Raw genomic sequence first — 225,491 nt, forward strand, 5'->3', positions numbered from 1 at the left:
CTCGAAGTGGCCGACAATACCGGTGCGAAAGAAGTACTGTGCATCAAGGTATTGGGCGGCTCCAAGCGCCGTTATGCGAGCATTGGCGACATCATCAAGGTAACCGTCAAGGTTGCTGCGCCACGTGGTCGCGTCAAAAAAGGTGAAATTTATAACGCTGTGGTTGTGCGTACCGCCAAAGGTGTGCGCCGCCAAGACGGCTCCCTGGTGAAGTTCGACGGCAACGCCGCTGTCCTGCTGAATTCCAAGCTGGAACCGATTGGTACCCGTATCTTCGGACCGGTCACGCGCGAGCTGCGTACCGAAAAGTTCATGAAGATCGTGTCCCTGGCACCTGAAGTTCTGTAAGGAGTCGCAATGGATAAGATTCGTAAAAACGACGAAGTCATCGTTTTGACCGGTAAAGACAAGGGCAAGCGTGGCGTGGTTTCGCGTCGCGTCGACGCCGAGCACGTGATCGTCGACGGCGTGAACGTGGCCAAGAAGGCCGTCAAGCCGAACCCGATGACCGGCGTCACTGGTGGTATCGTCGACAAGGCGATGCCGATTCACGTCTCCAACGTCGCGCTGTTCAACGCCGCGACCGGCAAGGCTGACCGCGTAGGCTTCAAAGACCAGGACGGCAAGAAAGTCCGCGTCTACAAGTCCTCCGGCGAAGTTGTGAAGGTTTAAGATCATGGCCCGTCTCCAACAATTCTACAAAGAAAAAGTCGTCGCTGACCTGACCGAGAAATTCGGCTACAAGTCGGTGATGGAAGTGCCGCGCCTGACCAAGATCACCCTGAACATGGGTCTGTCGGAAGCTGTCGCAGACAAGAAGGTCATCGAACACGCAGTGGGCGACCTGACCAAGATCGCCGGCCAGAAGCCGGTCGTCACCAAGGCACGCAAGGCAATCGCAGGTTTCAAGATCCGCGAAGGCTACCCGATCGGCACGATGGTGACCCTGCGCGGCGCCCGCATGTACGAGTTCCTGGACCGCTTCATCACCGTGGCCCTGCCGCGCGTGCGTGACTTCCGCGGTGTCAACGGCAAGTCGTTCGACGGCCGTGGCAACTACAATATCGGCGTCAAAGAGCAGATCATTTTCCCGGAAATCGATTACGACAAGATCGATGCGCTGCGTGGCATGAACATCTCGATCACCACGACCGCTAAGACCGACGAAGAAGCCAAAGCGCTGCTCGCCGCCTTCAAATTCCCGTTCAGGAACTAAGAGCATGGCAAAACTTGCACTGATTAACCGCGAACAGAAGCGTGCAGACCTGGTGGAGAAATTCGCCGCAAAGCGTGCAGCTCTGAAAGCAATCATCGACGACCAGTCGAAGACCGAAGAAGAGCGTTACGAAGCGCGCCTGAAACTGCAGGCCCTGCCGCGTAATTCGGCCCCGACCCGCCAGCGTAACCGCTGCGCCATGACCGGCCGTCCACGTGGCACTTTCCGTAAATTCGGTCTGGCCCGTACCAAACTCCGTGAATTCGCGATGAAAGGCGAAATCCCGGGCATGACCAAAGCTAGCTGGTAATAGGAGAACAAGCAATGAGTATGAGCGATCCTATCGCCGATATGCTGACCCGCATTCGCAACGCACAAACTGTCCAGAAAACCACGGTCGCAATGCCGTCGTCGAAAGTCAAAGTTGCGATCGCCAACGTCCTGAAGGACGAGGGTTACATTGAGGATTTCGCCGTGACCACCGAAGGTGGCAAGTCGGAACTGAAAATCGGTTTGAAGTATTACACCGGCCGTCCGGTCATCGAGCGCATCGAGCGCGTCTCGCGTCCTGGCCTGCGCATCTACAAGGGCAAGAACGAGATCCCGTCGGTCATGAATGGCCTGGGCGTGGCAATCGTCTCGACCCCGCAGGGCGTGATGACCGACCGCAAAGCACGTGCTACCGGCGTCGGTGGCGAAGTGCTGTGCTACGTGGCTTAAGGAGTAGACATGTCTCGAGTAGCTAAGATGCCAATCGCCGTCCCGGCAGGTACCGATGTCGCGATCAACGCGTCGTCGATCACCGTCAAGGGCCCGCTCGGCACCCTGACCCAGCCGCTGAACGGCCTGGTCAAAGTGGAAAACAACAATGGCACGCTGACTTTCGACGTGGTGGACGATTCGCGTGAATCGAACGCCATGTCGGGCACCCTGCGCGCCCTGGTCAACAACATGGTTACCGGCGTCACCAAGGGCTTCGAGCGCAAGCTGACCCTGGTGGGCGTGGGCTACAAGGCAGCTGTGCAGGGCAACGCCCTGAACCTGTCGCTGGGCTTCTCGCACCCGGTGCTGCACGCGATGCCGGAAGGCGTCACCGCGGTTACCCCGACCCCGACCGAGATCCTGATCAAGGGTATCGATCGCCAAAAGGTCGGCCAGGTCGCCGCTGAAGTGCGCGCTTACCGCTCGCCTGAGCCTTACAAGGGCAAGGGTGTCCGTTATGCGGACGAAGTGGTGAAGCTTAAAGAAACCAAGAAGAAATAATCGGAGCTGACATGGACAAGAAACAATCGCGTCTGCGTCGCGGACGCCAAACCCGCATCAAGATCGCGCAGCTGGGTGTGAATCGCCTGTCGATTCACCGCACCAACCTGCACATCTATGCGAACCTGATCAGCCCGGATGCGAAGGTCCTGGTTTCGGCTTCGACGCTGGAAGCAGAAGTGCGCGCCGAGCTGGGCGGTAAAGCTGGTGCCGGCGGCAACGCTGCAGCAGCTGCCCTGGTTGGCAAGCGCGTCGCAGAAAAAGCACTGAAAGCAGGGATCACCGAAGTCGCATTCGACCGTTCGGGTTTCCGTTACCACGGCCGTGTGAAGGCGCTGGCAGATGCCGCGCGTGAAGCCGGTCTGAAGTTCTAAGGAAGAATCGTCATGGCAAAAATGCAAGCGAAAATGGCAAGCGACAAGCCGGATGATGGCATGCGCGAAAAAATGATCGCGATCAACCGCGTCACCAAGGTGGTGAAGGGTGGTCGTATCATGGGTTTTGCAGCGCTGACCGTTGTCGGTGACGGCGATGGCCGCATCGGCATGGGCAAGGGCAAGTCGAAGGAAGTTCCTGTCGGCGTGCAGAAAGCAATGGAAGAAGCCCGCCGCAACCTGATCAAGGTGCCCCTCAAGAACGGTACGCTGCACCACACCGTTACCGGTCGTCACGGCGCCTCGCGCGTCATGATGTCGCCGGCCAAGCCGGGTACCGGCGTGATCGCTGGTGGCGCAATGCGCGCTATCTTCGAGGTGATGGGCGTGACCGACGTGGTCGCCAAGTCGACCGGTTCGTCGAACCCGTACAACCTGGTTCGCGCGACCCTCGACGGTCTGGCAAAAATGAGCACCCCGGCTGACATCGCTGCCAAGCGCGGCAAGTCGGTTGAAGACATCCTGGGTTAAGGGGAAGAAACATGGCAAACACTGTCAAAGTCAAGCTCGTCAAGGGCCTGATCGGTACCCGTCAGGATCACCGTGCCACCGTGCGCGGCCTGGGTCTGCGTCGTGTCAACTCGGTTTCCGAGCTGCAGGACACCCCAGCTGTGCGTGGCATGATCAACAAAGTCGCGTACCTCGTTAAAGTTGTCTCGTAAGCGACAGCTTACGTACGGAGAAATCAATGGAACTCAATACCATTCAACCTGCTGACGGCGCCAAGCACGCGAAGCGTCGCGTCGGCCGCGGTATCGGCTCCGGCCTGGGCAAGACCGCCGGTCGCGGTCACAAGGGTCAGAAATCGCGTTCGGGCGGCTTCCACAAAGTCGGCTTCGAAGGCGGCCAGATGCCTCTGCAGCGTCGTCTGCCGAAGCGCGGCTTCAAGTCGCTCAACGCCACCTTCAAGGCTGAAGTCCGTCTGTCGGACCTGAACGCCCTGGCCGTCGGCGATGTCGACATCCTGGTGCTGAAGCAAGCGGGCATCCTGCCGGTGGTGGCACGCGACGTGCGCGTCATCCTGTCGGGCGAGATCACCAAAGCGGTGAACCTCAAGGGCCTGAAGGCGACCGCGGGCGCGAAAGCGGCCATCGAAGCAGCTGGCGGTTCGGTCGCCTAAAGCGGCCGCTGCCTGATCGGAGCAAAAATTGGCGACTAATTCACAACTTGGTAAAAGCGCCGCCGCCGGCTTCCCCTGGAGTCGGCTGTGGTTTTTGCTTGGCGCATTGGTCGTGTACCGCATCGGTGCTCACATCCCGGTCCCCGGGATCGACCCGGTAGCGCTGGCGTCACTGTTCAAGCAGAACGAAGGCGGCATCCTGGGCATGTTCAACATGTTCTCGGGTGGCGCGTTGTCCCGCTTTACCGTGTTCGCACTCGGGATCATGCCCTACATTTCGGCTTCGATCATCATGCAGCTGGCGTCGATCGTCGTGCCGCAGCTGGAAACGCTGAAGAAGGAAGGCGAAGCAGGCCGCCGCAAGATCACCCAGTACACCCGCTACGGCACGGTGGCACTGGCGTTGTTCCAGGCGTTCGGCATCGCCGTCGCGCTCGAGGCCCAGCCGGGTCTCGTGCTCGACCCCGGCATGGCATTCCGCTTCGTCACGGTCGTGACCCTGCTCACCGGCACCATGTTCCTCATGTGGCTGGGCGAGCAGATCACCGAACGTGGTCTGGGCAACGGCATTTCGATCATCATTTTCGCCGGTATCGCAGCCGGTCTGCCGTCGGCACTGGGTGGCCTGTTCACCCTGGTTTCGAACGGTTCGATCAGCAGCATTGCCGCGATCATTATCGTCATCCTGGTAGTTGCGGTTACGTATGCCGTCGTGTTCGTTGAACGCGGACAGCGCAAGATCCTCGTGAATTACGCCAAGCGCCAAGTCGGCAACAAGGTGTACGGTGGCCAAACCAGCCACCTGCCCCTGAAGCTGAACATGGCCGGCGTGATCCCGCCGATCTTCGCCTCCTCGATCATCCTGTTCCCGGCGACGATCGTTGACTGGTACACGCGAGGCAAGGACTCCAGCGGCCCGTTCATCGGGTTCCTGAAGGACCTGGCCGCCTCGCTGGCGACCGGTGAACCGATCCACGCGTTGCTGTATGCGGTGGCGATTGTGTTCTTCTGCTTCTTCTACACCGCGCTGGTATTCAACAGCAAGGAAACGGCGGACAACTTGAAGAAGAGCGGCGCGTTTGTTCCGGGCATCCGTCCGGGCGAGCAGACCGCACGCTACATCGACAAGATCCTGATGCGCCTGACCCTGGCCGGTGCAGTCTATATCACCCTGGTGTGCCTGGTGCCGGAGTTCCTGCAGTCGTTCTGGAAAGTTCCTTTCTATTTCGGCGGCACGTCGCTCCTGATCATCGTGGTGGTGACGATGGACTTCATGGCACAAGTGCAGAACTACGTCATGTCGCAGCAATATGAATCGCTGCTGCGCAAGGCGAATTTCAAGGGTGGGATTCCGACGCGATAAGCGGGGAGTACATAGACCGAATGGCAAAAGACGACGTCATCCAAATGCAAGGTGAGATTCTCGAGAATCTCCCAAATGCGACATTTCGCGTAAAGCTGGAAAACGGGCATGTGGTCCTGGGGCATATCTCGGGTAAAATGCGGATGAACTATATCCGCATCCTCCCGGGCGACAAGGTAACGGTGGAACTGACCCCGTACGACCTGTCCCGGGCGCGCATCGTATTCCGCACCAAGTAAAAAATTCAAGTAATCAGGAAGAGAGTGCAAAATGAAAGTTAATGCTTCAGTCAAGCGGATCTGCCGCAACTGCAAGATCATCAAGCGCAAGGGCGTGGTCCGCGTGATCTGCGTCGAGCCGCGTCACAAGCAGCGTCAAGGTTAAGAGGAATAACGAATGGCACGTATTGCAGGGGTTAACATCCCAAATCATCAGCACACTGTTATCGGCCTGACGGCGATTTACGGTATCGGCCGCCCGCGCTCGCAGAAGATCTGCGATGCGACCGGTATCGCGACCAACAAGAAGGTCAAGGACCTCGACGATAACGAACTCGAGAAGCTGCGCGACGAAGTTGCGAAGTTTGTCGTGGAAGGCGATCTGCGCCGCGAACTGTCCATGAACATCAAGCGTCTGATGGACCTGGGTTGCTACCGCGGCATGCGTCACCGCAAGGGCCTGCCAGTGCGCGGCCAGCGCACCCGTACCAATGCACGTACCCGCAAAGGTCCGCGCAAGGCCGCTCAATCGCTGAAGAAATAATCTAGGAATAGACCATGGCTAAGCAACAAAGCAGCGCAGCAGCGGCAGCCGCCCGCGCACGCAAGAAAGTCAAGAAGAACGTGGCTGAGGGCATCGCCCACGTCCACGCTTCGTTCAACAACACCATCATCACGATCACCGACCGCCAGGGCAACGCCCTGTCGTGGGCGACGTCGGGTGGCGCTGGCTTCAAAGGCTCGCGCAAATCGACCCCGTTCGCGGCACAGGTCGCTGCTGAAGCAGCCGGCAAGGTCGCACAGGAAAGCGGCGTGAAGAACCTGGAAGTGCGCATCAAGGGCCCTGGCCCTGGCCGTGAGTCGGCTGTGCGCGCGCTGAACAACCTGGGCATCAAGATCACCGAGATCCAGGACGTGACGCCGGTTCCGCACAACGGCTGCCGTCCGCCGAAGCGTCGTCGTATCTAAGACAAGCGGCGGGTTTGCCCGCCCTTTGTTGCAGATACCCGTCGCGGTATCAAATACGCCGGTGCAGTTGCCCGATTTCGGGTATACTGCCCGGCTATTCTCGCCTCGAACCTTCGGTTCGAGGCGTTCTTTCAGCCACGTCCGCTCAACATTGGGTCGGACTAGCGCCTGCCGCATCGCTTGCGATGCCTCCGGGGCGTGATTAATACATCAAAGGATTCAACGTGGCACGTTATATCGGACCAAAAGCAAAACTGTCGCGCCGTGAAGGCACCGACCTGTTCCTGAAGAGCGCACGTCGCTCGCTCGACTCGAAGTGCAAACTGGACGTCAAGCCAGGCCAGCACGGCGTGAAGTCGGGTGCTCGCACCTCGGACTACGGCAACCAGCTGCGTGAAAAGCAGAAGGTCAAGCGTATGTACGGCGTGCTGGAGCGCCAGTTCCGCCGCTACTTCGCAGAAGCATCGCGTCGCAAGGGCAACACCGGCGAAACCCTGCTGAAGCTGCTGGAAGCCCGTCTGGACAACGTCGCTTACCGCATGGGCTTCGGCTCGACCCGCGCCGAAGCGCGCCAGCTGGTGAGCCACAAGGCCTTCACCGTCAACGGTAACGTCGTGAACATCGCTTCGTACCAGGTCAAGGCTGGCGACGTCGTCGCCGTGCGCGAAAAGGCCAAGAAGCAGACCCGCATCATCGAAGCGCTGTCGCTGGCTGAACAAGTCGGCATGCCGAGCTGGGTCTCGGTCGACGCCAAGAAGATGGAAGGCACCTTCCGTTCGTTCCCGGAGCGTAACGAGATCGCCGCTGACGTCAACGAAGCACTGATCGTCGAACTGTACTCGCGTTAATAAAGGGTAGGGGAGAGTCGCCCACTCGCCGCGCGAGAGGGCGCTTCTCCTTTTTACGCTTTAAAAGCAATACAAATCACCACCATGCCATCAGCCTTATCGGTGTAACGAGCCGAGGGTATTGAAAAGGACATTTCATGCAAAATAGTTTGTTGAAGCCACGTATCATCGACGTCGAAGCCCTGGGCGCCGGTCACGCGAAAGTCGTGATGGAGCCGTTCGAGCGTGGCTACGGCCACACGCTGGGCAACGCGCTGCGCCGCGTGCTGTTGTCGTCGATGATCGGCTACGCGCCGACCGAAGTGACGATCGCTGGCGTCGTGCACGAGTACTCGTCGCTGGACGGCGTGCAGGAAGACGTCGTCGACCTGCTGCTGAACCTGAAGGGCGTCGTATTCAAGGTGCATAACCGCGACTCCGTCACCCTGACCCTGAAGAAGGAAGGCGAAGGCGCAGTCCTGGCATCGGACATCGATCTGCCGCATGACGTGGAACTGATCAACCCGGATCACGTGATCGCTCACCTGACCGCGGGCGGCAAGCTGGACATGCAGATCAAGGTCGAAAAAGGCCGTGGCTATGTGCCGGGTAACGTCCGTCGCCTGTCGGAAGACACCAACAAGACGATCGGCCGCATCATCCTGGACGCATCGTTCTCGCCAGTCCGCCGCGTTTCGTACGCCGTGGAATCGGCCCGTGTCGAACAGCGTACCGACCTCGACAAGCTGATCATCAACATCGAGACCAACGGCGTCATCACCCCGGAAGAAGCGATCCGCCAGTCGGCCCGCGTCCTGGTTGACCAGCTGAACGTCTTCGCCGCGCTGGAAGGCACGGAAGCCGCCGCCGAAGCACCGTCGCGTGCTCCGCTGGTCGATCCGATCCTGCTGCGTCCGGTCGACGATCTGGAACTCACGGTCCGTTCGGCAAACTGCCTGAAGGCCGAGAACATCTACTACATCGGCGACCTGATCCAGCGTTCGGAAAACGAGCTGCTCAAGACCCCGAACCTGGGCCGCAAGTCGCTCAACGAAATCAAGGAAGTCCTTGCTTCGCGCGGCCTGACCCTGGGCATGAAACTCGAGAACTGGCCTCCTGCTGGCCTCGAGAAGTAAGAAAGTCGTACCTGCCCGGACAATGTTGTCCGGGCAGTTCTAAACCCCTAGAACCGGTCCGCGGTCATGCCCTGGCATGAACGATCGAAGAACTGGAATTTATACACTCGAAAGGAAGTACCATGCGTCACCGTCACGGCCTCCGTAAGCTGAACCGTACCTCGTCCCACCGTCTCGCCATGCTGCGCAACATGACCGTCTCGCTGCTGCGTCATGAAGCCATCAAGACCACCGTGCCGAAAGCCAAGGAACTGCGTCGCGTCATCGAGCCGATCCTGACCCTGGGCAAGACCGACACCCTGGCCAACAAGCGCCTGGCATTCGCTCGCCTGCGCGACCGCGAAATGGTGCAGAAGCTGTTCGCCGAACTGGGCCCGCGTTACGCCAACCGTAACGGCGGCTACCTGCGCATCCTGAAAATGGGTTTCCGCGTGGGCGACAATGCGCCGATGGCCTACGTCGAACTGCTGGACCGTCCGGAAGTCACCTCGGCTGAAGAAGCTCCGACCGCCGAGTAATCGCTCCGTGCGACAAGAAAAACCAGGCCTCGCGCCTGGTTTTTTTTCGTCCAAGCGCGGCCGCGGGCACACGGCAGGCCTGTCCCGGGCCCCGATTACCCATCGGCACGCAGCCGGTGTACCATTCGGCTGCGCAGTATTCAACCAAAGGAAGTCATGTCCCGTTCCCGCCTTCGTGCCTTGCCGACGCATCCGCTCGCCGCGCTGTCGCTGCTGTTCCTGTTCCTGTTCGCCGTCCTGCTGGCCGCGCCGAGCCGCGCCGCCGACGAGTTCCTCGATCCGGCCGTCGCCTTCAAGTTCTCGGCGCGCATGGAGGGCGAGCGCACCGCCGTCGTCACCTACGAGATCGCGCCCGGCTACTACATGTACCGCGAGCGCTTCGCCTTCACCGCGCGCGGCGCGCAGCTCGGCACGCCCGAGATCCCGCCAGGCAAGGTGAAGTACGACGAGACCTTCCAGAAGGATGTCGAGACGTATAAAAATTCGGTGACGATCCGGATCCCGGTCGAGGGCAGAGGCCCCTTCACCCTGAACGCGACCAGCCAGGGCTGCGCCGACGCCGGCCTGTGCTATCCGCCGCAGGAAGCCAGCGTGCAGCTGGCCGCCGGCGGCGCCGCGCCGCAGATGGGCCTGCCGACCGGCGGCGCGACCGCGTCCGCGCCCGGCTTCCTGTCGTCGAGCCCGCAAAGCGACGGCAATGCCGGCGCCGCCGCACGCATCGGCCTCCCGACCGAGACCGCACCCGCAGTCGATACGCCCGCACCGGCAGCGGCAGGGCAGGGCGCCGATGCCGCACAGGCGGCGCCCAAAACGGCGCCAGGCGCCAGCGCCGACAAACCTTCCGAACTGTCCGGCATCAACGCGATACTGCACGGCGGCCGCCTGCTCGCCATCGTGCCGGCCTTCGTCCTGCTCGGCCTGGGCCTGGCCTTCACGCCCTGCGTGCTGCCGATGGTGCCGATCCTGTCCTCGATCATCGTCGGCGAAGGCGGCAAGGTGCGCCGTTCGCGCGGCTTCATCCTGTCGTTGACCTATTCGATGGGCATGGCCATCGTCTACACCATGCTCGGCGTCGCCGCCGGCCTGATCGGCGAAGGGCTGGCCGCGGCACTGCAGAATCCCTGGGTGCTCGGCGCGTTCGCGGTGCTGATCGTCGCGATGGCGATGTCGATGTTCGGTTTCTATGAATTGCAGGTGCCCGCCGCGGTACAGACCGAACTGGCCGGTGTATCGGGCCGCCAGGCGTCCGGCAAGCTGGCCGGCGTGTTCGCCATGGGTGCCATCTCGGCGCTGATCGTCGGCCCCTGCGTGGCCGCGCCCCTGGCCGGCGCCCTGGTCTACATCAGCCAGACCCGCGACGTGCTGATCGGCGGTGCGGCGCTGTTCTCGATGGCCCTCGGCATGAGCATTCCGTTGCTGCTGGTCGGCGTCTCGGCCGGCTCGCTGCTGCCGCGCGCCGGCGCCTGGATGGAATCCGTGAAACGCTTCTTCGGCGTGCTGATGCTGGCGATGGCCTTGTGGCTGGTGTCGCCGGTGCTGCCTCCGGTCGTGCAGATGGTGTTGTGGGCAGTGCTGCTGCTCGGCTACGGCGCGTACTTGCTGCGCCGGCGCGGACACTGGGCCGCGCTCGCCGTCGGCGCCGTGTTCGGCATCCTGGGCGCGATGCAGCTGGTCGGCGTGGCCAGCGGCGGCCGCGATCCGCTCGCGCCGCTGGCCCACCTGACCGGCACGCAACCGCAGCACCTCGCATTCAAGCGCGTGAAGACCGTGGACGAACTGGACGCGGCGCTCGCCGCGCTCGGCGGCAAGACCGCCATGCTCGACTTCTATGCCGACTGGTGCGTCTCCTGCAAGGAGATGGAGAAGCTGACCTTCGTCGATCCGCAAGTGCAGGCGAAACTCGCCAATACCGTGCTGCTGCAGGTCGACGTGACCGCCAACGACGCGCACGACAAAGCCATGCTGAAGCGCTTCGGTCTGTTCGGGCCGCCCGGCATCATCTTCTTCGATCCGAGCGGTGCGGAGATCGCGGATAGCCGGGTGATCGGCTACCAGAATGCGGCGAAGTTCTTGGTGTCGCTGGAGCGCCTGGACTGATCCGGGCTCGCGTGAAGCGGCGCGGCCTGCGCAAGCCGTACCGCGTGGACACAGGTGCCTACGCCGGCCGCGTCCACCCTACAAAATCGAAAAAAGGGATGCCGTGGCATCCCTTTTGCATTCAATTGAAAGCTGAACCGATCAGCTCGGCATTGCGGCGCCGCGCTGGCCGTGGTGGCCACCGTGACCGCGGTGCTTGCCGCCGAAGCCGCCGCGCATGGCCTGGCTGTCGAACACCTTCTTCTGCTCGGGGGTGAGCACGGCATAGAAGTTGTTCAGGGCGGCCAGGCGTGCTTCCATGCGCGCGGTGCGCTGTTTCTGGCGTTCGATCATGCGCACCATGCGCTGCGGGGCGGGCAGGGCGGCGAACTTCGCGCGCTCGCCGTGATCGCGTGCCTGCGGGCGCTGTGCCGGCTTGCCGGCGGCAAGGAAGGCGGCGAATGCCGGTTCCTGCTGGGCGTTCAGCTTCAGGTCGGCGCGCAGCTTGGCTTCGCGCTGGGCCCGGCGTTCGGCGTGTTTCGCCTGGCGCTCGGCCTTGTGCGCGGCGCGTTGTTCCGCGCTCACGGCGTGGCCGTGGCGGCCTTCCGGCGCCGCTGCGGTGGCGGTCTGGGCGATGGCGCCGCCGGCGATGCCGAGGGCGGCGAAGGCGATCAGGATGTGCTTGCTCAGGGTGTTCATGTGATGTCCTTATGGGTGTGTGAGTCAGTCGGTTGTGTGCGTGAACTGCTCTCTGCACGGGATCCATCATCGCCAAAAACTGTAACCCCAGCGTGTCCCCTGTCCCGCACTTTGTATCAATATGTTTCCTCTGCGAATTCATATACATACCGATACAAATGCGCTGTTCAGGGTCCTTTTAAGTAAGGATAATTGCGCTTATGGATAATCCCTCTACTATTCTCATCGTCGACGACGACCGCGACATCCGCCAGTTGCTGGCCGATTACCTCGAGTCGAACGGCTACCGCGCGCTGGCCGCCGGTGACGGCAGCGCGATGTGGAAGATCCTCGACGAGTCGCGTCCCGACCTGATCGTGCTCGACCTGAACCTGCCCGGCGACGACGGCCTGACCCTGTGCCGCAAACTGCGTGCCACCTCGACCCTGCCGGTCATCATGCTGACCGCCCGCAACGAGCCGCTCGACCGCATCCTCGGCCTCGAAATGGGCGCCGACGACTACCTGCCGAAACCCTTCGAACCGCGCGAACTGCTGGCGCGCATCCGCAGCGTGCTGCGCCGCTCGCACGCCATGCCGTCCAACGCGCCGGCCGAGAACGTGCAGCAGATGCGCTTCTCGGGCTGGACGCTCGACCTGACCGCGCGCCACCTGGTCAACCCGGACGGCATCGTCATCATGCTCTCGGGCGCCGAGTTCCGCCTGCTGCGCGTGTTCCTGGAGCATCCGAACCGTGTCCTGAACCGCGACCAGCTGCTCAACCTCACGCAGGGCCGCGACGCCGACCCCTTTGACCGTTCGATCGACATCCAGATCAGCCGCCTGCGCCAGAAGCTGGGCGAGGATGCGCGCATGCCGCAGATTATCAAGACCGTCCGCAACGGCGGCTACGTGCTGGCCGGCCAGGTGACCGTGGAGCCGACTGCGTGAAAGCATTCCTCGGCTCGATGACGGGCCGTGTCTTCGTGACCCTGCTGCTGGGGATCCTGATCTCCGGCGCGCTGACCCAGCTGATGGCCGACAACGAGCGCCAGCGCGTGCTCGAGCACTCGCGCGACCAGAACCTGATCGAGCGCGCCGAACAGCTGATCATGGCCACCGAGATCGTGCCGGCCGAGGCGCGGCGCGCCTACCTGGCGGTGGCGAACCGTCCCGGCCTGCTGCTCGAGGTCGGCGAACCGCGTCCGCTGGCGAAAGGCGCCAGCGAATTCGCCGAGACCCTGGGCGAGCGCCTCGGCGCCGGCTATCAGATCGCCTCGGCCGGTGCGCGGCCGCCGGCCTGCGAGAGCCCGGTGCGCATTCCCCAACTGTACGGCCTGCTGTCGGCCCCCTGGCGCGGCGCCTGCGAGTACCTGAACGTGCGCCTGCGCGACGGCGAAGCGCTGCGCCTGGCCGTGCTGCCGCCGCGCAGCACCGTCAACGACGACACCGACTACCGTGCCGTCATCGCCCTGTTTTTCGTGAGCATCGCCTTCCTGGCCTACCTGGTCGCGCGCATGACCACGCGTCCGCTCAAGCAACTGGCCGTGGCCGCGCAGGAGCTGGGCAACGACATCAACCGCCCGCCGCTCGACCTGACCGGCGCCAGCGAGATCCGCCAGGCCAGCGCCGCCTTCAACGCGATGCAGGCGCGCATCCGCCAGTACATCTTCCAGCGCACGCAGATGCTGGCCGCTATCACCCACGACCTGCAGACGCCGCTCACCCGCATGCGCCTGCGCCTGGAGAAGGTGGCCGACGTCGAGCTGCAGGAACGCCTGATCGGCGACCTGTCGGCGATGCAGGCCATGGTGAGGGAAGGGCTGGAGCTGGCGCGCAGCATGGACACCACCGAAAGCATGCAGATGCTCGACCTCGACTCGCTGCTGGCGTCGAGCTGCGACGACGCCGCCGACGCCAACCAGCCGGTGACGCTCAATGGCCGCTCCGGCATGGCGATCCTGGGCCGGCCGCTCGACCTGCGCCGTTGCCTGGGCAACCTGATCGACAACGCCGTCAAGTACGGCCGCGAAGCGCAGGTGACGGTCGACCGCGTGAACGGCGCGGCGCGCATCCGCGTGCGCGACCAGGGCCCCGGCATTCCCCCGAACGAGCAGACGCGCGTGTTCGATCCGTTCTATCGTGTCGAGACCTCGCGCTCGCGCGAATCCGGCGGCACCGGCCTGGGCCTGACCATCGCCCGGAATATCGCCGGCCAGCACGGCGGCAGCATCGCGCTGGCCAATCATCCGGAAGGCGGACTGGAAGTCACCCTGATGCTGCCGGAGTACTATCCCGGTAAATAAGTTGGCAGAATAAGTTGGCAAAATAAGTTAGTAAATAAGGTGGTAAATAAGCTTGTCACACGTAAACGCCAAACTGCGTGTTTGACTCATCGTTGATTGATAAAGCTGCCGGCACTGGCGGCAAGGGACCTGAATGAAAAAGAATACGCTCGCAGTCGTCGCCATCATTGTTGCCGTCGGCGCAGGAAGCGCCTGGTACATGAGCCGCGGCGCGCACGCCGAAGGAGACGGCGCCAAGGCTGCCGCCGGTGGCGCCAACGGCGGCCCCAGAGGCCCGCAGGCGCCGACCGTCGTCAACGTGGTCACGCCGCAGCGCCAGGACGTCGGGGTCGACGTCGCCGCCAACGGCACCGTCAGCCCGAAGCAGACGGTCGACCTGCGTCCGCAAACGACCAGCACCATCCGCGAAGTGCACATCCGCGAAGGCCAGTTCGTGAAGGCCGGCCAATTGATGTTCTCGCTCGACGATCGCAGCGACCGCGCCGCCGTCGCCCAGGCCCAGGCCGAGGTCGCGCGCGGCAAGGCCACGCTGGCCGACCTCGAGCGCCAGTACAAGCGCAGCCAGGAACTGGTCGCACAGAAATTCCTGGCCCAGAGCGCGGTCGATACGCTGCAGAGCCAGGTAGAGGCCGCGCGCGCGGCGCTTGCCGCCAATACCGCAGCCGTGCAGGCCTCGCAGGTCAGCGCCAGCTACACCGCGATCCGCGCGCCGATGTCGGGCCGGGTCGGCGCCATCAACGTCTATCCGGGCAGCCTGGTGCAGCCGACCACCTCGCTGACCACCATCACCCAGCTCGACCCGATCGACGTCGCCTTCACGCTGCCGGAGTCCGCCCTGGGTGCGCTGCTGGCCGCCCAGAAACAGGGCAAGGTCGCGGTCGAGGCCCGCACCGGCGGCGACGCCCAGCCGGTCACCGGCGAACTGGTGTTCGTCGACAACACGGTCGACCCGAGCACCGGCACCATCCGCCTGAAGGCCCAATTCGGCAACGCCGAAGGCCTGCTGTGGCCGGGACAATACGTGAACACCCGCGTGACGGTGCGCACGATCAAGGATGCAGTCGTCATTCCGCAAAATGCGATTATCATCAATGCCCAGGGCACCTTCGTCTATGTGATGGAAAAGGACGGCACCGCGCGCCTGGCGCCAATCCAGCGCCAGCACAGCTTCGGCGTGAACGCCGCCGTGACCGGCCTTGCCGGCAACGAGCAGATCATCACCGAAGGCAAGCAGAATCTGCGTCCGGGCGGCAAGGTACGCTTGGCAACTGGTTCGAAACAGCAAGGCGCGCCCGCGCGCAAGGGTGAACAGGCATGAACCTGTCGGAACTGTGTATCCGCCGCCCGGTGATGGTGGTGCTGCTGTCGATCAGCCTGGTGCTGGTCGGCATCCTCGCCTACATGCACATCCCGGTCGCGGCGCTGCCGAGCTATAACACGCCGGTCATCAACGTCAATGCCAACCTGCCCGGCGCCAGCCCGGAGACCATGGCATCCTCGGTCGCGCTGCCGCTCGAGAAGCAGTTCTCGACCATCGCCGGCATCAAGCTGATCTCCTCGACGAATACCCAGGGCAACACCTCGCTGACGCTGGAATTCGACACCTCGATCGACGTCGACAAGGCCGCCGTCGACGTCCAGGCCGCGCTGCTGGCCGCCCAGCGCCAGCTGCCGCTGGAGATGACCGACCTGCCGTCCTACCGCAAGATCAATCCGGCCGACGCCCCGATCCTGTTCATGCACATGACCTCGCCGTCGATGAACCTGTCGGAGCTGAACGACTACGCCGAGAACATGGTCTCGCCGGCAATCTCGACCCTGCCGGGCGTGGCCCAGGTCTCGGTGAATGGAGGCAAGCGCTTCGCCGTGCGCGTGCGCGCCCGTTCCGACCTGATGAACGCGCGCAACATCTCCATGGACGAGCTGGCCACCGCGCTGCGCGCCGCCAACTCGAACACCCCGCTGGGCGTGCTCGACGGCCCGCAGCAGACGCTGACCATCCAGGGCGGCGGCCAGCTGATGAAGGCGGCCGATTTCGCCGACGTGATCGTCGCCACCCGCGACGGCCTGCCGGTGCGCCTGAAGGAAGTGGCCGAGGTCGAGGACAGCTACCAGTCGGTCAAGGCCGCGGGCAGCCTGAACGGCGAGCGCTCGATCGTGCTGATGGTGCAGCGCCAGCCGAATGCGAACACCGTGCAGGTGGTCGACGCCGTACGCAACCTGATGCCGAAGTTCGAGACCCAGCTGCCGGCCTCGATCAAGATCCACCTCGTCAACGACCGCTCGATCTCGATCCGCGAAGCGATCCACGACGTCAACCTGACCCTGGCCGGCACCGTCGTGTTGGTCATCCTGGTGATCTTCCTGTTCCTGCACCGCCTGACCGCGACCCTGATCCCGGCGGTGACGGTGCCGATCTCGCTGCTGGGCGCGCTGTCGCTGTTGTACGCCTTCGGCTATAGCCTCGACAACATTTCCCTGCTCGGCATCACGCTGGCGGTCGGCCTGGTGGTCGACGACGCCATCGTGGTGCTGGAAAACATCGTGCGTCACATGGAGATGGGCAAGAAGCCCTTCCACGCCGCCCTGGTCGGCTCGCGCGAGATGGGCTTCACCATCGTCTCGATCTCGATTTCGCTGGTCGCCGTGTTCATCCCGATCTTCTTCATGCCGGGCGTGATCGGCCTGCTGTTCCGCGAATTCGCCGTCATCGTCGGTCTCGCGGTGCTGGTCTCGGCCGCCGTCTCGCTGACCCTGGTGCCGATGCTGTGCTCGCGCCTGATCAAGCAGGGCGGCCACCTCGAGCCGCACGAGATGTCCTGGATCGGCCGCCGCTTCGAAGCCATGTTCACCAGCGTGCGCGACGCCTATGCGCGCACCCTGGACAAGGCGCTGCGCCACCGCTTCCTGGTGCTGATGCTGGCCTTCGGCACCTTCGCCCTGACCGCCATCCTGTACATGAGCATGCCGAAGGGCTTCTTCCCTGAGGAAGACATCGGCCAGATCCGGGTCAGCGTCGAAGCCTCCGAAGACACGTCCTCGCAGGCCATGATGGCCCTGCAAGGCCAGGTGGTCGACATCATGCGCGCCAACAAGCACGTGCAGGACGTGACCTCCTTCGTGGGCGGCGGCAATACCGGCCGCATGTTCCTGGTGCTGGCGCCGCGCAGCGAACGTCCCGCGATGCCCGTGGTGCTGGATGAACTGCGCAAGGCCACGCGCTCCGTGGCCGGCGTGCAGGTCTACATGTCGCCGGTGCAGAACCTGCAGCTGGGCGGGCGCCAGAGCAAGAGCCGCTACCAGTACACGCTGCAGAGCGTGTCGGGCGGAGAAATCGGCAGCTGGGCCGACCAGTTCCTCGAGCGCATGCGCGCCGATCCGAAGTTCCGCGACGTCACCAGCGATTCGCAGAACAAGGGCTTGCAAGCCACGCTCGACATCGACCGCGACAAGGCGGCGCTGCTGGGCGTGAGCATGGCCGACTTGCGCACCGTGCTGTATGCCAACTTCGGCGAGCGCCAGGTCTCGACCATCTATTCGACCGCGGCCAGCTACTACGTGATCCTGGAAGCGGCCGAAGCGGACCGCTACTTCGACGACGCCCTGTCGCGCGTGTCGGTGCGGTCGAAGTCGGGCGAACTGGTGAAGCTGTCGAGCTTTGCCAGCGTGCGCCGCACGGTCGGCCCGATCGCGGTCAACCACCAGGGTCAATTGCAGGCGATCACGCTCGCCTTCAACCTGGCTCCGGGCGTGCCGCTGGGCGACGCCACCGCCGCCATCGACCAGATGAAGGTCGACATGAAACTGCCGTCCTCGGTCATCACCAACTACGGCGGCGACGCCGCGGTGTTCCAGGACACCCAGTCGAGCCAGCTGATCCTGATCATCACCGCGATCGGCGTGATCTACGTGCTGCTGGGCGTGCTCTACGAGAGCTACATCCACCCGCTGACGATTCTCGCCGGCCTGCCGTCGGCGGCGGTCGGCGCCCTGGTCACGCTGTGGATCTTCGACATGGACCTGACCCTGATCGCGATGATCGGCATCCTGATGCTGATCGGTATCGTCAAGAAGAACGCGATCATGATGATCGACTTCGCGCTCGATGCCCAGAGGAATGCCGGCATGACCCCGGTCGAGGCGATCCGCGAGGCCTGCATCCTGCGCTTCCGCCCGATCCTGATGACCACGCTGGCGGCGATGATGGGCGCGCTGCCGATCGCGCTGGGCATCGGCGCCGGCGCCGAGCTGCGCCAACCGCTCGGCCTGGCGGTGGTGGGCGGCCTGATCTTCTCGCAGGTGATCACGCTCTACATCACGCCGGTCATCTACCTGTACCTCGACAAGTACAGCGGCAGCGGTCCGATGACCGATGTCGACATTGCCGCGCATGAAACGGAGCCTGCGCCGCACAAGCCGGTATCGCTCCATAAACCGGTTGAAACATAATGTAACAACCATCAATACAACCGGCCTGTAAGCTGTGCAGCGTAACGCGGCCGTGCGCCAGAGACCCAAAGCAGGTAGACTGCGCGGGTAGAATTTGGCCCACCCCGCTTTGCGCTGACCAGTTTCCGGAAAGTTTTATTGATCTTGCGTGACCATTCCCACTCCTACGCCGAGCACAGCGATGTCTGCGAGCATTGCGGACAGCCCCTGCCCGGCGCCGTGGTGCCGACCTACGGCGCGCGGCGCACCAGCCGTACCGGCCTGGCGGTCACGATCCTCCTGCACCTGCTGCTGGTAGCGCTGTACTTCTACCAGCCCGAGCGTCCCCAGAAGAAGGCGGCGCCGCCTGCCGGCGGCGAGATCGTGTATGTCGCGCCGCTTGCCAAGCCGCCGCCGCCGCAGGCGCAATCGCCGCAGAAAACCAGCAAGCCTTCGAAGAGCCCGGCCCAGCCGCGTCCGACGACGCCGCGCGTCGAGCGCCTGCCCGACACCATTACCTTGCCCGAGGAAAAGCCGGTCATCGTCGACAAGGTGCAGCCGCCGCCGCCCGAACCGAAACCCGAGCCGAAGGCGGAAGAATCGCCGCCGATGGACATGGCCGAATACATCGCGCGCCGCCGCGCCCAGCGCGGCGCGACCGAGCCCAGCCCGAGCCAGGAAGAAAGCGAAGCGGCGCGCGGCACGCGCAATGCGCTGGCGAACATTGCCGCCATCAACAACCGCGGCCGCGACGACAGCAACCAGAGCGGCGGCATCTTCTCGATCTCGAACAAGACCTTCCACAGCATGGACCTGAAGTTCCGCGGCTGGAACCCGAGCTTCAAGCGCCGCTGGCTGACCTCGGTGACGGTGGAGCAGGGCAGCGAGCCCGACGTCGAGACCGCCGTCGTGAAGAAGATGATCGAGCTGATCCGGCGCGAGAAGAACGGCGACTTCGAGTGGGAATCGCACCGTCTCGGACGCGTCGTGACGATGAGCGCGCGGCCGCAGGACACGGCCGAACTGCAGGCCTTCCTGATGAAGGAAATGTTCCCCGAATATAAACCGCCGCGTTGAAGCGGCGGGCCGGCAGCTGCCTGCAACCCGGCTTTGCGCGCAGGTGCTTCCTGCGCGCAAGCTGCTTTCTTTCTCCTTTGTTTCCCTCTGCCATTGCCCCTCATGAACAGGCGCACCGGACTGGTGCGCTCCTTTGCGCTGTGCCATCGCCGGCGCGGACAGACACGATAGGCTGAGCTCGTGCCCTGTCGAGCTCGTCTATTTCGACGCTGCGAACTGGGCGTTCCCCGCGCCCGGAAATAGCAGCCGGGCGCCAATCTCCACGCAACCGGAGCAGCCCATGACCACCAAGCCAGACCAGCTTGTCAGTCCGATTCGTCGTCAAGTCCTGAAATCCGCCGCATTCGGCCTCGCCGCCGGCAGCCTGCCCTTCGGCGCCGCGCTGGCGCAGCCGAACCTGCAGCCCCAGCATCACAAGCCGCGCTACCGCCGCTGGCGCGCCTCCTCGCATTCGAAGATCGGCATGCGCATGCTCAAAAGCTATGCGAAGGCGGTCAATGCCATGCTCGCGCTGCCGCCGGAAGACCCGCGCAACTGGTATCGCCAGGCCATCGTCCACACCCTCGATTGCCCGCACGGCAACTGGTGGTTCCTGCCCTGGCACCGCGGCTACCTCGGCTGGTTCGAGCAGATCTGCCGCGAGCTGAGCGGCGATCCGCAGTTCGCGCTGCCTTACTGGGACTGGACCGCGGAGCCGAGCCTGCCCGACGGCATGTTCGACGGCGTGCTCGATCCAAACCATGCCGCGTTCGTCGGCAACGGCGCCGACTTCGAAGTGCGGCTGGCCTCGGCGATCGCGAACGCGGGTTACTGGACCTCGCCGGGCGGCGTGTTCAGCCGCAATTCCCAGTGCGGACAACTGTTGGCGCGCAGCATCCGCTTCGACGCCGACGTGATGTTCGATATCCTGCGCGACCCCTCGGGCGCCATGTTCTTCGACCAGCCCGGCGCGCGCGGCCTGGTGCGCGAGCGGCCCGGCTTCTCGCTGGCCGCCAGCGACGCGGTGTCGGCGAGCACGATCCAGGCGGCCCTGGCCGCGCCCGATTTCATCACCTTCGCCAGCGCCAAGACGTCGAACCACCACACCTCGGGCGGCTTCGGCATCCTGGAAGCGCGCCCGCACAATTCCGTGCACCGCTGCGTCGGCTCGCGCGACTGCAACTTCATGGAGACGCGCGGCTTCATGGCCGACATGCTGTCGCCGGTGGACCCGGTGTTCTTCCTGCACCACGCCAACATCGACCGCCTGTGGGACGTCTGGACGCGCCGCCAGCTGGCGCTCGGCCTGCCCGTCCTGCCCGCCGGCGTGGAACTGAGCACCGACTTGCCGGACAGCGAGAAGTCGCCGGGAGAACGCGCCACCGACTACTTCCGCTGGGCGCGCGAACCGCTGCTGTTCTTCGTCGACGCCAAGGGCGAACCGGTCAAGCAGACCCGCAACGGCGATTACGTGTCGATGGCGGCCTTCGACTACGACTACGAGCCCGGCAGCGGGGAAGAGATGGTGCCGGGCGGCGGCAGGCGCGGGCCGCGTTCCGCGGAGCGGCGCGTCTACCCGGGCAAGGTGGTGGCGCGCGCCGTGCGCGGCCCGCAAGCGGCCAGCGCCCTGGTGCAGCTGCCGGCGGGGACGCTCGAGAACGCGACCGCCGCCGGCCAGACCATGGTCGCGAACGTCACGCTGAGCTTCCCGGAACAATGCCGCGATCCCTATGCGGTGATCCTGAACGGGCCCGACGACCCGACCCAGGTCGACACTGGCAGCCCGTTCTACCTGGCGACGATCGTCATGTTCGGCCACCGCGGCGCCACCGGCCCCCTGAGCTTCTCGTTGCCGCTCGGCGAGAAGCTGCAGCGGGCGCGCACCGCCCAGCCGCAGTCCGGCGACGGCGCGCTGCGGCTGCGCGTGCTGTCGCTGCATGAGCTGATGGGACATCACCACATGGCGGGGCAGCCGGTGGAGTTGCTGGCGGCGAGTGTCGAGACTTATTAAGTAGCGGTTTTGTAGGGTGGACACCTGTGTCCACGCGGTGGAGCGTTCGTGTCACCGCACCGTGACCGGGACGCCGGCAGCATCGATGCAATCGGTGTTTTTACTGATCGGCGGTATCCGGTTACAACGGGGTATGCCGAAGCACGACCGCGTGGACACAGGTGTCCACCCTACAACGTCAACCGCGAAAAAAAACCGTGCCTCGGCACGGTTTTCTATTGTCGCAGCGAAGGAAGCGCTTACCCACCCGCCTTCAGCTTGCGCGCCACATCGAGCGCGAAATAGGTCAGCACGCCGTCGGCGCCGGCGCGCTTGAAGGCCATCATCGATTCCATCATGACCTTGTCGTGGTCCAGCCAGCCGTTCTGGGCGGCGGCCTTCAGCATCGCGTACTCGCCGCTGACCTGGTAAGCGAAGGTCGGCACCTTGAACTCGTCCTTCACGCGGCGCACCACGTCGAGATACGGCATGCCCGGCTTGACCATCACCATGTCGGCGCCTTCCGCCAGGTCGAGCGCGACTTCGCGCAGGGCCTCGTCGCTGTTGGCCGGGTCCATCTGGTAGGTGTTCTTGTCGGCCTTGCCCAGGTTGGCGGCCGAGCCGACGGCATCGCGGAAGGGGCCGTAGAAGGCCGAGGCGTATTTTGCCGAATAGGCCATGATGCGGGTGTGGATGAAGCCGCGCTCTTCCAGCGCCGCGCGGATCACGCCGATGCGGCCGTCCATCATGTCCGACGGCGCCACCACGTCGACGCCGGCCTCGGCGTGCGTCAGCGCCTGGCGCGTCAGCATCTCGATGGTCTTTTCGTTGACGATGTAGCCGTTCTCGTCCGGCAGGCCATCCTGGCCGTGGGTTGTGTACGGGTCGAGCGCGATGTCGGTCAGGATGCCAAGCTGCGGGAAGTGCTGTTTCAGCGCACGCACCGCGCGCGGCACCAGGCCGTCCGGATTCGTCGCTTCGACGCCGTCGTAGGTCTTCAGCGACGCGTCGATGACCGGGAACAGGGCCAGCACCGGGATGCCGAGCGACACGCATTCTTCGGCCACCTTCAGCAGGAGGTCGACCGAGACGCGCTCGACGCCCGGCATCGAGGCCACTTGCTGGCGCTGGTTCTCGCCGTCGAGGATGAAGACCGGGTAGATCAGGTCGGCGGCGGTGACGGTGTTCTCGCGCATCAGGGCGCGCGAGAACGGATCGCGGCGCATGCGGCGCATGCGGCTGTTCGGGTATTGTCCGGTAACGATCGAGCTCATGTAATCTTGCTTTCTCTTTCAGGAGTGGTCGGGGGCCCCGTTCGCATCGGGTTCGCCGGCGTCATCGTCGGTCAGACCGAGCAGTTCGAGGATCTTGGCATCCGCTTCCTCGACGCCGATGCGCTTGAGCGCGGAGAACAGCTGCACGGTGAAGGGGAAGCCTTCGCCGTCCTCATCGACATAGCTGTCGAGGACCTGCCGCGCCTGGCGCAGTGCATTGGTCTTTTCGTTCTGGTTCAGCTTGTCGGCCTTGGTCAGGATGCAGTGGATCGGCTTGCCGGTCGGGGCGAACCATTCCAGCATCTGCACGTCCAGGTCGGTGAACGGACGGCGCGAATCCATGATCAGGACCAGCGCGGCCAGCTGCTCGCGGCGCTGCACGTAGTCGCCCAGCAGCTTTTGCCAGTGCAGCTTGGCCGTGCCCGACACCTCGGCATAGCCATAGCCCGGCAGGTCGACCAGCAGCGCCTGGATCTCCTCGACGATGGTCGGGTCCTTGCGGTGCTGCCCGACGTGGGCGCCGCCGATCGAGAAGTAATTGATGTGCTGGGTGCGCCCCGGCGTTTTCGACGCGAAGGCGAGACCTTTTTGGTTCGTCAGGATGTTGATCGCCGTCGATTTGCCCGCGTTGGAGCGGCCGGCAAAGGCGATTTCGGGCACCCGGGTGGATGGGAGATCACGCAGCTGGTTGACGGTCGTGAAGAAGCGGGCTTGCCAGAGTTTGGACATGGAAGAGAGGTGAAAAAGGCAACGAAATGAGGCGTGGAGGAAACAATCCTATTGTACAATAAGGGGTTATCTATTGCTTTTGCCGGTGAAGCCGCTGTACCAATAAAACTGTTTTCGACTTTTTCAGGGTGCTCGAATGAATCGTGTGTCTGTATCGTCCGCTAGCGCGGTGTTGATGAAATCGTTGTTGGTTGCAACCCTGGCGCTCGGCAACGTCGCTGTCGCCGCCGAAGCCCAGCGTACCGCGAAACCCGATGCCGCCAAAGGCGCCACCCTGTACGACAGCGGCGACACCGCACGCGGCCTGCCGGCCTGCCTCTCCTGCCACGGCGCGAACGGCAATTCGACCATCGCCGCCAACCCGAAACTGTCGGCGCAGTTCGAAGCCTACACCCATAAGCAGCTGGTCGACTTCACGACACCGCAGCGCAACAACCCGGTCATGAGCACCTATGCCAAGATGCTGACCGACGAAGACAAGCGCAACATCGCCGCTTACCTGTCGACCCAGAAAGTCAAGCCGGGCGCGGCCAAGAACAAGGACACGGTCGAGCTGGGCCGCAAGATCTACCGCGGCGGCATCGCCGACAAGGGCGTGGCCGCCTGCGCCAGCTGCCATGGCGCCGCCGGTTCCGGCATCCCGGTCCAGTACCCGCGCCTGGCCAGCCAGCACCAGGATTACACGATGACCCAGCTGACCGCCTTCAAGAGCGGCGCGCGCGCCAACAGCCCGCAGATGACCACCCTGGCCCAGCGCCTGTCGGAAGCCGAAATGCAGGCCGTGGCCGACTACATCGCCGGCCTGCGCTGATCTTCTTGTATCGTACCGAAAGGAAAGGGCGCCAACGCGAGTTGACGCCCTTTTTTGCTGTACACTCGCGGCGCACCTGACCGCATGAGAAAGTAAGTCCCAGAATGAGCACCACCGGAATTGAATTGAAGACGCGCCGGCGCGCGCTGGCCGAGGCCGTCGAGCTGGTGTCGTCGATGCGTTTTGCCATCAGCCTGCTGGTGATCCTGTCGATCGCCGCCATCATCGGCACCGTGCTGCGCCAGGGCGATGCGATGCCGAACTACGTGAACCAGTTCGGCCCGTTCTGGTACGAGATCTTCCGCAAGCTGAGCCTGTTCACCGTCTATTCGAGCTGGTGGTTCCTGGCGATCCTGCTGGTGCTGATCGTCTCGACCGGCCTGTGCATCGTGCGCAATACGCCGAAGATGCTGCGCGACATGCGCAGCTGGCGCGACCACGTGCGCGAGGAATCGCTGCGCAATTTCCATCACAAGAGCGAATGGACCGCGCCGCTGAACAGCTCGGCGCTGGCGGTGCAGAGCGCCGAGCGCCTGCGCCACGTCGGCTACGCCGTCAAGATCGTCGAGAAGGACAACGGCGTGCTGGTCGCCGCGAAAAAGGGCGCCGGCAACAAGTTCGGCTACATCTTCGCGCACACGGCGATCATCGTCATCCTGCTGGGCGGCATGCTCGACTCCGACCTGCCCATCCGCTTCCAGCAATGGTTCCTCGGTAAGACGCCGTATGCCGGCAGCGGCCTGATCTCGCAGATCCCGGCCCAGCACCGCCTCGGCCTGTCGAATCCGACCTACCGCGGCAACACCATGCTGGCCGAAGGCCAGACCGGCAGCACCGCGATCCTGCCCCAGGCCAGCGGCGTGCTGGTGCAGGACCTGCCGTTCGCGATCGAGCTGAAAAAATTCAACATCGAATTCTATTCGACCGGCATGCCGAAACTCTTCGCCAGCGAGATCGTGGTGCACGACCGCGAGGCGGGCAAGACCTTCCCGGCGACGATCGAGGTCAACAAGCCGCTGATCTACAAGGGCGTGGCGGTCTACCAGTCGAGCTTCGAGGACGGCGGCAGCAAGCTGAAATTGACCGGCTTCCCGATGAGCGGCACCAGCGCCAGCGCTTTCGAGATCGCCGGCGAGGTGAACGGCTCGACCGAGCTGAAGACCGCGGCCGGCGCCTTTGCCGTCGAGTGGTCGGGCTTCCGCCCGTTCAACGTCGAGAACACCTCCAGCAACGACCCGCGCGCGGTGGAGAAGGGCAAGTCCTTCAACGAGCAGTTCTCGGCCACGCTCAGCAAGGCCTCCGGTTCGGCCGGCAAGAACGCGGACAACAAGGACCTCAAGAATGTCGGCCCGAGCGTGCAATACAAGCTGCGCGACCAGACCGGCCAGGCGCGCGAATTCCTGAACTACATGCAGCCGGTGACGCTCGAAGGCGCGCAAGTCTTCCTGGCCGGCGTGCGCGACAACCCCGCCGAAAGCTTCCGCTTCCTGCGCATCCCGGCCGACGACAACTACGGCGTGCGCGAATGGATGCGCCTGCGCGCCGCCCTGGCCGATCCGGCCCTGCGCCGCCTGGCCGCCGAGCGCTACGCCGCGCGCGCCCTGGCGCCCGGCCAGGCTTCGCAACCCGGCTTCGGCGACCAGCTGCGCGACTCGGCCGAGCGCACCCTGGGCATCTTCGCCGGCGAGGGCACGCCGGGCGGCTTCGTCGCCGTCGCCCAGTTCCTGGAAAAGATCCCGGCGGCCGAGCAGGAAAAGGCGGCCGGCGTCTTCATCAAGATGCTCAACGGCGTATTGTGGGAACTGTGGCAGGCCGCGCGCGTGCGCGATGGCGAGGCGCCGATCGAAGCGAGCGACAAACACGGCCGCTTCCTGCAGCTGGCGACCAACGCCTTGTCCGACAGCTTCTTCTACGGCGCGCCGGTCTACCTGCAGCTCGACGAGTTCCACGAGATCAAGGCCTCGGTGCTGCAGGTGACGCGTTCGCCCGGCAAGAAGATCGTCTACCTCGGCTGCGTGCTGCTGACCGCCGGTATTTTTGCCATGTTCTACATCCGCGAACGGCGCCTGTGGGTATGGGTCCGTGGAAATGGGGAGGGCGCGCACGCGCTGATGGCGATGAGCACGCAACGCAAGACGCTGGATTTCGAGAAAGAATTCGCTGACCTGGCGGCCAAGCTGCCGCAATCGGCGTAAGCTGGCGCTTGCCGGCACTCTATAAGCTGAAGGCACTGGAGAACATGATGGAAGCATCCCGACCAAGCCCGACCTCGTCGGTTACCTACAAGGAAGCGCCCGGCTATTTCCGGCGCCTGAGCAGCATCGACTGGCTGTATGGCGCCGGCCTGCTGGCCGCTGCGCTGTTCGCGCTGAACCGCTACGCCCATTTCATGGACGGCTACGAGCGCGCCATCCTGCTGCTGTCGGCGCCGACTTTCGCCGCGCTGGGCTGGCACTGGAAGCCGGTGCGCTGGCTGATTCCGCTCGTCGCGCTGCTGTCGTTGTGGGGCGTGTCGCTGTACGACGGCTCGCTGGCGGCGGCCGAGCAGAAATTCTTCCTCAAGTACATGCTGTCGAGCCAGTCGGCCATCCTGTGGATGAGCGCGCTGTTCGTGTTCTCGACCGTGTTCTACTGGATCGGCCTGCTGGCGCGCTCGGACTCGGGCGCGGCGATCGGCTCGCGCCTGTGCTGGGCCGCCGTGGTGCTGGGCTTTACCGGCATGATGGTGCGCTGGTTCGAGTCCTACCTGATCGGGCCGGACGTCGGCCACATCCCGGTGTCGAACCTGTACGAAGTGTTCATCCTGTTCGCGATGATCACGGCGCTGTTCTACCTGTATTACGAGGAACGCTACGCGACCCGCCAACTGGGCGCCTTCGTCCTCCTGATCATCGGCGCCGCGGTGGCCTTCCTGCTCTGGTACACCGTTTCGCGCGACGCCGCCACCATCCAGCCGCTGGTGCCGGCGCTGCAGAGCTGGTGGATGAAGATCCACGTGCCGGCCAACTTCATCGGCTACGGCACCTTCGCCCTGGCCGCGATGGTCGGCACCGCCTACTTGCTGAAATCGCACGGCATCCTGGCCGACCGCCTGCCTTCGCTCGAAGTGCTGGACGACGTCATGTACAAGGCGATCTCGGTCGGCTTCGCTTTCTTCACGGTGGCGACCATCCTCGGCGCGCTGTGGGCGGCCGAGGCCTGGGGCGGCTACTGGTCCTGGGACCCGAAGGAAACCTGGGCCCTGATCGTCTGGCTCAACTACGCGGCCTGGCTGCACCTGCGCCTGATCAACGGCCTGCGCGGCCGCATGGCGGCCTGGTGGGCGCTGGTGGGCCTCCTGGTGACGACCTTTGCCTTCCTGGGCGTGAACATGTTCCTGTCGGGGCTGCATTCGTACGGCGAGTTGTAATCGCACGCTTCTCGGGCGTAGGGTGGGCGCCCCTGGGGATTGTTTGCCGAAACACCCCCACCACATCACCGATCATCCACGCGGCCGGCGGTTCCACGAGCAATGGTGTAAGGTACAAGTTCAATTGCCCGCGGAGTTCACGATGCTGATCAAACGACACCCGAACGGCCTGGACCGGCCCTTCGCCTCTGAAATCACGCCGCGCGAGGTGTACGAAGAGCGGCGCCAGTTCATCGCCCGCATCGCCGCCGGCGCCGCCGTCGGCAGCGCGCTGTGGGAAATGGCCAACCGCGAAGCGTTCGCCCAGGGCGCACCAAGCGGCGCGAAGCTGGCCGCCAAGACCAACGCGGCGTTCTCGACCACCGAGAAGCAGACCTCGTTCCGCGATGCCACCAACTACAACAACTTCTACGAATTCGGCCTCGACAAGTCCGACCCGGCCGAGAACGCCCACACCCTGCGTCCGCGGCCCTGGACGGTGGCGATCGAAGGCGAGGTGAAAAAGCCGATGCGCCTCGACATCGACGGCCTGCTGAAACTGGCGCCGCTCGAGGAACGTATCTACCGGCTGCGCTGCGTCGAGGGCTGGTCGATGGTGATCCCCTGGGTCGGCTATTCGCTGTCCAACCTCATCAAGCACGTCGAGCCGACCGGCAACGCGAAGTACGTGGAATTCACGACCCTGGCCGACCGCGCGCAGATGCCGGGCTTGAGGAGCGGCGTGCTCGACTGGCCGTATGTCGAGGGCCTGCGCATCGACGAAGCCATGCATCCGCTGGCGCTGCTCACCGTCGGCATGTACGGCCAGGTGCTGCCGAACCAGAACGGCGCCCCGGTGCGCGTGGTCGTGCCCTGGAAGTATGGCTTCAAGTCGCCCAAGTCCATCGTACGCATCCGTTTTACGCGCGACCAGCCGAAGACGGCCTGGAACGTGTCGGCGCCGCGCGAATACGGTTTTTATTCGAACGTGAACCCGAACGTCGACCATCCGCGCTGGTCGCAGGCCACCGAGCGCCGCATCGGGGAAGACGGCTTCTTCAAGCGCAAGCGCGATACGCTGATGTTCAACGGTTATAACGAGGTCGCGCCGCTGTATGCGGGCATGGACCTGAAGCGGTTCTTCTGATGGCGGCGGGTCCTTCGGCAAAACAGATCGCGCAGATCAAGGCCGTGCTGTTCGGCGCGGCCTTGCTGCCCTTCCTGTGGAGCGCCTGGCAGGTCGTGCAAGGGGTGCCGGTCGATCCGCTCGCCTACATCACGCACCAAAGCGGCGACTGGGCGCTCTACCTGCTCTGCATCACCCTCGCCGTGACGCCGCTGCGGCGCCTCTCGGGCTGGAACTGGCTGCTGAAACTGCGGCGCATGCTCGGCCTGTTCGCCTTTTTCTATGCATTGCTGCACTTCATCGCCTTCTTCTGGTTCGACCATTTCTTCGACGTCGCCAGCATGCTGCGCGACGTGGCCAAGCGTCCCTTCATCCTGGTCGGTTTCATCGCCTTCCTGATGCTCGTTCCGCTGGCGGCGACCAGCACCAACGGCATGATCCGGCGCCTGGGCGGCAAGCGCTGGCAATGGCTGCACCGGCTGATCTACCTGGTCGCGCCGCTGGCCGTGCTGCACTTCTGGTGGATGAAGGCGGCCAAGAACAACCTGGCGCAGCCGATGCTGTTCGCGGTCATCGTGGCGGTGCTGCTGGGGCTGCGGGTGGTCTGGAGTCGGGCCAAGGGGCGGGCGGCGGTGCGGGCCTGAGCGGCTCGCCTTCCAGCATCATGGGGCAAGGCGCATAGGGTTCGATAACCGGTTCGAGCTTGAAGCGCTTCCCCGCGAATTCGACGTCCGCCAGCGCCGGCGTCACGGCACGCGGGACGTCGCCGCCCGGGGCAGGGCTGGCGGCGCCGCAGCCGGTGCTGTCGATCCTGGCCATGGCGATGACGCTCCACTTCCCATCGGCGCTTTCCCGCGCAACGATCGACCAGCCGCTGAGCGGATCGGTCACCAGCATTTCCGGCTTGCCATCCGCATCGACGTCGAGTTGGTAGACGTCGCAGGACTTGCCTGCTTCGACCAGGCAGTCCGGCCGGTACACATGGGGCGGCAGGTCGGCCCAGCTGCTGCGCAGGAAGCTTTCCGGCAAGCGCGTGCCATCCGGCTTCGCACGCAGGTGGCCGGCGATCACGGCGGGCGGCGGCGGCACGTCCCGCTCCCATGGACCGTTCATCTTGCGCACCTTGGCAATGCGGGCGCGTACCGTGGCCGCGTCCGGGCCTTGCGCTTCGGCTTCGAGTCGGTCGAGGGCAGCGCTGCCGAAGCGTTTGCCGTCGAAGCGTAAGTAGGCGAAATCGAACTTGTCCGCCGCGATCTTGCCCGATTCCAGCCGCGCCAGCTGGCTGTTCACCGACACCCGGGCCGGATCGACCAGGGGCGAGAACAGCAGCAGCAAAGTGGCGAGCACGACGAAGGCGGTGGCGGTATTCACCGGCGCCAGCAGGTCGAGCCAGCCCTTGCGCAACGCCGCCGCCGCGTAGCCGAGCGCATAGCAGCTCGCCACCAGCATGCAGGCGGCGGCGATGATACGTTCATCGGTCCAGCCATGGTCGCCCACGCGCAGCGTCAGCGCGTAGATGGCGATCGCCGTCACTGGCGCCAGCAGCAGCGCGGCCGCGCGCGCGCTCAGGCGGATCGGACGCGCGATGGCGGCCGCGCCGTTCTGCCAGGCGGCGTTGATCAGGATGACGAGGGCGGCGTCGGTCAGCAGCAGCACGGCGGCGGCCTGGCGCGTGGCCCACAGGGGCGCCAGTCCGGTGAACGGCAGGCTGGCCAGGAAGCCGCCGACGATCACGGTCAGCACCGGCAGGATCCAGGAAGCCAGCACCAGCAGCAGGCTGCGAATGCCCTGCACGATGGCCGGGCGCACGTCGGTCAGGTGCAGGGCGCTGGAGAAGGCGAACGCCGTCGCCGGGATGGCAAACCAGGGTTCGCGGACCAGGTCGTCGAGAAAATCGATGTTGACCAGCTTGAAGAGCTGGGCGCCCAGCATCAGGGCCGCCCAGGCGATGCCGACGAACAGGCCGCTGAAGGCCAACTGCACGCCGAGCTTCCAGCCGATCTCGAAATGGGTGGCGTAAGTGGCGATGCGGCGCCGGTCGCGCGCGCCGGACAGCACCAGCACATGGGCGATGAACATGCCGGCGGCGAGGACGAAGCAGAACGCGGTCGAGGGCATGGCCACGCGCGAGCCGCGTTCCACGTTCGCTTGCGCACCCATGCGCCAGATGTCGTAGACGGCCAGCGCGGCGATCAGGGCGGCGGCCAGCAGCACCCACTGCAGCAACTGGCGCCGCGTCAGGTGCCCGAGGCCGCTGACCAGGATGACAGGGCAAAACAGCGACGCCAAGAGCAGCGGCGAGAACAGCAGGGGTGCGGTGGCGGGCCAGACGTTATTGTCGGCCACCAGGTAGAGCACGTAGAGCACCAGACCCTGGAGCAGGCCGATGCCGGTGCGCAGGAGCGCGATGCGCGGGGTGACGAGGGATTCCAGCATTGGCGTGACGCCGGCTTGCGCGGCTGCTTGCATCGACAGGCTCCAGTTGTTGAACTGGAGAATATTATCATTCCGCCAAGCAGGGGTGTTGCGATTTGCGGCGCCGCCCGCATGGCACGGGCGGCGCATCGACAGCATGGGACGCTGTTTATTTCAGCATCGACTCCAGCGCATACAACTCTTCCGGCGTCTCGCGCCGGCGCACCAGGTGCATTTGCTCGCCGTCGACGATGACCTCGGCGGCGCGGCCGCGCGTGTTGTAATTCGAGGCCATGGTCATGCCGTAGGCGCCGGCGGTCATCACCGCCAGCAGGTCGCCCGGCGCGACCGCCAGTGCGCGGTCGCGCGCCAGCCAGTCGCCCGATTCGCAGACCGGGCCGACGATGTCGTAGACGACCTTGCCGCCTTCGCGCGGCGCCACCGGCTGCACGCCCATCCAGGCGCCGTACAGGGTCGGGCGCATCAGGTCGTTCATGGCGGCGTCGACGATGCAGAAGCTCTTCTCTTCGCCCGGCTTCAGGAATTCGATGGACGTCAGCAGCACGCCGGTGTCGGCGACGATCGAGCGGCCCGGCTCGAAGATCACCTTGATCGGACGGCCGTCGTGGCGTTCGGCGCGCCAGGCGTCGATGCGGGCGAACAGGCGGCCGAGGTAGTCGCCGACCGGCACCGGCGGCTTGTCGCCTTCCGCGCCGTAGTCGACGCCGATGCCGCCGCCGATGTCGAGGTGGTGCACATGGATGCCTTCGGCGTGCAGGGTGTCGATCAGCTCGATCAGTTTGTCGAGCGCTTCGAGCAGCGGGGCGTCGTCGAGCAGCTGCGAGCCGATGTGGCAGTCGATGCCGACCACGTCCAGGTGCGGCAGCGCGCTTGCTGCGCGGTAGGTCGCCAGCGCGTCGTCGAAGGCGACGCCGAACTTGTTGGCCTTCAGGCCGGTGGCAATGTAGGGGTGGGTCTTGGCGTCGACGTTCGGGTTCACGCGCAGCGAGACCGGTGCGCGCTTGCCCATGCTGCCGGCCACCTCGTTCAGGCGGTGCAGCTCGGGGATCGATTCGACGTTGAAGCACAAAATGTTCTTTTCCAGCGCCAGGCGCATCTCGGCGACGGTCTTGCCCACGCCCGAGAAGATGACCTTGCCCGGGTCGCCGCCGGCGGCGATCACGCGCAGCAGTTCGCCGCCCGAGACGATGTCGAAGCCCGCGCCTTCGCGCGCCAGCAGGTCGAGGATGGCCAGGTTCGAGTTGGCCTTCATCGCATAGCAGACCAGGGCGTCGCGGCCCGCGCAGGCATCGGCGTAGGCGGCGAAGTTCTGCAGCAGGGCCGATTTCGAGTAGACGTAGGTCGGGGTGCCGAAGGCTTCGGCGACGCGGGACAATGGGGTGCTTTCGGCGTGCAGGACGCCGTCTTGGTACGAGAAATGCGACATGTGCTTATTGTGCGGGGGCGGGTGAGGATTGTTCTTGCTGCTTCGTTGCCGGGGCCGGGCGGGCCTGGGCCTGCTTGTCCGGCATCGCGGCCGGCGTGCTCATCGCCGGGGTGCTGGACAGCGTGGCGTTCGCGGGCTTGGCCGGCGGGGTAGGCATGTAGAGCGGGCCGGTCTGGCCGCAGCCGGACAGCGCGGACGCGGCGAGAGTGACGAACGCGGCGGCTGGAAGAAGCGCGATGGGTGACTTCACGATTAGAATCACGGTTTGATTAAGACCTTGGAGTGTAGCATGACCGAAACCGAATTTTTGGACCTGGCCGAATCGACGCTGGACCGCATCGAAACCTGCTTCGACAACCTGAACGACCAGGACGTCATCGATGTCGAATGCAAGCGCAGCGGCAACGTGCTCGAGATCGAGTTCATCGACAACGGTTCGAAGATCATCATCAACAGCCAGGCCCCGCTGCAGGAAATGTGGGTGGCGGCGCGCGCCGGCGGCTATCACTACAAGCGCGTCGGCGACGAGTGGCGCAATACCCGCGACGATACGGAACTGTATATGGCGCTGTCGGACCTGGCCACGCAGCAGGGTGGGGCGCCGGTCAAGCTGGGGTAAGTGCAGCTCGGGGTTGTAGGGTGGGTTCTTGAACCCACGCTGTACCCCGGCGGCATGTCGAAATGAAATTCTCTGCGATCGTGGGCGCGTCGCGGATGCTGTGCGGTTTGCGAGCGCTCTAGCGCGTGGGTTCGAGAACCCACCCTACGTTCCGGGTTTTGTAGGGTGGACACCTGTGTCCACGCTGTACCGCAGTTGAAAGTCGAGACGCGCTTCTCTGCGGAAGCGGGCGCAGCGCGGACGTGGTGCGGTTTGCGAGCGCTCTAGCGCGTGGGTTCGAAAACCCACCCTACCAAAGCGATGAAAGAATATTTCATTCAGAGATGCCTTCTGAAATATTCTTTCACGCGAACGTCAATCAGAACAACTCGTTCCGCACCGCGTCCTGCGCCTTCTGCTGGGCCGGCGGTGGCGGCGCACCGACGTCGAGCGACTGCACGCCGGTGCCCGGCGGGTTCTCGGCGTAGTAATAATCCCCATCCATCATGATCAGCCCCGGCGGTGCTTCGCGCTCTTCCACCGGCACGCCTTTCAGCGCGGTCTGCATGTAGCCGATCCAGATCGGCAGGGCCAGGCCGCCGCCGGTCTCGCGGTTGCCCAGGTTCTTCGGCTGGTCGTAGCCCATCCAGGCGATGCCGACCAGCTTCGGCTGGTAGCCGGCGAACCAGGCGTCGATCGAGTCGTTGGTGGTGCCGGTCTTGCCGGCGATGTCGGGGCGCTTCAGGGCTTGCTGCGCTTTGGCAGCGGTGCCGTAGCGCGCCACGTCACGCAGCATCGAGTCCATCAGGAAGGCGTTGCGCGCATCGATCACGCGGTTCGCCTCGACGCCGGCGCGTTCCGGACGCGCTTCCGACAGCACCTTGCCCGAGCTGTCCGTCACCTTCGAGATCAGGTACGGGCTGACGCGGTAGCCGCCGTTGGCGAAGACCGCGTAGGCGCCGGCCATCTGCAGCGGCGTGGTGGCGCCGGCGCCCAGGGCCAGGGTCAGGTAGGGCGGGTTGCGTTCCGGGTCGAAGCCGAAGCGGGTCGCGAATTCCTGGCCGTAGCGTGCGCCGATGCGGTTCAGGATGCGGATCGAGACCATGTTCTTCGACTTGGTCAGGCCGCGCCGCATCGTCATCGGGCCTTCGTACTTGTTGTCGTAGTTCTTCGGTTCCCAAGGCTGGCCGCCGGTCTGGCCGGCGTCGAACGAGATCGGGGCGTCGTTCACCAGGGTCGAGGGCGACAGGCCGCGCTCGAGCGAAGCCGCGTAGATGAAGGGCTTGAACGAGGAGCCCGGCTGGCGCCAGGCCTGGGTCACGTGGTTGAATTTATTCCGGTTGTAGTCGAAGCCGCCGACCAGGGCCTTGATCGCGCCGTCCTCGGTGCTGGCGGCGACAAACGCCGATTCGACCGCCGGCATCTGCGTGATCTTCCAGTCCGCGCCGCCTTCCTGCATGACGCGGATCAGCGCGCCGCGGCGGATGCGGCGGTTCGGCGCCGCCTTGCTTGATAACCAGTTCGAGGCGAAGGACAGGCCCTTGCCGGTGATCTTGATTTCCTCGCCCGAGGCCAGCACCGCGGTGACGCTCGACGGCGACGCCTGCAGCACGACGGCGGCGACGATGTCGTCGCTGTCGGGCTTCTCGGCCAGTTCGGCCTCGATCGCCTCGTCGGCTTCGGTCTTGTCGTTCGGGATATCGATGTAGGACTCCGGACCGCGGTAGGGGTGGCGGCGCTCGTAGTCCATCACGCCGCGGCGCACCGCGAGGTAGGCCGCGTCCTGGTCGGCCTTGGTGATCGTGGTGAACACGTTCAGGCCGCGGGTGTAGGTGTCTTCCTTGAATTGTTCGTAGACCAGCTGGCGCGCCATCTCGGCCACGTACTCGGCGTGCACGCCGAAAGCGGTGCTGTCCGACTTGATCTTCAGTTCCTCGTTCTTCGCCTGCTCGAACTGGGCGTCGGTGATGTAGCCCAGCGAATGCATGCGCTGCAGGATGTACTGCTGGCGCGTGCGGGCGCGGGTCGGGTTCACCACCGGGTTGTAGGCAGATGGGGCCTTCGGCAGGCCGGCCAGCATGGCCGCTTCGGCCACGCTGATGTCGCGCAGGTCCTTGCCGAAGTAGATCTGGGCCGCCGACTGGAAGCCGAAGGCGCGCTGGCCCAGGTAAATCTGGTTCATGTAGACCTCGAGGATCTGGTCCTTGGTCAGGTTCTTCTCGATCTTCCAGGCCAGCAGCGCCTCGTAGGCCTTGCGCTTGAGGGTCTGTTCGCTCGACAGGAAGAAATTCCTCGCGACCTGCTGCGTGATGGTCGAAGCGCCCTGGCGCGAGCCGCTGGTCGCGTTGTGCAGGGCCGCGCGCAGGATGCCCATGTAGTCGACGCCGCCGTGCTGGTAGAAGCGGTCGTCCTCGATCGAGAGCACGGCCTTCTTCATGACGTCGGGGATGTCCTTGAAGCGCACCAGGGTGCGGCGTTCCTCGCCGAACTCGCCGATCAGGACGTTATCGGCCGTGAAGATCCGCAGCGGCATCTTCGGACGGTAGTCGGTGATGGTGTCGAGCGCCGGCAGGTTCGGGTAGGCCATCGCCAGCGCGAACACCACCAGCAGCACGCCCGTGAGGGCCAGGCCGGCGACGGCGCCGAAGGCCCACAGGACCAGGCGCTTGGCGCCAGATTTCTTCGGGGAAGAGGACTTCAAATCGGATTGGGATTTCATGCTGACTCACAGTGTTGATCCATCTCATTATAAGACAGGGACTTTTGTGACGGTACGAACTCAACCGGACAACCCGGCGGAATCTGCCTTTCATGACGATCCGACAAGGGGTGTGTACAAGGCGCTATCGAGTGTGGCATGCGCGCGCCGGATTGTAATGTTCCAGTGCAGAAATATCTTGTCGGTACGCATCCTTATTGCTACGATTTAATGCAGTGCCTCATATATGTGCAGCAAGTCATGCTGACACAGGCAGTTTGTTCAACATGACACTCCCCCGCGCGGGCGTTCAATAAATCGTTCTGCCACGGCAGACAGCAGTGAGGGAGGTCGCTCGTGATCAATCTGGGGTCCCTGTTCGGAAAGTCGAGCCCGCCTTTGGCCGGGCTCGACATCAGCACGTCGGGACTGCGCCTGGTCGAGCTGGCCGACGCCGGCAAGGGCGCGCTGCGCCTCGAGCGCTACGCGTTCGAAGCGCTGCCGCGCGGCGCCGTGGTCGACGGCAACATCGAGAACTTCGACCAGGTCGCCGATGCCGTGCGCCGCATCTGGAAGAAAAGCGGAACTCGCGCCCGTCACGTCGCCCTCGGCATGCCGCCGGGCGCCGTCATCACCAAGAAGATCATCCTGCCGGCCGGCATGGGCGAAGACCAGCTCGAAGTGCAGGTCGAGTCCGAAGCCAGCCAGTACATCCCGTTCGCGCTCGACGAGGTCAGCCTCGACTTCGACGTGGTCGGCCCGTCGGCCACCTCGCCCGAGGACATGGAAGTCATGCTGGCCGCCGCGCGCCGCGAGAAGGTCGAGGACCGCGTCGCGATCGCCGAAGCGGCCGGCCTCACCGCCACCGTGATGGACGTCGAATCCTACGCCGCGCGCGCCGCATTGGAACGCGTTACCGGCAATACCGCACTGGCCGGGGCCAAGGCCGACGACAAGGTTGTGGCCCTGTTCCAAGTCGGCGCGACCATGACCTACGTCTCCTTCATGGTCAACGGCGACACCGTCTACGAGCGCGAGCAGCCCTTCGGCGGCCACACGCTGACCCAGGACATCGTGCGCACCTACGGCCTGGCCTACGAGGAAGCCGAGGCGCGCAAGCGCTCGGGCGACCTGCCCGAAAACTTCCGCGCCGACCTGCTGGCGCCCTTCATGGACAGCGCCGCCCTCGAAGTGACGCGCGCGATCCAGTTCTTCTACACCTCGACCCCTTACACCCGCATCGACCAGATCTGGCTTGCCGGCGGCAACGCGCTGCTGCCGGGCCTGGTCGAGCTGGTCGGCGGCCGTACCCGCATCCCGACCGCGCCGGTGGCGCCGTTCGAGGGCATGCTGCTGGCGCCCGGCGTGCGCGAACAGCAACTGCGCCAGGAGGGCCCTGCTTACCTGGTTGCCTGCGGCCTGGCCCTGCGGAGGTTCGGATGATCCGGATTAACCTGCTCCCGCACCGGGAAGCGAAGCGCAAGCAGAAACAGAAGGCCTTTGTCGCCATGCTGGTGCTCGGCGGCCTGCTGGGCGCGGCCGTGGTGCTGCTGGTCGGCGGCTGGAACGCCAGCCGCATCGCGATCCAGGAACAGCGCAACCTGGCGCTGAAGAACGAGAACGCGAAGCTCGACCGGAAGATCAAGGACATCGCCACCCTGAAGGAAGAGATCGAGGCCCTGAAGTCGCGCCAGCAGGCGGTCGAAGACCTTCAGGGCGACCGCAACCAGCCGGTCTACCTGCTCGACGAACTGGTGCGCCAGACGCCCGACGGCGTGTTCCTCAAATCGGTCAAGCAGGACGGCCAGCGCGTGGTCCTGAACGGCGTCGCCCAGTCGCAGGAACGCGTGGCCGAGCTGCTGCGCAACCTGTCCGGCCAGTCGCCCTGGCTCGAGGCGCCCGACCTGACCGAGGTGAAGGCGGCCACCGTGACCCAGAACAAGGCCGCGCGCAAGGTCGTCGAGTTCACGCTGGCCGTGAACATCAAGCGCCCGCGCGAAGCGGAGGAAGGTGAAGAAGCCGACAAGCCGACCGCCCTGGCCGCGAAGAACGGAAGCAAGCCATGAACATCGACCTGAAACAATGGAGCGCCGAGCTGTCGTCCCAGTTCGAGGGACTGCAGGGACGCCCGCCCGGCCTGTGGCCGCTGGCGCCGCGCCTGTTGTGCGCGGCCGGCGTGATGGCGCTGGTCGTCGTGCTCGGCTATTTCGCCTACTGGAGCGGCCAGTTCGAAGCCCAGGAACGCGGCGCGGCCCAGGAACAGAAGCTGCGCACCGCCTACAAGGACAAGATCGCGCAGGCGGTCAACCTGGAAGCGCTGCAGGCGCAGAAGCTGCAGGTCGACCAGTCGGTCGAGCGCCTGGAAAAGCAGTTGCCGAGCAAGGCCGAGATGGCGGCGCTGCTGTCGGACATCAACCAGGCCGGCGTCGGCCGCGGCCTGCAGTTCGAGCTGTTCCGCCCGAACCAGACCGTGGTGCGCGACTACTACGCCGAGCTGCCGATCGACATCCGCATCAGCGGCAGCTACCACGACCTGGGCGCCTTTGCCGCCGACATGGCGCACATGCCGCGCATCGTCACGCTCAACAACATGGCGATCGAGACCAACAAGGACGGCAGCCTGAAGCTGGAAGCGATCGCCAAGACCTTCCGCTACCTCGACGCCGAGGAACTGGCCGCGCAGAAGGCCGCGCGCCAGAAGGCGAAGGGCAAGGGCAAGGGCAAGAACAAAGGCGCCAAAGGGGACAAGAAATGAAGAAGACCCATGGCGCACTGCTGCTGACGATGGCCGCGCTGCTGGCCGGCTGCGGCGACAGCGACGTGCGCGAGGTGCGCAGCTGGATGGACCAGGTCAAGCGCGAAACGAAGCCGAAGGTGAAACCGCTGCCGGCCTCGAAGGAATTCATCCCCTACGCCTACAACCAACAGGAGGCCGTCGATCCGTTCAGCACGGCCAAGCTGGCCGATGCCGGCCTGCTGGCGCAGGCGCGCAGCTCGCTGCAGCCGGACCTGGAGCGCCCGCGCGAGGCCCTGGAGGCCTACCCGCTCGACACCATGACGATGGTCGGCACCATGCAGAAAGGTGGCGCCAGTTTCGCGCTGCTGCGCATCGACAACGTCATCTACCGGGTACGGGTCGGCCAGCGCCTCGGCCAGAATTTCGGCCAGGTCATGCGCGTGACGCCGGCCGCGGTGGACATCAGGGAAATGGTACAGGACGCCGGCGGCGATTGGGTCGAGCGGATATCGAAGCTGGAGCTGCAGGAAAGTAAGGAGACCGGGAAATGACCCCATTTGCAATGAACAGCGGCGCGGCGCGCATGCTGCCGGGCTGGCTGCTGCGCCTGGGCGCGGCGCTGCTGCTGGCGCTGGGCGTGCAGGCCGCGCAGGCGCAAGCCAATGCCATCGCGTCGATCACGGCCAACCAGCAGGGCGCCAACGTGGTGCTCAACATCGCCATGACGAACGCGCCGGCGAAAGCGCCGCTCGGCTTCGCGATCACCAACCCGGCCCGCATCGCGCTCGACTTCGGCGCCACCAGCAACGCCACCGGCAAGAGCAGCCATGAGATCAACCTGGGCGACCTGCGCAGCGTGAACGTGGTGCAGGCCGCCGAACGCACGCGCCTGGTGCTGAACCTGAAGCGCTCCGTGAACTACACGACCGCGATCGACGGCAAGGCCATCGTCGTGACCATCGATGGCGCCGGCGCCGGCGGCACGGCTGTCGCTTCCCAGGTCAGCCAGGCAGGTGCGGCGGCCGCCTCCGCGGCGGCGGCACCGGCCTCTCGTCAATTATTGCGCAACCTCGACTTCCGCCGCGGCAGCAGCGGCGAAGGCCGGGTCGTGGTCGACCTGCCGAACAACCAGGTCGCCGTCGACGTGCGCCAGCTCGGCAACCGGGTCCAGGTCGACTTCCTGAATACCGGCCTGCCGGAAGCGCTGCGCCGCCGCCTCGACGTGACCGACTTCGGCACCCCGGTAACGACCGTCACCACGGCGGCCCAGGGCAGCAACGTGCGCATGACCATCGAAGCGCAAGGCCAGTGGGAGCAGTCGGTCTACCAGAGCGAGACCCAGCTGGTGGTCGACGTGCGTCCGGTCAAGGAAGATCCGAACAAGCTGGGCGGCCCGCAAGGCTTCAACGGCGAGAAGATCAGCTTCGACTTCCAGAACATCGAAGTGCGCGCCGCGCTGCAGGCGGTGGCCGACATCTCGGGCCTGAACATCATCGCCAGCGATTCCGTCAGCGGCAGCCTGACCCTGCGCCTGAAGGACGTGCCCTGGGACCAGGCGCTCGACGTGATCCTGCAATCGAAGGGCCTGGACATGCGCAAGAACGGCACCGTCCTGTGGATCGCGCCGAAGGAAGAACTGCTGACCAAGGAAAAGCTCGAGCTCGAGCAGCGCGCCCAGATCTCCGACCTCGAACCGCTGCGCTCGGAAATCTTCCAGCTGAATTACCAGAAGGCCGAGTCCTTCCGCACCGTGTTCGGCCTCGACGCCAACGGCGCGCCGGGCGGGGACAGCCGCAACCGCGTGCTGTCCAAGCGCGGCAGCGCGATCATCGATCCGCGCACGAACCAGTTGTTCGTGACCGACATCGCCTCGAAGATCGAGGACATCCGGATGCTGATCCAGAAGACCGACGTGGCCTCGAAGCAGGTGCTGATCGAGGCGCGCCTGGTGGAGGCGAGCGACGGCTTCTCGCGCAACCTGGGCGCCAAGATCGGCTTCAACGACGCGCGCCGCGCGGCCGGCGGCGACCCCGGCTACGGCGTGGGCGGCGACAACCGCCTGGCGCTGAGCGGCAACATCCCCGGCGTCGGCGCCGTGACCGGCCAGGCCAGCGGCAGCACCTTCGACAACTCGACGCTGGTGAACCTGCCGGCGGCGGCGATCGGCGGCATCAACGCCCCGAGCATCGCCTTCAGCCTGTTCTCCTCGTCCGACAACCGCTTCCTGAACCTGGAGCTGTCGGCGCTGGAAGCGGACGGCAAGGGCAAGATCATCTCCAGCCCGCGCGTGGTCACCGAAGACAAGATGGTGGCCGTGATCGAGCAGGGCATCGAGCTGCCGTACCAGGTCGCTTCGTCGAGCGGCGCGACCTCGATCGAATTCAAGAAGGCCAACCTGCGTCTGGAGGTGATCCCGCAGATCACCCCGGACGGCAACGTGGTGCTGGAAGTCGACGTCAGCAAGGATTCGAAGGGCGACGAGACGCGCGCCGGCTTCGCCATCAACACTCAGCACGTGAAGACCAAGGTGATGGTCGAGAACGGCGGCACGGTGGTGCTGGGCGGGATCTACCAGCAGACCGAACGCAGCAACGAAAGCAAGGTGCCGCTGCTGGGCGACATCCCGTTCGTGGGCTACCTGTTCAAGACCCAGGGCCGCGAAAGCGCGAAGACCGAACTGCTGGTCTTCATCACGCCGAAGATCGTGGCCGACCGCATGACGGCCACGCGTTAAGAGACAGCCGCAAGCAGGGCCGGCGCCGCGTGCGCCGGTGACGTACCCGCCACAGCGACGCCGACGCGTTCCTGTGGCCTTCGTTTTTTTGATGGCCGGGCCGTATGCCGGCTGCATGAGTGACCAACAACCAAGAATCGACAACAACTGGAACGACGATGCAGCACACCCCGAACTCCTCGAAGCCCGCCGCGCAGCTGCGCCTGGCGGCCCTGACCCTGATCGCCGCGGCCGCCCTGGCCGCCTGCGGCGGCGGCGGCGGCAATCCCGGCGCGGTCGGCCCGAACAACCCGGGCGGCACCAGCGGCACCAGCCCGGGCGGCGGCTCCGTGACCGCCGGCGTCAAGGTCACGGCAACGCTGGTCGACGGCGCCGGCAATGCCGTCGCCAGCCTGTCGGGCGGCCAGAGCGCCACCCTGAGGGCCACCGTGCTGCAGCCGGACGGCAAGCCGGCCGTGGGCGCCATCGTCAGCTTCGCCACCTCGGCGCCGGGCCTGGTCGCATTCACCCCGGATACCGCGACCGCGCTGACCGACGCCAACGGTGTGGCCGTGGTCACGGTCAAGCCGGCCAGCTACACCGCCTCGGGCGCGGCCGCCCTGAGCGCCACCTCGGTGGTCGAAGGCAAGACCGGCACGGCGGGCCTGAACATCGCCGTCGGCGCCGCGCCGCTGACGGTGGGCACGCTGTCGTTCAACCCTGAGCAGAAAACCGCGCTGCCGGCGTTTAATACCGTGGCGCTGCATATCCCGATTACGAGCGCCGGCCAGCCGGCGACCGTCGCGACCGGCCTGAGCCTGACCTCGCTGTGCGTCGGCGACGGCACCGCCACCCTGGTGCCGGGCGCGATGAGCAATGGCGTGCAAGTCGCCACCTACACCAACAACGGCTGTACCCGCGGGCGCGACACCATCACCGCCGCGATCGGCAGCTCGAGCCAGTCGATCTCGCTCGACGTCAGCGCCGCCAACATCGGCTCGATCGGTTTTGCCAGCAGCAATCTGAGCGGCACGTCGATCGTGCTGAAGGGCTCGGGCGGGCAGGGACGTTCGGAGTCGGCCCAGCTGACCTTCCGCGTGGTCGACCAGCAGAACAACGGCCTGGCCGGCGTCGACGTCGACTTTACCGCCACCACCTATACCGGCGGCCTATCGGTCAGCCCGACCCGCGCCACCACCGACGCCAACGGCAACGTCACCACCATGGTTTCCTCGGGCACGATCCCGACCCCGGTGCGCGTGATGGCCACGGCGACCCGCAACGGCAACACCATCACCGGCCTGTCGGATGCGCTGACCGTCTCGACCGGCCTGCCGATCCAGCGCTGGATGTCGATGAGCGCCGAGCACTACAACATCGAAGGCGGCGAATACGACGGCGAGACGGTCGGCATCACGGTGCGCCTGGCCGACCAGTACGGCAACCCGGTGTCGGACGGCACCGCGGTCAACTTCGTCACCGAGGGCGGCGCGGTCGGCAGCTCGGCACAGGGCGGCTGCACCACCACGGGCGGCGGCTGCTCGGTCGACCTGGTGACCCAGGACTTCCGCCCGGCCAACGGCCGCGTCACCGTGCTAGCCTACGTGCAGGGCATCGAGAACTTCGTCGACCTGAACGGCGACGGCCAGTACAGCTGCAGCGGCTACGCCGGCGCGCCCGGCAGCTACCGTCCGCTGGTCGACGCCTGCCCGGGCGGCGGCGAGCCGTTCCCGGCCGCGCCGGAACTGGGCGACATGGGCGATCCCTTCCTCGACACCAACGAGAACGGCATCTACGAGCCGGCCAAGGGCGACCGTCCATTCCCGTTCAACCACGCCAACTACGTGGCGGCCGGCGACGGCAAATGGGGCCTGAACTACCTGCGCAAGTCGATCGTCGTCGTGTTCAGCGGCTCGACTGCGAAGATCACCCAGTTCTGCCAGGGCGCGGTCTGCGACACGACGCCGCGCACCAACGGCGCCGTGATCCCGGTCACGGGCGCCGCCGGCGCCAACTGCGCGCTGCAGAACCTGTCGGTGCGCCTGGCCGACGGTAACGGCAATCCGCTGCCTTACGGGACCACGGTGACGGTCCCGGCGGCGAACAAAGTGGCGGTCGGCGCGGTCTCGCCGGGGACCATCAATTCGACCGTCGACGCCGGCGGAACGGTGCACTTGATGACGGTGACGCCGGAGGCTGCATGCGCCGCGGGTGATTTTACGCTCCAGGTGAAGACGCCAAAGGGTAATATTACGGAGTTCAAGTTCACCGCAAACTGATGTGAAATCCGAAAATGTGTTTCTTGTCGGGCTGATGGGGTCCGGCAAGACCACCATCGGCCGGCTCCTCGCGCGCCGGCTGGGCAAGCGCTTCGTCGACTCCGACCACGCCATCGAGGCGCGCACCGGCGCCACGATTCCCTGGATCTTCGAGATCGAGGGGGAGGCGAGCTTTCGCCGCCGCGAGGCCGAGATGATCGCCGAGCTGACGGCCCAGGACGGCATCGTCCTGGCCACCGGCGGCGGCGCCGTCCTGAATCCGGCCAGCCGCGCGCTGCTGGCCGAGCGCGGCACCGTGATCTACCTGCGCGCCGGCATCGGCGCCATCCTGCAGCGCACTTCCCACGACAAGAACCGTCCGCTCTTGCAGACGGCCGATCCGCGCCGCAAGCTCGAGGAGCTGCTGGCCCAGCGCGAGCCGCTGTACCGCGAGATTGCGGACCTCGTCATCGATACCGGCCGACCTAACGTACAATCGATGGTCCAGACTATCCTAGACCAGCTGGACGCGCTCGCAGCCGGGCGCGCCTGGCGCACGAAGGCGGCATCGATGAATCAGGCAGCACAAATCAATCTCAACGTCGAACTGGGCGAGCGCAGCTACCCCATCGCGATCGGCCCCGGCCTGCTGGCCGACCCCGCGGCCCTGGCCCGCCACGTCGGCGGCCACAAGGCGGCAATCGTCACCAACACCACCGTGGCCCCGCTTTACCTGGAGCAGGTGGCGGCGCCGCTGCGCGCCGCCGGGCGCGAAGTGGTCGAGATCGTCCTGCCGGACGGCGAGGAATACAAGCACTGGGGCTCGCTGATGCAGGTGTTCGACGCCCTGCTGGCCAACAAGTGCGACCGCAAGACCACGCTGGTCGCCCTCGGCGGCGGCGTGATCGGCGACCTGACCGGCTACGCGGCCGCCAGCTACATGCGCGGCGTGCCCTTCGTGCAGATCCCGACGACCCTGCTGGCCCAGGTCGATTCCTCGGTCGGCGGCAAGACCGGCATCAACCACCCGCTCGGCAAGAACATGATCGGCGCCTTCTACCAGCCGCGCGCGGTGCTGGCCGACACCTCCACCCTGGGCACGCTGCCTGAGCGCGAACTGTCGGCCGGACTGGCCGAGGTGATCAAGCACGGCGCCATCCTCGACGCGGCCTTCTTCGACTGGATCGAGGCCAACATCGCTGCCCTGGTGGCGCGCGAGCCGCAGGCGCTCGCGCATGCGATCGCGCGTTCCTGCGAGATCAAGGCCGACGTCGTGCGCCGCGACGAGCGCGAAGGCGGCCTGCGCGCGGTGCTGAATTTCGGCCACACCTTCGGTCACGCGATCGAGGCCGGCCTGGGCTATGGCGAATGGCTGCACGGCGAAGCGGTCGGCTGCGGCATGGTGATGGCGGCCGACCTGTCGCAGCGCCTGGGCCTGGTCGACGCGGCCACGGTCGAGCGCCTGCGCGCGCTGGTCAAGGCCGCCGGCCTGCCGACCGTGGCGCCGGACCTCGGCGTCGAGCGCTGGATCGAACTGATGGAAGTCGACAAGAAGAACGAGGGCGGGGCGATCAAGTTCATCCTCCTGAAACCCCTGGGCAGCCCGAGCATCGCCAGCGTGCCCGAAGAGCAGCTGCGCGCCACGCTCGCGGCCTGCGTGGCTGGCGGGGACGCATGATGGATTTCGACGCCCACCTCGCACCCTATGCGGCGCATTCGTCGACATCGCGCGGGCGTCGCTTTCCGGAACCGGCGCCGGGTTCGCGCAGCGAATTCCAGCGCGACCGCGACCGCATCATCCACTCCACGGCCTTTCGCCGGCTGGAGTACAAGACCCAGGTCTTCCTGAACCACGAGGGCGACCTGTTCCGCACCCGCCTGACGCACTCGATCGAGGTGGCGCAAATCGGCCGCACGCTGGCGCGCAGCCTGCGCCTGAACGAGGACCTGGTCGAGGCCACGGCGCTGGCGCACGACCTCGGCCACACGCCTTTCGGCCATGTCGGCCAGGACGTGCTCAACGAATGCATGAAGGACTACGGCGGCTTCGAGCACAACCTGCAGAGCCTGCGCGTGGTCGACCAGCTGGAAGAACACTACGGCGCCTTCGACGGCCTGAACCTGACGTTCGAGACGCGCGAAGGCATCCTCAAGCACTGCTCGCTGAACAATGCGCGCCAGCTGGGCGACCTCGGCCAGCGCTTCATCGACAAGACCCAGCCGAGCCTGGAAGCGCAACTGACCAACCTGGCCGACGAGATCGCCTACAACAACCACGACATCGACGACGGCCTGCGTTCCGGCCTGCTGACGATGGCGCAGATGGAAGAAGTGGAACTGTTCGCGCGCCTGCGGCACCAGGTCGAGGCCCAGTACCCGGGCCTGCCGGGACGGCGCGCGCTGTACGAGACGATCCGCCTGATGATCACGGCGATGACGGCGGACCTGGTCGAGACCTCGGCCGAACGCCTGCGCGAGGCAGCGCCGCAGAGCATCGGCGACGTGCGCCAGGGGCCGCCGCTAATCCGCTTCTCGGACAAGATGCGTCTTGAAACCACCGCGCTGAAACGCTTCCTGTACGCGAATTTGTACCGCCACTTCCAGGTCAACCGCATGCGCGTAAAAGCCAGCCGCATCGTGCGCGAGCTGTTCGACGCCTTCATGCTCGATCCGGTACTGCTGCCGCCGGACTACCAGGCGGCCGATGGCGACACGCTGAAGCAGGCGCGCAAGATTGCCGATTACATTGCGGGGATGACGGACCGGTATGCGATCCGCGAGCATCGCAGGATCTTCTCGCTCGACCACCTTTGATGTAGGGTGGGCTCCTGAGCCCACGCGGTCTCACCGTTTGAATCACGGCGCCTTTCATCGGTGACGTTGGTGGTTGGGACATGCACCATTACGCAACCCCGGTAGGATGGGTTCTCGAACCCACCGGATGGCGGCATGATGCGAACGAGCAGAGCGGTGGGTTCAAGAACCCACCCTACTTAAAACAGGCCAGGTGACGGTGGTGGTTGGGACATGCACCATACCGCGGTTTTCGTAGGGTGGGCTCCTGAGCCCACGCGGTCTCACCGTTTGAATCACGGCGCCTTTCATCGGTGACGTTGGTGGTTGGGACATGCACCATTACGAAACCCCGGTAGGGTGGGTTCTCGAACCCACCGGGCGGTAACATGATGCGAACGGTCAGGGCGGTGGGTTCAAGAACCCACCCTACTTAAAACAGGCTTGGCCTGGCGAGTTCCCCCAGCAGCTTCTTGACCGGCGCCGGCAAGGCCGCCTCGTCGATCGCCGCCAGCTTCCACCACACGAATTCCGCCGGCGTTGCCGGCCGCTCAGCCAAGGTCAGCTTGTGCGGGAAGATGTGCAATTTGTAGTGCGTGAACACATGCACCAGCGGCAGCAGGGCCTGCGCTTCCTCGACCTCGCCAAAGCGCGCGAACGCCCCCGCCAGGTTTGCTGGCGGCATCAGCGCGGGAGACGTATCGCCCAGCGCCACATGCCCCTCGACCTCGGGCAGCGACAGCAGGCCGCCCCAGATCCCGCTGCCGGGCCGCTGCTCGAGCAGCACTTCGCCGTCGTGCACGACGACCAGCAAATCGGCGCGCTTCTCGGGCGTGGCCTTCTTCGGTTTGCGCACCGGCAGTTCGGCCGTGCGACCAGTTGCGAACGCGACGCAGCGCGCCTGCAGCGGGCAGCGTCCGCACTCGGGCTTCGAACGCGTGCACAGCGTGGCGCCAAGGTCCATCAGCCCCTGCGTGTAAGACTCGATGCCCTCGACCGGCAGCAGGGCGTCGGCACGCCGCCACAATGCCTCTTCCACGCGCTTTTCGCCCGGGTACTGGTCGACGCCGAACACGCGCGCGAACACGCGTTTGACGTTGCCGTCGAGGATGGCGGCGCGGGTGCCGTTCGAGAAGGCGGTGATCGCGGCCGCAGTGGAACGGCCGATGCCGGGCAGGTCGGCGAGCAGGGCCGGGTCGCTCGGGAACACGCCGCCGTATTCGTTCACGACGCGCTGGGCGCAGGCGTGCAGGTTGCGGGCGCGGGTGTAGTAGCCCAGGCCGCTCCAGTGCGCCATCACGTCCTCGATCGGCGCCGCGGCCAGCGCCTGCACGGTCGGGAAGCGCTCGAGGAAGCGCGCGTAGTAGCCCAGCACCGCCGCCACCTGCGTCTGCTGCAGCATGATCTCGGACAGCCAGACGCGGTAGGCGTCGCGCGTGTTCTGCCAGGGAAGCGTATGGCGGCCATGCGCGCGCTGCCAGGCGATCACGGCATCGGAAAAGGTGGGGTCGATCAGGTCGTCGAATTCGGTCAAGCGTTTCATGTAGTGTCTATGCGGCTTCCAGCAGGGCGGGTTCGTCGAGCGCCGCGCCGACGGCCGCGCCCAGGTCCAGCACCGCGCGGCGCTGGCGCTGCAGTTCGTCCTGGCGCGCCTCGAAGGCGGCGATCTTCTGCTCCAGGCTGTCGGTCGCATCGTGGATGCGCTGGATCGAGGCCAGGCGGTGGCGCAACTGCTCCTTGTGCTGGCGGATCTGGGTTTCGAGCGGCGCCATGATGACCTTCAGCCAGGCCTCGACGTCGCCGTTGGCGGCGCGGAAGGTGCGCCGCACGCGCGAGGCGATCGAATCGAAGAAGCGTTCCATCAGCGTCGCCCGGCTGGTCATGAGCAGGGTGGCGGTGCCGAACTGTTTCGCGTAGAGGGCTTCGATGGCGTCGATCTCGGCGCGGTAGCGCGCCAGGCTCAGGCCGGGCGGCGCCGACAGGGTCAGGCCGTGCTCGGCCGCGAAGCCGCGCACCATGGCCTCGGTCGTGGCGCCGATCTCGCCGACCTTCGCTTCGCCCGCGTCCAGCGCCGCGCGCGCCTCGTCGAAGAACACGCGCACCGGCGCGCGCATGCCGGTCGCGAAACGCGCGGCCTGCAGCGCCAGGCGCACGGTCTCGGCCTGGCGCTGCACGGCGTCCAGGCCGAGCAGCGAATACAGCTGGGTCGACAGCGCGGCGAAGCGCGTGCGCGCTTCCTGCAAGCGCAGCAGGCCGGCATCGAAATCCTTCCGCTCGGCCTCGATGCGGCGCATCATCAGGGACAGCACGGCCTGGTTCTTGCCGCGCAGGCTTTTCAGTTCCTGCAGCTGCTCGACCAGGTCGCGCGCGCGCGCCGCCAGCGCCCCGGCCAGCGTGCTGTCCAGCGCCGCGAGGTCGTCGCGCAGCTGGCGCGCCAGGATCGCCTTTTTCTGCGGCACCAGGCCCTGCAGCAGGGCCGTTTCCAGCGCGCCGACGCGGCTGCGCTCGAACAAGTCCATGTCGCCCTGGATGCGCCCGACCAGCGCCTGCTGCGCCGAGACCGGATACACCTGGTCGATGCCGAGGCCGAGCTGGCGCGCCACGTCCTGCTGCTGGCGCGCGACCTCGGCTTCGTTGTCGGCCTCGTTCTTGAGCGGGTCCCACATGGCGTCGATCTTGTTCAGGACCACGATGCGGCCCGGCCCGGCGCCGATGTGGGTGCGCCAGACCTCGATGTCGCTGCGCGTGACGCCGCTCTCGGCGGCCAGCACGAACAGCACCGCGTGCGCGTTCGGGATCAGGTTCAGCGTCAGTTCGGGCTCGGTGCCGATCGCGTTCAGGCCCGGCGTGTCGAGGATCACCAGGCCCTGCTTCAGCAGCGGGTGCGGCAGGTTGATGATCGCGTGGCGCCACTGCGGGATCTCGACCGTGCCGTCGCTGTCGACGGCGTCGGCGTGCTCGGGGTCCTGCGGGTCGGCCAGGCCGTAGCGCTGCGCTTCCTCGGCGGGCACGCGGCGCGTCAGGCTGACCTGGCGGAAGGCCTCGCGCATGCGTTCGGGGACGTCGAGGTCGAGCGGCAGCACGGTCCAGGCGGCGGGATCGTCGCGGTAGTCGCCGGTCGCGAGCGTGCTGGCGCGGGTCTCGATCGGCAGCAGGCGGATGCAGGGGTTGATCCCGGCGTCGTACAGCAGCTCGGTCGGGCACATGGTGGTGCGCCCGGCGGCCGAGGGCAGGATGCGCTGGCCGTAATCGGCGAAGAAGATCGCGTTGATCAGCTCGGATTTGCCGCGCGAGAATTCGGCCACGAAGGCAATCGACAGCCGGTCGTCGCGTACCCGGGCCTGGGCCTGGCCTATCCGCACCAGGGCGGCGGCGTCGGCCAGCTCGGCCGCCTGCAGGGCGCCGCGATAGCTGTCCAGCGCATCGGCGATGGCGGCGCGCCAGGCGCCGTATTCTTGGATCTGTTGCATGTTCCGCCCGCTTGTCAGGTTGCTTACCGCTGGCAGGTCGCGCAGTAGAAGGTGGAGCGCTGGCCCTGCTTGATCTGGCGTATCGGCGCCCCACAGTTGCGGCAAGGCACTCCAGCACGATCATAGACGAAATATGTCTGCTGGAAATATCCTGACTGTCCGTTTACGGCAATAAAGTCACGCAATGTGCTGCCGCCCTGCACGATGGCGGCGGCGAGCACGTCGCGGATGGCGGCCGCCAGTTTCTCGTAGCGTACGCGGCTGATGCGCGAGGCCGGCGTCTTCGGATTGATCCCGGCCCGGAACAGGCTTTCGCAGGCGTAGATGTTGCCGACGCCGACCACGATGTCGCCCGCCAGCAGCACCTGCTTGATCGGGGCGCTGCGCTTGCGCGTGGCGCGGTACAGCAGTTCGGCCGAGAAGCTGTCCTCGAGCGGCTCGACGCCCAGGCCGCGCAGCAGGATGTGCTGCTCCAGTTCGCCGTCGTCGATGCCGTGCCAGAGCACCGCGCCGAAGCGGCGCGGGTCGTGCAGGCGCAGCACCTGGCGCACGCCGTTGGCGCCGACGACCAGGTCGAAGTGGTCGTGCTTCTTCAGCTCGATACCCGGCGGCAGCACGCGCAGGTGGCCGGACATGCCGAGGTGGACGATCAGGGTGCCGCTCGCAAAGCCCAGCAGCAGGTACTTGCCGCGCCGTTTGACATGCTCGATGCGCTGGCCGACAAGCGCATCGGCGATGTGGACCGGGAAGGGCCAGCGCAGGCCTTCGCGGCGGAACACGACCTGCTCGACCACGCGGCCTTCCAGGTGCGGCGCGACGCCGCGCCGGGTGACTTCTACTTCCGGGAGTTCAGGCATGTAAATTCGACAAATTCTTATAAATTCGTGTTGCGGGGGCGGACGCGTTGCAGGGCTTGGGCGTAGAATCGGGACATCGTTACCGATATGGACACGCTTTGAAAAACGCTTTCGTCATTGTAACTCTCTCCAGTGTGCTGGCGGCATGCGCTGTGGCGCCGCAACCGCAGCCCGTTGCGCAAACGGCGGCCGCAGTACAGGCTGTCGATCCGCAGGATGAGGCCGACGCGCGCGAAGCCGAGCAGCAGGCGGCGATGGAGGCCGAGAAAGCGGCGCAAATGGCGCGCCTGCCCAAGGTCGAGCTGACGCCGACCTTGCTCAACCAATTGCTGCGCGCCGAGTTCGCGTTTCGCAAGGGCGACTGGCAAGGCCCCTACCTGACGATGCTGGCGCTGGCCCAGCAGACGCGCGACCCGCGCCTGGCGCGCCGCGCCGCCGAGATGGCCCTGGCCGCGCGCCAGCAGGAAGACACCCTGGCCGCGGTGCGCGAATGGCGCAAGCTCGACCCGCAGTCCGAGGAAGCGACGCAATACTATCTGGGGATGGTCATCCTCTCCGACAATATCTCCGACGCCGAAGCGATCTTCCGCAAGCGCCTGGAAAGCGCGCCGGTCGAGGTGCGCGGCGTGGTGCTGTACCAGGTGCAGCAATTGCTCTCGCGCGCCAGGGACAAGGAAGCGGCCAACGCCATGCTCGAGCGCCTGGTCGCGCCCTACGGCGACACCGTCGAGGGCCGCGTGGTGCTGGCGCAAGCGGCGCTGGCGCGCAACGACAAGGAGGAGGGCGCACGCCAGGCGCGCGCCGCGCTGGAACTGCAGTCGTCGTCGCAGATCGCGATGCTGACCCTGGCCCAGGCCAGCGACAGCGAGGAGCAAGCCACGGCCTTGCTGGAAAAATTCCTGGTCACCAATCCGAATGCGCGCGAAGTGCGCGCCGCCCATGCGCGCATCCTGGTCAACGCCAAGCAGTACGAAGCGGCGCGCCGCGAATTCCAGTTGCTCGACCAGCAGCAGCCGGACAACGTCACCACGCTGTACGCGCTGGGCGTGCTGTCGACCCAGCTGAACGACCCGGCCGGGGCCGAACGCTATTTCACCCGTTTCGTCGAGGTGCTGGGACGTAACCCGGAAGACGAGCGCGATCCCTCCAAGGCCTTGCTCATCCTGTCGCAACTGGCCGAGGAGCGCGGCGACCTGCAGGCCGCCGTCGGCTGGCTCGACAAGCTTCCCGAGGGCGACGAGAAGACCGTGTTCGGCGCCCAGCTGCGCCGCGCCCAGCTGCTCGGCAAGGGCGGCGACCTGCCGGCCGCGCGCCGCCTGCTCGCCTCGCTCAAGCCGTCCGACCCGGCCGCCCAGGCCCAGGTGCTTGCTGCCGAAGCGCAGATCCTGCGCGACGCCGGCCAGGCCGGACAAGCCTATGAATTGATGCAGGCCGCCACCAAGCGCTTCCCGGCCAATCCCGACCTCTTGTACGACTATGCACTGCTGGCCGAGAAGGCCGGCCTGGTCGAGGAGATGGAGCGCGCGCTGCGCGAAGTGATGCGCCTGGCGCCCGACAACCACCATGCCTACAATGCCCTCGGTTACTCGCTGGCCGAGCGCAACGTGCGCCTGGAAGAGGCGCGCGCGCTGATCGTGAAGGCGCTGGCGATGGCGCCGGAAGACCCCTTCATCATGGACAGCATGGGCTGGGTCGAATACCGCATGGGCAACCTGGAAGCGGCCGAAGCCCACCTGCGCCGCGCCTATGGCCTGCGCCGCGATCCGGAGATCGCGGTCCACCTCGGCGAGGTGCTGTGGCAGCGCGGCAAGCGCGCCGACGCCGAGAAGCTCTGGCTCGAGGCGCGCGCCAAGGATCCGCAGAACGATACCTTGCGTAGTACGCTGGCGCGCTTGCGTCTGTCCCTGTGAAATAATCCTCTTCATGATGAATCCCGCGGCGGGCGCATGCCCGCCGCTCCTTTTGCAGACTACCGAACAATGCCAATCACCCGCCGCCTGACCCTGTTCGCCTTCGCCGCCGCGCTCGCCGGCTGCGCCAGCGCGCCGCTGTCTCAATCCACTGTCGCCGACTACCGCGAAACGATCGACCTCAGCGGTCGCCTGTCGGTGAACTACGAAAAGGACGGCCAGCCGGGTTCGGTCACGGGTAATTTCGAGTGGTCGCAACAGCCGGGCCGCATCGACGTCAGCCTGGCCTCGCCGCTGGGCCAGACCCTGGCCGAGATCAGCGTCACGCCGCAAGGCGCCACGCTGACCCAGGCCGGCCGCGAGCCGCTGAGTGCCCAGGACATCGACACCCTGACTTCCCAGGCGCTGGGCTGGTCGCTGCCGGTGGCCGGCCTGCGCGACTGGATGCAAGGCTATGCCACGGCGGCCGACGGCACGCGCTTCGTCGCGTCGCCGGCGAATAACAACGTCTTTACCAAGGATGGCTGGCGCCTGCGCTTCGTCTCCTGGCAGGACGAAAAAGCCGCACGGCCAGTGCCCCAGCGTATAGACGCCGAGCGCAGCGCCACCGCCACCAGTGGCGAGCTGCAAATTCGCATCATCATCAACCCGGCTGCCTGATGAAGTCGCTGCACCATTGCCCGGCCCCGGCCAAGCTGAACCTGTTCCTGCACGTCGTCGGCCGCCGCGCCGACGGCTACCACCTGCTGCAAAGCGTCTTCCAACTGATCGACCGCGCAGACACCCTGCATTTCGACCTGCGCGACGATGGCCGCATCCAGCGCGTCAACGACGTGCCCGGCGTGCCCGCGGAGCAGGACCTGGTGGTGCGCGTGCTGCACCGCCTGGCCGAGGCGCATCGAACGCGCCATGGCCGCGCCGTGCCCGGCATCGACGTGCGCCTGGACAAGATCCTGCCGATGGGCGGCGGCCTGGGCGGCGGCTCGTCCGACGCCGCGACCGCCCTGATGGCGGCGAACCACCTCTGGCAGTGCGGCTTCGGCGATGCCGAGCTGATGGAAATCGGCCTGCCGCTCGGCGCCGACATTCCGTTTTTCCTCTACGGCGAAACCGCTTTCGTGGAAGGGATCGGCGAGGCGATGCAGCCGGTGGCGGGCCCGGATTGCTGGTACGTGGTGATCGAGCCTGGGGTCTCGGTGCCGACCCCTGCGATTTTTACCGCATCCGATTTGACAAGGGACACAAAACCCGTCAGAATAGCGGACTTTCCTGAAGCACATAAGTTAAGTGCATACGGGAAAAATGATTTGCAAGCAGTAGCGGCCCGCTTGTTTCCTGCAGTAGGGGAGGCGATTGATTGGTTGGGACGTTACGGCGCTGCCAGGATGACTGGCTCAGGGGCGTGTGTGTTTTGCGCGCTGCCCGGCGAAGCAGAAGCGGATCAGGTGTTGCGGCAAGTGCCCGGCAGCTGGAAATCGTGGAAAGCAAAATCGCTGGTGCGACACCCGATGAAAAAGCTCTTGCAAAACAGTATGTTGTAGAATAAAATTTTGCCTGTCGCAGCGATTGACGTTACAATAGTTAAGCACTGCGGTAAGCTGTAGGTTGCGTAGGGGAATCGCCAAGTTGGTTAAGGCACCGGATTTTGATTCCGGCATTCCAAGGTTCGAATCCTTGTTCCCCTGCCATTTAATTTGTCCGGTCTGTCGATGCTTCAAGCGTCCAGCGGATAAAGAAGGAAAGCACGAAAACGGTCGCTCTCCACAACGCATAATCAGCCGGTATATCCGGCTGATTGTTTTTCAAGTTCAAGCTCACCTTTCTGGGACTCCCATGGCTTACGAAAACCTGATGGTTTTTACCGGCAATGCCAATCCGGCGCTAGCAGAAGGGGTCGCAAAAAACCTCGGCATTCCTCTCGGTAAGGCCGTGGTCTCGAAGTTCTCCGATGGCGAAGTAATGGTCGAAATCAACGAGAACGTTCGTGGCAAGGACGTCTTCGTTCTGCAATCGACCTGCGCTCCCACCAACGATAACCTGATGGAAATCATGCTGATGGTCGACGCTCTCAAGCGCGCATCGGCTGGCCGCATTACCGCCGCCATTCCATACTTCGGCTATGCCCGCCAGGACCGCCGCCCGCGTTCGGCGCGTGTCGCGATCTCGGCAAAAGTCGTCGCCAACATGCTGGAAGAAGCCGGCGTCGAGCGCGTCCTGATCATGGACCTGCACGCCGACCAGATCCAGGGCTTCTTCGACATCCCGGTCGACAACATCTACGCTTCCCCGATCCTGCTGGGCGACCTGCAGAAGCAGAAGTACGACGACCTGCTGGTCGTCTCGCCCGACGTCGGCGGCGTGGTGCGTGCCCGTGCGCTGGCCAAGCGCCTCGGCTGCGACCTGGCGATCATCGACAAGCGCCGCCCGAAGGCGAACGTGTCGGAAGTCATGAACATCATCGGCGAAGTCGAAGGCCGTAACTGCGTGATCATGGACGACATGGTCGATACCGCAGGCACGCTGACGAAAGCTGCCGAAGTGCTCAAAGAGCGCGGCGCCAAGAAAGTCGTGGCCTACTGCACCCACCCGGTGCTGTCCGGTCCGGCCATCGACCGCATCTCGAACTCGCCGCTGGACGAGCTGGTTGTCACCGACACCATCCCGCTGTCGGCCGCCGGCGCCGCCTGCCCGAAGATCCGCCAGCTGACCTGTGCTCCGCTGCTGGCCGAAACCTTCAAGCGCATCGTCAAGGGCGACTCGGTCATGTCGCTGTTCGTCGACTAAGCAAGACCAGCTTCAAACCGCGGCGCGCCAGGCTGAACAGCCGGCGCGCCGTTGTGCTGTAGATAGCAAAGAATTCTTGAGTGCGCAGTCAGCGCTCAATCGCCGCCTGTCCCTGGTCGCGGGGGCAGGCATTTACCGGGCGCGGGCCGGAGTCATTCCCGGCATTCGGGCCCACATTTTATTACTGGAGTTTCACATGAAAGTAGTCGCATTCAACCGCACCCTGCAGGGCACCGGAGCGAGCCGCCGCCTGCGCAACGCTGGCCAGACCCCTGGCATCATCTACGGTGGCGCCGAAGCCCCGCAGCTGATCGCCCTGGACGGCAACGCGTTGTTCCACGCGCTCAAGAAAGAAGCTTTCCACGGTTCCGTGCTGGACATGGAAATCGACGGCAAGACCCAGCAAGTCCTGCTGCGCGACTTCCAGATGCACGCATACAAGCAACTGGTCCTGCACGCTGACTTCCAGCGCGTCGACGCATCGCAGCCGATCCACACCAAGGTCACCCTGCACTTCGTTAACGCCGAGACCTCGCCGGCTGTCAAGCTGGGCGGCGCGATCATCTCGCACGTGCTGAACGAACTGGAAGTCGCCTGCCTGCCGGGCAAGCTGCCTGAGTTCATCGAAGTCGACCTGGGCAACCTGGAAGCCGGCCAGTCGATCCACGTGAACGACCTGAAGCTGCCGGAAGGCGTCACCGCGCTGACCCACGGCCAGAACCTGACCATCGCTACCTCGTCGGTTCCGCGTGGCGCTGCCGCCGCTGCCGAAGGCGAAGAGAAGTAATTTTTTCCGCCGCCCCGATGGGCGGCCGGGAAGTCGAAAACCCGCCGCGGCTTGCCCGGCGGGTTTTTTTTATTGTCCCTGTCCTGATTGCTGATCTTTTCCCGTTTTCGGCGATAATCGCCTTTTTCCTGACGCGACCGCTATGTCCATCCGCCTCATCGTCGGCCTCGGCAACCCTGGCCCAGAATACGAACAAACCCGCCACAATGCCGGCTTCTGGCTGGTCGACAACCTCGCCAACAGCCTGCCGGGCTGCCGCCTGCAGCGCGAGAGCCGCTTCAATGCGCTGATGGCGAAGACCGCCATTTCCGGCAAGGAGGTCTGGCTGCTCGAACCGCTGACCTTCATGAACCGCTCTGGCCAGTCGGTCGGCGCGCTGGCGCGCTTCTACAAGATCAATCCGGACGAGGTGCTGGTCGTGCACGACGAGCTCGACCTGATGCCGGGCGTCGCCAAACTGAAGAAGGGCGGCTCCTCGGGCGGCCACAACGGCCTGAAGGACATCACCGCCGCGCTCGGCACCCAGGACTACTGGCGCCTGCGCATCGGCATCGGCCACCCGCGCAGCCTGAACCTTCAGCAGGGCGTGGCCGACTTCGTCCTGCACCGCCCGCGCCGCGAAGAGCAGGGCCCGATCGAGGAATCGATCGACAAGGCGCTGCGCATCATCCCGCTGGCCGTCGAGGGGAAACTCGACGTGGCGACAATGCAGCTGCACACCGCCTGATCGGTTTTTCGTAGGGTGGGCTCTCGAGCCCACGCGGTACCGCGCCTGCATCTCGAAACGCATCGGCTAACCCGACGCAATCCCGCCCATCCTGCGATAATTCTCCGATGAGCGCACTCAACTTCCATGCCGGCCCTCGGGCCCTGGCCCGCATCCGCGCACACGGCCTGCGCGCCCAGGACATCGCCGTCATCCCCGCCGCCGCCGGCGGCCCCAAGGGCCTGATCTTCCAGTCCCTCGACCAGTACGTCTTCGGCGAATGGCTGCCGAAAAGCCCGCGTGAACGCACCCTGATCGGTTCCTCGATCGGCGCCTGGCGCATGGCCGCCGCCTGCCAGCGCGACCCGGTGCGCGCCTTCGAGCGCCTCGGCGCGCTGTACGCGGGCCAGCGCTACACCAGCACCAAGCCCAGCCCCCAGCAGATCAACGCGGTGGTGCAGGAACTGCTGCGCGAATTCGCCGGCGGCCACGAGGACGACATCCTCGGCCATCCGCACCATCGCCTGCATTTGCTTGCGGTGCGCGGCAAGGGCCCCTTGGCCGCGCCCGCGCACCGGCGCGCCGAGATGCGCGGCTTCGCCGCCGCCGCGCTGACCAACTTCGCTTCACGCGCACGCCTGGCCGGCATGCTCGAGCGCGTCGTGATCGGCGACGCGCGCGACGGCCTGCCGTGGCTGCGGGAGCAATTCGACAGCTTCACCACCCATTTCGCCACGCTGACGCGCGAGAACCTGGCCGCCAGCCTGCTCGCTTCCGGCACGCTGCCGCTGATCATGCAGCCGGTGCCGAACATCCCGGGCGCGCCCGCCGGCCATTACTGGGACGGCGGCATCATCGACTACCACCTCGCGCTGCCTTACGCCTGCATCGAGGCGCAGGACCCGAACGGGATCGTGTTCTACCCGCACTTCAACGAGCACATCGTGCCCGGCTGGCTGGACAAGGCCATGCCCTGGCGCCGCTGCGCGCGCGGCCCGAATTGCGGCTGGCTCGACAACGTCCTGATCGTCTCGCCGTCGCAGGATTTTCTGAAAACCCTGCCGCGCGCCAAGCTGCCCGACCGCGCCGACTTCAAGTTCCACGGCCTGGATCACGACGCGCGCGTGCGCGCATGGACACAGGCGATGGGGGAGGGGCAGCGCCTGCGCGACGAGCTGGCCGCCTTCGTCGAGCGGCCGGATTTGTCGCGCCTGCGCGCGATCTGAGATAAAAAAAGCCGCTGCACCCAGCAGCGGCTTCGTAAGGGAAAGGCGCAGCGATCAGGCGCGCTTGCGGCGCACCACGCCGGCCGCGGCCAGCAGGCCCAGGCCGAGCAGGGCGATGCTGCCCGGTTCCGGCACGTCGACGGCAGGTTCAACGTATTCCTTGCCGAAGAACTCGAGCTCGGCCAGCTGGTGCGTGTTGGAATTGACCACCGAGAAGGTCTGGTAGCGGAAGATACTGTAGGCGGCCGGCAGCGCATAGTCGACGCCGGCGGTGTACTCGTTCACCTGGTAGCGCTGGCCCCAGGGCGAGACGCCCTCGCGGTCGTACGAGAAGATCACACTGTAGTTGATGCCGTCGTTCGAGCCGAGGATCTGCCACTTGTCCGAATCGCGGCCCGGCACGTCGTTGGCGGAGGCGGCGGTGAAGCTGGTGAGCTGGTAGCGCGTGCTGCCGAAGTCTGCTTCGACCCAGCCGTTCAGGTCGCAGCACCACTTGTCGGCGCCGACGCCGACGAAATTGTCGAACACGTTGAAGGCGCCTTCGGCGGCGAAATAGGGCTCGACCGAGGAACGGAACACGGCGTTGTAGTTGACGTAGGCGTCGCGGTTGCCGTCGTCTTCCGGATCGGTCAGGTCATGGCCGACCAGCGCACCGGTGCCCCAGCCGCGCACGGTGACGGCGTTCGCCGAACCGGCCAGCATGGCTGCCGCGGTGAAGAGGACGAAGAGGATCTTTTTCATGGTGGTCTCGCATTGGAATCGATATTAATATCCAATAAGCAATTCTTGTTCCAGCTCAATAACTTATTGATGAGAAAGCATATTTATTTTCAGGTAAGTTTTTGGAGCGAGCGACTGTAAAGAATGTCGACACGACCATGCCTGCGGCATGGGCGCATCGAAGTGCCCCGCCGCATGCCGCCGCTGCGCCTGTTTTTACGGCATTCGACTGTCTCCCGGGTTACAATGCGGGGTTTCCGAGCTGTGGCATGCAGCTCCACCATCATCGAAAGAAAGAATTCCCATGAGTCTCCAATGCGGCATCGTCGGCCTGCCCAACGTCGGCAAGTCCACCCTGTTCAACGCGCTGACCAAGGCCGGCATCCCGGCTGAGAACTACCCGTTCTGCACCATCGAGCCGAACGTCGGCGTGGTCGAGGTGCCCGATCCGCGCATGGCCCAGCTGGCCGAGATCGTGAAGCCGGAGCGCATCGTCCCGGCCATCGTCGAATTCGTCGACATCGCGGGCCTGGTGGCCGGCGCCTCGAAGGGCGAGGGCCTGGGCAACCAGTTCCTGTCGCACATCCGCGAGACCGACGCCATCGTCAACGTGGTGCGCTGCTTCGAAGACCCGAACGTCATCCACGTGGCCGGTAAAGTCAGCCCGATCGACGACATCGAAGTGATCCAGACCGAACTGGCCCTGGCCGACCTGGGCGCCGTCGAGAAGGCGATCCACCGCGAGAACAAGAAAGCCCGCTCGGGCGACAAGGACGCCGCCAAGCTGGTCGCCCTGTGCGAGCGCATGCTGCCGCACCTGAACGAAGGCCAGCCGGTGCGCACCCTGGGCCTGGACGCGGACGAGATGTTCATGATCCGTGAACTGCACCTGATCACCGCGAAGCCGGCGATGTACGTGGCCAATGTCTCCGACACCGGCTTCACGAACAACCCGCTGCTGGACCAGCTGACCGAATTCGCCAAGAAGCAGAACGCCCCGATCGTCGCGATCAGCGCCGCCATCGAATCGGAAATCGCCGACCTGGACGACGCCGACAAGGCCGCCTTCCTGGCCGACATGGGCATGGAAGAGCCGGGCCTGGACCGTCTGGTCCGCGCCGCCTATAAACTGCTCGGCCTGCAGACCTACTTCACCGCCGGCGTCAAGGAAGTGCGCGCCTGGACCGTGAAGGTCGGCGCCACCGCCCCGCAGGCGGCCGGCGTGATCCATACCGACTTCGAGCGCGGCTTCATTCGCGCGCAGACCATTTCGTTCGACGACTACATCGCCTACAAGGGCGAGGCGGGCGCGAAGGAAGCGGGCAAGATGCGTGCGGAAGGCAAGGAGTATGTGGTCAAGGATGGGGATGTGTTGAACTTCCTGTTCAACGTCTGATGGGTGGAAGTGTTTGAATCGCCCGGGGTTTTGTAGAGGCTCCATTGTTTGAGAGAATGGAGCTATGAAAAAGCAACCCAAGTATTCCCCTGAAGTCATCGAGCGCGCCGTGCGCATGGTCAGCGAAGCCGGCAGCCAGTACGAGTCGCAGTGGGCCGCAATCACGTCGATCGCTGCCAAGATTGGCTGCACACCGGAGACACTGCGCCGTTGGGTACGCCAGCAGGAGCGTGATACCGGCCAGCGTCCCGGACCCACTACCGCCGAAGATGAGCGCGTCAAGGCGCTCGAGCGAGAAGTGCGCGAGCTACGCAAGGCAAATGAGATCCTGCGCTTGGCGAGTGCGTTTTTCGCCCAGGCGGAGCTCGGCCGCCACTTCAAGCCGTGAGGGCTTTCATCGACCGGTACCGCCATGCCTACGGTGTCGAGCCGATCTGCAAGGTGATGCAGGTCGCGCCGTCGGGCTACTGGCGCCACGCTGCGCAGCAACGCAACCCGTCACTGCGCTGTGCCCGTGTCCAGCGCGACGACGTGCTGAGCGTCGACATCGAGCGTGTCTGGCAGGCGAACCTGCAAGTCTACGGGGCCGACAAGGTTTGGCGCCAACTGCGGCGTGAAGGAACTGACGTGGCCCGCTGCACCGTGGAGCGCCTGATGCGCAAGGCCGGGCTGCGTGGAGTCATGCAAGGGAAGGTCGTGCGTACGACTGTGGCCGATGCGAAGGCGCCATGCCCGCTCGACCGCGTCAACCGCCAGTTCAAGGCGCAGCGACCGAACCAGCTGTGGGTCTCGGACTTCACGTACGTCTCGACTTGGCAGGGTTTTGTCTACGTCGCCTTCGTCATCGACGTCTTCGCCCGGCGAATCGTCGGCTGGCGAGTCAGCAGTTCGATGCGGACCGACTTCGTGCTCGACGCACTGGAACAGGCGCTGTATGCGCGTCAGCCGGAACGAAACGAGCTCGTGCACCATAGCGACAGGGGCTCGCAATACGTGTCGATAAAGTACAGCGAGCGTCTGGCGGAAGCCGGCATTGAGCCGTCTGTGGGCAGCAAGGGTGACAGTTACGACAATGCCCTGGCTGAGACGATCAACGGGCTCTACAAGGCTGAGCTGATCCACCGCCGCGCTCCCTGGAAAACGCGCGAGGCCGTCGAACTGGCCACGCTCGAATGGGTGTCCTGGTTCAATCACCACCGCCTACTCGCACCGCTCGGCTATATACCGCCAGCCGAAGCTGAGGCAAACTATTACAAGCAACTGAGCAGTCAAGCCATTCCGGCCTGACTCACACTAACCGGCCTCCACGAAAGCCGGGGCGATTCAAAACTCGGGGCGGTTCAGAATCGTCTTTATCAATGAGGATGGCGTTGAACATATGTAGCTCCTTATCGGATGGGAAATCGGATTAGCGGGGCAAGACTGCGAGCGCAGTTGTGCACGCTGCACGGCACATGACATCTATCAATTTAGATATTGACATATCCCGATATGTGGCTATGATAGCCATGTCAACCGTTCGGCGTGTTTTGAGTTCGATTCATCGCCAAAATTTTGCCCAGTAACATCGAGATTTCTAAATATTTAGGAGTATTGAAATGAATAGAGAAATACTGTTTGAAAGCACGCAGCTGGGGCCTTACACCCTGAAAAACCGGATCGTGCTCCCGCCGTTGACCCGCTCGCGCAGTTCCCAGCCGGGCAACATTCCGAACGACCTGATGGCCGACTACTACCGTCAGCGGGCCGGGGCGGGCTTCATGGTCACCGAAGGCACGCAGATCGAGCCGCGTGGCCAGGGGTATGCCTGGACGCCCGGTATGCACAGCCCGGAACAGGTTGAAGGCTGGCGCAAGATCACGGCAGCGGTGCATGCCGAAGGCAGCATCATCTTTGCGCAGCTCTGGCATGTGGGGCGGGTTTCGCATAACTCGCTGCAACCCGGCGGTGCGGCACCCGTCGCACCATCGGCAATCGCTGCCGACAACGTCAAGGTGTTCGTCGAAACCGGCCCGGGCCAGGGCGCACTTACGGAGCCGTCGGTGCCGCGTGCGCTGACAACTGCCGAAGTGAAAGAGTTGGTACAGCTCTACGCCCAGGCGGCCCGCAATGCACTCGATGCGGGCTTCGATGGTGTCGAACTCCACTGCGCTAACGGCTACCTCGTCAACCAGTTCATTTCCTCGCACACCAATCGGCGCACCGATGAATACGGTGGCCCCCTGCAAAATCGTCTGCGCTTCCTGCGCGAGGTGGTACAGGCGGTTGCTGATGTGGTCGGCAAGGAACGGCTCGGGGTGCGATTTGCCCCGCTGTTCGCCAGCACCGAAGAAGACCGCGTCTATCTGGGGCTGGTGGAGGAAGATCCCCATGAAACCTATATCGAGGCCATCAAGGTTCTCGAACAGGTCGGGATTGCCTATGTCTCGCTTGCCGAGGCCGATTGGGACAACGCGCCAGAGCTGCCCGAGACCTTCCGAAATGATGTGCGCAGCAACTTCAGCGGCAAGATCCTTTATGCCGGTAAATACAACGTGGAGCGCGGTGTGCGCGTGGTCAAGGCGGGCTGGGGCGATCTGATCGCGTTCGGCCGTCCCTTCATCGCCAACCCGGATCTGCCTGAGCGCATCGCCCATGGCTGGCCGCTCAACGCAGTAGATCCAGCGACGATGTATGGCGGCACTGACAAGGGATACACCGACTACCCCTCTTACCGGCCATAAGGCAGTACTGGCCGCGTTCGCAGCTTCGGACGCGCCAGTGGCGCTGCGCGCGTGCGATGGAAACCTTGAGACCCAGAGGAGCCTGACAATGTATCAGCCAAGTACAACCCCTTATCAGCAGCACCAAGGGTTCGGTCGAACCTTCAAGGCCGGCCACCTGAGCCTGGGGCTGTTTTTCCCCATCGAGGCCTTCCAGGGCGATACGCCGACGATGTCCAACCAGGTCGAGTTGGCCCGTCGTGCGGAAGCGCTGGGCTTCTCCGCGCTCTGGTTCCGGGACGTACCGTTGCGCGACCCCAGCTTCGGCGATGTGGGCCAGGTTTTTGATCCCTGGGTCTATCTGGGCTTCATCGCAGCACATACGTCGACGATTGCACTGGGGACTGCGTCGATAGCGATCCCGCTGCGCAGCCCGCTGCACACGGCCAAGGCGGCTGCGAGCGTGGATCAGTTGAGCGGCGGCCGCTTCCTGATGGGTGTCGCCTCGGGCGACAGACCTGTGGAGTTCCCTGCATTTGATGTTGACCCGGATCAGCGGGGCGATATTTTCCGGGAACATCTGGAAGTAATCCGCAAGGCTCAGCGCACCAGCTTCGAGCCGCTGCAATGGAGTCGCGGTCGATTGGAGAGCGCGGACCTGATTCCGAAGCCGACTACGAACGAGATTCCATTTTTCGTGACGGGCAACAGTCGCCAGTCCATGGAGTGGATCGCGCGGGAGAGTTCCGGGTGGATCACCTATCCACGGGCACCGCAGTTGCAGAAGACGATGGTGGCAAACTGGCGAGAGGTGGTCAAAGCCCACTCTGGGGACACCTACAAACCTTTCCTCCAGTCGCTTTACATCGACCTGGATGTGCGTCCGGACGCACCGCCAGAGCCAATCCATCTGGGCTACCGGCTGGGGCGAAATCATCTGCTGGCGCTATTGGAGTCGCTTGAGTCGATTGGCGTCGATCATGTAATTCTCAATCTCAAGTATGGTCGCCGTCCGGCAGCAGAAGTCATGGATGAACTCGGCTCTTACATCGCGCCCCGGTTTGGTGCGCACGCGCCATGAGGCCGCAAGAGATCAACTCGTTATGGGTAGACTGACGCACGTTCTGTGATGCACTAAACGGTTACAGAGACTAGCGAGCAGCGAACAGGTGGATGGCATTGCTGATGCCTGACATCACTCTGAACTTTGCGGTAGTGGCTCTCACTACATCCGTGCACTGCTATTAGTAATTGAGATATTATAATATCGAGAAAAGTAGTTTTGAGGTTGCCATGAGCATTGATATCCACGAGGCACTGAAGGCTTTGGACAACCCCGCCCGATTGGCGATCTTGGCCAAGCTCAAAGACCCACGCAAACACTATCCAGAGCAAGAGGTCGATCCCGAAAAGGTCGGGGTCTGCGTGAGCATCATCCAGGAGAGTGCGGGACTGTCACAGTCAACAATTTCACAGTACTTGACGGTCTTGCAGCGGGCCAAGCTGGTCACGTCCCAGCGCATCGGACCTTGGACCTATTACAAGCGTCACGAAGGGAACATTGCGGAATTGCTCAAGAACTTGCAGAAGCTGATCTGAGTTCAGTGGCAGTGCCGCTCTCTGTGGGACGGGTCGCGTTGGTGCACTGCACACGGTGCGACTGAATCGCCACGACTAACGTAGACACTCCTGAGCCATAATGTCGGGCACAAGGAGAAGATATGAGCGGTAAGCGGTACACAGAGGAATTCAAGATTGCAGCGGCCAAGCAGGTGGCGCAGGGCGGTCACCCAGCAAGCGAAGTAGCGGCCCGACTTGGGGTAAGCATCCATAGCCTGTACGCCTGGACGAAGCGTTACGGCGTGCCTGAGGCAGAGCGCAAGGCTGTCGATGCCCAGTCCGAGGAGATGCGGCGCCTGAAGGCCGAGCTCAAGCGCGTCACGGAGGAGCGTGACATATTGAAAAAGGCCGCGGTGTACTTTGCCAAGACGTCCGGGTAAGGTACACCTTAATTGTTGAGTTGCAGGACCAATTTCCGGTGCGCCGGCTGTGCAAAGTGCTCGAGGTGCATCCGAGTGGCTTTTATGCCTGGCGCCTGAACCCTGAAAGTAAGCGCACCAGGGAAGACAAGCGCCTTCTGGTTCCTATCAAGGAATCGTGGCTGGAAAGCGGCAGCGTGTACGGTTACCGTAAAGTCAGCGACGATTTGCGCGAGCTCGGTGAACAATGCGGTATCAATCGCGTCCACCGTCTGATGAGGTCGGCCGGGATTCGTTCGCAAACAGGCTACGCCAAACGGAAATACAAACGCGGCGGCGCCCCTTCGCTGGTAGCACCTAACCATCTACAGCGCCAGTTCGACGTGCAGGAACCGAATCGGGTCTGGGTGACGGACATTACGTACATCCGCACTTACGAAGGCTGGCTCTATCTGGCTGTCGTACTGGACCTGTTTTCGCGCCAGGTGGTTGGCTGGTCGATGAGTTCTCGAATCGATCGCGAGCTGGCGATGAATGCGCTCTTGATGGCCGTCTGGAGGCGGCAGCCCAAGAATACAGTGATGGTGCATTCCGATCAGGGCAGTCAGTTCAGCAGCTATGACTGGCGCGACTTCCTGGACCAGCACAATCTGCAGCAAAGCATGAGCCGACGCGGGAACTGCCACGATAACGCCGTCGCCGAGAGCTTTTTCCAGCTCTTAAAACGGGAACGAATCCGACGCAAGACTTACGGCACCCGGGAACAGGCAAGGCAGGATGTCTTCGATTACATCGAGATGTTTTACAATCCAAAGCGCCGGCACAGCTTCAGCAATGACTTGTCGCCGGTCGAATATGAAAAGCAGTATTTCCAGCGGCTCGCGAGTGTCTAGAAAACTCGTGGCGATTCAGATCCCTCAATTGCAGCAACGCCGATCAACCAAGGAGACCACGATGCAGGTAGTCTGGTTGCTTGTCGGCATCCTATCAGTAGTGTTGGTGAATGGAATGCCTCATGAACGTGTCTCTTGAGTGGCAGATTTGAGAGGCGGCTGACGTGGATTTCTAAAATTTAACGAGGTGAAAAAACACAAATTTCAGCAAAAAATCGGTTGCTTATACTATAGGGCAGTATGGTATAGTGGGGACGCTTAACTAGTAGAGAGGTGTTCGATGCCACATAGTCCGGAAGAAAAGAAACAAGCCCTCACGCGTATCAGGCGTATCAAAGGACAGGTAGCTACTCTTGAACAAGCACTTGATGCAGGTGCTGATTGCCCTGCGATTCTTCAGCAGCTCGCGGCAGTCCGCGGAGCGGTTAACGGCTTGATGGCCACGGTCTTGGAAAGCTATCTGCGAGAAGAATTTCCGAATAGCGAGATCAGGAGTGATTCGCAGAACAAGTCCATTGACGAAACAATCTCTATCGTCCGGTCGTACCTGCGTTAGAGAGATGAAGTGCCCTCGATGAGAACAAATTCACCTAGATTAGAAAGAAACCACATCATGAAATCACGTGCAGCAGTTGCCTTCGGGCCTGGAAAGCCGCTGGAAATCGTTGAGATTGACGTTGAGCCGCCGCGCAAGGGCGAAGTTCTTGTCAAGATCACGAATACTGGCGTATGCCACACCGATGCCTTTACCTTGTCGGGCGATGACCCCGAAGGTCTTTTCCCGGTCGTTTTGGGCCATGAAGGAGCGGGTATCGTCATGGAGGTAGGGGAAGGGGTAACCAGTGTGAAACCTGGCGATCATGTCATTCCACTCTACACCGCTGAATGTGGCGAGTGTCTGTTCTGTAAGTCCGGTAAAACCAATCTGTGTGTCGCGGTTCGTGCGACCCAAGGCAAGGGGCTGATGCCCGATGGCACGACTCGCTTTTCTTATAACGGCCAACCGCTTTACCACTACATGGGCTGTTCGACTTTCAGCGAATATACGGTTGTTGCGGAAGTGTCACTGGCCAAGATCAACCCGGATGCTAATCCGGAGCACGTCTGCCTGCTGGGTTGTGGGGTAACAACCGGTATCGGTGCCGTCCACAACACGGCCAAGGTGCAACCGGGCGACTCGGTCGCCGTCTTCGGTCTTGGCGGCATTGGGCTCGCTGCAATCCAAGGTGCGCGCCAAGCCAAGGCGGGTCGCATAATTGCCATCGACACCAATCCAGCCAAGTTCGAGTTAGCTCGTAAGTTTGGCGCGACCGAATGTCTCAACCCTAAGGACTTCGAGAAGCCGATCCACGAGGTTCTCATCGAAATGACCGGCTGGGGCGTGGACCATACATTCGAGTGCATTGGTAATGTCAACGTAATGCGCTCTGCGCTGGAAGCAGCCCATCGCGGCTGGGGCCAGTCAATCGTCATCGGCGTCGCCGGTGCTGGCAAGGAAATCTCGACCCGTCCATTCCAGCTGGTCACTGGTCGGACTTGGAAGGGCTCGGCTTTTGGCGGAGTCAAAGGGCGCACCCAACTTCCCGGCATGGTGGAAGACGCAATGAAAGGTGAGATCGATCTCGCCCCATTCGTTACCCACACCATGGGTCTCGAGGATATCAACAAAGCCTTCGATCTGATGCACGAAGGCAAGTCGATTCGCACGGTGATCCACTATTGATTCACGAACACTAACTATTCATTTAACATCAAATATCAAGAAAAAGAACTATGTCTACTCCAGTTATTTCCGGTGACAGCATTTTCTCGCACGTCTTTATCGGCGCCGCCGACGTTCAGAAGTCGGCCGCGTTTTACGATGCGACTCTGGGGGCTCTTGGCATCAAGAACCTCGGTCCATTCGGTAACGGTTGGGTGCTCTTCGGCCGTGAAAAGCCGGCTTTTATCATTGCCCGTCCTGGCAACGGTGAAGCGCCCTCCAGCAATGGCGTGACGATCGGCTTTGCTGCTGCAACTCCCGCCGAGGTAGATGCATTCCACGCCGCCGGCCTTGCCGCAGGCGGCACCGACGAGGGGCAGCCTGGCCCGCGTGGCCACCTGCCTGGCGCCTACGCAGCTTATCTGCGTGATCCGGCGGGCAACAAGATCTGCTCGTACACCTTTGTCTAAGTAGTCATCCAAAATTTATCGTGAACTTCGTCCCGAAGCTGCTCATCAAGGATTGAATTTCGTGAAGCAGGTCTGCGCCGTTCTTGGCAACGAAGCGGCGCCAGAAATGCTTAGCGTGCTTCCACAAAATCTCGATTCGGTTGAGCTCTGGACTGTAGGGCGGCAAATAGTACAGATGCAGCCCATGTTTAGCCCACTGACGCCGCTTTTTATCCATGATGGCGCCTTTGTGTATGCCGGCGTTATCGATCAAGACGATTCGCGGAACGTTATGCGGAAGCACCGCGATCTGTTCGAAGAATGCAATGACATCGTCTCGTGTCGTCGGTCGCTGCTGAGTTATCCAGGTCAGTTGGCCATCGTGACGCAAAGCCCCAAGCACGTTCACGCGCTGCCGGTGCGCGAGAGGCTCGACGGCTCGGGTCTGGCCGATTTTTCCCCAGCCGTACTGCACCGGCGGATTCGGGCTGAAGCCTGATTCGTCGAAATACAGCAGCTCGCACCGCTGTTCCTGATCGAGCCTGACCAGAGCGTCGATCACTTTGCCGGCGTGCTCGAACGCTTCCTGAGCTCGCTTTTTTTAAACTGTACCGATAGCGCTTGTACGTGAAGTCCATCTCCTTGAGGTACCGTTTAGCCGTGCTTTCGCTGATCGAGGCGTGGTCCTGGCCTTGCTCGATCTGGCGCAGCAGTGCCCCCACGGTACCGGATTCCGAATCGGCCAACTTGCCAAGAGCTTGCTGCTGCTCGGGTGTCCATTTCCTGGGGCGCCCGGTATGACGCCCCTCGTACAGCCCCGCCAAGCCGAGCTTGCTCCAGCGTTGTCGCCACTGCTCGACGCTGTTCAAGTGCCCCCGAACTCGTCCGCCGTTCTTTGAAGCGTCAACCCCTGGCTCAACCGCAAAACTCCTTGCGCTCGCATCCGCGTTCTCGGGTGTGGGTGGAAAACGCCCATCTCACGCAGCGTACGCCGCTCGTCTTCGGACAATTTCAGGTGCTTCATCGTTTAACCTCTGCTGCATCGTCAATTTGGCTTTGACAGCAAAAATTGCGCGACTACTTAGAAGTAGCGAAAGTGACGGCATTCGGAAAGAGCTTGCACAAGCCTCTATAGGGGCGAGCATTACTCAAACCCTTTAGATGGTGTCGGCTCAAAACGGTCGGCCCGCAGCGGTGTACATCGTGCGCCGCTGCGGGTATTTACCGTGAAGCGAGATCCTTTCAATCAATGGTAACTATGAGGGCGTGATGAAAGAACCGGCCAACATTCACATGACGAACGCACAATCTACTCCGGCCGACACCGTATATGGGATGCCAGCCTACATCGATCGAGCCGCGGCCGTGGGCGAAGTGCACGCGCGCCCTCATCTGTTGATTCAGGCCCTCGAAGCATATTGCAGCTCGCTTTTATGACAGAAGGCGATGCTGTCCAGAGATCAGGCGGCGATGAGCGAATTGTCTCATCGCTTCGGCGTAGCGGAGCCTGATCTCGCCACGCCGCTACATGGATTGACATGGGATGAGGGAGACCTGCACTGCGAAAAGCACACTGAGTTCTCAACGTATCTTTGGTGTGCATCGCTTGATCCAGTGACGGGAGAGCCATGCGGCGAAAATCCGTTTATGCATGGATTTGGCTTTGTTGCGTAAATCAGGCTCGGCCAGGGTATAAGGCGTAGGTCTGTTAGCCTGAGCAGGATGAAACCAGCTCCACAGAAGTACCGCACGACCAACTGGAAGACATACAACGAAGCCCTCAAGGCCCGCGGCTCGCTGCTCATCTGGCTTGATCCAGTGATGAAGTGGCACGGCAGGCCAAGTGGCAAGCGCGGCCGTAGCCAGACGTTCAGCGACGAGGCGATCCAGTTCTGCCTGAGCATCAAGTGCCTGTTCAATTTACCACTACGCCAGGCCATGGGGATGACGCAAAGCCTGCTGCACCTGGCTGGGCTCGACTGGTCGGCGCCGGACTACAGCACGGTGAGCCGTCGGCAAAAGACGCTGCAGGTTGCCATTGGCGCCGTGCCGACCACGACAGGCTTGCATCTGCTGGTGGACAGCACGGGTATCAAGATGCTGGGCGAAGGCGAATGGAAGACGAAGAAGCATGGTGCAGAGTACCGCCGCCAGTGGCGCAAGGTGCATCTCGGGATCGATGCGTCCACGCTCGAGATCCGGCCATGGAGGTGACGGACAACAGTGTCGGCGACGCACCTGTCCTGCCAGCGCTGCTGGGCCAGATTCCTGCTGACGAGAAGATTGCCAGCGTCAGTGGGGATGGCGCCTACGACACGAAGGACTGTCATGAAGCCATCGCGTTGCGTGCCGCGCACGCCATCATCCCGACCCGTGAGAACGCCAAGCCTTGGAAGGCAAACCGCTGTGGCGCCGATACACGTAATGACATCCTGCGGACGACAAAAAGGCTGGGACGGGCAATATGGAAGAGATGGAGCGGCTACCACCGGCGCAGCCTTGTTGAAACCAAGATGCGCTGCTTCAAGCTGCTGGGCGAACGGGTGATGGCGCGCGACTTTGACCGTCAGGTTGCCGAGTTACAAGTGCGGGCTGCCGTTCTAAATCGCTTCACTCAGCTGGGTACTCCGATTACGGTCCCAGTGTTATAAAACGGACTACAAATAGCGCCAGCTCGGCCTGTGCTCGATTTGCTCAACAAAGCCGTCTGCACATCTGCGATCCAACTGCAAGCAACCGCAACGAACTGCTGCTGTCTCTACCAATATTTCTTGCTTGCCCTGTGAGCAACATCGCCATATACTATATTGAAACGCTTTTACCATCCGGTATTGGCTGCGCATTCAATCGGTATCGGTCCTTCGCTAGCGAACTGCTTTCGGGCACGTGAAGAAAGCCGCTTCGCCGCAAGTGGTGGCGGTTCGGTCATCATTGCATTCGGCTCGCTGGAAAATGCGTGAATTGATGTCTGTTTAATAACAGGAGATATGTCATGGTCAAACTCGCGTTGTTCGTTCGTCTTGAAGCCAAGCCAGGTAAGGAGAAAGACGTAGAAAGCTTTCTGTTAAGTGGTCTTCCCCTCGTTCAGGCAGAGCCAGCTACTACAGCTTGGTTCGGCATCCGCCTGGGGCCGTCAACCTTTGGCATCTTTGACGCGTTTCCAGATGAGGCTGGGCGGCAAGCTCATCTTTCCGGCGAAGTCGCGGCCGCGCTCATGGAAAAAGCGGGTGAGTTATTCGCCCAGCCGCCGTCAATCGAAAAGGTTGACGTTCTTGCGGCAAAGCTGCCGGGCTGAGCAAGCCCGACAAGTCGCTCAAGTCGACGGCTCACTGGCGGCGCCAGCGAGTCGTAGCTTGGCGCGGGCGTTGAACGACCGCTTCATGGAATCGACAAGGCCTGCTTACGGGTCGATAGTGGTAGGCCGCAACACTTTTGATGAAAGGCGTCTTTGACGCGGTCACGCTCTCGAAGGAGCTGTTCAAAACGGTATCCGAGCAATCTAAGTTAAGCTTGCCAAGCCTCTTAAGTTTGCAAAAGAACCGATGGATGCCGTACCTGTTTGCCGCCTGCATGCGCAGCGCTGGCGCCCCCTTACCGCAGGCGAAATCGCCATGGCATCGCTGCTGTTCCGCGACGTCATCGATTACACGCGCGTGCGCATCCACGGTAATCCCCCCACAAAAAAGCGCGTTTAGAAGTAGAATTTTCTACTTACAGAAAGCTCTACATGAAGACGTTCCGCTTTACCGACAGCCAGATCATCGCCATCCTCAAGCAAGCCGAAGCCGGCAGCCCTATCCCGGAACTGTGCCGCGAGCACGGCATCAGCAACGCCACGTTCTACAAGTGGCGCGCCAAGTACGGCGGTATGGATGCGTCGCTGATGGCACGCATGAAGGAACTCGAGGACGAGAATCGGCGCCTGAAGAAGATGTATGCCGAGGAGCGCCTAAAGGCCGAGATTGTCGCGGAGGCGTTGACAAAAAAGTGGTAGCGCCATCTCTGCGGCGAGAGATGGCGCAGTGGGCCGTGACACAGCGGTCAGCCACGATTAACCTGGCGTGCCGGGCGTTTGGCATCAGCCAGACCTGCTACCGATACAAGGCCAAGCTGGACGCGGAAAACAGCGTCATCGCTGATTGGCTGGTGCGATTGACGAACAACCAGCGCAACTGGGGTTTTGGGCTGTGCTTTCTGTACCTGCGCAACGTCAAAAATTTTAAATGGAACCACAAAAGGGTCTACCGCATTTACCGTGAGCTCGAGCTGAACCTCCGGATCAAGCCGCGCCACCGCCTGGTGCGCGAGAAGCCGCTGCCCCTGGCCGTGCCGACCGCGATCAACCAGAGCTGGTCCATGGACTTCATGCATGACCAGCTTGCCGACGGACGCAGCATCCGCCTGTTCAACGTCATCGATGACTTCAACCGCGAAGGCTTGGGTATCGAGGTCGACTTCTCGCTGCCATCCGAACGCGTCATCAGGTCGCTGGACCGAATTATCGAATGCGCGGCACACCGAATGCGATCCGTTGTGACAACGGTCCAGACCCCGCATTTGGCATAGAAGGCGATTTCGAGACGCGCGGCGAGCGATTCCGCGATGCGTTCGGGATGTTCCGGGCCAGTTTGCAGGAAGCATTCGCCGTGCACGACTCCGAACGTTTTGGCAGGTTGGATGGGAGTCTGGACTTGCTCCCAAAGCCGCCCCACGGACGAATTCCGGCCATCGTCACTGGACGCAGCCGCCAGGATCTGGAGTGGATTGCGCGGCATGCGGATGGCTGGCTTTACTACTTCGTCAATCCCGAACACCTGGCACCGATCGTGTCGACATGGCGCGACGTTGTGCAGCGGGAGACGCAGTCGGGCATCTTCAAGCCGTTTGCCCAAGGCCTGTTCTTCGACCTGGCTGACGACGCAAATCACCCCTTGATGCGCATCCATTCCGGCCTGCGGGTCGGGCGCAACAGGCTGATCGACTACCTCGGCGGCTTGCAGCAGCTGGGCGTGAACCATGTCGCCTTCAACCTGAAAGCATCGCGCCGGCCGGCTACCGAGGTGCTGCAGGAGCTTGCCGAATTCGTCCTGCCGGCGTTTCCGTCGAACTTGATCATCAACAGCGATCGCCCCGTCCAGTAATGCTGTCGGACGGGGCGAAGTCTTGCCGCGCTTCCACGCTGAGCAAATACGTTGCAGCGCTCTCAAACTGTCATCACGATCTTGCCGAACTGCTGGTTCGATTCGAGGTATTCGTGCGCTGCCACGACGTCACTCAGCGAGAAGACCCTGTCCACGAGCGGCCGGAGGATACCGGCTTCAATTGCTGCCGAGATAAAAGTCCGGACGCGCTGCAGCGCTGCTGCATCCTCGGTCACTTCCGTGTACACGAAACCACGCACAGAAAGACTGCGCTTCAAAGCCAGCTTCAGCGGAAACGGCGTCGCATCGGGACTGAGTGCGCCGTGCACGACAATCGTTCCGCGCTTGGCCATGGCCCCTGCGAGCTGGTTCACTTGCGGACCGCCGACCGCGTCGAACGCGCACTGGATCCCGTACGGCGCCAGTTCGCGCAGGCGGCTCTCCAACGGCTCGTCTGACGTGCTGATGACGGCTTCGGCTCCAGCAGCCAACAGTGCATCGCGCTTTGTGCTGGTCAGTGTCACCGCGATGGGCCGCGCACCCACCTGGCGTGCAACCTGTATCGCAGCCAAGCCTACGCTGCTTGATGCAGCGGTGATGGCAATCCAGTCTCCTTTGCCAAGTCCTCCGGCCTCCACGAGACCGCCGTATGCGGTCAGATAGGCCATCCACAGGCCAGCTCCCTCCACCGCGGACAAGCCGGCCGGTTGCGGGACAAGGTGGGTAGCGGGAATCAACGCATGCTCGGCATAGGTGCCATATCTGCCGAGCTCGAACCCGGGCAGGACGCCGACCATGTCGCCGACCGCGAATCCTTGCACCGACGGGCCAAGTGCAGCGATCATGCCAACCGCCTCGAAGCCCAGCATGGATGGCAGTTGCGCCTTCTCGAGATACTGGCCCATGCGGAACATCTTGTCCGCCCGATTCAAGCCGATCGCCTGCACCTCGATGAGTACTTCGCCATCTGCGGCCTCAGGGACACTGCGCTGCTCCAACCGCAATACACCCGGGCCGCCAAGTTCATGAAATCGAACCACCTGCGACATGGTCATACCCATCCTTCAGGAAGCGACGTCGATCACGATCTTGCCAAGGGCCTTGCCGGCCTCCTGAGCGTCATGCGCGGCATGCGCGTCGGCCAAAGTGTAGCGCCGTTCGTCGACCAAGGGTTTCAGTTTGCCCTGCTCCGCCAGGCGGGTCGCCTCGCGCAGGATGTCGCCATGGTGGGCTCGTCCTTCACCGCTCAACATGGGGAGCAGCACGAAGATACCGGACAATGTCACGCAGCGCAGAGAGCCTGGCGCCAGATTGTGCTCCGCGAAAGCGTAGCAGCTGAGAACGTGTCCATAAGGCCTGGCCGCAACAAGTGAGTCGTCCAGCGTCTGTCCGCCGACGGTGTCATAGACCACGTCGAAGCCAACGCCATTTGCATACTTCGCGACGTAGTCCACGACCTTGGCGTCGCGATAATCGATGGGCGTAGCGCCGTAGCCTTTGATGACGGCGTGCTTAGCCGCCGAGGCAGTCGCATACACGTCGGCGCCGAGCGCACGGGCGATCTGCACTGCCACGTGACCAACACCACCCGCGCCGCCCTGGATCAGCACGCGCTGGCCAGCATGTACGCCGGCACGGTCGACCAGACCTTCCCAAGCGGTCAGAAACACCAGCGGCAACGCAGCCGCTTCGCGCATACTAAGGTTCTTTGGCTTCGGTGCCAACAGGCGAGCGTCGACGGCCGCATATTCGGCGAGCGTTCCCGGAATGCCACGCACGCCGCCAGCCAATCCGTACACCTCGTCGCCGAGCTTGAAGTCGCTCACGTCCTCACCGACCTCGACGACCGTGCCCGCCAGATCGGTGCCGAGAATCGCAGGCAGTTCGGGCATGGCATACGGCGCTGCACCGGTGCGGATCTTGTAGTCGATCGGATTGACGCCGCTGGCAGCGATCTGTACCAGCACTTCGCCCGCTTTCGGTGCTGGCCGGGTCGCCTGGGTATCGATGAATTTGCCGTCGGCGTAGTCGTTCAGGACGAGTGCGCGCATGGTGGCTTGGGTAGTCATGTATTGGTTCCTTGTGAATGTGGCCCTTGGGGGCAAACTGAATGTGGGGTAATATTGATCCATAAGGTCCCGCCTGTAAATTAGGCACTTTTTAGGATCATAGGCACCTATAGGTAACCATGGCTTCCACCGTTCGTCATCCCCCCGATCCACTGGTCATCAGTGAAACCTGTCCACCGCGGCGTATCCACATGCTATTGACGCCCAAATGGACGTCCATGGTGATCTACGTCCTTAGTTTCGGTCCGCTACGGACTGGCCAGTTACAGCGCAGCATGCCGGGAATTTCGAAGAAGATGCTCACCCAGACCTTGCGCGAGCTCGAAGCCGACCAGCTGTTGTCGAGGAAGGTGCACCAGGTGGTTCCACCCGCAGTCGAATATTCGCTGACGGAGCTTGGACAGAAGTTCGTCGAGCCTTTGCTGGCACTTTACGATTGGGCCGAAGCCAATTTCGTACTGCTCGATAAGGTAGAACGCAACAGAGCAGCTTCCGGCCAAGCTGAGATCGTCGAAGATGAAAGCGAAGCCTTGCCGCTTTCCTGAATCGCCGAGCTGATTGTTGTATTCGACGATAACAATTCGGACTCTATAATCGGCTTTTGCCGGCGCCTGGCCGCACGCGGCCAGGCCGTACCCACTACCAAGAAAGATGTGTCGATGGAGCTGCTTCAATCGATGCGCCTGTTTTCCAGGCTTGCTGAACTCCAGAGTTTTACGAAGGTCGCTGAAGCGCTGCAGATGGGCCGCCCCCAAGTGACGCTGGCCATTAATCAATTGGAAGCATCGCTCGGCGTGCGTCTGTTCCAGCGCACGACGCGCAAGGTGAGCCTCACCGCGGAGGGTGAGGCGTTTCTGGTCAGGGTCGCAGGGATTCTGGGCGGGGTCGATGAAGCGGTGACCATGTTCGGCGCGCCGGGCGACATCGTGCGCGGGCGTCTCCGGATCGATATTTCTTCCGCCCTGGCGGTGGAATCCTTCACGGATTCATTGAAAGCTATGGAGTGATGGAATTTACAGCGGGTCGGGTAACTGACCTGATATGGTAAAAATACCGCGTGCCTTGTTAGATTGACTTATTGAAGTCGTCTGCTACGCGGGATCATTGGAAAAAGTCGAGCTTTGAGACGATTTAGAAAGTAGCAAAGTGCTTCCGCGCAATCTTCTTTCCTTAACTTCCCGAAATGAAAGAAAATTGCGCGAACTAACCATTTATTGTAAAACCTATCGCCTGCTTTAATTTTGTGAATCGTCTTTTAGCATGCGCCAATAAATAATATTTTCTTTATTTATTAGGTTTCAGCACGACTTTGGTCCACCCTTCGGCACGTTTATCAAAATTCCGATAGCCAGTCGGTGCATCCTCCAATGCAAGCTCGTGTGAAATGATCTGCGAGGGCGCCGCTTTACCTTTATGAATTAATTTTGCCAAGTAACGGTTGTAATGCTTGACGTTGGCTTGGCCGGTGCCAATCTTCTGACCCTTGAACCAAAAATTGCCGAAATCGAAGGCAATCTTGCCTTCCTTTTCCAGCGCGTCTGGACCCTTCGGATCCTGCGGGAGGAATACACCAACCACGCCGATGCCGCCAGTGGCCTTGACCGTCTGTACCAAGTTATTCATTGTCAGATTTGGCACTTCCTTACCGTGCTTGTCGCAACACTGGTAACCAACGCATTCGCAGCCGCAGTCGGCGCCCTTGCCGTTGGTAAGGTTCAAGATCTTCTCGACGCCGGCGCCTTCGGTGTCGTCGATCGCCACCGCGCCCAGCTTTTCGGCCAGTGCCAAGCGGTCCTTGTGCGTGTCCACGACGAAAACTTCGCTTGCGCCTTTAATGAACGCAGACATGGTCGCCATTAGGCCGACCGGGCCGGCGCCGTAGATCACGACCGATTCGCCCGGCTTGAGGCCAGCCAGTTCGGTGGCGTGGTAGCCGGTCGGGAAAATGTCCGACAACATCACGTAGTCATTTTCCTTTTCCTTGGCGTCTTCCGGCAGCACCAAGCAGTTGTAATCGCCAAACGGCACCCGTAGCAGTTCGGCTTGGCCGCCGCTGTACGGGCCCATGCCGGCAAAACCGTAGGCAGCACCCGCTGTGCCTGGATTTGCCGTCAGGCAAAAGCCGGACAAGCCCCGTTCGCAATTTTCGCAAAAGCCGCAGCCGATGTTGAACGGCAGACAGACAACGTCCCCGACCTTAACGCGCTCGACGGCGTTGCCGACCTCGATGACTTCACCCATGTTTTCGTGGCCCAAGATACGGCCCGTTTCCATGTTGGTACGGCCTTCGTACATGTGTAGGTCGGACCCGCAGATGTTGGTTGTCGTGATACGGACCAAGACGTCAGTCGGCTTTTCAATCTTGGCGTCCGGCATGTCTTTGACCTGGACGTCGCACGGGCCATTATAAACGAGTGCCTTCATGATTTTCCTTTCAGAACGAGGGTAAATTCATCGCGAGCAGCGACGTTAGGAGGAGAAAGAATATAACGAAATTCTTCACAAAGACGCACTGTTGAACGCTGCAAAGATTTACGCCTGGGCCGGCTTTGTTGCGTAAATCGAGCGAAGGCCGAGCTAACGCCATTTGTAGTTCGTTTTATAACACTGGGACCGTAATCGGAGTACCCAGCTGAGTGAAGCGATTTAGAACGGCAGCCCGCACTTGTAACTCGGCAACCTGACGGTCAAAGTCGCGCGCCATCACCCGTTCGCCCAGCAGCTTGAAGCAGCGCATCTTGGTTTCAACAAGGCTGCGCCGGTGGTAGCCGCTCCATCTCTTCCATATTGCCCGTCCCAGCCTTTTTGTCGTCCGCAGGATGTCATTACGTGTATCGGCGCCACAGCGGTTTGCCTTCCAAGGCTTGGCGTTCTCACGGGTCGGGATGATGGCGTGCGCGGCACGCAACGCGATGGCTTCATGACAGTCCTTCGTGTCGTAGGCGCCATCCCCACTGACGCTGGCAATCTTCTCGTCAGCAGGAATCTGGCCCAGCAGCGCTGGCAGGACAGGTGCGTCGCCGACACTGTTGTCCGTCACCTCCATGGCCGGATCTCGAGCGTGGACGCATCGATCCCGAGATGCACCTTGCGCCACTGACGGCGGTACTCTGCACCATGCTTCTTCGTCTTCCATTCGCCTTCGCCCAGCATCTTGATACCCGTGCTGTCCACCAGCAGATGCAAGCCTGTCGTGGTCGGCACGGCGCCAATGGCAACCTGCAGCGTCTTTTGCCGACGGCTCACCGTGCTGTAGTCCGGCGCCGACCAGTCGAGCCCAGCCAGGTGCAGCAGGCTTTGCGTCATCCCCATGGCCTGGCGTAGTGGTAAATTGAACAGGCACTTGATGCTCAGGCAGAACTGGATCGCCTCGTCGCTGAACGTCTGGCTACGGCCGCGCTTGCCACTTGGCCTGCCGTGCCACTTCATCACTGGATCAAGCCAGATGAGCAGCGAGCCGCGGGCCTTGAGGGCTTCGTTGTATGTCTTCCAGTTGGTCGTGCGGTACTTCTGTGGAGCTGGTTTCATCCTGCTCAGGCTAACAGACCTACGCCTTATACCCTGGCCGAGCCTGATTTACGCAACAAAGCCCATCCAATGGTTAATCAAGGTCGTGCATACGCCTGAGGCAGACGGACGGATGATTACGCTGATTCGGGGAGTTTCCGTGGCGGCGTCTGTCGATTTGACACCCCGCCTCAGGCTTGTCCCACTTGAGCGATTTGCCAGACAGCCCTCAATGAAGCTTGGGTAATCCAGCCGCCGGGACGGCCGGATCGAACGCGCTCAGGCGAGCGCTTGCCTGACGCTGTCGGCCAGCGATGTGGTCGGACGGCCGATCAACTTGGACAGCTGGCGGCCATCGTCGAACAATGCGCCTTGCGAGGCGCCTACGTCCCACGATGCGATGGCCGCGGCGAAGCCCTCCGGCAGACCCGCGCCCTTGAGCGCGGCCGCGTAGTCGGCTTCCGGAATGTTCACATAGGGGATGTCCTTGCCGGTCTGGCTGGAGATCTCGGCGGCGAGTTCCGCCAGCGTGTAGGCATTGTCGCCGGCCAGCTCGTAGGTGATGCCGCTGTGCGCTTCGTTCGTCAAGGCCACGACAGCCGCTTCGGCATAGTCGGCACGTGCGGCGGAAGCGATCTTTCCGTCGCCGGCGCTGCCGTAGAACGCGCCATTGGCCAGGGCCGGGGTAATAGAACCCGTGTAGTTTTCCGTGTACCAGCCATTGCGCAGGATGGTGTACTGCAGGCCTGATGCCTTCAGGTCGGCTTCGGTCTGGACGTGCTCCGGTGCCAGGTTCAGCGGCGAGCGGTCGGCGCGCAGCAGGCTCGTGTACACGATGCGCTTGACGCCGGCTTTCTTTGCAGCATTAATCACGTTGGCGTGCTGGGTCGCACGCTGGCCGATTTCGTTGCCCGAGATGAGCAGCAGCGTATCGATACCGGCGAGGGCGGCCTCGAGCGTGGCCGGCTGGGTGTAGTCGGCCACGCGGACGGCGACGTCCAGATCCCTGGCTTTTTCGGTGTTACGGACGAGACCGACGATGTTGTCAGTCGCGACCTTCTGTTTGAGTTTGCCGATCACGAGGCGGCCCAGTTGGCCGGTTGCGCCACTTACTGCAATAGTCATGGTTTACTCCATCAAGGGTTCGATGTGGACGAGGCCCGATTATATGAACTATACTTCTCTTTAGGAAGTACGCACACAAATGTTAGTTAGAGATAACCATGTCTGATTTTTCCCCCGAACCTGAACACGGCACGTTCTCCGAGCGCCTCATGCGCGGCAACGTGATGGCCGCCGCCTGCCCGTCGCGCGAAATCCTGAAGCATCTGACCAGCCGCTGGGGCGTGCTCGTGCTGATCGCCCTGATGCCTGGTAAGCAGCGCTTCAGCGACCTGCGGCGTTGCATCGGCGGCGTCAGCGAACGCATGCTAGCGCAAACCCTGCAATGGCTGGAGGCAGACGGCATGGTCGACCGCAAGGACTTCAAGACCGTGCCGCCCCATGTCGAGTACACGCTAACGCCGATCGGACTGGAAGCTGCGGAAAAGGTGCAGGGTCTGGTTGAGTGGCTCGAAATCATGCTACCCGACATTCTCGAATCTCGTCCCGCCGCGCACTGAGATCCTCGCGCCAGCCCGTGATCCGTCCCGTGTCGCTCTCGAACACGTCGAGCGCGAGGCTGACCGAATGGTCGACGAGGCGCGTCAGCTCATCCGCTTGACCGCAGAGTACCGCAGCTAATCCCAGTTTTTAGGCTAGTTCAGACGCAGCTACATTCAACGTTGTGTCCGCTCTTGGCCGAACTCGGCCGTCCAATGCTTCAATGTATGCCATACGTTGTCTGCGGAGCAACTGCCTAGAGAAACGGGCTCTGGTGCAAACCTGCAGCTCAGCTAGAATGACGGCCTTTGCCTAACATGCGTAGTCACGCGAGCACGAGCGACCTGTTCAAGGGCCGACACTTCGAACAAGAGATCATCATCCTTTGCGTGCGCTGGTACCTGCGTTATAAGCTGTCGTACCGAGACCTGGTCGAGATGATGGCTGAATCGCCCCGGCTTTCGTGGAGGCCGGTTAGTGTGAGTCAGGCCGGAATGGCTTGACTGCTCAGTTGCTTGTAATAGTTTGCCTCAGCTTCGGCTGGCGGTATATAGCCGAGCGGTGCGAGTAGGCGGTGGTGATTGAACCAGGACACCCATTCGAGCGTGGCCAGTTCGACGGCCTCGCGCGTTTTCCAGGGAGCGCGGCGGTGGATCAGCTCAGCCTTGTAGAGCCCGTTGATCGTCTCAGCCAGGGCATTGTCGTAACTGTCACCCTTGCTGCCCACAGACGGCTCAATGCCGGCTTCCGCCAGACGCTCGCTGTACTTTATCGACACGTATTGCGAGCCCCTGTCGCTATGGTGCACGAGCTCGTTTCGTTCCGGCTGACGCGCATACAGCGCCTGTTCCAGTGCGTCGAGCACGAAGTCGGTCCGCATCGAACTGCTGACTCGCCAGCCGACGATTCGCCGGGCGAAGACGTCGATGACGAAGGCGACGTAGACAAAACCCTGCCAAGTCGAGACGTACGTGAAGTCCGAGACCCACAGCTGGTTCGGTCGCTGCGCCTTGAACTGGCGGTTGACGCGGTCGAGCGGGCATGGCGCCTTCGCATCGGCCACAGTCGTACGCACGACCTTCCCTTGCATGACTCCACGCAGCCCGGCCTTGCGCATCAGGCGCTCCACGGTGCAGCGGGCCACGTCAGTTCCTTCACGCCGCAGTTGGCGCCAAACCTTGTCGGCCCCGTAGACTTGCAGGTTCGCCTGCCAGACACGCTCGATGTCGACGCTCAGCACGTCGTCGCGCTGGACACGGGCACAGCGCAGTGACGGGTTGCGTTGCTGCGCAGCGTGGCGCCAGTAGCCCGACGGCGCGACCTGCATCACCTTGCAGATCGGCTCGACACCGTAGGCATGGCGGTACCGGTCGATGAAAGCCCTCACGGCTTGAAGTGGCGGCCGAGCTCCGCCTGGGCGAAAAACGCACTCGCCAAGCGCAGGATCTCATTTGCCTTGCGTAGCTCGCGCACTTCTCGCTCGAGCGCCTTGACGCGCTCATCTTCGGCGGTAGTGGGTCCGGGACGCTGGCCGGTATCACGCTCCTGCTGGCGTACCCAACGGCGCAGTGTCTCCGGTGTGCAGCCAATCTTGGCAGCGATCGACGTGATTGCGGCCCACTGCGACTCGTACTGGCTGCCGGCTTCGCTGACCATGCGCACGGCGCGCTCGATGACTTCAGGGGAATACTTGGGTTGCTTTTTCATAGCTCCATTCTCTCAAACAATGGAGCCTCTACAAAACCCGGGGCGATTCAGATAAGCCCGTACCGGCCACGTCGCTGTGGCGCTGCCCCTACACGGCGCACTAGACTTGGCCAACCGGACAAGGCATCCTGTCTCTGGATTTCATACTCCAGTGCGGTGAAGTCTTATCCCGCATCAAAAGACGATGTACTCAGCTCAGCGGGCTCTCAGATGAGTACAAACTCGAGTACGTTTTCCGGCACTTCGAAGCGCGGCGGAGTAAAATCAAAGTGTTAAAGATGATCTTGCTGTTTAACGTCTGACGCCAGGCGCTCAAGAGCGCCGGCACAATCGAAAAACCCCGTCACGCAGCCGTGACGTGGTTTTTTCTTGATGACGTCCGCCGCGCCATGGCGGCTTTTTACTGGTAGTTTGCCAGGAACTTGCTCCGCTCATCCGTCATCCGGACTTCGCAGTCGGCAATGACGATAGGCTGTAGTGTGCCGCCTTCGAATTCATCACCGGCCTCCGCGCATTTCTGGTCCTTTTCCTTGATCCAGGCGCGTTGACTGCCCCTTAACTCGTCTTGCCGCTCTGCGGGCAATGCTGCCATCACACGTTTGTATTCGTCATTCAGTGTTTTGTCGGCGATGGTGAACTTTCGGCTCAAGCATTCTGATTGCTCGACGTTGATTGCCACGTCGAGGCCCTTGCATACGCCTGACTTTTCGACGGTATCCGGCACGTCGGTGGAGGTTTCGGCGGACTGTTCCGGCGCAGTGCCTCCAGTAGATGCTGGCTCGGCGCCCGCCGGCTCGGGTATCGTGGCAGCGGATTCCGCGACGCCGGACTTCTTCCTCGCATTGACGATTGCTGCCCCAACATACTGATCGACCTGGCGCAGATCGCCAATCATCACGCCCTTTACGGCGACGATATGGTCTCCCTTGTCGTCGAGCTGGGACTCGAAATCGAGCGGAAGCTGATAAGTGTTCCCTGCTTCATCATTGCTTTTCACGATGAGCGTGGCCTCGCAACTCAGCTTCTGGATTTTCTCGTCATATGCCGAGGAGCGAGGATTTTCCAGGCTCAGGATGGCATAGAGCAATTCCACTCCAATCTTTTCCCTGTCGGCCTCATTCACACCAAGTTTGTCGAGCAGGATTTGCTTGACGAGTGTAAGCGTCGCAGGATCCGAGCATTTCGGCGGTTCTTTGGTGCAAGCGGCCAACAAGGGGACGCAAAGGAGGGCAGCAAAAAGCTTGTACATATTTTTCCAGTAGTGGGACGAAACTGTGGCGCTGCTGAGGCAGCTAATGTTTTGCATGTTAGCAACAAATTAGGTTCATCGCACTTTGCCGGGGAACGCATCCTTGATTTTCAGGAAGAAGTAGGATGCGTCCCGAAAACCGTAGGCCATGCGCTTGATGACCTTGATGCGGTTGTTGACGCCTTCAAGGATCGATGAGCTCATCGGATAGATGGCTGATGCCAGGATGCCGCGGCGATATTTGGCCAGGCGTTTGGCAAACTGGATCAGCGGTGCGATCTGGCTTTGCAAGGCGAGCTTGAGCCAGGCTTTCCACCGCCGGGCACCGTCCCGGACTGATGGCGCATACCAGATTTCCTTCAGCTCGGTCTTGAGCAGGTAAACCGTTGCCAAGGGCTGGTTGGCAGCCAACAGCTCTTCGAGCTTGACGGCCTGCTCGGCCTTGAGGTTGTCACGATTGCGCAGTAACAGCCAGCGACTGCGCTTGATGACCTGGCGGGCTTTTGGTTCGGCACGCAAGGCATTGGCCTGGTCGACACGAACCCGGTCGACCACTTCGCGACCGAAGCGCGCCACCACATGAAACAGGTCGTAGACGACTTCTGCGTTTGGACATTGCTGGCGAACTTCGAGGTCCATGGCCGTGTTCATATCCATGGCAACGGCTTCGATCCGCTGGCAGCCTTCCTCTCCCAGCAACTCGAAGAACGGCCGAATCGCTTCCCGGCTATTGCCTTCTCCCACCCATAGCACCCGCATTCGTTCGGCATCCAGGGCGACAGTGGCGTACCGGTGCCCCTTGTGCAGGGCGAATTCGTCCATGACCAAGCGCCGTACGCCTTCTGCCGAGAAGCCACCATGCAGGTGCTGCAAGCGCCGATGATCGATGTCCTTGATGGTATGCCAGTGCAGGCCGGTCAACCGGGCCACATGGGCTATCGGAAGCAGCTGTGCCAGCGCCTCCACCCAGAGGCGCACGCGGTGCGTGATGCGCGCCCGGCGGTCGAGCCAAACAATGTGCTCGGCTACCCGTGCGTCGCAGTGATGGCAGTCCAGTCGCCGCACCGGCACATCGAGCCAGACACGCCTATCCAGAATGTCGCGGTCACGCACCTTACGCCTTCGGCGCTCATGAACCAGAGCGCAAGGCTGGCGGCATGCCCCGCACAAAGCTTCGCTTGAAGGGCTGGTATCGAGAACGATTAACAGCGACCCGTCCTCTTGTTCGTGGACGGCATCGACAATATGGCCTTCCCAAAACGGGACAGACGGCATAGCATTGAGCATGGCGGTGGTTTGACAGACTGATTTGTTTGGCGACTATCAATCTACCAACATCAGACCTCCGCCACCACCTCCTGCTCAGTTCGTCAATCCCGTCTTCCCCCATTCCCCGCGAAGAACCACAAATTATGCCAACAAAAACTGCGCCCGTCATGTGCTTGGCCCTGAGAACAAGCCCGGTCCTTGTCATGAGCGTGACATACGCCCCCGCTATTCTGCGCCTCCATCAACGCGGCCATTGCATTGCGCCGCGCCGGATCACCAAACCCATGGAGAAACGACGCATGAACCCGACCCCTGAACTGTCCCGCCGCCGCCTGCTGCGCATGCTGGGCGCCGCCCCGATGCTGCCCCTGACCGGCTTTGCGACCGCCTCCCTGCTGGCCGGTTGCGGTGGCGACAGCCACGACGATTCGCCCGTGGCCGTGACCCCGGTCCCGCCGGTCGTGCCGGTCACGCTGACGGGCGTCACCTTCAGCTCGATGGATGCGCCGACCCTGGCAAACGCCGCAGCGATGGCCACCACCACGGTCGGTTCGACCATGACCGTCAACTTCAGCGACAGCAGCAAGCTCGATTTCAAGCTGTCGTACAAGCCCTTCTTCATCACCGGCGACATGGTGCCGAACGGCGCCGGCGGCACCGTCCTGGCCGGCGGTTACTACAACATCCGCAACCAGCCGATCATCGATACCAGCGTGCCCGGCAAGGAGCGCCAGTTCTTCTCGGATTCGCCGGACGGCACCTCGCTGCTGTCGGTGCCGAACGCGAACGTGCCGGGCGTGAAGGGTAAACCCGTGTTCGCGGTGGTGCAGTTCGAGTACACCACGCTGGCCCAGGACGGCGTCACCGGCATGTACGGCCGCCTGCCGTCGCCGATCGCCGTGCTGACCCTGGACCAGGACCAGAGCACCGGCAAATTGAGCCTGGTGAAGTACCACAACGTCGACACCTCCGGCGTCGAAGGCCTGTGGATCACCTGCGGCGCCAGCCTGTCGCCCTGGGGTACCCACCTGTCGAGCGAGGAGTACGAGCCGAACGCCTTTACCGCCGCCTCGGATTCCCAGTTCAAGGCCTTCAGCCGCAACCTGTACGGCAGCGAGACCGCGGCCAATCCCTACAACTACGGCCACATGCCGGAAGTGACGGTCAATCCGGACGGCACCGCCTCGATCAAGAAGCACTTCTGCATGGGCCGCATCTCGCACGAGCTGGTGCAGGTGATGCCGGACCAGCGCACCGTGCTGATGGGCGACGACGCCACCAACAGCGGTTATTTCGTGTTCGTGGCCGACAAGGAGAGGGACCTGTCGTCGGGCACGCTGTACGTGGCCAAGGTCGGCGCCGGTTTCTCGATCGACCCGGCCGCTGCTGCCGCGCCGCTCAGCTGGATCAAGCTCGGCTCGGCCACCAGCGCCGAGATCCGCCAGCTGGCCGCGACCGTCAAGCCGCTTGAGATCATGGACGTGCGCACCGTCGATCCGCAGGACGCCGCCTTCAAGCAGGTGGTCGCCAACGGCGCGGTCGAGTGGATCAAGCTCATGCCGGGCATGGAGAAGGCCGCGGCCTTCCTCGAAACCCACCGCTACGCGGCCCTGGTCGGCGCGTCGATGGGCTTTACCAAGATGGAAGGCACGACCGTCAACGCCAGGGACAAGATCGCCTACTCGGCGCTGCAGAACTGCCAGAGCTCGATGGTCGCCGGGAACAAGCTGAACGTGGCGGGCAATGGCGTGTCGATTCCGAAGGCGCTCAATGCCGGCGCGGTGATGGCGCTGAACCTCAAGGGTGGCCAGAAGGACGTGAACGGCGCGGCCATCAACAGCGAGTGGATGCCGGTCGATATCAAGGCCCTGATCACGGGCGAAGATATTACCGCCGATGCCCTGGGCAATACCGCCAACCCGAACAGGATCGGCAATCCGGACAACCTGAAATTCTCGGAAAAGCTGCGCACCCTGTTCATCGGCGAAGACAGCGGCCAGCACGTCAACAACTTCCTGTGGGCCTACAACGTCGACACCAAACAGCTCGCGCGCATCATGTCGATCCCGGCCGGCGGCGAGTCGACCGGCCTGCACGCGGTCGATGAACTGAACGGCTGGACCTACATCATGAGCAACTTCCAGCACGCCGGCGACTGGGGCAGCATCCACAACAATGTGAAAGCCACGCTCGATCCGCTGCTGCGCGCGAACTACAAGGACAAGTTCGGCTCCGCGGTCGGCTACCTGACGGGCGAACTGAGCCAGATGCGCCTGGCCAAGGCCTGATCCACCTGCCTCGCCACCGGCTCAGGTGTTGGCTGGCTGGCGCAGCGTGCCGGCGCTGCGCGCAGCCAGGCGCAGTTCCGGCAGTTGCTGGCCGAGTACGTCGAAGTAGCGGCGCTTCTGCAGGTCGCCGCGGTCGCCGATCACGTACAGCCGGCTCTTTGCCCTGCTCACGGCCACGTTGAGCAGGTTCGGCTTCGACGCCGCCCAGTCGCGCGCACCCGGCGTGCCGCCGCCGGTGACGATGATCACCGCCCCCGCTTCCTTCCCCTGGGCCGTGTGGACCGTCCCGATGCGACCGGCATCGAGTCCCCAGCGTTTGCCGATCGTGTGCAGCTCGCGCACCACGTCGCGGAACGGCGACAGCAGGAAAATGTCCTGCGCCGCCACGCCTTCCCGGTTGAGCAGCATGTCGAGCAGGCCGGCCAGGGCCTCGCCCTCGGCCGGAATCCAGTTGCCGTCATTGCCCGTCTGCGGCACGTCGATCCAGCCGCTTGCCGGCCAGCCGAGGGTGGACGGCTTCTTCTGGTGCACCATCAGCTTGTCGTAGGCGATCGCGTTCGAGATCGCGAACATCGGGTTGTCGCAGCGCCGGTGCACGCGCAGCGGCGCGCCGACCCAGATGGCGTCGTCGCCGCGCCCGATCACGGTGCCCACCGGCGTGGCCTGGTCGGCCAGCACCTGGACCGAGGTGCGCGAGGCGTGCAGGTGCGCCGGCACTGCGCCGTGATGGGCAGCCAGCGCGCATTCGATGGTGCGCGGCAGGGTAACGACCGGCTCGAGCTGCAAGGGGTCGCCCACCGCGACGATGCGGCGCGCGCGCCAGAGCGCCCCGGCGGCGGCCTGTGGCGGTGCCTGGCCGGCTTCATCGATCAGCAGCCAGCCGATGCTGTCCGGACCGAGGCCGGCGAACAGCGAAGCGGTCGAGGCGAAGGTCGTCGAGATGACGGGGCAGAGCAGGGCCAGGCTGTCGAGGCCCTGCGCTTTCGCCTGCGGATCGGGAACCGCGCCGCCCAATGCGTCCATCGCCAGCGAGAGGTTCGCCTGCATCTTGTAGGTATTGTTTTCCACAAAGGCGCGGTGCAGGTTCATGGCCGCGGTGAAGACGCGGATGCGCGCGGCGCGCCATGCCGGATGGGCCCAGGGGCTCGAACGTTCCTGGTCGTGGTCGTCCAGGCCGGGATCGGGCCAGCAGGCGCCGAGTTCCTGGCGCACCGCGGCCACTGCGCTTTCTTCGCGCGCCAGGCGGGCGCTGAGGGTCGCGCGCTGTGCGCACAGCCCGTCGAGCCGGGCGTTCAGCGCCGACAGCGACTTCATGTGCCGCGCCTGCTGGCCGCGCAGGGCGCTTTCCTGCTGCTGCGCCGTTTCCATCCTGGCCATGGCGCCGCGCAGGTCGGCGCGCCACTCGCGCTGGGCACGCCCGAACGTCGACAGCCATTCCAGGATGCCGGGCCGCTGCGCCGTCAGGCCGGCGACCAGGGTGTCGCAACGCTGCGCTTCGCGCCGGGCCTCGGCGAACTGCTCGGCCACGTCGTCCAGCGTGTGCTGGAGCGCGCGCTGGGCGTCGGCCGTTTCGTCGCATGCGGCCGCGGCGGCTTGCTCGTCGCGGGCCAGCTGGCGCAGCAGGACGGGCAGCTCGGCCCAGGCGGCCAGCTTGTCGCGCCAGGCCTGCTCGGCGGCCAATGCTTCCTCGAAGCGGGCACAGGCCTCAGGCCAGGCCAGGGCGGGCATCGCCTTGTTCTGGCGGATGGCGTCGAGACGTTCGCGCAGCCCGGCCGGCTTCTTGCCCGCCTCGCTTTTCTGCCACCAGAAGCGGTGCACGAAATCCGAACGGTTGCTCTTGTTGCCCAGGCGCGCGGCGACCAGGCCCCAGGCCGGCTCGCGCAGCAGGGCGCCGGCCAGGTCCGCATACACGTCGACCTCGGCGCGCCAGGCCGGGGCGATGGCGGCTTCCCGCGGCAGCTCGAGCGAGACGTTTTCCACCGCGCCGTTGTTGCTCGATGCGACGACGATCGAGAAGCCCGCCAGCCTGGCGTCGAGCGGGTAATAGTCGATGTTCCGGCTCCCCACCTGCAGGCTGCGCTTGCTGCCGAGCAGTTCGCTGCCGTGGCTGGCCAGCACGCGGGCACGCTCGACGACGATGGCTGCGACGACGTCGCGCAGCAAGGTGGTCTTGCCGGTGCCGGGCGGGCCATTCACCGCGAACAGGCCGGAACTGCCGAGTTCGCGCCACATGGCGTTGATCGCCACCTGCTGGCTCCAGACCAGCGGATGCTCGGCCGGCCAGCAGCCCTGCGGGAAGTTCGACGGATGCAGCAGGGCGAGGGCGTGCTCGCGGTCCTGGCGCACGTCGGTCCGGCGGCGCTCGGCAGCGCCGTCCAGGTAACGCAGCAGGCCGGCCTGCGCCCGCGCGACGCCGCCGTCCTTCACCCGGTTCAGGTCCTGGATGAAGAAGGAATTCAGGAAATCGTCCTCGGATTTCGGCTTGGGTTCGGCGGCGTCGGGCTTGGGACGTTTCACCTGGACCGAGCGGATCCGGTGCGAAGGCGTGGCGCCGACCAGCGGCCGCAGGCGCAGCTTGTCGAGCAGCAGGGCAACGAAGTCGGCGAACCAGGCCTCGTCCACCGGCTGCTCTTCCGGCAGTTCGCCGAGGCGCCACGCGAGTTCCTCGCGCAGGCGGTCGAGCTGGCGGTCGAAGCCGGGAAAGCCGCTGTTCGAGGGAAAGCCGGCCGCTGGGGAGATGGGAGAGCGCAGGCCTTCGACGTCGCAGGCGTCGTCCGCGGCCAGGGCATCGAGGCCGCGCGCAACGACGATGCCGAAGGCCCAGGCCGCCATGCTGATCATCAGGGTATCGACCAGTGGACGCCCGTGCTCGTCGAAAGCCAGGAAGAACACGGCCGAGCTGCCGCTGAGGCGTTCTTCGAACACGTCGGGTTGACGGCCCAGTTGCGCTTCGAGCAGGTCGATGAAGCGCGCCCTGTCGTAGTTGGCGGCGTACACGCTGTGACGCCAGGCCTTCTCGGCCGCGATCGGCCGCTTGCGAAAGCCGGCGTCGAGCCAGGCGGGCAAGCCGCCGGGATGCCAGTCGCGTACCGGCTCGGGCCCGGTTTGCGGCGTGATCTTCGGGATGGCTTGTGGACTGAGGGCTTCAACGTCGCGCCAGAATGACATCAGATCGGTGAATCGGTCGGCTTGCATGGTGGGTACTCCTGGGCTGATCTGCGTCCTGCGCGTTAAATGTTAATCTTGGGCAACAATTGTCCATTATCCCTTCAGATGGGCGTGCCGTCACCGGGAAATGTCAGCGATGACCGTTGCAGCTTGTTGACATGCCGTAGTACATGCGTCGTGCATGCCGGGGGCGGTGGGGCTTGGGATGGCGGCGTTTTGCTGCCATACTCTGGCGTTTTCTCCGTCCGAACGCCGATGCCCATCCTTTCCCAGCTCATCGTCTACCCCATCAAATCCTGCGCCGGCATCGCGGTCGAGGAGGCGCAGGCCACCGTCTCCGGGCTGTGCGCCCGGGGCGTGCACGACCGCGAATGGATGCTGGTGGACGGGGAGGGCCAGTTCCTGACGCAGCGCGAATACCCGCGCATGGCGACCATCCGGCCGCGGATCGAGAACGACGCCCTGGTCGTGACGGCGCCCGGCATGCCGCCGCTGCGCCTGCCGCTGGCGCTGGATGCGGGCGCACCCCTTCTTCGCGTGCGGATCTGGGACGACGAAGTCGAGGCCGGCGATTGCGGCGATGCCGCTGCTGCCTGGTTCCGCGATGCCGTGCAAGGCGCCTGCCGCCTGGTGCGCTTCCGCCCCGGGCTCGAGCGCCCGACGAGCACGAAGTGGACCGCCGGCGCACCATCCAGCGCCCGCTTCGCCGACGCCTATCCGCTGCTCCTGATCGGCGCCGCCGCGCTCGACGAGATCAACGCGCGCATGCGCGCCGCCGGCCGCGAGGCGCTGCCGATGGACCGCTTCCGCCCGAACTTGGTGGTCGCGGGCACCGATCCGTTCGAGGAGGACTACACCGAATCGCTGCGCGCCGGCGACGTCGTGCTCAAGCCGGTAAAACCCTGCGCGCGCTGCCCGATTCCCGCGGTCGACCAGGCCACCGGCATCCCCGGCCCCGATCCGCTCGACATCCTGCAATCCTGGCGCGCCAAGGCCATACTCGACGGCGCGGTCTGCGTCGGCATGAACTGCATCGTGTTCGAGGGCGCCGGCGGCGTGCTGCGGGTTGGCCAGGAGCTGGACATCGCTTTGTCGTTTTAAGGCAGCGTCAAGGGCGCCTCCTGGCCGGGAAAGCCCTGTTTTCGTTCCCAAGCCGGGCCGTATCGCGTAAGGTAACGGGTATTGCTGAAAGGAATGTCATGCACCAGCCGGACGCGACGTCGCGCGACCTGATTGCCGAAAACGAAGCCCTGCGCGCGCACATGGCTTACCTGATCGACCAGGCCCAGCGCAACCACGACATCATGTGCCGGCACCAGGCGTTCGACCTCGAGATCGTCGGCGCCTCGACCTTCCAGGAGCTGGTCGGCACCATCTTCCGCATGCTGCCGGTCATTTCCGAACTCGACGCGGTGACCCTGTCGCTGGTCGACGCCGACGCCGATATCTACACCGTCATGCACAAGCTGGGCGTGGACTTCGAACCGCTGCCCGACCTGCTGTTCTGCGAGCACGCGGTCGAACTCGGCTTCGAGACGGCCGACGGCAGCAAGCCGCACCCGCGCCTGGGCGGTTTTGACGCGGCCGCGCACGGCCCGCGGTTCCCGCACGCGCCCGCCGGCCTGAAGAGCGTGGCGCTGGTGCCGCTGCTGCGCAACAAGCGCCTGATCGGCAGCCTGAACCTGGGCAGCCGCGATTCCCGCCGCTTCACGCCGGCCATGGCGACCGATTTCATCGAGCACATGGCCTCGATCATCGCGATCTGCCTCGAGAACGTGATCAGCAACGAGATGCTCAAGTACATCGGCCTGACCGATGCGTTGACGGGCGTCTACAACCGCCGCTACATCGACCGCCGCCTGCTGGAAGAAATCGCGCGCGCGCGGCGCCAGGGCGGCCGGATTTCCGTCATGTTCATCGACGTCGATCATTTCAAGCAGGTGAACGACAGGGTCGGCCACCAGGCCGGCGACGAGGTGCTGCGCGAAGTGGCCGGCCGCATCAAGAACGAGCTGCGCCTGTCGGACGCGCTGGCGCGCTTCGGCGGCGAAGAATTCGTGGTGCTGCTGGTCGACGCCGACCTGCCGGCCGCCGCCATCGTGGCCGACCGCATCCGCGCCGGCGTGGCGCGCCTTCCGGTCGACCTGGCGGACGGCCAGTTCCTGGAAGTGTCGGTGTCGATCGGCGTCGCCACGCTCGACGACGCCACCCGCGAGCAGCCGATCGAGAACGTGGCCCAGCAACTGGTGGCGCAGGCCGATAGCGCGCTGTACCAGGCGAAGGAAGCGGGGCGCAACCGGGTGGTGCTGGCAGGCTGAAATAAAATTTCATCAGCTTGCTGCTAGTGAAATATTCTTTCACATAGGGTGGACACTCGTGCCCACGCGGTACCCGGTATGCCTGTCGCTCATTAACGCGCAGCGAACGAAACCGGCTGCCCATCGGTTATCCATGCAGTTTGCTTTGCGGCTTGGAGCAGTACGACCGCGTGGGCTCAAGAGCCCACCCTACGGATGGCGGCATCCGCAAGTAACGTAGGGTGGGGACTTGTCCCCACCTTTTCGGTCATTTGCGCACCACGACTCGTGCTAACATCGTGTCGATCAGTTACCGAGAATCAACATGACTTTCGACGAGCGCCGCCAGCGCGCCATTGCCGTCCTTAACCGGCACGGCATTCCCCAGCACACCTCTGAACCGGTCCAATTGCGCCTGTTCCGCAAGCTCGGCATGCAGGTGCGCCCGCTGCATTTCGAATCGTTCTGGCGCACGGCCTTCGTTCATGCGGTCTGGTTCGCTCCCCTCTGGGCTATCGTCATGTGGATCTTCCGCTGGCGCACGGACGGAACCCATCCCGCCATGGCGTTGCTGGGCGCCGTGATCTGCGGCCTTTGCTATGGCCTGGCGATGGCCGGCGTCTACGCCTGGAGCAAGAAGAAATATAAGCTGCCGAGCTGGGAATCGCTGGGTTCCTGACCCTACAGCAAACGCCCTTCGGCCCGCGTCACCGCATCGGCCGAGCCGCGCAAGACCACCACGTCGGCCGCGCGCAGCACCGTCCCGTCCTCCGGCTCCACCCGCATGCGCGCGCGCCGGATGCCGGTCACCTCGGCTCCCAGTTCGTCCAGCCCGAGTTCGTCGAGGCGGCGCCCGACCGCCTGCGCGTCCTCGCGCAGCACCACCGAATGCAGGCGCACGTACATGTGTTCGGAGTCGTCGCTGATGTCGTTGGCGCCGTGGAAGTAGCCGCGCAGGGCGGCGTAGCGCTCGTCGCGCGCGCTCTGCACGCGGTGCACCACGCGCCGCAGCGGCACCCCGACCACCACCAGCGCGTGCGACGCCAGCATCAGGCTGCTTTCCAGCGCTTCCGGCACCACCTCGGTGGCGCCGGCCTGGCGCAGGACCTCCAGGTCGCTGTCGTCGTGGCTGCGCACGATCACCGGCAGCGTCGGCGCCAGCTCGTGCACCAGGTGCAGCACCTTCAGCGCCGCGCGGGTGTCGGCAAAGGTGATCACCAAGGCGCTGGCGCGGTTGATGCCGGCCGCGATCAGGGCTTCGCGCCGGCCGGCGTCGCCATACGAGACGTTCGAGCCGGCCGCCTGCGCTTCCTGCACCCGCTCGGGGTCGAGGTCGAGCGCATGCCAGGGCAGCTTCTCGTCCGACAGCAAGGTCGCCACGCTCTGGCCGCTGCGCCCGAAGCCGGCGATGATCACGTGCTGTTGCGCGGCCATCGTGCGGCTGGCCAGTTGCGTCAGCTGCAGCGACTGCATCATCCATTCGTTGGCCGCGATCTTCATCACGATCCGGTCCGACTTGGCGATGACAAAAGGCGCGACCAGCATCGACAGCACCATCGAGGCCAGCACCAGCTGCATCAGGAAGGGATCGATCAGCTTCGAGCCGGAGGCCAGGTTGAGCAGCACGAAACCGAATTCGCCGGCCTGCGCCAGGGCCAGGCCGGTGCGCATCGAGACGCCATCGGTGGAGCCGAAGGCTTTCGCCAGCAGCGCGATCAGCGCGAACTTCAGCAGCACCGGCACCACCAATAACAGCAGCACCAGCCACCAGTGCTCGAGCACCATGCGCAGGTTGAGCAGCATGCCGATGGTGATGAAGAACAGGCCGAGCAGCACGTCGCGGAAGGGCTTGATGTCTTCTTCGACCTGGTGCTTGAACTGGGTTTCGGAAATGAGCATGCCGGCGACAAACGCCCCCAGCGCCAGCGACAGGCCGGCGCGCTCGGTGATCCAGGCCGCGCCCAGCGTCACCAGCAGCAGGTTGAGCATGAACAGCTCCTGCGAGCGGCGCTTGGCGACCAGGGTGAACCAGTTGCGCATCAGCTTCTGGCCGAAGAACAGCAGCAGCGCCAGCACCGCGGCCGCCTTCACGGCGGCCCAGGCCAGGGTCACGGCCAGGTCTTCGGGATCGCGCGCCAGGGAGGGAATCAGGATCAGCAGCGGCACCACGGCCAGGTCCTGGAACAGCAGGATGCCGATGATGCGCCGTCCGTGTTCGCTTTCCAGCTCCAGCCGCTCGGTGAGCAGTTTCACCACGATGGCGGTGGAGGACATGGCGAGCGCCCCGCCGAGCGCGAACGCGGCCTGCCAGCTCACCTTCAGGGCCGGGATCCACATCGACAGCAGCAGCGCCCCGGCGACCGCGGCGACGATGGTCAGCACCACCTGGGCCAGCCCGAGGCCGAACACGATGCGGCGCATGGCGCGCAGCTGGGCCAGCGAGAATTCCAGCCCGATCGAGAACATCAGGAACACGACGCCGAATTCGGCCAGCGCGTGGGTGGAGGCGGTATCCGAGGCCAGGCCCAGCGCGTGCGGGCCGATCAGCACACCGACGGCCAGGTAGCCCAGCATCGGCGGCAGGTGCAGGCTGCGGAAGGCGACCACGCCCAGCACCGCACTGCCGAGCAGGAGAAGAGTCAGTTCGAGTCCGGATGCCATTCGTTCGTTTCTTTTACGCGCAGTGAGCGTTCGCAGTGAGCGTTGTTTAATACGTCTGGCAAGTTTTTTGCTTTCGCAATTCGTTTATACTTCCGGGATGAGTGTAACCGATGAAAAAACAATGCAGAACAGTTTTGACGAGAACCAGTCCCGCCGCGTGATGGAACTGGCGCGCGAGACCCTCGCGATCGAAGCCGACGCGGTCAAGGCCTTGCACGACCGCCTCGGCGTGGACGATTCCATCGTGCGCGCGGTGGCCACGCTGTACGCCTGCACCGGCCGCGTCGTGGTCTCGGGCATGGGCAAGTCCGGCCATATCGCGCGCAAGATCGCCGCCACCCTGGCCTCGACCGGCACCCCGGCGATGTTCGTGCATCCGGGCGAAGCCGCCCACGGCGACCTGGGCATGGTCACCGCCCAGGACGTGTTCATCGCGATCTCGAACTCCGGCGAATCGTCGGAACTGATGGATATCCTCCCGGTCGTCAAGCGCATGGGCACGCCCCTGATCGCGATGACCGGCAAGCCCCAATCGCGCCTGGCGCTGTTGTCCGACGTGCACCTCGACATCTCGGTATCCAAGGAAGCCTGCCCGATGAACCTGGCGCCGACCGCCAGCACCACCGTCACCCTGGCCCTGGGCGACGCCCTGGCCGTGGCGCTGCTCGACGCGCGCGGCTTCCGCGAGGAAGACTTCGCGCGCTCGCACCCGGGCGGCGCCCTTGGCCGGCGCCTGCTGACCCACGTGCGCGACGTGATGCGCAGCGGCGAGGCGGTGCCGTCGGTCACGCCCGAGACGCCGCTGGCGCGGGCCCTGCTGGAAGTGAGCCAGAAGGGCATGGGCATGACCGCCGTGGTCGATGCGGACCGGCGCCCGATCGGCGTGTTCACCGACGGCGACTTGCGCCGCCTGATCGAGCGCGTGCAGGACTTCTCGAACATCAGCATTCGCGACGTCATGCACCTGGACCCGCGCACCGTGCATCCCGAGCAGCTGGCGGTCGACGCGGTGGCGATCATGGAAGAATTCCGCATCAACCAGATGCTGGTGGTCGACCTGGACGGCAAGCTGGTCGGCGCCCTGCACATCCACGACCTGACCCGCGCAAAGGTAATCTGATGAGTAGCGTGATCACCGCACTGGAACACATGCAGCGCGCCGCGCGCGTGAAAGTGATGATCTTCGACGTCGACGGCATCCTGACCGACGGCAGCCTGACCTACGGACCGGACGGCGAGGTCACCAAGACCTTCTTCGTCCTCGACGGCCTGGGCATCCAGCTGCTGCAGAAGACCGGCGTGCAGACCGCCATCATCAGCGCGCGCAAGTCGCCGATCGTCAACGCCCGCGCCAGGGACCTGGGCATCAACCACGTCTGGCAGGGCTTCCACGACAAGCGCGTCGCCTTTGCCGAGCTGCTGGCGCAGACCGGCGTGACGGCCGAGGAGTGCGGCTACATCGGCGACGACGTGATCGACCTGCCCTTGCTGACCAGGGTCGGCTTCGCCGTCACCGTGCCCACTGGCCACCCGGACGTGCAGTACCGCGCCCATTACGTGACCAAGGCGCCGGGCGGGCGCGGCGCCGTGCGCGAAGTGTGCGACATGGTGATGCGCGCCCAGGGCACCTACGAACAGGCGCTGGCGCCGTACTTCGGGTAACGAGCCATGGCGACCCTCGTCAACCGCCGGACCTCGCACCGCTGGAAGCTGCTGGCGCTGATGCTCACGGCCGTGTTCTTCGCTTTCGGCAGCTTCTGGCTGCTGCAGGCCCTGCAATCGGAAGACGCGGACAATCTCGGCAATGCCGGGAACGAGCCCGACTACATCGTCGAGAATTTCAGCGTGGTGCGCATGACCGAGAGCGGCCAGCCGCGCTACCTGCTGTCGGGCGAGCGCCTGGCCCATCATCCGCTGAACGATGTCTCGGAGGTGAGCAAGCCGGTGGTCGAGAGCATGGCGCCGGGGCGTCCGCGCATGACCATGCACGCCGACCGCGCCCAGATCCACCACCAGGAAAACCGGATCGAGCTGATCGACAACGTCGACATCGTGCGCCCGGCCACGCCGGCATCGGAAGGGATGCGCGCGCGCACCAGTGCGCTGACCGTGCTGGCCGACGAGGAGATCGTCAAGACCGACCGTCCGGTGCGGATGGAGCTCGGCGCGTCGACCGTGAACAGCGTCGGCCTGGTGGCCGAGAACCCGACCCAGAAGCTGCAACTCGGCCGCGGCCAGATCGTCTATCCGCCGCGCCAGCGCTGACCTACACAACACAAGGAACGAGCACCCAACATGAAAAAAATCCTCGCTGCCGCCGTCCTCACGCTGCTGTCGCTGTCCGCTTCGGCCGAACGCGCCGACTCGCTCAAGCAGGCTGTCGTCAACTTCGATTCGCTCGACATCGACGAGGTGACCCAGACCCGCATCCTGACCGGTAACGTGGTCCTCACGCGCGGCACGCTCACCATGAAGTCGGACCGCGCGCTGGTCAAGGAAACGCCGGAAGGCTACATGAGCGTCACCCTGACCTCGGGCCCCGGACGCGTCGCGACCTTCCGCCAGAAGCGCGACGGCGCCGGCGACATGTGGGTCGAGGGCCAGGCCGAGCGCATCGAGTACGACGAGCGCCAGGAACTGGTGAAGCTGTTCTCGAAAGCCGTCGTCAAGGAACTGGAAAACGGCCGCCTGACCAATGAACTGAACGGCGCCTACATCTCCTACGACAACCGCCGCGAAGTGGCCGCCGTGCGCAACGACGCGAGCGGCGAAAGCAAGGTCGGCGGCGGCCGCGGCACCCTGATCATCGCGCCGCGCCGCACCGGACCGGCGCCAGCGGCAGCACCCGCAGGAAAGTAAACATGAAAGATGCAAGCACGAGCAGCACCCTGGTGGTCCGGGGGCTGCAGAAAAGTTACGGCAAGCGCCTGGTGGTGCGCGACGTGTCGCTGGAAGTGGGCTGCGGCGAAGTCGTCGGCCTGCTCGGCCCGAACGGCGCCGGCAAGACCACGTCCTTCTACATGATCGTCGGCCTGGTGCCGTCGGACGCCGGGTCGATCGAGATCAACGGCACCGACATCTCCAGCCTGCCGATCCACCGGCGCGCGGTGCTGGGCCTGTCCTACCTGCCGCAGGAAGCTTCGGTGTTCCGCAAGCTCACCGTCGAGGACAACATCCGCGCCGTGCTGGAGCTGCAGCGCAACGACGACGGCAAGCCGCTCTCGAAGGACGCGATCAACGAGCGCCTCGATTCGCTGCTGGCCGAACTCCAGATCGAGAAGCTGCGCGAGAACCCGGCGCTGTCGCTGTCGGGCGGCGAGCGCCGCCGCGTCGAGATCGCGCGCGCGCTGGCCACCAATCCGCGCTTCGTGCTGCTCGACGAACCCTTCGCCGGGGTCGACCCGATCGCGGTGATCGAGATCCAGCGCATCGTGCGCTTCCTGAAGGAGCGCGGCATCGGCGTCCTGATCACCGACCACAACGTACGCGAGACGCTCGGCATCTGCGACCGCGCCTACATCATCAACCAGGGCGCCGTGCTGGCCTCGGGCCGCCCTGACGACATCATCGCCGACGAATCGGTGCGCCGCGTCTACCTGGGCGAGCACTTCCGCATGTAGCAATCGTAGCAATCACGAAGCGACAACCTGGCAGCAACAAGCGATGAAACAATCCCTGCAACTCCGGACTTCGCAGCACCTGGCGCTCACCCCGCAGCTTCAGCAATCGATCCGCCTGCTGCAGTTGTCGACGCTGGAACTGCACCAGGAAATCGAACAGATCCTGTCCGACAATCCCTTGCTCGAACGGCTCGACGATCCGCTCGACCACTCGGTGCGCCTGCTCGCCGACGGCGCCATCAACAGTGCGCCCGGCAGCGGCGAGGCGCCGGCCGCGCCCGGCGCGGAAGAGGGGGCCGCGAACGGCGAAGCGGTGGACGGTTTCGACGCCGCGGGCGCCGATGGCGAGCGCGATGCCGACCGCGGCGATGGCGACTGGGGCGAACCCGGACGTGGCGCCGGCAACGGCGAGGACGAGGATGGCCGCCCGCAGCTGGAAGCGGCCGGCGTCACGCTGCGCGAGCACCTGTCGGAACAGGTGCGGGTGACGGGACTGGGCATGCGCGACCGCGCGCTGGCCGAACTGGTGATCGACGCCATCGACGACAACGGCTACCTGGAAGAGCAGTTGGATGAGATCCACGCGCGCCTGCCCGAGGAGCTCGAGGTCGAGATGGACGAGCTGCGCTGCGCGCTGGCGCTGGTGCAAAGCCTCGATCCGGTGGGCGTGGGTGCGCGCAGCGCCGCCGAATGCCTGGCGCTGCAGATCCGCGCCATGCCTGGCGTGCCGCTGGTGACGCGGCGCATGGCCCTCAAGATCGTCGAGGGATATCTCACCTGGTTCGCGCAGCGCGAATTCAACAAACTGAAAAAGGCGCTCGACTGCGACGACGAAGACCTGCGCGAAGCCCAGGCTGTGATCCGCCAGTGCAATCCGCATCCCGGCGCGGCCTTCGCCTCGAGCACCTCGGACTACGTGGTTCCGGACGTAATTGTCCGGAAAACGAAGAACGGCTGGGGCGTGATGCTGAACCAGGACGTGATGCCGCGCCTGCGCGTGAACAACATGTACGCGGCCCTGCTCAAGCAGGGCAAGGGCGAAAGCCAGATGAGCGCGCAGCTGCAGGAAGCGAAGTGGCTGATCAAGAACATGCGCCAGCGCTTCGACACGATCCTGCGTGTATCGCAGGCAATCGTTGAGCGTCAGCGGAACTTTTTCAGCCATGGCGCGGTTGCCATGCGGCCCCTTGTGCTTCGTGAGATAGCTGATACACTAGGACTACACGAGAGCACAATTTCTCGTGTCACAACTCAGAAATTCATGCTGACCCCGCACGGCATGTTTGAGTTGAAGTATTTCTTCGGAAGCCACGTCGCCACCGAAGCGGGGGGCGAAGCGTCTTCGACGGCGATCCGGGCTCTCATCGCGCAACTGACAGGAGCAGAAGACCCCAAGAACCCATTATCCGATAGCAAGATCGCGGAAATGCTCGGTGAACAAGGAATGGTCATCGCACGCCGCACGGTTGCCAAGTACCGTGAAGCACTGAAAATTCCTCCCGTTAGTCTCCGCAAATCCTTGTAACGGCGGCACCCTCGCGCTTCCTTGTGGCGCGGCGCGGCAGCCGCCACATCTTCAAAGGAGTGTGTATGAATCTCACCATCAGCGGTCACCACCTCGACGTAACCCCCGCCATCCGTGAATACGTACAGAACAAGCTCGAACGCATTACCCGCCATTTCGATCAAGTGATCGACTCCCACGTGATCCTCGCGATCGACAATCTCACCGAAAAAGACAAAAGGCAGAAAGCCGAGATTAATGTGCGCATGTCCGGCAAGACCGTGCACGTGGAAAGCGTTGCGCAAGACCTGTACGCGGCGATCGACCTGTTGATGGACAGGCTGGATCGGCAGGTGATGAAATACAAAACCATCCTGCAGAATCATAGTCACGAGGCGCTCAAGCGCCGCCCTGAAGGCGGAGAGGCAGCCGTCGCCTGACAGGCCGGCAAGCACCGTCTGAACGAGGGCGCCCATGGCGCCCTTTTCATTTCCGGCATGTTCATTTCTTGCCGCGCCGTCAATACCCCAGTTGTCTCGTCCTTCGGTAGAATGCGTGTTTTTTCTACCACGGACCGACCATGACCGACTTCGTCCTGACCCGCGTTGCCAACGGCACCGGCACGATCACCCTCGACCGTCCGAAAGCATTGAACTCGTTATCGCTCGACATGGTGCGGCGCCTGACCGAGGTGCTGCTGGCCTGGCGCGACGACAGCAGGGTCGACGCGGTCGTGATCACCAGCAGCAGCGAAAAAGCCCTGTGCGCGGGCGGCGACATCCGCTTCTTCCACGAAGCCGGCCACGCCACGCCGATGGGCGGTAGCGCGCTGCTCGAGGATTTCTTCACCGAAGAATACGCCCTGAATCACCTGATTCACTTCTATCCGAAGCCTTATATCTCGGTCATGGACGGCGTCGTGATGGGCGGCGGCATGGGCATCGCCCAGGGCGGCCCGGACACCGGACTGCGCATCGTGACCGACCGCACCAAGATGGCCATGCCGGAAGTGAACATCGGCCTGTTCCCGGACGTCGGCGGCAGCCATTTCCTGTCGCATGCGCCTGGCCAGCTGGGCAACTACCTCGGTCTCACCGGCCTGACCATCGGCGCTGCGGATGCCTTGTATGTCGGCCTGGCGGACGTGCACGTCCCCGGCGCTCAGCTGGGCGCGTTGACGGCCTTGATCGCGTCGACGCCCGGCGCGCAACTGGTCGACGCAATCCGTGGATTCGCGGCCGGCTTCGCGAGTGAAGTGGGGCCCAGCCAACTACAGGCCCAGCGCGCCGCGATCGACGCCCACTTCGGCGCGGCGTCCGTTGCCGCGATCATGGCATCGCTCTCGCGCGACGAAAACCCGTTCGCCCAGAAGGCTTTGGCCGCGATGCGCCAGCGCTCGCCGCTGATGATGTGCGTGACCCGCGAGATGCTGGTGCGCGGCGCCGCGATGGATGTCGCCGACTGCCTGCGCATGGAACGCTCGCTGGTACGCCGCAATTTCGAGCACGGCGAAGTCCTGGAGGGCGTGCGCGCGTTGGTGATCGACAAGGACAATGCGCCGCAGTGGAATCCGGCCACGCTGGAGGAGGTGACGCCGGAGATGGTGGGGCGCTTTTTCGAGCCGGTATGGCCGGCGCATGCGCATCCGCTGCGGCACTTGGATTGAGTTGAGCGGTCGACCTTATGCGCAGGCTCAGGAAGTTGGCAAGCGAGCTCGTTGAAGACGGAACACAGTAAAGAAAAAGGGGAGCGTTGTCGCTCCCCTTGTCATTAGTAGTGATAGCGGCACGAAATGATGACTAACTCCTCATCGATGACGGTGTAAACCAAACGGTTTGTCTCATCGATTCGCCTCGACCAGCAGCCACTCAGGCTGTGCTTCAAGGGCTCGGGTTTCCCGATTCCCCGGAAGGGGTCCCTCTGGGAATCTTTAATCAGATCGTTAATGCGCTTCAGCGTCTTCTTGTCTTGTGTTTGCCAATAGATGTAGCTGTTCCAGGCTTCATCCGTGAACTTCAGGTTGCGCATGTTGCGGATCCTCGGCTTCAGGGGTTTCGATTAACTCCCGATGCTGCGCTTGACCTGCGCGGGCCTGAGCTAGTGACTTCGCAAGGTGAGCCGCGTTGCTCGGCGAACTCAACAAGTGAACAGTCTCCATGAGGCTGCTGTAGTGATCGAAAGACATGACTACTGCATCAGGCGCATCGCGGCGCGAAATGACGGTCACATCGGCATCTTCCACCACTTGGTCGATAACAGTCCGAAGACTGTTGCGAGCATCGGAAAAGTTGATGATTCTCATGTGGCACTCCATTGCATCAATACTGCTTAGTAGTCGTAGTAGTCGTAGTAGTCGTAATCGCCGATGTCGTAGTAAGCGTTGTAGTCAGTTCGTAGTCGTAGGTGTCAGCGTAAGTGTTGTCGTCAGTATGGGTAGCAGCAGTATCGATCAAAACTTGTACAGTAGATCGTACAAGTCGTAGTATAGCGAAAAAAGCGTGGACAGCAAGCGTCGTATCGCTTTCTATGTGCGTGATCGGGCGGGAGTGTTGCGATACAACTGTTTAGAGATGTGGCTGGACAGCAGCTATAGCAATACGGCCTGGCGTCTGCTGACCAATCAGACGTGGCTGACCGTTACCTGGGACTTGGCGCTGGCCATACGCTATACGGCGGGGGAGAATTGGGCGAAGAGTGATAGAAGAGTGGGTCCAGTTTTCCTGAACCCCTACGATATCGAACTCAATGCTGAGAAGAGCCTTTTGCCACTTTCGTCGCGCGAGTGCTCCTGACATGCCACCGAAGCACGCTTACGACTGCTCGCGATGCCTTAACACCACGCGCTCGGTCTCGCCGAAATACGCGGCCAGGCGCTCGGCCATGTACACCGAGCGATGCTGCCCGCCGGTGCAGCCGACGGCCACCGTCAGGTAGCTGCGGTTGTCGGTCTTGAACGACGGCAGCCACTTTTCGACGAACTTGCGGATGTCTTCCAGCATCTCGGCGGCGCTCGGCTGGGCGTCGAGGAAGGCGATCACCGGGGCGTCCTTGCCGGTCAGCGGGCGCAGTGACAGGTCGTAGTAGGGATTCGGGATGGCACGCACGTCGAACACGAAATCGGCGTCGAGCGGCACGCCGACCTTGAAGGCGAAGGATTCGAAGAACAGGGTCAGCGGCGCGTGTTTCACTTCCGCCAGCTCCTTGATCCAGGCGCGCAGTTTATTCGCCGAGGCTTCCGAGGTGTCGATCACGTGGCCCAGTTGCTCGATCGGCGCCAGGCGCTCGCGCTCCTCGGCGATGCATTCGATCAGGGTACGGCGCGAGGCCGGGTTTTCGCCGGGCCGCAGCTGGTGCGACAGCGGGTGGCTGCGGCGCGTTTCGGAAAAGCGCGCGACCAGCGAATGGGTGCTCGAGGTCAGGAACATGACCTTGAGCTCGTGGCCTTCTTCTTTCAGCGCACGGATGTTGATCGGCAATTCGACCAGCGACTCGGCGCTGCGCGCATCGACCGCCACCGCCAGCTTGGCGGTCTGCTGGGCGTCGACGGTCTTGACCAGGTGCGGCAGCAGGGCCGGCGGCAGGTTGTCGACGCAGTAGTAGCCCGCGTCTTCGAGGACGTTCAGGGCAACCGATTTGCCCGAGCCGGAGATGCCGGTAATGAGTACGATGTGCATGGCCCGATGATACCGCAACAGTAAGTCCTTGTCGCCGCCGGGCCGGCAAAATCTCGCTTGATGGACGTACATACCGGCAAATCGCGCGAGTTACCGCAGAAGAGAGCGGCGGGAATCAGTCTCCGCTCATCGCTTGGCGTTGGTGTAGCAGGGAATTCGCGGAGCATGCTCCGCGCCTGCGGAACGGTCTGCCCTTGCAAGGGCAGACTCCTTGGCAACACTCAGTCTCCGCTCATCGCTTGTCGTTGCCGCTCCATGAATTCCTGCAGCGTATCGATGCCGCGCAGCTGCAGGATGGTATTGCGCACCGCGGCCTCGAGCAGGACCGCGATGTTGCGGCCGGCCGCGACCGGAATCACGACCTTGCGGATCGGCAGGCCCAGCACTTCCTCGGTCGGGAAGTGGAAGGGCAGGCGCTCGACTTCCTCGTCGAGCACGCCGCGCTTGACCAGGTGGACGATGAGTTTCAGGCGCATCTTGCGGCGCACGGCGGTCTCGCCGAAGATCGCCTTGATGTCCAGCAGGCCCAGGCCGCGCACTTCCAGCAGGTTCTGCAGCAGCGGCGGGCAGCGGCCCTCGATCATGTTCGGCGCGATGCGCGAGAACTCGACCGCGTCGTCGGCGACCAGGCCGTGCGAGCGCGAGATCAGTTCCAGGCCGAGCTCGCTCTTGCCGAGGCCCGAGTCGCCGGTGATCAGCACGCCCACGCCCAGCACGTCCATGAAGACGCCGTGCATGATGACGCGTTGCGCCAGTTTCTTGGACAGGTAGACGCGCAGGAAGTCGATCACCTGGGCCGCCGGCAGCGGGGTGGAGAACAGCGGGATGTTCTGCTCGTCGCAGATGGCGAGGATGTCGGGCGGGGTTTCCAGGCCCTGCGCGATGATCAGGGCAGGCGGGCCGCCGCCGATCAGCTCGCCGATCACGTGGGTGCGCGAGCTCGATTTCAGGCGGTGGTAGTAGTTCAGTTCCTGGTGCCCGAACACCTGGATCCGGCCCGGGTGGATCAGGTTCAGGTGGCCGACCTGGTCGGCGGCCGAGGCGACGTCGCCGGAGATCAGGCGCTCGCCGCCGGGAAAGCCGGCGAACCAGCCGAGTTGCAGGCTGTCGCGGTTATCGTCGTACAGCCTTTGGATGGTGAGCGGAGTCTGCAGCATGGCACGCGGTCCTGGGGGAATGAACCCCCCAGTTTAACCCAAGGCCTGCAAGCTGGGTTGCCAGTTGATAATACGTTCGTGCACCGAGCGCGGATCCGGGTCGGTGGCCAGCGCATTGCGGATCGCCTCGTCCGAGAACAGCTCGGCGATCTCGGACAGGATTTCCAGGTGCTGCTGGGTCACGTGGTCCGGGATCAGGAGGAAGAACAGCAGGCTGACCGGGCGGCCGTCCGGCGACTCGAAGGGAATCGGCGAGGACAGGCGGACAAAGGCCGCGATCGGGTTCTTCAAGCTCTTGCTGCCCTTGATGCGCCCGTGCGGGACGGCGACGCCATGGCCCAGGCCGGTGGAGCCGAGGCGCTCGCGTGCGAACAGGTTGTCCGTCACGGTCGAGCGCGCGATACCGCAGTTGTTCTCGAAAATGAGTCCCGCCTGTTCGAAGGCGCGCTTCTTGCTCGACACTTCGATGTCGAGCTGGACGTTTTCGAGCGAGAGGATTTTGCTAAGATTGGTCATAACACGCTTTTGGATGGTGCGGCGGACTTGCGGAGCAGAATTATAGGCCGGTTCCGTTGGCCTGACATTCGATTTCGCGTCGGTATCCTACCCCTGTCACGGACCGGTTTCGAGCCCTTATCGCGTCTTGCGCGAAGCAGTATTTGCGCTTTCGCAAGGTCCAACGCAATTTCCGCTACGAAAAACTCGATCCCCTGGGCGAAACTGGGGCTGGAATCCCGTTTCGCCGTCTTTTCCTCGTATTTGGGGACGCTTTCCGAAAACCGGAGATCCCAAACGATTGTTGTTTTTTCGTCAGTAACTGTGGCTTGAAAGGCACACTGTATTACTGGCGCGCGCCGCGCAGGTTATGCGGGCGGCCGGTGCTGAAGTTGGCGCGCCAGGGATTGATGTCGAGGCCGCCGCGACGGGTATAACGCGCATAGACCGCGAGCTGGCTCGGTTTGCACTGGCGCAGGATGTCCATGAAGATGCGTTCGACACATTGTTCATGGAATTCGTTGTGCTCGCGGAATCCGATCAGGTAGCGCAGCAGGCCTTCCTGGTCGATCTGCGGACCGGCGTAGCGGATCTGCACGCTGCCCCAGTCCGGCTGGCCGGTGACCAGGCAGTTCGACTTGAGCAGGTTCGACACCAGCGTTTCCTCGACCGGGGCTTCGTCGAAGTTCGCGCTCAGGAGTTCGGGCGCCGGCGTGTAGGCATCGATGTCGATGTCCAGGCGGTCGAGCGACAGGCCCTCGAGTTCGCCCATTTTCAGCTTGCCGAAGTTGTCCGGCTCGGTCAGCGTGACGTGGACCGGCGCGCCGAAGGCGTTCGACAGGTCCTCGCGCAGCAGCGCCAGCAGGGCGTCGGTGTTCGCCAGGCGGGTCTGGTTGAAGGAGTTCAAATACAGCTTGAACGACTTCGACTCGACGATGTTCGGCGAATCGGCCGGGGCGCTGATGGTGGCGATCGCCACCTGCGGCTTGCCGCGCATGTTCAGCCACGACAATTCATAGGCATTCCAGATGTCCACGCCGAAGAAGGGTAACGTTCCCTTGATCGCCAGCTCGTCGCGCTTTTGCTGGCGCGCGATCGGGAACAGCAGCTCGGGAGCGTACTGGGTCTGGTAAGCGGAGGTTTTGCCGAGTGGCGATTGATCGGGAGTATTGTTCATGATCTGGTCTCGATGAGTTGGCGCTGCGCACTATCTCTTGATGCATGCGCGGTCGGATGCCGGACCGGTGCGGCAAAGCCGCGTATCGTACACCTTTCTGCGGATGGGTGGGCGTTTCGGTGGGATGGGGTGGGCGGGGGGATTGCGAGGGAATGTGGGGCTGTTGCCTGAACCGTTATTGGTTCGCATGATCCGCGTGGGCACAAGTGCCCACCCTAATGTGATGGACTCCACCCTCCTGATATCGGCATCATTGTGCCAAGCGTGCCAGATTGGACTGGCAAGCTAAAACAAGAGGGGGAGTCACCATGAATGCTAGCGCAAAAGTGGTTGGTTTGGATATTGCGAAGGACGTGTTCTTCGCGGTCGGGCTCGATGGACACGGCAAGCGGGTGTTCAAGCGTAAGCTTTCTCGAGACCAGGTGCTTGCGCAGTTCGCGCAGATGGCCCCGGCGATGATTGGTATCGAAGCCTGCGCAGGTTCGCATTACTGGGCACGCAAGCTCGTGGAAATGGGGCACGACGCCAAACTGATTGCGGCCCAACACGTCAGGGCATATGTCACTGGTAACAAAAACGACATGAACGACGCTGCTGCAATTGCCGAGGCACGCTCGCGCGGTTCGACCAAGTATGTGCCGATCAATACGGCTGCACAGCAAGATTTACAGATGCTGCACCGCGCTCGCAGCGCCCTGATGACAGAACGGGTGGCGATGATCAACAGGATCCGGGCATTTGCCGGCGAATATGGCCGGGTATTTCCCAAGCGCGTGGAAAGATTGCGCGACGGACTGAAAGCATGGCTGAACGATCCGGACAATGGTTTGTCTGGTATGGCCCTGGAGACATTCCGGGAGCTCAAGGCCCAGCTGGACGACAAGGACGAGAGGATTCAGGCGTACGACCGACGTTTGAATCAGGCAGCCAGGTCGGAACTGGCGAAGAAACTGATGGAAGTGCCGGGTGTAGGGCCGTTGACGGCAACGGCAGTGCAGGCAACGATCGCCGATCCGCACCACTACAAGAGCGCGCGAGACTTTGCAGCGAATTTAGGCCTCGTGCCACGCGAGCATAGCAGTGGAGGCAAGCAGCGCTTGTATGGCATTACCTGCAGGGGCGACAGCTACCTGCGCACCCTGCTCATACACGGAGCGCGCAGTGCGCTGAGAACAGCAAGCGGCAAGCCCGACAAGCTGCTGCAATGGGCAACAAGGCTGGCAGAACGGCGCAGTTTCAACGTTGCCGCGACTGCGCTGGCCAACAAGATGGCCAGGGTGATCTGGGCGCTGATCGCGCACGGACGTCCTTATGTTCCGGCCTGGTCGAAAGACACGCCCAGGCCGGCCTGAAAAGACTGTCGAGTAACTCAGCAACAACAAGGAGCAATCGCCAAGTTTGCGACGAGAAGAACGAATGATGCCAACAGGTCGAACCGGCGTCGGGTGAATCCGTAAACTGTAGTGGCCATCAAGGCCGTCACCCTATGAGGATCCTGACGCGCGTATCACATCAGGGCCAGAGCACTGGAAACGCTCAACATACAGGCCGAATAGATACAAGCAAACTCTTCCTAACGGCAAAAATTCAATCTTCTTCTTGCAAATCGGGTGGAGTCCATAGATACGGTCACCGCCAACAGCGAGTTCATACGAAACCCGGATACGCAGCGTAACCTGTAGGGTGGGCTCTCGAGCCCACGCGGATCACGCACACCGCTAACGCCACAGGCAACAGCCCCACGTCCTCAGGCGCAGGAAAGCGCCCAGCCGATCACAGGAACAGCTTATAGACCGGATTCGCGCTCTCGTCCCAATACCGGTAGCCCAGCGTCGCCAGGAACTGCCTGAACTCGTCCATTTCTTCGGCGGGCACTTGCAGGCCGACCAGGATGCGGCCGACGTCGCCGCCCTGGTTGCGGTAGTGGAACAGCGAGATGTTCCAGTTCGGCGCCATGCTGTCCAGGAAGCGCATCAGGGCGCCGGGGCGTTCGGGGAATTCGAAGCGGTACAGCAGCTCGTCGTGCGCCAGCGTGCTTTTGCCGCCGACCAGGTGGCGGATGTGCAGCTTGGCCAGTTCGTCGTGGGTCAGGTCGACGGTAGGAAAGTCGTGCTGTTCGAAGGTGCGCGCCAGCAGGCCGGATTCGCCGCGGCTGCCGACCTGCACGCCCACGAACACATGGGCCTGGCGCTCGTCGCTGATGCGGTAGTTGAACTCGGTGACGTTGCGCGGGCCGACCAGCGCGCAGAAGCGGCGGAAGCTGCCGCGCTGCTCGGGAATCGTCACCGCGAACACGGCCTCGCGCGACTCGCCCACCTCGGCCCGTTCGGCGACGAAGCGCAGGCGGTCGAAGTTCATGTTGGCGCCGCAGGCGACCGCCACCAGGGTCTCGTTCTTCACCGGCTGGCGGCTCATCTGCGAGCGCTCGACATAGGCCTTGGCGCCGGCCACGGCCAGCGCGCCGGCCGGCTCGAGGATGCTGCGGGTGTCCTGGAACACGTCCTGGATCGCGGCGCAGATGGCGTCGGTGTCGACCAGGATGATCTCGTCCACGACTTCCTTCGCCACCCGGAAGGTCTCTTCGCCGACCAGGCGCACCGCGGTGCCGTCCGAGAACAGGCCGACGTCGGGCAGGGTCACGCGCTCGCCCGCTTTCAGGCTCCTTGCCATCGCGTCCGAATCGATGGTCTGCACGCCGATGATCTTGATGTCGGGCCGCACCGCTTTCACATAGGCGCCGATGCCCGAGATCAGGCCGCCGCCGCCGATCGCGACAAAAATCGCGTGGATCGGACCCGAGTGCTGGCGCAGGATCTCCATCGCGATCGTGCCCTGGCCGGCGATGACGTCGGGGTCGTCGAAAGGGTGGACAAAGGTCAGCTTCTGTTCGCGCTCGAGCTGGATCGCGTGGTTGTAGGCGTCGGTGTACGAGTCGCCGTGCAGCACCACTTCGACCGCCGCGCCGCCGCGCGCCTTGACCGCCTCGATTTTTACTTGCGGGGTGGTGGTCGGCATCACGACCAGGGCGCGGCAGCCCAGGCGCGCGGCCGACAGGGCGACGCCCTGGGCGTGGTTGCCGGCCGAGGCGCAGATCACGCCGCGCTGCAGGGCCTCGGGCGAGAGGTGGGCCATCTTGTTGTAGGCGCCGCGCAGCTTGAAGCTGAACACGCTTTGCATGTCCTCGCGCTTGAAATAGATGCGGTTGGCGAAGCGCTGCGACAGCGTCGGCGCCAGTTCGAGCGGGGTTTCCTGGGCGACGTCGTAGACGCGGGCGGTCAGGATTTTCTTCAGGTAGTCGGTGGTCATGGTCGGAGGGGATGAATGAAAAAGCCAGTGTCCTGGTTCCGGTGACGCGAGACTGTATTTCCCTGGGCGGGTGGCCGAGGCGTGCAGCCGATACGAAGCGCTGGGTCGCAGGCTCGTCGTATCGTGTCGAAGCGATGGATTTTCCTCATTATAATGGACAGCTCCGACTTCACGTTCTCCCATGATTGAAACCGCCGTCCTCTGGCTGCTGAAAGTCCTCGCCGCTCCCACAGTCGGGCTCACGTCGGTCTTCGTCATCTCCTTCGTTTCCGCCACCCTGGTGCCGCTCGGCTCCGAGCCGGCCGTGTTCGCCGTCGTGAAGGCGAACGAGGCGATGTTCTGGCCGGCGATCCTGGTCGCCACCGTCGGCAACACCCTCGGCGGCGTGCTGAACTACGGGATCGGCTACCGGGCCAAGATCGCGTTTGCGAAAGAGCGCCAGAGCCGCTGGTTCGGCTGGCTGCGCCGCTTCGGGGCGAAAACCATGCTGCTGTCCTGGCTGCCGGGCATCGGCGACCCGCTGTGCTCGCTGGCGGGCTGGCTGCACCTGCCGTTCTGGCCGAGTGTGATGTACATGGCCATCGGCAAGCTCGCGCGCTATCTCACCATGACGGCGGCGCTGCTGTACATACCGGACGGGTTCTGGAAGCAGATCGGGGACATGGTCACGCAGGTTACCGGTTGATCCTGGTCGCGTTGCTTGCATACCCGATGCGATTCGGATGGGCTTGTTCGGCGGCACATTTTCGATGCCTGTAAGGCTGTCCATGCAAACGAAATTTGCATAGACAGGCTCTCGTGCATATTTTGTTGCTTGCCCCTTCCGCGGCAAATCCCGCCAACCCAGCGTTGTGCGCCGCAATAAGCTAGAATGATTGTCCTTCGGGCCAGTCCAAACCTCATCTCATCCATGAACGCCCCAGCACAAATCCACACCCTCCTCGCCGACAACGCGCCGGCACGCCTGCGCGAAATCCCCTACAACTACACCTCGTTCTCCGACCGCGAGATCGTGATCCGCCTACTGGGTGAGTCGTCGTGGAAGCTGCTCGACGAGCTGCGCGGCGCGCGCCAGACCGGGCGCTCGGCGCGCATGCTGTACGAGGTACTGGGCGACATCTGGGTGGTGCGCCGCAACCCCTACCTGCAGGACGACCTGCTCGACAACCCGAAGCGCCGCCAGAAGCTGATCGACGCGCTGCACCACCGCCTGGCCGAAGTCGAGAAGCGCCGGGTCACGTCCGATGCTACGGTGGACGCGGCCGAAGGCGATGCCGCAACCGCGGCCGCACGCAGCGCCGCCGTCGAGCAATTGCTGCAGGCTGCCCGTAAAGCCGTCGACGACTTCGGTCGCGAATTCCGCGACATGTACGACCTGCGCAAGCGCGCCCGCGCCGTGCTCGGCGCCTACACCGATAAACGCAACATCCGCTTCGACGGCATGCACCGCGTCTCGCACGTGACCGACGCCACCGACTGGCGCGTCGAATATCCCTTCCTGGTCCTGGTTCCGGACAGCGAGGAAGAGATGGCCGGCCTGGTGAAAGGCTGCATCGAACTCGGCTTGACCATCATCCCGCGCGGCGGCGGCACCGGTTATACCGGCGGCGCGATTCCCTTGAGCCCGATGTCGGCCGTGATCAACACCGAAAAGCTGATCGCCCTGGGCGAGGTCGAGATGACCCGCCTGCCGGGCGTGGACCGCGACTACGCGACCATCCACACCGGCGCCGGCGTGGTGACCCAGCGCGTCTCGCAGGCGGCCGAGAAGGCCGGCTTCGTGTTCGCGGTCGACCCGACCTCGGCCCACGCTTCCTGCATCGGCGGGAACATCGCCATGAACGCGGGCGGCAAGAAGGCCGTCCTGTGGGGCACGGCGCTCGACAACCTGGCGTCCTGGCGCATGGTCGACCCGAACGGCGACTGGCTGGAAGTCACGCGCATGGACCACAACCTGTCGAAGATCCACGACGCGCCGGTTGCCACCTTCAAGCTCGAATGGACGCATCCGGCCGTGAAGGGCGCACCGAAGGGCGTGCCGTTCCGCACCGAGACCCTTACCATCGAAGGCCGCAGGTTCCGCAAGGAGGGCCTGGGCAAGGACGTGACCGACAAGTTCCTGGCCGGCCTGCCGGGCATCCAGAAAGAGGGCACGGACGGCCTGATCACCTCGAGCCGCTGGATCCTGCACAAGATGCCGAAGTACACGCGCACCGTGGCGCTGGAATTCTTCGGCCAGGCGCGCGACGCGATCCCGTCGATCGTCGAGATCAAGGATTACCTCGACAGCCTGCCGAAGAGCGGCAAGCCCGAATTCGCCACCCTGCGCCTGGCGGGCCTGGAGCACCTGGACGAGCGCTACCTGCGCGCGGTCGGCTATGCCACCAAGTCCAAGCGCGGCACGCTGCCGAAGATGGCGTTATTTGGAGATATTGTTGGCGACGACGAGAACGCCGTCGCCATGGCGGCCTCGGAAGTGGTGCGCATCGCGAACACCCGCGTCGGCGAAGGTTTTATTGCCGTCAGCCCGGAAGCGCGCAAGAAATTCTGGCTCGACCGCGCCCGCACCGCGGCGATCGCGCGCCACACCAACGCCTTCAAGATCAACGAGGACGTCGTCATTCCGCTGAACCGGATGGGCGAGTACACCGACGGCATCGAGCGCATCAACGTCGAGCTGTCGATCAAGAACAAGCTGCAACTGGCCGAGCAGCTGCGCACTTATCTCTCGGGCGGCAACCTGCCGCTGGAGAAGAGCGACGACGCCACCGGCGACACGGTCGCGCGCGACGAGATCATGGGCGACCGCCCGCAGCAGGCGGTCGAACTCGTGGACAAGGTGGCCGCGCGCTGGACCTACGTGCTGGCCAACCTCGACCAGCCGCTGCGCGCCGTGCATCCCCAGCTCGACGAACTCGGCCTCGGTCAGCTGTCCGCCGTGATCGACCAGCGCATCGGCACCCAGCCGGATGCCACGCTGTTCGACGTGGTCCAGGACCACACGCTGCGCATCTCGTGGAAGAACGAACTGCGCGCGCCGCTGCGCCAGATCTTCAACGGCGCCGCCTACAAATGCATCCTCGACGAGTGCACCGCGATCCACAAGCGGGTGCTGCGCTCGCGCGTGTTCGTGGCGCTGCACATGCATGCCGGCGACGGCAACGTTCATACGAACCTGCCGGTGAACTCGGACGACTACGCGATGCTCCAGGATGCACACCAGGCGGTCGAGCGCATCATGCGGTTGGCGCGTTCGCTGGACGGCGTGATCTCGGGCGAACACGGCATCGGCATCACCAAGCTCGAATTCCTGACCGATGATGAGATCCAGGAGTTCCGCGATTACAAGCTGCGGATCGACCCGGAAGGCCGCTTCAACAAGGGCAAGCTGCTGAACCTGGAAGGCGCCCACGCCGACCTGCGCAATGCCTATACGCCGTCCTTCGGCCTGATGGGCCACGAGTCGCTGATCATGCAGCAGAGCGACATTGGCGAAATTGCCAACAGCATCAAGGACTGTCTGCGCTGCGGGAAGTGCAAGCCGGTCTGCACCACCCACGTGCCGCAGTCGAATTTGCTGTACTCGCCGCGCGACAAGATCCTGGCAACGTCGGCCCTGATCGAAGCCTTCCTCTACGAGGAGCAGACCCGCCGCGGCGTCTCGATCCGCCACTGGGAAGAATTCGAGGACGTCTCCGACCACTGCACCGTGTGCCACAAATGCGTGACCCCGTGCCCGGTCAACATCGACTTCGGCGACGTCTCGATGAACATGCGTAACCTGCTGCGCAAGATGGACAAGCGCAGCTTCAAGCCGGCCAACCGCGCGGCCATGTTCTTCCTGAACGCGACCGACCCGACGACGATTAACGCCACGCGCAAGGCGATGGTCGACTTCGGCTTCAAGGCCCAGCGCCTGGGTAACAGCCTCTTGAAAAGCCTGGCGAAGGACCAGACCAAGGCGCCGCCGCCGACCACCGGCAAGGCGCCGGTGCGCGAGCAGGTGATCCACTTCATCAACAAGAAAATGCCGGGCAATCTGCCGAAGAAGACGGCACGTGCACTGCTGGACATCGAGGACGACAAGGTCATCCCGATCATCCGCAACCCGAAGACCACCAGCGCCGACACCGAAGCCGTGTTCTACTTCCCGGGCTGCGGCTCGGAGCGCCTGTTCTCGCAGGTCGGCCTGGCGACCCAGGCGATGCTGTGGGAAGTGGGCGTGCAGACCGTGCTGCCGCCGGGCTACCTGTGCTGCGGTTACCCCCAGCGCGGCGCCGGCCAGTACGACAAGGCCGACAAGATGGTGACGGACAACCGCGTGCTGTTCCACCGCATGGCCAACACGCTGAACTACCTCGACATCAAGACGGTCGTGGTGTCGTGCGGCACCTGCTACGACTCGTTGGCGAACTACGAGTTCGAGAAGATCTTCCCGGGCTGCCGCCTCATCGACATCCACGAGTACCTGCTGGAGAAGGGCGTCAGGCTGGAAGGCGTGAACGGCACCCGCTACATGTACCACGACCCCTGCCACACGCCGATGAAGATGCAGGATTCGATCAAGACCGTGAACGCGCTGGTGCAGACCGTGGACAACGTGAAGATCGAGAAGAACGAGCGCTGCTGCGGCGAGTCCGGCACCTTCGCCGTGACGCGTCCGGACATCGCGACCCAGGTCCGCTACCGCAAGGAGAGCGAGATCGAGAAGGGCGCGGCCAAGCTGCGCGCCGACGGTTTCGAGGGCGAAGTGAAAGTGCTGACCAGCTGCCCGTCCTGCCTGCAGGGCCTGTCGCGCTACAACGGCGACGCCGACACCAGCGCCGACTACATCGTCGTCGAGATCGCCAAGCACCTGCTGGGCGAGAACTGGCTGCCGGACTACGTGGCGCGCGCCAACAACGGCGGCATCGAAAGGGTCCTGGTATAAAGGATATTGATATGACTGACACCCTGATCCGCGCGCCGGGCTGCGAACTGTGCGACCTGTCCGCCTTGAAGCCGGTCTATGCCGACAGCAAACTGTCGGTGATCATCGTCGACGACGCCAACTACCCCGGCTTTTGCCGCGTCATCTGGCGCGACCATGTGCGCGAGATGAGCGACCTGTCGCGTGAGGACCGCTTGCTGCTCAATGAAGCCGTCCACGAGGTCGAACTGGCCGTGCGCGAGGTGATGAAACCGGCCAAGGTCAACGTGGCCAGCCTGGGCAACGTGGTGCCCCACCTGCACTGGCATATCATCCCGCGCTACACTGACGACGCGCACTTCCCGGCGCCCGTGTGGGCGGCGGCGGTGCGCCAGACTGAAGAAACCCATCTGGCGGCGCGCCGTGCGCTGCTGCCCGAATTTGCCGACGCGCTTGCCGACGCGCTTTCCAGCGCGATGCGGCGCATGAACCAAGGATAAACAGAGAAATGCCCAACCCGACCGAACTGGCCGTGCGCCAGAAATCCCGCCTGCTCGACATCGCGTTCGACGACGGCAGCAATTTTTCGATTCCCTTCGAACTGCTGCGCGTGTATTCGCCTTCGGCCCTGGTGACCGGTCACGGCCCCGGCCAGGAAGTGCTGCAAATCGGCAAGCGCGAAGTGGGCGTCACCGGCGTCGAGCCGGTCGGCAACTACGCCATCAAGCCCATCTTCGACGACGGCCACGACAGCGGCATCTATACCTGGGCCTACCTGTACAAGCTGGGCAGCGAACACGACGCGCTGTGGAAGGACTACCTGGCGCGCCTGGAACAGGCCGGTTACGCCGGCGACAGCGGCCGCGACCCGAGCAGCGCCCCGGCGCCGGCGCGCAGCAGCGGCGGTGGGTGCGGCAGCGGCAGCTGCGGCTGCTCGAACTGACGCCTTATCAACAGCCGTAGGGTGGGCACGGGGCGTCCACCCTACGAAAACAGCCAGGGTGGACGGCTTCCACCCGACTGCTCGAAGTAGTAGGGTGGGCGCCCCTGTGCCCACGCGTGAAGCCTGCGTCGTGTTGGCGTTGATAAGCGCTGCGTCTGCTCATCGTTTACGCGTGGGCACGTTCGTCATTGAGGCCCCCGGCCTCAATGACCCCACCTTACAAGGTCGGAATCAGGACCTTGTCGATGACGTGGATGACGCCATTGCTTGCCCGCACGTCGACCGCGACGATGTTGGCCAAGGTCGAGGTCGTATCCCGGATGGCCGGCGGCGTGCCTGCCACGAAGCTGATGGTTTGCATGGACACCGTCGGAACCGGCGTGTCGTAGGGGATCTGCGTCGACAGGACCTGTCCCGGGACGACGTGATAGGTCAGGATCGTGCGCAGCTGTGCGGTGCTGAAATTCAGTGGCGTGGCAGGGAAAGCAGCGTTGGTCGGGGCAAATACGGTGAACGGTCCGGCGCCGCTGAGCGTGCCTTGCAGGTCCGCCACCACGAGCGCGCTGACGAGCGAGCTGAAGGTTGGGTTGACCTGGGCCATCTGGACGATGTTCAACAGGCCTGGCGGAATGAGCACCTTGTCGATCGCATGGATGACGCTGTTGCGTGCGGGAATATCCGGGGTAACGACGGTCGCCACGGTCAAGGCGGCATCCGTGATCTTCACGCCGTTGCTGAAATGGAACCGCAGCGTGGCGGGCGCATTCTCGAACGTATAGGCCGTCTGCTGTGTCGGGCCGCCTGCGCTAAGATCGGCAGCGAGCTTTTTCGAACCCAGCACATGGTAGTTCAGGATGCTTTGCAGGGTGTCTGACGGCAAGGCATTGACCATGGCCGTGGCATCGGCAAAGCCCAATTGCTTCGCCAGCGTGTCGAACGCCTGGTCGGTCGGCGCGAATACCGTCAATTGCGCATTGGGGTCGCTGAAGCTGCCAATACTGGCCTTGGTCACCGCCGCCACGAACGCATTGAAACCTTGCTCTTTCGCGACCACAGCAATTGTTCCCGTGAACGAGAAGTCATTCTCATCATCATCGCTGCCGCCGCAGCCTCCCAGCGTGACCGCGAATGCGATCACTGCCAACCCGCACTTCAAAAAATTCCTTAGTTTCATTTCATCCTCCGAATCGGTGGCGAACAGTCGAAAAAAGGCATCCAGGAACAAGCAGTGGCATCCAGGCCGGTAGCGCCAGTCACGCTTGCTGCTGGTTGGAGTATAGGTAGAGGGGATAGCGGTACGCGAAGGCGGCACGATTCAACATGCACCGATACCGGTTCATTCGCAGGACAAGCACCGTCGGTCGAGACGATATGTAAGCTTTTGCGGACAGGAACGCGCCATGACGCGCAAGGGTGTCGCGCAGCCCGGACACCAGGCAGACAGAAATGAAAAAAGCCAGCTTGCGCTGGCTCTTTGCTTTGCGGACCGGCCAGGGCCGGCAACACGCTTATTGCGGCTGGATGTTGGCAGCCTGCTTGCCCTTCGGACCGGTGGTGATCTCGAAGGTCACGCGCTGGTTTTCGGCCAGCGACTTGAAGCCTTGCACGTTGATCGCCGAGAAGTGGGCGAACACGTCTTCACCGCCGCCGTCAGGCGTGATGAAACCGAAACCTTTTGCATCGTTGAACCATTTAACGGTACCGCTCGTCATGATGTTACTCCCCTAAAGATATTTGTTGTTATGCCTTGCCTTACTACTCGGTGTGGTGCGCATGACGCCAGCGCCGGACTCAACAAAGCGTTTTTATTATAGGGATAAGTTGACAATAGTGAAGCACAATTCGTCACACTTTTTTATGGTCGAGTGGGTTGAAAGCGACGTTTCATGGATTTTGCATGGTTCAGCATGCCGAATCACAGGCTGAGCGTTTCCTTCAGTTGCGTAGCGTTGCGCGGCGATATCTCTAATTTCTTTCAGTTATCATGCATGAGGTGCGACCACGCTCACGACGCCGTCGAGCGCGACAGCAGATCGACCAGCTGCTCGATCGTGTAGGGCTTGGCCAGCACCTGTACGCCCGGCACGGCGATCTGCTGCTCGGTGTAGCCGGACGCCAGCACCACCGGCAGGTTCGGGTAGCGCTGCCGGAGGATGCCGGCCAGGTCGATGCCGCTGACCTGGCCCGGCATCACGACATCCGAAAACACCACGTCGGGGCGGCGCGTCGCGCCATCGAGCAGGCGCAGGGCGGCTTCGCCGTCTTCCGCCACCAGCACCTCGAAGCCGCTCTCGTCCAGGGCGCGCGCCACGGCCTCGCGCACCAGCGCATCGTCTTCGACGAACAGCACGGTGCCCGTGCCCTTGATGCGGGCCGGTCCGATACCGGTAGCCGCTCCCGGAGCGGCCACCCCGGACGCTCCAGTCGCGCGCGGCAGGTACAGGTCGACCCGCGTGCCGATGCCGGCGATGCTGTCGAGGACCAGGGTGCCGCCGGCCTGCACGGCGAAGGCATAGGCCTGGGGCAGGCCGAGGCCGGTGCCCTGGCCGGGCGGCTTGGTGGTGAAGAAGGGGTCGAGCGCACGCTCCATCACGTCCGGCGTCATGCCGCTGCCGCTGTCGGTCAGGGTGACCAGCACGTAGTCGCCGCGCGGCAGCGGGCCCGTACCGTCGAGCGAGACATTGTTCGCGTCCACGCGCAGCGTGCCGCCGCCGGGCATGGCGTCGCGCGCGTTGGTGGCCAGGTTCAGCAGGGCGACGTCGAACTGCAGCGGCTCGAAGGTGGTCGGCCACAGGTCCTCGGCGCAGTGCACCTCGACCGCGATGTCGCTCTGCAGCGAGCCTTTCATCAGCTGGACGGCGCTTTTCAGCTGGGCGCAGACGTCGACCGTGGCCAGGCGCGCCGTCTGCAGGCGGCCGAAGGAGCCGAGCTGGCCGGTCAGGGCGGTGGCGCGGGCGACCGTGCGCTTGCAGGTGTCGAGCAGGTTCTGGACCTTGTCGTTGCCGCGCGTGGCGAAGCCGGTCAGCTGCAGGGCGGTGGTCAGGGTCTGCAGCAGGTTGTTGTATTCGTGGGCGATGCCGCCGGTGAGGCGGCCCAGGGCTTCGAGTTTCTGGTTCTTCAGCAGGGCCTGCTGGGCGCGCTCGGTGGCGGCGACCGCCTCGGCCACGCGCGCTTCCAGCTCGGCCTGGGCGTGGTGGATGCGCTTGCCGGCCTCGGCCAGGTGGCGGGCGACGCTGTCGATCTCGTGCCAGTTGGCGCTCCGGTAGCTGACCTGGCGGCCTTCGCCGAGCGCCTGCGCGCTGCGTCCGAGCGCTTCGATCGGGCCGATGGCGCGATGCGCGAAAAGCCGCGCCGCGACCAGGCCCAGCACCAGCAGCAGGCCCATCAGGCCGCCCAGCAGGGCCGCCGCGCGCAGCGGCGCGGCGCGCAACTCGCTGCGCGGCATGCTCAGCAGGACTTTCCAGCCCGCGTTCGGCACGCTGCTGGCGTACACGCGCGATGCGATATTGTCGAGGGTGACCGATTCGTAGATGGTCTCATCCTTCCCGGCGATATGGCGGCGCGTGGTCTCGCGCACCGCCTTGCCGACGTACTGCTCCGGCTGGCGCGAGCGCGCGACCACGATGCCGTTGCGGTCGACCACGGTCGCGAGCCAGGTATCGGGCACGCGCTGGCGCACCAGAAGACGCTGCAGGGAACTGGCGTTGACGCCCATCGCCAGCCGGTAGCGGATCTGGCCGTCGAGCTTGACCGGGACCTGGATCGCGAAGTCGTGGCGTTTGGCGACCTGCGCCATGAACAGGTCCGACACCAGGGTGCGGTCGAGGCCGTAACGTTCGGCCAGCGCGCCGAGGTTGGAGCTGGTGCGCACCGGCAGCGCGCTGCCGTAGGGGCGGCGGGTGTTGAGCAGCTGGCGGTCGTCCAGCGTGAGCAGGATCAGGGTCGATTCGGGCGACGGCATGACGCTGCGTGCGTGCGCGTAGAACGCGGGCAGGTCACCCGCGGCCAGCGAGGGCGACTTGGCCAGCACGCGCAGTACCTCTTCCTTCGTTTCCAGCTCGTTGTCGACCAGCAAGGCCATCGCGCGGGCCGTATCGAGCATGTTCCGGTCCTGCACGGCACGGGCGTCGCGGTACACGTAAGCCATGGCGATGGCCGCCGCCACGAAGGAGGGGACCAGGACCGAGAGCACGAGTAGGAGCAGGCGCGACCGGGTACGCATGGTGCATGAACGGATCGAAAGAGGTCAGGGGAAACGCAGAATTATAAAAAGGGTAAATACCAGCGTCGCGCACGGCTGAGCGGGCCGAGCGGCCCGAAATCCTGGGTCTGCGTAGCGCTTGTATAATGCGACAAGATCAAACTGTCCATTCGCTATGACCAATACCACCCATTTCGGTTACAAGACCGTGTCCGAGGACGAGAAGGTCCACGAGGTCGCCAAGGTATTTCACTCCGTCGCGTCGAAGTACGACGTGATGAACGACCTGATGTCCGGCGGCCTGCACCGCATCTGGAAGACGTTCACCATCGCCCAGGCCGGCATTCGCCCCGGCTTCAAGGTGCTCGACATCGCGGGCGGCACCGGCGACCTGTCGAAGGCCTTCGCCAAGCAGGCCGGACCGAGCGGGGAAGTCTGGCTTACCGACATCAACGAATCGATGCTGCGCGTGGGGCGCGACCGCTTATTGAATAAGGGCCTGGTCACCCCCACCTTGCTGTGTGACGCAGAGAAGTTGCCGTTCCCGGACAATTATTTTGACCGGGTCAGCGTGGCCTTCGGCCTGCGCAACATGACGCACAAGGACCAGGCACTGGCGGAAATGCGCCGCGTGCTGAAACCCGGCGGCAAGTTGCTGGTGCTGGAGTTCTCGAAAGTGGCGGCGCCCCTGCAGAAGCCCTACGACCTGTATTCGTTCTCCGTGCTGCCGTGGCTGGGCAAGCGCATCGCCAACGACTCGGAAAGCTACCGCTACCTGGCCGAGTCGATCCGCATGCACCCGGACCAGGAGACGCTCAAGACCATGATGCAGGACGTGGGACTGGAACGCGTGCAGTATTTCAACCTGACGGCAGGCGTCGCGGCGCTGCATACCGGTATCAAAATGTGAGGGGTAGGACGATGAAAAAATTCTTGGTCACCATGATGCTGGCGGTTACCGCCACCTCGATGATTGCGGAAGCGGTCGCCCGTCCGATGGGCGGCAAGCGCTCCTTCGGCCGCCAGTCGCAGACCGTGCGCCAGATGCCGGCCCCGGCACCGGCGCCGGCGCCGGCCGCCCCGGTCAACCGCCAGGCTGCGCAACCCGCACCAGCGGCCCCGGCCGCCGCCGGCGCTGCCGGCGCCGCCGCTTCGCAAGCCGCGAAACGTTCGAGCCCGTGGAAAGGCATCCTGGGCGGCGCGCTCCTCGGCCTGGGCCTGGGCGCCCTGTTCTCGCACCTGGGCATCGGCGGCGCCATGGCCTCGGTGCTGTCGTCGATCCTGATGTTCGCGCTGCTGGCGCTGGCCGTCATGTTCATCGTGCGCATGTTCCGCCGCAAGGACACCCCGGCCAACCCGTCCTTCCAGGGCGGCTTCAGCCAGCAGCCGGTGCCGGCCGGCGCCACGCCGCATATCGGTTCCGGTCTCGGCCAGTCGCAGCCGCAAGCCTTCCAGGCCCAGCAGCCGGCGGGCGCGGTGGGTGGTCTTTCGCTGGACAAGGCGGCGCCGCTGGGCGCGGCCGCAGGGCACACCCCATGGGGCGTGCCGGCCGATTTCGACACCGAGGCCTTCCTGCGCCACGCCAAGTCCTCCTTCATCCGCCTGCAGGCGGCCTGGGACAAGGGCGACGTCAACGACCTGCGCGAATTCACCACGCCGGAAGTGTTCGCCGAGCTGAAGACCCAGATCCTGGAGCGCGGCGGCAATGCCGACTACACCGACGTGGTGTCGATCGACGCCCAGCTGCTGGGCATCGAGACCACCGCCACCGACTACCTGGCCAGCGTCCAGTTCAACGGCATGATCCGCACCGCGCCGAACGCGCCGGCCGAGCCGCTGGCCGAGGTCTGGAACATGTCGAAACCCCTGTCGGGCAATGGTGGTTGGGTACTTGCTGGCATTCAGCAGATCGCTTAATCAATAATTCTTTGCAAACTTTCCCGTGCGCCGGGGTTTGTGCCCGGCAAACTGGTAAGATCGAAGCCGCCCGCGCTGTCCCGGGCGGCTTTGTTTTTTAGCGACCATCATTCATGTTTCCGAGTCCAACTTTTCTCTCGCCGCAACGCACGCTGAACGCGTCCGCGGTGGCGGCGATCAACCACTTGCTGGCCCAGGAGGACTGGGCGCGGGCCGCCCTGCGCCGCCATGCCGGCAAGCTGGCCTGCATCGATACCGGGCACCTGCAGCTGCGCCTGCGCGTGGCCGCCGACGGCCTGCTCGAGGCCGGCGAGGCCGAGGCGGCCGCCAACGTCACCATCCACGTCAAGCTGAGCGACCTGCCGCTGATCGCGGCGAATCGCGAGCGGGCCTTTTCCTATGTGCGCATCGAAGGCGATGCCGAGTTCGCGAACACGGTCTCGCAGCTGAGCAAGGGCTTGCGCTGGGAACCGGAACATGACTTGGAGCGCCTGTTCGGGCCGATCGGCGCGACCCGCCTGGCCGGCGGCGCCCGCAGCGCGCTGTCGAATGCCCGCGCCACCGGACGCCGCATGGCGGAGAACCTGGCCGAGTTCCTGGTCGAGGAGCAGCCGGTGCTGGTGCGTCCGCACGAGGTCGAGGAATTCGGCGCCGACGTGGTGCGCCTGCGCGACGACATCGAGCGCAGCGCCAAGCGCATCGCCAAACTGGAGCAGATGCTGGCGAAGGCCACGGCCGCTCCAGCGACGCACGACGTGATACTCCGCCCCACCCACGATGTAACGCTGCACACGGCGCCAGGCGGCGCCGTCATTCCGACAACCCGCCCCAGCGGGGACACCAGCCTGGATCGCTAATGATATTGAAATTCCTGCGCCTGCTTAAAATCTTCACGGTCGTCATCAAGTATGGCCTCGATGAAATCGCGATGTCCGGTCTCCAGGTCCCGCGCACCGCAAGACTAATCAGCGGCATCTTCTTCTGGCGCAGGATCACGACGCCGCGCGCGATCCGCCTGCGCCTGGCGCTCGAGGAACTGGGCCCGATCTTCATCAAGTTTGGCCAGGTGCTGTCGACCCGGCGCGACCTGATGCCGCCGGATATTGCCAACGAACTCTCCCTGCTGCAGGATCGCGTGCCGCCTTTCGGCTCGGACCTGGCGATCGCCCAGATCACGCGCTCGCTGGGCGCGCCGCCGGACCAGCTGTTCGCCAGCTTCGACCCGGTGCCGGTGGCGTCGGCCTCGATCGCGCAGGTGCACTTCGCCAAGCTGAAGAACGGCCGCGACGTCGCGGTCAAGGTGCTGCGTCCGGGCATGAAGAAAACCATCGACGAGGACATCGCCCTGATGTACATGGCGACCGGCCTGATCGAAAAGCTGTGGGCCGAGAGCCGCCTGCTCAAGCCGCGCGAGGTGGTCGCCGAGTTCGACAAATACCTGCACGACGAACTCGACCTGATGCGCGAGGCGGCCAACGCCAGCCAGCTGCGCCGGAACTTCGCCGATTCCGATTTGCTGCTGGTGCCGGAGATGTTCTGGGACTATTGCTCGAGTAACGTGATCGTCATGGAGCGCATGCACGGCATTCCGGTGTCGCAGATCGACCGCCTGGCGGCCGAGGGCGTGGACCTGAAAAAGCTCTCCAGCGATGGCGTGGAAATTTTTTTCACCCAAGTATTCCGTGACGGCTTCTTCCACGCCGACATGCACCCGGGGAACATCCTGGTCTCGGTCGAGCCGGAAACCTTCGGGCGCTACATTGCGCTCGACTTCGGCATCGTCGGCACCCTGAACGACTTCGACAAAGATTACCTGTCGCAGAACTTCCTCGCCTTCTTCCGCCGCGACTACAAACGCGTCGCCGAGGCCCACATCGAATCGGGCTGGGCGCCGCGCCATACCCGCGTCGACGAACTGGAAGCGGCGGTGCGCGCCTGCTGCGAGCCGATCTTCGACCGTCCGTTGAAGGACATCTCGTTCGGCCAGATCCTGCTGCGCCTGTTCCAGACCTCGCGCCGCTTCAATGTCGAGGTCCAGCCCCAGCTCGTGCTGCTGCAGAAGACCCTGCTCAACATCGAAGGCCTGGGACGCCAGCTCGACCCCGAGCTCGACCTGTGGAAGACCGCCAAGCCGCACCTGGAACGCTGGATGACCGAACAGGTCGGCTGGCGCGGCTTCGTCGAGCGCCTGAAGGCCGAGGCGCCGCGCTACGCCCACATCTTCCCGCAGCTGCCACGCCTGATGCACCAGGCACTGGAACGCCACGCCCAGCCGCATGAGATCACCAACCACGAGATGATGAACCGCATGCTGCACGAGATCCGCCGCAGCAACCGCATGCTCGGCGTCCTGGCCTGGCTGGCCGGCGGCGTGACCTCGGGCCTGCTGCTGGCGGCTCTGCTGAACCGTTTCGGCGGCGGCGCCTGACATGCCGGAATTCGCCAGCCGCGACCCGCGTACGCCGGGTTTCTGGGACGAGCGCTTCGAGCAGGGTTTTACGCCCTGGGACCGCGGCGGCGTGCCGCAAGGCTTGCGCGACTTCGTGGCCCGTGCGCCCGCGCCGCTGGCGACCCTGATCCCCGGCTGCGGCAGCGGCTACGAACTGGCTTTCCTGTGCGAGGCGGGCTGGGACGCGGTGGCGATCGATTTCTCGCCGGCCGCGGTCGAGACCGCGAAGGGGGCGGTGGGGCCGTGGGCGGGCAGGGTGGTCGAGGCCGACTTTTTTACTTACGCGCCGCCGCGTCCCCTGGAACTGATCTACGAGCAGGCTTTCCTGTGCGCGATGCCGCCGGTCCTGTGGCCGCGCCTGGCCGCGCGCTGGGCCGAGCTGCTGCCGGCCGGCGGCCTGCTGGCCGGTTTCTTCTTCTTCGGGGAGTCGCCGAAAGGGCCGCCCTTCGGTATCGCCCGCGCGGCGCTGGATGCATTGCTGCTGCCGCATTTCGAATGCGTCGAGGACGAACCGGTCGAGGATTCGCTGCCCGTTTTCGCCGGCAAGGAACGCTGGATGGAATGGCGCCGCCGTTGATCCCCGTAGGGTGGGCAGCTCTACCCGCGATACGCGAGTCGACGCGCCGGGTGCGCTGCCCACGCGGCGATAGGTAGAGGCAAGATCCTCGCGCCCGATGTCGGAGCCGATAACGATCACCGCGTGGGCGGGGAACCCGCCCACCCTACGAAAAGCGCCACTCCCCGCACGCGCAAAAAAAACGCCCGCATCAGCGGGCTTTCTTAAATGCAGCGTTCTTGTACGGCCATGCGGCGATTTGCATCGCGCAAACTTCTGTTTCTTAAACCTGTCAGCCGGCGGACGCACCATCCGTCGGCAAAGTATGCTGTCGAGAAATATATTTAAACATCCTAGTTGATGTTCAGCAAAGAAAAACTGACAGAATGCTGACGAAAAACAACACTGTCGCGCTGCCGGACAGTCCGCAGGCCTGTGTGACCGACCTCGCAGCGGGGCTTTCGGCAGAATCGGCAACGTCGGCGACAAAAGCTTTATAATTCAGGGTTTTGAAGATTTTTGCGGAGTATCAAATGCCGATCTACGCTTACCGCTGCGACGAATGCGGTTTTTCCAAAGATGTGCTGCAAAAAATTTCTGATCCGGTACTGACGACCTGCCTGTCGTGCGGCAAACCGGCGTTCAAGAAGCAGGTGACCGCCGCCGGCTTCCAGCTCAAGGGCACCGGCTGGTACGTGACCGACTTCCGCGGCGGCAGCGCGCCGGCCACCGGCACTGCGCCGGCCACGAACGCTGCCCCGGCCGCGGCCGCGAGCGACAGCACGGCCAGCGCACCGGCGTCGACCGCACCGGCCTCGACCGCCAGTACCACCGGCGGCGGCAGCGCATCCTGACGTGCCATTTTCCTGCGGCCCGCGGGCCGCAGCAATAAGAATAACGAGAACTCGATGCGCAAATACTTCCTTACCGGCCTCCTGATCCTGGTCCCGCTGGCCATCACGGGCTGGGTCCTGAGCATGGTCATCGGCACGCTCGACCAGTCGCTGCTGTTCGTGCCGGAACGCTGGCAGCCGCGCACCCTGTTCGGCACCGACATCCCCGGCATCGGCGCGATCCTGACGATCGCCATCGTGTTCCTGACCGGCCTGCTGACCAACAACCTGGTCGGCAACTACATCGTGCGCCTGGGCGAGCGCCTGCTCAAGCGCATCCCGGTGGTCAGCTCGCTGTACGGCAGCGTCAAGCAGGTGTCGGACACGCTGTTCTCGTCCTCGGGCAACGCGTTCCGCCAGGCCGTCCTGATTCCCTATCCGCATGCGGATTCGTACACGATCGCGTTCCTGACCGGCGTGCCGGGCGGCGACGTGAAGAACCACCTGGTCGGCGAGTATGTCAGCGTCTACGTGCCGACGACCCCGAACCCGACCTCCGGCTTCTTCCTGATGATGGAACGCAGCAAGGTCGTCGAGCTGGACATGACGGTCGACGCCGCATTGAAATACATCGTCTCAATGGGCGTCGTGGCGCCGGAATAAACGAAACAAGCACCAAGGCCGCCGTTCGATGGCGGTGCAACCGAAACCAACCTGGAATAGAGAAAAATATGTCTTCCATGCGTACTCACTACTGCGGCCTCGTCACCGAAGAGCTGCTGGGCCAAACCGTCAGCCTGTGCGGCTGGGTGCACCGTCGCCGCGACCACGGCGGCGTCATCTTCATCGACCTGCGCGACCGTGAAGGCCTGGTGCAGGTCGTCTGCCATCCCGACAACGCGGATGTGTTCAAGGCCGCCGAGCACGTGCGCAACGAGTACTGCCTGCGCATCACCGGCACCGTGGTCAACCGCCTGGAAGGCACGGCCAACGCCAACCTGAAGTCGGGCAAGATCGAGATCAACACCACCAACCTGGAAGTGCTGAACGCTTCGGTGCCGGTGCCGTTCCAGCTGGACGACGACAACCTGTCGGAAACCACCCGCCTGACGCACCGCGTGCTCGACCTGCGCCGCGGCCAGATGCAGCACAACCTGCGCCTGCGTTATAAAGTGTCGATGGAAGTGCGCAAGTACCTCGACAACCTGGGCTTCATCGACATCGAGACCCCGATGCTGACCAAGTCGACCCCGGAAGGCGCACGCGACTACCTGGTGCCGTCGCGCGTCAACCCGGGCAACTTCTTCGCGCTGCCGCAGTCGCCGCAGCTGTTCAAGCAGCTGCTGATGGTGTCGAACTTCGACCGCTACTACCAGATCACCAAGTGCTTCCGCGACGAAGACCTGCGCGCCGACCGCCAGCCGGAATTCACCCAGATCGACTGCGAAACCTCGTTCCTGACCGAACAGGAAATCCGTGACCTGTTCGAAGACATGATGCGCGTCGTCTTCAAGAACGCCGCCGGCATCGACCTGCCGAACCCGTTCCCGGTGATGGACTTCGCCACCGCCATGGGCAAGTACGGCTCGGACAAGCCGGACATGCGCGTCAAGCTCGAGTTCACCGAACTGACCGAACTGATGAAGTCGGTCGAGTTCAAGGTCTTCAACAGCGCCGCCAACATGCCGAACGGCCGCGTGGTCGGCCTGCGCGTACCGCAGGGCGGTTCGATGCCGCGTTCGGAAATCGACGCGTACACCCAGTTCGTCGCCATCTACGGCGCCAAGGGCCTGGCCTACATCAAGGTCAACGAGAAGGCCAAGGGCCGTGACGGCCTGCAGTCGCCGATCGTGAAGAACATCTCGGACGAAGTGCTGGCGCAAGTGCTGGAACTGACCGGCGCCCAGGACGGCGACCTGATCTTCTTCGGCGCCGACAAGGCGAAGGTCGTCAACGACGCCATCGGCGCGCTGCGCGTGAAGATCGGCCACTCGGAATTCGGCAAGAAGGCCGGCCTGTTCGACGACGTCTGGGCGCCGCTGTGGGTGATCGACTTCCCGATGTTCGAGTACGACGAAGACGGCGACCGCTGGAACGCGACCCACCACCCGTTCACCGCGCCGAAGGATGGCCACGAAGACATGCTCGAGACCAACCCGGGCGCCTGCGTCGCCAAGGCCTACGACATGGTCCTGAACGGCTGGGAACTGGGCGGCGGCTCGATCCGTATCCACCGCGAAGAAGTCCAGAGCAAGGTGTTCCGCGCCCTGAAGATCGACGCCGAGGAAGCGCAACTGAAGTTCGGCTTCCTGCTCGATGCCCTGCAGTACGGCGCGCCGCCGCACGGTGGCCTGGCCTTCGGCCTGGACCGCCTGATCACGCTGATGACCGGCTCGGAATCGATCCGCGACGTGATCGCCTTCCCGAAGACCCAGCGCGCGCAAGACCTCTTGACCAATGCGCCGTCGGAAGTCGACGAGAAGCAATTGAAGGAACTGCACATCCGCCTGCGGAACGAGCCGAAAGTCGGCTAACGGGGGAACCTCGAAAAACCTACTGCGCGTCGGCCTGTCGGCCTGCGATGCTCGCTGTACCGAAGTACAGCTGCGCTTCTCGGCCAACATGCCTTCCGCTCGCTACGGTTTCTCGAGGTCCCGTTACTGTATGGCTGGGTAAAATAAAAGCCGGAGCGTCGTCGTCATTGGCGATCGCTCCGGTTTTTTCTTGAATAGCAGAACAACGGAGTAGCCAGCGTGCACAAGATTCCCGAGTCCGTCCTCGTCGTCATCCATACGCTAGACATGGAGGTGCTGCTGATCGAGCGCGCCGACCGGCCCGGCTTCTGGCAATCGGTGACGGGTTCGCTCGACGCGCTGGACGAGCCGCTGCTGGAGACGGCCACGCGCGAGCTGTTCGAGGAAACGGGGATTGTTGCAGATGGGGAAACAATCCGCTTGCTGGACTGGGGATTGTCAAATATTTACGAAATCTACCCGACCTGGCGCCACCGCTACGCGCCGGGTGTGACCCATAACACCGAGCACGTCTTTTCCGTGTGCGTGCCGCGCGATATTCCCGTGATCCTGAGCCCGCGCGAGCACCTGCGCCACGCCTGGCTGCCTTACCTCGAAGCGGCCGACCGCTGCTTTTCGTCCTCGAACGCGGAGGCGATCCTGCAATTGCCCCGTCATATCGACTAGTTAACGTCGCCTGCGGTGGGACTATACTGGTTGGCAATATTTCGCCAACTTCAGCAGAAGGTTTCCATGCGTTCTTTCGCCGCCGGTCTCGCCACGTCTCTACTCGTCCTGACGCAAAGCGCCATCGCCCAGATCCCGCTTCCCGATTCCTACCTGGCGCGCCTAAAGCAGGCTGAAGCGATGACGGCGTCCCTGCCGCCTGCCGCATTCGGGCAGCCGGGAGACCCGGCGATCGACAAGCTGGTGCTGGCGCATGCCGGCCAGCTCCAATTGTTGGGTACGGCACGCTCCATGGTGGGCGATACCGACGGCGCACTGGCTGCTGTCGATGCCTTTGAGCGGCGCCGGCAACGCTATTCTCCCGGCACCGTGCGCCAGATGGCGCAGCTGGAGAACGCCGCGGCGGAAGACGCGATCGCGGCCATCGTGCGCGAAGCGCGGTCGAAACGTATCGTGCTGATCAACGAAGCCCACCAGGTTCCCCTGCACCGGGCCTTTGCCCAGCGCCTGGCGGCCGAGCTGAGAAAGATCGGCTACAGCTACCTGGCCTGCGAGACCTTCAATGCGCTGGGTGCGCAGGCGGCGAACGAGAAACGCCATATCGCCCGGAACAATGGCCATTACACCGCTGAACCGGTGTTCGCCGGCTTCGTCAACGCGGCGCTGGCCGATGGCTGGAAGCTGGTTGCCTACGAGATCGAAGCTAGCGCGGCACTGTCGCCGGCCGAGCAGGTGCGCCTGCGCGAGGAGGTACAGGCGCGTAACCTGGTCGAGCGCATCTTTGCGAAAGACAAGGACGCCAAGGTGCTGGTGTTCGTCGGCTTTGGCCACCTCTACAAGGCGCCCGAGCCCGAGCCGAAGATGGTCATGATGGGCGAGCATCTGCGTCGCATGACCGGCCTGCCGACGCTGCACATCGACCAGACCCCGTTCATCGCCCATCCCGACGCGGCGGACGAGAATCCGCTGTATGCGCCGCTATTGGCCAAGTACCCGTCAAAGGATCCGATCATTCTCAGGAACAAGGATGGCAGCTATCCGGTACTGCTGGGCATGACCGGTCGTCTCGACATGCAGGTGATCCACCCGCGCTACCCGATGCAGGACGGCCGGCCCGCCTGGCTGGCCACGCTCGCCGGACGCAGCGCGGTGCCGGTGCCGAAGCACCTGCTGCCGGCCAGCGGCCGCCGCGTCGTGAAGGCGATCCCCGCCGCCGCGCCGCCCGACGCGGTGCCGACCGACATCCTGCTATTGGAAGCGGGCAAGCCGGCGCCGGCCTTCATGCTGACCGGCGAGAAATACCGCTTCGAAACCGAGGATTGATAGCCGCTGTTCGCATATAAGAATCTGTGATTAAAATCGTTCGCGTTCGGCCCGCTCTGGAGTAGTCTGGCTAAATGGACAACTACGACACGGAGCAGGCCGGCTCCAGCCCCTGGCACCTCGGCCCCATCATCGACGCGCTGCGTACCTCGCGCGAGAAGACCCACAACATCCGCCACCAGGGACGCGTGCGCGAGTTACCCTCGCGCACGGTGCTGCGGCAGGTGATCGAGGGCATCTCGGCGGCGCTGTTTCCCACGCATTACGGCCGCCCGGACCTGAACGACGAGAGCATCGATTATTTCGTCGGCGACACCCTGAACGTCGCGCTCGACCGCCTGGTCGAGCAGGTGCGGCGCGCCCTGCGCTTCAATCCCGAACTCGAGAACGCGGGCGAAGCCGAGCTGGCCGAACGGGCGCGCGCCATCACGCATTCCTTCGCCGCCAGCCTGCCCGAGATCCGCGCGCTGCTGGTGTCCGACGTGCAGGCCGCCCTGGCCGGCGACCCGGCCGCCAGCTCGGTGGCCGAGATCATGCTGTGCTATCCCGGCACCATCGCCGTGCTCTACCACCGCCTCGCGCATCGCCTGCATCGTCTCGGCACGCCATTCCTGGCGCGGCTGGCGGCCGACATCGCCCACACGCTGACCGGCATCGACATCCACCCGGCCGCGCAGATCGGCGCCAGTTTCTTCATCGACCACGGCACCGGCGTCGTGATCGGAGAGACGGCAATCCTCGGCCAGCGCGTGCGCCTGTACCAGGCCGTCACCCTGGGCGCGCGCCGTTTCCCGACCGACGAGCACGGCGCCCTGGTGAAGGGCGCGCCGCGCCACCCGATCGTCGAGGACGACGTCGTCATCTACGCCGGCGCCACCATCCTCGGGCGCATCACGGTGGGCGCCGGCTCGACCATCGGCGGCAACGTCTGGCTCACGCAAAGCGTGGCGCCGGGCAGCAATGTGACCCAGGCGCAGATGCGCGGCGCTTGAGCACCGGCCCGAGCTAGATGGCGTGCACCGCGTGCAGGCCGTAGAGGATGGCCGGTTTCAGGTTCGATGCCGCCAGCACTGCCCGGTCGCGCGGGCGTTCGAGTGTGACCTCGAACTCGGCGCGCGCCGGGCCCGGCACGCCATCCATCAGCACGATGCGGTCGCTCAGGTACAGCGCTTCGTCGATGTCGTGGGTGACCACCAGGATGCTCAGGCCGCGCTGCCGCGCCACCCGCGCCAGCAGGTCCTGCAGGCGCATGCGGGTAAAGGCGTCGACGGCGGAGAAGGGCTCGTCCAGCAGCAGCACGCGCGGCTGCGTGTACAGGCCGCGCGCGATGGCCACGCGCTGCGCCTGGCCACCCGAGAGCGCCTTCGGCAAGGCGTGGCCGTAGCCGGCCAGGCCCACTTCCTCGAGCAGGGCGGCGACACGCGCGGCGTCCGGCGCGCCCGCGCCGGCGCCGAACACGATGTTCTGCTCCACCGTCAGCCAGGGAAAGAGGCGCGGCTCCTGGAAGATCAGGCCGATCTCGCCCTGTGGACCGCGCACGGTCCCGCCACGCAGCCGCACGCTGCCCTGGTAGTGCGGATCGAGGCCGGCGGCAATCGACAGCAGGCTGCTCTTGCCGCAGCCGCTGGCGCCGATCAGGCTGAGCACCTCGCCTGCTTCCAGGCGCAGGCGAAAGCCGCGCAGCACCGTGCGCGCGCCATAGCGTTTTTCGTCGACCGCAATGTCGAGCAGGGCCGTCATCGCGCCCCCTGGTTGGCATAGCTGTCGCGCCAGGACAGCAAACGCGTCTCCAGCGCACCCATGCCAGTGTCGCTGAACTTGCCCAGCAGGGCGAGCAGCACGATGGCGGCCAGCATGATGTCGGCGCGGCTCGATTCGCGTCCGTCCGACAGCAGGTAGCCCAGGCCGCGGCTGGCGGCGATCAGTTCGGCCGCGACCATGAACATCCAGGCCAGGCTCAGGCCGTTGCGCAGGCCCGTCAGCAGCGCCGGCAAGGCTGCCGGCAGCAGCACGCGCCGCGCCAGCGCCAGCGGCGCCAGCCGGTACAGGCGGCCGACTTCGATCAGCTTGCGGTCGACCCCGCGGATGCCGGACACCACGCCCATGTAGACCGGGAAGAAAGCGCCGATGGCGATCAGGATCAGTTTCGGCGTCTCGTCGATCCCGAACCACAGGAGCAGCAGCGGCACCCAGGCCAGCGATGGAATTGCGCGCAGGGCCTGGAAAGTCGGGTCGAGCAGGCGCTCGGTGCGCGGGCCGAGCGCCACCGCCGCGCCCAGCACCAGGGCCAGGCTCGCGCCGATGGCGAAACCGCCGGCCACGCGCAGGCAGCTGCTGGCCAGGTGGCCAGGGAGACCATTGTGCGCCAGCCATGCCAGGGTGGCGGCGATCTCGCTTGGCGCCGGCATCAGGTTCGGCGGCACCAGGCCGCCGCGCACGGCCAGCTCGAGAGCGATCAGCGCCAGCAGCGGCAGCAGCAGGCCCAGGGGTAGACGCAGGCGCGGGCGCAGAGGCAGGCGCAAGTGCAGCTTGCGCGGCGCCGGCACGTTCACCGGCAGGTCGATCGATTGCGGCTTCATGGTTCAGGCGGGCTTGATCAGCGGGCGGGCAAAGCGGGTATCGATCAGGCCGGCGATGGCCGCATTCAGGTCGGTGCCGGGCTTGACCAGGGCTTCGTCGCGCAGGATGGGCGCGGCCAGTTGCAGGGCCTTCAGGTGCTCGGCGGAGGGCTGCGGGTTGCTGAAGTCGCTGCGCAGTTTCACCTGCAGCAGGGCCACCGGCAGCGAGACCTTGGCCTCGTTCGCCAGGATCTTCGCCGCTTCCGCGGGGTTGGCGCGGGTCCAGGCGCGCGCCCGCTCGTAAGCCTGGATCACGCGCGCCGTCGCGTTCGGGTGCTGCGCCAGGAATTCCTCGCGCACGTTCAGGAAACCATAGGTATTGAAGGTCACGTTCCGGTACAGCAGGCGCGCGCCGCCTTCCAGTTCCGCTGCCGCCATGTGCGGATCGAGCCCGGCCCAGGCGTCCACGCGTCCCTGTTCCAGCGCGGCGCGCCCGTCGGCATGCTGCAGGGCGACGTGCTCGACGTCGTTGCGGCGCAGGCCGGCGCCCTGCAGTGCGCGCAGCAGGAACAGGTAGGGATCGGTTCCTTTGGTGGCCGCCACCTTCTTCCCCTTCAGGTCGGCCAGGCTGCGGATCGGCGAATGCTTCGGCACCACCAGCGCCGTCCATTCCGGCCGCGAGTAGATGTAGGGCGTCTTGATCGGATTGCCGTTGGCCCTGGCCAGGAGGGCCGCCAGGCCGGCGCTCGAGCCGATGTCGATGCTGTTCGCGTTCAGGTATTCGAGCGCGCGGTTGCTGCCGGCGCTGAGGACCCATTTGATGCGGGTGCCGTCGGCCTTGAAGGCTTCCTCGAGCCAGCCGAAATGGCGCAGCACCAGGCTGGTCGGCGAATAATAAGCGTAGTCCAGCCGCAGCTCTTCGAGGCCGGCGGCGCGCGCGCGGAAGGGCAGGGCGGACAGGGCGGCGCCGCTGGCGGCGAGTTGCAAGAGGCTTCTTCTTTTCATCTTCTTCTTTCGTATCAGGCTGCGGGACGCAGCGGCGTGTCGATGCGGACCTGGCGGCCGGGGTGGGTATCAGGCAGGCGCGGGCCGGCGCCGAGCAGCCGTTCGCGCAGCGTGGCGCCGGCCTGGACGTCCTCGTCCGCGTCCTCGCCGCGGTAGCGGCCGCGCCGGCGCAGCTCGGGCACGACCAGCTCGACCACGTTGCGCATGTCCTCGAACGCCAGCGCATGGGCCAGGTTGAAGCCGTCGATGCCGGTCTCGTCCACCCAGGCGATCAGCTGGTCGGCCACCTGGCGCGGGTCGCCCACGATCGTCGGGCCGCGCCCGCCCAGGCCGATGAACTGCGCCGCTTCGCGCACGGTCCAGCGGCGCGACGGCTCGGCGGCGCTGAGCGAGGCCAGCGCCGAGCGGCCGGCCTCGGTGTCGATGTACTCGACCGTGTCGTCCAGGCCGTAGCGCGAGAAGTCGACGCCGGTCCAGCCCGAGAGCAGGGTCAGCGAGGCCTCGATGTCGATGTGCTGCCGGTACTCCTGCAGACGGGCCCGGGCCTCGGCCTCGGTGGCGCCGGTGACGACCAGGGCCTGCGCATACACCAGCAGGGAAGCCGGATCGCGCCCGGCCTCGTGCACCGCGGCGCGCGCGCCGTCGACGTAGCGCCTGACGATGCCTTTCGTTGGGCCGCTGACGAAGGTCGCTTCGGCATGGCGCGCCGCGAAGGCCAGGCCGCGTCTAGAGGCGCCGGCCTGGTACAGGAAAGGCGTGCGCTGCGGCGAAGGTTCGCACAGGTGGATGCCGGGCACCGTGTAGTGCTCGCCCCGGTGATTGATCGGATGCACGCGCGCCGGGTCGGTGTAGACGCCGCGTTCGCGGTCGCGCAGCACGGCGCCGTCTTCCCAGCTCTGTTCCCACAGCTTGTAGACGACTTCCAGGTATTCGTCGGCCAGGTCATAGCGCGCGTCGTGGCCGAGCTGCCGTTCCTGGCCGAGATTGCGCGCGGCGCTGTCGAGGTAGCCGGTGACGATGTTCCAGCCGATGCGTCCTCCGCTCAAGTGGTCCAGCGTCGAGATCCGGCGCGCAAAGGTATAGGGATGCTCGCCGCCGGTGGAGGCGGTGACGCCGATCCCGAGGCGCGTGGTGGCTTGCGCGATCAGGGGCGCCAGCGCCAGCGGGTCGTTCAGCGGCAACTGCACGCCGTGGCGCAGCGCCGCGTCCAGGTTGCCGCCGTAGACGTCGTAGGCGCCCAGCACGTCGGCGAGGAAGATCGCATCGAAGCCGCCCGCTTCCAGCAGGCGCGCCAGCTCGACCCAGTAGCCGGCGTCGCGGTAGCCGGCGCCGGTGTCGCGCGGATGGCGCCACAGGCCCGGCGACTGGTGGCTGGGCGTGTTCATCTGGAAGGCGTTGAAGCGCACCGGCTTCGCGGCCGTTGGCAAGCCTGGGTTCATTTCGTGCTCTTCTCCAGCGCCAGCTGGTAGTCGGTCTTGGCGTAGTCGGCGAACAGGCGGTTCGTCACCTCCAGGAATTCGCGCGAGCGGTAGGCCGCGGCGATGTCGCGCGCAAAGGGTTTATCTTTATCGGCCGTGCGCACCGCGACCAGGTTGGCGTAGCTCGGCGAGATCGTCTCGGTGCGCAGGGCGTCGCGCAGCTTCAGGCCGGAAGCCAGCGCGAAGTTCCCGTTCACGAAGGCGAAGTCGGCGTCCTGCAGCGAGCGCGGCAGTTGCGCGGCTTCGAGCGGCAGCAGTTTTACCTGGCGGACGTTCTGCGCGATGTCCTTTTCCGAGGCCTTGATCGGGTCGATGCCGGGTTTCAGCTTGACCCAGCCGAGCTGGTCGAGCATGACCAGGGCGCGCGCCTGGTTGGTCGGGTCGTTCGGCAGCGCCACCGTGGAGCCGGGGCGCACCGCGTCCAGGGAGGTGTGCTTGTGGCTGTAGATGGCGATCGGGGCGGTCGGGATCTTGACCAGTTCCGACAGGGCCAGCTTGTGCTGCTCGGCGAAGCGGGTCAGGTAGACGATGTGCTGGAACACGTTGGCATCGAGCGCGCCTTCCGCCAGTGCGAAGTTCGGCTGGACGTAGTCGTTGAACTCGACCAGCTTGATTTTATAGCCCTGCTTTTCCAGGATCGGCTTGATGCCGAAGCGGATCTGGTCGGCGTAGGGGCCGGCGCTGGTGCCGATCACCAGTTCCTTCGGGTCCTTGGCGTGGGCGGTCATGGAGACGAGCAGCGACAGGGCGGCGGCGATCAGGGTACGGCGGTGCGTGCGCATGGAAGTCCTTTTTTTATCAGGGGAAGTCGGCGAGGGGATTCAGCGTTTGTCGAGGCGGCGCGCGGCACGGGTGCCGGTCAGCTGGATCAGCTGCACCAGCACGACCAGGATCGTCACCGTGAAAATCATCACGTCGGTCTCGAAGCGGTAGTAGCCGTAGCGGATCGCGAGGTCGCCGATACCGCCGCCGCCGACCACGCCGGCGACAGCCGAATACGAGAGAAAGCTGATCGCCAGTACGGTCAGCGACAGCACCAGGGCCGCGCGCGCCTCGGGCAGCAGCACCCGCAGCACGATCTGGAATTCGGAGGCGCCCATCGCCTGCGCCGCCTCGATCACGCCGCGCGGCACGTCGCGCAGGTTCTGGTCGACCAGGCGCGCGAAATAGGGAATCGCGGCGATCGACAGCGGCACCGAGGCCGCCAGCGGTCCGATCGAGGTGCCGGCCAGCACCCGCGTGACCGGCACCAGCGCCACCATCAGCACGATGAAGGGAAAGGAGCGCACCGTGTTGACGATCCAGCCGAGCACCAGCGCCAGGCGCCGGTTCTGCAGGGCCTGGCCGTCGGCGACCAGGAACAGCAGCACGCCGAGCGGGCCGCCGAGCAGCACCGCGGCCGAGACGCCGATGCCGAGCATCAGCGCGGTTTGCAGGAAGGCGGTCCAGAGTTCGGGCAGGACAGCAAGGATCGACTCAGGCATGGGCATCTCCCCAGGCGGCCGCGGCGAAGGCCTCGGTGCCGTAGTAGGCAAGTTCACGTCCCAGCGCGGTCTTGCGCGGGACACTGTGGTCGGCGAGGGCGAACTGCTCCGCCACCGCGCCGTGTTCGATGACGGCCACCCGATGGCACAGGCTGCCGAGTACCTGCAGTTCGTGGCTGACGATGACGATGGTCACGCCCAGTTGCGCGTTGATGGTGTGCAGCGTCTCGAGCAGGGAGCGCGTGGTTTCCGGATCGAGCGCCGAGGTCGGCTCGTCGCACAGCAGCACCGCCGGGTGGCTGGCCAGGGCGCGCGCGATCGCCACGCGTTGCTTCTGGCCGCCCGAGAGCTGGGCCGGATAGCCGGCCGCCTTGTCGGCCAGGCCCACCAGCTCCAGGCATTCCATGACGCGTGCCTGCAGCCGCGGCGCGTTCAGCGCGTCGTGCAGGCGCAGCGGGAAGGCGACGTTCTCGAACACGGTGGCGTTCTGCAGCAAGTTAAAACCCTGGAAGATCATGCCGATGCGCCGGCGCGCCTGGCGCAGGCCGCGCTTGTCGAGCGTTGTCAGTTCTGCGCCGTCGACGATCACGCTCCCGCGCTCGGGACGCTCGAGCAGGTTGATCAGCCGCAGCAGGGTCGACTTGCCGGCGCCGCTTTTACCCACGATGCCGAAGATCTCGCCGTCCAGGATCTCGAGCGAGACGCCGCGCACGGCTTCGAAGCGCGCGCCATCGGGCAGCGCAAAACCCTTGGCGACGTCGACCAGGCGGATCGCCGCCTTCGGCGTACCGGCGGCTGGGGTGAGGGTGGTAGTCACGATGGATCAGGAATAAGGAGTGGGATCGGGCAGGCGGCCTTCCAGCGCATAGCGCCCGAGGTCGCGCAGCTTGTAGTCGACCGGGTCATGCAGCGTGTGCACGCGGGCGTTGCGCCAGAAGCGGTCGAAGCCGAAGCGGGCCGAGGTCGAACGGGCGCCCGTCAGTTCGAACATCTCGCTGCCGATGTCGATCGCCGCGCGGTGCGCCAGCACCTTGGCCTCGGCCACCGCGACCGCCACGTCGCCGCGCTCTTGCGCACCGAGGTCCGCGCTTTTCTCGAACGCGGTGTCGAGCAGGCGCGCGGCAATGTCGGCCAGCACCGTGGCCGGACGCAGCTTGAGCCAGAACTCGCCGTAGCGCTGCTGCACGTAAGGGTCGGCGCTCGGCTCGGCGACGTTGGAGGCGAACCAGGGCCGTGCCTGCTCCAGGGTGTAGTCGCGCGCGGCCTCGAAGGCGCCGATGGCGATGCCGAGGTAGAGGTTGGCCATGATCAGCTGCGCCACCTGCGAGCGCAGGGTCGATTGCGCCGTCGGGGCCTGGCCCGGCGCCTGCAGCACCAGCGCGGCCGGCAAATAGACCTGGTCGAAACGGACGGTGCCGCTGTCGGTCTGGCGCTGGCCGAAGGCGTCCCAGTCGGCTTCCACCGTGATGCCGGGCTGCGCGGTCGGCAGCACCGCGATCAGGGCGGCGCCGGCGGCGTCGTCCCAGGCCGATACCGTCAGCCAGTCCGAGCCCACCGAGCCGGACGCGAAGCTTTTCACGCCGTCGAGCACGAAGCCGGCAGGAATGGCCTGGGCGCGGGTGCGCTTGTCGAGGGGATTCAAGGCATTGCCCCAGAACAGGCCCTGCTCGACGGTAGCGCTCAGCAGGTTGCGCTGCTGGATGTGCGTGCCGTACAGGCGGATGCCGGCCAGTTGCAGGTGGTGAAAACCGAAGAGATGGGCCAGCGCGCTGTCGGCCCCGGCCAGCGTGCGCACGACCTGCAGCACGGTTTCCCAGGATCCGCCCTGGCCGCCGAATGCGCGCGGCACCGACAGGGTGAGCAAACCGCTCTGGCGGATCAGTTCGCGTTCGTGCCGGGCGTGGCCGCCAAGCCGGTCGCGTTCGACGGCAGTGGCGGCGAACGCCTGCGCCAGGCCCGCGGCGAGCGCCAGCGGATCGGTTGCAGCAACTGGCGCAGCGCCCGGTTCCGGGGCGCGCAAAGGAAGGACGGTGGAAGACATCGCGAGAGGCCCTGATGAGAATGGTGCAATCAGTATTGCACCGGGTCCGGGCCGGCGTGAACGAAGAAATACGGCCATCGATATGCGCGAAACCTTAAAACGCCGGACGCATAAGGATGTGCGAAACGATTAGTTTTCTTTCAACTCCGCCAGCTCTACGCTAAGGCCATCACCCATGAATGGACCACACCATGAGCGTCTTCCTGCTGGGCGGCAGCCCGTCGCCGCACTCCTCGTCCTCGCGCCTGTTGCAGCACATCGGCGAACGTCTCGGCCTGCACGGCCAGCGCCTGACGCGCCTCGAAGTGCGCGAGCTGCCCGCTGCGGCCTTGCTGGCCCTCGAGAGCGGCGAGCCGGCCATTGCCAGGGCCTTGGCCCAGCTGCGCCAGGCCGATGCCGTGGTGGTCGCCACGCCTGTTTACAAGGCGGCCTACAGCGGCCTGCTGAAAGCCTTCCTCGACCTGCTGCCCCAGGACGCCCTGGCCGGCAAGCTGGTGCTGCCGCTGGCCACCGGCGGCAGCCAGTCGCACATGCTGGCGCTCGACTACGCCCTGCGGCCGGTGCTGGCCTCGATGTCGGCGCGCTTCATCCTGCCCAGCATCTATGCGACCTCGGAGCAGATCAAACGCGGCCTTGACGGCAGCCTGGCGCTGGCCGCGCCGATCGCCGTGCGCGTGGCCCAGGGTGTCGAGCAGCTCGCTTCCGAGCTGCGCGCCGTGGCGCCGCGTCCGGTCGCCGAGCCCGCCGAAGCAGAAGCCGGAGTACAAGCCGCCCTGCACGCGCTGCCAGCCTGATTCCGTCATATATATAAAAGAGAGAGTCCATGCAATCCGATCACCCATCGCGGCCGGCGCGCCGCCGCACCCTTGGCCTGCTCGCCGCAGGCATTGCCGCCGGCCTGCACGGCCGGGCGCTTGCCCAAACACCTACTCAAGTCCGCATCGGCTACCAGAAATACGGCACCCTGACCCTGCTCAAGGGCCGCGGCACGCTGGAAAAACGGCTGGCGGCCCGCAACATCGCCGTCAAATGGACCGAATTCCCGGCCGGCCCGGTGCTGCTCGAAGGGCTGAACGTCGGCAGCATCGACTTCGGCACCGTCGGCGAAGCGCCGCCGATCTTCGCCCAGGCCGCCGGCGCGCGCCTGGTGTATGTCGGCCATGAGCCGGCCTCGCCCGGCAGCGAGGCGATCGTGGTGCCGAAGGATTCGGCCCTGCGCACGCTGGCCGACTTGCGCGGCAAGAAGATCGCCCTGAACAAGGGCTCGAACGTGCACTTCTTGTTAGTGAAGGCGCTGGAAAAGGCCGGCATTCCCTACGGCGCGATCCAGCCGATCTACCTGCCGCCCGCCGACGCCCGCGCCGCCTTCGAGCGCGGCAGCGTCGACGCCTGGGTGATCTGGGATCCCTTCCTTGCCGCGGCCGAGCAGCAGCTGGGCGCGCGCGTGCTGGCCGACGGCCGCGGCCTGGTCTCGAACCACCAGTTCTATCTGGCCGCGCGCAGCTTCGCCGAACAGCAGCCGGAGCTCACGCGCATCCTGATCGAGGAAATCGCCAAGGTCGACGACTGGGGCCGCGCCAACCCGGTCGACGTGTCGATCATTCTCTCGGCGCAGACCGGCTTGCCGAAGAACGTGGTCGACCTGGCGGCAAGCCGCTACGCCTATGGCGTCAAGCCGATGTCGCCGGAGGTCGTGCGCGAACAGCAGCGCATCGCCGACGCCTTCCATGCCTTGCGCCTCATCCCCAAACCCATCGCGGTCAAGGACGCACTGCCCGCCTCTCCGCTCTGAAGGAAACAGCATGTCCACTCCCAACGTCTTCTGGTTTCTCCCCACCCACGGCGACAGCCGCTACCTCGGCACGACAAAAGGCGCGCGCACGGTCGATGCCGATTACCTGCGCCAGATCGCGGTCGCGGCCGATACCCTCGGCTACGACGGCGTGCTGTTGCCGACCGGGCGCTCCTGCGAGGATCCCTGGATCAGCGCCGCCTCGCTGATCGGCGCGACGAAGAAGCTGAAATTCCTGGTCGCGATCCGTCCGGGCCTGTCGACGCCCGGCCTCGCGGTGCGCCAGGCCGCCACCTTCGACCGCCTGTCGAACGGGCGCCTGCTGATTAATGTCGTCACCGGCGGCGACCAGGGCGAGCTCGAGGCCGACGGCCTGTTTGCCGACCACGCCAAGCGCTACGAAATCTCGGATGAATTCATCCGCATCTGGCGCGCCAGCATGGCGGGCGAGGGCGGCGCGGCCGGCTTTATCTTCGAGGGCAAGCACCTGCAGGTGAAGGGCGCGCGCACCCTGTATCCGCCGATCCAGAAACCGCATCCGCCGCTGTACTTCGGCGGCTCATCGGAACCGGCGCACGAGCTGGCGGCCGAGCAGATGGACGTGTACCTGACCTGGGGCGAGCCGCCGGCGGCGGTGGCGGAGAAGCTGGCCGACATCCGCGCGCGCGCGGCGAAGCGCGGCCGCACGCTGAAGTTCGGCATCCGCCTGCACGTGATCGTGCGCGAGACGAACGAGGCAGCCTGGCGCGCGGCGGAAGAACTGATCAGCCACCTCGACGACGAGGTGATCGCCAAGGCCCAGGCCGCGTTCGCGAAGATGGATTCGGTCGGCCAGCAGCGCATGGCCGCGCTGCACGGCGGACGGCGCGACAAGCTGGAGGTCTCGCCCAACCTGTGGGCCGGCGTCGGCCTGGTGCGCGGCGGCGCCGGTACCGCGCTGGTGGGCGACCCGGAAACCGTGGCTGCACGCATGCGCGAGTACGCCGACCTCGGGATCGAGACCTTCATCCTGTCGGGCTACCCGCACCTGGAAGAGTCCTACCGCTTCGCCGAACTGGTGTTCCCGCTGCTGGGTAAAGGGAAGGAAAGCGGCGAGCAGTCGCTGACCGGTCCGTTCGGGGAGATGATGGCCAGCGACATCGTGCCGAAAAAGGTGGCGTGATGGCATCGTTCGAGGTGCTGCGGGCGAGTGCTGCGGGCGCGTCCGACAGCGGCAGCGTGGAGCCTGCCCGGCTCGCGCCGGTGCCACGCACAGCGGGCGCGCGGCCGGCAGTGTCCAGCACCGGGCCCCGCGCTGCCGCCAACGCGCGCCGTCCGGCACTGGCGGCGCTCGCGCCATGGGCGCTGCCGGCCGTCCTGGTGGCGCTGTGGCAGGCGGCGGCCCAGGTCGGCTGGCTGTCGAGCCGCATCCTGCCCGAACCCTGGCAGGTGCTGACCGCTTTCTGGTCGCTGGCGGAATCGGGCGAGTTGTGGGCGCATTTGCGCACCAGCCTGTGGCGCGCGGCGGTCGGCTTCGGCATCGGCGCCGGACTCGGCCTGCTGCTTGGCTTGCTCAACGGCAGCTCGCGGCGCGCCGAGACCCTGTTCGACACCACCCTGCAGATGATCCGCAACATTCCGGCGCTGGCGCTGATCCCGCTCGTCATCCTGTGGTTCGGCATCGACGAGACGGCCAAGCTGTTCCTGCTGGCGATTGGCGTGTTCTTTCCGGTGTACCTGAATACTTTCCACGGCATCCGCTCGGCCGACCAGGGCCTGATCGAGATGGCGCGCAGCTATGGCTTGTCCGGCTGGGCGCTGTACCGCGACGTCATCCTGCCGGCGGCGCTGCCGTCGATCCTGGTCGGCGTGCGCTTTTCGCTGGGGCTGGTGTGGGTCTTGCTCATCGTCGCGGAGACGATCTCGGCGCAGTCGGGCATCGGCTACATGACGATGAATGCGCGCGAATTCCTGCAAACCGACGTGGTGCTGGTCGGCATCCTGCTCTACGCCCTGCTCGGCAAGGCCGCCGACCTGGCGGCGCGTGCGCTCGAACGCCATTTCCTGCGCTGGAATCCGGCCTATCGCTGAACGAGGTCCCATGCATATCACGACTGAAGAAACGAGATGCCTTGCCGGCGCCGGCATCACCCTGCGGGCCTTATCGAAGCGCTATGGCGAACGCACGGTGCTGGACGACATCGACCTTGCCATCGCGCCGGGCGAGTTCGTCGCCGTGGTCGGGCGCAGCGGCTGCGGCAAGAGCACGCTGCTGCGCCTGGTTGCCGGGTTGGAGACGCCCGACGCCGGCACGGTCGCGGCCGGGGCGGGCGAGGGAAGCACGCGCCTGATGTTCCAGGAAGCGCGCCTGCTGCCCTGGAAGAGCGTGCTGGACAACGTCGCGCTTGGCCTGCAGGACGGCGCCGGGCGGGCGGAGGATGCCCTGGCAACGGTCGGGCTGGCCGAGCGGGCGCGCGAATGGCCGGCGGTGCTGTCGGGCGGGCAGCGCCAGCGCGTCGCCCTGGCACGCGCCCTGGTCCACGCGCCGCGCCTCCTGCTGCTCGACGAGCCGCTGGGCGCCCTCGATGCGCTCACCCGGATCGAGATGCAGCGCCTGATCGAGACCTTGTGGCTGCGCCAGGGCTTCAGCGCCATACTGGTGACCCACGACGTCCAGGAAGCGCTGGCGCTGGCGGACCGGGTGCTGGTGATCGACGGCGGCCGGATCGCGCACGACATCCCGGTGCCGCTGCCACGGCCGCGCGAACGCGGCAGTGCGGCGTTTGCCGGTCTCGAACGGGAACTGCTGGGCTGCGTGCTCGGGTAGACGGGCCACGCCCGCCCACCTTATCCATGATCTGTCTCATGCCCTTGCGCCGCGAGAAGCCGCCGGCGCTGCTTCGCGATCACGCGGCTTCCCGTTCATTTTCTCTTCATAAAGCCGGTTCGCACGCGCCCACAGGTATTTAAGATTCGCTTAAGTCCGCCTTGTAAGGAAGTCAAGCGGTTTGTTTGGTTCGACGTAAATACAACGGTGAGCAAACTGGCAACTTGCCTGATTCCAAACAGTTTATTTCCTTGAGGCACTAACTTTATGATCATTTATACGAAGAGTAGATGCTGATCCAGTGAAACTTCGTCGGTTGTCGGTAAATATCCCGCTAAATTGTGTCGAAGTCGCTGAAACATGCATAGCAGGTAAAAAATGTTATGACGGAAACTTTGTTTTTTGCTAAATGAAATTAATTCCTGAAGGAAAAATTCCATAAGGAAATTCGTTATGTGAACTAGCGCACAATAGAATCTGCGTTTGACAATCGGAAACGAGTCGAATATCGTCAGCAGTTCGCGTCAAGCGAAATCTTAAAACTGCAACAAAGTCCAACCAACGGATTCTGGAGGAAAAGCATGGAACAATTCCAACCGAAGCACGAGGAAAAGGTGAAAGCCCTGAGCGTGGACGAAGAATGCTTCTATATCGATCTTGAGTGCGGACTGCGCCTGAGCGGTCCCCGCTTGATCGCCGTCCCACTCTCGGAAGCCGAGAACCTGGCGGCTCCCCGTAACGCTGCGCTGCGTACCGACTGGGAAGCAGCCCCCGTACTGGATTGATCCACAGAGGACGGGGGACTTCGGTCTACCCGTACCTATCCGGCGATGCGCCGGTAGTGCGCGCCGGGCCCATGAAGGCCATCCCGCACGATTGCATATCGTTCCAAAATGTCACGGACTGATGGGGGTAGAATTGCTTCCATGAAGATTCGTGTCGCAACCTACAACATTCACAAGGGCGTCTCGTCGCTGCGCAGTACCCCACGGGTGCTGGCGCTGAAGAAAGCGATCGCCGAATTCCACGCCGATATCGTTTTCCTGCAGGAAGTGCAGGGAAGACATGACCGATTCCAGGCACGCTACGGCAACCACAAGCGCGAACACCGCATCTGGCCCGAAACGGCGCAATACGAGTACTTCGCCGGCGAATCCCATCACCATGCGTACGGCATGAACGCGGTCTACGACCACGGCCACCACGGCAATGCCTTGCTCAGCAGTTTTCGGATCGAAAACAGCCATAACCACGACGTTTCCGACCACGCCTACGAACAGCGCGGCATCCTGCATTGCGTGCTCGAAACCCCGGCCGGGCGCGTCCACTGCTACGTCGTGCACCTGGGGTTGTTCGAAGGCGGACGCGGGCGCCAGACCGCCCAGTTGATCGAGGCGGTCCAGCAGTCCTCCGATGGGGAGCCGGTGATCATTGCCGGCGACTTCAACGACTGGCGCAATACCCTCAGCGATCGCCTGCGCAATGCCCTCGGCGTGTCCGAGGTGTTCGACGAGCTCGGCCCGCGCTCGCCGCTGGGCGACATGGTGCGCGGCTGGGCCGGCCGCCAGCCACGCCTGGCGCCGGCGCGCACTTTCCCGGCGGCGCTGCCCTGGTTCCGCCTCGACCGCATCTACGTCCGCGGCTTCAAGGTCGACAATGCGCAGGTGATGGCCGGCTCGATCTGGGCCAAGCTGTCCGACCATGCGCCGATCGTCGCGGAACTGCAGCTGGCCTAGCGTATGCGCACGGTCAGCTATGTAGCGAACAACGATGTCACCCTCCTCGAATCCGGACTCCAGCTGTTTCCGGCGATGATCGCGGCCATCGATGCCGCGCAGCACGAGATCCTGTTCGAGACTTACATCTTCGCCGAGGACGAGGTGGCGCGCGGCATCGAGGCAGCGCTGATCCGCGCGGCCAGGCGCGGGATCAAGGTGCGCGTGCTGGTCGACTGGTTCGGCACCGGACACCGGATCTGCTGCCGCCGCGCCGAGGCCTTTGCCGAAGCCGGCGTGCATTACCGCGTGTTCAACCCCTGGTTCAAGCGCGGCATTACCCGCACCCATCGTAAGATCACCGTGGTCGACCGCAGTATCGCTTTCGTCGGCGGCATCAACATCAACGACGACATGCTGTGCGACTACGAACCCTACCGGCCGCTGCCGGCGCCGCGCTGGGACTTCGCGGTGCAGGTGAAGGGGCCGCTGGTGGAGCAGATCCACCTGGAGGCGCAGGCGCAGTGGACCCGCGCCGGCCACCTGAACCTGGTCCGCCGCATCGGCCTGTTCCGCGAGATGCGGCGCCAGCCGCCGAGCGAGGGCGCGCGGCCGATGCGCGCCGCCTTCGTGGTGCGCGACAACCTGCGCAACCGGCGTACCATCCAGCGCGCCTACCTGCAGGCGATCGGCCAGGCACGGAAATGCGTGCTGCTGGCCAATCCTTATTTTGCGCCAGGAAGGAAATTCCGCGAGGCACTGGCACAGGCCGCGAAGCGCGGCGTCGAGGTCACGCTCCTGATCGGCGTCGGCGAATTCAAGCTGCAGGATGCCGTGGCCCGTTCCTTCTACCCGAAACTGCTGGCGGCCGGCATCCAGGTGGTCGAGTACCGCAAGACCCAACTGCACGCGAAGATCGCGGTGGTCGACGACGACTGGTCCACCGTGGGCTCGAGCAATTGCGACGGCCTGTCGCTCTTCCTCAACCAGGAAGCCAACGTTGTGGTGCGCGACGCCGGCTTTGCCCGCGCGGTGCGCCAGCACATCCTGCGCGGCGTGGCGGACGGGGTGCCGATCCATCCCGAGGAGTTCGCCGGCATCGGCTGGGTGCGCCGTGCGTGCTATGGCACTGCCTATTTCCTCTATAAACTGGGTATGCGGATTTTTGCGATCGGCTACGCTTGACGGGGTCGAAAAACTGCTGTCCGCCGCCATATGGGGTTTTCGAACTTGTAACGAGGACCAGAATGGAAGACAACAACGTACGCATCGACAAATGGCTGTGGGCCGCGCGCTTCTTCAAGACCCGCTCGCTTGCCGCCGAGGCGGTCGACCGCGGCCGGGTGCGTATCGGCGGCGAGCCGGTGAAACCGGCACGCAACGTCAAGCTGAACGACAAGATATTCATCGACAATGGTTCCGACCGCTGGGAGGTCGTGGTGCTGGGCATTTCCGATAAACGCGGCCCGGCGCCGGTGGCGCGCGAGCTGTACCGCGAGACCGAGGAGAGCCTGGTGCGCCGCGAGAACGATTCCGAGGCGCGCAGGTTGTTCCCCGAGCCGGGCAGCACGATCAAGGGGCGGCCGACCAAGCGCGACCGGCGGGCGATTTCGCGGGCGGGTGGGTGACGGACCGTTGGGCGACGCAGGGTGGGCGCCCCGTGCCCACGCGTGACGCTTGTACCATGTTGACGTCTTTTGGATCGGGGAGCGACATCAGGCCACCATCCGGCCGTCGATGACACGACGTTCCGCGTGGGCACGGAGTGCCCACCCTACTAGAACCCGACCTCTAAGTTCCCGTTTGACATTCACCCGCCGATAGATAATAGTACGAGCGTTCGGATTTTTCGATTCACGCAGGGGATAGTCATCAACACTTCAGCCAAATTCATGCGCAAGGGCGAGCAGACGCGGGCGGCGATTCTCGATGTCGCACTCGAGCTGGCCAGCCGTAACGGCCTCGAAGGCCTGACGATCGGCCTGCTCGCCGATCGCATGAACATGAGTAAATCGGGCGTCTTCGCGCACTTCGGTTCGCGCGAGGATCTGCAGATGGAAGTGCTCAAGCTCTACCATCACCGTTTCGAGCAGGAAGTGTTTTACCCCAGTGTGAAAGAGCCGCGCGGCTTGCCGCGCCTGGAGTCGATGTTCGCGCGCTGGCTCAAGCGCGTGTCGGTCGAAATCGCGTCGGGCTGCATCTATATCAGCGGCGCGGTGGAGTACGATGACCGTCCGGGCCCGATCCGCGACGCGCTGGTGGCAATGGTGCGCGCCTGGCAGGGCGCCCTGCTGCGCGCCGTGCAGCAGAGTGTCGATGCCGGGGCCTTGCAGCCCGACACCGACCCGCAACAGCTGGTGTATGAAATGTACGGGCTGATCCTGGCCCTGCATCACGATGCGCGTTTCCTGCGTAGTCCCGGCGCCGTCGAACGCGCCCACCGCGGTTTCGCGCGGCTGATCGAGAATTACCGTAATCCCACTCAAGGCACCCAGGCGGGCTAAGTCCGCCTTCAGTCACAACACATTACCTTCGTCAGGAGAAAACCATGGGTCAGTACGTCGCGCCAATTCGGGATATGCAGTTCGTTCTGCACGAATTCCTCAACGTCACCGAAGAGTTCAAGAACTTGCCGGCGTACCAGGAAATCGACGCCGACATCATCAACCAGGTGCTGGAAGAAGGCGCGAAATTCACGCAGGAAGTACTGTTCCCGCTGAACCACTCCGGTGACCGCGAAGGCTGCCACTTCGACGCGGCGACCAAGACCGTCACCACCCCGAAGGGCTTCAAGGAAGCGTACAAGCAGTACGTCGAAGGCGGCTGGGCTGCGCTGGCCTGCGATCCGGAATACGGTGGCCAGGGCCTGCCGGTCTCGCTGAACAACTCGTTCTACGAAATGCTGAACTCGGCCAACCAGGCCTGGACCATGTACCCGGGCCTGTCGCACGGCGCCTACGAGTGCCTGAAGGAACACGGCACCGAAGAACAGAAGAAGTTCTACCTGCCGAAGCTGGTTTCGGGCGAATGGACCGGCACCATGTGCCTGACCGAAGCGCATTGCGGCACCGACCTGGGCCTGCTGCGCTCGAAAGCCGAACCGCAAGGCGACGGCACCTACAAGATTACCGGCTCGAAGATCTTCATCTCGGCCGGCGAACACGACGTGTCGGAAAACATCGTCCACCTGGTGCTGGCCCGCCTGCCGGACGCCCCTGAAGGCTCGAAGGGCATCTCGCTGTTCCTGGTCCCGAAATTCCTGCCGAACGCCGACGGTTCGATCGGCGAGCGCAACCCGATCTTCTGTGGCGCCATCGAAGAAAAGATGGGCATCCACGGCAACTCGACCTGCCAGATGAACCTGGACGGCGCCGTCGGCACCCTGATCGGCCAGCCGCACAAAGGCCTGAACGCGATGTTCGTGTTCATGAACGCCGCCCGCCTGGGCGTGGGCATGCAGTCGCTCGGCCTGACCGAAGTGGCTTACCAGAACGCCCTGGTCTACGCCAAAGACCGCATCCAGATGCGCTCGCTGTCGGGCCCGAAAGCACCGGACAAGCCGGCCGACCCGATCATCGTGCACCCGGACGTGCGCCGCATGTTGCTGACTGCCAAGGCCTACGCGGAAGGCGCGCGCGCGCTGACTTCGTACGTCGCGCTGCAGATCGACCGCGAACTGAACCACCCGGACGAAGAAGTGCGCAAGGAAGCCGCCGGCGAAGTCGCGCTGCTGACCCCGATCGTCAAGGCCTTCATCACTGACAACGGCTGGATCGCTACGTCGGAAGCCATGCAGGTGTACGGCGGCCACGGCTACATCGCCGAATGGGGCATGGAGCAGTACGTGCGTGACGCGCGCATCAACATGATCTACGAAGGCACCAACACCGTGCAGTCGCTGGACCTGCTGGGCCGCAAGATCCTGATGGACAACGGCGCCAAGCTGCGCGCCTTCGGCGAAAAGATCAAAGCCTTCGTCGAAGACAATGGCCTGGACGAATCGATGTCGGAATTCGTGAGCCCGCTGGGCGAGCTGGGCGAAAAAGTCACCAAGCTGACCATGGAAATCGGCATGAAGGCCTTCACCAACCAGGACGAAGTCGGCGCCGCTGCCGTGCCTTACCTGCGTGTAGTCGGTCACCTGGTGTTCTCCTACTTCTTCGCACAAATGGCGAAGATCGCCCTGGAGAAGAAAGATTCCGGCGACAAGTTCTACGAATCCAAGCTGCACACGGCGCGCTTCTACTTCGCTCGCCTGTACCCGGAAACCGCGATGCTGATCCGCCAGGCACGCTCGGGCGCAAGCAATCTGCTGGCGCTCGACGCCGACCTGTTCTAACCGCTTCTAGGGATAAAAACCATGACCAATTTCACCGTCAAGAAAGTCGCCGTCCTGGGCGCGGGCGTGATGGGCGCGCAGATCGCTGCGCACTGCGTCAACGCCAAGGTGCCTGTCGTTCTGTTCGACCTGCCGGCAAAAGAAGGTAACAAGAACGGCATCGTTCTGAAAGCCATCGAAGGCCTGAAGAAGCTGTCGCCTGCGCCGCTGGGCAACAAGGATGACGCTGCCCTGATCGAAGTCGCCAACTACGAAGACAACCTGGATGTCCTGGCTGGCTGCGACCTGATCATCGAAGCGATCGCCGAGCGCATGGACTGGAAGCACGACCTGTACAAGAAGGTCGCTCCGCACATCGCCCCGAACGCGATCTTCGCGTCCAACACCTCGGGCCTGTCGATCAACAAGCTGGCCGAAGGTTTCGACGACGAACTGAAGGCGCGCTTCTGCGGCGTGCACTTCTTCAACCCGCCGCGCTACATGCACCTGGTCGAACTGATCCCGACCACCTCGACGAAGCCGGAAATCCTCGACCAGCTCGAGACCTTCCTGACCTCGGTGCTGGGCAAGGGCGTGGTGCGTGCAAAGGACACCCCGAACTTCATCGCCAACCGCGTCGGCATCTTCGGCATGCTGGCCACCATCCACGAAGCCGAGAAATTCGGCCTGTCGGTGGACGTGGTCGACGACCTGACCGGCGCCAAGCTGGGCCGGGCGAAATCCGGCACCTTCCGCACCGCCGACGTCGTGGGCCTGGACACCATGGGCCACGTGATCAAGACCATGCAGGACACCCTGCAGGACGACCCCTTCTTCAGCCTGTACAAGACGCCTGACGTCCTGGCCAAGCTGATCGAGAAGGGCGCCCTGGGCCAGAAGACCGGCGGCGGCTTCTACAAGAAGGTCGGCAAGGACATCCAGCGCCTGGACTTCGCGACCGGCGAATACGTGCCGAGCGGCGCCAAGGCGGCCGACATCGTCGCGCGCATCCTGAAGGAAAAGGACCCGGTCAAGAAGTTCAAGGCCATGCGCGAATCGAGCAACCCGCAGGCGCAGTTCCTGTGGGCGATCTTCCGCGATGCCTTCCACTACATCGCGTTCCACCTGGATACCATCGCCGACAACGCGCGCGACGTCGACTTCGCGATGCGCTGGGGCTTCGGCTGGAGCGTCGGTCCGTTCGAGACCTGGCAAGCCGCCGGCTGGACGCAGATCGCCCAGTGGGTCAAGGAAGACATCGACGCCGGCAAGGCGCTGACCAACGCACCGCTGCCAGCCTGGGTGTTCGAAGGCCAGGTCGCGGAGAAGGGCGTGCATACCGCCGAGGGTTCGTACTCGGCCAGCCGCAACACCTATGTGCCGCGTTCGGACCTGCCGGTCTACCAGCGCCAGGAATTCCGCGCGCCGGTCGTGGGTGCGGGCGGTCTTGACGCGAAAACCGCCGGCACCACCGTGTTCGAGGACGACTCGGTGCGCCTGTGGCATACGGGCGACGAGGTCCTGATCATCTCGCTCAAGACCAAGATGCACGTCATCGGCGACGGCGTCATCAAGGGCATCCAGCGCGGCCTGAAGGAAGCGGAAGCCAACTTCAAGGGCCTGGTGATCTGGAACACCGACGCCACCGAAGGCGGGGCCTTCTCGGCCGGCGCCGACCTGCAATCGGCCCTGCCGGCCTTCATGACCGGCGGCGCGAAAGCGATGGAGCCGATCGTCAAGGAACTGCAGGACACCTTCATGCAGATGAAGTACTCGAACGTTCCGGTCGTGGCGGCGGTTGCCGGCCTGGCCCTGGGCGGCGGCTGCGAGATGGCCCTGCACGCGTCGAAGCGCGTGGCCTCGATCGAGTCCTACATCGGCCTGGTCGAAGTCGGCGTGGGCCTGGTGCCTGCCGGCGGCGGCCTGAAGGAAGCGGCAGTGCGCGCCTTCACCGAAGCCAAGGGCAACGACATCCTGCAATTCCTGAAGACCGGTTTCACCAACGCGGCCACCGCGCAGGTGTCGAAGTCGGCCCTGGAAGCAAAGGCGATGGGTTACCTGAAGGAAGACGACATCATCGTCTTCAACCCCTACGAACTGCTGCACGTGGCGAAGGTCACCGCGCGCTCGATGTTCGACGCCGGCTACCGCGCGCCGCTGCAGCGCCCGGTGACCGTGACCGGCCGCTACGGCTGGGCGACCATCCGCGGCCAGCTGGTCAACATGCGTGACGGCGGCTTCATCTCGGCCTACGACTACCACCTGGGCGACACCATCGCCGAGATCGTGACCGGCGGCGACGTCGACCAGGGCAGCGTGGTGTCCGAGCAGTGGCTGCTGGACATGGAACGCAAGGCCTTCATCTCGCTGCTGAACAACCCGAAGACGCAAGAGCGGATCATGGGCATGATGCAGACCGGCAAGCCGGTGCGCAACTAACGCTGAACAGACAGGACGACCAACATGAGCAAACAACTTCAAGACGCATACATCGTCGCAGCGACCCGCACCCCGATCGGCAAGGCGCCGCGCGGCATGTTCAACAAGACCCGCCCGGACGACCTGCTGGTCGCCGCGATCAAGGGCGCCATGGCCGCCGTGCCGAACCTGGACCCGGCCCTGATCGTCGACGCCATCGTCGGCTGCTCGTTCCCGGAAGCGGAGCAGGGCTTCAACATCGCCCGTAACTCGGTGGTGCTGGCCGGCCTGCCGAACACCGTCGGCGGCGTGACCGTCAATCGCTACTGCGCTTCGGGCATCACCGCCCTGGCCATGGCGGCGGACCGCATCCGCGTCGGCGAAGCCGACGTGATGATCGCCGGCGGCGTCGAATCGATGTCGATGGTCCCGATGATGGGCCACCACCCGTCGATCAACATGGAGACCTTCAGGGACGAGAACGTGGGCCTGGCCTACGGCATGGGCCTGACCGCCGAAAAGGTGGCGCAGCAGTGGAAAGTGTCGCGCGAAGACCAGGACGCCTTCGGCCTGGAATCGCACCGCCGCGCCATCGCTGCCCAGCAGGCGGGCCTGTTCAAGGACGAGATCACCCCGGTCGAGATCGTCACCCGCACGCCGAACCTGGCCACCGGTGAAGTCTCGGTCAAGCGCCGCACGGTCGACGCCGACGAAGGCCCGCGCGCCGACGCCAGCATGGAGTCGATGGCGAAACTGAAGCCGGTCTTCGCCGCCAAGGGCACCGTCACCGCCGCGACCTCGTCGCAGATGTCGGACGGCGCCGGCGCCCTGATCGTCGTCAGCGAGAAGATCCTGAAGGAACACAACCTGACCCCGCTGGCCAAGTTCTCCTCGTTCGCCGTGCGCGGCGTGCCGCCGGAGATCATGGGCATCGGTCCGAAGGTCGCGATTCCTGCCGCCCTGGCTGCCGCCGGCATCACCCAGGACCAGCTGGACTGGATCGAGCTGAACGAAGCCTTCGCCGCCCAGGCGCTGGCCGTGATCCGCGACCTGGGCCTCGACACCAGCAAGGTCAACCCGATGGGCGGCGCGATCGCCCTGGGCCACCCGCTGGGCGCGACCGGCGCGATCCGCGCCGCGACCGTCGTGCACGCACTGCGCCGCAACAACCTGAAGTACGGCATGGTGACAATGTGCGTCGGCGCCGGCATGGGCGCGGCTGGTATCATCGAGCGCGTTTAATTTCGATAGCGGCCGTATCGACGTGTGCGTTGATGCGGCCTTTACCTATCACCGCGTGGGCACAGGTGCCCACCCTACATGAGACGGTTTCGTAGGGTGGGCACCTGTGCCCACGCTGTCTTTCGTGCCCCAAAACACCCCGGAGACTGAAAAATGACGATCCAGACGAACAAAGAAAACGGCATCCTCACCATCGAATTCAACCGCCTCGAGCGCAAGAACGCGATCACCGGCGCCATGTACCAGACCATGGCCGACGCGCTGAAGGACGCCGACCAGGACCCGGCCGTGCGCGCCGTCCTGATCACCGGCAAGCCCGAGATCTTCACCGCCGGTAACGACCTCGACGATTTCCTGAACAACGTCGGCGAAGGTGCAATGACCGAAGACCGCCCGGTGTTCCAGTTCATGCGTGCACTGGAAGGCTGCACCAAGCCGGTCGTCGCCGCCGTCGCCGGCGCCGCCGTCGGCATCGGCACCACGATGCTGATGCACTGCGACCTGGTCTATGCCGCCGACAACGCGAAATTCTCGATGCCCTTCACCCAGCTCGGCCTGTGCCCGGAATTCGCCTCGTCCCTGCTGGTCGCGCAGACCGCCGGCTACACCCGCGCCGCCGAAAAGCTGATGCTGGGCGAAGCGTTCAGCGCCCAGGAAGCCTTCGAGATGGGCATCGTCGCCCGCGTGCTGCCGGCCGCAGAACTGCTGGCCTTCGCCCAGGCGCAAGCCGCGAAGCTGGTCGCCCTGCCGGCCGCCTCGATCCGCGCCACCAAGGCCCTGATGAAGCGCCCGCGCGCGGCCGTCGTCGCCGAGACGATGGGCGTCGAGAACAAGCAGTTCAGCGCCATGCTGGTCGGCCCGGAGGCGAAGGAAGCGTTTACCGCCTTCTTCCAGAAGCGCAAGCCGGACTTTTCGAAGTTCGACTGATGTAGTAATCGGTGTAGCAAAGACTGCCTCGCCTGTGCGGCCAGGCGGTCTTTGCAGGGCCGGGTCAGCCGTGCCGCGAACCGTCGCTCAGGCGCTCGGCGATGAGGCCGGTGGCGACGGCCTGCAGCACGTGGATGGCCCAGCGCTCGCCGGCCTTGCGCGGCCCGGCCTCGATCTCGCCTTCGGTAATGCCGAGGACAGGGGCGATCGCGCCGATATTCACGGCATACAGCGCCGTGCCATACAGCGTCCCGAGTGCCAGCGGGGATAACCCGGGTGCGCGTTCGCGCAGTGCCGGCCAGGCGGCGCCGAAGGCCGCCGAGGCGCCGAGATGATTGACGAACTCGAGCGCACTGGTGCCGGCATCCCCAATTTTTTCGCGGGAATCGGCTACCTCGTCGATCCAGTCGACCGCATCCCGGTCTAGCGTCTTCGTCAAGATGCCGCTCTTGCGGCCGGCCAGCATGACGACACTGGTCAGTACGCCCGCGATCAGGCCGCCGACAATGGCTGCTTGTTGTTTTTGCATGAGAAAACTCCGCTGAAGGTCCTGCATGGTTGGAAACAGGACGATACCCATGCAGCTCGTCCCGGATCGGTTCGGTACAACACGCACATCGCGCAAACCCAGAAGAATCCTCTCGCAAATATTTCCAGCAGTTATCATATGTATCTTTCGGTAAACCTTTTCACTGCTCGGGTCCGCACTCGGCGCTAGCCGGTCTATACTGGCACCCAATCCGTATTGACACAGACAGGCGCGGCGCCGGCCGCCACGCCCAGGAGATCCATTAACCCATGCTTATCGGTCGCTACGATCCATCGCTCGTACTGGTCTCGGTCCTGGTCGCCGTGTTCGCGTCCTATACCGCGCTGAGCGTGGCCGGCCGCGTCAAGCAGGCGCACGGCTATGCCAGCTGGGCCTGGACCGCCGGCGGCGCGCTGGCGATGGGCGGCGGCATCTGGGCCATGCACTTCATCGGCATGCTGGCCTTCCACCTGCCGATCCCGCTCGGCTACGACCTGTCGCTCACCGTGCTGTCGCTTCTGCTGCCGATCCTGGTCTGCGGCATGGCGCTGTGGCAGCTGCGTGCGCCCGTCCTCGCGCCGCGCCACCTGGCCTCGAGCGCGCTCCTGACGGGCGTGGGCATCAATGCGATGCACTACACCGGCATGGCCGCCATGCGCATGGCCCCAGGCATCGAATACGACCCGCTGCTGTTCGCGCTGTCGGTGCTGATCGCCGTCGCCGCCTCGGCCGGCGCGTTGTGGATCGCCTTCCGCCTGCGCCAGGGCGCGTCCGGCGCCTGGCTGGTCCAGCTTGCCGCCGCGCTGGTGATGGGTTTCGCCGTCGCCGGCATGCACTACACCGGCATGGCGGCCGCGCGCTTCCCGGCCGGCAGCGTCTGCCTGGCCGCCGACGGCTGGATCAATCCGCGCAACCTGGCGCTGATCGTCACCGTCGTCATCGTCGGCATCCTGCTGGTGGCCCTGCTGGTGTCGGTCTACGATGCGCGCCTGCAGGCGCGCGCGGCCAGCCTGGACGCCTCGCTGGCGATCGCGGAGGAGCGCAGGACGCTTTACCTGCACGAAGTCGAGGCGCGCGTCGAGGCCGAGCGCATGAACCAGCTGAAGGACGAATTCCTGTCGACCGTCTCGCACGAGCTGCGCACCCCCCTCAACGCGATCCTCGGCTGGTCGCAGCTGCTGGGGAAGGGACCGGTCGGCGACGAGATGCTGCGCAAGGGCCTGGAGACGATCGAGCGCAACGCGCGCGCCCAGGCCCAGCTGGTCGACGACCTGCTCGACATGAGCCGCATCCTGTCGGGCAAGGTCAGGCTCGACCTGCAGCCGGTACGCCCCGCCGAATTCGTCGGCACGGTGGTCGAATCGCTGGGGCCGACCGCGCTCGCCAAGCGCATCCGCCTCGACGCCGAGCTCGACCAGGAGGCCGGCCCGGTGCTGGCCGACAGCGGCCGCATGCAGCAGGTGATGTGGAACCTGGTGTCGAACGCGATCAAGTTCACCCCAGCCGGCGGCGCGGTCGAGGTGGCGCTGTGGCGCGAGGACGAGCAGGTCGCAATACGCGTGCGCGATACCGGCGCCGGCATCCGCGCCGACTTCCTGCCCTACGTGTTCGACCGCTTCCGCCAGAGCGACACCTCGACCACGCGCCAGCACGGCGGCCTCGGGCTCGGCCTGTCGATCGTGCGCCAGCTGGTCGAGCTGCATGGCGGCACGGTCGGCGTCGACAGCGCCGGCGAAGGGCAGGGCGCGACCTTCACGGTGCGCCTGCCGCTGCAGCCGGCGCTGCCCCAATGGGCACAGGCGCCCGATGCGGCGCCCGGCGAGGCGCAGGCGGCCGGTGTGCAGGCGCCGCTGCCCGACCTCTCCGGCACGACCATCCTCGCGCTCGACGACGACGCCGATTCGCTCGACGTGGTGCGCACGGTCCTGCAGGGCGCCGGGGCCGAGGTGATTGCCGCCGTCTCGCCGCTGGACGCATTGCGCCTGCTGCAGGAGCGGCGGCCGCAGCTCCTGGTCAGCGACATCGGCATGCCCGACATGGACGGCTTCGAGCTGATCCGCCGCGTGCGCGCGCTCGCCGACAACCAGCTGTGCATGGTGCCGGCGCTGGCGCTGTCGGCCTTCGCGCGCAAGGAAGACCGCGAGCGCGCCTTTGCCTGCGGCTTCACCGACTACATCGTCAAGCCGGTCACGCCGGCGCTGCTGGTGGAGGCGGTGGCCGCCCTGCTCGACGCGGGCGCGCGCAGCGCCGCCGCGCTCGACGCCACGCGGCCGTAAGCCTGCGTCATATTTACCTGTCCTTACGCCGCCACGCAACAGCGGCGCCGGCCAGCGGCCGCGCCGTCGCGCCCGCATGCGATAGCTGTTCCCCTTGGGCAAGAAAGAAACGATAATCCCTGCTTCCCGCGCTGAACCACAGGAGAAGCAAGTGCAAGACCACGACCACGACACCAAGGACAACCAACCCGCGAGCCCGGGCCGCCGGCGCATCTTCCAGGCCGCCGCCGCGGTCGGTCTCGGCGGCACGCTGCCGGCTGCCGCCGAGGCCGCGGCGGCGCCGAAGCGTGCCGCCAGGCCGGCCGCCTCGCTCGACGCCAAGCTCAAGGCGAACGTCAAGAACGTGGTCGTGATCTACCTCGAAAACCGCAGCTTCAACAACCTGTTCGCCAACTTCCCGGGCCTGGCCGCGCCGCTGCCGGCCAGCGCGCCGCCGCAGAAGGACCGCGACGGCTCGGTCCTGCCGGCCTTGCCGAAGGTCTGGGGCGGCATGGTGCCGGGACGCCAGGACATCGGCGGCAAGGAATACCAGATCGGCGAGGACAAGATCGCCAACCTGCCGAACGCACCGTGGAAACTGGTCGACGGCGACGGCCAGCCGCTGCCGGAAGGCCTGGTCACGCGCGACCTGGTGCACAATTTCTATCACAACCAGATGCAGATCAACGGCGGCAAGAACGACGGTTTCGTCGCCTGGGGCGATTCCGGCGCGCTGGTGATGGGCTACTACGGCGAGACCGAGAAGCACCTGGGCCTGTGGCAGATCGCGCGCGAGTACACGCTGTGCGACAACTTCTTCATGGGCGCCTTCGGCGGCTCCTACCTGAACCACCAGTTCCTGATCAGCGGCCGCACGCCGGAATTTTTCAACGCCGCCGAGACCCCGGCGAAGAAGAAGATCGCGGTGTTGGAAGACGGCCCGCAGGGCAGCCGCCTGGCGGTGGCGCCGGATTCGCCGAAGAGCGCGCTGGACGGCAAGCCGAAGTTCGTGCATTCCGGCGCGATCACTCCGGACGGGTATGCCGTGAATACCATGGCGCCGCCCTACCAGCCGAGCTGGGTGCGCCCGGCGCCGGGCGGCGACGCCAACATCGCCGACCCGAACGACCCGTCGGTGCTGCCGCCGCAAAGCTACGACACCATCGGCGACCTGCTGTCGCGCACGAACGTCAGCTGGGCCTGGTATGGCGGCGCCTGGCAGGCGGCGATCGATGGCCGCGGCGCCGGTCAGCGCCCGAACTTCCAGCATCATCACCAGCCTTTCAACTATTTCAAGCAGTTCGCGCCGGGCACCAAAGCGCGCGCCGAACACCTGCGCGACGGCGGCCTGGGCGACAGCCCGATCTCGAACCGCTTCATCGCCGACGCGGTGGCCGGCAAGCTGCCGGCGGTCAGCTTCTACAAGCCGCAGGGCAACCTGAACCTGCACGCCGGCTACTCGGACATCGAATCGGGCGACGCCCACGTCGCCAACGTGATCGAGCACCTCAAGAAGTCGCCGCAGTGGAAGGACATGGTGGTGGTGATCACGTTCGACGAGAACGGCGGCTGGTGGGACCACGTGGCGCCGCCGCAAGGCGACCGCTGGGGCCCGGGTTCGCGCATTCCGGCGATCGTCGTCTCGCCGCACGCGAAGAAGGGCGCGGTCGACCACAATTTCTACGACACCACCTCGATCCTGCGCTTCATCACCCGCCTGCACGGCCTGCCGCAACTGGAAGGCCTGGCGGCGCGCGACGCCGCCTTCAAGGCGCGCGGCGCACGCGGACCGGGCGACCTGACGGCGGCCCTGAGCTTCCGCTGATCCTCGACACCTTTTGACTCCCATGGCCGGCCGGGCTTCCCGTGCCGGCCATTTTTTTTTGCGCGCGACGTCAAAAAATTGCCGAGCGGCTAACGCGCGCTGGCGTCGAAAACGCGGCGATACACTCCTTTTCGGCTCGGTTGTCGTTCCATTACCGCCTTCGCGGTGTGGGCGGCAGACAGGCATGCGATGTCATTTGAACAGGAGCACCGGCACAGGAGACGTGATGCCGGCTCCATCCCCAACCAAGGAGAGCATCATGCAAAAAAACAAGGTATTGAAAGGACTGCTCGCCGTGTCGGCAGTAGCGGCCATGCTCGGCGCCCATGGCGTCCAGGCTCAGACCACCTCCACCACCCCGAGCGCCACCGAACTGCAAAGCCAGCAGGGCCAGGCCGGCCAGAACCTGGCGGGCAAGTCGGCCCGTGACGGCGCGGTCGACAACACCAACAGCCAGGGCATGGAAGACCGCAGCGGCCAGGTCGGCTCCAGCACCGCCGGCCAGACCGGCAGCTCCTCGTCGACCTCTTCCTCGCACGGCGCGGCTCACCAGAGCGGCAGCACCAGCGGCAGCGCCGGCATGAGCGGCAGCACCGGCACCGGCGCGGCCGGCATGTCGAGCCAGTCCTCGGGCGCCTCGGGCGCGGCCGGCGCCACCGGCAGCTCGACCCTGAGCAAGGCCGACAGCAAGGGCATCACCGACATGGCGATGGTGAACATGGCCGAGATCGAAATGGGCAAGCTGGCGCAAAGCAAGAGCCAGAACCAGGAAGTGAAGACCTACGCCCAGCAGATGATCGACGACCACACCAAGGCGCTGCAGGAAGTGCAGACCGTGGCCCAGGCCAAGGGCGTGACCCTGCCGACCGAGCTCGACGCCAAGCACAAGGCCATGTCGGCCAAGCTGGAAAAGCTTAGCGGCGATGCGTTCGACCGCGAGTACATGAAGGTCGGCGGCGTGGCTTCGCACAAGGAAGCGCACAAGCTGCTGCAGAAGAACCAGAAGTCCGCCAAGGATCCTGAAGTCAAGGGCCTGGCCACCAAGATGATGCCGACCGTCGAGCAGCACCTGAAGGCCGCGCAGCAGATGCCGGCTGCGAAGTCGGGCACCACTTCGGGCAAGTAAGCGGGCAACTAAGCGGGCAACTAAGCAGGCAAATAAGCAGGCAAATAAGCGGGCAAATAAGCCGTCCGCATCGGGAGGCGGGCTGTCGCGAGACGGCCTGCCTGCCCGTTCTTCCGCGGCCGCACGGCGGCGTTCTCCCCGTCATGCGCCTGGCGTATACTTCCGGGCATGACGATCAATCGCTGCAGCTGGGCCAACCCGGCCAATCCCCGCTACCTCGACTACCACGACCACGAGTGGGGCACGCCCTGCCATGACGAGCGCCGCCTGTTCGAGATGCTCAACCTCGAGGGCGCCCAGGCCGGCCTGTCCTGGGAAACCATCCTCAACAAGCGCGAGAGCTACCGCGCCGCCTTCGACGATTGGGACCCGGAAAAGATCGCGCGTTACGACGACGCCAAGGTCGCCGCGCTGCTGGCCAACCCGGGCATCGTGCGCAACCGCCTGAAGGTGGCGGCGGCGATCGGCAACGCCAGGGCCTACCTGGCGCTGCGTGACGAAGGACAGACCCTGGACAGCTACCTGTGGGCCTGGGTCGACGGCACACCGATCGTCGGCGACTGGAGCGCGGGTACGCGTCCCAGCAAGACCGCGCTGTCCGACCGCATCTCGAAGGACCTGTCGAAACGCGGCTTCAAGTTCGTCGGCTCGACCATCGTCTACGCTTACATGCAGGGCATCGGCATGGTCGACGACCACGCGCCGCACTGCTTCCGTTACGCGGGAGCGGCGTGACATCCGCAGTCAACCGGTTCTCGCCGGCGGCGTCCTGGCGGGGCCGCGAACGCTACACCGTGCTGCACACGCAGTACGGCGACGGCGCCGCGGTCGCCGCGCTGATCGACGCCCGGCGCGCCGACCCGGCCCGGCCCGCGCGCCTGCACATCGTCGCGCTCACGCAAGGGCTGCTGCCGGGTTTCCACCGCATTCCGCAAGCTGACGATGCCGTCACGCTCGACCTCCTGTGTGCGCCGCTGGAAACGGCCCTGGCCCAGCTGGCGGCGCGCATCGACTGTGCGTATCTGGACGGGGTGCAGGGCAGCGGTTTCGCCCGTGCGCTGGCGCGCCTCGCCGCCGCCGATGCGGTCCTGCACGCCGATGCACTCGCCGACGAGCAGGTCGCCGCGCTCACCGCCCAGGGCTTCGTGTTCGACGCAGACAGGCGCAGCGCGCGCTTTGCCAGCCGCAAGCCGCGTCCGCCCTTGACGCCGGTGCCGCCGCGGCATGCGGTCGTGATCGGCGCCGGCCTGGCCGGCTGCGCGGCCGCGCACAAGCTGTGCGCGCGCGGCTGGCAGGTGACCCTGGTCGAGCGCCATCCGCGCGTCGCCATGGAAGCCTCGGGCAACCTGGCCGGCATCTTCATGCCGCTGCTATCGAAAGACGACAACATCCCGACGCGCCTGACGCGCGCCGCCTACCTGTACGCGCTGCGCTACTGGGACAGCATCGGCGGCATCGGGCGCGCGATCGAGGGCGCGGCCTGCGGCGTGATGCAGCTGGCGCGCGACGCCGACCATGCGCGGGTGTCGCGCACGATTGCCGCGGCCGGCGCCTATCCGGCGGAATTCGCCGCGTGGCTGGAAGGGCCTGAAGCGCAGGCGCTGCTCGGCCTGCCGGCGCCGGATGGCGCCTGGCTGTTCCGCCAGGGCGGCTGGGCGCGGCCGGGGAGCGTCTGCGCGGCCATGCTCGATGCCTGCGGCGCGCGCCTGGTGCAGCGCTTCGATGCGGGCAGCGTACGCCTCGAACGAAGCGATGACGAGTGGCTGGTGCGCGGGGAAGACGGCGCGGTGGTCGCCCAGGCCCCGACCGTGGTGCTGGCCGGCGGCGCGGCGTCGACCCGGTTCGCACAGGCCGCCCGGCTGCCGCTGGCGGCGCTGCGCGGCCAGGTGACCCACCTGGACGCCGCCACGCTGCCGGCGCTGCCCTTCGTGCTGTGCCGCGAAGCCTACCTGACCCCGGCGGCGAACGGCTTGGCCTGCGCCGGCGCCACCTACGACCTCGACGCGGACCCAGGCTTGCGCACGGCCAGCCAGCAGGAAAACATCGCGCGCCTGCAGGCGCTGGTGTCCGATCCGGAAGCGGGCGCCGGCGCGCCCCTGCAAGGCAGGGTGGGTTTTCGCAGCGTGGCGCCGGACCGCCTGCCGCTGGTGGGCGCGCTGCCCGATTTCGAGGCCGCCGGCACGACCGAGCGCTTGCGCGACGTGCCGCGCCACCCCGGCCTGCACGGCCTGCTCGGCTATGCCTCGCGCGGCCTGATCTGGGCGCCGCTGTGCGCGGAACTGTTGGCCGCGAAGCTGGAAAACGAGCCGCTGCCGCTGGAGGCGGCGCTGGTCGATGCCCTCGATCCGGCGCGTTTTGTGTTGCGTGCACGCCGCAGCAGCCGCGTTCCGCAGGGTTCGCAGCTGGAATAAGCGCTGTCTGCGTGCGCGCAAGGCGGCGATGGTGCTGTCCGTGCGTATAATTGGCGTATGGCAATTTTTGCGCCGGAAGGAGGGCGCCGGCGCATGGACGACACCCCACATTCCCAGCAGCTCGCGCTGTTTCTCGCCTCGACCGCGCACGACATGAAGAACTCGATCAGCGTGCTCTCGGGCACGCTCGAGCGCCTGCTCGACGGCGCCTCGCCCGAGACCGAGCAGGCCTATCCGCAAATGGCGCAGATGCTGTACCAGACGCGCCGCCTGAACGACAACCTGATGCAGCTGCTGGCCCTGTATAAACGGGTCGGCCAGCCGGAATACCCGTTCGACGTGCAGCCGATCGCGGCAGGCGAACTGGCGGAGCAGGTGGCGGCCCTGAGCCGGGTGCTGCTGCAGGCGCGCGGCATCGGGTTCGAGGTCGAGGTCGACCCCGAGCTGATCTGGCACCTGGACGAGGACCTGATCGTCGGCGTGGTATCGCATGCCGTCAACAACGCGGTGAACTACACGCGCGACCGGGTCCGCCTGGCCCTGCGCCAGGAGGGCGAGCTGCTCGAGATCCGCGTCGAGGACAACGGCGACGGCTACCCGCAGGCCCTGCTGGACGCCGGCTCCGCGGCCCTGAGCGGCGTCGCCAGCGGCGTCAACTTCCAGACCAACAGCGCCGGTCTCGGCCTGTATTTCGCGCGCGAGGTCGCGCGCATGCACCGCCACCGCGGCCGCACGGGCAGCGTCCACCTTGAGAACGGCGGGCAGCTCGGCGGCGGCTGCTTCGTGCTGACCCTGCCATGAATGCGCCGCAAAATCCGCCCGTGAGTAGTCACGATGAGCGCCCCAATGAGCGGCCCAATGAGCGCCCTAACGAGCGCCCCACTGCGCAGCCTGCCGAGCGCAAGGCCGAGCAGATCGACTGGGCCGGCAAGAACTACCTCGTGGTCGACGACTTCATCGGCGTGCGCCAGCTGCTGCGCGAAAGCCTGCGCAACCTGGGCGCACGCAACATCGACCAGGCGTCCAGCGGCGGCGAGGCGATCGGCCTGCTGGCGAAACTGCGCTACGACGTCGTGCTGTGCGACTTCAACCTGGGCGACGGCAAGAACGGCCAGCAGGTGCTGGAGGAAGCGCGGGTGCGCAACCTGCTGCTGCCATCAAGCGTGTGGATGATGGTGTCGGCCGAAAAAAGCGTCGAGTCGGTGATGGGCGCGGCCGAGCACCAGCCGGACGCCTACCTGGTGAAACCGATCACCGAAGGCGTGCTGCTCACGCGCCTGAACCGCGCCTGGCACCGCAAGCAGGTGTTCCGCCCGATCGACCAGGCCTATGCCGAGAAGGACTACCTGCGCGCGGCGCGCCTGTGCGACGAGCAGATCGCCGCCAGCCGCGTGCACGAGATCGAGCTGCTGCGCATGAAGGCGCGCCTGATGGAGAAGAGCGGCGAGCCGGAACGGGCGCGCGAGGCCTACGAGCGCGTGCTGGCCCAGCGCGAATACCAGTGGGCGCGCGCCGGCCTGGCGAAGATACGCATGGCCAACGGCGAACTGGAACAGGCGCGCCAGATGTTCCTCGGCGTGATCGCCGAGAACCGCTACTACATCGACGCCTACGACCAGCTGGCCCAGGTCTACCAGGGCATGGGCAAGCTGGAGGAGGCCTGCTCGATCCTGGAGCGCGCGGCGAAGCTGTCGCCGAATTCGGTGCCGCGCCAGCGCAACCTGGGCAAGATCTGCCTGAAGCTGGGCAACGTCGGCATGGCCGAGAAGGCCTTCCGCAAGTGCATCTCGGTCGGCGAGTACTCGGTGCGCAAGACGCCCGACGCCTACCTCGGGCTGGCGCGCGTGTGCGGGCTGAAGAACGACCCGAAAGAGGCGCTGGTGCACCTCGGTGCGGCGCAGCGCGAGTTCGGCGCCGAGCATGCCGACATCGGCCTGCGCGCCAAGATCACCGAGGGCCTGGTCTACCACGAGAGCGGCGACTACCGCCTCGCGCGCAAGGCCGGCGACGAGCTCGAGGCCTTGCTGAACGCGCGTCCCGAGCGGCCCGACGTGGCGACCTGCCTGGAGATGGCGACCCTGCTGTTTGCCGTCGGCGTGAAGGACGCGCCGGTCGAGCTGCTGTGCTACGTCACCCGCAACAACCACGACAACGCGGTGCTGCTCGACGAGGTGCAGGCGATCTTCGCCAAGGCGCGCATGGCCGACGAGGGCGAGGAGCTGATCCGCGCCGCGAAGAAGCAGGCCTCGGACCTGATGAACCAGGGCGTGCTGCTCTGGAAGACGGGCAAGCTGGGCGAGGCCGTCAAATGGATGCGCAACGCACGCCAGAAACTGCCGAACAACCAGCGCATCCTGTTCAACGCGGCCCAGGTGCTGGTCTCGCACATGCGCGAAAAAGGCTATGCCGAACTGCTCGCCGCCGAGGCGCACGAAGTGCTGACCCACGTCGACCGCCTGCAGCCGGGGCAGCAGCGCTTCGCGCAGCTGATGGAGCAGCTGGCGGCGCTGACGCCGAAGCAGGAAGCTCAGGAACCGGAGTCCGCAACGTCGGATGACACCGCGGCCTGACCGAAGGGCGTAGGGTGGGCTCTCGAGCCCACGCGGTCGTGCGGCTGATTTGGCGCAGCAAAGCCGCCAGTCGGTACGTCGGCATCGCGACGCCTGCCAGCGCTCCCTCGTCATCGCAGTACCATACCGCGTGGGCACAAGTGCCCACCCTACCGAAACGCGTCGCGCCCGCAGCCGCATTGCCCACCGCACCCGCACGCCGGCCTGGCCGGCACAGGCGGCACCGGCGGAACCATCGGCGCCAGCCCATGCTCGCGCAGCAGGTGCGCACACAGCCTGGCGACATCGTGCCCCCCGTCCGCCCGCCGCGACGCCGCCGCAGCGCCGCCCAGCGCCGCCTTGACGATGTGGTAGCCCAGCGCCCGGTAGCTCTCGAACTGGGCTTCGTCGAACCACTGGTCGGCGGTGCTCTGGTGCGGGTAGTCGGGATGGGCCTTGCGGTAGTTGAGCACGTCCGCGTTTTCCGAGCCGATGATGGCCGGCTTGATGTACAGGAGCGTGCCGTCGACGCCGCCCGGGTCGACGTGGCTGTAGCGCACGGTGCCCACCGCGCAGCTGCCGCCGCACAGGCCGCTACCCGCCACCAGGTCCATCTTCGAGACGTCCAGCTCGATGCTCACGTGCAAGTCGGTGGCGCACTTGCGGATTGCGTTGCCCAGGTCCTCGAAGGCCATCTCGCGGTCGCTGGCCACGTCCACCGCGACGATCAGGCGGCAGCGCCGCCGCACCAGCTCATAAATGCCGAGGTTCTCGAAGTGGCCGCCGTCGGACAGGTAGACGTAATTGGCATCGGCGTTGGTCATGCCGAACAGCTCGGCGATCAGGCTGAACAGGCCGATGCCGGGCGAGGACTGGGTCCACACGGCCTTGCGCGGATTGGGGCACCAGCGGCCCAGGCGCACGTTAAACATCGTCATCAGGAAGTTCAGCGGCGGCGAGGAGTGGGTGCCCATGTTGGGACTGGCCGCCGCGCCCGACAGCGCCACCGCCATCCCCAGGCGCACGGTGGCGTCGATGTCGGTTGCGCCGGCCTTCGAGGCGTATTCGCGCGTCGGCCGGTAGGCGCCGCGCTGGGCGTCGCGCAGGCCCTGGTTCGGTCCCTGGGCCGGCATCAGCGGCATCTCGAAGCCGCAGAAGCGCGGCGTGAACACGAACGAGGCTGCCTTCCTCGTCTGCCAGGCCAGCTCCTCGCCGCTGACCAGGTTCAGCGCCGTGTTGACGATGTGGTAGGGGCGCTGGTTGGCCAGGTCGGCCAGTTGCGGGTCGTCCTCGGGATCGAAGCCGGTGAAGGGATGCGGCTTGCGCGTGCGGCTGCTGGCGCCGAAGTAGGCGCGCACCAGCCGGTTCCGGTACAGCATGTAGAGCGAGAACTTGTTGATGTCGACGCGCCAGCCAAGCAGCAGCGCCGCGCCCAGGAACAGGGAAAAGGCGATCAACAGGGTGCTGCCGCTGCTGGCCAGCGTGGCGTTGGCGTGCGCCGCGTAGATGCAGGGCAGGGAGATCGGCTGCGGGCAGCGCACCTCGGGCAGGGCGACGCTCGCCTGCACCAGGCTGGACAAGAGCGCGAACACGCCGACCGTGAAGAAGTAGGGCGCCAGGCGCGCCGCCAGTTCGCGCCTGGCGCAGTTGCCATCGCGTGAACCGGTGGCGCTGCCGCTGCCGGCCTTCAGGCCGAGCCAGGTCATCGCCAGCCAGCCGATCGCGGTGCCGGCGTTGGCCAGCGGATCGAAGGTCAGCCAGGCCCAGTGCAGTAGCGGCGCCCCGAAAAAGGCGACGCCGAACATCGCCACCCAGACCAGCGAAAAGATCCACGACCAGGCGCCCTGGCGGCTCCACCATTCGCGGCTGGCGTCGCTGTAGAGGGAGCCGATCAGGCCGATCATCAACGTCATCGTCACCGAGAACAGCGTCATCATCAGCGGCATGCCGAAGCTGCCCAGGGCGATGGCGTTGTTCAGGATCGGGTGCCGCTGCGGGTTCGGCAGCAGCGCCAGCCCCGCCAGCAGCAGCAGGGTGCCGACCGCCAGCGCGCCGACCGCGCAGGCGAAGTGGCTGAAGCCTTCGAGCAGTTCGGCGCGCGAGACGTCGGGGACGGCGTGGTGGCGCCCGAGGCGCCGTTCCAGCGCCAGGGCCGCGGCGCCGACCAGGAGCGCGGCCATCATCGCCGGCATCAGGGGCCAGGCCAGCAAGCGCGCGAATTTCAGGGGCACCAGGTGGGCGACGGCTTCCGGCGCGAAGGTCAGCGCCGCGCCCAGCGACATCGACAGCACCGCGGCGGCGCCGGCGGCGCAGACGACGTAGCCGGTGTTGCGGTAGGGGCTGGTGCGGTCGTGGGCCAGGTACCAGCCGCTGGCCCAGACGATGAAGTAGACCAGGCCCGGCACCAGCAGCCAGGCCAGCCCCCAGCCGTCGAAGCGCGCCGGCAGGCCGGCTTCCCAGATCGCCGGCACCGCGCCGCCATGGCGCCACAGGCCGATGCTGACCAGGAAGCCCGCCGCCAGCAGCGGCAGGTTGATGAAGACCAGCACCGCCCCTTGCTCGAGCGGGAAGCGGCGCAGCCCGCGCGAGCTCTCCGGCTTGCTGGAAATGCTCAGCGCGATGCAGAACACGGCGACCAGGAACAGGACGATGCCGAGCATCCAGGCGAAGTCGGACCAGGCGGCCCAGGGGCCGGCCGGCTTGACAATGCGGTGCACGGCCCAGACCGCGAAGCGCGGCAGCATCAAGAGGGCGCACAGCCAGGCCACCAGCATCGCCAGGTTCAGGCAGGTATTGCGCACGTAGGTGCCGATCAGGGTCCAGGTGTCGGCGCTGAAGGTGCCGCCCTTCGGCGTCAGGTAGTTGCTGTACTGGCGCAGGAACTGGATTTCCACCGGCTCGGCGGCGACCGCCTGGCCGTTCGCGCCGGGCGTGAGCAGGTCTTCGACCGCGCGCACGTCGCCGCCGCGTTCGCGGATGCACTTCGACAGCCAGCCGCCGATGAAGCCGCCGCCCGACACCGTCGACAGGTAGTCGACATCGCGCAGCAGGCGCAGTTCGGCCAGCGCCTGCAGGGCGCCCAGGTTGAAGGTGGCGCTGCGCACGCCGCCGCCGGACAGCGCCAGCCCGGCCAGGGCCGCGCCGTGCGAACGCCGCAGCAGCTCGGCGGCGCAGGCCGGCATCACCTGGTCCTGGCTGCCGTCCGGGCGCGGGCGCAGCAGGTCGAGTTCGTTTTGCAGCACTTCGCTGAACACGCTGCCGCTCTGGTTGTCGAGGCGGCGCCAGGTGGCTTCGTCCAGCGGCCCGGTGTCGGTCATGCCCTGCTGCTTGCGGAAAGCGGCGATCGCGTCGGTCAATTGGTCGAGCGTGGCGGCGCGCGCCGGCACGGCGCAGCCGGCGCTTTCGAGCTTGCGCCGCAGGTCGGCCACCTGATCGGGGGTGAAATTGGAAAAGTCGACAGTGGACACCTGCGGTCTCCCACAAAACATGCGGACCGGAAAGTGTCGAGTGTCAAGCGACCCGGCCGTACCTTCAGTTCAGCACGGCTGGGACGCTTGTGATGCCCGTCAAATCAAATGAAGGGCTGGCAAGGGGGAAATGAATGCCGGGAGCATCAAGTTTTGTCGGCTTTCGGGCGCGTCTGGCGCGGCCCGCCCATGTCGGTCGGCTCCTTGGCCGGCTGTTCCTTGGCCGGCTTGGCTTCGGGGGCGGGCGCACCCTCGGCCGGCATGGCGCTGGCCACAGCCTGGCGGAACTGTTCCTGCAGCAGGTTCCACCACGCGACGGCGGCCGGCATGGTCGCTTCCGGGGGCGCCGCCGCTGCGGGATCGGCGCCGGCGCCGGGCATGCCGCTGCCCGCTTCCTGCGTGCCGCCGGGCGTGAAGAAGGCGGAGAAGGGCGGGACCGCGGCCGACTGGTCGCCTTGCTTGTTCATGGCCTGGACCATGCTGTCGCTCATCGACTTGAGCGCGGCAATCGTGCCGCGCTGCACTTCCATCGCCTGGATCGAGGTGCGCAGCATCGAGAGATTCAGGTTGAGCCAGTTCTCGACCGCCTTCAGGTCGGCGATCCGTTTGTCGAGCTCGTCCGTGGACAGGCCGCCCATTCCGGTCGTGCCCATGCCGGGCATGCCGGGCATGCCGACGCCGGGCACCTGCATGCCGCCCCACAGGTTCTTCACGAACTCGAGCGTATCGGTCATGCCGGGCACATTCTGCGAGGGAGGTTTGAGCATGTTGGTCTCCGTTGATTGGCACCGTAGCGTAGCAGATAAATAACGAGCGTTCAAAGGCCGGCCGCAAGCTGCTGGACGGCAGGCGCCCATGGGGACGGGTACACTAGGAGCATGATCGTTTCCTTCATTTCCGGACGGCGCCGCGCGCTACTGCTGGGCACGCTTGTGGTGGCGATGCACGCCCTGCTGTTCGCCTGGATGGGAGGCTATGCCGGCATGCCGCGCATCGCCCTGCCTGCGCCCGCCATGGACGTGGTACAGGCGCGCATGTTGCCCGAGCCGAAGGCGGCGCCGCCAGAAACGCCGCCGGCGCCTCCCTTGCGGCCGCTGCCGCCGCCCCCGCTGCCGGCGCTGCCCGACTTGCCGCTGGAAGCGGCGCCGGTGCTGGCCGAGGATGCGGTCGGTCCGCCGGTCGCGCCCGGCCAGGGCGGCGTCGGCGAGGGCGGCGCGGCAGCCGCGCCGCCGGCGCCGGCAATGGCCGCGGCGGAGCCAAGCGCGGCCCCGCCCGAGCCGGCGCCAGCCGCGCCACCGCCGCCCGAGCCACGGCGCTACAAGGTCGACATGCCGCCGCCGGCCGCGCTGACGATGGACGTCGCCCGTACCGATGCCGACGGCACCCGGTGGAGTGGGGAAGCCCTGCTGTCCTGGCGCTATGGCGAGGACACTTACCGCATCGATTTCGAAGCCGGCATCCGGCTCGTGTTCACCCGGGTCAACCTGGCCGTGCTCAGCAGCGAAGGGGCGGTGGCCGCCACCGGTTTCGCGCCGGTGAAGATGACCGAAAAGCGGCGCGGACGCGCCATGACCGCGACGCACTTCGACTGGAGCGGCAACAAGATCACCTTCTCGGCCTCGCAGAAAACCTATCCCTTGACGCCGGGCGCCCAGGACAAGGCCAGTGTCCCGCTGCAACTGGCCGCCATCGCGCGCGGCGATGCCGGACAATTGACGGGGGACCTGGACATCCAGGTGGGCGAAGACCGCGACGCCGCCGTGTTCCGCTTCATCGTGGTGGGACAGGAAGAGATCGATACCAAACTCGGCAAGATGCAGACCTGGCACCTGTCGCGCCCGCCGAAAGAGGGTTCTTACCGCTCGCGCCTGGACGTCTGGCTGGCGCCGGCGCGGGGCTGGTATCCAGTGCAGATTCGCAATACTGAGGCCAACGGTGCAGTCACCACGCAAACCGTGAATAATATAGCCTTGACCGATACGGGAAAATGATAATGCGAAGCAATCTCTTAATGCGTGGCATCGCCGCCGGTGTGCTGGCCATGGGCCTGAACGCTGCCGTCGCCGCTCCTGCCGCGCCGGTGAAACGCGCGGTCGAGCTGCCGCCGTCGGCCGACCTGGCCTATGAACTGTCGGCCCAGCAGCGCGGCCTCGGCTTGAAAGGCGACGCCCTGATCACCTGGCGCGCCGGCGACGGCAAGTACGACGTCAACGTCGAGGCCCGCGTGGCCCTGCTGGGCAAGCTGAACGAATACCGCAGCCAGGGCACGGTCGACGCCTATGGCCTGGCCCCGGACACCTTTACCGAAAAGCGCTACCGCAAGGACCCGACCACGACCACCTTCGACCGCGAGAGCAAGACCATTTTGCTCACCGAAGCCAAGCAGCCCTACGCCATGCAAGGCGGCGAGCAGGACCGCGCCTCGGTCACCTGGCAACTGGCCGCGGTGGCGCGCGCCGCCGGCGAGGCCAAGTTCAAGCCGGGCAGCGAATGGACCTTCGTGGTCACCGGCCGGCGCGATGCCGAGCCCTGGACCTTCCGCGTGGTCAAGCAGGAAAAGATCCGCACCGCGATGGGCGAACTGGACACCATCCACGTCAAGCGCGAACGGCGCGACAGCCGCGGCGACAGTGTCGAGATCTGGCTGGCGCCGTCGCAGGAGTGGTATCCGGTGAAGCTGCGCTTCGAGGACGAGCGCGATACGATCGACCAGACGATCAGCCGCATTACACGTAAATAAGCGCGCAAAACAGGTGCGCGCCAATGAAAAGAGCCGCCGTCCCGGGAACGGCGGCTCCACGCCGGCGCATGGCGCCGGGATGCACATCAGTAATCGTAGCCGCACATGTCGCGCAGGCAGGCGATTTGCGCCTCATCGCATTCCGCCTTCGGCACGCCGCTATTGATGCAGTACCCGTAATCCGAAGCGCAATAGTATTGGCAGCTGGCCCACGCCGGGCTCGATGCTGCGCCGAGGCCAATCGCAAACAGCAGTGCAGCAACTTTTCTGTTCATGGTGCTCTCCTTCGTGTTCGACGGTGACAGGACGGCTATGCCGTGTCGGGCACGCCAATGAAAGCCGGTGGCTCGGTGGCGCCGGCCTTGGTGTCCAGCGGCTTGCGGATCAGTAGGAAGGACCGCAGAAGAATTCCCAGCATTCCGCGCGCTCGGCGGTGCACTCTGCGATCGGCCTTCCACTGTCGACGCAGTGGTTGTATTCCGCCGCACAAGCGTACTTGCAGCTGGCGGCCACCACCGGGCTCGACGCGGCTCCCAGGCCGATCGCAAACAGTAGCGCAGCAACTTTCTTGTTCATTGTTCTCTCCCTTTGTTGTTACGGTAATAGTGCCTATAAGAGCCGATGGCCCTGGCGGGCAACGGCGATGCGCGCCTGGTGGCGCGCCGGGTCAGAACTGGCCGTCGCAGAGCCGGTTCCAGCATTCGATGCGTTCGGCAATGCAGTCGGTCCCGCCGTTGGTGACGCAGTAACGATAATCTTCGGAGCACACTTCCTTGCAGTTCCAGGCGAAGGCCGGACCGGCGGCCGCGCCGAGGCCGATGGCAAACATCAAGGCAGCAAGTTTCTTATTCATTGTTATCTCCTCTCAAGTTCGACGGTGTGGTCGACGCTGCGCTGCGCCGTCGTTTCGCAGCGCGCCGGACCGCGACAATGCACTTTCCTATCCGGTTCCGCAGCTAGGCTCACACCGCCATACTGCCGTGTCAAACCGCTATGCATATATATGTAAAGCTCATAAAAGAAGGCGCTTTATGAGCTTGACTTATGGTTTTCAGAGCCCCGTCCAGGCATCCCAGGATTGTGTCGTTTATGCAAACTTGGCGGGATGCGGGCGGAATATTGCTGCCGATTAAGCAGCCCGAACTGTTATACTGGCGCCCCCCGCGGACACTTCGGCTTGCCTGCTCAGGCAGTGCGGTCCGCTTGCAGACTGGTATCCCAACGATGATCGACACACAGGCGGCCCTCGCCGCGGAACCCCATGGCAGTGCGCAGGACGAGCTGGACCCGCTCCAGGCGCATTTCCATTCCGGCATCGCGCCGGACGAAATCGAGCAGGTGTTTCACCTCAAGAAGGCGCAGCCGATGCTGTCCGCCTTCTCGGCGCTGTTCCACGGCAGCCAGGACGGCGTGCTGGTGCGCCTGCTGGTGCTGCGCGAACTCGCCGCCGACACCGCCAGCTCGGCCTTCTCGCGTGCCGACATCAACCAGAAGCTGGCTTACCTGATCCCGGAAAGCCTGGAAACGGTGCTGAACCGCCTGCGCACCCATGGCCTGCTGGCCTGGGACGCGCCGAACGGTGTGTACCGCATCACCCCGCTGGCGAGGAATGTCCTGTCCGCGCTCGACACCCTGCTGGCGCTGGGCAAGCCCGATGACGACGAGGCCGAGATGGGCTTCCTGCTGTCGCAGGTGGCCGGCGCCCAGGCCGTGGGCGGGGTCACGGTCGAGCAGTTGAAGCACCTGCTGGGCCGCCTGGTCGAGCTGACCGAGGAGTTCCGCGACGCGATCGCCTCGGGTTCCGAATTCAAGCTGCGCAATTCGCAGGCGAAGTGGCACATGGCCTGCGACTGGGTCGAGAAGGGCTCGGTCATCCTGCGCGCGATCACCCAGGACCCGCAGGCCGATTCGGCCACCCACAAGGCGGCGCAGGCGATTGGCCGCGCCCAGAGCGCCCTGCTCAACATGCAGGGGATGTTCTCGCGTGCGCTGAACCAGATCGAGCGCCAGCGCGTGCACCTGGGCCAGTCGGGCCTGTCGACCACCGACGTGAAACGCTGGCTGCTGGCCCATGACGACCTGGCGAGCCTCGCCGAAGGCGCAATCGATCGCCCGGTGGTGCCGCTGTTCGGCACGCCGGCCGAGATGATCGACGTCGCCGAGACCGAACTGCTGGCCGAGCGCGCCGTGGTCGTCGGTCCGAAAGGCCTGCCGAGCGGCCAGGATGCGCCGCTGACCATCGACGACAATCCGGCGATGCAGGCCGAGCTGGACGACTGGATCACCAAGCTGGCCGACTTCGCCAACCTCGGCAACTTCCCCGAATTCTCCGAGACCGGCCCGAAGAAGGTCGAGCTGCACGAGTCGCTGCTGCCGGCCTCGTTCGCCGTGGCGTCCTACCGCGCCTCGCTGCTGCCGCTCCTGGGCGACGCCGCCGAGGCCAGCCTGCAAGGCGCCACCGCGGAACTGGCGCGCCTGCCGATCAAGTTCGAAGCGAAGGACGAGCTGGTCCAGCTCGACGATCCGGAAGTGGCCGCGATGTCCTTTGCAACCCTCTCACTAGATTTAGATCTCGAAAGCGGCACGCCGAATGAATGACGATGCACAAATCCTGATTGCCCGCCTGCTCACGCACCAGACCCTGCGCCGCGACGACAAGATGGTCAAGCGCGCGCTGTCGGACGAGACCTTCCGCGCCGAAGTCGACAAGCGTTTGCTGGAGTCGGGCCTGAAACTGCTCGATAACGTCTACGCCGACCACGTCACCATCGCGCTGCACCGGAACGTCGAGCCGAAGATCTTCGGCGCCAAGGACATCTGGCAGAACAATAACTTCGGCCTGACGCGCGACGGCGTGGCCCTGCTGGTGGTGCTGTGGGCGCAGATCATCCTGCCCAAGCGCGAGCGCCAGGAAACCCACACCACGGTCGTGGACGACCAGACCGACATGTTCGACAAGGACGCGCCGATCCCGCGCGCCGAGGACACTTCGATCGGCATTTCGTACACCGCGCTGCTGTCGGACTTCGGCGACAAGCTGGGCAAGAAGACGCGCATGGACATGAACCTGGGCGTGCTCTCGAAGCTCGGCTTCATCGAGCGCCGCGGCGACGTGATCCTGGAAGGCCCGCTGCTGGACCTGATGATGGACACCGACCTGCTCAAGGAGCGCATCATCAACGGCGCCTTGTCGGACGTGTTCAAGCGCGCTCCGCTGGCGGCCGTGCGCCGCACCGCGGCCGACGCCGCCAACGACGCCGAGCTCGATGCCGAGCCGGTAGACAATCCGAACTGAGCGAACTGAGACACCATGTTCCACATCAAATCACTCGAACTGGTCCACTGGGATTACTGGCAGCGGATCAAGAACATCCCGCTCGACGCCAAGATCATCACCATCGCCGGCCAGAACGGCTCGGGCAAGACCACGCTGCTCGACGCGCTGCGTACCCTGTTCGGCCTCGACTGCTCGATGGGCCGCACCTATAAACACTATGCGCGCCACTCGGGCCAGCAAAGCGCCTGGCTGCGCGCCGTGGTCGACAACAAGCCGGTCGGCCGCCAGCTGTCGAATCGTCCCTTCCGCCACTCGGGCTTTTTCAGCGACGACGAAGTGACGCTGTTCTGCCAGGTGCAGAAGAACGGCGGCGACTGGAAACGCCAGTACCTGATGCGACCGGGGAACGTCGAGATCGAGGAAGTCACCGAAGCGAGCGACTGGCTGGGCGTCGAGAATTACAGGAAACGTTTAGCATCAGCAGGGCTGTCGCCGGCGATGTCGAAGGTGCTGGCCCTGGAGCAGGGCGAGACGGATAAACTGTGCGAATACGCGCCGCGCCAGCTGCTCGACCTGGTGTTCCAGGTCTTCGGCGACAAGGAAGTGCTGGACGCCTACGACGAAGCCAAGCGCCACCAGCGCGACACCGAGACGGAACTGAAGCGCTTCGAGGCGGAACTGGAGACCTCGCGCATCAACCTGGAAGGCCTGCGCCTGCGCGTGGCCAACTACCACCAGTGGGAAGACCTGCACAAGGAAAAGCGCGAGCTGCGCGAGGAAGTGCTGCCCAGCCTGGAATACCACGAGGCGCGCGAAAAAGCCGCCGCGATGAGCCGCCACCTGCGCGAGCAGCGCAAACCCATGCAGCAGGCCGACAGCCAGCTGGCCGAGAAGCGCCAGGCGCTGGCCGCCCAGCAGCGCGCGCTCACGGAAGCCCAGCAGCAGGAAACCCAGCTCGAGAAGGAAGGCACGGAACTGGCGGGCCGCTTGACGGCCATCAACCAGAAGCTCAAGCCGCTGGAAAACCTGCTGGAGCAGAAGGAACGCCTGCAGAAGCTGGCGGCGGACGCCGGCGCCGACATCGCCGAAGTCGCAGTCCAGCTGGAAGAAAAGGAAGCGGAACTGGCGCGCCAGAAAGCGGCGCGCGAATCCGTCTCCGCGAAGATCGCCATCGAGATGCAGACCATCTCGGCCCTGCAGGGCAAGAGCGCGATGCCGGAACCGGAAGCCCAGCGCCAGATGCGCCGTGCGCTGCGCGACGAAGGCATCCCGCACGCCATGCTGTCGGACATCGTCGAAGTGACGGACCCGAAATGGCAGGGCGCGGTCGAGGGTGTCCTCGGCGGCTACGCCTCGGTGGTGCTGCTCGAGCGCGCCAAGGATGCGCCGGCGGCGTATCGCCTGGCGGAGAAGGAACGCTATCGCCACTTCATCGTCCCGGACTGCATCGAGGCGCCGAAGATGAAGGACGACAGCCTGCTGTCGGTGGTGAACTTCTCGGCGCCAGCCCCAAGCTGGCTGATCGACCAGCTGGCGCGCATCGACCGCGTCGACTCGGTCGACGCCGGCTTCAAGTCGGGCGCCGACGAGTGGATCACGCCCGACGCCTACCACCGCGAACGCCGCGGCGGCCGCTCGCTGTACGTCGAGCCGTCGCGCTACCGTTTCGGCGCGGCCGGCAAGACCCAGCGCCTGGAAGCGATCCAGAAGGCGATGCCCGCACTGGAAGCGAAGGAAGACGCGCTCACCCTCACGATCAGCAAGCTGGCGGCCGAAGTGGGCGCGCTGAAGGCGCGCATCGCCGGCGTCGACGCGGCCAAGGAACTGGCGGCGCGCCAGGCCGAGTTCGAGGAAGCACTGCGCAGCATCGCGCCGCTGAAGGCCGAGCGCCTGGAAGTGGGCGCGCGCCTGGGCGAACTGCAAACGCTGACCAAGAACGCGACGGTCGCGCGCACCCGCGCCGACACCGTCTGGCAGAACGCGCGCATGGCGCTGTCGGAAGCGGAAGCGGGCCTGCGCCTGAACCATCGCCGCCAGATCGAGCAGCGCGCCGAGCACGCCAAGGCCCTGCTGGAGATGCGCCGCGGCTGGCGCAGCATCCCGGCGGCCTGGAAGAACCCGGCGCGCCGTGCGGCCCTGGTGTCCCAGCACCAGAACGCGCACCAGGTCAACCTGCGCCTCGGTTCGCTGGAACACGCGCTGGCGCGCGACGACTGGGAGCAGGATGGCACCGTCATCGACCAGTACGCGCGCCTGAACGAGCAGCTGGCCGGCCGCCAGAGCGAGACCGAGGAACGCCGCTACCAGAACAACCGCGCGATCGAGGCTACCGCCAACGCGCGCGGCGCCTACATCGAGCGCCTGCGCTACACGATCAAGACCTACTCGAAGAACATCAAGGAACTGGGCGAACTGGCCGGCATCGACGTGCAAGCCGACCCGGTGCGCCTGGAGAACGACGACGTGCAGCTGGCGCAGGCCGGCCTGCACGTGCGCTTCAAGTTCGACGGCAAGGACCAGATCGGCATGAACGACGGCGAAGCCTCGGGCGGCCAGCAGGTCATGAAGTCGCTGGTGCTCCTCATCGGTTTGCTCAAGTCGGAAGAGGGTTCCGGTGGCTTCGTCTTCATCGACGAACCCTTCGCGCACCTGGATATCCGCAATATCCAGCTGGTCGGCGAGTTCCTCAAGAACACCGACGCCCAGTACCTGATGACGACGCCGCTGACCCACAACACCGACGTCTACGATCCTTCGGAGCTGACCCTCATCACCAGCAAGAAGAAGAAGGACGTGCAGTGGGCACAGCCGATCTTCGTGCTGCAGAGACGGAAGGAAGAGGCGAAAGCCGCGTAAAGCAGAAGGGGCCCGGTGGGCCCCTTTTTTGTTGTGGCGGTAATGGCGGCGTCACTGGGGCGCACTAGGATGCGGTGGCGGAATGCCTGAGTTTCGATTGGAACGCCATTATTTCTGATCGCGCTTTCGCGTGGGCACAGAGTGCCCACCCTACCGTCAACGTCTCGGTGCTAACGACAGATCAGCCGCGCCTCGTAGGGTGGGCACTCGTGCCCACGCGGTGCAGAGCATGCCGATTCGAGACCCGCGCGAACAATTACGTGCGCACGTGAACCCGCGGCCGTGCGAAGAAGCGTCCCGTTATCGCCCGCATACCGGCTTTCACGCCGGCTCCGAAAATCAAGCCCTCTCGATCGCCTGCCGCAGCTTGCGCCGCCACAGCAGCAGCCCCACCGAATAGGTCACGAAGTACCCGGCCGTCAGCCCCACGCACAGCATGCTCAGCGGGCTCTCGGTAAAGCGCGGCGCCTGCGCGCCCGAGCCCTGCAGCGTGTACAGCTCGAAGCCGATGTAGAGCACGCGCGCGATCAGGACCATGGCCATCACGATCCCGAGCCGCATCGGCGGCGTGAAGAAGTAGCCTTCCTGGGTATCCTCGTACCGCGTGCGGCGCAGGCCAACGTTCCCCCAGAAGACGCCGAGCGCGGTGCCGGCCGCCAGCGCGCCCAGCTCCATGGGCCGCATGATCACTTCCGACAGCGGCACCAGGATCATCGCGCCGAATACCAGGATCCCCGTATAGTGGCGCGACATGATCGAGCGCTGGCGCGCCATCTGCGTTTTCAGGCGCGCATAGATGCGCCACACGAGAATGGGAGTCAGGGCCAGCAGGGCAAGGGTGGTGATGTTCATCGTGACGAAAGCCTTGGAATCGAAGCCGGCATTGTACGCGAGCACCGCCGGGCCGGCGGAGCGGGCCGCCGCCAGGCGAGCGTCGGCCCTGGTCCTCCCATGCTAAGGTGTTAACTCCCGACATCCAGGAGACCCCGAACATGATTCCAGTAACGCCAATGCCGGTCCGTTTCCACCGCGCCCCGGACCCGGTGCCGATCGAGGAACCGCAGCCCGAGCCTTTCGACGCGCCGCACCCGCACCACACCCCGGTCCACACGCCCCAGAGCGAGGACCCGGTTCCCGATCCGAAGCCGAGCCTGCACTGACACGCTGACCCGGCAGCGAACGGGTCTTGTTGACGCGCCTGCCGGGCAGGTGCTGTGATCGTTTGAGAGAATCCTGCCTCGATCGCCATGCTACATTGTCGGCCCGACAACTGGAACATGGCCGAGATCGATGCAAGCAAGAATACGATTGTGGACCCTGCTGCTGGGAACGCTCATGAGTGCGCCGGCAGCGGCCGCGGAGCAGCACGGCGTCTTCCAGTGGTACGGCGCCAGGGTCGCGCAGGTGATGGAAGCGCGGGCGGCGATGCTTTTTCCCGTCGAGATCGGGGGCGTGCACTGCATCATGCAGCTCGATACCGCCGCGGCGACGTCCATGTTGTACCGCCCGCTGCTGTCGGAGGAGATCGTCCAGCGCCTGGCGTCGGCCGAACTGCGCGTCACCGGCAGTTCCGGCGCGTACCTGGTCCCACCGGCAGGCAGCATGTCCAGGATCGACTTCGGGGCGGGCAGCGAGCGGCGCTGCGGCACGGCGCACCCGGGAGCCTTGGTCGGCACCCTGGGCAACGATGTGTTCAAGGACAGCGCGCTCCTCCTCGACCTCAAGAATGGCAGCTTCGACATCCTCGACGCGGCGCAGATGCAGCGCCAGGGCGCCGGCATGGACGCGCTGCCGTTCGCGCCCGATCCCGCGCTGCGCGGCCTGCCTGTCGTCACCCTGACCGACGAAGCCGGCAACAAGCGGCGCATGCTGGTCGATACCGGTTCGGCGCCGATCACCGCCGTCCTGTATTACCTGGACGACTGGCGCCGCATCACCGGACAGCAGGACCTGTCGAAGCTGGAAAGCATGCAAGTGACCCGCTGGGGCAAGCCGGCCTTGTGTTACCAGGCGCCGGCGCAAGTCGCCCTGTCGACCGAGGTCGTCCAGGTCCGGCGCGGCGACAACATCTACTATTGCAACTTCATGAGCGACGCCGTGCAGGAAGGTAATCCGGTCCAGGGCATGCTGGGCATGAAACCCTTCGGCACCGCGACGGTCGTGTTCGACTTCAGCGAGAACATGCTGCGCGTACGTCGTCAGGCCGAGTAGCGGCAGGAACAGCGGCAGGAGTAGCGGGACCGGGGCGCTCGCGCATCCCGGTCCCCAAGGCGGTCAGTCGAACGCCCACGCATACAGCACGTCCAGCGCCGTATTCGTGCCGGTCTGGAACTGCAGCGTCCAGCGCGGATTCAGTTTGTAGCGCAGGCGCACCAGGCTCGAGGCGGTGGTCGCGCCCTGTTCGAAGCTCAGGTAGGCGCGCGAGGAAATCCGCTTGCCGACCGTGACCACGGTGTTGGCCAGGCCCTCGGCGTCGCCGTTGCGGCCTTGCGCCAGGCCGAGTTCGTCCACGCCGAGCGAATTGGCCAGCTTGGAGGTGATGCCGCCGGTGCCACCCTTGCCGCCCAGTAGGGCGCCGGCGGCGGCGCTCAGCACGTCCTTCTCGTTGCCGCTCGTGCCTTCCATGCCGTGGCCCAGCACCAGCCAGGACAGTTTTTCGCTATCCGGCACGGTCGGCGTCGACACCAGCCGCGCCTGCGGCGACTGCGCCGTGCCGCGCACCTGCACGCCGGCCTCGACGTTGGTTTCGCTCAGCTGCGTGCCTTCCGGCTGCTTGCGCACGGCGAGCACGTCGAGCGTCGGATTGTCGTAGCGGCCATTGAAGGTCAACACCCCGCGGTCGATGGTCAGCTTCTGGCCGTAGGCGGCGTAAGTGCCGCTCGCCACCCGGATGGTGCCGTTCACGCGCGGGTCGCCGCTGCCGACCATGCGCAGGCGCACGCTGCCCGCCAGGTAGGCGTCGATGCCGAGGCCGCGCAGGTGGAAGTCGTCGCCCAGGTCGGCCGCCAGGTTGACGCTCAGCGGCACTTCCGCTTCCTTCTTCTGCGGCGGCGCCGGCGCGCCGCGGCCCAGCACGATCACGTCGTCGGAGATGGTCGGCCGGCCCTGGGGCGCGAATTCGATCAGCGCGCGGTCGGCCTTGAAGCGGCCGTCGAGCGTGAAGCGCTGGGCGTCGCGCACCAGGGTCGCTTCGCCGGAGACGACGACGGTGCGGTCCGGGCGCGACAGCGCTTCCAGCTTGTCCGCCACCACGCGCAGCTGCATGGCGCCGTCGGCGCCGAAGCGCACCGAGCCGTCGGCGGTCGCATTGCCCTGCAAGCCTTCGAGGTAGAGGCGCTGCAGCACCAGGCGGTCGCCCGCCAGCTGCGCGCGCAGTTGGCCATTGCGCAAGCGCACGCCCTGCGCCGGCCAGCGCACCGCCAGGGCGTCGCCGTTGACGTTGCCGTTCAGCGCCGGGGTGCCGATGGTGCCGCCGCCGGTCAGGGCCAGCTTCAGGCTGCCGTCCAGTTCCAGGTCGCGCTGGCCGGACAGCCCCGCCAGCCAGGCGATCGAGGCCATGTCGGCGTTCGCCGTCATGCGCAGCGGGCTGTCGCGGTCGACGCGTCCGCCCAGCATCTGGACGGTGCCGTCGACACGGGCGTTGCCGGTGCGGGTGCCGTCCAGCGCCAGCTGGGTGCGCAGCGAGCTGCCCTGGACGTCGGCGCGCAGGTCGAAGGTGCGCAGGCCGAGCGCCACCGGCACGTCGGCGCCGACGATGGCGTCGCCGCCTTCGCGGAACACGTGCACTGCGCCGGCCAGGGCGGGCGCGCCGCCGGTGCCGTTCGCGGTGCGCAGGTCGAGCGACCAGTCGGCGCCCAGCGTCAGGTTGCCCTTGATGTTCTCGCGCAGGCCAGGCGAGAACTGCGCCAGGTAGTTCAGCGGCACGCCGGCCGCCGCGCCGCGGCTGTTCCAGCGCGAGCCGGTCTTGGTCAGCGAGGCGATGTTGACCGTCCCCGAGGGGAGCTTGATGACGGCGCCGTTGAAGGCCAGCGACTGCGGCTTGGCCAGGCCCATCACGCCGGCGCCGGGGGCGACGTCGATGCGCAGCGGCACCGGCTGCGCCAGCGTCATCGCGTAGCGGCCCTCGTTCTGCAGCGCCGCCAGGGTGCCGGACCAGGTATTGCGGTTCCAGCCGCCACGCACTTCGGTCAACCCGTCGAAGTCGTCGTTGCGCGCGGCCAGGCGCAGGGTGTGGGCGGCGCGGGTGCCGCTCGTTTGCAGGCTGGCGGCGGCGATGCGGGTCTCGCCGCTGGCGTAGTCGGCGATCTGGATATCGCTCACCAGGGGATCGGCGCCGCCGCGGCCGGAACCGAGGTTGGCGCTGGCGCGCAGCGAGCGCAGCGTGTGGGCGCCCATCAGCTTCAGGTTCTGGCCTTCGAGCGCCGCCGTCAGCGAGGGCGTCTCCATGGTGCCGGTGAGCGTGCCGTTGCCGCGCAGCGCGCCGCCGTAGTCGGGGCCGAGGGCGGCCAGCTGGCCGGCGTCGATGCGCCAGTCGAGCACGTCGCGGCCGGCGCCGAAGCTGCCTTTCGCGGCGACGACGTTCGGACCCACGTGCAGGTCGACGTCGGCGTTCGAGATGTGGCGGCGGTCGGCGTTCAGGCGCGCATGGCCCCAGAAGGGCGACTTGGCCAGCGTCGAATCCTCGACTTTCAGGTCGAGCGCGCCGCGCCAGTCCGCGCCCGAGCGGCCGCTGGCGGCAAAGGCGCCGTTGATGCTGCCGGGGACGGGACTGCCGAAGGCGGCCGGGTTGAAGCGCGCCATGTTGCCGTTCGCCTTGGCCTCGACGAAACGCGCCTCCTTGCTGCCCGCGAGCCAGGCTTCGCCGCTTGCGCGCAGGTTGCTGGTGTTGGCCTTGCGTTGGGCCGCGACCCAGCCGAGGCCGTTGGCATCGAGCGCGAAGGTGGTGCGCGGCGACTCCATGCTGCCGCTGACGACGCCGTTCGCGACCAGGGAACCGTACAGGTCCTTGCGCAGGGCGGCGAGCTGGCGGCCGTCGATGCGCCAGTTCAGCTTTTCGCCGGGCGCGCCGAAGGCGCCGCGCAGGTCGACGCTGTTCTGGCCCAGGGCGAGGGTGGCGTCGACGCCGCTGACGTGTTTCGCGTCGGCGGCCAGCTTGCCGCGTCCGGACAGCGGCTGGTCGAACAGGCGGCTCGGGCGCAGCGCGAAGTCGGCGTTGACCTTCCACGCCGGTGCCAGCACGCCGGCCGCGTTGATGTTGGCGTTGATGTCGGCCTGCGGATAGTCGCCCAGCGCGGCCGGGTTGAAGCGGCTGGCGTTGGCGCTCACCTTGAAGGCCTTGTCCTCGGCCAGGTTCGCGCTGCCGGTGAGGGCGATGCTGCCGCTGCCGGCCGACAGCCGCGCTTCGCTCAGGTCGAGCACGTTGTTTGCCAGTGTTGCGCGCGCGGCCAGGCGCAGGCCGGCGTCGCTGAGCCGCAGGTCGAGCGACTGGGTGGTGCCGACGTTGGCGACCGCGATATCGCCGGCGATCTTGGTCGGCTTCATGCTGCCGTGGATCTGGCGCAGGTCGAGGCGGTCGGTGTGCAGCGCGAACTTCGCGGTGCCGAGACCTTCTTCGTCCTCGCCGCGCTGCACGCTGCCGTTGCCGGTGAAGCGGCCGGCGCCGCCGAGGTCGACCAGCACGTCGGTGAGCTGCATGGCGTCCAGGTTGCCGCCGAGCTGGCCGCGCATCGCGCGCAGCGGCAGCCGCTGCTGGTCGATGGTGCCGGCCGGGCCGTCGTTGACGAGGTCGACGCTGCCCGAGATGGCGCGTTTGTCGTCCAGGCGCGCCACGATCGCCAGCGTCATGTCGGCGGTCGGCAGCGAAGGATCGAAGAAGCCGGGGTCGATGTTGCGCGCATTCAGGTTCATGCTGCGCAGCGGGATCTCGGCGAAGGGCGACAGCGCGATGCGCGCCTCGCCGCCGGCGCGCCCGGCCTGGCCGGTGGCGTCGAGCGTGGTCAAATTCAGGTCGCCGCCGGCGTGCAGCTTCAGTTGGGCCGGCGTGCCGGCCGCGCCCACCGGCGTGCCGGACAGGCTGGCGTTGGCGTCGAGCTTGAACGGGCGCTGGGCGCCGATGTTGCCGTTCGCCGCCAGCTGGCCCCAGGGCGTGCTGGCCACCGCGTCGCGCAGCTGCCATTGCACCTTGTCGCCGTGCAGGCGCAGGCGGATGTTCGTGATTTCGGTGGCGCTGCCCTTGCTGACGAACGTCGCCTTGGTCAACCGGGCGTCGTCGAGCGAGATCCGGAAGGGCGCGGCCAGCGAGGTCGGCATGGTGCTCGGCTCCTCGCTCTCGCGCAGGGTCTCCATGCGCAGGTCGGCCGCGTGCAGCTTGCTGATCTCGATGCCGTTCGACAGCAGCTGGCGCGGCGACCAGTCGAGGTCGACGTTGGTGGCGACGACCAGCTGCTCGTCGGTGCGCCAGACGATGCGGTCGATGTGCATCGCGCCGTAGATCGAGCCGCGGATGCCGGTCATGGTCAGCTTGCCGTCGGTGGCGCGCGCGGCGCGTTCGGCGATCATCTGCAGCGTGGTCTCGCGGCCCAGGTACCAGAGCGCGCCGCCGAGCACGACGCCGGTTGCGACCAGGCCGATGGCGACCCGGCGCGGCCAGCGCCGCTGTTTGGCCGGGGGCGTCTCGCTGGCCGGGGTTTGCGGGGTGGGGTTGTTGTCGGCGTCCATCAGAACGTAAATCCAAGTGAGAAGTGCAGGCGCGCTTTCTTGACCGCGTGGCCGTAGGCGACGTCGACGTTGATCGGGCCGACCGGGCTGCGCCAGCGCGCGCCGATGCCGTAGCCCGATTTCGGGTGCAGGTCGCCGAACTTGTCGGCGGCATTGCCGACGTCGTAGAACACGGCCACGCCCCAGGGCGGACGGAACCAGTACTGGTATTCGGCGCCGGCGGTGGCCAGGTAGCGCGCGCCGACGATGGCGTCGCCTTCGCGTACGCCGAGTTCCTGGTAACCGTAGCCGCGCACCGACTGGTCGCCGCCGGCGCGGAACAGGAAGCTGCTCGGCACGCCTTCCTTGTCCTTCGAGAACACGCCACCGAGTTCGCCGCGCAGGATCAGGGTGCCGGTTTCGCCGACCGGACGGTAATAGATGCCGCGGGCATAGGCGCGGATGAATTTCTCGTCCGTGAACACCGGCAGCGGCGCCACGCCGACCTGCCAGTTCAGGGCGTAGCCGCGGGTCGGCAGGATCAGGTTGTCGAGCTTGCGCCGCGTGACGTTGTAGGTCAGCGGCAAGCTCTTGCTGTAGTTGGTGTCGACACCTTCGACCTGGCGCTTCTCGGCCAGCACCTCGAGCGTCAGGCTGCGCTCGAGCTCCGGCGTGCCCCAGGCGCGGCGCGCGGAAGCGCTGATGGTGGTGGTGATCTCGCCGCGCACGTCCTCGCGCTCGACGCCGCCGCCGACGCTGTCGTTGTAGCCGTCGGGCGTGGTCGGCCAGTAGAAGTCGGCGCGCGCGCTCTGGCGCTTCTGTTCGTAGATGAGGTCGCTCTTCATGCGCTTGCCGAACACGCTCAGGTCGTCGTAGCCCAACTGGGCGCGGGCGCCGGTATTGGTCGAGAAGCCGAGGCCGACCTCGACGTTCTTCTGCTTGTTCTCGGTGACGCGCACCAGCACCGGCAGCACCGTCGGGCCGGGCGTGGGCGGCTTGACGCCGGTGGCGGCCTGGCCGGGGACGGCCGGCGCATTGGTGGAGGGCGATGTCGATCCGCCAGCTGGCGCTGCCGAATCGACATCGTCGTTTTCTTCCTTCATTTCCTCCAGCTCGGCGGCGAGCACGGCGCGCATGTCGGCGCTCACTTCCACGGTGGAGAAATAACCGGTCTCCTGCAGGCGGCCCTGCAGCGCCTGCAGCGCCGCCTCGCTGTATTCGTCGCCCGGCTTGATCTTGTTCAGGTTGGTGATGACGCTGGCCGGATAGCGCTTCAGGCCGCGGATGCGCAGCGCGCCGAAGCGCATCTCCGGACCGCTGTCGATGACCACGCGCAGCGAGGCGCGGCGCGTGTCGGGGTCGACCGTGGCGCTGGTCTCGACCAGCTGGGCGCGCGGGAAGCGCGACGCCACCACTTCGCGCAGCAGGTCGCGCTTGGCGCCTTCCCAATCGGCCTGGCGAAAGCGCGCGCCGACCGGCAGCGACCAGCGGTTGCGCAGCGCCGCCGCGTCGTAGGGCGCGCCGCCTTCCTCGAACGGAACGAAGCCCTGCAGGACCAGGTCGATGTCGCTGACCTCCACCGGTTCGCCCGGTTCGACGACGATGCGCGCGACCGGCGTCGCGCCGCTGGTGTCGAGCGTGGCCGTCACTTTCGGCGAGTAATAGCCTTCGGTGGCGATCAGGGTCTTGGCCTGCTCGGGCGCATCGCGCACCAGGCGCTGGAGCTGCTCGAGGTCGACGCGCGCATTGCCGCGCCAGCGCAGCAGGTCGAGGTTTTCTTCGAGCAGGTCGTCGAGCTCGCCCGGCGCATCGATGCGCACGTTGTAGTCGATGCCCTGGGCGAGCGCGGCCTGCGCGTTCAGGGTCACGTACACGGACAGCACGATTTGTGCCAAAATCCGCAGTCGCCCTGGCGCCGTGTTGGTCCGGTTGGATGTTGCGAGAGCCATGTCTCTCCATTCAGTGTTAATGCTGAGGCCATCTTAACGGAATTGCAAAAACACTGGCGAACGTTTAACTCCTGGATTACCCCTTATGCACGCACCCGATACCGCCCTCGTCCTCTTCAGTGGCGGGCAAGATTCCACCACCTGCCTGGCCTGGGCCTTGCAGCGTTATGCACGTGTCGAGACCATCGGTTTCGACTATGGCCAGCGCCACGCCATCGAACTCGAAGTGCGCCCGGCGGTGCTGGAAAAGATGCGCGCCCTGTCGCCGGAATGGAACGCGCGCCTGGGCGAGGATCACATGATCGACTTGTCGCTGATCGCGCGCATTTCCGACACGGCCCTCACCAGCAACGTGGAGATTGCGATGCAGGCCGACGGCCTGCCGAACACCTTCGTGCCCGGCCGCAACCTGCTGTTCATGACGGTGGCGGCGACGGTCGCTTACCGGCGCGGCCTGACCGTGCTGGTGGGCGGCATGTGCGAAACCGATTTCTCGGGTTATCCGGATTGCCGCGACGACACGATGAAAGCCTTGCAGGTGGCGCTCAACCTGGGCATGGCGACGCGCCTGAAGGTCGAGACGCCGCTGATGTGGATCGACAAGAAGCAGACCTGGGAACTGGCGGAGCAGGCCGGCGGCCAGGCCCTGGTCGACCTGGTCCGCTTCGAGACCCACACCTGCTACCTGGGCGAGCGCGGCGCGCGCCACGACTGGGGCTACGGTTGCGGCACCTGTCCGGCCTGCGAACTGCGCGCCCGCGGCTATGCGCAGTTTGCCGCGCAGAAGGCCGCGCGCGGGGAATAAAAAACGGCGCCGGATGACGGCGCCGTTTTTCATTCAAGGTTCAAGGGCAGGCGCTCAGACCGCCGCCTCGCGCTGCAGGCGGTTCCTGCGCGAACGGTGCACCAGGTACCAGATCACCGCCAGTGGCAGCAGCAGGGGCAGGAAGAAGGGCACGATCGCCGCCGTCACCGCGAAGGCGGCCACCGCCAGCGCCCCGACCAGCACCACGCCGACACCGGCGAACACCACGGCCAGCACCGCCCCCACCACGATCGTCACCAGCACCCCGATGATCGTGCCCCCGGCCCCGAACAGTAGCGCCAGCGCGGCGCCCAGCGGGCCGCCGACCTCGTCGCCGTCGATGTGGAAGCTGGCGTCGCCGAAGGTGAACAGCAGATCCCACAGCAGCAGTGCGCACAGGATCAGGATGACGTAGGGGGCGATCTTTTTCATGGTGTTTTCCTCGTGAAGTCAGGTGGTATGGCCCTACTGTAGGCCTGCGCCAGCCGCGCGGCCAGCTGCCTGCGACGATCTGCATTTTCGGCAGGGCGGAGCGCATCTGGGGGCGACGAACGTGAGCGTTCTTCCGGCATGGGGCGCCTTCGTCGCAGGTCCGGGCAGGGGCCGGCCAAGGGCTGACTTCGCGGTAAGAACCGATGCCTTTTTGACCTTGAAAAGCGCGGCTCGCCATCTATACTGACAGCCTGCTTTTGTTGTAGGAGGGCTTCCATGCATCTTGTCGATACAACGATGACCTCGCCGCACTATCCTTGTCATTCGGCCTGGGCGGGTGGTGGACCGAAGGGACCGCCATCGGCACCGCCTACCATTCCGCCGATCATCATCAACCCTTTCAATCGCGAAGCGCCGCGGCAGCCGAACATCGATCCGCTGCGCACTCCCTTGCCGCCGCCGATACGACCCCCGCGCCTTCCCGGCATGCGCATCCGCGCCGCGCCGCTGTGCCGTGCGCCTGAATAGCTGCGGTGCGGCATCTCTACACCTGCTTGCCTGATTTCCTCTATGATCTTGTTTTGGGCGCGAGCCCGGCAGATGGAAACAGCAAGCAATGAATGACGATGTGAACGACCTGGAACCGGCCGACGACGACGCGCCGGTCCAGGAACCGCGCCTGTGGAAAGGCAACGGCTGGACCGCGCGCGTGATCAAGAACGAGGACGACGAAGGCTGGGCGGTCGCCATGTACAAGGATGGCGAACCGGAGCCGGCGCTGGTCGGCCCCTGGACCATGGGCCGTGACAAGAAGAACCCGAAGCCGCTCGACACGAACGCCTTCAATACCTTGATCAAGACCGCCTCGGAAGTGATTCGCCGCCACGAGCAGCACCTGCACGCGATGCTGCACAAGAGCACCGTGGTCTCGACCGAGCAGGGCGAGCTGAAGGTGACGCTCGACATCGTGCCCGACGACGACGATCCGTATGCGATCCTGGCCGCCATCGACGAGATGGGCGAGCAGGTCGCGCAGGCGCGCGTGGCCGCCACCTTCAAGCTGACCCCGGCCTCGGCCCTGGCCTGGATCGAGAACGACTTCCGCGCGCCGCGCTAGTTCATCGATGGCTGCGGCTGGTCGATGCGTTGGGTGAGTACCGATCTACGGCAGTACAGCCGGCGGCCACGCCGTTGTCTTTGCGCCGCGCTACGACTGAAAGACTATTGATCCAGCGCAACTACTGCTATATTTCCCAAGTGCATTAACTCACTGGGAAAAGCCATGGAACGTCTCGACCGGCTGGAAGCGGTCCAGTCGATGCTGCTCGAAATCGGGCGGACCTCGACCAGTTGCAGCGATATCGCCGAATTCGTCCGCGCGGTGCACCGCGCCCTCGGCCGCATCATGTACGCCGCCAATTTCTATGTGGCGCTGTCTGACCGCGAGGAGGGCACCGTGCGCTTCGTGTATTTCGTCGACGAAGCGGACGAAGGCCCGGCGCTGAACCAGCCGGTGCGCCTGGCTTCGCCCGACGAGTCGCCGACCGCCTGGGTGATCCTGAACGGCCAGAACCTGACGATGACGGCCGCCGACTTCCACGCCCGCCGCGATGGCGGCAGTTTCGGCGCCGGCAGCGCGGCCGAGCACTGGATCGGGTGCCCGCTGCTCGACCAGCAGCATGTGCCGCTGGGCGCCATCGTGATCCAGAGCTATACCCCCGAGCATACCTACAGCAGCGAGGACCAGGCGCTGTTCGCAGTGATCGCGAACCACGTCTCGGTGGCGCTGCAAAGCCTGCAGAGCATGGACCGCCTCGAGCGCGCCGTGCAGGAACGCACCGCGCGCCTGGCGCACGAGGTGGCCGAACGGCGCCGCGCCGAGCAGGTGCAGCATGCGCTGTACCAGATCGCCGACCTGTCGGCCGGTGCGCACGACACCAACGTGCTGATGACCAGCCTGCACCGCATCATCGGCGGCCTGATGGTGGCGGAGAACTTCATGATCGGCCTGTTTCACCCGAAGACCCAGGACATCAGCATCCCGTATTTCGTCAACCAGAAGCAGGCCGCGCCGCCCGAGCGGCGCTTTCCCTACGACGGCAAGGGGATGTTCTCCTACCTGTTGACCTCGAAGCAGCCGCAGCTGCATGACGCCGGCAGCCTGGCGCGCCTGTTGTCGAGTGGCCAGGTGGCGGAGATCCCGGGCAGCGCCGGCATCGCCAGCTGGATGGGCGCGCCGATGCTGGTGCACGACAAGCCCTACGGCGTGCTGATCGTGCAGAGCTACGATCCGGCGACCATCTATACCAAGGCCGACCTCGACCTGCTGGCCTTCATCGCCAGCCACGTCGCGGTGGCAATCGCGCGCATGGAGGCCGACCGCAGCATGCGCCGCACCAAGGAGCTGCTGGAAGAGCAGAACGCGGCCCTGAACAGTGCCTTGACCCAGTTGCAGCAGGCGCAGGGCGAACTGGTGCGCCAGGAAAAGCTTGCCTCGCTGGGGGAACTGGTGGCCGGCGTCGCGCACGAGATCAACACCCCGCTGGGCATCTGCGTGACCGCGACGAGCCACTTGGTGGAAGAACTGCGCCTGACGCGCGAGGAGCTGGCGGCCGGCGCGATGACCGAGGATAGCCTGAACAGCTTTTTTGAGATCGTCGACCAGTCGCTGCGCATCATGACCACCAACACCCAGCGCGCGGCCGCCCTGGTGCGCTCGTTCAAGCAGGTGGCGGTGGACCAGTCCTCGGGCGACATCCGCAGCTTCAACCTGCGCGCCTACATCAACGAGGTGCTGCTCTCGCTGCAGCCCAAGCTCAAGGGCCGTCCGATCAAGGTCGAGGTCGACTGCCCGCCGGACCTGGTGATGGAAAGCTTCCCCGGCGCGGTGTCGCAGATCGTCACCAACATGGTGGTCAATTCGCTGGTGCACGGCTTCGAGCGCGACCAGCCGGGCCACATCGCGATCCGCGCCACGCTCGAGGGCGGCACGGTCGCCTTCAGCTATACCGACGACGGCGCCGGCATGGACAAGGAATCGCTCGACAAGCTGTTCGACCCCTTCTTCACCACCAAGCGCGGTAGCGGCGGCAGCGGCCTGGGCGCGCACATCCTGTTCAACCTGGTCACCGGGGCGCTGGGCGGCAGCGTGCAGGTCGACAGCGCGCCGGGGCAGGGCTTGCGTTATGCGCTGAGTTTCCCGCGCAGCGTGCGCGGGGAGAAGCTGGCGGCCTGACGGAACGATCCGCGCTTGGGAAGGCAGATGAGCCGTAGGGTGGGCGCCCCGTGCCCACCGTTACGTGCGCGGAACACAGTCCGCGACTGCGGCACTTCGCTGGAACTGCTGGCCAAAACCCGACGAGCCGCTTGGATGCATGCTTCTGGTGGGCACGGGGCGCCCACCCTACGATTGAGCTGGCTTGCTCGGATTGTCGCGAGGTTTCACACGATGGTCGAACGCGTGGACGGCGTCGGAGCCGCGGGCAAACCGCCGGCCCGGGAGGAGCCGTCCACCCTACGAGAGGCGGTCAATCCGGCCACTGCCGGTTGATCTCCACCGCCTTGTCGATGTTCTTGATCAGCAGGTCGACGTAATACGGGTCGAGGTGCTTGCCGGCGACTTCGCGCAGGTAGTCGGTGACCTGCTCGACCGGCCAGGCTTCCTTGTAGCAGCGTTCGTGGCTGAGGGCGTCGAAGACGTCGGCCACGGCGACGATGCGGGCGTAAGGGTGGATATCTTCGCCCTTCAGGCCTTGCGGGTAACCGGTGCCGTCGAACTTCTCGTGGTGCTGGTGGGCGATCACGGCGGCGGCTTTCAGGATCGGGCGGGTCGAGCCGTCGAGGATCTGCAGGCCGACCGTCGGGTGCTGCTTCATGATGTCCCACTCTTCCGGCGTCAGGCGGCCCGGTTTCAGCAGGACGGCGTCCGGGGTGGCGATCTTGCCGACGTCGTGCATCGGCGCGGCGTGCATCAGGGTCGCGGTCTCGTCTTCGGGCATGCCGGAGGCCTGGGCCAGCATGTGGCAGACCTGGGACATGCGGCGCACGTGGTTGCCGGCTTCGTTCGAGCGCGATTCGACCACGTCGCCCAGGCGCAGGATCAGCTCGGCCTGGGTATCGGTGATTTCCTGGTTCAGCAGGATGTTGTCGAAAGCGATTGCCACGCCCGAGCAGAACACCTCGAGCAGTTGGGCGTCGATCTCGGAAATCTCCTCGACGCCGTGCAGCACCAGCAGCGAGGCCTTGCCGCTGTTGTTCGGGAAGTAGCCGACGTAGGTGTCGCCGTGCAGTTTCGAGATGCGGTTGTGGCGCGCCTCGTCGAGCTGGGCCAGCAGTTCGGGGCCGATGGCCTCGCTCCCGCTGCCGCTGCCGAAGTCACCGATGCGGGCCAGCACCTCGTACTGGCTTTCGCCGGTGATCACGCTGGCGCCCTTCAGGCGCAGCAGCATGCTCTGCTCCAGGCGCAGCAGGGCGACCACCTGCTGCAGCAGGCCGCTGGCGAAGTCCTTCAGGTTACGCTGCTGGAAAATGTGGCTGGAGGCCGCGATCACGCGTTCCAGGCCTTCGCGGTAGCTCTGCTGGACGCGGCGCGCGTCCTCGACCTTCATGATGTCGCGGTAGGCGCGCAGCGCGGCGAAGGTCGTGGTAAACAGTTTAGTCCGATCGAGCTCGGTCTTTTCCTTGTAATCGTTGATGTCGTAATCGACGATCACGCGCTCTTCCGGCGCCTGGCCCGGCTGGCCGGTGCGCAGCACGATGCGGGTGAACTGGTTGTCCAGGTCCTGGCGCATCCAGCGCGCCACTTCCAGGCCGCTGTCTTCGCGCTCCATCACCACGTCGAGGAAGACCAGGGCGATGTTGTCTTCGCGCGCCAGGATCTCCTTGGCTTCCTGGCCGCTGTAGGCGTGCAGGAAAGTCAAGGCACGCCCGTCGAGGCGGAAACGGCTCAGCGTCAGCTTGGTGATGTCGTGGATGTCGGGCTCGTCATCGACGAGAAGAACTTTCCACGGGGCGAGCTTGGGCGCGGCTGCAGACAGAAAAGACATGGCGTTTCCGATACCGTTAATGGAGCGCTACAAACGAATTGTTATATTTACAGAGCTTGCGCCTAAACAATATTTAGGCGAATCGATTGTAGTACGCCTTTAGTTCCTTAACAACAGGCAATAGAAACGTTCGAGCAGCAACATTGATAGTGTGGGCGGAAAGACTCACTCGTAGCGCTTCTGGCAACGCTCGCAAAAGAAACTGCGCCGGTTGCTGCGGCCGAGGTGGGCCTTTTTGAAGGGGATATGGCAGCGCGGGCAAGTGGTCTTCGCATGGGCCAGCCAATGCTGCTTGAGGACGTAATCCTTCTTCCACGCCAAAAAATCGAAACTGTATTGACGGGCTTCGTCGACCAGGGCGCGCAACTTGGGCGCCGGCAGCGCGCCGATTCTCGACTCCGGATGGACGCGGATGCGGAACAGCACTTCGTTCTTGATGATGTTGCCCACGCCCGAGAACAGGTCCTGGTCGAGCAGGGCGTCGCAGGCGAGCATGTCGGGTCGGGCGCGCAGTTTCTTGCGTGCCCGCTTCGGATCCCAGGCATCGGACATGACGTCCGCGCTCCAGTCGTATTGGCTGTCGAGGTCGGCGTCGATCTCGCGGATCGCGCACGCATAAAAATTGATTTCGCCGCCATCCGCCATGCGCAGGGAGAGGCGCGGCGGCTTGTCGCGCCGCTCGTCCACGCGGTAGGTGCCGAACAGCAGGAAATGGATGCGCACCACCATGGTCGGCAGTTCGATCAGGAAGTGCTTGCCCCAGGTGCGCAGCGACACGATGGGTTGGCCGACCAGGCGCGCGGGATCGATGGCCCTGACGTTGCCGCCGGCGTCGACGATGGTCTGGCCGACGAAGCGGACGGTTGCTTCCTTCAAGATGACGAGCGATGGTCCTTCGGGCACGGTTGACCTCCTTGCGGCCATTCTGCCGATAACTGTCCGGCCCGGCTGTGCGAGGACTAACAATTCGAAACAGGATTTACCGGCGAGAGACGGCACACCCCGCCAAACCGGCGTATATTTGAACAGTAAAAGAATAGGAGAGAAAGGAAACGCCATGAAGACCGTGATTCGACACCTGGCCGCTGCCGGGCTGCTGGCGCTGGCCGCCGGCACCGCATCCGCCGGCGTGACCGTGAACTACATCGAGCCCGACCGCTTCTCGGACGTGCCGTTCGCGTCGTGGGAGCGCGACGAAACGCTGAAGGAACTGACCGAGCATTTCGCCAAGCTCGGCGCCGAACTGCCGCCGGGCCAGGACCTGCGCATCGACGTCAAGGACATCGACCTGGCCGGCCGCGAGTACCCGACCCGCGGCGTGCGCGACCTGCGCGTCGTGCGCAGCAACGGCGCCGACTGGCCGCGCATCGACCTGCACTACACGGTCGAGCAGGACGGCCGCGTGCTGCGCAGCGGCGAGGCCCAGTTGCGCGACATGGCTTTCATGGACCGCATCGGGCGCGCCAACGACAGCGACAGCCTGCGTTTCGAGAAGCGCATGATCGACGACTGGTTCTATTCCACCATTATGCCGCGCGAGCGCGCCGCGCGCCGCTGATGCCCGGCAGCGCCTGCAGGCGCTGCCGCAGGCCATCGGCACGCCACCAGTAAAAGCAAGCGAACGCGCCGCCAGGACAGGCTGTCATGCCGGTCCTGGCGGCGCTGTTTTTTCGCGGCGGGTGCGATGGCCATGGTGTCATCTCCCACCCGTATTCCGGTCGACAGGCCGCAAGTGCCAACCATGTTTGCCAGGGGCTCCGGGTTCGCCTGGCGAAATCGTCAGTCGATCCAGTTCACGCGCTCGAACTTGTTGCGGAAGTCCTCGGGCATGACGACCACCTGGCTGGTCTTGTAGTTGAAGAAGACGAAGCCGGACTTGGCCATGGCGACCAGTTTCTTGTCGCGCGGGCGGGTGATGCGGAAAATGATGTCGCCGCCGTACTTGTTGAAGTCCATCACGCCGACCTCGAACAGCAGCTGGTCGCGCGCGTGCGCTTCGGCGCGGTAGGTCGTCGCCAGGTCGGTGACGATGATGCCAGTGCCGTCGCGCTCGGTTTCGGGGACGCCGAACTCGAACAGGAAGCGGGCCCGTGCCTCGGAGATCATGGAGATCATCGAGTCGTTGCCGAGGTGGTTGGCGCCGTTAATGTCGGTGACGCGCACCGTCAAGGGCGTGGAGTAGTAATACTGGTCTTCGGGGAAGTCGAGATGTAAGCGTGCCATCCGAAGATTCTAACCCCATCAGGCGCTGGGACCCCTCACAATTTTGTAGACGCGGCCATTGCCGCTGACGATGTACAGCTCGCCGGCGCCATCGCGGCCGAAGGAAACGACCTGTCCGGGCGAGGCGATGGCCCAGTCGCGCTGCTCGCCGACGCTGGTGCCGTTGGCCAGGAAGCTCTTCAGGAAGCCGCGGCAGTAATCCGAATAAACATAATGTCCGGCCAGTTCGGGCAGCGCGCTGCCGCGGTAGACGTAGCCGCCGGTGATCGAGCAGCCGTTGACGTCGTCCGGCCCGTGTTCGTACTCGAAGGCCGGCAAGGTCAGGCCGACCTGGTTGCAGATGCCGGTGCCATAGCAGGCCGTGCCCTCCATGATGTCCCAGCCGTAGTTCAGCCCGCCCTGGAGCACGGACGCGATGTCGATCTCTTCGCGTTCGTTCTGGCCGACGTCGGCAATGTAGAGCTGCTCGCCGTCGAAGGCGAAGCGCCAGGGATTGCGCAGGCCGGAAGCCCAGATTTCAGGGCGCCGCCCAGGCTGGTTGAGGTAAGGATTGTCAGGCGGAACGGTATACGGCTGGCCGGCGCTCGCGCCGCGCACGTCCACCCGCAACAGCTTGCCCAGGTTGCTGGCGAGGTTCTGGGCGTTGCCCATGGGGTCGCCCGCGCCGCCGCCGTCGCCGGTGGCGGCATACAGGAAGCCGTCCGGCCCGAAGGCGACCAGGCCGCCGAAATGGTTGTCGTATTGCGGGTGCGGGACGCGCAGGATCACCAGGCCCGAGGTGGCGTCGGCCACGTTCGGCAGCGGCGAGCTGCTGAAGCGTTCGACGACGATGTCCCGCTGGGGATCGACGTAATAGACGTAGAAGTAGCCGTTGCGGGCGAAGTCGGGGTCGAAGGCCATCGACAGCAGCCCGCCCTCGCCCTCGGTGAAGACGCGCGCGCTGATGTCGAGCCAGGGCACCGTCAGCGTATTGCCGTTCTGCAGCACGCGGATGAGGCCGTTACGCTCGACCACGAACAAGCGCTCGTCGCCGGCCGGCGCAGCCACGAAGGTCGGATCGTCGAAGCTGCCGCCGACCTGGGACAAGGTCAGCGTGAGCGTGCCGGCGCCATAGGCGACGACGGCGCCGGCCGTGGCGCCGGCGTTGACGATGACGGTCTGGGTGGTCGGGGTGGGCGTGTAGGTGCCGGAACCCACCGCGACGTCGGACGCGGCGACGGTGTAGCTGCCCGGCGCCAGGTTGTCCAGGGTTTGCGAGCCCGTGAGGTCTTGCGTGAAATTGTTCGGACCCGTGACGCGCACGGCGGCGTTGGTGCCGGCGGGCAGGGCGGTGATGCTCACTTGCAGGGCGCCGGTGGTGGCGACGGGGGGCGGAGCGGGAACGCTGCCGGGATTGCCGCCGCCGCCGCCGCAGGCGGCCAGCAGGAACAGCATGGGCAGGAGGGACAGCAGGAACTTCCGTGCGCGATCGACCAGCATGATAGGCCTCCACAGGAATGAGCACATCCACGCAGGCCATTCTGCCAGTGCGCGCGGGCCCAACTGCGCACGCTACGACGGGGAAATTCTCATCGTTGCCAGGCTGTGCTCAGGGCGCGGCCGGGGGCGAAGGAGGGCGCTGGCGGGTCTTGGCGACCACGCCCGCCGGGTCGATCAGGATCACGAATTCGGCGAAGCGCCCTGCGCCCGCGGGCGACTGGTAGACCCAGGCTTCGTAGCCGCTGTCGAACACGACGGCCTTGGTCTGGCCGAAGCGGGCCAGCAGCTCGGCCTTGGTGGTGGTGCCGGGCACGACCGCGGCGGCCAGGCGTTCGGCCGGCACCTGGGTGCCGGCCGGGATGGTGCCGCTGGCGCAGCCGGCCAGCACGGCCAGCGCGAAGAGTAGGGCGTGGGCTTTCATCGGTTTTCCTCCAGCGTCGGCGCGGCGGCGGGCGCTGCGTCGTCGCGCATGTACTCGAACTCGACCAGGGTGTCGTCGGGCCAGCTGGTATCCCAGATCGGCGCGTAATAAGTGCGGTCGAGCAGCACCTGGCAATCGCAGAAGGGCAGCATCTCGCGGGTCTGGATGCCGCCGGCGTAGAGCATGTCGAAGGGCAGCACTTCGCTGCGATCGCCGGCGCGCAGGCGCACCGCGAAGATGGGGCGCTCGGCGAAGAACAGGTAATTGCCTTCCGGGCTGTTGCAGACCCCCTCGGGCGTGGCGAGGGCATTCGAGATCCAGCCGAACAGGGGAGAGCTGTTCGAGACCAGCCCGGCCTCGACGCCGACCCGGCATTCGAGGCGCAGGTCGCCCAGGCGGCGCGTGCCGGGCGGCAGGCCCGGCGTCTGGATCAGCGCGCGCCAGGTCATGCTGGTGGTCTTGCGGTTGGCGAGCACGGCGGCGTCTTCGCGCAGGGCCTGTTCATTGCGCGGCAGCACGAAACTGTTGTCGGGCGCCACCGGTACCGGCACCGAGACGGTGTCGCCGGCCACGCGCAGGGTGATGCCCGTCATCTTGACCTCGGGCGTGCGCGGCAGCAGGTGGAAGCGCAGGGACGCCGCCGGCGCGTAGCGATGCTCGCGCTCGAAGCGTTCCATGCCTTTGATCATCTTGCGGTAGGATTTGTCGACCGGGTCGCGCGTCGAGGTGACGTTCACGGTGGCGACAGGCTGGTCCTGGGCGAACGCTGCCGTCATGGCTACAGCGGCGCCGAGAACGAGAAAGGTGCAGCACGCGAGCGGCCGCATGGCGTTCACCAATAACGGACGCGACCGGTGTCCATGTGGACGAACTGCGAATCCGGGTAGTAGCCGACCCCGCCGCCGCGCATCGCCGTCGCCGCCTTGCGCAGCTGCGCAAGATCCCGGCCCGGCAGGCGGATGTCGATGGCCTTGCCGTCCATGTGCATGCTGTGCTTGGCTACGCCGGTGCTGTTGGCGCGCAGCTTGGCATTCGATGCCGGCGAGCGGTAGCCGGAGATCACGTGCACCAGCTGGTTGTCGCCGAACTTGGCGCTGACCTCATTGAGCAACACCAGCAGCTGCGGATCGATCGGTGCGATCTGGTTGTTGCGATGGTCGCGCAGCACCTTGTTGATATCCTGCAGGGCATCCGGAATGAACTGGCCTTCGGCCCAGAACACGCTGCGGACGGTTTCGCCGGTGTGGGTGTTGTACAAGCGCAAGGTCCGTTCGCCGGGGGCGGCCTGGGCAGTCTTGGCCAGGGCCGGCAGGCTGAATGCCGATGCGAGTGCAACAGAGCCTTTGAGGAAGGAGCGTCGTTGGTTCATCAGAATCCTTTGCGCTTGTCAGATAAGACCGACATGATAGCCCGATTTCGCTAATTCTGCAGGAATAAGGCGAAAATGCGACACGATGACGGAACGTTAATAACTTTTAGGGAGAAATTGCATGCAATTGCGTCAACTTTGGAAGTCAATTCGTTACCTCTGCGCGACCAGCATCCTGGCGGGCGCGGCCCTGCCTGTACTCGCCCAGGTGGAAGCCGGCGGCGCGCCGCCCGCGGTCAAGGGCTGGCGCATGGAGACGGTCACCGATGCCCTGCCGCGCGCCTGGGGCATGGCTTGGCTGCCCGATGGCCGCATGCTGGTCACCGGCAAGGAAGGCAGCCTGCACCTGGTCGCCGGCAAGCAGGTGACGCAAGTCCCGATCGAGGAGCTGCCCAAGCTGATGGACAGCGGCCAGGGCGGGCTGCTCGACATCGCGGTCCACCCGGCCGACAAGGGGCCGGCGAATGTCCGCGTCTATATGACGATGGCGCACGGGACCAGCAGCGAGAACCGCACCATCCTCGTGCAGGGCATTTTCGACGGCAAGAAGGTGAGCGGCGTGAAGACGCTGTTCCAGGCATCGCCGGCGAAGAGTGGCGGCCAGCACTTCGGTTCGCGCATCGCCTGGCTGCCGGACGGCACGCTGTTGATGAGCATCGGCGACGGCGGCAATCCGCCCCAGCGCGTGGGCGGCATGCTGGCGCGCGACCAGGCCCAGAACCTGGGCAGCCATAACGGCTCCATCCTGCGCCTGACGCTCGAGGGCAAGGCCGCGCCCGGCAATCCGCTGGCGGCCAAGGCCGGCGCGCTGCCGGAAATCTGGTCCTACGGCCACCGCAACGTGCAGGGCCTCGCGGTCGATCCCGAGGGGCGCGTCTGGGCCAGCGAGCATGGCCCGCGCGGCGGCGACGAGATCAACCGCATCGAAGGCGGCAAGAACTACGGCTGGCCGCTGCAGAGCTTCGGCCTGGACTACAGCTCGCGCGAGCCGATCGGCAAGCACAGCGTGCCGGGCATGGTCGATCCGCTGGTCGCGTGGTCGCCGTCGCCGGCCCCTTCGGGCCTGGCCTGGTACACCGGCAACGCCTTCCCGCAATGGCGCGGCAGCCTGTTCAGCGGCAGCCTGGCCGGCGAGGACCTGCGCCGCATCGCCTTCGACAAGGATGGCAAGGTCGTGCGCCAGGAAAAGCTCGACATCGGCGCCCGCGTGCGCGACGTGCGGCAGGGGCCGGACGGCCAGCTGTACGTGCTGACCGACGAGGACAAGTCGCGCCTGCTGCGCATCGTGCCCGACAAAAGCTGAGCGCAGCTAACGGACGCCGCAGCCCGGCGTGTTCGCCGATACTGGCGGACCACTCGTAGGGTGGGCGCCCCCGTGCCCACGCGTGAACGATGAACATTGTTGGCCCATGTTGGTGCGCCAACACCGTACAAACGTCACGCGTGGGCACGTCATTGATGCCCCCGGCATCAATGGCCCCACCCTACGCCACGATTGACGGCATCGGCCGCACAAGGAGAACGCGATGGACGATTTCAAGTTGGACCTGGCCAGCACCGCGCTGGTCCTGATCGACCTGCAGAACGGCAACATGGCGCGCGCGCTGGCGCCGTATTCGAGCGAGCAGGTGCTCGGCAACTGCGTGCTGCTGGCGCAGGAAATGCGCAACCGCGGCGCGATGGTGGTGTTCGTGCGGGTGCTGCTGAACGAGCTGCAGCCGGGGCCGGCGGACGCACCCCTGCATGCGGCCGATGCACCGCCTCCGCCACCGGACGCCTCGCAGTTCGCACCCGATGCCGGCGTCGAGGCGACCGACGTGGTGATCGTCAAGCGCCAGTGGGGCGCCTTTTACGGTACCGAACTGGACCAGCTGCTGCGCCGGCGCCACATCAAGACGCTGGTTCTCGGCGGCATCGTCACGAACATCGGCGTCGAATCGACCGCGCGCGCGGCCCACGATCTCGGCTATGCCCTGGTGTTTGCGGAGGATGCGATGAGCGGCATCAGCGCCGAGGCCCACGATTTCGCCTGCAAGAACACCTTCCGCATCATGGGGCGGGTGCGCAAGACGCGTGAGCTGATCGACGCGTTGCAGGCAGGTACGGGCGACGCGTAAGAGAGGAAGGGATGAAGGGCCCGCCAATCGTGCCGGCGGGCCGTCTTCCTTACCCTGGTCAGCCGGCCTTGTGGATCGCGGCCGTGATCTCGTAGGAGCGCAGGCGCGCCGCGTGCTCGAAGATCTGCGAGGTGATCATCAGCTCGTCGGCGCGGGTGTGCTCGACGAAGGCTTTCATCTGGGCGGCGACGGTGCCAGGCGCACCGATTGCCGAGCACGACAGCACCGATTCGAGCATCGCGCGTTCCTGCGGCCCGAGCGCTTCCAGGTAGCCGCGCACCGGCGGCTGCAGGCGCGTCGGGCGGCCGCTGCGCAGGTTGACGAAGGCCTGCTGCATCGAGGTTGCGAGGAAGCGCGCTTCTTCGTCGGTGTCGGCGGCGAACACGTTAAAGCCGAGCATGACGTAAGGTTTGTCGAGCTGGGCCGACGGACGGAAGTTTGCGCGGTACAGTTCGATGGCCTGCATCATCATCTGCGGCGCGAAGTGCGAGGCAAACGCATAGGGCAGGCCGAGCGCGGCGGCGAGCTGGGCGCCGAACAGGCTGGAGCCGAGGATCCACAGCGGCACCTGCAGGCCGGCGCCGGGCACCGCCTTCACCTGGCGGCGCGACGAGCCGGCGAAGTAGTCCTGCAGCTCGACGATGTCCTGCGGGAACTCGTCGGCATCCGACGCCAGGTTGCGGCGCAGGGCGCGCGCGGTGACGTGGTCGGAACCGGGCGCGCGGCCCAGGCCGAGGTCGATCCGGCCCGGGAACAGCGACTCGAGCGTGCCGAACTGTTCGGCGATCACGAGCGGGGAGTGGTTCGGCAGCATGATGCCGCCGGCGCCGATGCGGATGGTGGAAGTTCCCGCTGCGACATAGCCCATCAGCACAGACGTGGCGGCGCTGGCAATGCCCGGCATGCCGTGGTGTTCGGCCAGCCAGAAACGGTGGTAGCCCCAGCGCTCGCCGTGCTGGGCAAGGTCGAGCGAATTGTGGAAAGAAGCGCGCGCATCGCTGCCTTCGGCGATCGGCGCGAGATCGAGTATGGAAAAGGGAATCATGGCTCGCATGATACGCCGAAGGGTTTTTTTGCGCTGTCCGGGTCGGCAAAACGGATCGGGCCGCACCAGGCTCCGCGGCATGGCCGCCGGCGTAAAGATTGACCCCAGGATACTGCTTACCTATTATTCAACACTCCTGCGCCCGCGCCCGTCCAGCGTGCGCTTTCTTCCGCCTTCCAGGATTCCCATGCGCATCACTTTTTCTCAGGCCACCGCCGCCGCTACCTCCTGCCTCGTCCTGCTCGCCGGCTGCGCCCAGCTTTCGGGCAGCCGCGCGCCGGCCGCCGCCGTGCAGGCGCAAGCCGGGCTCGACAGCAGCAGGCTGGTCCACATCGACCAAGCCGTCGACGCGGCGATCGCCGAACGGCGCCTGCCCGGCGCGGTGTTCCACCTCGAGCGCGGCGACGACGTGTATGCCCGCGCCTACGGCCGCACGGGCTACGAGCCCGATGCGTCCGCCGTGACGCCGGACACGGTGTACGACGCCGCTTCGCTGAGCAAGGTGCTGGCGACCGCGCCGGCGGTCCTGCTGCTGGCCGAGGACGGCAAGCTCGACCTGGAGGCGAAACTGGTCGATTATTTTCCTGAGTGCACGGGCGGCGGCAAGGAGGCGATCACGATCCGCCACCTGCTGACCCACACCTCGGGGCTGGCGGCCGGCCTGCCGGCGAAACCGGCCTGGAGCGGCGATGCGGCGGCCCACGCGCTGGCCTGCGCGCAGACCGTGACCCATGCGCCCGGCAGCTTCTTCCGCTACTCGGACATCAACTACATTCTGCTGGGCCAGCTGGTGCGCAAGGTGGCGGGCCAGCCGCTCGACGTGTTCGTCCAGGAACGTATCTTCGGCCCGCTGGGCATGCGCGACACCGGTTACCTGCCGCTGCGCCGCATGGCCCCGGGGGCGATTGCGCCGACCCGGAAGACCGCCGCGGCGGATAGTGGGAATAGTGGGAACAGTGGCGCGCTGCACGGCGACGTCGCCGCCGGCGCATTGCTGCAGGGCGTGGTGCACGATCCGACCGTGCGCCGCATCGGTGGCGTGGCCGGCTCGGCCGGCGTATTCACCACCGCGCGCGACGTCGCGCGCTTCGGACGCATGTTGCTTGGCAACGGTTCGCTCGACGGCGTGCGCATCCTGTCCCCCGACAGCGTGCGGCTCCTGACCACGGTACAAAGTCCGCCGGGCATCGCCGCGTTGCGCGGGCTCGGCATGGACATCGATTCGCCGTTTGCGCAGCGCCCGCGCGGCAGCTTGTATCCGGTCGGCAGTTTCGGACACACCGGTTTTACCGGCTGCATCCTGTGGATCGATCCCGCGTCGCGCAGCTTCTACGTGTTCCTGTCAAACCGCGTCTACCCTGACGACAAGGCCAATGTGCTGCCCCTGTACACCCAGCTCGGCACCCTGGCGGCCGAGGCGGCGGGAGTGAAGGCGGGAGCGGCGCGCGCCAGTGTTGCCGTCCCCTGAAACGGCGTTCTCGACTTTCCACACGGCTAACGCGCGCCCCCTTCATGTCGACCTCTTTTACACTCGGCGTCCTCGCATGTATGTCATTGATATTGTTGAGGAATGTAGCCCCCAAACCATGAGGAGATTGACATGAAAATGCATAAACTGTTGAAAGGCCTGCTGGGCGCCTCGGTTGCGGCCGCGATGGCTGTTTCCGTGAACGCGCATGCGCAATCGAGCAGCACCGCCGGCCAGTCCGGCTCGCAGGCGAGCGGTTCGTCGGCAACGAGCGACCAGGGCTCGGGTAGCGATAGCCAGACCAGCAAGAAGAAGCACAAGCAGAAGAAGCATAGCGATTCGAGCAGCGGTTCCAGCAGCTCCGGCACCACGTCGGGCTCGTCGAGCTCCGGCACCAGCGGCGCCACGGGCGGCGGCAGCGGCACCTCGGGCAGCGGCTCGATGGGCACCAGCGGCAGCAGCGGCACCTCGGGCGGCGGCACCGGCACCGGCACCGGCAGCAGCGGCACCTCGGGTACCTCGGGCAGCACCGGCAGCATGGACAGCGGTACGTCCGGCTCGATGGGGACCAGCGGCACGTCGGGCTCGATGGGCACCAGCGGCACCAGCGGTTCGATGGGCACGAGCGGCACGTCGGGCTCGATGGGCACGAGCGGCGCCTCGGGTTCGATGGGCACCGGCGGCACCAGCGGCACCAGCGGCTCGATGGGTAGCGGCGGCACCAGCGGCACCTCGGGCACCGGCACCACCGGCACCGGCACTTCGGGCACCGGCACCTCCGGCACGACCGGCACCGGCACCTCGGGCACCAGCAGCGGTACTGGTGGCGGTACCGGCGGTCGCGGCTACTGATCCGGAACGACAGGGCCGCCTGGCGGCCCTACGCGCATGCCAGCTCCGCGGAGCTGGCATTTTTTTTGTCCATTCTCCGTATCCACGGCCAAGTACTGAGAGCACGTGTTTAGATGGTGCTCGGTGGTGGCGCCTTCGAGCGAACCGTCGTCGATATCGATTTCGCCAACCGGAAGATCGCGTTCAGGGATCCCGCGACGTTCAAACGTCCCGATGGCATGCATGCAGCCCGGCTGTTTGCTGCCGGCGACAATCGGGCAATCGATATCGACATCGAAGGACGCCAGGCGCGGATGGTCTTCGACCTGGGAAATGCGTGGCCCGCGGTGTTGTATCCGCGGTTTTGGGACAATCCGGCCTTCCTGAAGGACCGGTCCGTTTCTTCAACCCTGAGCGGCGGCTGGGGCGGCATGCACAGCGAAGGACTGACACGCCTGCGGGAGGTCCGCATCGGGGGCAAGGCGTTCGGCGGAGTGCCGTCTCCGCTGAAGGGCGTGCGTACGGAGCACGAGCGGGCAGGCACGCTCGACGGAAATGTCGGCATGCCTCTGCTCGGCAGGTTCCATCTCATCGTCAACTTCCCGCATCAGGAAGTCCTGTTCGGAACGCCTGTCGATACAACGACGCCGTTCGAGTCCAATACCACGGGGCTGGCCCTTCAACGCACGGAAGGCGATGCCAAAGTCCTGCATGTGGCAACTGCGTCCCCTGCTGAAAAACTGGGGCTGAAGCCTGGGGACGTGATCACCCACCTGAAGGACGCCCGGACGGGAAAGACGCTCCCGCTGTTCGACGGCTGGAACCGAGGACCGGCCGGACGCGCGTTCCATCTGACCCTGCAGGATGGCCGGACCGCGGTGCTGCAATCCGCAGCGTTCTACTGACGGGCGGGCCGACAACGCGGCCGGGCCGTGAAGGCCTTGCCCGAGGCGCGTACCGTCCGTGTCCCGAAGAAGGACCTTGACTGGACGGCACCAGGCCGTGCGACGCGCATTTTTATGCCGTGTCGCTCTCCGTACCTTTATACCTTGCGCACGAACTCGGACTTCAGGCTCATCGCGCCGAAGCCGTCGATCTTGCAGTCGATGTCGTGGTCGGCGTCGACCAGGCGGATGTTCTTGACCTTGGTGCCCTGCTTGATCACGCCGCCCGAGCCCTTCGGTTTCAGGTCCTTGATGACGGTGACGGTGTCGCCGTCCTGCAGCGTGTTGCCGGCGGCGTCGCGCCAGACGCGCGCGCTCTCGGCCGGGGCCGTGGCCGCCTGCGCCGACCATTCGTGGCCGCATTCCGGGCAGACGAGATTGGCGCCGTCTTCATAGGTGTAGGCGGACTGGCAGGAAGGGCAGGGAGGCAGGGACATGAATGGTGCGGGAAGAAGGGGAAACGCGAAGTATACCCGCTCGCGTGCGCCCGGCAAGAATGCCGGATAAAAAAGGCGCTGTCGCCGTTAGCTATGGATGAGCAGTGAACTGTCGAGTTCATTCACGGTCCAACCCGCATCGCCATCGATACGGGTTGGCGCCGGATGCTCGATGGCGGGAAGATCACTTCTGCAGATCAGTTGCTTCGCCTTGCGTTTGGGCTCATCCACAGCGAACGGTGACAGCGCCATAAAAAAACGCCGGGCAGTGCCCGGCGCAAGAAGCTTGCACCGGGCCTGCCGGTGCTGGCATGAAGATGGCTCAGGCGGCCTGGCGCAGCGCCAGGGCGCGGGCGTTCGAGGCCGGGACGTGCAGGGTGTGCAGCGCCGCGCCTGCCGTGCGCTCCTCGAAACGGAAGGTCGACACCAGCTGGGCCAGCGCCTGCGCCTGTTCGCGCATCGCATCCGAGGTTGCCGCCGCTTCCTCGACCAGGGCCGCGTTCTGCTGGGTCACCTGGTCCATCTGCGCGATCGCGCCGTTCACCTGCTCGATGCCCGCGGACTGCTCCTGGCTCGCCATGGCGATCTGCGCCATGATCGCGGTGACGCGGCCGATGCTGTCGACGATGTCGCGCATCTGCGTACCGGCGTCCGACACCAGGCGGCTGCCTTCCTCGACCTTGCCGACCGAGTCGCCGATCAGTTCCTTGATCTCCTTGGCGGCGCCGGCCGAGCGCTGGGCCAGGTTGCGCACTTCGGAGGCCACGACCGCGAAGCCGCGGCCCTGTTCGCCGGCACGTGCCGCTTCCACCGCGGCATTCAGCGCCAGGATGTTGGTCTGGAAGGCGATGCCGTCGATGACGCCGATGATGTCGGCGATCTTCTTCGACGAATCGGTGATCGCTTCCATGGTCTGGACCACGCGGCCGACGGTCTCGCCGCCGCGGCCGGCCACCTGCGAAGCGGCCTGCGCCAGGGTGTTCGCTTCACGGGCGTTGTCGGCGTTCTGCCTGACGGTCGAGGTCAGTTCTTCCATCGAGGAGGCGGTTTCTTCCAGCGAGCCGGCCTGCTGCTCGGTGCGCGAGGACAGTTCCAGGTTGCCGGCCGAGATCTGGTCGGCGGCGTCGGCGATGCTGGCGGTGCCCGCGCGTACCTGGCTGACGATGTCGACCAGGTTGGCGTTCATCTCCTTCAGGGCGCCCATCAGCGCGCCGGTCTCGTTGCTGCCGTGCGCTTCGATGCGGCTGCTCAGGTCGCCCTTGGCGACGGTCTGCGCCACGGCCACGGCTTCGTCCAGCGGCGCCGAGATGCGGCGGCCGATCCACCAGGCGAACAGGGCGCCACCGATCAGGGCGGCGATCGCCAGGCCGACCTGCAGGCGCAGGCTGGCCTTGTATTCGGCTTCGATGCGGGCGGTGTCGGCGGCGACGTCGTCCTGCTGGTACTTGACCATGGCGCGCAGGCTGTCGATGTAGGACTGCACGCGCGGCACCATCTCGGTGTCGAGGAACTTGCGCACGCCTTCGGCGTCGCCCTCGGCTTTCTTCGCCAGCGCAGTCTTGCGCGCCACGCGGTAGGCATTGCGTTCCTTGTCGACGGCGGCGAACAGTGCCTGCGCCTTCGGGTCGCCTTCGATGCTGGCGGTGATTTCCTTGTGCAGCACGTCCGAGCGCTTCGACGAGATCGCGATGCCGTCGAGGAAGAACTTCTCGTCGGCCGGGTCGGCCAGCTTGATGGCGGCCAGGGTACGCGCGGCATTGACTTCGATGATCGATTGCCATTCCTGCAGCATCGAGGCGCGGTAGATGCTTTCGGTCGCCAGTTTCTTGGTCAGGGCGTCGGCCTTGTTCATCTGGGCGATACCCATGCCCACCAGGATGAGCATGGCCGCCAGGATGGTGCCGAAACCGCCAAGAAGAAGGGTCCGTATTCTGAGATTGTCGAGTTTCATGAAATATTCAAACCGAGGAAAAGAAGAATTCGACGCGGGCAGTTAGAAATTGCCGCGTGGAAATGCATGAATTTTCGCAGGTTTGGTGCCGTTTGTTGGCTACTTTTATATTTCTTTTAAGAAATTAAACCCAAAAACGTGGCGTGGTATCCACGTTTTTGTGACGGGAAGGCAGTGCGGCACGTTACATACCACACGGGAAGGAGGGAACTCAGGCCGGATCGGCGAGCATCGAGCCGGTTTGCCGGTAGCGCTCGTGCCAGGCAAAGGCTTTTTCCAGCACGTGCGGGGTCTGGCCGCCACGCGCCTGGGCCTCGCGCACGTAGTCGCGCAGCATGTCCTGGTAGGGCGCCGGCACGCAGTTGGCGATGATCGCGGTGGCGCGTTCGCGCGGCGCCAGGCCGCGCAGGTCGGCCAGGCCCTGCTCGGTGACGATGATGTCGACGTCGTGCTCGGTGTGGTCGACGTGCGAGACCATCGGCACGATCGAGGACACCTTGCCGCCCTTCGCGGTCGACTTCGTGGCGAAGATCGACATGTAGGCGTTGCGCGCGAAGTCGCCCGAGCCGCCGATGCCGTTCATCATGTGGGTGCCGCCCACGTGGGTCGAATTCACGTTGCCGTAGATGTCGGCCTCGAGCGCGGTGTTGATCGCGATGATGCCGAGGCGCCGGATCACTTCCGGATGGTTCGACACTTCCTGCGGGCGCAGCACCAGGCGGTCGGCATAGCGTTCCAGCTCGGGGAAGACCTGGGCGGTCTTGGCCGGCGAGAGCGTGATCGAGGAGCCGGAAGCGAAATCGAGCTTGCCGGCATCGAACAGGTCGAAGGTGGAGTCCTGCAGCACCTCGGAATACATGATCAGGTGTTCGAAGGGGCTGTCGACGAAGCCGGCCATCACGGCGTTGGCGATGGTGCCGATGCCGGCCTGCAGCGGCAGCAGGCGCTTCGTCAGGCGGCCGGCCTCGATCTCCTTGCAGAAGAAGTTCACCAGGTGGCGCGCGATGGCCGCCGTCTCGGCGTCCGGCGGCAGGTTCGCCGAGGTGCTGTCCGGCTGGTCGGTGAAGACGATGGCGGCGATCTTCTCGGGCGGGATCTCGATCGCCGGCGTGCCGACGCGGTCCTCGGCGTGCATCAGCGGGATCGGTTCGCGCATCGGACGCTTCTTCGGGATCCAGATGTCGTGCATGCCCTCGAGCGCGCGCGGCTGCGCCAGGTTGATCTCGACGATCACCTTGTCGGCCAGGATCGCGAAACTGGCGCTGTTGCCCACCGAGGTGGTCGGCACGATGCCGCCCGACTCGGTGATGCGCACCGCCTCGATCACGGCCACGTCGACCGGGCCCAGGTGGCCCGAGCGCAGCACCTCGACGGTCTCGGACAGGTGCTGGTCGATGTACATGACTTCGCCGCGGTTGATCGCCGCGCGCAGCACCGGGTCGACTTGGAACGGGGCGCGGCGCGCCAGCGCATGCGCTTCGGTGAGCAGTTTATCGGTGTCGTTGCCGAGCGAGGCCCCGGTCAGCAGGGTGATGCGCAGCGGCTCGCGGCGCGCGCGTTCGGCCAGCGCCGCCGGCACCAGCTTGACGTCGCCGGCACGGGTGAAGCCGCTCATGCCGACGGTCATGCCGTCGCGGATGAAGGAGGCTGCCTCTGCCGCGGTGGTGATGCGTTCGCGCAGCAGGGGACAGGCGATTCGGTCTTGGTATGCTTCGTTCATCATGGTTCGTCTTGCAGTGAGAGGCCGCTCGTACTCAGCGCAGCCAGTTGTTGACCGGCACCAGCGGTGGCGGCAGGTCGGGATCGCCCAGCGCGTCGCGCAGGTCGATTTCGATGGCGCGGCAGATGGCGTCGAGCGGCAGGTCGTTCGGCGACAGGCCGAACGGCTCCTCGATCTCGTCGCCCAGCGCGTCCAGGCCGAAGAAGGTGTAGGCAACGATGGCCACCACCAGCGGCGTCAGGTAACCGAGGCTGTCGACCAGGCCGAAAGGCAGCAGGAAGCAGTACAGGTAAGAGGTGCGGTGCAGCAGCAGCGTATACGAGAACGGGATCGGCGTGTTCTTGATGCGCTCGCAGGAGGCGCCGGTGGCGACCATGGCGGAGATGTTGGCGTCGAGCGCGGCGGCGCGCACGCTGTCGAGCATGCCGGTATTGCGGCACAGGGCCAGGTCCTTGCCCATTTCCAGCATCAGCGCATGGGTCAGGTTGCGCCGCTTGCGCACTGCGGCCCACTCGCCCGGCATCAGGTGCGGCGCCACGTCGGCCGCCGGATCGGTCCCGCGCAGCTGGTGGCGCAGCGCATGCGCGAAGGCGATGGCGCGCCGGATCATGCGATCGCGCACGGCTTCGTTGCCGGCGATGGGATCGATCAGGCTCAGGCACTCGCGGGCAAAGTTGCGGCCGCGCAGGACCAGTTCGCCCCACAGCTTGCGGCCTTCCCAGAAGCGGTCGTAGGCGGAGTTGTTGCGAAAGCCGAGGAAAATCGCCAGCGGCAGGCCCATCAGCGTGAACGGCGTGATCGTCAGGTGCACCTTGTAGTCGCCCAGTTCGCCATGGGTCCAGGAGATGACGACAGCGAGCAGGGTGGTGACACTCAGGCTTTTCCAGATACTCGAGAGAATCGAGCCGCGCATGGTCAGGAACAGGCGCAGGCCGTTGGGACGCTCACGGACGATCATGCCGCCCCCTCGAGTGGTTCATGGGACAGGCTGCTGCTGCAATCGTTCATGCTCGGTACCGCATCGGGACGGGAAGGTGAATCTGCCGACCGGGCACGAGTAGGGCACGCGGCGCGGGGCCGCGGCGCCTGCGCCGGCTGGACGAAAAGACCACTGTAGCCGTTGCGCGAACGAATTTCTAATTCACATTTCCAATTGCTGTTATTGACGCGGTGAATGTTTGTTTCACAGTCAACACTGTGAGTGATATTGCAAGCAGGCCGCCTGCTTAACTCATTCCTGGGGGGTATATAACAGCTTGCGTACGTCGAAACCCTGGCCGGTCAGCCGTGCCAGCAAGGCGTCCAGCACCGGTTTGTCGACCTTGGGCGTACGGGACAGGATCCACAGGTAATCGCGGCCCGGCTCGCTGACGGCGGCGAGCTGGTAATCGCGGTCGAGATCGATTACCCAGTAGTCGCCCCAGACCAGGGGAATGAAGGACAGCAGGGCCGGCGCGAAACGGACCTTCAGGCGCGGCGAATCGGCCGGCCCGACCTGGCGCGCGATGGCTTCGGCCAGGTTGGTGCTGCCGTCGGCGAGCCGGCAGCGATTCTCGACCTTCACGCTGCCGTCGGGCCTGGCCGTATAGGTCGCCGTGGTGAAGCCTTCGCACTTGCGCTCGAAGCGGTTGGGAAAGCGGGCGATTTCATACCAGGTGCCCATGTAGCGTTGCACGTCGAGCCGGGGGATGGTCTCGAGGTCGGTGACGGCGGCCTTGCCGGAGGCGTAGGCCTTCATGCCCAGCAGGGCGACGGATGCCAGCATGGTGCCTTTGACCAGGGCGGGAGCGAGTCGTCGGTTCATGGGAAACCCTCGGAATGTCGATAGGGCCATGGTAGCCCGTATGGACGAACCCGGCCGCACGAATAGCGGCGTGGTGCAGGGACTGCCGATGCGCCGCGCTCCCGCAAGAAAAAAGCCAGCCTGGGAGGCTGGCCTACGGGACTTGCGGGAACCAGGCCTGGGCCTGGCCGGCCGTCATTCGGCCGTCTTGGCCTGTTGCGCCTGCAGCTGCTCGCGCAACTGGTTCGGCGCGACGTGGGTGTAGTCCTTGTTGAACTCGAGCTTGATCAGGGGCTTGATGTGCGGGTCCATGACGGCGCGCAGGGCGCCCAGGAACTGGGGCGACGCCGACAGCACGAGCTGCTGGAAGCGGCCCTCCTGGTGGGCTTTCAGCAGGTAGCTCGAGATGTCGCGCGCGAACTGGTCGGCTTCCTGCTCGGCCTGGGTGTGTGCGGGCTGGTATTGCTTGTTCGGCGCACCGGCGCCGCTGTTGTGGGCAGCGCCGCCGCCTTGCGTGCCGCCGATGTTGTGGCCGCTGCCGGCGGCCGCGGTCGGGCCCAGCCTGTCGGTCAGGACTTCCGACTCGCGCAGGCGTACCGCGTTGTTGACCATGTCCTCGATTTCTTGCAGTGGTGCTGCTGGCTCATCCTCGGAAAAGATCCGCGCCCGGCCGGCGTTGGCCGTGATAATCCAGGTTGTTGGCATGCTACCTCCCCTGTCAATTTGAGTGAGTGATGGTCGGCCGCGCTGCCGCAAGCTGCCTTCAGCCTCGGCTGGCGCTGCCGATCGTCGCGTAAATTCAATATAGCATAGGGGTTGCCAACCTCGACGCACGCCGCCCGGGCCCGTGCGCTTCCTGCTGCGCTTCCTGCCGCGCCCCGTCCTGCGCGCCGCGCCGGAGGCGCTTTCGGCAGAATGACGATTCCGGTTGCCGGACGGCGCGCGCAGCCCGTTACGGCAAGTGTCAGTACCGTGGCCGCGCCTGCGCGCCCGCAACCGATCGACCATTTGCATGCAACGCCTGCTCATCATCCTCGGCGCCCTCATCCTCGCGGCCGGGCTGGCCTGGCCCTGGCTGCGCCGCCTTCCTTTCGGCCGCCTGCCGGGCGACATCCACGTCGTGCGCGAAGGCTTCAGCTTTCATTTTCCGATCGTGACCTGCATCGTGGTCTCGATCGTCATCACCCTGATCCTCTGGATTTTCAGGCGCTGAGCCGGTTTCCGCGACGGTGGTCGACCCGCTGCGGTCGTCGTGTCGCGTCCCTGCCTCACCGGCAATAAATTTATTTAAAAGTGAATACCGTTCCGTATAATTTGTTTGTATATTTTTATAACAAATGACGGGCGGAGACATGCATCTCGGTCGATCGATCATTGCCGCGCTCCTGTGCGCCGCATTGGTAGCAGGTTGCGGCGGCGGCGGCGGCGGTGCTGGGGCGGGGAGCCCTGTCGCCACGGCACCGGTGGACAACGGCATCCCCCAGGTCACCCCGGGCGGGACCTGGCTGACGTTTTCACCGGGAACGGTGTCGCTGTCGACCTACGCCGGCGAGAGCGCCGCCTTCGAGGTCAAGGCATTGTCGAGCCGCACGTTCGAAAAACCGTTCAACGCTGCCATCATCGACAGCAAGGGAGTCGTCTCTTCCCAGGTGAGCCTGCTCAGGCATTCCGACCTCAGCTACGCGCTTGTCCTGCGAACGGCTGCGATGTCCGAGGGCGTGCATACGACTTACCTGCAGGTGCGCCTGTGCGAGGACGATCCGCGCTTCTGCAACAAGCCGTTGCCGGGTTCCCCCTGGCATATTCCGGTCACGGTCACCGTCGCCTCCGCGGCCCAGGCGAAAGAGCGCATGACCGTCCCCGCGGCGATCGCGCTTGTCACCTACGAGGACGAGCCGGTGAGCTTCCAGCTCGACGCGCAACTCAATTCCACGTTCGACGTCCCCGTGTCGTTCGGGATCGTCGACAGCGCCGGCCTGGTCGCGCCGGAGGCGAAGATCGTCCGCATCAACGCGAACCGCTACAACGCCGAGATGCGCACCGCGTCCGACCTGAAGGCCGGCGTCCATGCGACCTCGCTCGAAGTGCGCTTGTGCTACGACGATCCGCGCGAGTGCAAGTCCCCGGTGACCGGATCGCCCTGGCGCGTGCCGACGACGGTGACGGTGAAGCCAGCCAGCAACCTCACGCCCCTGAGCGCAATTGCGGGGCTGGCGCCCTGGAGTACCTACAACGGCAACCCACTGCACAATGCCTATGTGCCGGCGCACTTCGATCCGGCAGGTTTCAATCGCCGCTGGACCAGGTTGGAAACGCGGCCGGGCAACGTGGATGGCACAGCGGAACCGGGCTTGGCCGTGCAGATGAGTGCGCCGGTGATCGACAAGGGCAGGGTGTTCGTCGCCTTCGGCCGCTACCCCGGCAACGCCGAGCTGCTGGCCTTCGGCGAAGCGGATGCCAACCCGCTCTGGCGCCATGACCTGGGCAGGCAAACCTTCGTCACGGCGCCTGCCGTGGGCAACGGCAAGGTCGTCATCACCTCGGCCTCGCCCGAAGGCCGCTGCCTGTGGGTGTTCGACCAGGCCAGCGGCCGGCTGCTCAGCAAGACGCCGCTGCAATTGCATTGGTCCTCCGGTCCTGCGCCCACCGTCGTGGGCGACATGGTCTATGCCGAGAACGGAACCGGTGGGGATGGCCTGGTCAAGTTCAATGCGGCGACCCACCAGGTCGAATGGCGCAGCAAAGCGATGGCGGTCAGTGGCTGGACCCCGTCGGTGGACGACAGTTACGCCTGGATTTATCAGGGAAATATCCTGTATGCCCTCGACCTTGCCCATGGCGGCATCGCATTCTCGATCCTCGAGGAAGGTGTCAATTGGGTGTTGGAAGGCACGACGTCTCCCGTCATGAACGAGCGCATGGCCATCATCACCCTCGACAGGTGCTTGGTGGCGTTCGACCTGCGAACGCGTACCCGCGCCTGGGTAGGGCAGGGCGCCAGCTTCGGGCACCCGGTGCTGGCGCAGGACACCGTCTATACCTTCGGTGCGAACGGCAGCGCGGTGGAAGCACGCGCCGCCTCCACGGGGCTGTTGCAGTGGACCGCGCCCCTGCCGGCGAACGCGCCGCCCTCGCAGTCCGGCATGTGGTTCGACAGCGCCTATGCCGACATGGTCGTTACGTCCAACCTCCTGTTCGCCAGTTCGGGAAGCAGGACAGTGGCGCTCGACCTCGCTACGCGCGAGGTCGTGTGGACCTACCCGTTCGGCGGCGAACTGGCGATTTCGGAGCAGGGCGTGCTCTACATCGTATCGCCAGGCGGGAGACTGGTCGCCATCAACCTGCGCTGAGCCGCCCGAGCACGAGAATACGTTACCTGCGCGCCACTTGCGGGTTGCCGCGTGCAGCCGGAACCAGCGTGCGGAGGGCGGCACGATGTGCGCCTCGTGCACACCCCTGGGCCGTTTATTGCGTCACCGGCTGCGCCACCTCGCGCGCCGCCGCCTCGGCCTCCGCCTTCGCCCGCGCCGCCGCGGCCTCGGCCGACAAGGCTGGCTCGACAGAGGCTTCCTCGTCCGGCTCGGCCGCCGGCACGGCATTCGCATACGGCCTGATCAGGTCCAGCCGCACCGCGTAGGTCCCTCCGTTGCGCGTGCCCGTCGCGGCGATCTGTCCGGCGTCGTTGATCGCTTGTGCATCGGTGATGTTCCAGCCCTGCCTGGGGTCGATCAGCGCGTTCAGGAACTCCATGCGCCTGCCGCGCCAGATGAAGGCGCGCGCTCCACCCTGCTCGATGCTGAAGCCGACCACGTGTCCGCGGTTATTGATGCCGGTGCCGCCGCTGAACGGCCCTTCCGATGCCGGACGACTGTCAATGGACACGATGCGGCCGCGGTAGTAGAGGAAGGCAGCTCGTGCGGGGCCGCCCGGCAGCTCGGCATTGCCGGTTACCTGGCCACGGTCGTTGATCGCCACGGGGTTGATAGGGGCTGGATAACCCAGGTCACCGATGTCGCGGGTCTGGCCCCTGGTCCAGATAAAGCCGCGCAGGAAGAAGTCGATGGGCTCCGCCGGTCCGGACCCGCCGGTAACCTGGTTCTTGTTGTTGAGCGCGCGGGCCTCGGTGAGTGGTGGATATAGCGGATTTGTGAACGGCAGATCGGCCAGCTGGGTCAGCGCGCCGTTCGGCGCGCGCAGGTAGCTGGTGCTGCCGCCACCTTCGCCGTCCGGAAGCACGGGGTCGGCGGCGAATACGCTGATATAGCCGGCATTGTTGATGTCGGTCCAGGTGGTATACCTGCCGCCGATCGTCCCGATGTCGCGCAGCTTGCCTTTGTCGTAGATGTAGCCGCGCACCTGGCCGCTCCGGGTGGTCCACTGGCCCAGCACCTGGCCCCGGTCGTTGATGGCGGTGGCGGTACTGGAGGTTCCCTTGAGGGTGCCGAGGTCGACCAGGCCCCTGCCGCGGTTCAGGAAAGCGTGGGTAATGCCCGCGCCGACCGGATAATTGCCGACCACCACGCCGGCCTCGTTGATGTCGGTGGCAGTGCTGCCGGCCGGGCCGACGATCGTGACCTTGTACTCGGGATGGGCCCAGGCGGCGCCGGCGACGGCGAACGACATCAGGACCACGGACATGCGCTGATGCATATGCATGAAAATCTCCTCGGAGAAGGATGGGCGCCGAACGGGACGCCGGCCTGTATGGCCCGCGTCGTCATCGGCTGGCGCGTCACGGCGCTCGACACGCCAACCGCTGCATGACTGGCACTGCGCATTCGCTCCTGGGTAATCTTTCAGTGGAGACCGGTTTGCCGGCACGCGATGTCTTCCTGCAGGATCTGCCGACAGATTCTCGACCTTCCACGGAATGGCGCATTGACACAGCACCGTCATTTCGCATAGAGCCCGTACTTACAGGCCGTATCGAAAATGCACATGCTTATGCATGGCCCGCTTTTATGCTTGGCAACTGTCGGGTTTATCGATTAGCATCCTCCGGTTTCCATCATTCCAACAACGGAGAAAAACATGAAGCGTACCTTGTGCAGCACCTTGATCGCGGGGCTGTTCGCCGTCGCCGGCCACGCCGGCGCCCACGGCGAGGCGGTTACCAGCACCCCATCGGCGACAGCAAGCAATGCCGTATCGGGCGTGGACAAGGCGGCGATCGACCCGGCCGTGCGCGCGCAGGACGACTTCTTCCGCTACAGCCAGGGCAAATGGCTGCAGGACGTCGAGATCCCGTCGGACCGTTCGAGCTGGAGCGCCTTCAGCGTGGCCCAGGAAAACGTCGAGACCCAGATCCGCGCCATCATCGAGGCCGCCGCCGCCGACAAGAACGCGGCCAAGGGCTCGGCCGCGCAGAAGATGGGCGACTACTACGCCAGCTACGTCGACGAGGCGCGCCGCAATGCGCTTGGCCTGGCGCCGTTGAAGGCCGAGTTCGCGCGCATCGAAGCCCTGAAGGACAAGCGCGGCATCGCGGCGCTGGCGGCGCATATGGAACGCATCGGCGGCGAGGCGCCGCTCGGCATGTACGTCGGCCAGGACGCAAAGGATTCGACCCGCTACGTGGTCAGCGTGTCGCAGTCGGGCCTGGGCCTGCCGAACCGCGACTACTACCTGGCCGACGAGGCGCGCATGAAGGACTTCCGCGCCAAGTACCAGGCCCACATCGAGAAGATGCTGACCCTGGCCGGCCACAAGGATGCCGCCAAGGAAGCGGCCAACATCCTGGCGCTGGAAACCGAGATCGCCAAGGTGCAGTGGAGCGCCGTCGAGAACCGCGACCCGGTCAAGCGCTACAACAAGATGACGTTCGCCCAGCTGAAGGACCTGATGCCGGGCTTCGACTGGACCACCTGGATCAAGGATGTCGGCGTGGCCGGCAAGGTCGACACGCTGATCGTCGGCCAGCCGAGCTACCTGGCCGGCCTGGACAAGATCATCGCCGCCACGCCGGTCGACACGTGGAAGTCGTACTTCTCCTTCCACCTGCTGAGCAGCTACGCGCCTTACCTGTCGCAGCCCTTCGTCGACGAGAACTTCGCCTTCCGCGGCACCGTGCTGTCGGGCGCCAAGGAAAACCGTCCGCTCGACAAGCGCGCGATCGCCCAGGTCAACCGCGACCTGAGCGAAGTCGTCGGCAAGGTCTACGTCGAACGCCACTTCCCGGCCGAGCGCAAGGCCCAGGTCGAGGCGATGGTGAAGAACTTCGTCACCGCCTTCAAGGAAGGCATCGAAACGCTCGACTGGATGAGCGCGGAAACCAAGAAACAGGCCCAGATCAAGCTGTCGAAGATGAACGCGAAGATCGGCTATCCGGAGAAGTGGCGCGATTACTCGTCGCTCAAGATCGAGCGCGGCGACCTGGTCGGCAACGTGATGCGTTCGCGCGCATTCGGCCATGCGTTCGGCATCAACAAGCTGGGCAAGCCGGTCGACCGCCAGGCCTGGAGCATGAGCCCGCAGACCGTCAACGCCTACTACAGCCCGAGCATGAACGAAGTCGTGTTCCCGGCGGCGCGCCTGCAGTATCCGCTGTACGACGCCAACGCCGAGCCGGCGGTCAACTACGGCGCGGTCGGCATCTCGATCGGCCACGAGATCAGCCACGCTTTCGATGACAAGGGTTCGCAGTTCGACGGCGACGGCAACCTGCGCAACTGGTGGACGAAGGAAGACGCGGAACAATTCGCGGCGCGCGGCAAGGTCCTGGTGGCCCAGTATGCCGGCTACAGCCCGCTGCAGGGCTACAACGTGAACGGCGAATTGACGCTGGGCGAGAACATCGCAGACAACGCCGGCGCCATCATGGCCAGCCGCGCCTACAAGATCTCGCTGGGCGGCAAGCCGGCCCCGGTGATCGACGGCTTCACCGGCGAGCAGCGCCTGTTCATGGGCCTGGCCCAGGCCCGCCGCGGCAAGGCGCGCGACGCCGCCCTGATCGCCCAGGTCAAGTCGGACCCGCACTCGCCGTCCGAATTCCGCGTCAACGGCAGCCTGCGCAACCACCCGGGCTACTACGAAGCCTATGACGTGAAGCCGGGCGACAAGATGTACCTGAAGCCGGAAGAGCGCGTCATCTTCTGGTAAGTGCCGGTTGATCGGTTGATGCGAAAGGAGCGCCGCGGCGCTCCTTTTTTTCGCACATGTGGGTTTCCGCTCGTAGGGTGGGCGCCCCGTGCCACGCGTTAGCGAATGATCCGAAGTTTGTAGCGCCAACTATTCGCCCGCACGGCGTGCCTCGGATGACACGCTGGCGAGACGCTTTCGGACGCACCGCCTACCATCATCGTTCGCGTTGCTTCGAACGCCAACATTGATCGTCGTTCCGCGTGGGCACGGAGTGCCCACGCTACGAAAAGCCACATGCCATCACGGCATCGCGAACACCTGGGTCCAGTACGCAAAGCCCGGCATGCGCGCGCGGCTGATGGCGTAACCCGCGCCCATCTCGCTGAAATCCGGATTCATCAAATTCGCGCAGTGGCCCGGGCTTTCCAGCCAGCCGGCCACCGCCTCCTGCGCCGAGGTCTGGCCAGCCGCGATGTTTTCCCCGATGTGGCGCCAGCGGTAGCCCACGCGCGTGGCGCGCTGCGCCACCTCGCTGTCGTCCGAGCCGCGGTGGCTGAAGCGGCGGTGCGCCGCCATGTCGCTGCTGTGTTCGCGCGCCGCCTGCGCCAGCGCCTCGTTCCAGGCCAGCGGCCGCGCCGGCTGGAAGTAGCGGCTGCCGCAGTAGCGAGCAGTGGCGCGCGCCTCGTTCACCAGCGCCAGGATGGTGCGGCCGACCTCCATCTGGTCCGGCAGCGCCAGCGGCGGCGCCGGGCGCGCCAGCACGATGGTCCAGTCCTGGCCCTGGCGCGCAACCCCGATGTCCTGCAGTTCCCGGTCGAGCAGGGTGCGGCAGTAGCGGCTGCGGATCGCTTCCAGCGCCGCCTCCGCATCCGGCGCGCCGCCGACGTGGATCACCTCGGCCCGGGCGGCGTAATAGCCGGCCTGTTCGAGCACCGATTCCGGAAAGCTGCCGGGGCCGATGCGCACCCGCGCCAGCGCCGCCTGCGGCCTCAAGGCCGGAGCAGGGAGCGCCTGTCGGCCCTGGCAGTCGCCGGGCGCGCCGCGCCAGGCGTTGATGGCGGCGACCAGGCGCGCGTCGTCCTGCGCATGGGCGGCGCCGGCCGCGGACAGGAAGCACGCCAACAGGGCAAGGCAGGGAACGAAGGGCAAGGGCGAAAAGCGGTTCATGGTGTGGCAGGAAAGCGGCTCGGATGCGAGCAGGATACCCGCGCCGCACGCGCGGCGGCGTCCCCGACGCTATGAGCCAGCCGGGCGCTTGCCCTGTCCCTGCGCCTTGCCGGCGAAGCCGGCGCCGCTGCCCAGCGCTTCCAGGGTGCTGCCCGAACTGCCGGGCGTGGCCAGCATCTGCGAAATGTCCGGGTCGCGCGCGAATTCGTCGGCGAAGAAGGAAACGAAATGGCTGATCTTCAGCGAGGGCTTGCGCGCCGGCTGGAACACGACGTTCAGCGGCAGCGGCGGCAGGCGGTAGCGCGTCAGGATCGGCTGTACGCGCCCCGCCCGGATGTCGTCGCCGTAGATCCACAATGGTGAATAGGCGATGCCGAGCCCCTCGACCACGGCCTGGCGGATTGCCTCCGAGCTGTTCGACTGGAAGTTGCCGCCCACGCGCACCGCGATGTGTTCGCCGGCCTCGTTTTGGAAATTCCACTCGTTCAGGTTGACCAGGCCGGTATAGACCAGGCACTGGTGCCGGCGCAGTTCGCCTGGCTCCTGGGGTTCGCCGTGGCGGGCCAGGTAGCCGGGCGCGGCCAGCGCCGCGCGGTGGGCGGTGCCGATGCGGCGCGCGACCAGGCGGCTGTCCTTCAGTTCGCCCACGCGGAAGGCGACGTCGATGCCGCCGACGACCAGGTCGACGAAGCCGTCGTCGAGCTGCAGGTCGATTTTCAGCTTCGGGTAGCGCGCATAAAATGCGCCGAGCCGCGGCACGATATGCAGGCGGCCGAACGACACCGGCGCCGCCACGCGCAGCACGCCGGCGATCTCGTTCTCGGTACGGTGCAGTTCGGCGCGCGCGTCTTCCAGCGTGTCCAGCACCTGGCGGCAGCGCTCGTAGTAGCGCTTGCCCGCCTCGGTCAGCGCGTGGCTGCGCGTCGAACGCACCAGCAGCTTCGCGCCCAGCATCGTCTCGAGCGCCTGCACCTGCTTGCTGATCGCCGACTGCGTGCTGCGCTCCTCGCGCGCGACGGCGGAGAAGTTGCCGGTCTCGACGACCCGGACGAAGGTTTCCATCAAGCGTAAGCGGTCCATGTCTTTACCTATTCCTGTCAGGAATAAATCTTATCATTCGTGCGGCCTACCCAGCGATGCGGGGAATACTCATACTATCAACTGTAGCGGCCGCCGGCGATTGGATTGAACGACCGGCGGCCCTGATATCGCCAACCTCTTTCACGGACCAGACCATGACTCATAAGCTGTTCGAACCTGCCCGCATCGGCGACATCGAGGTCGCCAACCGTGTCGTGATGGCGCCGCTCACGCGCAGCCGTGCCGACGAAGCCGCCGGCGACATTCCCGGCAGCCCGATGAACATCGAATACTACCGCCAGCGCAGCAACGCCGGCCTGATCATCAGCGAAGGCACCCAGGTTTCGCCGGTCGGAAAAGGCTACATGGCCACCCCCGGCATTTATAGCGACGCCCAGGTCGAAGGCTGGAAGCCGATCACCCAGGCGGTGCACGAGGCCGGCTCGAAGATCGTGGCCCAGATCTGGCACGTCGGCCGCGTCACCCACCCGAACCTGACCGGCGGCGTGCAGCCGGTGGCCCCCTCGGCCGTGACGCCGAAGGTGATCGCCTACACCCGCGCCGGCAAGGTCGAGGCGCTCGAGCCGCGCGCACTGTCGGTCGCCGAGATCAAGGACATCGTCGCGGAATACCGCCGCGGCGCCGCGAATGCGATCCGTGCCGGCTTCGACGGCATCGAGCTGCATGGCGCCAACGGCTACCTGATCGACCAGTTCCTGCGCGACGGCGCCAACAAGCGCAGCGACGAATACGGCGGCTCGATCGAAAACCGCGCCCGCTTCGCCCTGGAAGTGGTGGACGCAGTGGTGGCCGAGATCGGCGCCGGCCGGGTCGGCATCCGCCTGTCGCCGGTGACCCCGGCCAACGACCTGGCCGATAGCAACCCGCAGGCCGTGTTCGGCTACCTGATCGAAGAACTGGACAAGCGCGGCATCGCCTTCATCCATTTCGTCGAAGGCGCGACCGGTGGCCCGCGCGACCTTCCGGGCTTCGACTACGGCTGGGCGCGCAAGGCCTTCAAGGGCACCTATATCGCCAACAACGGTTACACCCGCGAGATGGCGATCGAAGCGGTCGACAGCGGCCGCGCCGACGCGGTGGCGTTCGGACGGGCCTACATCGCCAATCCGGACCTGGTGCAGCGTCTGAAACTGAATGCGCCGCTGAACACGCCGAACCCGCAGACCTTCTACAGCCACGGCGAAGAGGGCTACATCGACTATCCGTCGCTCGACAAGGCGGCGTAAGCGATCATTTCGTCGCCAGCTAAAGGCCAGCCTCCGGGCTGGCCTTTTTCGCTTAATCCTTCCTTTCATATGCGCCTCATTCCGCATGCCTGTGTTCCAATAGTCCGTAGGGTGGGCACGCCGTGCCCACCCTACGGCTGGACATGCGCGCCCCATCCCGTCAGCCTGTGTTCCAATAAAGTGGCGAATATCCGCCCGAGGGGAGCCATCATGACGAACGAATTCAAGGCCGGCGACAAGGTGAGCTGGGAGTCGTCCCAGGGAACGGTGCACGGCACGGTCAAGAAGAAGCTGACCGCGCACACCACCATCAAGGGGCACGAGGTGGCCGCCTCGCCGGAGAACCCGGAATACCTGGTCGTGAGCGACAAGACCGGGGCGGAAGCGGCGCACAAGCCTTCGGCGCTCAGGAGGGCCTAGGCGCTCTGCGGCCATGCTTTAAGATGTGCTTCATCCTGGCGTCGTCCAATGCCGACGCAATCCATACGATGAGGGCTCCCTGATGCGCATCCTGCTGGCCGAAGACGACACCTCGCTGGGCGAAACCATCCGCGACTGGCTGCGCCTGGACGGCAACGCGGTCGACTGGGTCGAGCGCGGCGATACGGCGCGCACGGCCCTGCAAACCCACCATTACGATTGCCTGCTGCTCGACCGCGGCTTGCCGGGCCTGTCCGGCGACGCCTTGCTGGCCGAGCTGCGCGCGGCCGGCAACGCCGTTCCGGTGCTCCTGATCACGGCCTTCAATGCACTCGCCGACCGGGTCGAGGGACTGGACCTGGGCGCCGACGATTACCTGGTCAAGCCCTTCGAGCTGGAAGAGATGTCGGCGCGTATCCGGGCCGCGGTGCGGCGCAGCGCCAACCAGGCCGGCAAGCTGCTGGCCCACGGCGACATCGCGATCGACCCCGAGACGCGCCAGGCCAGCCTGCAGGGTCGGCCGGTGACGCTGACCGCGCGCGAATACCACGTGCTGCATGCGCTCCTGCTGCGCAAGAACGGCATCGTGACCCGCGCCCAGATCGAGGAAAGCCTGTACGGCTGGGGCGACGAGGTCGAAAGCAATGCCATCGAGGTCTACATCCACAACCTGCGCAAGAAGCTCGGCGCCGACAATATCGTCACCGTGCGCGGCCTCGGCTACCGCCTGAAGAGCGATGGCGCCTGAACCGGAGAAGCGCCCGCCGTCGCTGCGGCGGCGCCTGCTGCTGGCGATCGTCTCGGCCAGCGTCGTGCTATGGCTGGCCAGTCTCGGCATCGTCACCGCGATCGCCTGGCAGGAAACCAACGAGGTGTTCGACGACGCGCTGGAAGAAGCCGGCTACATGATCCTGGCCGCCACCACCGACTGGCACGAGCGCGGCCTGCCGGCGCGCCCGGCGTCCGGCAACGCGCACGCGCGCAAGGTCGACATGCAGTACCAGGTCGTCAGCGGTGGCCGCGTGATCCAGCGCACCGGCGCGGCGCCGCTTCACCCCTTCGTGCGCGGTTTCAGCGACGACGACGGCTTTGCCGACCCGCGGGTGGACGGCGAGCGCTGGCGCGTGTTCGTGGTGCGCGACGCGGCGCGCGGCATCGAGGTGCAGGTCGGGCAGCAGCTCGATCAACGCTTCGACATCCTGGAAGAGCTGGCCGAATCCCTGTGGCTGCCGGTGCTGGGCATCCTGGCCGTGCTGGCGCTGTCCTGCTGGCTGCTGATCGGCCGCGCCCTGCGTCCCTTGCGCCGCACGGCGTCCATGATCGCGGCCAAGACCCCGGACGACCTGGCCCTGGTGCCGCTCGCAGGCCAGCCGCGCGAGCTGCTGCCGATCGTGCAGGCGTTGAACGGCGTGCTGGCGCGCCTGGATGCGGCCCTGCAGTCCGAGCGCCGCTTCACCGCCGACGCCGCGCACGAACTGCGCACGCCGCTGGCCGGTTTGCACATGCATGTGCAACTGCTGGGACGCCAGCATCCGGAGCTGGCCGGGCCCTTCCAGAAGCTGCGCCAGGACATCGCGCGCAGCACGGCCCTGGTCGACAGCCTGTTGACGCTGGCGCGGCTGGATCCGCTGGCGCGCGAGCAGTTGCAGGTCGAGCCGGTCGCGCTGGCGCCGCTGTTCGAGCAGGTCCTGGCCGTCCACGCGCCCGATGCGCAGCGGCGCGGCATTGTCCTGGATGCGCACTGCCAGCTGGACAGCGTGAACGCAGACCCGCGCATGCTCGAGATCGCGCTGCGCAACCTGGTCGACAACGCGCTGCGCTATTGCCCGGACGGCAGCCGGATCGAGATCGCGGCGCTTCACCACGCGGGGCGCGGCCGGATCAGCGTGCGCGACGACGGTCCCGGCGTGGACGGGGCCAGCCGCGCACGCCTGACCGAGCGCTTCTTCCGCGTGCTAGGGCAGGGCCAGCCGGGCAGTGGACTGGGCTTGTCGATCGTGCGCCGCATCGCCGAGCTGCACGGCATCGAACTGGGCTTTGGCGCTGGCCTGGACGGCCGTGGCCTGGGCGTGACGCTCGACTTCCCGCGCGCCGCCGCGTCTTAAGATGGGGTTAATGTCGGGGCTGTGTAATGCAGGTATTCACTCACCACAACGGAGAACCGATATGAAACGACTGATCCAGCTTTCCTGCATCACCGCCCTGGTCGCCGGCTCGGCGGCCGCCATTGCCCAGCAGCCGGGAGGCTACACCGGCCCATCGAGCAAGCCGGCCGCGGCCGGCTATACCGGCCCGAGCAGCGCCCCCCTGATGACCGCGAAACAGCTGCTCGACAGCGGCAAGGACGACCAGTACGTGCGCCTGCAGGGCAAGATCACCAGCCACAAGGGAGGCGAGGACTACGAGTTCACCGACCAGAGCGGCAAGATGACGGTCGAGATCGACGCCAAGTACTTCCCGCAAGGGGTGAACATCGACCAGAACACCCAGGTCGAGCTGACCGGCGAATTCGACAAGGAGACCTTCGGCGAGTCCACGCTCGACGTCAAGCAGGTCAAGGTGGTCGGCAAGTAAGCAAAGTAAGCAAAAAAAGAACGCCAGCCGCACAGGCTGGCGTTCAGGCGAACTACGAGTCGTCGGTCAGCTCATGGACGGCTGCACTGCGGCAGCTGGGCGCGCACGGCCAGCAGGCTGGCGCTGTCGCCCTCGGACGGGGTATTGTCCGTGAACTTGCAGCCGTACTGCGGATCGGCCACCACCGACGGCGTGAGCACGTCGTCGCCTTCCGGCTTCACGCCCTGCTGTTCCCACTTGATCATCGCATCGAAAGCCGCAGCCTGCTCGGCGATCGTGAAATCGCAGTGGCTGATGCCGCGGATCGCGCGCTGGACCAGCATGTTCGCGGTGCCGGCCGCATCGGCGCGGCGCTTGTAGATCTGCTCCATCTTGAACGGCACGTACAGGTCGCCCAGGGTGTGGATCGTCACCACCGGCACCTTGATCTGGGCATTCGTCTTCGGCACCCAGCGCAGGCCGTCGCGGCGTAGGCGGTTCGCGTCCGGCGTGGCCAGCATGCGGAAGATGGTGGCGTTATAGGACTGCTCCTCGAGGCTGAGGGCCGGATCGGCGTCGAGCTGGAACACGATGTCCTTGGTTGTGACCACGTCCTCGTTGAGGATGCCCATCACCTTGCCGTCGCGCCCGAAGGTGCCCCAGACCGTGTTTTGCAGCGGGCCGGCGTAGGCGTAGTCGAACAGCGGACGCGGGCCGCCGCTGAGGTTGGCGACGATCTGCTTCAGGCGCAGGCCCTGTGCGGTCGGCACCGCCTGCGCGGTCGGCGTGCTGCCGCCCGGGAAGCTGGAGAACAGTTTCGCCTGCACCTGCGGGCCGACCGTTTCCCAGTTGGCCACCGGCCAGCTGGTGGCCGGCATGCCCGCTTCCTGCATCGCCGCGGTCTGGTAGGCCGCGAAGTAGTCGTACAGCTCGGTGTCGCCGAGCACGCCGCACATCGGCACCGCACCGCTGTAGCGGATCTTGTTGTTGGCCGTTGCGATGTTTTCCTCGTCCACCGCCGCCGCCGTGATGTGGCCGCCCATCGATACGCCGACGATATAGGTCTTGCTCGGCGCCGCCAGCGTGCGTCCGTTCTTCTGCGCGATGTCCTTGAAGGCCAGCGCCAGGGCATTCGTGTCTTCCACGCCGGCGCGGACGTCGTAGTAATTGGTGCTATAGCTCGATGCGGCCCAGGCATAGCCCTGGCTGACCAGGTGGCGCCGCAGCGCCGGCGGCGACACCGACAGCTTGTCGCCGGTGCCGGCATAGCCATGGGCGTACATGACCAGCATGCCGTTCCAGTTCTTCGGCACTTCGATCTGGTAACCCGCCTTGCCCAGCACGCCCCACCAGCGGTCGGTCTCGGGCGCGTTCGCCAGCGCGTTGAAGGGCAGGGTGGTCTCGACCACGGAGAAGGTGCGCGCGTCCTGCGGACGCGCCGGTTCGGGCTGGACCTGGACCGGTGGCGGTGGCGCGGGCTGGGCAGGCGGCGTGGCGACGATCGCGTCGTCGCTGTTGCCGCAGGCGGACAGGGCCAGGGCGGCCAGCAGGGGTGGGAGGATGCGCCGCAGCGCCGGCATGTCGGATGGTCGTGTCATCGAAGTCTCCAGTTATAGTTTTGCACAGCGAAACTTGGTATCGCTGTGTGATTTATTCTAGGACGATTTCGCGAACGGTGTAGCCGTACACGAGGCTGGCTGGAGGCGGCGTACAATCGGCTGTCGCCATTCGAAAAGGAGCCGCCATGCGTATTGCCGCCGCCGTCCTGCCCTGGCTGGTCCTGGCCTTTTCCGACCCCGCGCATGCGCAGGTCGAAGTCCGGATCGGCAGCGCTTCGCCCCTGTCCGGCCCGGGAGCGCACCAGGGCAAGGACATCGAGAACGGGGCGCGCATGGCGATCGACGAGCTGAACGCGAAGGGCGTGGCAGTCGGCGGCAAGCAGGTGAAATGGGTCCTGCTGCCCGAGGACGACGCCAGCGATCCGAAGACCGGCGCCGCGGTCGCGCAGAAGCTGGTCGACGCG

Annotated in this window: 203 protein-coding genes, 1 tRNA gene, 7 pseudogenes and 2 other annotated features (2 of these 213 cut by a window edge); of the genes and pseudogenes, 141 read left to right on the forward strand and 70 right to left on the reverse strand. The window is 65.2% G+C overall.

Features of this window, described 5'->3' with window-relative positions:
• From rplN to dsbD, 19 genes are all read left to right on the forward strand, one after another.
• Window positions 1-348, forward strand: the 3' portion of a protein-coding gene (gene rplN / locus ACFOPH_RS20660) for a 50S ribosomal protein L14 (RefSeq protein ID WP_211519064.1). Its footprint begins 21 nt before the window's first position; the window shows 348 of its 369 coding nt (coding positions 22-369); its start codon lies off the left edge, out of view; the stop codon is at window positions 346-348.
• A gap of 9 nt (window positions 349-357) precedes the next feature.
• Entirely contained in the window at window positions 358-672 is a 315-nt protein-coding gene (rplX, locus tag ACFOPH_RS20665) for a 50S ribosomal protein L24 (protein WP_312550069.1), read from the forward strand.
• 4 nt (window positions 673-676) lie between these two features.
• Window positions 677-1,216, forward strand: coding sequence for a 50S ribosomal protein L5 (gene rplE / locus ACFOPH_RS20670; protein WP_312550070.1), 540 nt, complete (start codon window positions 677-679; stop codon window positions 1,214-1,216).
• Between the two features lie 4 nt (window positions 1,217-1,220).
• Entirely contained in the window at window positions 1,221-1,526 is a 306-nt protein-coding gene (gene rpsN, locus ACFOPH_RS20675) for a 30S ribosomal protein S14 (protein ID WP_036240351.1), read from the forward strand.
• Between the two features lie 14 nt (window positions 1,527-1,540).
• A complete protein-coding gene (gene rpsH, locus ACFOPH_RS20680; protein WP_312550072.1) occupies window positions 1,541-1,936 on the forward strand; it encodes a 30S ribosomal protein S8 in 396 nt (131 codons plus the stop codon).
• Window positions 1,937-1,945: 9 nt separating this feature from the next.
• Entirely contained in the window at window positions 1,946-2,479 is a 534-nt protein-coding gene (gene rplF, locus ACFOPH_RS20685) for a 50S ribosomal protein L6 (RefSeq protein ID WP_312550073.1), read from the forward strand.
• Window positions 2,480-2,490: 11 nt separating this feature from the next.
• Complete coding sequence (gene rplR / locus ACFOPH_RS20690) at window positions 2,491-2,853, forward strand: 50S ribosomal protein L18 (RefSeq protein ID WP_312550074.1); 363 nt, start codon at window positions 2,491-2,493, stop codon at window positions 2,851-2,853.
• A 12-nt stretch (window positions 2,854-2,865) separates the two neighbouring features.
• Window positions 2,866-3,384, forward strand: a complete 519-nt coding sequence (rpsE, locus tag ACFOPH_RS20695) for a 30S ribosomal protein S5 (protein ID WP_026354944.1) — start codon at window positions 2,866-2,868, stop codon at window positions 3,382-3,384.
• An 11-nt stretch (window positions 3,385-3,395) separates the two neighbouring features.
• Window positions 3,396-3,575: a 50S ribosomal protein L30 gene (gene rpmD, locus ACFOPH_RS20700; RefSeq protein WP_027867247.1), complete on the forward strand. Its 180-nt coding sequence runs from the start codon at window positions 3,396-3,398 to the stop codon at window positions 3,573-3,575.
• A 26-nt stretch (window positions 3,576-3,601) separates the two neighbouring features.
• On the forward strand, window positions 3,602-4,033 hold the full coding sequence (gene rplO, locus ACFOPH_RS20705; RefSeq protein ID WP_312550077.1) for a 50S ribosomal protein L15: 432 nt from the start codon (window positions 3,602-3,604) through the stop codon (window positions 4,031-4,033).
• A 28-nt stretch (window positions 4,034-4,061) separates the two neighbouring features.
• Window positions 4,062-5,396: a preprotein translocase subunit SecY gene (secY, locus tag ACFOPH_RS20710; RefSeq protein WP_312550078.1), complete on the forward strand. Its 1,335-nt coding sequence runs from the start codon at window positions 4,062-4,064 to the stop codon at window positions 5,394-5,396.
• 20 nt (window positions 5,397-5,416) lie between these two features.
• Window positions 5,417-5,635: a translation initiation factor IF-1 gene (gene infA / locus ACFOPH_RS20715; RefSeq protein ID WP_005663428.1), complete on the forward strand. Its 219-nt coding sequence runs from the start codon at window positions 5,417-5,419 to the stop codon at window positions 5,633-5,635.
• Between the two features lie 31 nt (window positions 5,636-5,666).
• Window positions 5,667-5,780 carry a 50S ribosomal protein L36 gene (gene rpmJ, locus ACFOPH_RS20720; protein WP_005663407.1) on the forward strand — a complete coding sequence of 38 codons (114 nt, stop codon included), beginning with the start codon at window positions 5,667-5,669 and terminating at the stop codon, window positions 5,778-5,780.
• A 12-nt stretch (window positions 5,781-5,792) separates the two neighbouring features.
• Complete coding sequence (gene rpsM, locus ACFOPH_RS20725; RefSeq protein ID WP_036208931.1) at window positions 5,793-6,158, forward strand: 30S ribosomal protein S13; 366 nt, start codon at window positions 5,793-5,795, stop codon at window positions 6,156-6,158.
• 14 nt (window positions 6,159-6,172) lie between these two features.
• Window positions 6,173-6,583 (forward strand): 30S ribosomal protein S11, encoded by a 411-nt coding sequence (gene rpsK, locus ACFOPH_RS20730; protein WP_027867243.1) that lies wholly within the window; start codon window positions 6,173-6,175, stop codon window positions 6,581-6,583.
• Between the two features lie 224 nt (window positions 6,584-6,807).
• Window positions 6,808-7,431 (forward strand): 30S ribosomal protein S4, encoded by a 624-nt coding sequence (rpsD, locus tag ACFOPH_RS20735; protein WP_312550082.1) that lies wholly within the window; start codon window positions 6,808-6,810, stop codon window positions 7,429-7,431.
• A 137-nt stretch (window positions 7,432-7,568) separates the two neighbouring features.
• Window positions 7,569-8,546 (forward strand): DNA-directed RNA polymerase subunit alpha, encoded by a 978-nt coding sequence (locus ACFOPH_RS20740; RefSeq protein ID WP_026354946.1) that lies wholly within the window; start codon window positions 7,569-7,571, stop codon window positions 8,544-8,546.
• A 122-nt stretch (window positions 8,547-8,668) separates the two neighbouring features.
• Window positions 8,669-9,064, forward strand: coding sequence for a 50S ribosomal protein L17 (gene rplQ, locus ACFOPH_RS20745; RefSeq protein ID WP_005663400.1), 396 nt, complete (start codon window positions 8,669-8,671; stop codon window positions 9,062-9,064).
• A 156-nt stretch (window positions 9,065-9,220) separates the two neighbouring features.
• Window positions 9,221-11,161, forward strand: coding sequence for a protein-disulfide reductase DsbD (dsbD, locus tag ACFOPH_RS20750; protein WP_379737111.1), 1,941 nt, complete (start codon window positions 9,221-9,223; stop codon window positions 11,159-11,161).
• A gap of 141 nt (window positions 11,162-11,302) precedes the next feature.
• Here the strand turns inward: dsbD and ACFOPH_RS20755 are convergent, their stop codons facing one another.
• Entirely contained in the window at window positions 11,303-11,839 is a 537-nt protein-coding gene (locus tag ACFOPH_RS20755; protein ID WP_379737112.1) for a Spy/CpxP family protein refolding chaperone, read from the reverse strand.
• Between the two features lie 200 nt (window positions 11,840-12,039).
• Here ACFOPH_RS20755 and ACFOPH_RS20760 point away from each other — a divergent pair, with 200 nt between their 5' ends.
• The 6 genes from ACFOPH_RS20760 (at window position 12,040) to ACFOPH_RS20785 (ending at window position 21,618) form a co-directional block, all read left to right on the forward strand.
• Entirely contained in the window at window positions 12,040-12,768 is a 729-nt protein-coding gene (locus ACFOPH_RS20760) for a response regulator (protein ID WP_312551291.1), read from the forward strand.
• Entirely contained in the window at window positions 12,765-14,123 is a 1,359-nt protein-coding gene (locus tag ACFOPH_RS20765; RefSeq protein ID WP_379737113.1) for an ATP-binding protein, read from the forward strand. The genes ACFOPH_RS20760 and ACFOPH_RS20765 overlap by 4 nt, the downstream gene beginning before the upstream one ends.
• A 133-nt stretch (window positions 14,124-14,256) precedes the next feature.
• A complete protein-coding gene (locus ACFOPH_RS20770) occupies window positions 14,257-15,441 on the forward strand; it encodes an efflux RND transporter periplasmic adaptor subunit (protein ID WP_379737114.1) in 1,185 nt (394 codons plus the stop codon).
• Window positions 15,438-18,572 (forward strand): efflux RND transporter permease subunit, encoded by a 3,135-nt coding sequence (locus ACFOPH_RS20775; protein WP_312551296.1) that lies wholly within the window; start codon window positions 15,438-15,440, stop codon window positions 18,570-18,572. Before ACFOPH_RS20770 ends, ACFOPH_RS20775 begins: the two co-directional genes overlap by 4 nt.
• 144 nt (window positions 18,573-18,716) lie before the next feature.
• Window positions 18,717-19,628 (forward strand): hypothetical protein, encoded by a 912-nt coding sequence (locus tag ACFOPH_RS20780; protein WP_379737115.1) that lies wholly within the window; start codon window positions 18,717-18,719, stop codon window positions 19,626-19,628.
• A gap of 280 nt (window positions 19,629-19,908) precedes the next feature.
• A complete protein-coding gene (locus ACFOPH_RS20785; RefSeq protein WP_379737116.1) occupies window positions 19,909-21,618 on the forward strand; it encodes a tyrosinase family protein in 1,710 nt (569 codons plus the stop codon).
• Window positions 21,619-21,857: 239 nt separating this feature from the next.
• On the opposite strand, the gene hemB is transcribed toward ACFOPH_RS20785, so the two are convergent.
• Window positions 21,858-22,871 (reverse strand): porphobilinogen synthase, encoded by a 1,014-nt coding sequence (gene hemB, locus ACFOPH_RS20790; RefSeq protein ID WP_379737117.1) that lies wholly within the window; start codon window positions 22,869-22,871, stop codon window positions 21,858-21,860.
• An 18-nt stretch (window positions 22,872-22,889) separates the two neighbouring features.
• Window positions 22,890-23,600 carry a ribosome biogenesis GTP-binding protein YihA/YsxC gene (gene yihA, locus ACFOPH_RS20795; RefSeq protein ID WP_379737118.1) on the reverse strand — a complete coding sequence of 237 codons (711 nt, stop codon included), beginning with the start codon at window positions 23,598-23,600 and terminating at the stop codon, window positions 22,890-22,892.
• Between the two features lie 175 nt (window positions 23,601-23,775).
• On the opposite strand from yihA, the gene ACFOPH_RS20800 reads away from it, so the two are divergent.
• From ACFOPH_RS20800 to ACFOPH_RS20820, 5 genes are all read left to right on the forward strand, one after another.
• Window positions 23,776-24,411, forward strand: coding sequence for a c-type cytochrome (locus ACFOPH_RS20800; protein ID WP_379737119.1), 636 nt, complete (start codon window positions 23,776-23,778; stop codon window positions 24,409-24,411).
• 104 nt (window positions 24,412-24,515) lie between these two features.
• On the forward strand, window positions 24,516-26,606 hold the full coding sequence (locus tag ACFOPH_RS20805) for a cytochrome c biogenesis protein ResB (RefSeq protein WP_379737120.1): 2,091 nt from the start codon (window positions 24,516-24,518) through the stop codon (window positions 26,604-26,606).
• Between the two features lie 44 nt (window positions 26,607-26,650).
• On the forward strand, window positions 26,651-27,820 hold the full coding sequence (ccsB, locus tag ACFOPH_RS20810; protein ID WP_379737121.1) for a c-type cytochrome biogenesis protein CcsB: 1,170 nt from the start codon (window positions 26,651-26,653) through the stop codon (window positions 27,818-27,820).
• A 142-nt stretch (window positions 27,821-27,962) separates the two neighbouring features.
• On the forward strand, window positions 27,963-28,946 hold the full coding sequence (gene msrP / locus ACFOPH_RS20815; protein WP_379737122.1) for a protein-methionine-sulfoxide reductase catalytic subunit MsrP: 984 nt from the start codon (window positions 27,963-27,965) through the stop codon (window positions 28,944-28,946).
• Window positions 28,946-29,569: a protein-methionine-sulfoxide reductase heme-binding subunit MsrQ gene (locus ACFOPH_RS20820; protein ID WP_379737123.1), complete on the forward strand. Its 624-nt coding sequence runs from the start codon at window positions 28,946-28,948 to the stop codon at window positions 29,567-29,569. Before msrP ends, ACFOPH_RS20820 begins: the two co-directional genes overlap by 1 nt.
• Here the strand turns inward: ACFOPH_RS20820 and ACFOPH_RS20825 are convergent.
• The 3 genes from ACFOPH_RS20825 to lptM all read right to left on the reverse strand — a co-directional run bounded on the left by ACFOPH_RS20825 (window position 29,496) and on the right by lptM (window position 33,037).
• Window positions 29,496-31,394 (reverse strand): DUF4153 domain-containing protein, encoded by a 1,899-nt coding sequence (locus ACFOPH_RS20825; protein WP_379737124.1) that lies wholly within the window; start codon window positions 31,392-31,394, stop codon window positions 29,496-29,498. The two genes, ACFOPH_RS20820 and ACFOPH_RS20825, sit on opposite strands and share 74 nt — an antisense overlap.
• A gap of 115 nt (window positions 31,395-31,509) precedes the next feature.
• Window positions 31,510-32,787 carry a diaminopimelate decarboxylase gene (gene lysA, locus ACFOPH_RS20830; protein ID WP_379737125.1) on the reverse strand — a complete coding sequence of 426 codons (1,278 nt, stop codon included), beginning with the start codon at window positions 32,785-32,787 and terminating at the stop codon, window positions 31,510-31,512.
• Window positions 32,788-32,791: 4 nt separating this feature from the next.
• Entirely contained in the window at window positions 32,792-33,037 is a 246-nt protein-coding gene (gene lptM / locus ACFOPH_RS20835) for an LPS translocon maturation chaperone LptM (protein ID WP_379737126.1), read from the reverse strand.
• Between the two features lie 39 nt (window positions 33,038-33,076).
• Here lptM and cyaY point away from each other — a divergent pair, with 39 nt between their 5' ends.
• The gene (cyaY, locus tag ACFOPH_RS20840) at window positions 33,077-33,406 is read left to right on the forward strand and encodes an iron donor protein CyaY (protein WP_312551566.1); all 330 of its coding nucleotides are present in this window, start codon (window positions 33,077-33,079) and stop codon (window positions 33,404-33,406) included.
• 358 nt (window positions 33,407-33,764) lie between these two features.
• Here the strand turns inward: cyaY and ACFOPH_RS20845 are convergent, their stop codons facing one another.
• Complete coding sequence (locus tag ACFOPH_RS20845; RefSeq protein ID WP_379737127.1) at window positions 33,765-36,104, reverse strand: penicillin-binding protein 1A; 2,340 nt, start codon at window positions 36,102-36,104, stop codon at window positions 33,765-33,767.
• Window positions 36,105-36,440: 336 nt separating this feature from the next.
• Here ACFOPH_RS20845 and ACFOPH_RS20850 point away from each other — a divergent pair, with 336 nt between their 5' ends.
• The 8 genes from ACFOPH_RS20850 (at window position 36,441) to ACFOPH_RS20885 (ending at window position 46,605) form a co-directional block, all read left to right on the forward strand.
• Window positions 36,441-37,526: a pilus assembly protein PilM gene (locus ACFOPH_RS20850; protein ID WP_379737128.1), complete on the forward strand. Its 1,086-nt coding sequence runs from the start codon at window positions 36,441-36,443 to the stop codon at window positions 37,524-37,526.
• Window positions 37,523-38,149, forward strand: a complete 627-nt coding sequence (locus ACFOPH_RS20855; RefSeq protein ID WP_312551563.1) for a PilN domain-containing protein — start codon at window positions 37,523-37,525, stop codon at window positions 38,147-38,149. The genes ACFOPH_RS20850 and ACFOPH_RS20855 overlap by 4 nt, the downstream gene beginning before the upstream one ends.
• Window positions 38,146-38,838 (forward strand): type IV pilus inner membrane component PilO, encoded by a 693-nt coding sequence (pilO, locus tag ACFOPH_RS20860; RefSeq protein ID WP_379737129.1) that lies wholly within the window; start codon window positions 38,146-38,148, stop codon window positions 38,836-38,838. Before ACFOPH_RS20855 ends, pilO begins: the two co-directional genes overlap by 4 nt.
• Window positions 38,835-39,371 (forward strand): pilus assembly protein PilP, encoded by a 537-nt coding sequence (locus ACFOPH_RS20865; protein WP_312551559.1) that lies wholly within the window; start codon window positions 38,835-38,837, stop codon window positions 39,369-39,371. The genes pilO and ACFOPH_RS20865 overlap by 4 nt, the downstream gene beginning before the upstream one ends.
• Complete coding sequence (pilQ, locus tag ACFOPH_RS20870) at window positions 39,368-41,554, forward strand: type IV pilus secretin PilQ (protein WP_379737130.1); 2,187 nt, start codon at window positions 39,368-39,370, stop codon at window positions 41,552-41,554. Before ACFOPH_RS20865 ends, pilQ begins: the two co-directional genes overlap by 4 nt.
• Before the next feature lie 158 nt (window positions 41,555-41,712).
• Window positions 41,713-43,812 (forward strand): hypothetical protein, encoded by a 2,100-nt coding sequence (locus ACFOPH_RS20875; protein WP_379737131.1) that lies wholly within the window; start codon window positions 41,713-41,715, stop codon window positions 43,810-43,812.
• A 34-nt stretch (window positions 43,813-43,846) separates the two neighbouring features.
• Entirely contained in the window at window positions 43,847-45,469 is a 1,623-nt protein-coding gene (gene aroKB / locus ACFOPH_RS20880) for a bifunctional shikimate kinase/3-dehydroquinate synthase AroKB (RefSeq protein ID WP_379737974.1), read from the forward strand.
• A complete protein-coding gene (locus ACFOPH_RS20885; protein ID WP_379737976.1) occupies window positions 45,469-46,605 on the forward strand; it encodes a deoxyguanosinetriphosphate triphosphohydrolase in 1,137 nt (378 codons plus the stop codon). The genes aroKB and ACFOPH_RS20885 overlap by 1 nt, the downstream gene beginning before the upstream one ends.
• A 412-nt stretch (window positions 46,606-47,017) precedes the next feature.
• Here ACFOPH_RS20885 and mutY read toward each other — a convergent pair whose 3' ends face one another.
• Genes mutY through mutM form a run of 3 tightly spaced genes read right to left on the reverse strand, consistent with a single transcriptional unit; the run spans window position 47,018 to window position 50,911 of the window.
• Window positions 47,018-48,127, reverse strand: coding sequence for an A/G-specific adenine glycosylase (gene mutY, locus ACFOPH_RS20890; protein WP_379737132.1), 1,110 nt, complete (start codon window positions 48,125-48,127; stop codon window positions 47,018-47,020).
• A 7-nt stretch (window positions 48,128-48,134) separates the two neighbouring features.
• Window positions 48,135-50,054 carry a dynamin family protein gene (locus ACFOPH_RS20895; protein ID WP_379737133.1) on the reverse strand — a complete coding sequence of 640 codons (1,920 nt, stop codon included), beginning with the start codon at window positions 50,052-50,054 and terminating at the stop codon, window positions 48,135-48,137.
• A gap of 23 nt (window positions 50,055-50,077) precedes the next feature.
• Window positions 50,078-50,911, reverse strand: coding sequence for a bifunctional DNA-formamidopyrimidine glycosylase/DNA-(apurinic or apyrimidinic site) lyase (gene mutM, locus ACFOPH_RS20900; RefSeq protein ID WP_312550765.1), 834 nt, complete (start codon window positions 50,909-50,911; stop codon window positions 50,078-50,080).
• Window positions 50,912-51,063: 152 nt separating this feature from the next.
• On the opposite strand from mutM, the gene ACFOPH_RS20905 reads away from it, so the two are divergent.
• The 8 genes from ACFOPH_RS20905 to ACFOPH_RS20940 all read left to right on the forward strand — a co-directional run bounded on the left by ACFOPH_RS20905 (window position 51,064) and on the right by ACFOPH_RS20940 (window position 58,324).
• Window positions 51,064-52,821, forward strand: coding sequence for a tetratricopeptide repeat protein (locus ACFOPH_RS20905; RefSeq protein ID WP_379737134.1), 1,758 nt, complete (start codon window positions 51,064-51,066; stop codon window positions 52,819-52,821).
• Between the two features lie 69 nt (window positions 52,822-52,890).
• On the forward strand, window positions 52,891-53,481 hold the full coding sequence (locus ACFOPH_RS20910) for an outer membrane lipoprotein LolB (RefSeq protein WP_312550767.1): 591 nt from the start codon (window positions 52,891-52,893) through the stop codon (window positions 53,479-53,481).
• Complete coding sequence (ispE, locus tag ACFOPH_RS20915; RefSeq protein WP_379737135.1) at window positions 53,481-54,362, forward strand: 4-(cytidine 5'-diphospho)-2-C-methyl-D-erythritol kinase; 882 nt, start codon at window positions 53,481-53,483, stop codon at window positions 54,360-54,362. The genes ACFOPH_RS20910 and ispE overlap by 1 nt, the downstream gene beginning before the upstream one ends.
• A 70-nt stretch (window positions 54,363-54,432) precedes the next feature.
• A tRNA-Gln gene (locus ACFOPH_RS20920) sits at window positions 54,433-54,509 on the forward strand.
• 145 nt (window positions 54,510-54,654) lie between these two features.
• Window positions 54,655-55,605, forward strand: a complete 951-nt coding sequence (locus ACFOPH_RS20925) for a ribose-phosphate pyrophosphokinase (protein ID WP_312550769.1) — start codon at window positions 54,655-54,657, stop codon at window positions 55,603-55,605.
• Window positions 55,606-55,801: 196 nt separating this feature from the next.
• On the forward strand, window positions 55,802-56,392 hold the full coding sequence (locus ACFOPH_RS20930) for a 50S ribosomal protein L25/general stress protein Ctc (protein ID WP_312550770.1): 591 nt from the start codon (window positions 55,802-55,804) through the stop codon (window positions 56,390-56,392).
• 142 nt (window positions 56,393-56,534) lie between these two features.
• On the forward strand, window positions 56,535-57,119 hold the full coding sequence (pth, locus tag ACFOPH_RS20935) for an aminoacyl-tRNA hydrolase (RefSeq protein ID WP_312550772.1): 585 nt from the start codon (window positions 56,535-56,537) through the stop codon (window positions 57,117-57,119).
• 107 nt (window positions 57,120-57,226) lie between these two features.
• The gene (locus ACFOPH_RS20940) at window positions 57,227-58,324 is read left to right on the forward strand and encodes a patatin-like phospholipase family protein (RefSeq protein ID WP_379737136.1); all 1,098 of its coding nucleotides are present in this window, start codon (window positions 57,227-57,229) and stop codon (window positions 58,322-58,324) included.
• A gap of 54 nt (window positions 58,325-58,378) precedes the next feature.
• Here ACFOPH_RS20940 and ACFOPH_RS20945 read toward each other — a convergent pair whose 3' ends face one another.
• On the reverse strand, window positions 58,379-59,065 hold the full coding sequence (locus ACFOPH_RS20945; protein ID WP_379737137.1) for a PEP-CTERM sorting domain-containing protein: 687 nt from the start codon (window positions 59,063-59,065) through the stop codon (window positions 58,379-58,381).
• Between the two features lie 283 nt (window positions 59,066-59,348).
• On the opposite strand from ACFOPH_RS20945, the gene ychF reads away from it, so the two are divergent.
• The 9 genes from ychF (at window position 59,349) to ACFOPH_RS20990 (ending at window position 68,186) form a co-directional block, all read left to right on the forward strand.
• The gene (ychF, locus tag ACFOPH_RS20950; RefSeq protein WP_379737138.1) at window positions 59,349-60,440 is read left to right on the forward strand and encodes a redox-regulated ATPase YchF; all 1,092 of its coding nucleotides are present in this window, start codon (window positions 59,349-59,351) and stop codon (window positions 60,438-60,440) included.
• Between the two features lie 64 nt (window positions 60,441-60,504).
• Window positions 60,505-61,727 (forward strand): IS3 family transposase gene (locus ACFOPH_RS20955; RefSeq protein ID WP_379733096.1). Its coding sequence is split into 2 segments (ribosomal slippage): window positions 60,505-60,793 and window positions 60,793-61,727, totalling 1,224 coding nucleotides; the frame shifts between segments, so codons are not numbered across the junction.
• Window positions 60,783-60,899, forward strand: a sequence feature (AL1L pseudoknot). (Overlaps the previous gene by 117 nt.)
• A gap of 311 nt (window positions 61,728-62,038) precedes the next feature.
• Window positions 62,039-63,163, forward strand: coding sequence for an alkene reductase (locus ACFOPH_RS20960; protein ID WP_184238331.1), 1,125 nt, complete (start codon window positions 62,039-62,041; stop codon window positions 63,161-63,163).
• An 88-nt stretch (window positions 63,164-63,251) separates the two neighbouring features.
• Window positions 63,252-64,223: an LLM class oxidoreductase gene (locus ACFOPH_RS20965; protein ID WP_152385716.1), complete on the forward strand. Its 972-nt coding sequence runs from the start codon at window positions 63,252-63,254 to the stop codon at window positions 64,221-64,223.
• 212 nt (window positions 64,224-64,435) lie between these two features.
• A complete protein-coding gene (locus ACFOPH_RS20970; RefSeq protein ID WP_379737139.1) occupies window positions 64,436-64,741 on the forward strand; it encodes an ArsR/SmtB family transcription factor in 306 nt (101 codons plus the stop codon).
• Between the two features lie 122 nt (window positions 64,742-64,863).
• Window positions 64,864-66,014, forward strand: a protein-coding gene (locus tag ACFOPH_RS20975; protein ID WP_379737140.1) for an IS3 family transposase whose coding sequence is annotated in 2 segments (ribosomal slippage) — window positions 64,864-65,104 and window positions 65,104-66,014 — 1,152 coding nt in all. Because the reading frame shifts where the segments join, the coding sequence is not laid out codon by codon here.
• A 280-nt stretch (window positions 66,015-66,294) separates the two neighbouring features.
• The gene (frmR, locus tag ACFOPH_RS20980) at window positions 66,295-66,570 is read left to right on the forward strand and encodes a formaldehyde-responsive transcriptional repressor FrmR (RefSeq protein WP_258848425.1); all 276 of its coding nucleotides are present in this window, start codon (window positions 66,295-66,297) and stop codon (window positions 66,568-66,570) included.
• Between the two features lie 57 nt (window positions 66,571-66,627).
• A complete protein-coding gene (locus tag ACFOPH_RS20985; protein ID WP_091877588.1) occupies window positions 66,628-67,737 on the forward strand; it encodes an S-(hydroxymethyl)glutathione dehydrogenase/class III alcohol dehydrogenase in 1,110 nt (369 codons plus the stop codon).
• A 50-nt stretch (window positions 67,738-67,787) separates the two neighbouring features.
• Window positions 67,788-68,186, forward strand: a complete 399-nt coding sequence (locus ACFOPH_RS20990) for a VOC family protein (RefSeq protein WP_091877590.1) — start codon at window positions 67,788-67,790, stop codon at window positions 68,184-68,186.
• A gap of 4 nt (window positions 68,187-68,190) precedes the next feature.
• Here the strand turns inward: ACFOPH_RS20990 and ACFOPH_RS20995 are convergent.
• Both ACFOPH_RS20995 and ACFOPH_RS21000 read right to left on the reverse strand, forming a co-directional pair.
• Window positions 68,191-68,742, reverse strand: a pseudogene (locus tag ACFOPH_RS20995) (IS630 family transposase); the annotation flags it as partial.
• Between the two features lie 79 nt (window positions 68,743-68,821).
• Window positions 68,822-69,034 (reverse strand): annotated as a pseudogene (locus ACFOPH_RS21000) (helix-turn-helix domain-containing protein); the annotation flags it as partial.
• Between the two features lie 577 nt (window positions 69,035-69,611).
• Here ACFOPH_RS21000 and ACFOPH_RS25530 point away from each other — a divergent pair.
• From ACFOPH_RS25530 to ACFOPH_RS21030, 6 genes and pseudogenes are all read left to right on the forward strand, one after another.
• Entirely contained in the window at window positions 69,612-69,839 is a 228-nt protein-coding gene (locus tag ACFOPH_RS25530) for a DUF3422 family protein (RefSeq protein WP_449288635.1), read from the forward strand.
• Between the two features lie 48 nt (window positions 69,840-69,887).
• Window positions 69,888-70,816: pseudogene (locus ACFOPH_RS21010) on the forward strand (IS5 family transposase).
• A 341-nt stretch (window positions 70,817-71,157) separates the two neighbouring features.
• On the forward strand, window positions 71,158-71,460 hold the full coding sequence (locus ACFOPH_RS21015; protein WP_066419950.1) for a putative quinol monooxygenase: 303 nt from the start codon (window positions 71,158-71,160) through the stop codon (window positions 71,458-71,460).
• Between the two features lie 247 nt (window positions 71,461-71,707).
• The gene (locus ACFOPH_RS21020; RefSeq protein WP_184238383.1) at window positions 71,708-71,860 is read left to right on the forward strand and encodes a hypothetical protein; all 153 of its coding nucleotides are present in this window, start codon (window positions 71,708-71,710) and stop codon (window positions 71,858-71,860) included.
• A 32-nt stretch (window positions 71,861-71,892) separates the two neighbouring features.
• Window positions 71,893-72,715, forward strand: a pseudogene (locus tag ACFOPH_RS21025) (IS3 family transposase); the annotation flags it as partial.
• A 63-nt stretch (window positions 72,716-72,778) separates the two neighbouring features.
• A complete protein-coding gene (locus ACFOPH_RS21030; protein ID WP_379737978.1) occupies window positions 72,779-73,306 on the forward strand; it encodes a hypothetical protein in 528 nt (175 codons plus the stop codon).
• 62 nt (window positions 73,307-73,368) lie between these two features.
• On the opposite strand, the gene ACFOPH_RS21035 is transcribed toward ACFOPH_RS21030, so the two are convergent.
• Together ACFOPH_RS21035 and ACFOPH_RS21040 are read right to left on the reverse strand one after the other, a co-directional pair.
• Window positions 73,369-74,361: a zinc-dependent alcohol dehydrogenase family protein gene (locus ACFOPH_RS21035; protein WP_279976164.1), complete on the reverse strand. Its 993-nt coding sequence runs from the start codon at window positions 74,359-74,361 to the stop codon at window positions 73,369-73,371.
• Between the two features lie 9 nt (window positions 74,362-74,370).
• Window positions 74,371-75,375 carry a zinc-dependent alcohol dehydrogenase family protein gene (locus ACFOPH_RS21040; protein ID WP_152385707.1) on the reverse strand — a complete coding sequence of 335 codons (1,005 nt, stop codon included), beginning with the start codon at window positions 75,373-75,375 and terminating at the stop codon, window positions 74,371-74,373.
• 191 nt (window positions 75,376-75,566) lie between these two features.
• Here ACFOPH_RS21040 and ACFOPH_RS21045 point away from each other — a divergent pair, with 191 nt between their 5' ends.
• Window positions 75,567-75,920 carry a winged helix-turn-helix transcriptional regulator gene (locus tag ACFOPH_RS21045; protein ID WP_379737980.1) on the forward strand — a complete coding sequence of 118 codons (354 nt, stop codon included), beginning with the start codon at window positions 75,567-75,569 and terminating at the stop codon, window positions 75,918-75,920.
• 114 nt (window positions 75,921-76,034) lie between these two features.
• The gene (locus ACFOPH_RS21050; RefSeq protein ID WP_051996335.1) at window positions 76,035-76,382 is read left to right on the forward strand and encodes a LysR family transcriptional regulator; all 348 of its coding nucleotides are present in this window, start codon (window positions 76,035-76,037) and stop codon (window positions 76,380-76,382) included.
• 277 nt (window positions 76,383-76,659) lie between these two features.
• Here ACFOPH_RS21050 and ACFOPH_RS21055 read toward each other — a convergent pair whose 3' ends face one another.
• From ACFOPH_RS21055 to ACFOPH_RS21065, 3 genes and pseudogenes are all read right to left on the reverse strand, one after another.
• Window positions 76,660-77,799: a glutathione-independent formaldehyde dehydrogenase gene (locus ACFOPH_RS21055; protein ID WP_091877584.1), complete on the reverse strand. Its 1,140-nt coding sequence runs from the start codon at window positions 77,797-77,799 to the stop codon at window positions 76,660-76,662.
• Between the two features lie 175 nt (window positions 77,800-77,974).
• Window positions 77,975-78,903, reverse strand: a pseudogene (locus tag ACFOPH_RS21060) (IS5 family transposase).
• Window positions 78,904-79,161: 258 nt separating this feature from the next.
• Window positions 79,162-80,007: an SDR family oxidoreductase gene (locus ACFOPH_RS21065; RefSeq protein ID WP_285383208.1), complete on the reverse strand. Its 846-nt coding sequence runs from the start codon at window positions 80,005-80,007 to the stop codon at window positions 79,162-79,164.
• Between the two features lie 98 nt (window positions 80,008-80,105).
• On the opposite strand from ACFOPH_RS21065, the gene ACFOPH_RS21070 reads away from it, so the two are divergent.
• Entirely contained in the window at window positions 80,106-80,504 is a 399-nt protein-coding gene (locus ACFOPH_RS21070; RefSeq protein WP_285383209.1) for a winged helix-turn-helix transcriptional regulator, read from the forward strand.
• A 297-nt stretch (window positions 80,505-80,801) separates the two neighbouring features.
• Window positions 80,802-80,933 (forward strand): annotated as a pseudogene (locus tag ACFOPH_RS21075) (IS6 family transposase); the annotation flags it as partial.
• A gap of 35 nt (window positions 80,934-80,968) precedes the next feature.
• Here ACFOPH_RS21075 and ACFOPH_RS21080 read toward each other — a convergent pair.
• The 3 genes from ACFOPH_RS21080 to ACFOPH_RS21090 form a co-directional block, all read right to left on the reverse strand.
• Window positions 80,969-82,191 (reverse strand): IS3 family transposase gene (locus tag ACFOPH_RS21080; RefSeq protein ID WP_379733096.1). Its coding sequence is split into 2 segments (ribosomal slippage): window positions 80,969-81,903 and window positions 81,903-82,191, totalling 1,224 coding nucleotides; the frame shifts between segments, so codons are not numbered across the junction.
• Window positions 81,797-81,913, reverse strand: a sequence feature (AL1L pseudoknot). Its footprint overlaps the gene before it by 117 nt.
• A gap of 400 nt (window positions 82,192-82,591) precedes the next feature.
• Window positions 82,592-83,440, reverse strand: a complete 849-nt coding sequence (locus tag ACFOPH_RS21085) for a lysozyme inhibitor LprI family protein (protein ID WP_379737141.1) — start codon at window positions 83,438-83,440, stop codon at window positions 82,592-82,594.
• Between the two features lie 75 nt (window positions 83,441-83,515).
• Entirely contained in the window at window positions 83,516-84,727 is a 1,212-nt protein-coding gene (locus ACFOPH_RS21090; protein ID WP_379732752.1) for an ISL3 family transposase, read from the reverse strand.
• A gap of 281 nt (window positions 84,728-85,008) precedes the next feature.
• Between ACFOPH_RS21090 and ACFOPH_RS21095 the strand changes: the two genes are divergently transcribed.
• Complete coding sequence (locus tag ACFOPH_RS21095) at window positions 85,009-86,997, forward strand: PhoX family protein (protein WP_379737142.1); 1,989 nt, start codon at window positions 85,009-85,011, stop codon at window positions 86,995-86,997.
• Window positions 86,998-87,018: 21 nt separating this feature from the next.
• Here the strand turns inward: ACFOPH_RS21095 and ACFOPH_RS21100 are convergent, their stop codons facing one another.
• Entirely contained in the window at window positions 87,019-90,192 is a 3,174-nt protein-coding gene (locus ACFOPH_RS21100) for a DEAD/DEAH box helicase (protein WP_379737143.1), read from the reverse strand.
• A gap of 228 nt (window positions 90,193-90,420) precedes the next feature.
• Here ACFOPH_RS21100 and ACFOPH_RS21105 point away from each other — a divergent pair, with 228 nt between their 5' ends.
• The 3 genes from ACFOPH_RS21105 to ACFOPH_RS21115 all read left to right on the forward strand — a co-directional run bounded on the left by ACFOPH_RS21105 (window position 90,421) and on the right by ACFOPH_RS21115 (window position 93,141).
• The gene (locus ACFOPH_RS21105) at window positions 90,421-91,266 is read left to right on the forward strand and encodes an MOSC domain-containing protein (protein WP_379737144.1); all 846 of its coding nucleotides are present in this window, start codon (window positions 90,421-90,423) and stop codon (window positions 91,264-91,266) included.
• 98 nt (window positions 91,267-91,364) lie between these two features.
• Window positions 91,365-92,483 (forward strand): GGDEF domain-containing protein, encoded by a 1,119-nt coding sequence (locus tag ACFOPH_RS21110; RefSeq protein ID WP_379737145.1) that lies wholly within the window; start codon window positions 91,365-91,367, stop codon window positions 92,481-92,483.
• A 304-nt stretch (window positions 92,484-92,787) separates the two neighbouring features.
• On the forward strand, window positions 92,788-93,141 hold the full coding sequence (locus ACFOPH_RS21115; protein ID WP_379737146.1) for a DUF6404 family protein: 354 nt from the start codon (window positions 92,788-92,790) through the stop codon (window positions 93,139-93,141).
• 2 nt (window positions 93,142-93,143) lie between these two features.
• Here the strand turns inward: ACFOPH_RS21115 and ACFOPH_RS21120 are convergent, their stop codons facing one another.
• The gene (locus tag ACFOPH_RS21120; RefSeq protein WP_379737147.1) at window positions 93,144-95,123 is read right to left on the reverse strand and encodes a monovalent cation:proton antiporter-2 (CPA2) family protein; all 1,980 of its coding nucleotides are present in this window, start codon (window positions 95,121-95,123) and stop codon (window positions 93,144-93,146) included.
• A gap of 97 nt (window positions 95,124-95,220) precedes the next feature.
• On the opposite strand from ACFOPH_RS21120, the gene ACFOPH_RS21125 reads away from it, so the two are divergent.
• From ACFOPH_RS21125 to ACFOPH_RS21160, 8 genes are all read left to right on the forward strand, one after another.
• A complete protein-coding gene (locus tag ACFOPH_RS21125; protein ID WP_379737148.1) occupies window positions 95,221-96,243 on the forward strand; it encodes a KpsF/GutQ family sugar-phosphate isomerase in 1,023 nt (340 codons plus the stop codon).
• The gene (locus ACFOPH_RS21130) at window positions 96,243-96,785 is read left to right on the forward strand and encodes a KdsC family phosphatase (RefSeq protein WP_312550903.1); all 543 of its coding nucleotides are present in this window, start codon (window positions 96,243-96,245) and stop codon (window positions 96,783-96,785) included. Before ACFOPH_RS21125 ends, ACFOPH_RS21130 begins: the two co-directional genes overlap by 1 nt.
• A 6-nt stretch (window positions 96,786-96,791) precedes the next feature.
• Window positions 96,792-97,388: an LPS export ABC transporter periplasmic protein LptC gene (gene lptC, locus ACFOPH_RS21135; RefSeq protein WP_379737149.1), complete on the forward strand. Its 597-nt coding sequence runs from the start codon at window positions 96,792-96,794 to the stop codon at window positions 97,386-97,388.
• Between the two features lie 30 nt (window positions 97,389-97,418).
• A complete protein-coding gene (gene lptA / locus ACFOPH_RS21140; RefSeq protein WP_379737150.1) occupies window positions 97,419-97,982 on the forward strand; it encodes a lipopolysaccharide transport periplasmic protein LptA in 564 nt (187 codons plus the stop codon).
• 2 nt (window positions 97,983-97,984) lie between these two features.
• A complete protein-coding gene (gene lptB / locus ACFOPH_RS21145) occupies window positions 97,985-98,743 on the forward strand; it encodes an LPS export ABC transporter ATP-binding protein (RefSeq protein WP_312550897.1) in 759 nt (252 codons plus the stop codon).
• Window positions 98,744-98,786: 43 nt separating this feature from the next.
• A complete protein-coding gene (locus ACFOPH_RS21150; protein WP_379737151.1) occupies window positions 98,787-100,268 on the forward strand; it encodes an RNA polymerase factor sigma-54 in 1,482 nt (493 codons plus the stop codon).
• Between the two features lie 65 nt (window positions 100,269-100,333).
• Window positions 100,334-100,687 carry a ribosome hibernation-promoting factor, HPF/YfiA family gene (hpf, locus tag ACFOPH_RS21155; RefSeq protein WP_312550893.1) on the forward strand — a complete coding sequence of 118 codons (354 nt, stop codon included), beginning with the start codon at window positions 100,334-100,336 and terminating at the stop codon, window positions 100,685-100,687.
• 140 nt (window positions 100,688-100,827) lie between these two features.
• Window positions 100,828-101,913, forward strand: coding sequence for an enoyl-CoA hydratase/isomerase family protein (locus ACFOPH_RS21160; protein WP_312550891.1), 1,086 nt, complete (start codon window positions 100,828-100,830; stop codon window positions 101,911-101,913).
• Between the two features lie 104 nt (window positions 101,914-102,017).
• Here ACFOPH_RS21160 and ACFOPH_RS21165 read toward each other — a convergent pair whose 3' ends face one another.
• Both ACFOPH_RS21165 and ACFOPH_RS21170 read right to left on the reverse strand, forming a co-directional pair.
• Window positions 102,018-102,275, reverse strand: a complete 258-nt coding sequence (locus ACFOPH_RS21165) for a Txe/YoeB family addiction module toxin (RefSeq protein ID WP_312551086.1) — start codon at window positions 102,273-102,275, stop codon at window positions 102,018-102,020.
• A complete protein-coding gene (locus ACFOPH_RS21170) occupies window positions 102,250-102,549 on the reverse strand; it encodes a type II toxin-antitoxin system Phd/YefM family antitoxin (protein WP_312551088.1) in 300 nt (99 codons plus the stop codon). Before ACFOPH_RS21170 ends, ACFOPH_RS21165 begins: the two co-directional genes overlap by 26 nt.
• A gap of 196 nt (window positions 102,550-102,745) precedes the next feature.
• Between ACFOPH_RS21170 and ACFOPH_RS21175 the strand changes: the two genes are divergently transcribed.
• Window positions 102,746-103,039, forward strand: coding sequence for a hypothetical protein (locus ACFOPH_RS21175; protein ID WP_379737152.1), 294 nt, complete (start codon window positions 102,746-102,748; stop codon window positions 103,037-103,039).
• Between the two features lie 18 nt (window positions 103,040-103,057).
• Here ACFOPH_RS21175 and rapZ read toward each other — a convergent pair whose 3' ends face one another.
• The 4 genes from rapZ to queF all read right to left on the reverse strand — a co-directional run bounded on the left by rapZ (window position 103,058) and on the right by queF (window position 106,750).
• Window positions 103,058-103,921, reverse strand: a complete 864-nt coding sequence (gene rapZ, locus ACFOPH_RS21180) for an RNase adapter RapZ (protein ID WP_379737153.1) — start codon at window positions 103,919-103,921, stop codon at window positions 103,058-103,060.
• A gap of 221 nt (window positions 103,922-104,142) precedes the next feature.
• Window positions 104,143-105,078 carry an HPr(Ser) kinase/phosphatase gene (gene hprK, locus ACFOPH_RS21185; protein ID WP_229437698.1) on the reverse strand — a complete coding sequence of 312 codons (936 nt, stop codon included), beginning with the start codon at window positions 105,076-105,078 and terminating at the stop codon, window positions 104,143-104,145.
• A gap of 33 nt (window positions 105,079-105,111) precedes the next feature.
• Entirely contained in the window at window positions 105,112-105,594 is a 483-nt protein-coding gene (locus ACFOPH_RS21190) for a PTS sugar transporter subunit IIA (protein ID WP_312551095.1), read from the reverse strand.
• 325 nt (window positions 105,595-105,919) lie between these two features.
• Window positions 105,920-106,750, reverse strand: coding sequence for an NADPH-dependent 7-cyano-7-deazaguanine reductase QueF (gene queF / locus ACFOPH_RS21195; RefSeq protein WP_312551098.1), 831 nt, complete (start codon window positions 106,748-106,750; stop codon window positions 105,920-105,922).
• Window positions 106,751-107,058: 308 nt separating this feature from the next.
• On the opposite strand from queF, the gene ACFOPH_RS21200 reads away from it, so the two are divergent.
• Window positions 107,059-108,102 (forward strand): IS110 family transposase, encoded by a 1,044-nt coding sequence (locus ACFOPH_RS21200; RefSeq protein WP_379732773.1) that lies wholly within the window; start codon window positions 107,059-107,061, stop codon window positions 108,100-108,102.
• 421 nt (window positions 108,103-108,523) lie between these two features.
• Here ACFOPH_RS21200 and ilvA read toward each other — a convergent pair whose 3' ends face one another.
• Window positions 108,524-110,056 (reverse strand): threonine ammonia-lyase, biosynthetic, encoded by a 1,533-nt coding sequence (gene ilvA / locus ACFOPH_RS21205; protein ID WP_379737154.1) that lies wholly within the window; start codon window positions 110,054-110,056, stop codon window positions 108,524-108,526.
• Between the two features lie 181 nt (window positions 110,057-110,237).
• Here ilvA and ACFOPH_RS21210 point away from each other — a divergent pair, with 181 nt between their 5' ends.
• The 4 genes from ACFOPH_RS21210 to ACFOPH_RS21225 all read left to right on the forward strand — a co-directional run bounded on the left by ACFOPH_RS21210 (window position 110,238) and on the right by ACFOPH_RS21225 (window position 115,908).
• Window positions 110,238-110,741 carry a YqaA family protein gene (locus tag ACFOPH_RS21210; protein ID WP_312551102.1) on the forward strand — a complete coding sequence of 168 codons (504 nt, stop codon included), beginning with the start codon at window positions 110,238-110,240 and terminating at the stop codon, window positions 110,739-110,741.
• A 225-nt stretch (window positions 110,742-110,966) separates the two neighbouring features.
• Complete coding sequence (locus ACFOPH_RS21215; RefSeq protein WP_379737155.1) at window positions 110,967-114,986, forward strand: DUF3683 domain-containing protein; 4,020 nt, start codon at window positions 110,967-110,969, stop codon at window positions 114,984-114,986.
• 11 nt (window positions 114,987-114,997) lie between these two features.
• A complete protein-coding gene (locus tag ACFOPH_RS21220; protein WP_312551106.1) occupies window positions 114,998-115,465 on the forward strand; it encodes an HIT family protein in 468 nt (155 codons plus the stop codon).
• 8 nt (window positions 115,466-115,473) lie between these two features.
• A complete protein-coding gene (locus ACFOPH_RS21225; protein ID WP_379737156.1) occupies window positions 115,474-115,908 on the forward strand; it encodes a gamma-butyrobetaine hydroxylase-like domain-containing protein in 435 nt (144 codons plus the stop codon).
• 217 nt (window positions 115,909-116,125) lie between these two features.
• Here the strand turns inward: ACFOPH_RS21225 and ACFOPH_RS21230 are convergent, their stop codons facing one another.
• The 3 genes from ACFOPH_RS21230 to ACFOPH_RS21240 form a co-directional block, all read right to left on the reverse strand.
• Window positions 116,126-117,133 carry a fasciclin domain-containing protein gene (locus ACFOPH_RS21230; protein ID WP_379737158.1) on the reverse strand — a complete coding sequence of 336 codons (1,008 nt, stop codon included), beginning with the start codon at window positions 117,131-117,133 and terminating at the stop codon, window positions 116,126-116,128.
• Between the two features lie 283 nt (window positions 117,134-117,416).
• Window positions 117,417-117,620, reverse strand: coding sequence for a cold-shock protein (locus ACFOPH_RS21235; RefSeq protein ID WP_312551109.1), 204 nt, complete (start codon window positions 117,618-117,620; stop codon window positions 117,417-117,419).
• A gap of 293 nt (window positions 117,621-117,913) precedes the next feature.
• On the reverse strand, window positions 117,914-120,130 hold the full coding sequence (locus tag ACFOPH_RS21240) for a hybrid sensor histidine kinase/response regulator (protein ID WP_379737159.1): 2,217 nt from the start codon (window positions 120,128-120,130) through the stop codon (window positions 117,914-117,916).
• A 154-nt stretch (window positions 120,131-120,284) separates the two neighbouring features.
• Between ACFOPH_RS21240 and ubiE the strand changes: the two genes are divergently transcribed.
• The 11 genes and pseudogenes from ubiE to epsC all read left to right on the forward strand — a co-directional run bounded on the left by ubiE (window position 120,285) and on the right by epsC (window position 131,379).
• Window positions 120,285-121,019 carry a bifunctional demethylmenaquinone methyltransferase/2-methoxy-6-polyprenyl-1,4-benzoquinol methylase UbiE gene (ubiE, locus tag ACFOPH_RS21245; protein ID WP_312551111.1) on the forward strand — a complete coding sequence of 245 codons (735 nt, stop codon included), beginning with the start codon at window positions 120,285-120,287 and terminating at the stop codon, window positions 121,017-121,019.
• A gap of 11 nt (window positions 121,020-121,030) precedes the next feature.
• Window positions 121,031-122,026 carry a Tim44 domain-containing protein gene (locus ACFOPH_RS21250; protein ID WP_379737160.1) on the forward strand — a complete coding sequence of 332 codons (996 nt, stop codon included), beginning with the start codon at window positions 121,031-121,033 and terminating at the stop codon, window positions 122,024-122,026.
• Window positions 122,027-122,139: 113 nt separating this feature from the next.
• Window positions 122,140-122,748: pseudogene (locus ACFOPH_RS21255) on the forward strand (ubiquinone biosynthesis accessory factor UbiJ); the annotation flags it as partial.
• 134 nt (window positions 122,749-122,882) lie between these two features.
• Window positions 122,883-124,454, forward strand: a complete 1,572-nt coding sequence (gene ubiB, locus ACFOPH_RS21260) for a ubiquinone biosynthesis regulatory protein kinase UbiB (RefSeq protein WP_312550476.1) — start codon at window positions 122,883-122,885, stop codon at window positions 124,452-124,454.
• 1 nt (window position 124,455) lies between these two features.
• Window positions 124,456-125,052, forward strand: coding sequence for a methyltransferase domain-containing protein (locus ACFOPH_RS21265; RefSeq protein ID WP_379737161.1), 597 nt, complete (start codon window positions 124,456-124,458; stop codon window positions 125,050-125,052).
• 512 nt (window positions 125,053-125,564) lie between these two features.
• Window positions 125,565-125,885, forward strand: a complete 321-nt coding sequence (locus ACFOPH_RS21270) for an FmdB family zinc ribbon protein (RefSeq protein ID WP_312550474.1) — start codon at window positions 125,565-125,567, stop codon at window positions 125,883-125,885.
• 54 nt (window positions 125,886-125,939) lie between these two features.
• Window positions 125,940-126,527, forward strand: coding sequence for a DUF502 domain-containing protein (locus ACFOPH_RS21275; RefSeq protein WP_312550473.1), 588 nt, complete (start codon window positions 125,940-125,942; stop codon window positions 126,525-126,527).
• 77 nt (window positions 126,528-126,604) lie between these two features.
• On the forward strand, window positions 126,605-128,398 hold the full coding sequence (aspS, locus tag ACFOPH_RS21280) for an aspartate--tRNA ligase (RefSeq protein ID WP_312550472.1): 1,794 nt from the start codon (window positions 126,605-126,607) through the stop codon (window positions 128,396-128,398).
• A 219-nt stretch (window positions 128,399-128,617) separates the two neighbouring features.
• Window positions 128,618-129,064 (forward strand): dihydroneopterin triphosphate diphosphatase, encoded by a 447-nt coding sequence (gene nudB, locus ACFOPH_RS21285; protein WP_312550471.1) that lies wholly within the window; start codon window positions 128,618-128,620, stop codon window positions 129,062-129,064.
• Between the two features lie 66 nt (window positions 129,065-129,130).
• Complete coding sequence (locus tag ACFOPH_RS21290; protein ID WP_379737162.1) at window positions 129,131-130,387, forward strand: hypothetical protein; 1,257 nt, start codon at window positions 129,131-129,133, stop codon at window positions 130,385-130,387.
• A 74-nt stretch (window positions 130,388-130,461) separates the two neighbouring features.
• The gene (gene epsC, locus ACFOPH_RS21295) at window positions 130,462-131,379 is read left to right on the forward strand and encodes a serine O-acetyltransferase EpsC (protein WP_312550469.1); all 918 of its coding nucleotides are present in this window, start codon (window positions 130,462-130,464) and stop codon (window positions 131,377-131,379) included.
• 13 nt (window positions 131,380-131,392) lie between these two features.
• On the opposite strand, the gene ACFOPH_RS21300 is transcribed toward epsC, so the two are convergent.
• Genes ACFOPH_RS21300 through ACFOPH_RS21335 form a run of 8 tightly spaced genes read right to left on the reverse strand, consistent with a single transcriptional unit; the run spans window position 131,393 to window position 138,953 of the window.
• Entirely contained in the window at window positions 131,393-132,127 is a 735-nt protein-coding gene (locus ACFOPH_RS21300; RefSeq protein WP_379737163.1) for an ABC transporter ATP-binding protein, read from the reverse strand.
• Complete coding sequence (locus tag ACFOPH_RS21305; RefSeq protein ID WP_379737164.1) at window positions 132,124-132,966, reverse strand: ABC transporter permease; 843 nt, start codon at window positions 132,964-132,966, stop codon at window positions 132,124-132,126. The genes ACFOPH_RS21300 and ACFOPH_RS21305 overlap by 4 nt, the downstream gene beginning before the upstream one ends.
• A gap of 3 nt (window positions 132,967-132,969) precedes the next feature.
• Window positions 132,970-133,950 carry an aliphatic sulfonate ABC transporter substrate-binding protein gene (locus ACFOPH_RS21310; RefSeq protein ID WP_312550466.1) on the reverse strand — a complete coding sequence of 327 codons (981 nt, stop codon included), beginning with the start codon at window positions 133,948-133,950 and terminating at the stop codon, window positions 132,970-132,972.
• A gap of 14 nt (window positions 133,951-133,964) precedes the next feature.
• On the reverse strand, window positions 133,965-135,389 hold the full coding sequence (locus ACFOPH_RS21315; RefSeq protein WP_379737165.1) for an LLM class flavin-dependent oxidoreductase: 1,425 nt from the start codon (window positions 135,387-135,389) through the stop codon (window positions 133,965-133,967).
• Window positions 135,386-136,210 carry a MetQ/NlpA family ABC transporter substrate-binding protein gene (locus ACFOPH_RS21320; RefSeq protein ID WP_379737166.1) on the reverse strand — a complete coding sequence of 275 codons (825 nt, stop codon included), beginning with the start codon at window positions 136,208-136,210 and terminating at the stop codon, window positions 135,386-135,388. Before ACFOPH_RS21320 ends, ACFOPH_RS21315 begins: the two co-directional genes overlap by 4 nt.
• 39 nt (window positions 136,211-136,249) lie before the next feature.
• The gene (locus ACFOPH_RS21325) at window positions 136,250-136,912 is read right to left on the reverse strand and encodes a methionine ABC transporter permease (RefSeq protein WP_312550463.1); all 663 of its coding nucleotides are present in this window, start codon (window positions 136,910-136,912) and stop codon (window positions 136,250-136,252) included.
• Entirely contained in the window at window positions 136,905-137,729 is an 825-nt protein-coding gene (locus tag ACFOPH_RS21330; RefSeq protein ID WP_379737167.1) for a methionine ABC transporter ATP-binding protein, read from the reverse strand. Before ACFOPH_RS21330 ends, ACFOPH_RS21325 begins: the two co-directional genes overlap by 8 nt.
• A 6-nt stretch (window positions 137,730-137,735) precedes the next feature.
• On the reverse strand, window positions 137,736-138,953 hold the full coding sequence (locus ACFOPH_RS21335) for an acyl-CoA dehydrogenase family protein (protein WP_379737168.1): 1,218 nt from the start codon (window positions 138,951-138,953) through the stop codon (window positions 137,736-137,738).
• A gap of 191 nt (window positions 138,954-139,144) precedes the next feature.
• On the opposite strand from ACFOPH_RS21335, the gene ssuE reads away from it, so the two are divergent.
• The 14 genes from ssuE (at window position 139,145) to ACFOPH_RS21405 (ending at window position 154,171) form a co-directional block, all read left to right on the forward strand.
• A complete protein-coding gene (gene ssuE, locus ACFOPH_RS21340) occupies window positions 139,145-139,747 on the forward strand; it encodes an NADPH-dependent FMN reductase (protein ID WP_312550460.1) in 603 nt (200 codons plus the stop codon).
• A gap of 29 nt (window positions 139,748-139,776) precedes the next feature.
• A complete protein-coding gene (locus ACFOPH_RS21345) occupies window positions 139,777-140,745 on the forward strand; it encodes a sulfonate ABC transporter substrate-binding protein (protein ID WP_312550459.1) in 969 nt (322 codons plus the stop codon).
• Between the two features lie 10 nt (window positions 140,746-140,755).
• Window positions 140,756-141,907, forward strand: a complete 1,152-nt coding sequence (gene ssuD, locus ACFOPH_RS21350; RefSeq protein WP_379737170.1) for an FMNH2-dependent alkanesulfonate monooxygenase — start codon at window positions 140,756-140,758, stop codon at window positions 141,905-141,907.
• Entirely contained in the window at window positions 141,907-142,815 is a 909-nt protein-coding gene (gene ssuC, locus ACFOPH_RS21355; RefSeq protein ID WP_379737171.1) for an aliphatic sulfonate ABC transporter permease SsuC, read from the forward strand. Before ssuD ends, ssuC begins: the two co-directional genes overlap by 1 nt.
• 10 nt (window positions 142,816-142,825) lie before the next feature.
• Entirely contained in the window at window positions 142,826-143,551 is a 726-nt protein-coding gene (locus tag ACFOPH_RS21360; RefSeq protein WP_312551555.1) for an ATP-binding cassette domain-containing protein, read from the forward strand.
• A 581-nt stretch (window positions 143,552-144,132) separates the two neighbouring features.
• Complete coding sequence (locus ACFOPH_RS21365; protein ID WP_312551553.1) at window positions 144,133-144,336, forward strand: hypothetical protein; 204 nt, start codon at window positions 144,133-144,135, stop codon at window positions 144,334-144,336.
• Window positions 144,337-144,477: 141 nt separating this feature from the next.
• Window positions 144,478-145,287: an endonuclease/exonuclease/phosphatase family protein gene (locus ACFOPH_RS21370; protein WP_379737172.1), complete on the forward strand. Its 810-nt coding sequence runs from the start codon at window positions 144,478-144,480 to the stop codon at window positions 145,285-145,287.
• 3 nt (window positions 145,288-145,290) lie between these two features.
• Window positions 145,291-146,451 carry a cardiolipin synthase ClsB gene (gene clsB, locus ACFOPH_RS21375; RefSeq protein WP_312551550.1) on the forward strand — a complete coding sequence of 387 codons (1,161 nt, stop codon included), beginning with the start codon at window positions 145,291-145,293 and terminating at the stop codon, window positions 146,449-146,451.
• 62 nt (window positions 146,452-146,513) lie between these two features.
• Window positions 146,514-146,894 (forward strand): RNA-binding S4 domain-containing protein, encoded by a 381-nt coding sequence (locus tag ACFOPH_RS21380; protein ID WP_379737173.1) that lies wholly within the window; start codon window positions 146,514-146,516, stop codon window positions 146,892-146,894.
• Window positions 146,895-147,158: 264 nt separating this feature from the next.
• Entirely contained in the window at window positions 147,159-147,770 is a 612-nt protein-coding gene (locus ACFOPH_RS21385) for a TetR/AcrR family transcriptional regulator (protein ID WP_312551547.1), read from the forward strand.
• Window positions 147,771-147,814: 44 nt separating this feature from the next.
• Window positions 147,815-149,605, forward strand: coding sequence for an acyl-CoA dehydrogenase C-terminal domain-containing protein (locus tag ACFOPH_RS21390; RefSeq protein ID WP_379737174.1), 1,791 nt, complete (start codon window positions 147,815-147,817; stop codon window positions 149,603-149,605).
• Window positions 149,606-149,626: 21 nt separating this feature from the next.
• Entirely contained in the window at window positions 149,627-152,023 is a 2,397-nt protein-coding gene (locus ACFOPH_RS21395) for a 3-hydroxyacyl-CoA dehydrogenase/enoyl-CoA hydratase family protein (protein WP_312551543.1), read from the forward strand.
• Between the two features lie 24 nt (window positions 152,024-152,047).
• Window positions 152,048-153,244: an acetyl-CoA C-acyltransferase gene (locus ACFOPH_RS21400; protein ID WP_312551541.1), complete on the forward strand. Its 1,197-nt coding sequence runs from the start codon at window positions 152,048-152,050 to the stop codon at window positions 153,242-153,244.
• A gap of 153 nt (window positions 153,245-153,397) precedes the next feature.
• Window positions 153,398-154,171 (forward strand): enoyl-CoA hydratase, encoded by a 774-nt coding sequence (locus ACFOPH_RS21405; RefSeq protein WP_379737175.1) that lies wholly within the window; start codon window positions 153,398-153,400, stop codon window positions 154,169-154,171.
• A 64-nt stretch (window positions 154,172-154,235) separates the two neighbouring features.
• Here the strand turns inward: ACFOPH_RS21405 and ACFOPH_RS21410 are convergent, their stop codons facing one another.
• Complete coding sequence (locus ACFOPH_RS21410; protein WP_312551538.1) at window positions 154,236-154,751, reverse strand: hypothetical protein; 516 nt, start codon at window positions 154,749-154,751, stop codon at window positions 154,236-154,238.
• Window positions 154,752-154,969: 218 nt separating this feature from the next.
• On the opposite strand from ACFOPH_RS21410, the gene ACFOPH_RS21415 reads away from it, so the two are divergent.
• The 7 genes from ACFOPH_RS21415 (at window position 154,970) to ACFOPH_RS21445 (ending at window position 164,887) form a co-directional block, all read left to right on the forward strand.
• A complete protein-coding gene (locus ACFOPH_RS21415; RefSeq protein WP_379737176.1) occupies window positions 154,970-156,976 on the forward strand; it encodes an MHYT domain-containing protein in 2,007 nt (668 codons plus the stop codon).
• A 151-nt stretch (window positions 156,977-157,127) separates the two neighbouring features.
• Entirely contained in the window at window positions 157,128-158,780 is a 1,653-nt protein-coding gene (locus ACFOPH_RS21420) for an acid phosphatase (RefSeq protein ID WP_379737177.1), read from the forward strand.
• Window positions 158,781-159,039: 259 nt separating this feature from the next.
• Window positions 159,040-159,906, forward strand: coding sequence for a DUF4142 domain-containing protein (locus ACFOPH_RS21425; RefSeq protein WP_379737178.1), 867 nt, complete (start codon window positions 159,040-159,042; stop codon window positions 159,904-159,906).
• A 168-nt stretch (window positions 159,907-160,074) separates the two neighbouring features.
• A complete protein-coding gene (locus ACFOPH_RS21430) occupies window positions 160,075-160,641 on the forward strand; it encodes a DNA-3-methyladenine glycosylase I (protein WP_379737179.1) in 567 nt (188 codons plus the stop codon).
• Window positions 160,638-162,317, forward strand: a complete 1,680-nt coding sequence (gene mnmC, locus ACFOPH_RS21435) for an FAD-dependent 5-carboxymethylaminomethyl-2-thiouridine(34) oxidoreductase MnmC (protein WP_379737180.1) — start codon at window positions 160,638-160,640, stop codon at window positions 162,315-162,317. Before ACFOPH_RS21430 ends, mnmC begins: the two co-directional genes overlap by 4 nt.
• A gap of 93 nt (window positions 162,318-162,410) precedes the next feature.
• Window positions 162,411-163,118 (forward strand): sensor histidine kinase, encoded by a 708-nt coding sequence (locus tag ACFOPH_RS21440; protein WP_312552683.1) that lies wholly within the window; start codon window positions 162,411-162,413, stop codon window positions 163,116-163,118.
• Window positions 163,115-164,887, forward strand: a complete 1,773-nt coding sequence (locus tag ACFOPH_RS21445) for a response regulator (protein WP_379737181.1) — start codon at window positions 163,115-163,117, stop codon at window positions 164,885-164,887. Before ACFOPH_RS21440 ends, ACFOPH_RS21445 begins: the two co-directional genes overlap by 4 nt.
• Window positions 164,888-165,036: 149 nt before the next feature.
• Here ACFOPH_RS21445 and ACFOPH_RS21450 read toward each other — a convergent pair whose 3' ends face one another.
• Both ACFOPH_RS21450 and ACFOPH_RS21455 read right to left on the reverse strand, forming a co-directional pair.
• Complete coding sequence (locus ACFOPH_RS21450) at window positions 165,037-168,333, reverse strand: patatin-like phospholipase family protein (RefSeq protein WP_379737182.1); 3,297 nt, start codon at window positions 168,331-168,333, stop codon at window positions 165,037-165,039.
• A 146-nt stretch (window positions 168,334-168,479) separates the two neighbouring features.
• The gene (locus tag ACFOPH_RS21455; RefSeq protein WP_312552687.1) at window positions 168,480-169,100 is read right to left on the reverse strand and encodes a PhaM family polyhydroxyalkanoate granule multifunctional regulatory protein; all 621 of its coding nucleotides are present in this window, start codon (window positions 169,098-169,100) and stop codon (window positions 168,480-168,482) included.
• Window positions 169,101-169,211: 111 nt separating this feature from the next.
• On the opposite strand from ACFOPH_RS21455, the gene ACFOPH_RS21460 reads away from it, so the two are divergent.
• Both ACFOPH_RS21460 and ACFOPH_RS21465 read left to right on the forward strand, forming a co-directional pair.
• On the forward strand, window positions 169,212-170,324 hold the full coding sequence (locus ACFOPH_RS21460) for a DUF3108 domain-containing protein (protein WP_379737183.1): 1,113 nt from the start codon (window positions 169,212-169,214) through the stop codon (window positions 170,322-170,324).
• Between the two features lie 20 nt (window positions 170,325-170,344).
• Window positions 170,345-171,073, forward strand: a complete 729-nt coding sequence (locus ACFOPH_RS21465; RefSeq protein ID WP_312548021.1) for a DUF3108 domain-containing protein — start codon at window positions 170,345-170,347, stop codon at window positions 171,071-171,073.
• 86 nt (window positions 171,074-171,159) lie between these two features.
• On the opposite strand, the gene ACFOPH_RS21470 is transcribed toward ACFOPH_RS21465, so the two are convergent.
• The 3 genes from ACFOPH_RS21470 to ACFOPH_RS21480 form a co-directional block, all read right to left on the reverse strand.
• Window positions 171,160-171,348, reverse strand: a complete 189-nt coding sequence (locus ACFOPH_RS21470; protein WP_312548020.1) for a hypothetical protein — start codon at window positions 171,346-171,348, stop codon at window positions 171,160-171,162.
• Window positions 171,349-171,457: 109 nt separating this feature from the next.
• On the reverse strand, window positions 171,458-171,649 hold the full coding sequence (locus ACFOPH_RS21475; protein ID WP_312548019.1) for a hypothetical protein: 192 nt from the start codon (window positions 171,647-171,649) through the stop codon (window positions 171,458-171,460).
• A gap of 91 nt (window positions 171,650-171,740) precedes the next feature.
• Complete coding sequence (locus ACFOPH_RS21480; RefSeq protein ID WP_312548017.1) at window positions 171,741-171,926, reverse strand: hypothetical protein; 186 nt, start codon at window positions 171,924-171,926, stop codon at window positions 171,741-171,743.
• A 371-nt stretch (window positions 171,927-172,297) separates the two neighbouring features.
• Here ACFOPH_RS21480 and ACFOPH_RS21485 point away from each other — a divergent pair, with 371 nt between their 5' ends.
• The 3 genes from ACFOPH_RS21485 to ACFOPH_RS21495 are packed head-to-tail and all read left to right on the forward strand — an operon-like array spanning window position 172,298 to window position 177,206.
• On the forward strand, window positions 172,298-173,671 hold the full coding sequence (locus ACFOPH_RS21485; protein ID WP_312548015.1) for a hypothetical protein: 1,374 nt from the start codon (window positions 172,298-172,300) through the stop codon (window positions 173,669-173,671).
• Window positions 173,664-174,368, forward strand: coding sequence for a hypothetical protein (locus ACFOPH_RS21490; protein ID WP_312548014.1), 705 nt, complete (start codon window positions 173,664-173,666; stop codon window positions 174,366-174,368). Before ACFOPH_RS21485 ends, ACFOPH_RS21490 begins: the two co-directional genes overlap by 8 nt.
• A 15-nt stretch (window positions 174,369-174,383) precedes the next feature.
• Entirely contained in the window at window positions 174,384-177,206 is a 2,823-nt protein-coding gene (locus ACFOPH_RS21495; RefSeq protein ID WP_312548013.1) for an ATP-binding protein, read from the forward strand.
• A gap of 339 nt (window positions 177,207-177,545) precedes the next feature.
• On the opposite strand, the gene ACFOPH_RS21500 is transcribed toward ACFOPH_RS21495, so the two are convergent.
• Window positions 177,546-178,058 carry a hypothetical protein gene (locus ACFOPH_RS21500; protein WP_379737184.1) on the reverse strand — a complete coding sequence of 171 codons (513 nt, stop codon included), beginning with the start codon at window positions 178,056-178,058 and terminating at the stop codon, window positions 177,546-177,548.
• Between the two features lie 140 nt (window positions 178,059-178,198).
• Between ACFOPH_RS21500 and ACFOPH_RS21505 the strand changes: the two genes are divergently transcribed.
• Window positions 178,199-178,366, forward strand: a complete 168-nt coding sequence (locus tag ACFOPH_RS21505; protein WP_312548010.1) for a hypothetical protein — start codon at window positions 178,199-178,201, stop codon at window positions 178,364-178,366.
• 175 nt (window positions 178,367-178,541) lie between these two features.
• Window positions 178,542-179,417 (forward strand): hypothetical protein, encoded by an 876-nt coding sequence (locus ACFOPH_RS21510; protein ID WP_379737185.1) that lies wholly within the window; start codon window positions 178,542-178,544, stop codon window positions 179,415-179,417.
• A 63-nt stretch (window positions 179,418-179,480) separates the two neighbouring features.
• Here ACFOPH_RS21510 and ACFOPH_RS21515 read toward each other — a convergent pair whose 3' ends face one another.
• Window positions 179,481-183,923 carry a translocation/assembly module TamB domain-containing protein gene (locus ACFOPH_RS21515; RefSeq protein ID WP_379737186.1) on the reverse strand — a complete coding sequence of 1,481 codons (4,443 nt, stop codon included), beginning with the start codon at window positions 183,921-183,923 and terminating at the stop codon, window positions 179,481-179,483.
• Window positions 183,923-185,851, reverse strand: a complete 1,929-nt coding sequence (locus ACFOPH_RS21520; RefSeq protein WP_379737187.1) for an autotransporter assembly complex protein TamA — start codon at window positions 185,849-185,851, stop codon at window positions 183,923-183,925. The genes ACFOPH_RS21515 and ACFOPH_RS21520 overlap by 1 nt, the downstream gene beginning before the upstream one ends.
• A gap of 85 nt (window positions 185,852-185,936) precedes the next feature.
• Between ACFOPH_RS21520 and queC the strand changes: the two genes are divergently transcribed.
• On the forward strand, window positions 185,937-186,656 hold the full coding sequence (queC, locus tag ACFOPH_RS21525; RefSeq protein WP_312548004.1) for a 7-cyano-7-deazaguanine synthase QueC: 720 nt from the start codon (window positions 185,937-185,939) through the stop codon (window positions 186,654-186,656).
• A gap of 54 nt (window positions 186,657-186,710) precedes the next feature.
• Here the strand turns inward: queC and ACFOPH_RS21530 are convergent, their stop codons facing one another.
• Window positions 186,711-187,088 carry a hypothetical protein gene (locus tag ACFOPH_RS21530; protein ID WP_312548003.1) on the reverse strand — a complete coding sequence of 126 codons (378 nt, stop codon included), beginning with the start codon at window positions 187,086-187,088 and terminating at the stop codon, window positions 186,711-186,713.
• A 616-nt stretch (window positions 187,089-187,704) separates the two neighbouring features.
• Here ACFOPH_RS21530 and ACFOPH_RS21535 point away from each other — a divergent pair.
• Window positions 187,705-188,205: a hypothetical protein gene (locus tag ACFOPH_RS21535; RefSeq protein WP_312548002.1), complete on the forward strand. Its 501-nt coding sequence runs from the start codon at window positions 187,705-187,707 to the stop codon at window positions 188,203-188,205.
• A gap of 165 nt (window positions 188,206-188,370) precedes the next feature.
• The gene (locus tag ACFOPH_RS21540; RefSeq protein WP_312548001.1) at window positions 188,371-190,323 is read left to right on the forward strand and encodes a GAF domain-containing sensor histidine kinase; all 1,953 of its coding nucleotides are present in this window, start codon (window positions 188,371-188,373) and stop codon (window positions 190,321-190,323) included.
• A gap of 292 nt (window positions 190,324-190,615) precedes the next feature.
• Here the strand turns inward: ACFOPH_RS21540 and ACFOPH_RS21545 are convergent, their stop codons facing one another.
• On the reverse strand, window positions 190,616-192,133 hold the full coding sequence (locus ACFOPH_RS21545) for an HD domain-containing phosphohydrolase (protein ID WP_379737188.1): 1,518 nt from the start codon (window positions 192,131-192,133) through the stop codon (window positions 190,616-190,618).
• Window positions 192,134-192,298: 165 nt separating this feature from the next.
• A complete protein-coding gene (locus ACFOPH_RS21550; protein ID WP_312547999.1) occupies window positions 192,299-193,036 on the reverse strand; it encodes a DNA-formamidopyrimidine glycosylase family protein in 738 nt (245 codons plus the stop codon).
• Between the two features lie 154 nt (window positions 193,037-193,190).
• Here ACFOPH_RS21550 and ACFOPH_RS21555 point away from each other — a divergent pair, with 154 nt between their 5' ends.
• Window positions 193,191-193,691: a DUF3016 domain-containing protein gene (locus ACFOPH_RS21555; protein WP_379737189.1), complete on the forward strand. Its 501-nt coding sequence runs from the start codon at window positions 193,191-193,193 to the stop codon at window positions 193,689-193,691.
• 221 nt (window positions 193,692-193,912) lie between these two features.
• Here ACFOPH_RS21555 and ACFOPH_RS21560 read toward each other — a convergent pair whose 3' ends face one another.
• From ACFOPH_RS21560 to ACFOPH_RS21580, 5 genes are all read right to left on the reverse strand, one after another.
• A complete protein-coding gene (locus ACFOPH_RS21560; RefSeq protein ID WP_312547997.1) occupies window positions 193,913-194,356 on the reverse strand; it encodes a thioesterase family protein in 444 nt (147 codons plus the stop codon).
• Window positions 194,357-194,374: 18 nt separating this feature from the next.
• Window positions 194,375-195,835, reverse strand: coding sequence for a PQQ-dependent sugar dehydrogenase (locus tag ACFOPH_RS21565; RefSeq protein ID WP_379737190.1), 1,461 nt, complete (start codon window positions 195,833-195,835; stop codon window positions 194,375-194,377).
• Between the two features lie 109 nt (window positions 195,836-195,944).
• Complete coding sequence (locus ACFOPH_RS21570) at window positions 195,945-196,256, reverse strand: hypothetical protein (RefSeq protein ID WP_312547995.1); 312 nt, start codon at window positions 196,254-196,256, stop codon at window positions 195,945-195,947.
• The gene (locus ACFOPH_RS21575; RefSeq protein WP_379737191.1) at window positions 196,253-197,032 is read right to left on the reverse strand and encodes a hypothetical protein; all 780 of its coding nucleotides are present in this window, start codon (window positions 197,030-197,032) and stop codon (window positions 196,253-196,255) included. Before ACFOPH_RS21575 ends, ACFOPH_RS21570 begins: the two co-directional genes overlap by 4 nt.
• A 56-nt stretch (window positions 197,033-197,088) precedes the next feature.
• Window positions 197,089-197,625, reverse strand: coding sequence for a DUF882 domain-containing protein (locus ACFOPH_RS21580; protein ID WP_312547991.1), 537 nt, complete (start codon window positions 197,623-197,625; stop codon window positions 197,089-197,091).
• 121 nt (window positions 197,626-197,746) lie between these two features.
• On the opposite strand from ACFOPH_RS21580, the gene ACFOPH_RS21585 reads away from it, so the two are divergent.
• Both ACFOPH_RS21585 and ACFOPH_RS21590 read left to right on the forward strand, forming a co-directional pair.
• Complete coding sequence (locus ACFOPH_RS21585) at window positions 197,747-198,928, forward strand: PQQ-dependent sugar dehydrogenase (RefSeq protein WP_379737192.1); 1,182 nt, start codon at window positions 197,747-197,749, stop codon at window positions 198,926-198,928.
• 223 nt (window positions 198,929-199,151) lie between these two features.
• Window positions 199,152-199,742 (forward strand): isochorismatase family protein, encoded by a 591-nt coding sequence (locus tag ACFOPH_RS21590; protein WP_312547987.1) that lies wholly within the window; start codon window positions 199,152-199,154, stop codon window positions 199,740-199,742.
• Window positions 199,743-199,800: 58 nt separating this feature from the next.
• Here ACFOPH_RS21590 and ACFOPH_RS21595 read toward each other — a convergent pair whose 3' ends face one another.
• Window positions 199,801-200,787, reverse strand: a complete 987-nt coding sequence (locus tag ACFOPH_RS21595) for an LLM class flavin-dependent oxidoreductase (protein WP_312547986.1) — start codon at window positions 200,785-200,787, stop codon at window positions 199,801-199,803.
• 187 nt (window positions 200,788-200,974) lie between these two features.
• Between ACFOPH_RS21595 and ACFOPH_RS21600 the strand changes: the two genes are divergently transcribed.
• The 3 genes from ACFOPH_RS21600 to ACFOPH_RS21610 all read left to right on the forward strand — a co-directional run bounded on the left by ACFOPH_RS21600 (window position 200,975) and on the right by ACFOPH_RS21610 (window position 203,991).
• On the forward strand, window positions 200,975-202,255 hold the full coding sequence (locus ACFOPH_RS21600) for a serine hydrolase domain-containing protein (protein WP_312547985.1): 1,281 nt from the start codon (window positions 200,975-200,977) through the stop codon (window positions 202,253-202,255).
• A gap of 132 nt (window positions 202,256-202,387) precedes the next feature.
• Window positions 202,388-203,107, forward strand: a complete 720-nt coding sequence (locus tag ACFOPH_RS21605; RefSeq protein WP_379737194.1) for a hypothetical protein — start codon at window positions 202,388-202,390, stop codon at window positions 203,105-203,107.
• Window positions 203,108-203,220: 113 nt separating this feature from the next.
• The gene (locus tag ACFOPH_RS21610; RefSeq protein WP_379737195.1) at window positions 203,221-203,991 is read left to right on the forward strand and encodes a hypothetical protein; all 771 of its coding nucleotides are present in this window, start codon (window positions 203,221-203,223) and stop codon (window positions 203,989-203,991) included.
• Window positions 203,992-204,128: 137 nt separating this feature from the next.
• Here ACFOPH_RS21610 and ACFOPH_RS21615 read toward each other — a convergent pair whose 3' ends face one another.
• The 7 genes from ACFOPH_RS21615 to ACFOPH_RS21645 all read right to left on the reverse strand — a co-directional run bounded on the left by ACFOPH_RS21615 (window position 204,129) and on the right by ACFOPH_RS21645 (window position 210,626).
• The gene (locus ACFOPH_RS21615; protein WP_312547980.1) at window positions 204,129-204,467 is read right to left on the reverse strand and encodes a zinc ribbon domain-containing protein YjdM; all 339 of its coding nucleotides are present in this window, start codon (window positions 204,465-204,467) and stop codon (window positions 204,129-204,131) included.
• 87 nt (window positions 204,468-204,554) lie between these two features.
• Window positions 204,555-204,719 (reverse strand): hypothetical protein, encoded by a 165-nt coding sequence (locus tag ACFOPH_RS21620; protein ID WP_379737196.1) that lies wholly within the window; start codon window positions 204,717-204,719, stop codon window positions 204,555-204,557.
• A 70-nt stretch (window positions 204,720-204,789) separates the two neighbouring features.
• Window positions 204,790-206,418, reverse strand: coding sequence for a methyl-accepting chemotaxis protein (locus tag ACFOPH_RS21625; RefSeq protein WP_312547978.1), 1,629 nt, complete (start codon window positions 206,416-206,418; stop codon window positions 204,790-204,792).
• 211 nt (window positions 206,419-206,629) lie between these two features.
• On the reverse strand, window positions 206,630-208,141 hold the full coding sequence (locus ACFOPH_RS21630) for an acetyl-CoA hydrolase/transferase family protein (protein WP_312547976.1): 1,512 nt from the start codon (window positions 208,139-208,141) through the stop codon (window positions 206,630-206,632).
• Window positions 208,142-208,172: 31 nt separating this feature from the next.
• Complete coding sequence (locus ACFOPH_RS21635) at window positions 208,173-209,096, reverse strand: bestrophin family protein (RefSeq protein WP_312547975.1); 924 nt, start codon at window positions 209,094-209,096, stop codon at window positions 208,173-208,175.
• A gap of 273 nt (window positions 209,097-209,369) precedes the next feature.
• Entirely contained in the window at window positions 209,370-209,942 is a 573-nt protein-coding gene (locus ACFOPH_RS21640; protein ID WP_312547974.1) for a lipocalin family protein, read from the reverse strand.
• 174 nt (window positions 209,943-210,116) lie between these two features.
• Window positions 210,117-210,626 carry a host attachment protein gene (locus ACFOPH_RS21645; protein WP_312547973.1) on the reverse strand — a complete coding sequence of 170 codons (510 nt, stop codon included), beginning with the start codon at window positions 210,624-210,626 and terminating at the stop codon, window positions 210,117-210,119.
• A 307-nt stretch (window positions 210,627-210,933) separates the two neighbouring features.
• Between ACFOPH_RS21645 and ACFOPH_RS21650 the strand changes: the two genes are divergently transcribed.
• Entirely contained in the window at window positions 210,934-211,134 is a 201-nt protein-coding gene (locus ACFOPH_RS21650) for a DUF2905 domain-containing protein (protein ID WP_312547972.1), read from the forward strand.
• Window positions 211,135-211,273: 139 nt separating this feature from the next.
• Window positions 211,274-213,271: an outer membrane protein assembly factor BamB family protein gene (locus tag ACFOPH_RS21655; RefSeq protein ID WP_379737197.1), complete on the forward strand. Its 1,998-nt coding sequence runs from the start codon at window positions 211,274-211,276 to the stop codon at window positions 213,269-213,271.
• 115 nt (window positions 213,272-213,386) lie between these two features.
• Here the strand turns inward: ACFOPH_RS21655 and ACFOPH_RS21660 are convergent, their stop codons facing one another.
• Window positions 213,387-214,577: an HAF repeat-containing protein gene (locus tag ACFOPH_RS21660; protein ID WP_379737198.1), complete on the reverse strand. Its 1,191-nt coding sequence runs from the start codon at window positions 214,575-214,577 to the stop codon at window positions 213,387-213,389.
• 375 nt (window positions 214,578-214,952) lie between these two features.
• Here ACFOPH_RS21660 and ACFOPH_RS21665 point away from each other — a divergent pair, with 375 nt between their 5' ends.
• Window positions 214,953-217,019, forward strand: coding sequence for a M13 family metallopeptidase (locus ACFOPH_RS21665; RefSeq protein ID WP_379737199.1), 2,067 nt, complete (start codon window positions 214,953-214,955; stop codon window positions 217,017-217,019).
• Between the two features lie 282 nt (window positions 217,020-217,301).
• Here ACFOPH_RS21665 and ACFOPH_RS21670 read toward each other — a convergent pair whose 3' ends face one another.
• Together ACFOPH_RS21670 and ACFOPH_RS21675 are read right to left on the reverse strand one after the other, a co-directional pair.
• Window positions 217,302-218,168 carry a CAP domain-containing protein gene (locus ACFOPH_RS21670; RefSeq protein ID WP_379737200.1) on the reverse strand — a complete coding sequence of 289 codons (867 nt, stop codon included), beginning with the start codon at window positions 218,166-218,168 and terminating at the stop codon, window positions 217,302-217,304.
• A 69-nt stretch (window positions 218,169-218,237) separates the two neighbouring features.
• Window positions 218,238-219,248 carry a LysR family transcriptional regulator gene (locus ACFOPH_RS21675; protein ID WP_379737201.1) on the reverse strand — a complete coding sequence of 337 codons (1,011 nt, stop codon included), beginning with the start codon at window positions 219,246-219,248 and terminating at the stop codon, window positions 218,238-218,240.
• A gap of 155 nt (window positions 219,249-219,403) precedes the next feature.
• Between ACFOPH_RS21675 and ACFOPH_RS21680 the strand changes: the two genes are divergently transcribed.
• From ACFOPH_RS21680 to ACFOPH_RS21700, 5 genes are all read left to right on the forward strand, one after another.
• On the forward strand, window positions 219,404-220,495 hold the full coding sequence (locus ACFOPH_RS21680) for an alkene reductase (protein ID WP_379737202.1): 1,092 nt from the start codon (window positions 219,404-219,406) through the stop codon (window positions 220,493-220,495).
• A 210-nt stretch (window positions 220,496-220,705) separates the two neighbouring features.
• On the forward strand, window positions 220,706-220,915 hold the full coding sequence (locus ACFOPH_RS21685) for a hypervirulence associated TUDOR domain-containing protein (protein WP_312547962.1): 210 nt from the start codon (window positions 220,706-220,708) through the stop codon (window positions 220,913-220,915).
• 82 nt (window positions 220,916-220,997) lie between these two features.
• The gene (locus ACFOPH_RS21690; protein WP_312547960.1) at window positions 220,998-221,663 is read left to right on the forward strand and encodes a response regulator transcription factor; all 666 of its coding nucleotides are present in this window, start codon (window positions 220,998-221,000) and stop codon (window positions 221,661-221,663) included.
• A complete protein-coding gene (locus ACFOPH_RS21695) occupies window positions 221,653-223,020 on the forward strand; it encodes an ATP-binding protein (protein WP_379737203.1) in 1,368 nt (455 codons plus the stop codon). Before ACFOPH_RS21690 ends, ACFOPH_RS21695 begins: the two co-directional genes overlap by 11 nt.
• Window positions 223,021-223,081: 61 nt before the next feature.
• Window positions 223,082-223,489 carry a YgiW/YdeI family stress tolerance OB fold protein gene (locus ACFOPH_RS21700; RefSeq protein WP_312547956.1) on the forward strand — a complete coding sequence of 136 codons (408 nt, stop codon included), beginning with the start codon at window positions 223,082-223,084 and terminating at the stop codon, window positions 223,487-223,489.
• 71 nt (window positions 223,490-223,560) lie between these two features.
• Here ACFOPH_RS21700 and ACFOPH_RS21705 read toward each other — a convergent pair whose 3' ends face one another.
• Window positions 223,561-225,066, reverse strand: a complete 1,506-nt coding sequence (locus tag ACFOPH_RS21705; RefSeq protein ID WP_379737204.1) for an alpha/beta hydrolase — start codon at window positions 225,064-225,066, stop codon at window positions 223,561-223,563.
• A 146-nt stretch (window positions 225,067-225,212) separates the two neighbouring features.
• On the opposite strand from ACFOPH_RS21705, the gene ACFOPH_RS21710 reads away from it, so the two are divergent.
• Window positions 225,213-225,491, forward strand: partial view of a branched-chain amino acid ABC transporter substrate-binding protein gene (locus ACFOPH_RS21710; protein WP_312547952.1) — the start only. Its footprint extends 858 nt past the window's final position; the window shows 279 of its 1,137 coding nt (coding positions 1-279); the start codon lies at window positions 225,213-225,215; its stop codon lies off the right edge, out of view.

This window comes from Massilia haematophila, assembly GCF_042647645.1.
Lineage (GTDB): Bacteria > Pseudomonadota > Gammaproteobacteria > Burkholderiales > Burkholderiaceae_D > Telluria > Telluria haematophila.

Excerpts from the sequence above, each read along its gene's own strand:
- rplX (WP_312550069.1), top strand. The coding sequence starts at position 358 with ATGGATAAGATTCGTAAAAACGACGAAGTCATCGTTTTGACCGGTAAA.
- rplE (WP_312550070.1), top strand. The coding sequence starts at position 677 with ATGGCCCGTCTCCAACAATTCTACAAAGAAAAAGTCGTCGCTGACCTG.
- rpsN (WP_036240351.1), top strand. The coding sequence starts at position 1,221 with ATGGCAAAACTTGCACTGATTAACCGCGAACAGAAGCGTGCAGACCTG.
- rpsH (WP_312550072.1), top strand. The coding sequence starts at position 1,541 with ATGAGTATGAGCGATCCTATCGCCGATATGCTGACCCGCATTCGCAAC.
- rplF (WP_312550073.1), top strand. The coding sequence starts at position 1,946 with ATGTCTCGAGTAGCTAAGATGCCAATCGCCGTCCCGGCAGGTACCGAT.
- rplR (WP_312550074.1), top strand. The coding sequence starts at position 2,491 with ATGGACAAGAAACAATCGCGTCTGCGTCGCGGACGCCAAACCCGCATC.
- rpsE (WP_026354944.1), top strand. The coding sequence starts at position 2,866 with ATGGCAAAAATGCAAGCGAAAATGGCAAGCGACAAGCCGGATGATGGC.
- rpmD (WP_027867247.1), top strand. The coding sequence starts at position 3,396 with ATGGCAAACACTGTCAAAGTCAAGCTCGTCAAGGGCCTGATCGGTACC.
- rplO (WP_312550077.1), top strand. The coding sequence starts at position 3,602 with ATGGAACTCAATACCATTCAACCTGCTGACGGCGCCAAGCACGCGAAG.
- infA (WP_005663428.1), top strand. The coding sequence starts at position 5,417 with ATGGCAAAAGACGACGTCATCCAAATGCAAGGTGAGATTCTCGAGAAT.
- rpmJ (WP_005663407.1), top strand. The coding sequence starts at position 5,667 with ATGAAAGTTAATGCTTCAGTCAAGCGGATCTGCCGCAACTGCAAGATC.
- rpsM (WP_036208931.1), top strand. The coding sequence starts at position 5,793 with ATGGCACGTATTGCAGGGGTTAACATCCCAAATCATCAGCACACTGTT.
- rpsK (WP_027867243.1), top strand. The coding sequence starts at position 6,173 with ATGGCTAAGCAACAAAGCAGCGCAGCAGCGGCAGCCGCCCGCGCACGC.
- ACFOPH_RS20740 (WP_026354946.1), top strand. The coding sequence starts at position 7,569 with ATGCAAAATAGTTTGTTGAAGCCACGTATCATCGACGTCGAAGCCCTG.
- rplQ (WP_005663400.1), top strand. The coding sequence starts at position 8,669 with ATGCGTCACCGTCACGGCCTCCGTAAGCTGAACCGTACCTCGTCCCAC.
- dsbD (WP_379737111.1), top strand. The coding sequence starts at position 9,221 with ATGTCCCGTTCCCGCCTTCGTGCCTTGCCGACGCATCCGCTCGCCGCG.
- ACFOPH_RS20755 (WP_379737112.1), bottom strand. The coding sequence starts at position 11,839 with ATGAACACCCTGAGCAAGCACATCCTGATCGCCTTCGCCGCCCTCGGC.
- ACFOPH_RS20760 (WP_312551291.1), top strand. The coding sequence starts at position 12,040 with ATGGATAATCCCTCTACTATTCTCATCGTCGACGACGACCGCGACATC.
- ACFOPH_RS20770 (WP_379737114.1), top strand. The coding sequence starts at position 14,257 with ATGAAAAAGAATACGCTCGCAGTCGTCGCCATCATTGTTGCCGTCGGC.
- ACFOPH_RS20775 (WP_312551296.1), top strand. The coding sequence starts at position 15,438 with ATGAACCTGTCGGAACTGTGTATCCGCCGCCCGGTGATGGTGGTGCTG.
- ACFOPH_RS20785 (WP_379737116.1), top strand. The coding sequence starts at position 19,909 with ATGACCACCAAGCCAGACCAGCTTGTCAGTCCGATTCGTCGTCAAGTC.
- hemB (WP_379737117.1), bottom strand. The coding sequence starts at position 22,871 with ATGAGCTCGATCGTTACCGGACAATACCCGAACAGCCGCATGCGCCGC.
- yihA (WP_379737118.1), bottom strand. The coding sequence starts at position 23,600 with ATGTCCAAACTCTGGCAAGCCCGCTTCTTCACGACCGTCAACCAGCTG.
- ACFOPH_RS20800 (WP_379737119.1), top strand. The coding sequence starts at position 23,776 with ATGAAATCGTTGTTGGTTGCAACCCTGGCGCTCGGCAACGTCGCTGTC.
- ACFOPH_RS20805 (WP_379737120.1), top strand. The coding sequence starts at position 24,516 with ATGAGCACCACCGGAATTGAATTGAAGACGCGCCGGCGCGCGCTGGCC.
- ccsB (WP_379737121.1), top strand. The coding sequence starts at position 26,651 with ATGATGGAAGCATCCCGACCAAGCCCGACCTCGTCGGTTACCTACAAG.
- msrP (WP_379737122.1), top strand. The coding sequence starts at position 27,963 with ATGCTGATCAAACGACACCCGAACGGCCTGGACCGGCCCTTCGCCTCT.
- ACFOPH_RS20820 (WP_379737123.1), top strand. The coding sequence starts at position 28,946 with ATGGCGGCGGGTCCTTCGGCAAAACAGATCGCGCAGATCAAGGCCGTG.
- ACFOPH_RS20825 (WP_379737124.1), bottom strand. The coding sequence starts at position 31,394 with ATGCAAGCAGCCGCGCAAGCCGGCGTCACGCCAATGCTGGAATCCCTC.
- lysA (WP_379737125.1), bottom strand. The coding sequence starts at position 32,787 with ATGTCGCATTTCTCGTACCAAGACGGCGTCCTGCACGCCGAAAGCACC.
- cyaY (WP_312551566.1), top strand. The coding sequence starts at position 33,077 with ATGACCGAAACCGAATTTTTGGACCTGGCCGAATCGACGCTGGACCGC.
- ACFOPH_RS20845 (WP_379737127.1), bottom strand. The coding sequence starts at position 36,104 with ATGAAATCCCAATCCGATTTGAAGTCCTCTTCCCCGAAGAAATCTGGC.
- ACFOPH_RS20855 (WP_312551563.1), top strand. The coding sequence starts at position 37,523 with ATGATCCGGATTAACCTGCTCCCGCACCGGGAAGCGAAGCGCAAGCAG.
- pilO (WP_379737129.1), top strand. The coding sequence starts at position 38,146 with ATGAACATCGACCTGAAACAATGGAGCGCCGAGCTGTCGTCCCAGTTC.
- ACFOPH_RS20865 (WP_312551559.1), top strand. The coding sequence starts at position 38,835 with ATGAAGAAGACCCATGGCGCACTGCTGCTGACGATGGCCGCGCTGCTG.
- pilQ (WP_379737130.1), top strand. The coding sequence starts at position 39,368 with ATGACCCCATTTGCAATGAACAGCGGCGCGGCGCGCATGCTGCCGGGC.
- ACFOPH_RS20875 (WP_379737131.1), top strand. The coding sequence starts at position 41,713 with ATGCAGCACACCCCGAACTCCTCGAAGCCCGCCGCGCAGCTGCGCCTG.
- aroKB (WP_379737974.1), top strand. The coding sequence starts at position 43,847 with ATGGGGTCCGGCAAGACCACCATCGGCCGGCTCCTCGCGCGCCGGCTG.
- ACFOPH_RS20885 (WP_379737976.1), top strand. The coding sequence starts at position 45,469 with ATGGATTTCGACGCCCACCTCGCACCCTATGCGGCGCATTCGTCGACA.
- mutY (WP_379737132.1), bottom strand. The coding sequence starts at position 48,127 with ATGAAACGCTTGACCGAATTCGACGACCTGATCGACCCCACCTTTTCC.
- ACFOPH_RS20895 (WP_379737133.1), bottom strand. The coding sequence starts at position 50,054 with ATGCAACAGATCCAAGAATACGGCGCCTGGCGCGCCGCCATCGCCGAT.
- mutM (WP_312550765.1), bottom strand. The coding sequence starts at position 50,911 with ATGCCTGAACTCCCGGAAGTAGAAGTCACCCGGCGCGGCGTCGCGCCG.
- ACFOPH_RS20910 (WP_312550767.1), top strand. The coding sequence starts at position 52,891 with ATGCCAATCACCCGCCGCCTGACCCTGTTCGCCTTCGCCGCCGCGCTC.
- ispE (WP_379737135.1), top strand. The coding sequence starts at position 53,481 with ATGAAGTCGCTGCACCATTGCCCGGCCCCGGCCAAGCTGAACCTGTTC.
- ACFOPH_RS20925 (WP_312550769.1), top strand. The coding sequence starts at position 54,655 with ATGGCTTACGAAAACCTGATGGTTTTTACCGGCAATGCCAATCCGGCG.
- ACFOPH_RS20930 (WP_312550770.1), top strand. The coding sequence starts at position 55,802 with ATGAAAGTAGTCGCATTCAACCGCACCCTGCAGGGCACCGGAGCGAGC.
- pth (WP_312550772.1), top strand. The coding sequence starts at position 56,535 with ATGTCCATCCGCCTCATCGTCGGCCTCGGCAACCCTGGCCCAGAATAC.
- ACFOPH_RS20940 (WP_379737136.1), top strand. The coding sequence starts at position 57,227 with ATGAGCGCACTCAACTTCCATGCCGGCCCTCGGGCCCTGGCCCGCATC.
- ACFOPH_RS20945 (WP_379737137.1), bottom strand. The coding sequence starts at position 59,065 with ATGAAAAAGATCCTCTTCGTCCTCTTCACCGCGGCAGCCATGCTGGCC.
- ychF (WP_379737138.1), top strand. The coding sequence starts at position 59,349 with ATGAGTCTCCAATGCGGCATCGTCGGCCTGCCCAACGTCGGCAAGTCC.
- ACFOPH_RS20960 (WP_184238331.1), top strand. The coding sequence starts at position 62,039 with ATGAATAGAGAAATACTGTTTGAAAGCACGCAGCTGGGGCCTTACACC.
- ACFOPH_RS20965 (WP_152385716.1), top strand. The coding sequence starts at position 63,252 with ATGTATCAGCCAAGTACAACCCCTTATCAGCAGCACCAAGGGTTCGGT.
- ACFOPH_RS20970 (WP_379737139.1), top strand. The coding sequence starts at position 64,436 with ATGAGCATTGATATCCACGAGGCACTGAAGGCTTTGGACAACCCCGCC.
- frmR (WP_258848425.1), top strand. The coding sequence starts at position 66,295 with ATGCCACATAGTCCGGAAGAAAAGAAACAAGCCCTCACGCGTATCAGG.
- ACFOPH_RS20985 (WP_091877588.1), top strand. The coding sequence starts at position 66,628 with ATGAAATCACGTGCAGCAGTTGCCTTCGGGCCTGGAAAGCCGCTGGAA.
- ACFOPH_RS20990 (WP_091877590.1), top strand. The coding sequence starts at position 67,788 with ATGTCTACTCCAGTTATTTCCGGTGACAGCATTTTCTCGCACGTCTTT.
- ACFOPH_RS25530 (WP_449288635.1), top strand. The coding sequence starts at position 69,612 with ATGCTGTCCAGAGATCAGGCGGCGATGAGCGAATTGTCTCATCGCTTC.
- ACFOPH_RS21015 (WP_066419950.1), top strand. The coding sequence starts at position 71,158 with ATGGTCAAACTCGCGTTGTTCGTTCGTCTTGAAGCCAAGCCAGGTAAG.
- ACFOPH_RS21020 (WP_184238383.1), top strand. The coding sequence starts at position 71,708 with ATGGATGCCGTACCTGTTTGCCGCCTGCATGCGCAGCGCTGGCGCCCC.
- ACFOPH_RS21030 (WP_379737978.1), top strand. The coding sequence starts at position 72,779 with ATGTTCCGGGCCAGTTTGCAGGAAGCATTCGCCGTGCACGACTCCGAA.
- ACFOPH_RS21035 (WP_279976164.1), bottom strand. The coding sequence starts at position 74,361 with ATGACCATGTCGCAGGTGGTTCGATTTCATGAACTTGGCGGCCCGGGT.
- ACFOPH_RS21040 (WP_152385707.1), bottom strand. The coding sequence starts at position 75,375 with ATGACTACCCAAGCCACCATGCGCGCACTCGTCCTGAACGACTACGCC.
- ACFOPH_RS21045 (WP_379737980.1), top strand. The coding sequence starts at position 75,567 with ATGCTATTGACGCCCAAATGGACGTCCATGGTGATCTACGTCCTTAGT.
- ACFOPH_RS21050 (WP_051996335.1), top strand. The coding sequence starts at position 76,035 with ATGGAGCTGCTTCAATCGATGCGCCTGTTTTCCAGGCTTGCTGAACTC.
- ACFOPH_RS21055 (WP_091877584.1), bottom strand. The coding sequence starts at position 77,799 with ATGAAGGCACTCGTTTATAATGGCCCGTGCGACGTCCAGGTCAAAGAC.
- ACFOPH_RS21065 (WP_285383208.1), bottom strand. The coding sequence starts at position 80,007 with ATGACTATTGCAGTAAGTGGCGCAACCGGCCAACTGGGCCGCCTCGTG.
- ACFOPH_RS21070 (WP_285383209.1), top strand. The coding sequence starts at position 80,106 with ATGTCTGATTTTTCCCCCGAACCTGAACACGGCACGTTCTCCGAGCGC.
- ACFOPH_RS21085 (WP_379737141.1), bottom strand. The coding sequence starts at position 83,440 with ATGTACAAGCTTTTTGCTGCCCTCCTTTGCGTCCCCTTGTTGGCCGCT.
- ACFOPH_RS21090 (WP_379732752.1), bottom strand. The coding sequence starts at position 84,727 with ATGCTCAATGCTATGCCGTCTGTCCCGTTTTGGGAAGGCCATATTGTC.
- ACFOPH_RS21095 (WP_379737142.1), top strand. The coding sequence starts at position 85,009 with ATGAACCCGACCCCTGAACTGTCCCGCCGCCGCCTGCTGCGCATGCTG.
- ACFOPH_RS21100 (WP_379737143.1), bottom strand. The coding sequence starts at position 90,192 with ATGCAAGCCGACCGATTCACCGATCTGATGTCATTCTGGCGCGACGTT.
- ACFOPH_RS21105 (WP_379737144.1), top strand. The coding sequence starts at position 90,421 with ATGCCCATCCTTTCCCAGCTCATCGTCTACCCCATCAAATCCTGCGCC.
- ACFOPH_RS21110 (WP_379737145.1), top strand. The coding sequence starts at position 91,365 with ATGCACCAGCCGGACGCGACGTCGCGCGACCTGATTGCCGAAAACGAA.
- ACFOPH_RS21115 (WP_379737146.1), top strand. The coding sequence starts at position 92,788 with ATGACTTTCGACGAGCGCCGCCAGCGCGCCATTGCCGTCCTTAACCGG.
- ACFOPH_RS21120 (WP_379737147.1), bottom strand. The coding sequence starts at position 95,123 with ATGGCATCCGGACTCGAACTGACTCTTCTCCTGCTCGGCAGTGCGGTG.
- ACFOPH_RS21125 (WP_379737148.1), top strand. The coding sequence starts at position 95,221 with ATGAGTGTAACCGATGAAAAAACAATGCAGAACAGTTTTGACGAGAAC.
- ACFOPH_RS21130 (WP_312550903.1), top strand. The coding sequence starts at position 96,243 with ATGAGTAGCGTGATCACCGCACTGGAACACATGCAGCGCGCCGCGCGC.
- lptC (WP_379737149.1), top strand. The coding sequence starts at position 96,792 with ATGGCGACCCTCGTCAACCGCCGGACCTCGCACCGCTGGAAGCTGCTG.
- lptA (WP_379737150.1), top strand. The coding sequence starts at position 97,419 with ATGAAAAAAATCCTCGCTGCCGCCGTCCTCACGCTGCTGTCGCTGTCC.
- lptB (WP_312550897.1), top strand. The coding sequence starts at position 97,985 with ATGAAAGATGCAAGCACGAGCAGCACCCTGGTGGTCCGGGGGCTGCAG.
- ACFOPH_RS21150 (WP_379737151.1), top strand. The coding sequence starts at position 98,787 with ATGAAACAATCCCTGCAACTCCGGACTTCGCAGCACCTGGCGCTCACC.
- hpf (WP_312550893.1), top strand. The coding sequence starts at position 100,334 with ATGAATCTCACCATCAGCGGTCACCACCTCGACGTAACCCCCGCCATC.
- ACFOPH_RS21160 (WP_312550891.1), top strand. The coding sequence starts at position 100,828 with ATGACCGACTTCGTCCTGACCCGCGTTGCCAACGGCACCGGCACGATC.
- ACFOPH_RS21165 (WP_312551086.1), bottom strand. The coding sequence starts at position 102,275 with ATGCGCAACCTGAAGTTCACGGATGAAGCCTGGAACAGCTACATCTAT.
- ACFOPH_RS21170 (WP_312551088.1), bottom strand. The coding sequence starts at position 102,549 with ATGAGAATCATCAACTTTTCCGATGCTCGCAACAGTCTTCGGACTGTT.
- rapZ (WP_379737153.1), bottom strand. The coding sequence starts at position 103,921 with ATGCACATCGTACTCATTACCGGCATCTCCGGCTCGGGCAAATCGGTT.
- hprK (WP_229437698.1), bottom strand. The coding sequence starts at position 105,078 with ATGCTGCAGACTCCGCTCACCATCCAAAGGCTGTACGACGATAACCGC.
- ACFOPH_RS21190 (WP_312551095.1), bottom strand. The coding sequence starts at position 105,594 with ATGACCAATCTTAGCAAAATCCTCTCGCTCGAAAACGTCCAGCTCGAC.
- queF (WP_312551098.1), bottom strand. The coding sequence starts at position 106,750 with ATGAACAATACTCCCGATCAATCGCCACTCGGCAAAACCTCCGCTTAC.
- ACFOPH_RS21200 (WP_379732773.1), top strand. The coding sequence starts at position 107,059 with ATGAATGCTAGCGCAAAAGTGGTTGGTTTGGATATTGCGAAGGACGTG.
- ilvA (WP_379737154.1), bottom strand. The coding sequence starts at position 110,056 with ATGACCACCGACTACCTGAAGAAAATCCTGACCGCCCGCGTCTACGAC.
- ACFOPH_RS21210 (WP_312551102.1), top strand. The coding sequence starts at position 110,238 with ATGATTGAAACCGCCGTCCTCTGGCTGCTGAAAGTCCTCGCCGCTCCC.
- ACFOPH_RS21215 (WP_379737155.1), top strand. The coding sequence starts at position 110,967 with ATGAACGCCCCAGCACAAATCCACACCCTCCTCGCCGACAACGCGCCG.
- ACFOPH_RS21220 (WP_312551106.1), top strand. The coding sequence starts at position 114,998 with ATGACTGACACCCTGATCCGCGCGCCGGGCTGCGAACTGTGCGACCTG.
- ACFOPH_RS21225 (WP_379737156.1), top strand. The coding sequence starts at position 115,474 with ATGCCCAACCCGACCGAACTGGCCGTGCGCCAGAAATCCCGCCTGCTC.
- ACFOPH_RS21235 (WP_312551109.1), bottom strand. The coding sequence starts at position 117,620 with ATGACGAGCGGTACCGTTAAATGGTTCAACGATGCAAAAGGTTTCGGT.
- ACFOPH_RS21240 (WP_379737159.1), bottom strand. The coding sequence starts at position 120,130 with ATGCGTACCCGGTCGCGCCTGCTCCTACTCGTGCTCTCGGTCCTGGTC.
- ubiE (WP_312551111.1), top strand. The coding sequence starts at position 120,285 with ATGACCAATACCACCCATTTCGGTTACAAGACCGTGTCCGAGGACGAG.
- ACFOPH_RS21250 (WP_379737160.1), top strand. The coding sequence starts at position 121,031 with ATGAAAAAATTCTTGGTCACCATGATGCTGGCGGTTACCGCCACCTCG.
- ubiB (WP_312550476.1), top strand. The coding sequence starts at position 122,883 with ATGATATTGAAATTCCTGCGCCTGCTTAAAATCTTCACGGTCGTCATC.
- ACFOPH_RS21265 (WP_379737161.1), top strand. The coding sequence starts at position 124,456 with ATGCCGGAATTCGCCAGCCGCGACCCGCGTACGCCGGGTTTCTGGGAC.
- ACFOPH_RS21270 (WP_312550474.1), top strand. The coding sequence starts at position 125,565 with ATGCCGATCTACGCTTACCGCTGCGACGAATGCGGTTTTTCCAAAGAT.
- ACFOPH_RS21275 (WP_312550473.1), top strand. The coding sequence starts at position 125,940 with ATGCGCAAATACTTCCTTACCGGCCTCCTGATCCTGGTCCCGCTGGCC.
- aspS (WP_312550472.1), top strand. The coding sequence starts at position 126,605 with ATGCGTACTCACTACTGCGGCCTCGTCACCGAAGAGCTGCTGGGCCAA.
- ACFOPH_RS21290 (WP_379737162.1), top strand. The coding sequence starts at position 129,131 with ATGCGTTCTTTCGCCGCCGGTCTCGCCACGTCTCTACTCGTCCTGACG.
- epsC (WP_312550469.1), top strand. The coding sequence starts at position 130,462 with ATGGACAACTACGACACGGAGCAGGCCGGCTCCAGCCCCTGGCACCTC.
- ACFOPH_RS21300 (WP_379737163.1), bottom strand. The coding sequence starts at position 132,127 with ATGACGGCCCTGCTCGACATTGCGGTCGACGAAAAACGCTATGGCGCG.
- ACFOPH_RS21305 (WP_379737164.1), bottom strand. The coding sequence starts at position 132,966 with ATGAAGCCGCAATCGATCGACCTGCCGGTGAACGTGCCGGCGCCGCGC.
- ACFOPH_RS21310 (WP_312550466.1), bottom strand. The coding sequence starts at position 133,950 with ATGAAAAGAAGAAGCCTCTTGCAACTCGCCGCCAGCGGCGCCGCCCTG.
- ACFOPH_RS21315 (WP_379737165.1), bottom strand. The coding sequence starts at position 135,389 with ATGAACCCAGGCTTGCCAACGGCCGCGAAGCCGGTGCGCTTCAACGCC.
- ACFOPH_RS21320 (WP_379737166.1), bottom strand. The coding sequence starts at position 136,210 with ATGCGCACGCACCGCCGTACCCTGATCGCCGCCGCCCTGTCGCTGCTC.
- ACFOPH_RS21325 (WP_312550463.1), bottom strand. The coding sequence starts at position 136,912 with ATGCCTGAGTCGATCCTTGCTGTCCTGCCCGAACTCTGGACCGCCTTC.
- ACFOPH_RS21335 (WP_379737168.1), bottom strand. The coding sequence starts at position 138,953 with ATGTCTTCCACCGTCCTTCCTTTGCGCGCCCCGGAACCGGGCGCTGCG.
- ssuE (WP_312550460.1), top strand. The coding sequence starts at position 139,145 with ATGAGCGTCTTCCTGCTGGGCGGCAGCCCGTCGCCGCACTCCTCGTCC.
- ACFOPH_RS21345 (WP_312550459.1), top strand. The coding sequence starts at position 139,777 with ATGCAATCCGATCACCCATCGCGGCCGGCGCGCCGCCGCACCCTTGGC.
- ssuD (WP_379737170.1), top strand. The coding sequence starts at position 140,756 with ATGTCCACTCCCAACGTCTTCTGGTTTCTCCCCACCCACGGCGACAGC.
- ssuC (WP_379737171.1), top strand. The coding sequence starts at position 141,907 with ATGGCATCGTTCGAGGTGCTGCGGGCGAGTGCTGCGGGCGCGTCCGAC.
- ACFOPH_RS21360 (WP_312551555.1), top strand. The coding sequence starts at position 142,826 with ATGCATATCACGACTGAAGAAACGAGATGCCTTGCCGGCGCCGGCATC.
- ACFOPH_RS21365 (WP_312551553.1), top strand. The coding sequence starts at position 144,133 with ATGGAACAATTCCAACCGAAGCACGAGGAAAAGGTGAAAGCCCTGAGC.
- ACFOPH_RS21370 (WP_379737172.1), top strand. The coding sequence starts at position 144,478 with ATGAAGATTCGTGTCGCAACCTACAACATTCACAAGGGCGTCTCGTCG.
- clsB (WP_312551550.1), top strand. The coding sequence starts at position 145,291 with ATGCGCACGGTCAGCTATGTAGCGAACAACGATGTCACCCTCCTCGAA.
- ACFOPH_RS21380 (WP_379737173.1), top strand. The coding sequence starts at position 146,514 with ATGGAAGACAACAACGTACGCATCGACAAATGGCTGTGGGCCGCGCGC.
- ACFOPH_RS21385 (WP_312551547.1), top strand. The coding sequence starts at position 147,159 with ATGCGCAAGGGCGAGCAGACGCGGGCGGCGATTCTCGATGTCGCACTC.
- ACFOPH_RS21390 (WP_379737174.1), top strand. The coding sequence starts at position 147,815 with ATGGGTCAGTACGTCGCGCCAATTCGGGATATGCAGTTCGTTCTGCAC.
- ACFOPH_RS21395 (WP_312551543.1), top strand. The coding sequence starts at position 149,627 with ATGACCAATTTCACCGTCAAGAAAGTCGCCGTCCTGGGCGCGGGCGTG.
- ACFOPH_RS21400 (WP_312551541.1), top strand. The coding sequence starts at position 152,048 with ATGAGCAAACAACTTCAAGACGCATACATCGTCGCAGCGACCCGCACC.
- ACFOPH_RS21405 (WP_379737175.1), top strand. The coding sequence starts at position 153,398 with ATGACGATCCAGACGAACAAAGAAAACGGCATCCTCACCATCGAATTC.
- ACFOPH_RS21410 (WP_312551538.1), bottom strand. The coding sequence starts at position 154,751 with ATGGGTATCGTCCTGTTTCCAACCATGCAGGACCTTCAGCGGAGTTTT.
- ACFOPH_RS21415 (WP_379737176.1), top strand. The coding sequence starts at position 154,970 with ATGCTTATCGGTCGCTACGATCCATCGCTCGTACTGGTCTCGGTCCTG.
- ACFOPH_RS21425 (WP_379737178.1), top strand. The coding sequence starts at position 159,040 with ATGCAAAAAAACAAGGTATTGAAAGGACTGCTCGCCGTGTCGGCAGTA.
- ACFOPH_RS21430 (WP_379737179.1), top strand. The coding sequence starts at position 160,075 with ATGACGATCAATCGCTGCAGCTGGGCCAACCCGGCCAATCCCCGCTAC.
- ACFOPH_RS21440 (WP_312552683.1), top strand. The coding sequence starts at position 162,411 with ATGGACGACACCCCACATTCCCAGCAGCTCGCGCTGTTTCTCGCCTCG.
- ACFOPH_RS21445 (WP_379737181.1), top strand. The coding sequence starts at position 163,115 with ATGAATGCGCCGCAAAATCCGCCCGTGAGTAGTCACGATGAGCGCCCC.
- ACFOPH_RS21455 (WP_312552687.1), bottom strand. The coding sequence starts at position 169,100 with ATGCTCAAACCTCCCTCGCAGAATGTGCCCGGCATGACCGATACGCTC.
- ACFOPH_RS21460 (WP_379737183.1), top strand. The coding sequence starts at position 169,212 with ATGATCGTTTCCTTCATTTCCGGACGGCGCCGCGCGCTACTGCTGGGC.
- ACFOPH_RS21465 (WP_312548021.1), top strand. The coding sequence starts at position 170,345 with ATGCGTGGCATCGCCGCCGGTGTGCTGGCCATGGGCCTGAACGCTGCC.
- ACFOPH_RS21470 (WP_312548020.1), bottom strand. The coding sequence starts at position 171,348 with ATGAACAGAAAAGTTGCTGCACTGCTGTTTGCGATTGGCCTCGGCGCA.
- ACFOPH_RS21475 (WP_312548019.1), bottom strand. The coding sequence starts at position 171,649 with ATGAACAAGAAAGTTGCTGCGCTACTGTTTGCGATCGGCCTGGGAGCC.
- ACFOPH_RS21480 (WP_312548017.1), bottom strand. The coding sequence starts at position 171,926 with ATGAATAAGAAACTTGCTGCCTTGATGTTTGCCATCGGCCTCGGCGCG.
- ACFOPH_RS21485 (WP_312548015.1), top strand. The coding sequence starts at position 172,298 with ATGATCGACACACAGGCGGCCCTCGCCGCGGAACCCCATGGCAGTGCG.
- ACFOPH_RS21490 (WP_312548014.1), top strand. The coding sequence starts at position 173,664 with ATGAATGACGATGCACAAATCCTGATTGCCCGCCTGCTCACGCACCAG.
- ACFOPH_RS21495 (WP_312548013.1), top strand. The coding sequence starts at position 174,384 with ATGTTCCACATCAAATCACTCGAACTGGTCCACTGGGATTACTGGCAG.
- ACFOPH_RS21500 (WP_379737184.1), bottom strand. The coding sequence starts at position 178,058 with ATGAACATCACCACCCTTGCCCTGCTGGCCCTGACTCCCATTCTCGTG.
- ACFOPH_RS21505 (WP_312548010.1), top strand. The coding sequence starts at position 178,199 with ATGATTCCAGTAACGCCAATGCCGGTCCGTTTCCACCGCGCCCCGGAC.
- ACFOPH_RS21510 (WP_379737185.1), top strand. The coding sequence starts at position 178,542 with ATGAGTGCGCCGGCAGCGGCCGCGGAGCAGCACGGCGTCTTCCAGTGG.
- ACFOPH_RS21515 (WP_379737186.1), bottom strand. The coding sequence starts at position 183,923 with ATGGACGCCGACAACAACCCCACCCCGCAAACCCCGGCCAGCGAGACG.
- ACFOPH_RS21520 (WP_379737187.1), bottom strand. The coding sequence starts at position 185,851 with ATGGCTCTCGCAACATCCAACCGGACCAACACGGCGCCAGGGCGACTG.
- queC (WP_312548004.1), top strand. The coding sequence starts at position 185,937 with ATGCACGCACCCGATACCGCCCTCGTCCTCTTCAGTGGCGGGCAAGAT.
- ACFOPH_RS21530 (WP_312548003.1), bottom strand. The coding sequence starts at position 187,088 with ATGAAAAAGATCGCCCCCTACGTCATCCTGATCCTGTGCGCACTGCTG.
- ACFOPH_RS21535 (WP_312548002.1), top strand. The coding sequence starts at position 187,705 with ATGAATGACGATGTGAACGACCTGGAACCGGCCGACGACGACGCGCCG.
- ACFOPH_RS21540 (WP_312548001.1), top strand. The coding sequence starts at position 188,371 with ATGGAACGTCTCGACCGGCTGGAAGCGGTCCAGTCGATGCTGCTCGAA.
- ACFOPH_RS21545 (WP_379737188.1), bottom strand. The coding sequence starts at position 192,133 with ATGTCTTTTCTGTCTGCAGCCGCGCCCAAGCTCGCCCCGTGGAAAGTT.
- ACFOPH_RS21555 (WP_379737189.1), top strand. The coding sequence starts at position 193,191 with ATGAAGACCGTGATTCGACACCTGGCCGCTGCCGGGCTGCTGGCGCTG.
- ACFOPH_RS21560 (WP_312547997.1), bottom strand. The coding sequence starts at position 194,356 with ATGGCACGCTTACATCTCGACTTCCCCGAAGACCAGTATTACTACTCC.
- ACFOPH_RS21565 (WP_379737190.1), bottom strand. The coding sequence starts at position 195,835 with ATGCTGGTCGATCGCGCACGGAAGTTCCTGCTGTCCCTCCTGCCCATG.
- ACFOPH_RS21570 (WP_312547995.1), bottom strand. The coding sequence starts at position 196,256 with ATGAAAGCCCACGCCCTACTCTTCGCGCTGGCCGTGCTGGCCGGCTGC.
- ACFOPH_RS21575 (WP_379737191.1), bottom strand. The coding sequence starts at position 197,032 with ATGACGGCAGCGTTCGCCCAGGACCAGCCTGTCGCCACCGTGAACGTC.
- ACFOPH_RS21580 (WP_312547991.1), bottom strand. The coding sequence starts at position 197,625 with ATGAACCAACGACGCTCCTTCCTCAAAGGCTCTGTTGCACTCGCATCG.
- ACFOPH_RS21585 (WP_379737192.1), top strand. The coding sequence starts at position 197,747 with ATGCAATTGCGTCAACTTTGGAAGTCAATTCGTTACCTCTGCGCGACC.
- ACFOPH_RS21590 (WP_312547987.1), top strand. The coding sequence starts at position 199,152 with ATGGACGATTTCAAGTTGGACCTGGCCAGCACCGCGCTGGTCCTGATC.
- ACFOPH_RS21595 (WP_312547986.1), bottom strand. The coding sequence starts at position 200,787 with ATGATTCCCTTTTCCATACTCGATCTCGCGCCGATCGCCGAAGGCAGC.
- ACFOPH_RS21600 (WP_312547985.1), top strand. The coding sequence starts at position 200,975 with ATGCGCATCACTTTTTCTCAGGCCACCGCCGCCGCTACCTCCTGCCTC.
- ACFOPH_RS21605 (WP_379737194.1), top strand. The coding sequence starts at position 202,388 with ATGAAAATGCATAAACTGTTGAAAGGCCTGCTGGGCGCCTCGGTTGCG.
- ACFOPH_RS21610 (WP_379737195.1), top strand. The coding sequence starts at position 203,221 with ATGGTGCTCGGTGGTGGCGCCTTCGAGCGAACCGTCGTCGATATCGAT.
- ACFOPH_RS21615 (WP_312547980.1), bottom strand. The coding sequence starts at position 204,467 with ATGTCCCTGCCTCCCTGCCCTTCCTGCCAGTCCGCCTACACCTATGAA.
- ACFOPH_RS21620 (WP_379737196.1), bottom strand. The coding sequence starts at position 204,719 with ATGGCGCTGTCACCGTTCGCTGTGGATGAGCCCAAACGCAAGGCGAAG.
- ACFOPH_RS21625 (WP_312547978.1), bottom strand. The coding sequence starts at position 206,418 with ATGAAACTCGACAATCTCAGAATACGGACCCTTCTTCTTGGCGGTTTC.
- ACFOPH_RS21630 (WP_312547976.1), bottom strand. The coding sequence starts at position 208,141 with ATGATGAACGAAGCATACCAAGACCGAATCGCCTGTCCCCTGCTGCGC.
- ACFOPH_RS21635 (WP_312547975.1), bottom strand. The coding sequence starts at position 209,096 with ATGATCGTCCGTGAGCGTCCCAACGGCCTGCGCCTGTTCCTGACCATG.
- ACFOPH_RS21640 (WP_312547974.1), bottom strand. The coding sequence starts at position 209,942 with ATGAACCGACGACTCGCTCCCGCCCTGGTCAAAGGCACCATGCTGGCA.
- ACFOPH_RS21645 (WP_312547973.1), bottom strand. The coding sequence starts at position 210,626 with ATGCCAACAACCTGGATTATCACGGCCAACGCCGGCCGGGCGCGGATC.
- ACFOPH_RS21650 (WP_312547972.1), top strand. The coding sequence starts at position 210,934 with ATGCAACGCCTGCTCATCATCCTCGGCGCCCTCATCCTCGCGGCCGGG.
- ACFOPH_RS21655 (WP_379737197.1), top strand. The coding sequence starts at position 211,274 with ATGCATCTCGGTCGATCGATCATTGCCGCGCTCCTGTGCGCCGCATTG.
- ACFOPH_RS21660 (WP_379737198.1), bottom strand. The coding sequence starts at position 214,577 with ATGCATATGCATCAGCGCATGTCCGTGGTCCTGATGTCGTTCGCCGTC.
- ACFOPH_RS21665 (WP_379737199.1), top strand. The coding sequence starts at position 214,953 with ATGAAGCGTACCTTGTGCAGCACCTTGATCGCGGGGCTGTTCGCCGTC.
- ACFOPH_RS21670 (WP_379737200.1), bottom strand. The coding sequence starts at position 218,168 with ATGAACCGCTTTTCGCCCTTGCCCTTCGTTCCCTGCCTTGCCCTGTTG.
- ACFOPH_RS21675 (WP_379737201.1), bottom strand. The coding sequence starts at position 219,248 with ATGGACCGCTTACGCTTGATGGAAACCTTCGTCCGGGTCGTCGAGACC.
- ACFOPH_RS21680 (WP_379737202.1), top strand. The coding sequence starts at position 219,404 with ATGACTCATAAGCTGTTCGAACCTGCCCGCATCGGCGACATCGAGGTC.
- ACFOPH_RS21685 (WP_312547962.1), top strand. The coding sequence starts at position 220,706 with ATGACGAACGAATTCAAGGCCGGCGACAAGGTGAGCTGGGAGTCGTCC.
- ACFOPH_RS21690 (WP_312547960.1), top strand. The coding sequence starts at position 220,998 with ATGCGCATCCTGCTGGCCGAAGACGACACCTCGCTGGGCGAAACCATC.
- ACFOPH_RS21695 (WP_379737203.1), top strand. The coding sequence starts at position 221,653 with ATGGCGCCTGAACCGGAGAAGCGCCCGCCGTCGCTGCGGCGGCGCCTG.
- ACFOPH_RS21700 (WP_312547956.1), top strand. The coding sequence starts at position 223,082 with ATGAAACGACTGATCCAGCTTTCCTGCATCACCGCCCTGGTCGCCGGC.
- ACFOPH_RS21705 (WP_379737204.1), bottom strand. The coding sequence starts at position 225,066 with ATGACACGACCATCCGACATGCCGGCGCTGCGGCGCATCCTCCCACCC.